At 73.1% G+C, this 173,904-nt stretch carries 155 protein-coding genes, 2 tRNA genes, 5 pseudogenes and 1 riboswitch (1 of these 163 cut by a window edge); of the genes and pseudogenes, 84 read left to right on the top strand and 78 right to left on the bottom strand.

Going from position 1 to position 173,904, the window contains the following annotated elements; translation table 11 throughout:
* On the bottom strand, positions 1 to 583 hold the 5' portion of the coding sequence (locus tag AB0M43_RS01915) for an NAD-dependent epimerase/dehydratase family protein (protein WP_363720219.1). 401 nt of this gene lie to the left of the window's left edge; the window shows 583 of its 984 coding nt (coding positions 1-583); its start codon is at positions 581 to 583; its stop codon lies off the left edge, out of view.
* A 146-nt stretch (positions 584 to 729) separates the two neighbouring features.
* Here AB0M43_RS01915 and AB0M43_RS01920 point away from each other — a divergent pair, with 146 nt between their 5' ends.
* The 4 genes from AB0M43_RS01920 to AB0M43_RS01935 all read left to right on the top strand — a co-directional run bounded on the left by AB0M43_RS01920 (position 730) and on the right by AB0M43_RS01935 (position 5,869).
* Positions 730 to 3,498 (top strand): ABC transporter permease, encoded by a 2,769-nt coding sequence (locus tag AB0M43_RS01920; protein WP_363720221.1) that lies wholly within the window; start codon positions 730 to 732, stop codon positions 3,496 to 3,498.
* A gap of 31 nt (positions 3,499 to 3,529) precedes the next feature.
* On the top strand, positions 3,530 to 4,213 hold the full coding sequence (locus AB0M43_RS01925; RefSeq protein ID WP_363720223.1) for an ABC transporter ATP-binding protein: 684 nt from the start codon (positions 3,530 to 3,532) through the stop codon (positions 4,211 to 4,213).
* A gap of 35 nt (positions 4,214 to 4,248) precedes the next feature.
* Positions 4,249 to 4,857, top strand: coding sequence for an SMI1/KNR4 family protein (locus AB0M43_RS01930; protein WP_363720225.1), 609 nt, complete (start codon positions 4,249 to 4,251; stop codon positions 4,855 to 4,857).
* A gap of 70 nt (positions 4,858 to 4,927) precedes the next feature.
* Positions 4,928 to 5,869, top strand: coding sequence for a DMT family transporter (locus AB0M43_RS01935; protein ID WP_363720227.1), 942 nt, complete (start codon positions 4,928 to 4,930; stop codon positions 5,867 to 5,869).
* Between the two features lie 66 nt (positions 5,870 to 5,935).
* On the opposite strand, the gene AB0M43_RS01940 is transcribed toward AB0M43_RS01935, so the two are convergent.
* On the bottom strand, positions 5,936 to 6,790 hold the full coding sequence (locus AB0M43_RS01940; protein ID WP_363720229.1) for a DUF4253 domain-containing protein: 855 nt from the start codon (positions 6,788 to 6,790) through the stop codon (positions 5,936 to 5,938).
* A gap of 281 nt (positions 6,791 to 7,071) precedes the next feature.
* Complete coding sequence (locus tag AB0M43_RS01945) at positions 7,072 to 7,743, bottom strand: DUF4386 family protein (protein WP_363720231.1); 672 nt, start codon at positions 7,741 to 7,743, stop codon at positions 7,072 to 7,074.
* A gap of 84 nt (positions 7,744 to 7,827) precedes the next feature.
* Between AB0M43_RS01945 and AB0M43_RS01950 the strand changes: the two genes are divergently transcribed.
* On the top strand, positions 7,828 to 8,511 hold the full coding sequence (locus AB0M43_RS01950; protein WP_363720233.1) for a WHG domain-containing protein: 684 nt from the start codon (positions 7,828 to 7,830) through the stop codon (positions 8,509 to 8,511).
* Between the two features lie 120 nt (positions 8,512 to 8,631).
* Positions 8,632 to 10,065, top strand: a complete 1,434-nt coding sequence (locus tag AB0M43_RS01955) for a hypothetical protein (protein WP_363720235.1) — start codon at positions 8,632 to 8,634, stop codon at positions 10,063 to 10,065.
* A 289-nt stretch (positions 10,066 to 10,354) separates the two neighbouring features.
* Here the strand turns inward: AB0M43_RS01955 and AB0M43_RS01960 are convergent, their stop codons facing one another.
* The 3 genes from AB0M43_RS01960 to AB0M43_RS01970 all read right to left on the bottom strand — a co-directional run bounded on the left by AB0M43_RS01960 (position 10,355) and on the right by AB0M43_RS01970 (position 14,637).
* Positions 10,355 to 12,052, bottom strand: a complete 1,698-nt coding sequence (locus AB0M43_RS01960) for a hypothetical protein (protein ID WP_363720237.1) — start codon at positions 12,050 to 12,052, stop codon at positions 10,355 to 10,357.
* 275 nt (positions 12,053 to 12,327) lie between these two features.
* Complete coding sequence (locus AB0M43_RS01965; protein WP_363720239.1) at positions 12,328 to 14,478, bottom strand: hypothetical protein; 2,151 nt, start codon at positions 14,476 to 14,478, stop codon at positions 12,328 to 12,330.
* A gap of 28 nt (positions 14,479 to 14,506) precedes the next feature.
* Positions 14,507 to 14,637 (bottom strand) — tRNA-OTHER (locus tag AB0M43_RS01970).
* A gap of 213 nt (positions 14,638 to 14,850) precedes the next feature.
* On the opposite strand from AB0M43_RS01970, the gene AB0M43_RS01975 reads away from it, so the two are divergent.
* Positions 14,851 to 15,930 (top strand): hypothetical protein, encoded by a 1,080-nt coding sequence (locus AB0M43_RS01975; RefSeq protein WP_363720241.1) that lies wholly within the window; start codon positions 14,851 to 14,853, stop codon positions 15,928 to 15,930.
* Between the two features lie 22 nt (positions 15,931 to 15,952).
* On the opposite strand, the gene AB0M43_RS01980 is transcribed toward AB0M43_RS01975, so the two are convergent.
* Complete coding sequence (locus tag AB0M43_RS01980; RefSeq protein WP_363720243.1) at positions 15,953 to 17,071, bottom strand: glycosyltransferase; 1,119 nt, start codon at positions 17,069 to 17,071, stop codon at positions 15,953 to 15,955.
* A gap of 86 nt (positions 17,072 to 17,157) precedes the next feature.
* Between AB0M43_RS01980 and AB0M43_RS01985 the strand changes: the two genes are divergently transcribed.
* The 6 genes from AB0M43_RS01985 (at position 17,158) to AB0M43_RS02010 (ending at position 24,158) form a co-directional block, all read left to right on the top strand.
* A complete protein-coding gene (locus AB0M43_RS01985; protein ID WP_363720245.1) occupies positions 17,158 to 17,784 on the top strand; it encodes a DUF2238 domain-containing protein in 627 nt (208 codons plus the stop codon).
* A 183-nt stretch (positions 17,785 to 17,967) separates the two neighbouring features.
* Positions 17,968 to 19,101, top strand: a complete 1,134-nt coding sequence (locus AB0M43_RS01990) for an AAA family ATPase (RefSeq protein ID WP_363720247.1) — start codon at positions 17,968 to 17,970, stop codon at positions 19,099 to 19,101.
* Complete coding sequence (locus tag AB0M43_RS01995) at positions 19,098 to 19,496, top strand: hypothetical protein (protein ID WP_363720249.1); 399 nt, start codon at positions 19,098 to 19,100, stop codon at positions 19,494 to 19,496. Before AB0M43_RS01990 ends, AB0M43_RS01995 begins: the two co-directional genes overlap by 4 nt.
* Positions 19,493 to 21,121 carry a hypothetical protein gene (locus AB0M43_RS02000; RefSeq protein WP_363720251.1) on the top strand — a complete coding sequence of 543 codons (1,629 nt, stop codon included), beginning with the start codon at positions 19,493 to 19,495 and terminating at the stop codon, positions 21,119 to 21,121. The genes AB0M43_RS01995 and AB0M43_RS02000 overlap by 4 nt, the downstream gene beginning before the upstream one ends.
* A complete protein-coding gene (locus tag AB0M43_RS02005) occupies positions 21,118 to 23,646 on the top strand; it encodes a hypothetical protein (protein WP_363720253.1) in 2,529 nt (842 codons plus the stop codon). Before AB0M43_RS02000 ends, AB0M43_RS02005 begins: the two co-directional genes overlap by 4 nt.
* A 143-nt stretch (positions 23,647 to 23,789) precedes the next feature.
* The gene (locus tag AB0M43_RS02010; RefSeq protein ID WP_363720255.1) at positions 23,790 to 24,158 is read left to right on the top strand and encodes a hypothetical protein; all 369 of its coding nucleotides are present in this window, start codon (positions 23,790 to 23,792) and stop codon (positions 24,156 to 24,158) included.
* Positions 24,159 to 24,310: 152 nt separating this feature from the next.
* Here the strand turns inward: AB0M43_RS02010 and AB0M43_RS02015 are convergent, their stop codons facing one another.
* On the bottom strand, positions 24,311 to 25,201 hold the full coding sequence (locus AB0M43_RS02015) for a LysR family transcriptional regulator (protein WP_363720257.1): 891 nt from the start codon (positions 25,199 to 25,201) through the stop codon (positions 24,311 to 24,313).
* 96 nt (positions 25,202 to 25,297) lie between these two features.
* Between AB0M43_RS02015 and AB0M43_RS02020 the strand changes: the two genes are divergently transcribed.
* On the top strand, positions 25,298 to 26,260 hold the full coding sequence (locus tag AB0M43_RS02020; RefSeq protein ID WP_363720259.1) for a zinc-binding dehydrogenase: 963 nt from the start codon (positions 25,298 to 25,300) through the stop codon (positions 26,258 to 26,260).
* Between the two features lie 121 nt (positions 26,261 to 26,381).
* On the opposite strand, the gene AB0M43_RS02025 is transcribed toward AB0M43_RS02020, so the two are convergent.
* The 3 genes from AB0M43_RS02025 to AB0M43_RS02035 form a co-directional block, all read right to left on the bottom strand.
* Positions 26,382 to 27,407: a hypothetical protein gene (locus tag AB0M43_RS02025; RefSeq protein ID WP_363720261.1), complete on the bottom strand. Its 1,026-nt coding sequence runs from the start codon at positions 27,405 to 27,407 to the stop codon at positions 26,382 to 26,384.
* 185 nt (positions 27,408 to 27,592) lie between these two features.
* Positions 27,593 to 30,832 carry a S8 family serine peptidase gene (locus tag AB0M43_RS02030; RefSeq protein ID WP_363720263.1) on the bottom strand — a complete coding sequence of 1,080 codons (3,240 nt, stop codon included), beginning with the start codon at positions 30,830 to 30,832 and terminating at the stop codon, positions 27,593 to 27,595.
* 93 nt (positions 30,833 to 30,925) lie between these two features.
* On the bottom strand, positions 30,926 to 32,773 hold the full coding sequence (locus AB0M43_RS02035; protein ID WP_363720265.1) for a hypothetical protein: 1,848 nt from the start codon (positions 32,771 to 32,773) through the stop codon (positions 30,926 to 30,928).
* Between the two features lie 210 nt (positions 32,774 to 32,983).
* Positions 32,984 to 33,156: riboswitch (M-box (ykoK) riboswitch) on the top strand.
* Positions 33,157 to 33,431: 275 nt separating this feature from the next.
* On the opposite strand from AB0M43_RS02035, the gene AB0M43_RS02040 reads away from it, so the two are divergent.
* Positions 33,432 to 33,734, top strand: a complete 303-nt coding sequence (locus AB0M43_RS02040; protein ID WP_363720267.1) for a hypothetical protein — start codon at positions 33,432 to 33,434, stop codon at positions 33,732 to 33,734.
* Positions 33,735 to 33,796: 62 nt separating this feature from the next.
* A complete protein-coding gene (locus AB0M43_RS02045) occupies positions 33,797 to 36,850 on the top strand; it encodes a BTAD domain-containing putative transcriptional regulator (RefSeq protein WP_363720269.1) in 3,054 nt (1,017 codons plus the stop codon).
* Positions 36,851 to 36,859: 9 nt separating this feature from the next.
* On the opposite strand, the gene AB0M43_RS02050 is transcribed toward AB0M43_RS02045, so the two are convergent.
* On the bottom strand, positions 36,860 to 38,221 hold the full coding sequence (locus tag AB0M43_RS02050) for an MFS transporter (RefSeq protein ID WP_363720271.1): 1,362 nt from the start codon (positions 38,219 to 38,221) through the stop codon (positions 36,860 to 36,862).
* A gap of 51 nt (positions 38,222 to 38,272) precedes the next feature.
* On the opposite strand from AB0M43_RS02050, the gene AB0M43_RS02055 reads away from it, so the two are divergent.
* Positions 38,273 to 38,629, top strand: coding sequence for a metalloregulator ArsR/SmtB family transcription factor (locus tag AB0M43_RS02055; protein ID WP_363720273.1), 357 nt, complete (start codon positions 38,273 to 38,275; stop codon positions 38,627 to 38,629).
* Positions 38,630 to 38,657: 28 nt separating this feature from the next.
* Here AB0M43_RS02055 and AB0M43_RS02060 read toward each other — a convergent pair whose 3' ends face one another.
* The gene (locus AB0M43_RS02060) at positions 38,658 to 39,947 is read right to left on the bottom strand and encodes a hypothetical protein (RefSeq protein ID WP_363720275.1); all 1,290 of its coding nucleotides are present in this window, start codon (positions 39,945 to 39,947) and stop codon (positions 38,658 to 38,660) included.
* A gap of 91 nt (positions 39,948 to 40,038) precedes the next feature.
* Positions 40,039 to 40,491 (bottom strand): hypothetical protein, encoded by a 453-nt coding sequence (locus tag AB0M43_RS02065; protein ID WP_363720277.1) that lies wholly within the window; start codon positions 40,489 to 40,491, stop codon positions 40,039 to 40,041.
* Positions 40,492 to 40,651: 160 nt separating this feature from the next.
* Between AB0M43_RS02065 and AB0M43_RS02070 the strand changes: the two genes are divergently transcribed.
* Positions 40,652 to 41,767, top strand: coding sequence for a HoxN/HupN/NixA family nickel/cobalt transporter (locus AB0M43_RS02070; RefSeq protein ID WP_363720279.1), 1,116 nt, complete (start codon positions 40,652 to 40,654; stop codon positions 41,765 to 41,767).
* A gap of 45 nt (positions 41,768 to 41,812) precedes the next feature.
* On the opposite strand, the gene AB0M43_RS02075 is transcribed toward AB0M43_RS02070, so the two are convergent.
* On the bottom strand, positions 41,813 to 43,228 hold the full coding sequence (locus AB0M43_RS02075; RefSeq protein WP_363720281.1) for a DUF4331 domain-containing protein: 1,416 nt from the start codon (positions 43,226 to 43,228) through the stop codon (positions 41,813 to 41,815).
* Positions 43,229 to 43,414: 186 nt separating this feature from the next.
* Between AB0M43_RS02075 and AB0M43_RS02080 the strand changes: the two genes are divergently transcribed.
* Positions 43,415 to 44,707, top strand: coding sequence for a hypothetical protein (locus tag AB0M43_RS02080; protein WP_363720283.1), 1,293 nt, complete (start codon positions 43,415 to 43,417; stop codon positions 44,705 to 44,707).
* Positions 44,704 to 46,572: a hypothetical protein gene (locus AB0M43_RS02085; protein ID WP_363720285.1), complete on the top strand. Its 1,869-nt coding sequence runs from the start codon at positions 44,704 to 44,706 to the stop codon at positions 46,570 to 46,572. Before AB0M43_RS02080 ends, AB0M43_RS02085 begins: the two co-directional genes overlap by 4 nt.
* Positions 46,573 to 46,656: 84 nt before the next feature.
* Here AB0M43_RS02085 and AB0M43_RS02090 read toward each other — a convergent pair whose 3' ends face one another.
* The 5 genes and pseudogenes from AB0M43_RS02090 to AB0M43_RS02110 form a co-directional block, all read right to left on the bottom strand.
* A complete protein-coding gene (locus tag AB0M43_RS02090) occupies positions 46,657 to 47,799 on the bottom strand; it encodes a hypothetical protein (protein ID WP_363720287.1) in 1,143 nt (380 codons plus the stop codon).
* Complete coding sequence (locus AB0M43_RS02095; protein ID WP_363720289.1) at positions 47,796 to 48,155, bottom strand: helix-turn-helix transcriptional regulator; 360 nt, start codon at positions 48,153 to 48,155, stop codon at positions 47,796 to 47,798. The genes AB0M43_RS02090 and AB0M43_RS02095 overlap by 4 nt, the downstream gene beginning before the upstream one ends.
* Before the next feature lie 67 nt (positions 48,156 to 48,222).
* The gene (locus AB0M43_RS02100) at positions 48,223 to 48,738 is read right to left on the bottom strand and encodes a hypothetical protein (protein ID WP_363720929.1); all 516 of its coding nucleotides are present in this window, start codon (positions 48,736 to 48,738) and stop codon (positions 48,223 to 48,225) included.
* Positions 48,705 to 49,202 (bottom strand): annotated as a pseudogene (locus AB0M43_RS02105) (asparaginase domain-containing protein); the annotation flags it as partial. The pseudogene AB0M43_RS02105 and the gene AB0M43_RS02100, both read right to left, overlap by 34 nt.
* A gap of 97 nt (positions 49,203 to 49,299) precedes the next feature.
* Positions 49,300 to 49,887 carry a DUF4352 domain-containing protein gene (locus AB0M43_RS02110; protein ID WP_363720291.1) on the bottom strand — a complete coding sequence of 196 codons (588 nt, stop codon included), beginning with the start codon at positions 49,885 to 49,887 and terminating at the stop codon, positions 49,300 to 49,302.
* A gap of 146 nt (positions 49,888 to 50,033) precedes the next feature.
* On the opposite strand from AB0M43_RS02110, the gene AB0M43_RS02115 reads away from it, so the two are divergent.
* From AB0M43_RS02115 to AB0M43_RS02140, 6 genes are all read left to right on the top strand, one after another.
* Positions 50,034 to 50,213: a LuxR C-terminal-related transcriptional regulator gene (locus AB0M43_RS02115; RefSeq protein WP_363720931.1), complete on the top strand. Its 180-nt coding sequence runs from the start codon at positions 50,034 to 50,036 to the stop codon at positions 50,211 to 50,213.
* Between the two features lie 512 nt (positions 50,214 to 50,725).
* Positions 50,726 to 51,748, top strand: a complete 1,023-nt coding sequence (locus tag AB0M43_RS02120) for a sulfate ABC transporter substrate-binding protein (protein WP_363720293.1) — start codon at positions 50,726 to 50,728, stop codon at positions 51,746 to 51,748.
* A complete protein-coding gene (gene cysT / locus AB0M43_RS02125; RefSeq protein ID WP_363720295.1) occupies positions 51,745 to 52,596 on the top strand; it encodes a sulfate ABC transporter permease subunit CysT in 852 nt (283 codons plus the stop codon). The genes AB0M43_RS02120 and cysT overlap by 4 nt, the downstream gene beginning before the upstream one ends.
* Positions 52,589 to 53,413, top strand: a complete 825-nt coding sequence (locus AB0M43_RS02130) for a sulfate ABC transporter permease subunit (protein ID WP_363720297.1) — start codon at positions 52,589 to 52,591, stop codon at positions 53,411 to 53,413. Before cysT ends, AB0M43_RS02130 begins: the two co-directional genes overlap by 8 nt.
* Positions 53,410 to 54,390, top strand: a complete 981-nt coding sequence (locus tag AB0M43_RS02135) for a sulfate ABC transporter ATP-binding protein (protein ID WP_363720299.1) — start codon at positions 53,410 to 53,412, stop codon at positions 54,388 to 54,390. Before AB0M43_RS02130 ends, AB0M43_RS02135 begins: the two co-directional genes overlap by 4 nt.
* A gap of 118 nt (positions 54,391 to 54,508) precedes the next feature.
* Positions 54,509 to 54,928 (top strand): Rrf2 family transcriptional regulator, encoded by a 420-nt coding sequence (locus tag AB0M43_RS02140; protein ID WP_363720301.1) that lies wholly within the window; start codon positions 54,509 to 54,511, stop codon positions 54,926 to 54,928.
* Between the two features lie 99 nt (positions 54,929 to 55,027).
* On the opposite strand, the gene AB0M43_RS02145 is transcribed toward AB0M43_RS02140, so the two are convergent.
* The 3 genes from AB0M43_RS02145 to AB0M43_RS02155 form a co-directional block, all read right to left on the bottom strand.
* Positions 55,028 to 55,429 (bottom strand): hypothetical protein, encoded by a 402-nt coding sequence (locus AB0M43_RS02145; RefSeq protein WP_363720303.1) that lies wholly within the window; start codon positions 55,427 to 55,429, stop codon positions 55,028 to 55,030.
* Between the two features lie 159 nt (positions 55,430 to 55,588).
* On the bottom strand, positions 55,589 to 58,150 hold the full coding sequence (locus AB0M43_RS02150; RefSeq protein WP_363720305.1) for an alpha-N-acetylglucosaminidase TIM-barrel domain-containing protein: 2,562 nt from the start codon (positions 58,148 to 58,150) through the stop codon (positions 55,589 to 55,591).
* A 364-nt stretch (positions 58,151 to 58,514) separates the two neighbouring features.
* Positions 58,515 to 59,567, bottom strand: a complete 1,053-nt coding sequence (locus AB0M43_RS02155) for a hypothetical protein (protein WP_363720307.1) — start codon at positions 59,565 to 59,567, stop codon at positions 58,515 to 58,517.
* Between the two features lie 189 nt (positions 59,568 to 59,756).
* Here AB0M43_RS02155 and AB0M43_RS02160 point away from each other — a divergent pair, with 189 nt between their 5' ends.
* Positions 59,757 to 60,995, top strand: coding sequence for an ROK family transcriptional regulator (locus AB0M43_RS02160; protein ID WP_363720309.1), 1,239 nt, complete (start codon positions 59,757 to 59,759; stop codon positions 60,993 to 60,995).
* A 265-nt stretch (positions 60,996 to 61,260) separates the two neighbouring features.
* Here AB0M43_RS02160 and AB0M43_RS02165 read toward each other — a convergent pair whose 3' ends face one another.
* The 5 genes from AB0M43_RS02165 to AB0M43_RS02185 form a co-directional block, all read right to left on the bottom strand.
* Positions 61,261 to 62,730, bottom strand: coding sequence for a S8 family serine peptidase (locus AB0M43_RS02165; protein WP_363720311.1), 1,470 nt, complete (start codon positions 62,728 to 62,730; stop codon positions 61,261 to 61,263).
* A 238-nt stretch (positions 62,731 to 62,968) separates the two neighbouring features.
* Positions 62,969 to 64,186: an ABC transporter permease gene (locus AB0M43_RS02170; protein ID WP_363720313.1), complete on the bottom strand. Its 1,218-nt coding sequence runs from the start codon at positions 64,184 to 64,186 to the stop codon at positions 62,969 to 62,971.
* The gene (locus tag AB0M43_RS02175; protein WP_363720932.1) at positions 64,173 to 64,859 is read right to left on the bottom strand and encodes an ABC transporter ATP-binding protein; all 687 of its coding nucleotides are present in this window, start codon (positions 64,857 to 64,859) and stop codon (positions 64,173 to 64,175) included. The genes AB0M43_RS02170 and AB0M43_RS02175 overlap by 14 nt, the downstream gene beginning before the upstream one ends.
* Before the next feature lie 23 nt (positions 64,860 to 64,882).
* Positions 64,883 to 65,971, bottom strand: coding sequence for an efflux RND transporter periplasmic adaptor subunit (locus tag AB0M43_RS02180; protein ID WP_363720315.1), 1,089 nt, complete (start codon positions 65,969 to 65,971; stop codon positions 64,883 to 64,885).
* A complete protein-coding gene (locus tag AB0M43_RS02185; RefSeq protein ID WP_363720317.1) occupies positions 65,968 to 66,486 on the bottom strand; it encodes a hypothetical protein in 519 nt (172 codons plus the stop codon). Before AB0M43_RS02185 ends, AB0M43_RS02180 begins: the two co-directional genes overlap by 4 nt.
* Before the next feature lie 154 nt (positions 66,487 to 66,640).
* On the opposite strand from AB0M43_RS02185, the gene AB0M43_RS02190 reads away from it, so the two are divergent.
* Entirely contained in the window at positions 66,641 to 67,297 is a 657-nt protein-coding gene (locus AB0M43_RS02190; RefSeq protein ID WP_363720319.1) for a response regulator transcription factor, read from the top strand.
* On the top strand, positions 67,275 to 68,447 hold the full coding sequence (locus tag AB0M43_RS02195; RefSeq protein WP_363720321.1) for a HAMP domain-containing sensor histidine kinase: 1,173 nt from the start codon (positions 67,275 to 67,277) through the stop codon (positions 68,445 to 68,447). Before AB0M43_RS02190 ends, AB0M43_RS02195 begins: the two co-directional genes overlap by 23 nt.
* A 17-nt stretch (positions 68,448 to 68,464) precedes the next feature.
* Here AB0M43_RS02195 and AB0M43_RS02200 read toward each other — a convergent pair whose 3' ends face one another.
* The 6 genes from AB0M43_RS02200 to AB0M43_RS02225 form a co-directional block, all read right to left on the bottom strand.
* Positions 68,465 to 68,980 (bottom strand): helix-turn-helix domain-containing protein, encoded by a 516-nt coding sequence (locus AB0M43_RS02200; protein ID WP_363720323.1) that lies wholly within the window; start codon positions 68,978 to 68,980, stop codon positions 68,465 to 68,467.
* Between the two features lie 349 nt (positions 68,981 to 69,329).
* The gene (locus AB0M43_RS02205) at positions 69,330 to 69,761 is read right to left on the bottom strand and encodes a hypothetical protein (RefSeq protein ID WP_363720325.1); all 432 of its coding nucleotides are present in this window, start codon (positions 69,759 to 69,761) and stop codon (positions 69,330 to 69,332) included.
* Between the two features lie 221 nt (positions 69,762 to 69,982).
* Entirely contained in the window at positions 69,983 to 72,577 is a 2,595-nt protein-coding gene (locus tag AB0M43_RS02210) for a S8 family serine peptidase (protein ID WP_363720327.1), read from the bottom strand.
* A gap of 28 nt (positions 72,578 to 72,605) precedes the next feature.
* Positions 72,606 to 73,115: a helix-turn-helix domain-containing protein gene (locus AB0M43_RS02215; RefSeq protein WP_363720329.1), complete on the bottom strand. Its 510-nt coding sequence runs from the start codon at positions 73,113 to 73,115 to the stop codon at positions 72,606 to 72,608.
* A gap of 148 nt (positions 73,116 to 73,263) precedes the next feature.
* Positions 73,264 to 73,872, bottom strand: coding sequence for a 3'-5' exonuclease (locus AB0M43_RS02220; RefSeq protein ID WP_363720331.1), 609 nt, complete (start codon positions 73,870 to 73,872; stop codon positions 73,264 to 73,266).
* A gap of 127 nt (positions 73,873 to 73,999) precedes the next feature.
* Positions 74,000 to 76,267, bottom strand: a complete 2,268-nt coding sequence (locus tag AB0M43_RS02225; protein WP_363720333.1) for a SpoIIE family protein phosphatase — start codon at positions 76,265 to 76,267, stop codon at positions 74,000 to 74,002.
* Positions 76,268 to 76,492: 225 nt separating this feature from the next.
* Here AB0M43_RS02225 and AB0M43_RS02230 point away from each other — a divergent pair, with 225 nt between their 5' ends.
* From AB0M43_RS02230 to AB0M43_RS02245, 4 genes are read left to right on the top strand one after another with little or no spacing between them, the layout of a single operon-like run.
* Positions 76,493 to 77,317 carry a SigB/SigF/SigG family RNA polymerase sigma factor gene (locus AB0M43_RS02230; protein WP_363720335.1) on the top strand — a complete coding sequence of 275 codons (825 nt, stop codon included), beginning with the start codon at positions 76,493 to 76,495 and terminating at the stop codon, positions 77,315 to 77,317.
* Between the two features lie 52 nt (positions 77,318 to 77,369).
* Positions 77,370 to 77,789 carry a CBS domain-containing protein gene (locus AB0M43_RS02235; protein ID WP_363720337.1) on the top strand — a complete coding sequence of 140 codons (420 nt, stop codon included), beginning with the start codon at positions 77,370 to 77,372 and terminating at the stop codon, positions 77,787 to 77,789.
* A gap of 50 nt (positions 77,790 to 77,839) precedes the next feature.
* On the top strand, positions 77,840 to 79,075 hold the full coding sequence (locus AB0M43_RS02240) for a DUF4303 domain-containing protein (protein ID WP_363720339.1): 1,236 nt from the start codon (positions 77,840 to 77,842) through the stop codon (positions 79,073 to 79,075).
* A 17-nt stretch (positions 79,076 to 79,092) separates the two neighbouring features.
* Entirely contained in the window at positions 79,093 to 79,800 is a 708-nt protein-coding gene (locus tag AB0M43_RS02245) for a 4a-hydroxytetrahydrobiopterin dehydratase (protein WP_363720341.1), read from the top strand.
* 86 nt (positions 79,801 to 79,886) lie between these two features.
* Here the strand turns inward: AB0M43_RS02245 and AB0M43_RS02250 are convergent, their stop codons facing one another.
* Positions 79,887 to 80,858, bottom strand: coding sequence for a Ku protein (locus AB0M43_RS02250; protein ID WP_363720343.1), 972 nt, complete (start codon positions 80,856 to 80,858; stop codon positions 79,887 to 79,889).
* A gap of 57 nt (positions 80,859 to 80,915) precedes the next feature.
* Here AB0M43_RS02250 and AB0M43_RS02255 point away from each other — a divergent pair, with 57 nt between their 5' ends.
* The 9 genes and pseudogenes from AB0M43_RS02255 to AB0M43_RS02295 all read left to right on the top strand — a co-directional run bounded on the left by AB0M43_RS02255 (position 80,916) and on the right by AB0M43_RS02295 (position 88,263).
* Positions 80,916 to 81,809, top strand: coding sequence for a DNA ligase (locus tag AB0M43_RS02255; RefSeq protein ID WP_363720345.1), 894 nt, complete (start codon positions 80,916 to 80,918; stop codon positions 81,807 to 81,809).
* Between the two features lie 14 nt (positions 81,810 to 81,823).
* Positions 81,824 to 82,651, top strand: a pseudogene (gene ligD, locus AB0M43_RS02260) (non-homologous end-joining DNA ligase); the annotation flags it as partial.
* Positions 82,649 to 83,710: a PHP domain-containing protein gene (locus AB0M43_RS02265; RefSeq protein ID WP_363720934.1), complete on the top strand. Its 1,062-nt coding sequence runs from the start codon at positions 82,649 to 82,651 to the stop codon at positions 83,708 to 83,710. The pseudogene ligD and the gene AB0M43_RS02265, both read left to right, overlap by 3 nt.
* Before the next feature lie 34 nt (positions 83,711 to 83,744).
* Positions 83,745 to 84,167 carry a CBS domain-containing protein gene (locus tag AB0M43_RS02270; protein ID WP_363720347.1) on the top strand — a complete coding sequence of 141 codons (423 nt, stop codon included), beginning with the start codon at positions 83,745 to 83,747 and terminating at the stop codon, positions 84,165 to 84,167.
* Positions 84,168 to 84,179: 12 nt separating this feature from the next.
* On the top strand, positions 84,180 to 84,644 hold the full coding sequence (locus AB0M43_RS02275) for a CBS domain-containing protein (protein ID WP_363720349.1): 465 nt from the start codon (positions 84,180 to 84,182) through the stop codon (positions 84,642 to 84,644).
* 38 nt (positions 84,645 to 84,682) lie between these two features.
* Positions 84,683 to 85,234, top strand: coding sequence for a nucleotidyltransferase family protein (locus AB0M43_RS02280; RefSeq protein WP_363720351.1), 552 nt, complete (start codon positions 84,683 to 84,685; stop codon positions 85,232 to 85,234).
* Positions 85,231 to 85,476: a hypothetical protein gene (locus AB0M43_RS02285; protein WP_363720353.1), complete on the top strand. Its 246-nt coding sequence runs from the start codon at positions 85,231 to 85,233 to the stop codon at positions 85,474 to 85,476. Before AB0M43_RS02280 ends, AB0M43_RS02285 begins: the two co-directional genes overlap by 4 nt.
* Complete coding sequence (locus tag AB0M43_RS02290) at positions 85,473 to 86,198, top strand: metallophosphoesterase (protein ID WP_363720355.1); 726 nt, start codon at positions 85,473 to 85,475, stop codon at positions 86,196 to 86,198. The genes AB0M43_RS02285 and AB0M43_RS02290 overlap by 4 nt, the downstream gene beginning before the upstream one ends.
* A gap of 163 nt (positions 86,199 to 86,361) precedes the next feature.
* Positions 86,362 to 88,263: a SpoIIE family protein phosphatase gene (locus tag AB0M43_RS02295; RefSeq protein ID WP_363720357.1), complete on the top strand. Its 1,902-nt coding sequence runs from the start codon at positions 86,362 to 86,364 to the stop codon at positions 88,261 to 88,263.
* Here the strand turns inward: AB0M43_RS02295 and AB0M43_RS02300 are convergent.
* From AB0M43_RS02300 to AB0M43_RS02325, 6 genes are all read right to left on the bottom strand, one after another.
* Positions 88,238 to 88,573, bottom strand: coding sequence for an STAS domain-containing protein (locus tag AB0M43_RS02300; RefSeq protein ID WP_363720359.1), 336 nt, complete (start codon positions 88,571 to 88,573; stop codon positions 88,238 to 88,240). The genes AB0M43_RS02295 and AB0M43_RS02300 overlap by 26 nt on opposite strands.
* A gap of 2 nt (positions 88,574 to 88,575) precedes the next feature.
* Positions 88,576 to 89,457 (bottom strand): DUF72 domain-containing protein, encoded by an 882-nt coding sequence (locus AB0M43_RS02305; protein ID WP_363720361.1) that lies wholly within the window; start codon positions 89,455 to 89,457, stop codon positions 88,576 to 88,578.
* Between the two features lie 75 nt (positions 89,458 to 89,532).
* Positions 89,533 to 90,417: an ornithine cyclodeaminase family protein gene (locus AB0M43_RS02310; protein ID WP_363720363.1), complete on the bottom strand. Its 885-nt coding sequence runs from the start codon at positions 90,415 to 90,417 to the stop codon at positions 89,533 to 89,535.
* On the bottom strand, positions 90,414 to 91,385 hold the full coding sequence (locus tag AB0M43_RS02315; protein ID WP_363720365.1) for a proline racemase family protein: 972 nt from the start codon (positions 91,383 to 91,385) through the stop codon (positions 90,414 to 90,416). The genes AB0M43_RS02310 and AB0M43_RS02315 overlap by 4 nt, the downstream gene beginning before the upstream one ends.
* Positions 91,386 to 91,393: 8 nt before the next feature.
* Positions 91,394 to 91,633, bottom strand: a complete 240-nt coding sequence (locus tag AB0M43_RS02320; RefSeq protein WP_363720367.1) for a hypothetical protein — start codon at positions 91,631 to 91,633, stop codon at positions 91,394 to 91,396.
* 115 nt (positions 91,634 to 91,748) lie between these two features.
* A complete protein-coding gene (locus tag AB0M43_RS02325) occupies positions 91,749 to 92,672 on the bottom strand; it encodes an RNA polymerase subunit sigma-70 (protein ID WP_363720369.1) in 924 nt (307 codons plus the stop codon).
* A 61-nt stretch (positions 92,673 to 92,733) separates the two neighbouring features.
* Here AB0M43_RS02325 and AB0M43_RS02330 point away from each other — a divergent pair, with 61 nt between their 5' ends.
* Positions 92,734 to 93,099, top strand: a complete 366-nt coding sequence (locus tag AB0M43_RS02330) for a nuclear transport factor 2 family protein (protein ID WP_363720371.1) — start codon at positions 92,734 to 92,736, stop codon at positions 93,097 to 93,099.
* A gap of 87 nt (positions 93,100 to 93,186) precedes the next feature.
* On the opposite strand, the gene AB0M43_RS02335 is transcribed toward AB0M43_RS02330, so the two are convergent.
* Together AB0M43_RS02335 and AB0M43_RS02340 are read right to left on the bottom strand one after the other, a co-directional pair.
* Positions 93,187 to 94,362, bottom strand: a complete 1,176-nt coding sequence (locus AB0M43_RS02335) for a HAMP domain-containing sensor histidine kinase (protein ID WP_363720372.1) — start codon at positions 94,360 to 94,362, stop codon at positions 93,187 to 93,189.
* Entirely contained in the window at positions 94,359 to 95,069 is a 711-nt protein-coding gene (locus tag AB0M43_RS02340; protein WP_363720373.1) for a response regulator transcription factor, read from the bottom strand. The genes AB0M43_RS02335 and AB0M43_RS02340 overlap by 4 nt, the downstream gene beginning before the upstream one ends.
* A 158-nt stretch (positions 95,070 to 95,227) precedes the next feature.
* Here AB0M43_RS02340 and AB0M43_RS02345 point away from each other — a divergent pair, with 158 nt between their 5' ends.
* The 6 genes from AB0M43_RS02345 to AB0M43_RS02370 all read left to right on the top strand — a co-directional run bounded on the left by AB0M43_RS02345 (position 95,228) and on the right by AB0M43_RS02370 (position 102,224).
* Positions 95,228 to 96,688, top strand: a complete 1,461-nt coding sequence (locus AB0M43_RS02345; RefSeq protein WP_363720374.1) for an ABC transporter permease — start codon at positions 95,228 to 95,230, stop codon at positions 96,686 to 96,688.
* The gene (locus tag AB0M43_RS02350) at positions 96,685 to 97,362 is read left to right on the top strand and encodes an ABC transporter ATP-binding protein (RefSeq protein WP_363720376.1); all 678 of its coding nucleotides are present in this window, start codon (positions 96,685 to 96,687) and stop codon (positions 97,360 to 97,362) included. Before AB0M43_RS02345 ends, AB0M43_RS02350 begins: the two co-directional genes overlap by 4 nt.
* A 34-nt stretch (positions 97,363 to 97,396) precedes the next feature.
* Positions 97,397 to 98,302 (top strand): pirin family protein, encoded by a 906-nt coding sequence (locus AB0M43_RS02355; RefSeq protein WP_363720378.1) that lies wholly within the window; start codon positions 97,397 to 97,399, stop codon positions 98,300 to 98,302.
* Positions 98,303 to 98,368: 66 nt separating this feature from the next.
* Positions 98,369 to 99,319: a pirin family protein gene (locus AB0M43_RS02360; RefSeq protein ID WP_363720379.1), complete on the top strand. Its 951-nt coding sequence runs from the start codon at positions 98,369 to 98,371 to the stop codon at positions 99,317 to 99,319.
* 88 nt (positions 99,320 to 99,407) lie between these two features.
* Positions 99,408 to 100,052: a hypothetical protein gene (locus AB0M43_RS02365; RefSeq protein ID WP_363720381.1), complete on the top strand. Its 645-nt coding sequence runs from the start codon at positions 99,408 to 99,410 to the stop codon at positions 100,050 to 100,052.
* A 54-nt stretch (positions 100,053 to 100,106) separates the two neighbouring features.
* Positions 100,107 to 102,224: a molybdopterin-dependent oxidoreductase gene (locus AB0M43_RS02370; protein WP_363720382.1), complete on the top strand. Its 2,118-nt coding sequence runs from the start codon at positions 100,107 to 100,109 to the stop codon at positions 102,222 to 102,224.
* A 98-nt stretch (positions 102,225 to 102,322) separates the two neighbouring features.
* On the opposite strand, the gene AB0M43_RS02375 is transcribed toward AB0M43_RS02370, so the two are convergent.
* Positions 102,323 to 103,717, bottom strand: a complete 1,395-nt coding sequence (locus AB0M43_RS02375; RefSeq protein WP_363720384.1) for a S8 family peptidase — start codon at positions 103,715 to 103,717, stop codon at positions 102,323 to 102,325.
* Positions 103,718 to 103,814: 97 nt separating this feature from the next.
* Positions 103,815 to 106,082 carry a transketolase C-terminal domain-containing protein gene (locus AB0M43_RS02380; RefSeq protein WP_363720936.1) on the bottom strand — a complete coding sequence of 756 codons (2,268 nt, stop codon included), beginning with the start codon at positions 106,080 to 106,082 and terminating at the stop codon, positions 103,815 to 103,817.
* 306 nt (positions 106,083 to 106,388) lie between these two features.
* Between AB0M43_RS02380 and AB0M43_RS02385 the strand changes: the two genes are divergently transcribed.
* Complete coding sequence (locus tag AB0M43_RS02385; RefSeq protein WP_363720386.1) at positions 106,389 to 106,841, top strand: Lrp/AsnC family transcriptional regulator; 453 nt, start codon at positions 106,389 to 106,391, stop codon at positions 106,839 to 106,841.
* Positions 106,842 to 106,944: 103 nt separating this feature from the next.
* Positions 106,945 to 108,162, top strand: coding sequence for an alpha/beta hydrolase (locus AB0M43_RS02390; RefSeq protein WP_363720388.1), 1,218 nt, complete (start codon positions 106,945 to 106,947; stop codon positions 108,160 to 108,162).
* Here AB0M43_RS02390 and AB0M43_RS02395 read toward each other — a convergent pair.
* Entirely contained in the window at positions 108,146 to 109,090 is a 945-nt protein-coding gene (locus AB0M43_RS02395) for an NADP-dependent oxidoreductase (protein ID WP_363720389.1), read from the bottom strand. The two genes, AB0M43_RS02390 and AB0M43_RS02395, sit on opposite strands and share 17 nt — an antisense overlap.
* Before the next feature lie 283 nt (positions 109,091 to 109,373).
* Between AB0M43_RS02395 and AB0M43_RS02400 the strand changes: the two genes are divergently transcribed.
* Entirely contained in the window at positions 109,374 to 110,441 is a 1,068-nt protein-coding gene (locus AB0M43_RS02400) for a DUF3626 domain-containing protein (protein ID WP_363720390.1), read from the top strand.
* Here AB0M43_RS02400 and AB0M43_RS02405 read toward each other — a convergent pair.
* Complete coding sequence (locus tag AB0M43_RS02405; protein WP_363720391.1) at positions 110,414 to 111,364, bottom strand: helix-turn-helix domain-containing protein; 951 nt, start codon at positions 111,362 to 111,364, stop codon at positions 110,414 to 110,416. The two genes, AB0M43_RS02400 and AB0M43_RS02405, sit on opposite strands and share 28 nt — an antisense overlap.
* Before the next feature lie 86 nt (positions 111,365 to 111,450).
* Here AB0M43_RS02405 and AB0M43_RS02410 point away from each other — a divergent pair, with 86 nt between their 5' ends.
* The 8 genes from AB0M43_RS02410 (at position 111,451) to AB0M43_RS02445 (ending at position 118,728) form a co-directional block, all read left to right on the top strand.
* Complete coding sequence (locus AB0M43_RS02410; protein WP_363720392.1) at positions 111,451 to 111,672, top strand: hypothetical protein; 222 nt, start codon at positions 111,451 to 111,453, stop codon at positions 111,670 to 111,672.
* A gap of 68 nt (positions 111,673 to 111,740) precedes the next feature.
* The gene (locus AB0M43_RS02415) at positions 111,741 to 113,246 is read left to right on the top strand and encodes a GGDEF domain-containing protein (protein WP_363720393.1); all 1,506 of its coding nucleotides are present in this window, start codon (positions 111,741 to 111,743) and stop codon (positions 113,244 to 113,246) included.
* A 178-nt stretch (positions 113,247 to 113,424) separates the two neighbouring features.
* A complete protein-coding gene (locus tag AB0M43_RS02420; RefSeq protein WP_363720394.1) occupies positions 113,425 to 113,871 on the top strand; it encodes an SRPBCC domain-containing protein in 447 nt (148 codons plus the stop codon).
* A gap of 3 nt (positions 113,872 to 113,874) precedes the next feature.
* The gene (locus tag AB0M43_RS02425; RefSeq protein ID WP_363720395.1) at positions 113,875 to 114,228 is read left to right on the top strand and encodes a metalloregulator ArsR/SmtB family transcription factor; all 354 of its coding nucleotides are present in this window, start codon (positions 113,875 to 113,877) and stop codon (positions 114,226 to 114,228) included.
* Positions 114,229 to 114,293: 65 nt separating this feature from the next.
* Positions 114,294 to 114,635, top strand: a complete 342-nt coding sequence (locus tag AB0M43_RS02430; protein WP_363720396.1) for a VOC family protein — start codon at positions 114,294 to 114,296, stop codon at positions 114,633 to 114,635.
* A gap of 130 nt (positions 114,636 to 114,765) precedes the next feature.
* Positions 114,766 to 115,986, top strand: coding sequence for an MFS transporter (locus tag AB0M43_RS02435; protein ID WP_363720398.1), 1,221 nt, complete (start codon positions 114,766 to 114,768; stop codon positions 115,984 to 115,986).
* A 201-nt stretch (positions 115,987 to 116,187) separates the two neighbouring features.
* Positions 116,188 to 117,192 (top strand): alpha/beta hydrolase, encoded by a 1,005-nt coding sequence (locus AB0M43_RS02440; RefSeq protein WP_363720400.1) that lies wholly within the window; start codon positions 116,188 to 116,190, stop codon positions 117,190 to 117,192.
* Between the two features lie 351 nt (positions 117,193 to 117,543).
* Positions 117,544 to 118,728: an acyl-CoA dehydrogenase family protein gene (locus AB0M43_RS02445; RefSeq protein ID WP_363720401.1), complete on the top strand. Its 1,185-nt coding sequence runs from the start codon at positions 117,544 to 117,546 to the stop codon at positions 118,726 to 118,728.
* A gap of 78 nt (positions 118,729 to 118,806) precedes the next feature.
* On the opposite strand, the gene AB0M43_RS02450 is transcribed toward AB0M43_RS02445, so the two are convergent.
* From AB0M43_RS02450 to AB0M43_RS02465, 4 genes are read right to left on the bottom strand one after another with little or no spacing between them, the layout of a single operon-like run.
* A complete protein-coding gene (locus AB0M43_RS02450) occupies positions 118,807 to 119,388 on the bottom strand; it encodes an ATP/GTP-binding protein (protein ID WP_363720403.1) in 582 nt (193 codons plus the stop codon).
* Positions 119,369 to 119,719 carry a DUF742 domain-containing protein gene (locus AB0M43_RS02455; RefSeq protein ID WP_363720405.1) on the bottom strand — a complete coding sequence of 117 codons (351 nt, stop codon included), beginning with the start codon at positions 119,717 to 119,719 and terminating at the stop codon, positions 119,369 to 119,371. The genes AB0M43_RS02450 and AB0M43_RS02455 overlap by 20 nt, the downstream gene beginning before the upstream one ends.
* Positions 119,720 to 119,721: 2 nt before the next feature.
* A complete protein-coding gene (locus AB0M43_RS02460) occupies positions 119,722 to 120,138 on the bottom strand; it encodes a roadblock/LC7 domain-containing protein (RefSeq protein WP_363720406.1) in 417 nt (138 codons plus the stop codon).
* 40 nt (positions 120,139 to 120,178) lie between these two features.
* Positions 120,179 to 122,503, bottom strand: coding sequence for a nitrate- and nitrite sensing domain-containing protein (locus AB0M43_RS02465; protein ID WP_363720408.1), 2,325 nt, complete (start codon positions 122,501 to 122,503; stop codon positions 120,179 to 120,181).
* 357 nt (positions 122,504 to 122,860) lie between these two features.
* Between AB0M43_RS02465 and AB0M43_RS02470 the strand changes: the two genes are divergently transcribed.
* Entirely contained in the window at positions 122,861 to 124,291 is a 1,431-nt protein-coding gene (locus AB0M43_RS02470) for a prenyltransferase/squalene oxidase repeat-containing protein (RefSeq protein ID WP_363720409.1), read from the top strand.
* Positions 124,288 to 125,499 (top strand): cytochrome P450, encoded by a 1,212-nt coding sequence (locus tag AB0M43_RS02475; RefSeq protein WP_363720411.1) that lies wholly within the window; start codon positions 124,288 to 124,290, stop codon positions 125,497 to 125,499. Before AB0M43_RS02470 ends, AB0M43_RS02475 begins: the two co-directional genes overlap by 4 nt.
* A gap of 1 nt (position 125,500) precedes the next feature.
* Here the strand turns inward: AB0M43_RS02475 and AB0M43_RS02480 are convergent, their stop codons facing one another.
* Positions 125,501 to 126,430 carry a hypothetical protein gene (locus tag AB0M43_RS02480; protein WP_363720413.1) on the bottom strand — a complete coding sequence of 310 codons (930 nt, stop codon included), beginning with the start codon at positions 126,428 to 126,430 and terminating at the stop codon, positions 125,501 to 125,503.
* Positions 126,427 to 126,882, bottom strand: coding sequence for a helix-turn-helix transcriptional regulator (locus AB0M43_RS02485; protein WP_363720415.1), 456 nt, complete (start codon positions 126,880 to 126,882; stop codon positions 126,427 to 126,429). The genes AB0M43_RS02480 and AB0M43_RS02485 overlap by 4 nt, the downstream gene beginning before the upstream one ends.
* 405 nt (positions 126,883 to 127,287) lie before the next feature.
* Here AB0M43_RS02485 and AB0M43_RS02490 point away from each other — a divergent pair, with 405 nt between their 5' ends.
* A complete protein-coding gene (locus AB0M43_RS02490) occupies positions 127,288 to 127,683 on the top strand; it encodes a hypothetical protein (RefSeq protein WP_363720417.1) in 396 nt (131 codons plus the stop codon).
* On the opposite strand, the gene AB0M43_RS02495 is transcribed toward AB0M43_RS02490, so the two are convergent.
* The gene (locus AB0M43_RS02495) at positions 127,680 to 128,579 is read right to left on the bottom strand and encodes a hypothetical protein (RefSeq protein WP_363720419.1); all 900 of its coding nucleotides are present in this window, start codon (positions 128,577 to 128,579) and stop codon (positions 127,680 to 127,682) included. The genes AB0M43_RS02490 and AB0M43_RS02495 overlap by 4 nt on opposite strands.
* Positions 128,580 to 128,964: 385 nt before the next feature.
* Here AB0M43_RS02495 and AB0M43_RS02500 point away from each other — a divergent pair.
* Positions 128,965 to 129,037, top strand: a tRNA-Cys gene (locus AB0M43_RS02500).
* Between the two features lie 107 nt (positions 129,038 to 129,144).
* Complete coding sequence (locus tag AB0M43_RS02505; RefSeq protein WP_363720421.1) at positions 129,145 to 130,716, top strand: NAD(P)-binding domain-containing protein; 1,572 nt, start codon at positions 129,145 to 129,147, stop codon at positions 130,714 to 130,716.
* A gap of 90 nt (positions 130,717 to 130,806) precedes the next feature.
* Here the strand turns inward: AB0M43_RS02505 and AB0M43_RS02510 are convergent, their stop codons facing one another.
* From AB0M43_RS02510 to AB0M43_RS02540, 7 genes and pseudogenes are all read right to left on the bottom strand, one after another.
* Complete coding sequence (locus tag AB0M43_RS02510) at positions 130,807 to 131,406, bottom strand: nitroreductase family protein (protein ID WP_363720938.1); 600 nt, start codon at positions 131,404 to 131,406, stop codon at positions 130,807 to 130,809.
* 275 nt (positions 131,407 to 131,681) lie between these two features.
* Entirely contained in the window at positions 131,682 to 132,797 is a 1,116-nt protein-coding gene (locus AB0M43_RS02515; protein WP_363720423.1) for a glutamate--cysteine ligase, read from the bottom strand.
* 104 nt (positions 132,798 to 132,901) lie between these two features.
* Positions 132,902 to 134,032, bottom strand: coding sequence for a M20/M25/M40 family metallo-hydrolase (locus AB0M43_RS02520; protein WP_363720425.1), 1,131 nt, complete (start codon positions 134,030 to 134,032; stop codon positions 132,902 to 132,904).
* Between the two features lie 502 nt (positions 134,033 to 134,534).
* Positions 134,535 to 135,566: a methyltransferase gene (locus AB0M43_RS02525; RefSeq protein ID WP_363720427.1), complete on the bottom strand. Its 1,032-nt coding sequence runs from the start codon at positions 135,564 to 135,566 to the stop codon at positions 134,535 to 134,537.
* Between the two features lie 73 nt (positions 135,567 to 135,639).
* Positions 135,640 to 136,098 carry a LuxR C-terminal-related transcriptional regulator gene (locus AB0M43_RS02530; protein ID WP_363720939.1) on the bottom strand — a complete coding sequence of 153 codons (459 nt, stop codon included), beginning with the start codon at positions 136,096 to 136,098 and terminating at the stop codon, positions 135,640 to 135,642.
* Positions 136,078 to 136,488: pseudogene (locus tag AB0M43_RS02535) on the bottom strand (response regulator transcription factor); the annotation flags it as partial. The pseudogene AB0M43_RS02535 and the gene AB0M43_RS02530, both read right to left, overlap by 21 nt.
* Entirely contained in the window at positions 136,485 to 138,059 is a 1,575-nt protein-coding gene (locus AB0M43_RS02540) for an ATP-binding protein (RefSeq protein WP_363720429.1), read from the bottom strand. The gene AB0M43_RS02540 and the pseudogene AB0M43_RS02535, both read right to left, overlap by 4 nt.
* A 120-nt stretch (positions 138,060 to 138,179) precedes the next feature.
* On the opposite strand from AB0M43_RS02540, the gene AB0M43_RS02545 reads away from it, so the two are divergent.
* The 3 genes from AB0M43_RS02545 to AB0M43_RS02555 all read left to right on the top strand — a co-directional run bounded on the left by AB0M43_RS02545 (position 138,180) and on the right by AB0M43_RS02555 (position 141,089).
* Entirely contained in the window at positions 138,180 to 139,331 is a 1,152-nt protein-coding gene (locus tag AB0M43_RS02545; protein ID WP_363720431.1) for a hypothetical protein, read from the top strand.
* 126 nt (positions 139,332 to 139,457) lie between these two features.
* The gene (locus AB0M43_RS02550; RefSeq protein ID WP_363720433.1) at positions 139,458 to 140,309 is read left to right on the top strand and encodes a hypothetical protein; all 852 of its coding nucleotides are present in this window, start codon (positions 139,458 to 139,460) and stop codon (positions 140,307 to 140,309) included.
* 261 nt (positions 140,310 to 140,570) lie between these two features.
* Entirely contained in the window at positions 140,571 to 141,089 is a 519-nt protein-coding gene (locus tag AB0M43_RS02555) for a DinB family protein (protein ID WP_363720435.1), read from the top strand.
* 214 nt (positions 141,090 to 141,303) lie between these two features.
* On the opposite strand, the gene AB0M43_RS02560 is transcribed toward AB0M43_RS02555, so the two are convergent.
* Positions 141,304 to 142,440: a citrate synthase/methylcitrate synthase gene (locus AB0M43_RS02560; protein WP_363720437.1), complete on the bottom strand. Its 1,137-nt coding sequence runs from the start codon at positions 142,438 to 142,440 to the stop codon at positions 141,304 to 141,306.
* Between the two features lie 67 nt (positions 142,441 to 142,507).
* On the opposite strand from AB0M43_RS02560, the gene AB0M43_RS02565 reads away from it, so the two are divergent.
* Positions 142,508 to 143,803: a citrate synthase gene (locus tag AB0M43_RS02565; RefSeq protein ID WP_363720439.1), complete on the top strand. Its 1,296-nt coding sequence runs from the start codon at positions 142,508 to 142,510 to the stop codon at positions 143,801 to 143,803.
* 52 nt (positions 143,804 to 143,855) lie between these two features.
* Here the strand turns inward: AB0M43_RS02565 and add are convergent, their stop codons facing one another.
* The 11 genes and pseudogenes from add to AB0M43_RS02620 all read right to left on the bottom strand — a co-directional run bounded on the left by add (position 143,856) and on the right by AB0M43_RS02620 (position 154,888).
* Positions 143,856 to 144,824 (bottom strand): adenosine deaminase, encoded by a 969-nt coding sequence (add, locus tag AB0M43_RS02570; protein WP_363720441.1) that lies wholly within the window; start codon positions 144,822 to 144,824, stop codon positions 143,856 to 143,858.
* Positions 144,825 to 144,913: 89 nt separating this feature from the next.
* Positions 144,914 to 145,852: pseudogene (locus AB0M43_RS02575) on the bottom strand (helix-turn-helix domain-containing protein); the annotation flags it as partial.
* Positions 145,853 to 146,155: 303 nt separating this feature from the next.
* Positions 146,156 to 147,057: pseudogene (locus AB0M43_RS02580) on the bottom strand (GAF domain-containing protein); the annotation flags it as partial.
* Positions 147,042 to 147,785, bottom strand: a complete 744-nt coding sequence (locus AB0M43_RS02585; RefSeq protein WP_363720941.1) for a 3-hydroxybutyrate dehydrogenase — start codon at positions 147,783 to 147,785, stop codon at positions 147,042 to 147,044. The gene AB0M43_RS02585 and the pseudogene AB0M43_RS02580, both read right to left, overlap by 16 nt.
* Positions 147,786 to 147,909: 124 nt before the next feature.
* A complete protein-coding gene (locus AB0M43_RS02590; protein ID WP_363720443.1) occupies positions 147,910 to 148,848 on the bottom strand; it encodes a branched-chain amino acid ABC transporter permease in 939 nt (312 codons plus the stop codon).
* Positions 148,845 to 149,717, bottom strand: a complete 873-nt coding sequence (locus AB0M43_RS02595) for a branched-chain amino acid ABC transporter permease (RefSeq protein WP_363720445.1) — start codon at positions 149,715 to 149,717, stop codon at positions 148,845 to 148,847. Before AB0M43_RS02595 ends, AB0M43_RS02590 begins: the two co-directional genes overlap by 4 nt.
* Complete coding sequence (locus tag AB0M43_RS02600; protein WP_363720447.1) at positions 149,714 to 150,949, bottom strand: ABC transporter substrate-binding protein; 1,236 nt, start codon at positions 150,947 to 150,949, stop codon at positions 149,714 to 149,716. The genes AB0M43_RS02595 and AB0M43_RS02600 overlap by 4 nt, the downstream gene beginning before the upstream one ends.
* Position 150,950: 1 nt before the next feature.
* On the bottom strand, positions 150,951 to 151,640 hold the full coding sequence (locus tag AB0M43_RS02605; protein ID WP_363720449.1) for an ABC transporter ATP-binding protein: 690 nt from the start codon (positions 151,638 to 151,640) through the stop codon (positions 150,951 to 150,953).
* Complete coding sequence (locus AB0M43_RS02610; RefSeq protein WP_363720451.1) at positions 151,624 to 152,382, bottom strand: ABC transporter ATP-binding protein; 759 nt, start codon at positions 152,380 to 152,382, stop codon at positions 151,624 to 151,626. The genes AB0M43_RS02605 and AB0M43_RS02610 overlap by 17 nt, the downstream gene beginning before the upstream one ends.
* Before the next feature lie 154 nt (positions 152,383 to 152,536).
* On the bottom strand, positions 152,537 to 153,517 hold the full coding sequence (locus AB0M43_RS02615; protein WP_363720452.1) for a hypothetical protein: 981 nt from the start codon (positions 153,515 to 153,517) through the stop codon (positions 152,537 to 152,539).
* 24 nt (positions 153,518 to 153,541) lie between these two features.
* Positions 153,542 to 154,888 carry a helix-turn-helix domain-containing protein gene (locus AB0M43_RS02620; RefSeq protein ID WP_363720454.1) on the bottom strand — a complete coding sequence of 449 codons (1,347 nt, stop codon included), beginning with the start codon at positions 154,886 to 154,888 and terminating at the stop codon, positions 153,542 to 153,544.
* Between the two features lie 114 nt (positions 154,889 to 155,002).
* Here AB0M43_RS02620 and AB0M43_RS02625 point away from each other — a divergent pair, with 114 nt between their 5' ends.
* From AB0M43_RS02625 to AB0M43_RS02640, 4 genes are all read left to right on the top strand, one after another.
* Positions 155,003 to 155,896 (top strand): alpha/beta fold hydrolase, encoded by an 894-nt coding sequence (locus AB0M43_RS02625; RefSeq protein WP_363720456.1) that lies wholly within the window; start codon positions 155,003 to 155,005, stop codon positions 155,894 to 155,896.
* A gap of 231 nt (positions 155,897 to 156,127) precedes the next feature.
* Positions 156,128 to 157,009: a lytic polysaccharide monooxygenase gene (locus AB0M43_RS02630; protein WP_363720458.1), complete on the top strand. Its 882-nt coding sequence runs from the start codon at positions 156,128 to 156,130 to the stop codon at positions 157,007 to 157,009.
* 56 nt (positions 157,010 to 157,065) lie between these two features.
* Complete coding sequence (locus AB0M43_RS02635; protein ID WP_363720460.1) at positions 157,066 to 157,638, top strand: DUF305 domain-containing protein; 573 nt, start codon at positions 157,066 to 157,068, stop codon at positions 157,636 to 157,638.
* 194 nt (positions 157,639 to 157,832) lie between these two features.
* Positions 157,833 to 158,594, top strand: coding sequence for an alpha/beta fold hydrolase (locus AB0M43_RS02640; protein ID WP_363720462.1), 762 nt, complete (start codon positions 157,833 to 157,835; stop codon positions 158,592 to 158,594).
* 54 nt (positions 158,595 to 158,648) lie between these two features.
* Here AB0M43_RS02640 and AB0M43_RS02645 read toward each other — a convergent pair whose 3' ends face one another.
* Genes AB0M43_RS02645 through AB0M43_RS02655 form a run of 3 tightly spaced genes read right to left on the bottom strand, consistent with a single transcriptional unit; the run spans position 158,649 to position 161,322 of the window.
* The gene (locus AB0M43_RS02645) at positions 158,649 to 159,440 is read right to left on the bottom strand and encodes a DUF4097 family beta strand repeat-containing protein (protein ID WP_363720464.1); all 792 of its coding nucleotides are present in this window, start codon (positions 159,438 to 159,440) and stop codon (positions 158,649 to 158,651) included.
* A gap of 11 nt (positions 159,441 to 159,451) precedes the next feature.
* Entirely contained in the window at positions 159,452 to 160,093 is a 642-nt protein-coding gene (locus AB0M43_RS02650; RefSeq protein WP_363720466.1) for a response regulator transcription factor, read from the bottom strand.
* On the bottom strand, positions 160,081 to 161,322 hold the full coding sequence (locus AB0M43_RS02655; RefSeq protein ID WP_363720468.1) for a sensor histidine kinase: 1,242 nt from the start codon (positions 161,320 to 161,322) through the stop codon (positions 160,081 to 160,083). Before AB0M43_RS02655 ends, AB0M43_RS02650 begins: the two co-directional genes overlap by 13 nt.
* 150 nt (positions 161,323 to 161,472) lie before the next feature.
* Between AB0M43_RS02655 and AB0M43_RS02660 the strand changes: the two genes are divergently transcribed.
* Together AB0M43_RS02660 and fabG are read left to right on the top strand one after the other, a co-directional pair.
* Positions 161,473 to 163,575, top strand: coding sequence for an MMPL family transporter (locus tag AB0M43_RS02660; protein WP_363720469.1), 2,103 nt, complete (start codon positions 161,473 to 161,475; stop codon positions 163,573 to 163,575).
* A 63-nt stretch (positions 163,576 to 163,638) separates the two neighbouring features.
* On the top strand, positions 163,639 to 164,385 hold the full coding sequence (gene fabG / locus AB0M43_RS02665; protein WP_363720942.1) for a 3-oxoacyl-ACP reductase FabG: 747 nt from the start codon (positions 163,639 to 163,641) through the stop codon (positions 164,383 to 164,385).
* Between the two features lie 59 nt (positions 164,386 to 164,444).
* On the opposite strand, the gene AB0M43_RS02670 is transcribed toward fabG, so the two are convergent.
* Entirely contained in the window at positions 164,445 to 164,810 is a 366-nt protein-coding gene (locus AB0M43_RS02670; RefSeq protein WP_363720471.1) for a hypothetical protein, read from the bottom strand.
* A 176-nt stretch (positions 164,811 to 164,986) separates the two neighbouring features.
* On the opposite strand from AB0M43_RS02670, the gene AB0M43_RS02675 reads away from it, so the two are divergent.
* The 9 genes from AB0M43_RS02675 to AB0M43_RS02715 all read left to right on the top strand — a co-directional run bounded on the left by AB0M43_RS02675 (position 164,987) and on the right by AB0M43_RS02715 (position 173,049).
* On the top strand, positions 164,987 to 165,943 hold the full coding sequence (locus tag AB0M43_RS02675; protein WP_363720473.1) for a beta-ketoacyl-ACP synthase III: 957 nt from the start codon (positions 164,987 to 164,989) through the stop codon (positions 165,941 to 165,943).
* Between the two features lie 41 nt (positions 165,944 to 165,984).
* Positions 165,985 to 166,239, top strand: a complete 255-nt coding sequence (locus AB0M43_RS02680) for a phosphopantetheine-binding protein (RefSeq protein WP_363720475.1) — start codon at positions 165,985 to 165,987, stop codon at positions 166,237 to 166,239.
* Between the two features lie 3 nt (positions 166,240 to 166,242).
* The gene (locus AB0M43_RS02685) at positions 166,243 to 167,595 is read left to right on the top strand and encodes a condensation domain-containing protein (protein ID WP_363720477.1); all 1,353 of its coding nucleotides are present in this window, start codon (positions 166,243 to 166,245) and stop codon (positions 167,593 to 167,595) included.
* A gap of 30 nt (positions 167,596 to 167,625) precedes the next feature.
* Positions 167,626 to 168,636 (top strand): 2,3-diaminopropionate biosynthesis protein SbnA, encoded by a 1,011-nt coding sequence (gene sbnA / locus AB0M43_RS02690; RefSeq protein ID WP_363720479.1) that lies wholly within the window; start codon positions 167,626 to 167,628, stop codon positions 168,634 to 168,636.
* Entirely contained in the window at positions 168,630 to 169,625 is a 996-nt protein-coding gene (gene sbnB / locus AB0M43_RS02695) for a 2,3-diaminopropionate biosynthesis protein SbnB (protein WP_363720481.1), read from the top strand. The genes sbnA and sbnB overlap by 7 nt, the downstream gene beginning before the upstream one ends.
* A 13-nt stretch (positions 169,626 to 169,638) precedes the next feature.
* Positions 169,639 to 169,818, top strand: coding sequence for an MbtH family NRPS accessory protein (locus tag AB0M43_RS02700; protein WP_197002261.1), 180 nt, complete (start codon positions 169,639 to 169,641; stop codon positions 169,816 to 169,818).
* A gap of 307 nt (positions 169,819 to 170,125) precedes the next feature.
* A complete protein-coding gene (locus tag AB0M43_RS02705; protein WP_363720484.1) occupies positions 170,126 to 171,646 on the top strand; it encodes an MFS transporter in 1,521 nt (506 codons plus the stop codon).
* A gap of 406 nt (positions 171,647 to 172,052) precedes the next feature.
* Positions 172,053 to 172,433 (top strand): hypothetical protein, encoded by a 381-nt coding sequence (locus AB0M43_RS02710; RefSeq protein ID WP_363720486.1) that lies wholly within the window; start codon positions 172,053 to 172,055, stop codon positions 172,431 to 172,433.
* A 220-nt stretch (positions 172,434 to 172,653) separates the two neighbouring features.
* Positions 172,654 to 173,049 carry a GNAT family N-acetyltransferase gene (locus tag AB0M43_RS02715; RefSeq protein ID WP_363720488.1) on the top strand — a complete coding sequence of 132 codons (396 nt, stop codon included), beginning with the start codon at positions 172,654 to 172,656 and terminating at the stop codon, positions 173,047 to 173,049.
* Between the two features lie 46 nt (positions 173,050 to 173,095).
* Here AB0M43_RS02715 and AB0M43_RS02720 read toward each other — a convergent pair whose 3' ends face one another.
* Positions 173,096 to 173,806: a hypothetical protein gene (locus tag AB0M43_RS02720; protein ID WP_363720490.1), complete on the bottom strand. Its 711-nt coding sequence runs from the start codon at positions 173,804 to 173,806 to the stop codon at positions 173,096 to 173,098.
* Positions 173,807 to 173,904: the final 98 nt, after the last annotated feature.

Below are 173,904 nucleotides of genomic sequence, written 5' to 3' on the forward strand. Positions count from 1 at the left end.
CGACCTGCAACGGCGTGTCCGGGGTCGCCGGCGCGAGGATCTCGCCACCGCGCGCGATCCGGTGCGCCCAGTAGTCGACGTGGCCGAAGTGGTCCCACGGCCCGAACACGTACGACGGGCGCAGCACGAGGACGTCGGCCCCGTACCGGTCGGCCGCGACCCGCTCGCACAGGACCTTCAGCCCGCCGTAGTTGGCGTAGGTCACCTCGGTCGGGGTGGGGCCGTCGAGCGCCCGGAGCCGGCTGTCCTCGGTGAATCCCGGGCCCTCGGGGTCGTAGACGGACACCGTGGAGATCAGCACGTACCTGCCGCCCCGGCCGCCGAGCGCGTCGGCGAGCCTGGTGACCTGGCCCGGGAGGTACGCGCAGACGTCGATCGTCGCGTCCCACCGGCCGTCGGCGAGGGTGGCGGCGAGCGCGTCGGGGTCGTCGCGGTCGGCGAGCAGGTGCCGGGCCGCGCCGTCGAACAGGTCGGCGCCGGTGCGGCCCCGGTGCAGGAGGGTGACCTCGTGTCCGGCGGCCAGGGCGGTCGCGGCGAGGTGCCGGCCGACGAACCGGGTCCCGCCGATGATGAGGATGCGCATCGGCCGATCGTATGCCCAGGAGGGTTCCGGACGGGCCGGCGAAGGGGCCGGCGCGGGGCAGCGCCGTACCCGCGGCGTCCGTAGGATCCGGTGCTGAGTCCCGTCGCGGTGCGCGGGACACGACGGGGATCCTGGAGACACGGCGCATGGTGCGGCTCGCGATGGGACAGATCCGGATGCGACCGTGGCGGGCGGTGGCGTTGTTCGCCGCGATCGTGTTCGCCACCACCGGGTTCACGGTGCTGACCGGCACCACCACGACCGCGCGGGCCCGCACGACCGGCACCGTCGACCGCAACTACCGCGCGGCCTACGACATCCTCGTCCGCCCCCAGGGTGCCCGCACGGAGCTCGAACGGCAGCGGGGGCTGGTGCGGCCCAACTACCTGTCGGGGCTCTACGGCGGCCTGACCCTGGACCAGTACGAGCAGGTCAAAGCTACGCTCGGGGTGCAGGTGGCGGCCCCGGTGGCGATGGTGGGGTACGTGCTGGCCTGGTCGCAGGGCGAGGTCGACGTGACCGACGCCGTGGACCGTTCCCTGACCCGCCAGGTGCTGCGGGCCCGGCCGACGTGGCGGGCCGACCGGGGGCTGAGCACGCAGACCGACGACAGCCCCGTCCACGTGTACGTCACCCGCAACGAGGTGGCCTGGCCGACGGATCAGCCCGGCCGCTACACCGACGGCCGCGACCACAGCGCGGCGGTTCTGGCCGCCTGCGGTGCGGACCTGGCCAGGCACGCGGTCGAGATCGGGGCCGACGGATCGGCGACCCCGGTATGCCGCGAGGTCGGGGGCGCGGGGACCCGTCCGGCGCTGGTCGTGGCGCACCTGCGGGCCGACGGGGACTTCGACCTCGGCGGCATTCAGCTGGGCGGTCCGACGACGAAGCGGCTGACGGTGTGGAAGCCCTGGCCGATGGCGCTGATGCTCGCGGCGATCGACCCGGTGGAGGAGGACAAACTCGTCGGGGTGGCCGGCGCGCTGGTGTCGGGCCGGAACCTGGAGGCCGCCGACGGCACGGTCCGGCCGCTGCCGGGTCATCCGAACATCCCCACCGTGGGGGTCCTGGCCACGTCGCGGCCCTACCTGGACGAGCAGCTGACCATGGACGTCGAACGACTCGGCCCCGACGCGGCGGCCACGCTCGGCGGCACCCCGGCCACGGTCCTGGACACGCGTCTGTCGGCCGCCGCGGGACGGACGCTGTTCCGGCACAGCGAGAACGCCGAGGACGCCTACGGGCGGCAGTTGCGCAGCCGGTTGCACGCGAACACCTACGTCATCGTGCGCGGCGGGCCTCCGGAGTACGGGACCGCGCCGGACGGGAGTCTGCGGCCCACGACCCGGGGCGCCGACGCCGGGATCTGGGCGCCCGTGGTGCAACGGAACGGAGCGGTGCCCCGGTTCGCCGCCGACGACGCGACCCGTTCCGTGTCCGCCCAGCGGCGCCAGCAGACCGGGTCGACGGCGCAACCCGCCGCCATCGCCGTCGGCACGTTCGATCCGCAGCGCCTCGTCGGGTTCTCCGAGCTCGCGACGGTGCCCCTGGAGACCTACTACCCGCCGCGCGCGACCGGGGCGGACCAGCGCAGCCGTGACCTGCTCGGAAACAGACCCCTCCAACCCAACAGCAACCCAGCCGGGTACCTGGCGACGCCGCCCCTGATGCTCGCGACCCTCGGCGCGTTGCCGGCCCTGCTGGAACCCGACAGTCCGATCGCCGCCGCCCCGATCTCCGCCGTCCGGGTCCGGGTCGACGGGGTCACGGGCGTCGACGCGCTGTCCCAGGAGCGCGTCCGGCTGGTGGCGGAGGACATCGCCCGCCGGACCGGCGCGGACGTCGACATCACCATCGGTTCCTCGCCCGCGCCGCAGACGGTGGCCCTGCCCGGGGGCAGGTTCGGCCGGCCGGACCTCAGCCTGGTCGAGGGCTGGTCCCACAAGGGCGTGGCGATGAGCATCGTCAAGGCCGTGGACCAGCGGAGCGTCGCCCTGTACGCGCTGGTCCTGGCCGTGTGCGCCCTCTTCCTGGTCAACGCGGTCTCGGCCGCCGTCCGCGAACGCCGCCGGGAACTGGCCATCCTGTCGTGCCTGGGCTGGCCCCGGCGCCGGTTGGCCGGCCTCATCCTCGTCGAGGTCGGCCTGCTCGGCGGCGCCGGCGGGGTGCTGAGCACGCTCGCGGCCCTTCCCGTGGCGCGACTGACCGGCGTGGACATCGACTACCGGCACGCCCTGCTCGCGGTGCCCGTGGCCGTCCTGCTGGCGCTGGTCGCGGCGGTGGTGCCAGCGGTGCGGGCCTCCCGCGCGCATCCCGCTTCGGCGGTGCACCCCGCCGCCAGCACCAGGGGCGGCCGGGCCAGGGTGCGCGGCCTGTTCGGGCTCTCGGTGAACAACCTGGCGCGGACCCCCGGGCGGACGTCGCTGGCGGCCGGCGGCCTGACGGTGGCCACGTTCGGGTTCACCATGATCACGGCGATCAACGGGGCCTTCCAGGGGCGGGTGGTCGGCAGCCTGCTGGGCGAGGTGGTGTCCGTGCAGGTCCGGGCCGTGGACCTGATCGCGATGTCCGTCACCGCCGTACTCGCCGTCGCGTCGGTCACCGATGTCCTCTACCTGGGTGTCCGGGAGAGGGCGGGCCAGTTCGCGGTGCTCCGGGCGTGCGGCTGGTCGGAGGCGCAGGTCGGCAGGCTGGTACTCGGCGAGGGGCTCCTCCTCGGCGTACTCGGCACGCTGCCCGGCGCGGCCCTCGCCCTGGCACTGCTGGCGGCCCTCGGCACCGGGGTGACCGGGGACGTCTGGGGCGCGGCGCTCGGCACCGTGGGGCTGGGCGTGCTCCTGACCGGTGTGGTGGCGGCGATGGCCCCGCTGGTGCTGCGTCGGCTGCCGCTGGCCCAGCTCATCGCCGAGGAATGACAGTACCCGTCAAGGATTGGACTTCGACAGCATGGCAGTCTCCACCGGAGCTGAGATCGACGTGGACGCGGTGGTGAAACGGTTCCGTGCCGGCGGAACGGACCTCGCGGCCGTGGACGGGGTGACCCTGCGGCTGCCGTCGGCCAGCGTCACGGCGTTGACCGGCCCTTCCGGGTCCGGCAAGTCGACGCTCCTGCACCTGATCGGCGGCATCGAGCGGGCCGACTCGGGACGGATCCTCGTCGACGGGGACGACATCACCGCCATGGACCGCAGGGGCCTCACGGCCTACCGGCGACGGATCGGGTTCGTCTTCCAGCGCTTCCACCTGCTCCCGGCCCTCACCGCCCTCGACAACGTCCTCGCACCGGTACTGCCCTTCCGGGTCGACTTCGACCGCGCCGCCCGCGCCCGCGAACTCCTGGACCGGGTCGGACTCGCCGGCCGGCACGACGCGCTGCCCGCCCAGTTGTCCGGCGGCCAGCAGCAGCGGGTGGCCATCGCGCGGGCCCTGATCGCGCGGCCCACCCTCCTGCTCGCCGACGAGCCCACCGGCGCCCTCGACTCCGACACGGGTTCGTCGATCATGGATCTCCTCTGGGAGCTGCGCGCCGAACACGGCATGACCCTCGTGATCGCCACCCACGAGGACGCCGTGGCCCGCCGGTGCGAGCACCTGGTCCGGCTCCGCGACGGCGCACTCGTCAGTCCATAGGAGTCCGCACTCCCCCACCCGGTCACGGAGGACCCATGCCGCATCTGCACAGCATCGACCAGTGGCTCACGGCCCACGCACCCATCACCGCCACGAGCCTGCGTCCACCCGCCACGGTCGAGCAGCTAGACCGGGCCGAGCGGGAACTCGGCCACCCGCTGCCCGACGAGCTGCGCCAGCTCTACCTCTGGCACGACGGGACCGTCGGCCTGGCCGGATCCTCCGCCCCCTTCGACATCGAGCCCTCGCTGTACTTCCAACCCCTCGACGAGGCCCTCGCCGCCCGGCAGTGGCTCAACGACCTCTACGCCACGATCAACCAGGACGACTACATCACCTGGCGGGCACACTGGCTGCCGATCGCCGCCGACGACTGCGGTGCCTACGTGGTAGTCGAAACCCAGGGCCCACACACCGGCAGGGTCATCTACCGCAGCGACGAGGACGGACCCCACCTCGAACGGGCCTGGCCCACCCTCACCCACTGGGCGGACGCACTCTCCACCGCCCTGACCACCGGCGAACCGTTCATGCGGGTCCACCTGCCGGTCCCGGTCGACGGCACACTCACCTGGGACTGGGTCGGGCCGTCGGCACCCACTCCGCCCAGCTTCCCTCCCGGGTTCCAGCTGCCCCAAACCTGACCACGGCAGCCATGAGGCGGAACGGTCGCCGCCACGGGGTAGCGTGAGCCGACCGAACGGGGAGGATCACATGGCGTACACGGCGGCGGAGCCCAGGACCACGGCGGACTGGCGCACCGGGGCGGCGGTGGTGGTGACGGTGCTGGCGTGGGCATCGGCGTTCATCTCGATCCGCAGCGCCGGGCAGTACTTCACCCCCGGGGCGCTGGCCCTGGGCCGCATGCTGGTCGCCACGGTGGCGGTCATGGCGTTGCTGCTGATCCGGCGCGAGGGCTGGCCCGCCCGGGGCGCGTGGCCGGGCATCGTCACCGGCGGCCTGCTGTGGTTCGGCGTGTACATGGTCGCGCTCAACTGGGCCGAGCAGAAGGTCGACGCCGGCACCGCCGCGATGGTGGTCAACATCGGCCCGATCATCATCGCCCTGATGAGCGGACTGCTGCTCCGGGAGGGTTTCCCCCGCCCGCTGATGATCGGCATGGCGGTGTCCTTCGCGGGCGCCGTCGTCGTCGGGTACTCGCAGTCGCGGGGCGGTGACGCCCCCGTCCTCGGAGTCCTGCTGTGCGTGGTCGCCGCCGTCACCTACGCGTGCGGGGTGGTCGTGCAGAAACCCGCCCTGCGGTACGCGTCGGCGTCGCAGGTCACCGCGTTCAGCTGCCTGGTGGCCACCATCGCCTGCCTGCCCTTCTCCGGTCAGCTGCTCGACGGCCTGGGCAGCGCGCCCGCGTCGGCCACCGTGAACATGGTCTACCTCGGGCTGGTCCCCACGGCGCTGGCCTTCACCACCTGGGCGTACGCGTTGGCGCGCACGACGGCCGGGAAGATGGGCGCCACGACCTATGTCGTACCCGCGATCGTGGTGTTCATGTCGTGGTTGTTCCTGTCGGAGGTACCGGGCTGGTGGACGGTCGCGGGCGGCCTGCTGTGCCTGGCCGGGGTCGCCGTGGCCCGGCGCGGCTCCTCACGGCGGCCGGCGGCCGTCCCGGCTGCCCGTCCTGACCACGGGACGGACTGACCCGACGACGCACTGTCCACGGGCGACGGTCGTCGCCCGTGACGGCGTCAGGCTCGGGCCGGGAAGTCAGGGCCGGTTGTGCACGAACCACGCGTCGCCCGCGGACAGCGCGGTGGCGACCTCCCACCGGCTCAGGTCGAGGTTCGGACCGAGCCCCTTGAGCTGGCAGGCCGCGCTCCACGCCTCGTCACCCGGGGCCGGGGCGCGACCGACCTGGAACTGCAACATGGTGCCCCACGCCGCGACCAGGCGGGCGTCCCACCGGTGGTGCCACTGCGCCAGCACCTCGGCGAGCGAGAGTTCGGCGTCCGTGCCGAGCGCACCGAAGAAGTCCACCCAGTATCCCGAACTGCGGACGTCGCTGGTCGGCAGCAACATCAGCAGAACGCTCTCCGGTGTGTACCAGTTGTCGGTCCGCGTCTGGAACCGCACGCTGTCCAGCACCTGGTCGTGGAGTTCCGGGTCGGCGAGCAGCCGGTCGTACAGCGCCCGCTCGAATGCATCGCTCGAACTCGGCAGGGCCAGATCCGACGCCAGGGACGCCAGGTCGACGCCGGCCAGGCCGTGCGCGTAGTGCTCGACGTTGTCCTCGTCGACCGCCTCCTCCGCCTCGGGGTCGTAGAAGGTCAGCCAGGGTTCGGAGGACGCCGCCGCCTCGGTGAACTCCCGCAGTCGCGACTCCGACGGGCCCGGCTCGGGCTCGGGCAGCATCGCGAGCGGGCCGGTGAAGTCGTCGGTGACCAGGAGGGGCAGGCGTCCGGTGACCGGCACCAGGGCGTCGGCGGCCCGCCAGGCCTCGTGCAGGCGGCGAGGATCGATACCTGCGACGAGGATGGTGCCCGCCGGCCCGTGGCCGATCGGCAGGCCGGCCAGTGGCGTGCCGACGAACGCCGCTTCGATGTGTTCGAGATCGTTTCGCACCGTGACAGTGTCCCCGATCGCCGGCGCGCCGTGGGGGCGGACGGCGGGCCGGTACTCGCTGAGACAGCTGGGGTGCCGCGTTGTCGACCTTCGGCGGGGAATGCTTCTCAACTGTCGCGGGCGTGGGCAGTGGCCGTCGATCCGTCGATGGTGAGTCCGAACATCCGCAGGGCTCGGCACGCCTCCTCCCGGCCCTGGCCGTGCAGCAGGTCGGCCAGCCGGTTCGCGGCCTGGTCGTCGCCGTTGGCCGCCAGCGCGCGCAGCCTGCTCCTGGCCCTGGCTCAAGCCGCGCGGGTCCGTCGCACGGTGACGGCGGCGAGGCCGAGGAGCCAGACCGCGACCGCCGTGACGCCGAGGGAGGTGAGGGGTCCGGCGTCGACGCCGCCGAGTTCGACCAGCGGCAGGCCCGCGAGCAACGTGGCGCCCGCGCCGGTCCAGGTCAGCCAGGTGGGCACGGTCGCCCGGAGTGCCGCCGTCGCGCAGCCCACCGCGGCGGCCCCGAACGCGGCGACGCCGAGTAGCTCGCCGATGCCGCCGCCGAAGTCGTTGAGTACCTGGTACTGCAGGGCGATCGTGGGCCGCAGCGCCGGGTCGGCCCAGCTCTCGGCGAGGGTGGGCATGGCGGTGAGCCAGCGGAGGATCCCGATCCCCCGGGCCAGGCTCGACAGGCCGGCGAGCAGCACGGCCAGCCGGGCGGCGGTTCCGGTCGCGCGGCCCCCGACGGTGACGGCGACCGCGATGACGGGCAGGAACAGCAGCGAGTACCCGAGGTATACGAGGTAGCCGGTCCGCAGGCCCGGTTCGTTCGCCGCGACGAGCGGCAGGATCACCGAGGCGGGGTCGCCGAGGCCCTGCGGCCAGTTGACCGCCCGGCCGAGCACGACGAGCGGGACGGCGATGATCAGGGCCTCGAAGGCGAACAGGATGGCGGCTGAGCGCCTCACGGTGATCATGGGGTGACCTTCCTGGCAGCAGTTTCGAGCAATGTTAGATTTACCTGACAGTGTCAGTCAAGCCGGAGTGCGTTAGATTGAGCTGTGACCGCCCCCCAGCCCTCGCTGCGCGACCGCAAACGCGCCGCGACCATCGACGAGATCAAGGCGGTCGCCGTCCGGCACCTGGCCGCCGACCCCAGCGCGATGACCCTGCGCGGCATCGCCCGCGAGGTCGGCATGACCGTGCAGTCGCTCTGCCACTACTTCCCCAGCCGCGAGGACCTGATCACCGCCCTCGTCACCGACGCGCACGCCGAACTCGCGACCGCCGTCGAAGCCGCCCGGCCGGTCGACCTGGTCACCGCCGCCGCCGCGTACCGGGGTTGGGCCCTCGCCCACCGGTCCCGGTTCCTCCTGATCTACGGCACGCCCGTCCCCGGGTACGCCGCGCCCGCCCAGGGCCCGACCAGCGGGGCGGCCCGCCGACTCGGCGCGGCGTTCACCGCCGCGATCTACGGCGGCTGGTCACCCGGCGACCTCGAACGCGTCCCGCCCCCGGGGACCGACCCCGCCCTCGACGCGGCCCTGGCCCGCGCGGGCGACCTGACCGGCACCGGCCTGCCGGCGGGCGCCCTCGGCTGGGGCCTGGCGCTGTGGGCGCAGCTGCACGGGCTGGTCATGCTGGAGATCCTCGGACACCTGCCGATGCTCGGCGACCAGGCCGGGGCCTTCTACGACCGGACCGCCCGCCGGGCCGCCGCCGACCTCACGACACTGCGGCCGTAGCCCGCGTGGCGGGTCCCTGCGGCGACACGGAGGGGCTCGGGGCCGCACGTCGGGTACCGCGTCGGAGCACTCTCCTAAGATGCGCCTTGAGCTGCGCGACTGTGAGCTGAGGGAGCATGAGTGAGCGAGTACGACGTCATCGATGTATTGGGTGCGGCGGTCCGGTCCGACCTCACCGGGGCCGAGACGGCGCCCGAACTGATCCGGCGGGTCCTCGAGGAGGACGCGTGGCGTAGCTTCACCTCCCCGGGCGGTGGACAGGTCAGCCACGAGCGGTTCGACTCCTTCGTCACCGGCGCGCCGCCCGAGGGGCTGGGCCAGTCGATTCCGGACCTCGTCCAGCTCGCGGCCGGCGATCCCGGGACGCTCGGGCTGCTGGCGGCGGCGCTGGGGGTGCACCCCGCCGACCTGGTGCCCTCGTCTCCACTACCGCCGGCCGACGCGGCGCCGACGTCGCCGCCGCCACACGCCGACCCGGTGCCGTCATCACCGCCACACGCCGACCCGGTGCCGTCATCACCGCCGCACGCCGACCCGGTGCCGTCGTCACCGTCCCGGGCCGCAGGCGACGTGGTCGAACAGGACGCCCAGCACTTCGGCAGGTACGTGCGCGCGGGTGGTTGGCTGTTCGGTCTCCTGGTCGCCCGGAACGTCCGCCCGGCGAGCGCGGAGCAGTCGGAGTCCCCGACAGTCGACACCCGGCCGCCCAAGGTCTCCGCCGCCGCCTTCGCGATCACGGCGGGCTGCTCCAAGGACCGGGTCACGCGGTTCTACCGGGCGTGGGAACGCGCCGCGCTCGCGGGTGTGGTCCCCGGCTTCGAGGCGCTGACGCCGGGGGTCGACATCGAGCTGCCCGAGCCGCATCTGTGGTCGGAGTACTTCACCTCGTACGAACGCGGCAGCGACCGCCGCGAGAGCATCGCCGAACAGGCCGAGGCAGCGGGCAGCAGCTACGGCGACGCGGTGCGCGTCGCCGAACACCCCACCGCCCTGCGCACCGCGATCCTCGGCGATTCCAGGACGGCGGAGGCGGCCAGGAAGGCACTGGTCGACCGGCTCGGCGACGATCCGGCACTCCAGTCCCTGCTCGCACGGGACATCGCCGCGATGCCCGCCATGCGCAGGGCCGTGTCCGACGAGGCCAAACGCACCGACCAGGCGGACTATGTCCGCAAGATCGCGCAGAGCGGCAAGGCCCGCATCTCCTCGGGAGAGATCTCGCTCACCGACGAGGCGGTCAGGAGGATCGCCGAGCACCTGCCGGTCGAACTTCCGGAGGAGGCCACGGCGGAGGAGGTCGCCACGGCGTACGAGACGGCGCAGACGCTGATCGCCGAGGCCGTCGAGGCCGATCCCGAAACGCAGCTCCAGGAACGCCGGCACCGGTTCCGGCGCGCGATCACGACCTCGGCGAAGCAGATCGAGTCCATCGACGCGGACGGTGTCGCGGACCTCGCCGACGACGAGATCCGGGAAACCCTCATCGCCCTCCAGCGGAAGATCAACGTCCTCGCCCAGCAGCTGACGACCACCGAGCTGCTCCGGGCGGTCTGACCGGGGGCGGCGCGTCGAGCCTGCTGCTCAGGGCGGTCTGACCGGCGGCGGTGCGCCGAGCCGGCAGCTCCGAGCGGACTGACCGGCGGCGGCGCGGGGAGCCTGCCGTTCGCTGTCGCGCCGTACCGCGAACGCGACGGGCGGGATGGGGCGCGCCCGCCGGCATCCCACGCGGCGCGCACCCCGGGCCGGTGCGCGCCGATCCTGTGGACGCCGGGCCGAGACGGCCTGGCGGGAACGCAAGGCCGAGCCGGCCCGTCGGGGAGCTCCCCGACGGGCCGGCTCCGGGTCACACCCGGACCGTCGCGGAGCCCACCCCGGTGGTGCCGGGATCGACGAGCACCGTGTACGTACCGGTCACGCCCAGGGTGACGCGGGTCAGCGTGACCGTCGCCCCGGCGGAGCTCTTGGTCGTCAGCACCGTTCCGTCGGGCGCGCGGAGGATGTAGCTGGTGGACACCCCGAACGCCGCCCCGGTGACCGCCACGGTGATCTGCTGTCCGGCGGTCCCGACGAACGACACCACACCGTTCTGCCCCGGGCCGGTCAGGGTCACCACGACCCCGGGGCCGCCCGCCGTGGCCGGCACGGCGACGTCGGCGGGCACCGCGTAGACCTGGGCGGTGATCTGACCGGTGCCGGTGGTCTGCGGGTCGAGCAGCAGGGTGTGCTCGCCCGACGCGGTCAGGACGACCGGCTCGACGAAGCAGGACACCCCGCAGTTCATCGCGGTGACCAGCACGGCGCCGTCGGGCGCGAGGACGGAGACCTTCGCGTTCTTGGCCACGCCGAACGTGCCGCCGGTCAGCGCTGCCGACACCCGGTCGCCGGCAGTACCCGTGAAAGTGATCTTCGCGTTGCGGCCCGGCTGGGGCAGGGCCGCGACGACCGCCGGTCCGCCGGGAGCCGTGGGCACCAGCAGGGGCGCGGCGTCGACCAGAGCCAGGTCGATGCTCCCGGTGGACCAGCCCAGCGGGTCGTAGAACAGGGTGTAGTCGCCCGTCACGGGCAGGGTGAGGGTGTCGTAGAAGCAGGTCTGGCCGCACTGCTGGTTGGCCTTCGCCACGGCGACCCCGTCGGGCCGGCGGACGGTGGCGGCGCCGCTGGCCAGCGTGCCACCCGACAGCCACACGCTCACCTTCTGCCCGGCGACCCCGGCGAACGTGACCGTGGTGTTCTGGCCCGGGGTGGTCGTGGTGATCCGCACCGGGGCGCCGCCGACGGCCGCGCCGGTCGCGGTGTGCGTCACGTCGTAGGCGGTCATGGTGATCGAACCGTTCGCGCCGCCGCTGAACACCCGGTGGTACCAGAGTGTGTAGTCGCCGGTGACGGGCAGCAGGAACGGCTCGACCACCGCGTTGTTCGGCGCGTTGACGGTGGAGTACGCGAAGCTGCCGTCGGGGGCCTGCACGGTGAGCCCCATCTGCTGGGTACCGAAGGTGCCGTTCTCCAGCCGGAGCCCGAGCAGGTGCCCCGCGACGCCGGGTACGGTGAGCCGCGCGCCCTTGCTCGGCTTGTCGAGGTCGACCGGGAACGGGGTGCCGTCCACGGTCAGCGTGCCGGTGACCGGCGACATGTCGACGAGGCCCACCACGAAGGGCTCCTGCTGGGCGTTGTCCAGGACCAGCTCGTAGTCGCCGACCGTGGGCAGGCCGATGCCGTTGAGGTCGCACGGCTGCCCGCAGGACCGCAGGTCGAAGACCTGGCCGTCCGGGTGCCGGAGGTGCAGGTAGGTGAGGGCGGTGCCGCCGACGGTGACGTGCACGGAGAGCACCCGGTCGGGCTGGCCGGTGGCGAAGGGAATGACCGCGCGCTGCCCGTCGGCCACCCGCGCGGCGGTGACCTGCGGACCGTCGATGGTGGCGGGGACCACGACATCCGGTTCGGCGGCCAGGGCCGGGGTGGGGGCCGTCAGCGCCAGAGCGACGAACGTGCCGAGCACCGCGGCGCGCAGTCGGCGGGTCACCTGAGCGGAGAAGGGTCTCATTCCCAGACCGTAGCGGCCCCGGGGCGCACCGGAAACGGGTACATCGATCACTGAAAATCCCTTCGTAGCCCCGACCTGCGGCCAGGGAGTCGGGTCGGAATGCCGATAGGTCTGAAGGAGGTGTCGGGAGGCCGGCTGCTGGTATGCCACGGGCCGCCACCGGGTGACGACCCGGTGGCGGTGCGGGTGCCGGGCATTCCCGACGAGAGGAGGTTGGCAGAGGCCGCTGAGAGCCGACTCAGAACCCGCTCAGAGGACGACGACCCCGGCCCGTCTCAGGCGGGGATCAGCGCGCTGAGACGGTCCAGCGTGTACACCTCTGAGCCGTCCGGCAGGTCCTCGGGCGCGTCGAGGCCGACGAACACCACCGGCCCGGCCGGCCGGTCCCCGGTCCACATCGTCACCTCGGCGCGCGGGCGCCACCGGTCGACGAGGTAGGACACGGTGAGATGCCGCCGCTCCATCAGCGCCCGTACCCGGTCAGCGGTGGTGAAGGTGTTGTTCTCCACCCGGTTGAACGACGGCGTGCCGCCCAGGTAGAGGTGCAGCCAGACCGCCTGCCAGCCGTGCCCGTCGCGGACGAACACCACCGGCAGCGCCACCCGGCCCTGCCCGCGCAGCTGCGAGCGCGCCCGCACGGTCCGCGCGTCGAACGGGGCGCCCGCCTGGCCCGGCGCGCGGACCTGGTACCCGAACATCGACTCGGCGACCTCGTCGAACGACTCGCCCGCGTAGATGTTGACCTGCGGCACCACGTAGCGCGCGTCGACGGTCCGTGGCACGTCGATGAACTCCGTCGCGCCGTCCCTCGCGTCGGTGACGTCGCCGGAGTGCACCAGGCCGTGGTGGCGCAGGTTCGTCCAGGACACCTGGCCCGCGGTGCGGAACCCGTCGTCGAGCAGGAGCACCGACAGGTCGTAGTCGGTGCGGCGGCTCGACTGGCGCCAGTGCGTGAAGAAGCGCAACACCTCGCCGGGTACGGCCGCCCGCGAGCCCCTCGGCAGCACCGCGAAGCCGCCCTCGGACGCCCGGCCGGACAACGGCAGCGCGACGTCGAGCACGGCGGGGTCCACCACCAGCGGCCGGTCCAGCTCCGGCAGCCGGGCGCTGATCCGCTCGTCGAGCAGGGCGGACAGTTCGAGGATCAGGTCCACCGGCAGCGGGGGACGCTCGTCGGGGCCGACCCACGCGGTGCGCGAGCGGCTGGCGTACATCCGGGCGGGCTCGGGCGTCAGCCGGTTGTCGACGTGCTCGCGCAGGGAGAGCAGCACCCGCCCCGACGCCGAGCCGAGCGCGCCGGTGACGGCGGCGGTGACCGTGGCGCGCTCGGAGTCCGACGCCCGCCGCAGCAGCCGGTCGGCGGACCGCAGGAGCAGTCCCGGCGCGGCCGACAACACGGTCGCGGCCGTGGCGACGTCCCCGGCGCGGATCGCCGTCTCCGCGCGGCCGGCGAGACCCGGCGCGCGCCGCTCGCCCCGTGCGACGGCGAACACCCGCCGGGCGTGCGGCCACTGGGCGTACTCGTGCGGGTGCAGCCGTTCGCCGAGCCGCTTCCACGGTTCGGCGTGGCGCGAGACGTCGCCGAGCTTGCGCGGGTCGGCCCGGACGACCTCGTCGAGGGCGGCCAGCAGCATCCGCCGTTCCGGGCGGCGGAAGGCGCGCAGCCGGGTGGGGGTGAGGAGCGCGGCGTCCCCGTCGGAGACCTGGCAGGCCAGGCGCAGTACGTCGGTCGTGGTGTCCACGCCGAGGAGCGGGCGGCCGAGGACGAGCCGGATCCCGTTGAGCACCGCGCGGTTCTCCCGCACCGGGATCTCCGTCGGCTGCGCGCCGTCGAGGCAGGCGACGGCGAGCTCGCCGAGGATCGCGAGGTCCGCCTCGCCGAGCGGGGTCGTGCTCTGAGCCAGGGCCAGGTAGAGGCGCTCGGCCTCCACGTCGGCGGGGTCGCCGAGCCGCAGCAGGGTCAGCCGGTCGCCGGCACCGGTGACCAGGGCGTCGTGCGCGGCCAGCAGTTCGGCGTAGGTGTGCTGGTAGGTGCCGTAGCCGGGCAGGTCGAGCAGGTTCACCCCGCCGAGGTCCCGCAGCCGCGCCTCCGTCACGGTGCCCGAGCCGGCGAGTACGGCGGCGCGCAGCCGGTCCGTCCAGAATTCCAGGGTGTCGGGCACTCCGTTCGGGAAGCCGATGAAGTAGGCGTTGTGCTGGACGTGGTCGCCGACCAGCTCGCGCACCGCCGAGACGACCGTGGCGGCCAGGTCCGTCGCCGGACCGGGGGCCAGGGCGCCCAGGTGCTCCAGCAGCGCGCGGGACGCCGAGAACCCGACCTCCAACAGTGCCGCGTCCAGCTGCCGGGCCACCGGCGTGCCGTCGCCCGCCGGGCCCGTGCCGGCCGGTACCCGCAGCGTCTTCTGAATGATCAGCTTCTCGAGCACGTGGTCCCCCCGTCCGGCGATGGTCGTGTGGTGGGCCGCCGGGGAATCGAACCCCGAACCTTCCGATCCAACAAGGAGAAGGAAGCGCCTCCATGGCCGCACGGGGCGGAGAGCGGACGCGCTACTCAGTCGGATGCTCTGCCATTGAGCTAACGACCCGCCGACGATCATCGCACCGCCCGGCCGGCGTGGCCAACCGATTCCGCCTGGGCCGCGCCTCGCGGCCCGCCGGCCCCGGCCTGGGCCGCGTGCCGGCCGGACCCGGGACGGCCGGTCCCGGATCGGCCGGTCCCGGGACCCTGCCGCACCGGGCATCCGCCTCGCCACGGAAACCGATTTGCACCCGGCCGGCGGAGCGGCTGGGATCCTTCGGTGGACACCATTCTCGCCGCCGCCTCCCGGGCCCTCGGCCACCCGCTCTCCGATCCCGTCGACCTGGGCGGCGGCAGTCGCTCGACCGTCGTGCGGTGCCGGACCCCGAACGGGGCGACCGTGGTCGTGAAGGCATACGGCGACACCGCGCACTCGATCGGCGGCTTCACGGCGGAGGCCTCCGCGCTGGCGTTCGGGCTGGCCGGGCCGGAGCTGTTGGCCGTGGACCGGGACTTCCCGCTGGTCGTACTCGCCGATCTCGGCCCGTGGCCCACCCTCGCCGACGTGCTCCTCGGCGACGACGCGGAGACCGCGCGCGACGGGGTGCTCGCCTGGGCCGCCGGACTCGGCGACCTCGGGGCGCGCGCCCACGGCCGGCGGGCGGAACTGGCGGAACTGCGGACCCGCTACGACCGGGGCGAACCCGGCTGGGACAGCGACCCGTGGCTGCTGACCAGCATCCGGAAGCTCCCCGGCACCCTCACCGCCGCCGGTGTGACCCCGCCGCCGGGCCTCGACGCCGACCTGGTCGACATCGGGGCACTGACCGGCGACGCATACCCGGTCTTCACCCCCGGGGACACGTGCGCCGACAACAACGTGCTCACCCCGGACGGGCTCCGGCTGCTGGACTTCGAGGGGGCCGGGTACGTGTCGGCGTTCCTGACCGCCGCGTACGCCCGGATGCCGTTCTCCAGTTGCTGGTGCGTGTTCCGGCTGCCCCCGGACCTGGCCCGCCGCGCCGAGGACACCTACCGTGCCGCGCTCGTGCTCGGCTACCCGGAGCTGGCCGACGACTCCGTGTGGGGTCCCGGGGTGCGTCGGGCCGTGGCCGCCTGGACCCTGGCGGTGACCGCGGGGCTGCTGCCCTCCGCCCTCGCCGCCGACCGGCCGATGCACCCGAGACGCCCGTCCCCGACGGCCCGCCAGCTCCTGACGCACCGGTGGGGGCTGCTGGCCGACGAGCTGACGGCCGCCGGGGAACTGCCGGCGGTGGCCGCGACCGTCGGGACGCTGCTGGAGCTGACGAAGGAGTGGGACGCGCCCGCGTTGGGGCTGTTCCCGGCGTTCGGGGGCTGAGGGCGGCGGCGTCCGGGTCCGTTCAGCCGCGCAGGCGCTCCAGCGCGGCGACGGTCGCGGCGACCGGTGGCAGGTCGCCGATCTCCGCCTGGATCCGGGCCGCGGCCCGGCGGTGGGCGGGTTCGGCGAGCACCGCCGACACCGCGTCGCGCACGTCCTCCGGGGTGGCGGTGACCGGGTCGACCACCCGCCCGACACCGAGTTCGACGCAGCGCGCCGCGTTGTGCGGCTGGTCGGCGCCCATCGGCAGCAGGACCGCTGGCAGGCCGTGGGCGAGAGTACCGGTCACGCTGCCCGAACCGCCGTGCGAGACGACGACGTCGCAGCGCGGCAGGAGCTCGTCCTGCGGGATGAACCGTTCGATCCGCACGTGGGCGGGCTGCGGACCGAACCGCGCGGGATCGATGTGCTCGCCGACCGTCATGACGATGTCGGCGGGCAGCTCCCGCAGCCCGGCGAGGACCCGGGTGTGCAGGTCCGGGTTGGTGTAGATCGTGCCGAGGGTGAAGTAGACGGTCGGCCGCGCCCCGGCCACCCGGGCCGGGGCGGTGGCCGACGTCCGGTAGGACAGCGTCGTCGGCGGCAGCGGCGCGGCCGGGCTGCGGAAGGTCGGCGCGAACGGCGACAGCACCAGCCCCCGCTCCAGCACGGCCAGTTCCGGATCGGGCGGCAGGCCGAGTTCGGCCCGCAACGCGTGCAGCGGCTCGGCGACGATCTCCGGGCGCAGGAACGTCCCGGCCGCCAGGACCAGCACGGTCGCGCAGGGCACGTCGAGCAGCTCGGCGACGAGCGCGGCGCCGAAGTCGACCTCGTCGCGGACCATCAGGTCGGGGCGCCACTGCTCGACGATGCCGGGCAGTACCGCTGCGTGCCGGCGGGCACCGGTGCCCGCGAAGCCTTCCCGCAGGTTCCGTTCCTCCTCCGCCGGATCCGTGGCCTCCAGCGGTCCGTGGACCGGCACGAGCCTCGGCCGGGGCGGGCTGGTGGGGAACACGGTGAACCCGGCCGCCCCGATCGCGGCGACCATGACCCCGCTGCCGGCCACGGCCACGGTGTGTCCGGCCGCCTCGGCGGCGCGGGCGACGGGGACGAGCGGGTGGAAGTGGCCGCTACCGCCGATGAAGGTGAACAGGATCCGCACCGGTCGGATAGTAGTGCCACCGGCGGCGACGGGGTGACCCGTCGCGGGGCCCCGGCGCCTTGCGGCGGCACGACACACTGGACGGCATGCGTCGAGGTGCACTGATCGCGTTCGCCCTGCTGTTCGCGGCCACCTGGTGGCGGCCACAGTGGCCGGCCGAGCAGGCCCTGCACCACTCGCTCACGGTGCTCGGCCTCGGCCTGCTGTTCTGGGTACAGCGCCGCCGGCCCCTGCCCCGGTCCTCGTTCCTGCTGGTCCTCGCGTTCCTCGCCCTGCACACGGTCGCCGCCCGCTGGCTGTACTCCGCGGTGCCCTACGACGACTGGACCGACGCGCTGTTCGGCGTGCGGCTGTCCGACGCCCTCGGCTGGCGGCGCAACCACTTCGACCGCCTCGTGCACCTCGCCTACGGGCTGTGCCTCGGGCCGGTGCTCTGCCGGCACCTCCGGGAGGCGTTGCGCTGGCCCGCCGTCTGGGCCGCGCTCGGCGCCGTCACGGTCGTCACCGCCACCGGGGCGCTGTACGAACTCCTCGAATGGGGCGTGTCGCTGCTCGCGCCGCCGGAGCTGGCCGAGGCGTACAACGGGCAGCAGGGTGACCTGTGGGACGCGCAGAAGGACATGGCGATCGCGCTGCTCGGGGTCGCCGTCAGCGCGACGGTGTTCGACCCCGGGCTGCGGCGCTACCGCCGGCGGGCGGTGGACCGGGCCTAGCGCCTCCAGTACCCGGAAAAGGGTCTCGCTTTCACGCCTGGCGGAGCGGCACAGCCCGCCGGTGACTTTCGTCTCCACTGGGCATTTCCGGGATTTCCACCTTCGCATTGTCGACCTGACCGCCACAAAGCGGTGGTAATTTTCCCTCGCTGGCGCGCGGCGCCGCCCGTAGGATCGCCGGTCATGGGGGAACGGGAATCGCTGGCATACGACGCCGCTCTGGTCCGGGAGGCGGTCGCCGCCGCGCGGGTCGGACTGGTCGAACGCGAGGTCGTGGCCGAGGTCGTCGCGCTGTGCGCGGTGGCCGGCGAGCATCTGCTGGTGGTCGGGCCGCCGGGGACCGGCAAGTCCGAGGCTGTCCGGCGGGTCGCCAGCCAGCTGGGGGGACGCTACTTCGAGTACCTGCTGGGCCGGTTCACCGAGCCGGGTGAGCTGTTCGGGCCGGTGGATCTGCGGCGGCTCCGCGAGGGCGTCGTCGCGGTCGAGACGGCGGGCATGCTGCCGGAGGCGGAGATCGCGTTCCTGGACGAGGTGTTCCTCGGCTCCACCGCGATTCTGAACACCCTGCTCGGGCTGCTCAACGAGCGGGTGTTCCGGCAGGGCTCCACGGTGCTGGACGCGCCGCTGCGGGTGTGTGTGGGTGCGGCGAACGCGCTGCCGGAGGATCCGGCGCTGGCCGCGTTCGCCGACCGGTTCCTGGTCCGGATGTTCGTCGAGGCCGTGCCCGACGCCCGGCTGGAGGAGCTGCTCGAAGAGGGCGCGCGCCCGCAGCCGGCGGCCGGCCCGACCGGGGCGGTGGCGAGCCTGGACCGGTTGACGGTCGCCGCCCGCGCGTGCGATCTGGCCGGGGTGCGGCCGGTGGTGGCCGCGGCGATCCGGCGGCTGCGGTCCGCCGGGATCTCGATCGGCGACCGTCGGGCGGTGCGGTCCCAGCGGCTCGTCGCCGCCGCGGCCGTGCTGGACGGGCGGTCCGTGGCCGGCGTGGCGGACCTGTGGGTGCTGCCGTTGATCGCGCCGACGGCCGACGCGCAGGTGGTCGCCCGGGAGGCGCTGGCCGACCTTCTGGCCGACTCCGCCAACGCCAGTCTCGTGCACGCGGCGGAGGAGCTGTCCCGTGGTCGGCACGCCAGGGCACACCGACTGACCCGGGCCGGGCGGGAACTCCTCGACCAGCACGGGCACGAACTGACCGACCGGGACACGCGGCTCCGGTTCGAGGTGACACTGCGCGAGATCGACGCCGGGTTCGCCCTCGACGATCTGCCCGAGCCGCTGCGCCAGGTCCGGGCGGATCTGGTCGCGGCCGTCCAGCCGTGACCGTCGGGCTGGCCTGGGCGCCCCGGGAGCCGCCGTTGACGCCGGCCGCCGTCGTCGGGTTCGGCCCGGTCGCGTCGGCGTTGGCGGACGCGGCGGGTCGGGCGCTGGCCGCCGGCGTCCGGTTGCGCGCGGCGGGTCACGGCTCCGCGCTGCTCGTGCTCGGCGAGGCCGAGGAGCTGCCGTGGGTCGACGGTGCCCGGTATCTCGGCTGGGACGGTCCGGTCCTGACGCCGACGACCCATCGCCCGCTGCCGTCGGCGGCGCTGTGGCGGGGCGCGGTGTCGGGCGACCGGTCCCCGGCCGATCTCGTCGCCGTCCTGCCCGAGCGGATCCTCGTCACCGCGACGCCGCGCGAGATCGCCGACCTGGGCCTGTTGGCGACGGTGACACGGTGAGCGCGCTGCCCTCCGGGCTCGCGCCCTGGTCGGCCTCGTTGGACACGCTGACGCCGCGGCTGGCGGCCGGGCTCGGTCCGATGGTGGCCCGGATCGACGAGCTGATCACCGCCACCGAACCCGTCACCGGCGCGGAGGACGAGTTCGCCGGGTACGGAGGGCTGGCCCCCCGCGGGCGCCCCGACCGGCTGCTGGCCTCACAGTGGCTGCTGGCCGAGGAGGCCCCGGAGGAGTTCTACCGCCGGGCCGCGACGGGCCAACTGCTGTACCTGGCGCCCGAGCCGCAGGCTCCCCGGCCGCGCGGCCGGGTCGTCCTGCTGGTCGACGCCGGTCCGGGGCAGGCCGGCCCCGCACGACTGGTCCAACTGGCGTCCCTGATCGTGTTGCACCGCCGGGCCGCCTCGTGCGGGGCGGAACTGGCGGTCGGCGTACTCGGCGCCGGGCCCGACACCTGGCTCGCGGGCGACCTGCCGACACTGCTGCGGTCCTGGCTCCGCACACGGCACCCGGCGGACGCGTCCGCCGCCGACGTCGACGCGCGGTCGGCGGTTCTCGACCGGGCCGACGAGGCCTGGGTCGTCGGGGCACCGACCCTCGCCGGCCGGCGGCGGACCCTGACCGTCACCGAGTCCACGTGGGACGCGGAGGGCGCCCGGACCGTCCGGGTCCACCTCGACGGCCGGTCCCTGGAGCTGGCGGTACCGGACCGGGCGCTCGCGGTCGCCGCGTTGCGGGGCGGCGAGTTCCGCCGGACCGAGCCCGCCGGCACCGTCCCGGTGCCCCTGCGGTCGCCCGCGTTCACCAGCGCCACCCGCCGGCTGCTGCTGCGGGGCCCGGGTCCCGACGAGGTGTTCTCGGTGTACCTGCCGGAGAAACAGTCGGCGGGCAAGCCTCGTCGGCACCGGTTCAGCGGGCCGGTGATCGCCGCCGCCTGGCTCGGCAAGCGGCTGGTCGCCCTCACGGTGCGGGACGGAGTCGCGACCATCGAGGTGGTCGGCAAGGAACTCGGCGGGATCGGCCGCGACCGGCACTACGACGCCACCGACCTCGAAGCCACCGACGCCACCGAAGCCCCGTTCCGGCCGTTGCACTACGTCGGCGGGGATCTGCTGGTGCCGGCCGGCGGCAGGTGGTTGCGGCTGATGCCCGGCGGGGTGGTGCACCCGGCCCGGGAGGTGGCGCTGTTCCCCCGTCCGGGGCGCCAGATCGACAACCCGATGATGCTGACCGAACAGCACGACGGTCTGCGGCTCGGCGGCTGGCACATCCCGCCCGACCGGGACTACCTGCTGGGCGGCGGTGCCCTGGCGGTGCGCGAGACCGACACCACCTGGCGGGTGCACGGCCCCGGCGGCGAGGAGGCGCACACCATCACCGTGACCGGCGAGCCGTTCGGCCTGGTGACGGCAGACGGGCCCGCGCTGCTCACCCGGTCCGGCGCCGGGCTCCTGATCCGGGTCTGCCGGCCGGACGGGACCCGCACGCTGACCGCGTGGTCGGACTTCGGCAGCACACCCGTGGTGCACCCCACCCTGCCGTTGATCGCGGCGGCGCAGGAGGACCGGATCCGCGTCGGCGACGCGGTCACCGGCGAGGTCCACACGACCTTCAGGACCGAGCTGTGACCGCGTTCAGGGGGCGGGTGGCCGCGGCCGGCTTCATTCTCGACACCCCTTTGCTGGGTACGACCGAAGCCGCCGACCGGGCGCTGACCTGGTGGCAGGAGCATGCCGAGTTGTCCGCGCTGCCCGACGGTCGATGGCTGCTGCTCCTGCCGTCCACGGTGGACGTCCGCGCCGAGCACGCGCCCGGGCTGCCCGTCAGCGGCGGGGAACCCGGCTGGGTCGACTACCCGGCGGGCGGCGGGCGGCAGCGGTTGCGGATCGCCGACCTGCCGAGCGTCGCGGTGTACGACTGGCTGGACCTCACCGGCCTACCCGTCGAGGAACTCACCCCGCTGGACCGGCCCGCCCCCACGCCGGCGACGCTGGGCCGACCCGACACCCCCGACGTCCCCGACCTGCGCGCCGTCGCCGGCGTGGGCGCGCCGACCACCGGGCCGGGCGCCGACCGGAGCCGTGGGCGCACCGGGCCCGCCGCGCTGGTGGCGACGGCCGTCAGGAGCCTGCTGTCCCGCCGCCGCGCACCCGCCGACGCCCCGCCGACGCCTGCCGGACAGGGGCGACCTTCACGGCCGGCCGCGTGGCGGAGCTGGCTGGCCCGGATCGCGATGCGCAGCCCCGCCGCGCACCTGGTCCGCGGCCGGCACGCCCGCTACCTGCGCCGGCTGACCGAGGCGTTCGAGAAGCGCCGGTGGGACGACGCGCTGCGCGAGGCGATCGGCGTGGGCGCGCACGCCGGCGAGGGATTCCTCGACCTGCGCGTACCCACCCGCCGGGCCGGCGCGGTGACCCCGTCCACCGGCGCGCCGGGCCCGACGGGCATCGTCGACTACGGGCCGTCGGTGCGTAGCCACCTGAGCGACCTCTACCGGCAGGCCGCCACCCAGCTCGAAGCCGCGGGCCGGATCGAGGAGGCCGCGTTCGTGCTGGCGGACCTCCTCGGCCACCACCTCCACGCGGTCGGTCTGCTCGAACTCCACCACCGGCCGCGACTGGCCGCCGAACTCGCCGAGGCGCACGCGCTGGCCCCCGACCTGGTGGTGCGGCTGTGGTGGCGGGCCGGAAACCGGGACCGGGCCGTCGATGTCGCCCGGCTCCGGGGCGCCTTCGCCACCACCGTCCACCGGCTGCACGACGTCGACCCGGAGGCGGCCCGCGAGCTGCGTACCGCCTGGGTGCACAGCCTGCGCCGGAGCGGCGATCCGCTCGGCGCGGTCGAGGCGGCCTGGCCCGATCCGCACCTGCGGCCCCTGGTGGCCGAAGACATCCGCGCGGGCGTCGGCCTGGCCGGGCCGGTCGGTGCGGCGTTGCTGGCGTACCAGCTGGCGACCGCCCCCGCCGAGGCGGCGCCTGCGGTCGACGCGCTGCTGGCCGCCCCCGAACAGCTGCCGCGCGAGCACTTCGCCGCCACGCTCGCCACGCTCGTCGTCGACGACCCGGTGGCCGACCGCCGGATCGCCACCGCGACGGTCCGCGCCCTGGCCCGCGACGCCGGGCAGCCGGGCGGCCCGCCGGTGAAAACCGCACAACGGGTGTTCCGGGTACTGCGCGACCGCGCCGACCCCGTCACCGCCGCCGACCTGCCCGTACCCAGCTACCCGGGCCAGCCCCGGACGGACCGGCCGCCGCACGTCACGGCGGCCGCGCACCCGGGACAGTCGCCGCTGCGGGACGCCGCGGCCCTGCCCGACGGCACGATCCTGCTCGCCCACGGCGAGGCGGGCGCCCGCCTCGTCGATCCGCAGGGCCGGGTCCGCTCCCGCTGGGACGTACCCTGCCACCAGATCGTGCTCGCCGACCATGGCGCGTCGGCCCTGCTCGTCGCCCACCGCGACACGGTCGCCGACGTGCGGATACTCGACCTGGCGACCCGCAGGCTCCGGTACTGGGCCACCCTGCGGGTCAGCAGGATCGTCGACTCCTACGACGGCGGGCATCTCCTCGTCACCGACGCCGACGGGATCGCCGTCCTGGACACCACCGCCGACGGCCCCAGGGTCGTGTGGCGGGAACTCCAGCGCGACATCCCGGTCCTGCACCTGGCCCGCACCGCCACCTCCTGCGCCGCCGCGTTGGCGATCGACGGCCAGACCGGGTACTGGCGCTGGGACATGCCCGGCTGGCACCTGCGGATCCGCCCCACCCTGCCCGACCGCTCCCCCGACACCGTCGTCAACGCCGCGGGCTTCCACCTGGGCACGCTGAACGGCACACCCCACATCGCCCACGGTGACGTCCAGCGACCCGCCGAGATCCGGGAACCGGGCGATCAGCCCTACGCCCTGCTCGCCAACGGCGACGCCCACGCGCTGGCGCTCGCCGACGCCGACTCCGACGGCGCCACCCTCCACATCGGCACCGGACTGTCCGCGACCGCCACGACCCTGATCACCTTCCCGGCCGCCGCCCCGGAGCAGATCGGGATGCGCGCACACGACGGCACCCTCACCGCCTGGCACCCCGACGGGCGCGTGGCCGTCGTCACCGGCGCGCGACCGACCGCCAACTTCCGGACCCGCGCGCAGTGACGACGGGACGTAGCGCACGACGGGTCGGCTAGACGTCGGAACCGCTCGGGGCCGGACCGGGCGGCGTACCGGCACGAGTGGCTACGTCGGTCCCGGCGGAAACCGCGTCGCGCGCGGGCGGACCGGAGGGCATGCTCTCGGGGATGGGAATGTTGGACGCGGTCGCGGCGCGGGTGGCCGGCGGGGCCCGCGTGGAGTTCCGGCCGAGCGGGTCGTCGATGGTTCCACTGATCAGGAGCCGGCAGTCCGTGACCGTCGTCGCAGTGGATCCGGGGAAGGTCGAGGTCGGCGACATCGTCCTCGCGAGAGTCTCGGGCACGGTCTACCTGCATCTGGTCTCCGCGATCGACCGGAGCAGGGCGCGGGTCCAGATCAGCAACAACCGGGGGCGGGTCAACGGCTGGACCAGCCACGACCGGGTCTTCGGGATCTGCGTGGCGGTCGAGGGCTCACCGAGACCGAACACCTCAGGAAAGACCCGACAGAAACCACCGCCCGAACCTCCCGGCTGAGGCCGCCGGGGTCGTGCCAACCGTCTCGGCCGGGGTATCCAGCGTCGGTCCCTGCTTTCCGCTGCGGCCCTTGCCACCGCCGCGCGAAGCCAGAGTGGGACCCCGGCGAGCGGGCGTCGGGCGCTGACGTGTTCGCCGGTGGGTGGGAGGGGTCAGTGCTCCTGGGCCCGCAGGCCGGCGCCCACTCTCCGCAGCGCCCGGAGGAGATCGCGGACGGCGGTGCCCCGGGCCAGTTCCGGCGTGCTGACGTGGCCGACGGCCCCGGTCGGGGCGCCCGGTCCCAGGTCGGTGCTGGCGATCGACGCGGGCAGGTCGACGGCCGTCAGCCGTGGGACGATCGCCATGCCCAGGCCGTGGCCGACCATGGCCAGCAGAGCGCTGTCGTCGGCGACCGTGATGTGGGCCGGCGGGAGCCAGTCCTGGGCGGCGAACCAGCGGCGGGTTTCGGCGGCGCAGTTCTCGTCCCAGTTGAGCAGGGGTAGCTGGCGGGGATCGGGGTGCCCGGCCGGGTGGACCAGGACGTAGGGGGCGCGGAACAGGGTGCCGGAGACCAGGCCGGAGCTGGCCGGCAGCCGGTGCGGGAGGTTCACGACCGCCAGGTCGGCCCTGCCGGCCAGCACCTCGCCGGCGGTGCCCGGCCCGACGTCGCGGACCACGGCCACCTCGTAGGTCAGGTCGGGGTGGCGGTCGCGGAGTTCGGCGAGGGCCGCCGGGAGCAGGCCCGCCGCGGCGCTGCGGAACGCGGCGATCCGGACCCGGCCGGACAGGTCACCGCCGGCGGCCGCCCGCGCGTCGGCGGGCAGCACGTCGAGGAGCCGGAGCACCCGGTGGGCGCCCCGCACGGCGCGGGCCCCGGCGGCGGTCGGGCGGGCGCCGTTGCGGTCCCGGTCGAAGAGCACCACGCCGATCTTGCGTTCGATGCCGCGGACCGCGTAGGACACCGCGGACTGGGTCAGCCCCAGCCGGGCCGCCGCCGCCGAGAAGCTGCCCTCGCGGTCCACGGCCGTCAGGACCCGCAACTCGGCGGGCGTGAGATCGGACATCGCACCAGCGTAACCATGAAGCCGGCTCATGGAAGACCTGTGGGGCAGCAGCGCCGACGGCTGCCCGGCCGGCGTCCGGCGGCCTAGCGTTGCGGCATGCGTGCCATTCAGGTCACCCGCACCGGCGGGCCCGAGGTCCTCGTCCCCGCCGACGTGTCCGAGCCGGTCGCCGGCCCCGGGCAGCTCCTCGTCGAGGTCACCGCCGCCGGCGTCAACTTCGCCGACACCCACCGCACCGAGGGCACGTACCTGCTCGATCAGACGTTCCCGTACGTGCCCGGCACCGAGGTCGTCGGCTTCGACGGGGACCGGCGGCTGCTCGGCTGGACCGTCGACGGGGCAGGCGGCTACGCCGAACGCGCCCTGGTCGCCGGGGAGACGGCCGTCCCGGTACCCGACACGGTCACCGACGGGGCGGCCCTCGCCCTGCTCGTCCAGGGGCTGACCGCCTGGCACCTGCTGACCAACAGCGCCCGGCTCCGCGACGGCGAGTCGGTGGTGGTCAACGCGGCCGCCGGCGGGGTCGGTTCCCTGGCGGTCCAGCTGGCCCGGCAGTTCGGGGCCGGCCGGGTGATCGCGGCCGCGTCCAGCCCGGCGAAACGGGAACTGGCGTTGGACCTGGGCGCCGACGCCGCCGTGGACAGCGCGCCGGACGGCTACGCCGATCGGGTCCGGGCCGCCAACCACGGCCGACCGGTCGACATCGTCCTCGACGCCACCGGCGGCCCGGGTTTCACCGCCGGGCTGGCGGTCCTGGCCGACTTCGGGCGGCTGGTCACCTTCGGGAACGCCTCCCGCGCCGACCGGCCGTCGATCGACCCGGCGGTCCTGACCGAACTGAACGCCACGGTGGCCGGCTTCTGGCTCCGCCCACTGCTCGGCCACCCGGAGCACTACACCCGCCCGCTCGGCGAACTCCTCCGGTTGACCGCCGCCGGCCGGTTGCGCCCGGTACTCGGCGGCGAGTACCCGCTCGCCGACGCCCGCCGGGCACACGAGGACCTGTTGGCCCGCCGGACGACCGGCAAGCTGGTACTCGACCCGGCCAGGACCCGGTGACCCGCCGGAACGTCGCGCGTCAGGCCCGACCGGCGGCGGTGGGCGCGCGGTGTCCGGCCGGCGGGCCCGGCGACCGGCGGGGCCGGATCGGCGCGCCGCCCGGACGCCCGGCCCGAGCCCGTCAGCTCGGGTGGTCCCGCTTCCACTGGTCGTAGCCGGCCTGCTCGACGGTGTAGTCGTCGTCCGGCGGGTCGGTCTCCGACCAGTTGCGGATCACCGAGCGCACCGCCGTGACCAGCAGCAGGAGGCCGAAGGCCGTCACGACGACACCGATCGCCAGGTAGACCCACGACGGAGCGTCGTGGCCGCCCATCGTGATGGACATGACGCCGTCCGGCCCGGCGAAGCGCCGGCCGAACTCGGTGCCGCTGCCCTGCGCGATGGTGAGCAGCCCGTACAGCGTGATCAGGAGGGTGACCAGGGCGCCGAGCACCCTGAAGAGCAGGTTCATCTTGTACGTCACGACGTAGCCCACGATGCTGACGGCCAGGAGCGTGCCCAGGATCGAGCCGATCACCTTGACGATCCGCCACGGGTCGCCGTCCACGGGGAGGGCGAAGCTCAGGGCGGTGACGCCGGCGAGGAATCCGATCCCGACCAGGACGAAGCCGATCCGGGGGAAGATGCCGGCGAGGATCACCAGGAGGCCGAACAGCAGGATGTAGGCGCCGAAGTTGAGCTGCGGCGACAGGTGGCGGGCCGCTTCGAGCGGGCCGGGGCCGCCGCCCAGGTCCGCGACGAACTGGGCCCGGGTGCTCTCGGGCACGTCGTGCTGGAAGATCCAGAGGAACTGGGCCGCGACGACGCACAGGCCGCCCAGTGCGGCGAACCGCAGGTACCGGGCCCAGCGGGTGGCCGCCTCGGTGCCCTTGTCCGTCCGGTTGACCGCGACGAGGCTCAGGACGCCGGCGACGAGGAACGCGATCACCGACAGCCGGAAGCTGACCGGGGCGCCCAGGCCGCCGAACCCGACCTCGCGGGCGGTGCCGAAGGTCTGGAACCCTTCGAGGTCGCTCAGCACGACGGTCTCGTACGGCGACTGGGGCGGCGGGCTGAACCGCACGGCGTACAGGCCCGGCAGGAAGTAGCCGACGGTGGCGATGGCCATGCCGGTGAGGGTCGTGTTGAATCTCGTCGTCGAACTCATGTCGCGACCCTCCCGAGTGCCGTGGCCCCGTCGTTCCATTGTGGAGACGTGCGGCGCGCGGGGAGACCCAGGTTCGGCTACCCGACACACGCGCCCCGGGGAGAGACGGCCGGGCAGAGCGGAGGCCCGGGACCAAGGCCGGGCGGAGGCCCAGACCCAGGCCCGGGCCCTGGGCTGGCGGATGGTCACCCCAGCCGATACGCCCGGATAGTCGTGGTCTGGACGCTGTCCCCGTTGGCGTCGGTCGCCCCCAACCGCAACGACACGTACCCGGTCCCGGTGTTCGCGTTCGGGTGGAACAGCACAGCCCGCCAGGCCGAGCCGGTGCCGCCGAGTACCCAGACCTGCTGCCAGGTGGCCCCGTCGTCGGTGGACATCTCCGCGCGGACCTCCCGTACGGCGGCCGACGGCGCGGTCGGGGCGTGCTGGACGGTCAGGTCGAGCGTGAACCAGGAGTACCCGGATGCGGTGTTGAGGTCGTCGAGGTCGCCCGTGGGGCGGATCGTCATCAGGGCGGGATGCTCGCCCCGCTGGCTGGTGAAGCTCCACCGGCTGTCGACGCGGGTGCTCAGCCGCGACCAGGCGTTGTCCCGCCGGGTGCTGATGTCCAGGGTGTACCGGCGCCGTTCCGCCGGCAGGGCGAACTGGCCGAACCCGGCGAGCGGGCTGGTGCCGAGGACGGCGCCGCCGTCGGTGAGCGTGGTGGTGCCGGACAGGTAGCCGAACTGGTTGTAGCTGTTGGCGCTGTGTCCGGCCTCGGCCGGGGCGACCATGTTCGCCATCACCTGGAGGGTGTCGCCGTACCGGTGCACCCCGTTGTTGAGCGCGGACGTGCGCAGTTCCGGCCCGAACGCGGCCCGGTTCCACTCCTCCGGCCCGGCGTCGCCCGGCGCGTACCGGACCGGGACCGCCGACACCTCCCCGTCGAGGTCGCGCAGCTCCGGCACGTCGGCCGCGCGCTGGTAGAGGGTGCGGTACCAGGTCACGCCGGTGGTGTAGTACTCGGTGCGCCGGCCGGGCAGCGGCAGGGTCGCGTACCCGCCGCTGGCGCCCTGTTGTCCGGGCAGGTAGAACGGGGTCGCCCCGCGCGAGCCGAGGGCCGGGGTGCCCTGGGCCCGGTAGCGGCTGTCCGCCCGGCCGAGGTCGGCGTCGCGGACCCGGACCCGGGGGTCGGCGGGCACGCCGTCACCGTAGGGGGTGGCCACGTGGTAGGCCGCGCCGGGTCCGGTGAGGATCGCGTTGAGGCCGGCGGTGAGGCTGCCGGGCCGGGCGGCGCGGACCGGGGCGGCGTAGACGGGTTCCGCGCCGTTGAGGCCGAGGCTCATGGTCAGCGCGGAACCGGCTCTCGACGTGAGCATCAGGTCCACGCTGGCGTAGCGCTGGGCGGTGCCGGGCCGGTCCGTGCCGACGGCGGCCAGGTTGCCGGTCCTGGCGTCGAGGACCACCTCGCGCGGCCCGTCGAGCGGGACAGGGAGCTGGTGCACGACGGTGCCGGAGCCGGCCCGGCCGGGCTCGCCGGCCTTCGGGGTGCGGATCCACGCCGTCACGCTGTACCGGCCCGCCGGCAGGGTCACCGTGCCCACCCCGTCGCGGACGGTGATGGCCGGTGTCGCGCCCGTCTCGTCCTCGTACAGGCTGACGACCTGCCCGAGGTTGTTGGCCGCCGGCCGGCCGTCGCGGTCGACGAGCCGCACGGTGAGCTGGTGCTGCGGCGCGGTCGCGGTCAGGGCCGCCGCCGTCCGGGCCACCGGCTGGCCGTCGAGGTGCGCGGTGACCCGGGCCGTGTAGTCGCCGGCCGGGCCGAGCAGTCCGGGTTCGAGGAGGAGCCGCACGCTGGCCTGGCCGTGGGCGGGCACGTACACCGCGCCCTCACTGAGCCGCCACAGGCCCGGAACGCCGCTGCCGACGAGGCTCAGCGTCAGGGGCGCGGGGGTCGGGCCGTCGTTGCGGTAGGTGAGGGTGGCGGTGCGCTGGCCGGACGGGTACGGGCTCGCGAAGGAGCCGAAGCTCACCGCGCCGGACGTGGCCGACACGGTGGCGGTCACCGCGCGGCCCACGTCCAGCCGGCCGGCGCCCTGGCCGTAGACGTCCAGGCCGTTGGGGACGGCCGAGCTGGTCAGCGCCGCCTTGAGCTGCTCGGCGGTCCAGCCGGGGTGCGCCTGGGCCAGCAGCGCGGCGGAGCCGGTGACGTGCGGGGCGGCCATCGAGGTACCCGAGGCGGCCGTGTGCAGCGCGCTGACCGGCGTGCCCATCGACGTGCCGGCAGCCCGGGCGGCGACGATGCCCTCGCCCGGCGCGGTCAGCTCCGGCTTGACGGCCGCGTCCGGCAGCCGGGGGCCCCGGTTGGAGAAGTAGCTGAGCTGGTCCGTGGGGCCGACGGAGCCGACCGCGAGGGCCCGGTCCGCGACCGCCGGCGTGCCGACCGTCGACCTGCCGCCCGTGTTGCCGGCCGCCGCGACGAACAGCGGCCCGGAGCCGCCCGACAGCCGGTTCACCGCCTGCGACAGCGGGTCGGAGCCGTCGGTCGGCTGTCCGGTCAGGCTCAGGTTCACCACCCGCGCACCCTGGGCGGCGGCCCATTCCATGCCCGCGACGACCGCCGAGTCCTGACACGACCCGGCGTTGTCGCACACCTTGCCCACCAGCAGATCCACCCCCGGAGCCACCCCGGGAAACCCTTGATGGGTACCGGCGACGACGGCCGCCACATGGGTGCCGTGCCCGTGCCCGTCGACGGGCCCCGCCGGGTCCCCGGTGAAGTCGCGCGCCGCGACCACCCTGCCCGCCAGGTCCGGATGGCCCGCGTCGTGCCCGGTGTCCAGCACGGCCACCCGCACCCCGGCGCCGGTGAGGCCGCGCGCGCGGGCGACGGGTACCCCGATCTGGGTGTTGCTCGTCGTGTCGGCGATCCTGGACCGGCCGTCGAGCCAGACCCGGCCGGGGCCACCGGCCAGCAACCGGGGCCACAGTCCGGCCGGCGCGGCCCTGAAGGACTGGGCGGTCCCGCCCGCCAGACTCCGGTCGGCCCCGGACAGGCCCGGCACCCCGGTCACGATCACCGGCACGGCGGTGGCGGCCCCGGCCTCCCGCAGCGCCGCCACCTCGAACAGTCGCCGGTCCACGAGCCCGGCGGCGACCGGCTGCTCGGCGTCGGCGGGGGTGACGGTCACCGGGCCGCCGCGCGGGGCCCGGGTCACGAAGCCGACGTGCTCCCGGCCGGGCCCGGGGCGCACCATGGTCGCCGTCCGGCCGTCGCTCAGCACCGTCACGTCCACGGCGTCGCCGGTGAGCAGGGCGACCTGGTACCGGTCCGCTACGGGGCCCGTCGCCGGGGCCGGGGCGGCGGCGAGGGCCGGGGGTACGGGGGTGAGGCCGGCGAGAACGACGACCGCCAGGGCGAGGGCCGGAACCTGCACAGTAGACACTCCCGACCTGAGGACGACGCGGTGGAGGAAACCGTAAAGTCTCCTCACCGTCAAAGCAATACGTTGGTCGATATAGTCTCGGGCACCGCCGGATCAGTCGCACCCGCTGGTGGGCCAGGGAATGCCGAGTCGCGCGGCGAAGCCGGTGGAGCCACCGGTCACCGTCGCGGTGGCCTTCGGGTCGTGACTGGTCAGCGAGGCGATGACCGTGTCCGCGACCACCTGGTGGACCTCGTCGGGCAGCGGACCGGGGTGGTCGGCTACGGTGACGACCTTCTCGAACTGCAACCAGGGCGCGCCCGCGGCGAGCGGCGTGCCGGGGTGGATGAGATGGACGCGGAGCTGGTCGCGTTCGCTGTTGCGGGCGACCACCCACTCGACCTCGCAGTCCCAGCGGCGGAGCAGGTCCGGCTCGCCGTCCAACCGGGCACGGACGAGGCGGGCGACGGCGCGGGCCGGCCATTCCCAGCCCCGGTCGGCCTCGGCCCGGGCGATCTCGGCGTCGTACTCGGCGGCGTCGAAGCGGAACGCGGGCAGTTGCTCCGCGGCGTCGGCGGGGGCCCGCCACCGGTGCCAGGTGACGGTGCCAGCGGTCGGGTCGCGCTCGATCGTGACGTACAGGGCGCCGCAGCAGCCCTCGCTGCAGTACGCCTCACCGAGCTGGACCTCGTGCGGTTCAGCGGTGGCGCGCAACGGCCCGGCGGCGGACAGCAGCAACTCCGGGGCATGCGGGCAGCCCCGGTCGAAGGCCCGGGCGACGATCGGCGCACCGTCGATGAGGACCCGCACCTCGACCTCGTCGGCACTGGCGGGATCGGCGACGACGACCTGCACGGAGACCCGGCTCAGGCCGTCGCGGCGGGCCGATGGCGGGGTCACGCTGCGACTCCGTTCGACGGACCGCCGCAGCCAGGTCCTCCGCGAGCCGGTGTCCCCGTCGGCGGCGGCCAGGGGTTGCCCGAGGAATGCCTGGAGCCGCACCGCGATCGAGGCACGTCGGTCGGCGGACCCCGGCAGGAGTGCGGCATGCCCGGTATGGAGGTCCTCGGCGAGGCGGGCGAGCAGGGTGACGTTGTCCAGCGTCGGCGGCATCGTGTGCGCGTGCCGCGTCAACCCGGCACAGGCGGCGGTGGCCTGCTGGTAGCGGCCGATCTCGGCGGGGTCGTACTTCGTCGCCGACATCGCGATGAGCAACCGGGCCGCGTGCGTCAGGATCTGGGGGTCGACCTCCTCGGCGTCGAGCACCGTGGCCAGGTCGGTGACCTCGGCGATCCGGCGGGCGTGGTTGCCGCTCCAGCCCTTGGTGTCGTCCAGGGCGTGGCGCAGCAGCCAGGGCAGCGTGTCCGGCTGGGCGAGGTCGCACAGGGCCTCCACGGCCAGGCTCCGACGGTACTGGTCGGAGCGTTCGGCGAGCCAGATCAGGTCCCGGGCGGCCCCGGGGATCCGCCGCAGCACCTCGATGGCGAGCGCGCCGAATTCGCGGCTGAGCAGCCCGAGGGTGCGGATCAGCACGACGTCCCCGGGGCGGGCGGTGCCGACCAGGAGCGCGAGGCCGACCATCGCGGGGCCACGGTCCGCACCGTGCCGGGCCAGCCACACCCCGTCGGCGCGCGCCCGGTCCTGCGGGAGGTCCAGGCCCATCTCCACGAGCGACGCCACGACGTGCGCCCGGCCGTCGATGACCAGGAGGGCGTCGTGCAACGCCCGGGGTGCCAGCGGCTGTTGGCGGAAGTGCCGTTCCAGCGTGTCGCGCAGGACCTGTTTGCGTTTCGCCAGCGGGACACGCCGGTCCACGCGACGCGGGGGTGACCCGTGGTCGGGGTAGGGCCGGCCGCCGTCGGGCAGCATCCGGTCCGGGGCAGCGGCGTGCAGCCGGGCCGCGTGGTCGAACAGGGAGACAGGACTGTCGGTGAGCGCACCGCGCTCGTCACGCACGCTCATCGGCGTGCGGAGGACTCGATTCTGTAGATCATGGCCGTGACCCTGCCACGACCGCCGACGGACCGCAACGCCATTCCGCGCGCCCGCTCCACCCCGGCGATCGGCACCGGCCGCGTGGGGCGAAAAGCCGCGAGTTCGTGTATCTCGTCACAGGTCACGCGGCACCGTTGACAGGGGCGGACCCGGGGGTCCAGGCTGGTCGAGGTTCGAAAGGCACCTCGTTAGGTGAGGCGTCTGCTCTGGATACAGGCCACTGACCCTACGACGTCGAGAGACGCCCAGGTTCAGGACAGGTCTCCCCGGCTTAAGGGGTGACCCCAAGTGGCTTCCCGCACGGGGATACGCCGGGCAGTGCTGAAACTCTTACGAGACAGGGGTGCGGTCTCCGGTTCGCGGATGTGTCACCCCCTGCTGTCATGTGTGGCGTCGACGGTGTCGGCGCCCGGGTCGGAGGAGGTGAGGTCCCATGGACGGCTCCAGTAGTCGATCACCCCGCGATCTCGTCCCATCCGCCAGCGGCGCACGGTAGCCGCGACACCGATCCCCCATGCCCCGTCCACTGCCGGACGGGCGTGTGACCGTGCCCGCCGGGCCCGATCGTGTGCCGCCGCCCGTTCGCGTCGCCCATTCCCCGCATCCGGGGTTGGGAGGAACTCCCATGACCACTGTGAACAAGAACCTCAGCCCGCGCACCGCCGTCCTGGACGAAGCGCACCTCGGCGACATCAGGGGCACGATCAGGGTCGGCGACAGGGCCCCGCGCCGTGAACGCCTCGCGGCCCTGCTCGCCGCGTGCCGCCGGTGGCTGGTCCGCGCGCACCCGCGCCTCGGCGACGTGCCGCCGCGCAGCCCGGTCCTGCGCGTCCTCGCCACGGACCCGCGGCCGCGCGCGCACTGGCACCTGGTCGCGGGCGCCGACGGCCGCCGCCGCCCGGCGATGTCCTGGCACCTGGAGCCGTAGCCCCGGGCCCCTCCCCGGGGCACGTCGCATGTGGTCCGGTGCGGGTGAGATACGTTGCATCTGTGGAGTTCGCGGTGCTGGGTCCGGTGCGCGTGACGCACGGGGGTGCCGACGTGCCCGTCGAGGGGCCCAAGCTGCGGACCCTGCTGGCGACGCTGCTGCTGTCGGCCAACCGTCCGGTGTCGATCCCGCAGCTCACCGAGCGGCTGTGGGGCGACACGCCGCCGGTCGACCCGAGGCGGACGATCCAGGTCTACGTGGTGCGGCTGCGGCGGGCGCTGGCCGGCGGCGGTGACCTGATCCGCACCGCCCGTGCCGGCTACGAGCTCGTGCTGGACGCCGACCAGCTCGATCTCACCCGGTGGTCGCGGCTGCTCGACCAGGCGAAACAGACCGAAGAACCGGAGCGGCGGACACGGGTACTGCGGGAGGCGCTCGCCCTGTGGCGCGGCGCGGCCTGCGCGGACGTCGACTCGGAGGTCCTGCACGCCCTCGACGTCGCGCCCCTCACGGAACGGCACCTGCAGGCCCGGGAGCAGTGGATCGACCTGGAACTGGAGCTCGGGCGACACGGCGACGTGCTGCCCGAGCTGCACCGGCTGACCGGGGAGCACCCGCTGCGGGAGCGGTTCTGGGCCCAACTGGCCCTGGCGCTGTACCGGTCGGGCCGCCAGGCCGACGCCATGGACGTGTACTGGTCGGTCACCAGCCTGCTCGCCGACCAGCTGGGCGTGGATCCGGGGCCCGACCTGCGGAACCTGTACCAGGCGATGGTGGCGGCCGACCCGCGTCTCGACCTCGGGGCGGAGGGGACGGCGGCCGCCTGGGTGACGGCCTGCCAGCTGCCGCCGGACCTCCCCGACTTCGTCGGCCGCGCCGACCTGCGCCGCACCCTGGAGGCGGGACTGACCGGCGGGGGCCCGGGGGTGCCGGTGCTCGTCCTGTCCGGCCCGCCCGGGGTGGGAAAGAGCACCCTGGCCGTCTCCACCGCGCACGGCCTGCGGGCCCGGTTCCCCGACGGCGTGTGGCACGTGGACCTGGCCGGCGCCGGGCCACTGCCCCGGGACCCCGCCGACGTGCTCGGGGAGCTCCTCGAAGCGTCCGGCGCGGCGGCCAGCACGATTCCCGCCGGTACGGAGCGGCGCTCGGCCGCGCTGCGCGCCCGGTTGGTCGACCGCAGGGTGCTCCTGGTCCTTGACGACGCGGGTGCCGCCGCGCAGGTCGTGCCGTTGTTGCCGGGCACCTCGGGGAACGCCGTCCTCGTCACGAGCCGCCGGGACCTGACGGGCCTCGCGGTGCGGCACGCCGCCCGGATCCTCAAGGTGGCCTGCCTGGAGCCGGGCGAGGCGGAGGTGCTGGTCGCCCGGATCATCGGGACCCGCGCGGCCGGCGCCGAACCCGGGGCGATCGTGGAGCTGTCCGCACTGTGCGGGAACCTTCCGCTGGCGCTGCGGATCGCGGCGGCCAACGCGGCGGCGCTGCCGTCCGGCGGGATCTCCCGGTACGTGGCGGAGCTGCGCGCCGACGACCGGCTGGCCAGGCTCGCCGTGGTCGGGGACCCCGACACCGCCGTCCGCGCGGCGTTCGACCTGTCCTACGCGTCCCTGGACGACGCCGCCCGGTCGGCCTTCCGGGTCACCGGCCTCGTCCCCGGCCCGGACTTCACGGAGGAGTGCCTCACCGTCGCCCTCGGGCGCCCGGCGGCGGACACCCGGACCGCGCTCGGCGTCCTCGTCAGCGCGAACCTCGTCGAGCGCCGGTCCGCCGACCGGTACTCGCTGCACGACCTGCTCCGGCTCTACGCGTACGAGCACGCGCGCGCCGACCCCGGCCACGACGCCGCCTGGCACCGGCTGTGCTCCTGGTACCTGTCGGTCGCCCGGGCGATGGTGCGCTTCGCGCCGGCGGACGACGCCGGTGCGGCCCGGGCCCGGGAGTGGCTCGCCGCCGAGCGCGTCAACCTCGTGGCGCTGGCGATCCGGGCCGCCGAGCAGGGTCCCGCCCAGGTCGCCTGGCAGCTTCTCGACGGGCTCAACAGCTACCTCCCGGCCGACCTGCGGCTCACCGAGTGGCTGGCGGTGGCGAGCGCCGCCCGGGACTCCGCGCGGACGGCGGGGGAACTGGCGGCCGCCGGGACCGCGTACAACAGTCTCAGTGCCTGTTGCGTGAAGGTCGGGGACCTCGGTGCCGCGCTGACCAGCGCCGAGGTCGCGCTGGACCTGTTCCGGCAGGCCGGTGACCAGGCCGGCGAGGCCGGTGTCCTGGGGACGACCTCCGGCATCCACATCGAGTGGGGGGACTCGCGGGCGGCGCGCGACCTCCTCGCGCAGAGCGCCGGGATCCTCCGGCTCCTGGATTCGACGGAACCGCTGGCCCGGGTGCTGCTCGCCCTGGGCGGGAGCCGGATCGCCCTGGGCGACGTGCGCGACGGGGCCCGCGACATCGCCGAGGCCCTGGCCCTGGCCGATCCACCCGAGGCCGACCCGCTCTACCCGGTGATGCGGCTCTACCGGGGCCTGGTCCACCACCTGTCCGGCGCGCTGGACGCGGCGGCCGGGGAACTCGCCGAGGCCCTCCGCACGGGGGTCCCCCGTCAGGTGCCGCACGTGCACCGCGCGCTCGCCCTGGCCCGCGCGGACCAGGGCCAGTCGGCGGCGGCCGTCGCGCACGGGACCGAGGCGGTGCGGCTGAGTCGCGCGGCCGGCCGGACCTGGGTCGAGGCGGAGTCCCTCAACGCCCTGGGATACGCGTGCGTCCGGGCCGACCGGCCCGCCGAGGCGCTCGAGCACCACCGGCGGGCGTCGGCGCTCGGCGGCGACCGGGGCTACCGGGGTGTCGAGGCCGAGGCGTCGCTGGGGATCGCCCGGGCCCGGCTCCGGCTGGGGGAACCGGAGACCGCCCGGCGGGACGCCGTCCGCGCGCTGGAGCTCAGCGGGGCGCTCGGCCACCGCCTCGTGGAGTGCCAGGTCCACCAGGTCCTCGCGGACGTGTACGGGGACCTGGGCGACGCCGGGCAGGCCCGGTACCACGCCGGGCGGGTCGAGGAACTCCGCCGGGCGACCGGCTACCGGCCCGTCCCCTGGCGGGGCACGCCCTGGGCCCACACGGCCGGCTGAGGCCACGCGCTACGTGTTCGACGTGCGCGCCGGGCGGGTGGCGGGTGGTCTCGGCCAGGCCCGGTGCCGGTCGTCCATGATGAGCCGGTGGGTGTGCCGCCAGGCTCCGGGTCCGCCGGTGGCGTCGGCGAGGTGGTGCGGGTCGGGTTCGGTGTGGACGTGTTCGACGTCGTCCGGGTCGGCCGCCGGCCACGTCCGCCACGCCTGGGCGAGTCCGGTCAGGGCGACGGTGGCGAGGGCCGCGAGCGCGAGGGGCACGCTGAGGGCGCCGAGCACCCCGGCGAGGACGTAGGTGGCCAGCCAGCCGAGGTGCGACAGGGTGAACTGGGCGGCGAACAGCGCCGGCAGGTCGTCCGGGTGCCCGGAGCGGCGGATCAGCCGGCCCACGGGGGTCTGCGCCAGGCAGCCGGCCGCCCCGACGAGCGCCCAGGTGCCGAGGACGACCGGCCACCAGTGGCCGGGGAACACGGCGGTCAGCGTGGCCGCCGCCGCCAGGACTGAGGCGAGCACGGCGGACGCGCCGAGCATCACGGTCCGGTCCGGTACCCGGGTCAGGACCCGGGGCAGCAGCAGGGCGGCCGCGATGGAGCCGGCGCCGGACACCCCGAGGGCCAGGGCCACCGCCGGGTCGGAGCCGCCGAGGTGGCCGCGCACTATGACCACGGTGTTGACCAGGACCATCGCGCCGGCGGCGGCCACGGCGAGGTCGACTCCGATCACGGCCCGCAGCCGGGGGGTGGCGGTGAACATCCGCAGTCCCCGGGTGGCGCGGTCGGCCAGCCCGCCGCGCGGGGCCGGCGGGCGCCGGGTGGGCAGGGCGACGGCCAGGATCAGGGTGGCGGAGGCGGCGAATCCCAGGGCGGTACCGGTGAAGAGCCAGCGGGCGTCCACGAGGGCGAGCAGCACCCCGGCGAGGACCGGGCTGGCGAGGGATTCGAGGTCGTAGGCCAGCCGGGACAGCGACAGCGCGCGGGTGTAGTCGGCCTCGTCGGGCAGCACCGCGGGGATGGTGGCCTGGAACGCGGGGGTGAACGCCGCGGAGGCCGACTGGAGCACGGCGATCAGGACGTACACCTGCCAGATGTGGCCGACGAACGGCAGCGCGGCGGCGACGGCCATCCGCAGCAGGTCCATCGAGACCAGCAGCGCCCGGCGGGGTACGCGGTCGGCGAGGGCGGTGACCAGCGGGGCCAGGGCGACGTACGCGACCATCTTGATGGCCAGGGCCGTGCTCAGGACGAGTCCGGCGTCGGGGCCGGCGAGCCGGTACGCGGTCAGGCCGAGGGCGACCGTGGCCAGTCCGGTGCCGGTCAGGGCGAGGACCTGGGCGGTGAACAGGTGGCGGTACGTCCGGCTCTCCCACACGGCCACTCCGCTACCCCCCTACGACGCGCACCCGCCGACCCGAGAGAACATGTGCACATGTACGCACACGACAATACTGAGTCCGCGGTCGACTGGGACAGCCTGCCGCCCGCCGAGCGGGTCGACGCCGCCGCCGAGGCGTTCCGGATGCTGGGCGACGCGACCCGGCTCCGACTGCTGTGGCTGCTGTGCGGCGGCGAGTACGACGTCACCACCCTCGCCGGCCACCTCGACGCGCCCCGCCCTGCCGTGTCCCAGCACCTGGCGAAGCTCCGCCTGGCCGGACTGGTCACCCAGCGCCGGGACGGCCGCCGCGCGGTGTACGCGGCCCGCGGCGGGCACGTCCGCCGGCTCCTCGCCGAGGCCCTCGGCGCCGCCGCCCACCACCTGCAGGGCCTCCCCGACCACGACTGAGCCGGGTGGGGGATCCAACCGGCACCGCTCAGGTGCCCGCCGCGCGGTCACGCGGGACGGACGGGACCGTCCCGATGCCCCACCGGGTGCCCCCGGGGATGTCACGGACCGTGAGACCCGCGGCGGCGAGTGCGTCGCGGATGGCGTCCGCGTGCGGGTAGGCACCCTGATCCCGCAGGTGGCGGCGCAGGGCGAGCAACGGCTCGACGGCGGGCCGCAGGTGGTGCACGGCGTCGGGGGTGACGGTGTCCCCCAGGCGGGTGATGAGGTCGCGCAGGATCGCGCGGGACTGTTCGGTTCCTTCGTCCTCTTCCGTGTCCGCGCCCCAGTCGGCGATGGCCGACTCCAGGGCCAGGACCGCCTCCACCATGCCGGCGGCGTCGCGGCGTCCGTGGGCCGCGTCGAAAGCCACCTCGCTGGCCCGGGTGATCTCCACGAGGGTGACCGGCGCGTGACCGGAGTCCGGCACCTCGGTGGGCACGGCACGGGTGAGCTCGACCATGCCGGACCCGTGACGGGTGAGCGCGCGCAACTCGGCGAGGGTGAGCCTCGTACCCGCCGGCAGGATGGTACTGACCCCGACCCGGCGGACGGTCAGCGCGCCGCGTCCCATGATCTCGACAGCGCCGGTGTGCTGGTCGAAGATGACGGCGGTGTGCTCGTCGACGCCGAGTAGCGCCGTGTCCGGCGGGAGTTGGCGTTCGAGGTGGGCGAGGCGGCGTTCGCCCAGGTAGCAGTACCGGGTGTCGTGGGTACCGCCCTCGGTGTTGTCGTAGTGCGGGATCACGGTGACGTCCAGACCCAGGGGTTCGAGCAGGTTGAGGCCGTCGACCCAGTGCGCGGGGCTGCCGGCCTTGTAGATCTCGTAGACCGGCAGGGCCGTGCGGCCCATGGTCGCGGCGGCGGCGGACGCGAACACCGTCAGGCCCCGGCGGTGCAGGATCCGTTCACGCAGCGCGGAGGCCGTCGCCCCGTTCGTCCATCGCGTCAGGGCGTAGGTGGGGCTGCCGGGGCCGGCGAACAGCCAGTCGGCCGTGCGGATCGCGGCGATGGCGGCCAGGGACGCCGCCAGGTCCTCACCGTCGGGCGCGGGACACACCTCGACCGTCAGCCCGACGCTACGGCGGAAGTAGGCGATCGCCTTGGCCGAGATGTCGGCGACGTTCTCCTGGAACGCGTAGGGAGTGTCGAGCAGGACCGCGCGGGCACGGCCGGCCCCGAGGCGGCCCGCCAGGGTTCTGTGGGCGGTCACCATCGTGGGACTGGTCTCCCCCGAGCCCATGATCGCCAGCACGCCGGCGTGCTTCGTACCCGACACGGTGCCTCCCGTCCGGGGCGTCCGAGCGCTCCCCCACGACGGTAACGGTCCGCTTCACCAGAGTCACTACCTGTGTGGACAATGGGCGTCGTCAGACGTGCTGGAGGAGCAGCTCGCCCGCCGGGGCGATTTCGTACGCGGCGAGCAGGTCCCAGAACTCCGGGCCGACCGCAGCGGCGACGTACCCGTCGGTGATCCGTAGCATCGCGAGGTGCCGGCACGCGTGCGACGCCACCTGGACCAACGAGACGGCCGGCGGACAGGGCGCGAGAGGATCGCCGGATCGCGCGGCCGTCACGGGCCGCAGTGCCCGGCCCCGTCGCGGCGTGGGATCGCAGGCGCCGGCGTAGGTCAACACGACCCGCCCGTCGTCATAGCGCCAGGACGTGGAGTGCAACAGTGCCGGTGGAGCCGACCCGGAGGGCAATCCCGCGAGCCGGCGGGCGGCGGCATCCGGGGACTCGTCCGCGCCCAGGGCGTCGCGGAGTGCCCGGTAGGTCAACGCACCATGGTGGACGCCGAGCCACAGAAGTTCGATCTCCACGCGACTGCGATGTCCCGTTGGTCGTCGTGGTTCCCCCAGCACCCCAGCCCCCGCAGCCTGTTGCCTTGCGATCACTTTCGGTAAATGATGACAGGGTGGGTCGCCCGTTACCGGGTTTTCGCGCACGACCGCGCCGTTTCCTCCTGACGAGAGGCCGACGATGTCCACAGCTCAGCGAACCCCCCGGCTCCGCCCAGCCCTCAACCGTGCCGACCGGTACCGGCTGGCGGGGATGTTCGGATTCGTCGCCGCACTGCACATCGTCGGCTGGGGCGTCCTCGTGCTGGCCGTGGTCCCCGGCAACTACCAGCTCGGCGCCGGGTTGTTCGGGATCGGCACCGGCCTGACCGCGTACTCCCTCGGGCTGCGGCACGCCTTCGACGTCGACCACATCGCCGCGATCGACAACACCACCCGCAAACTCGTCGGCGACGGGCAGCGCCCGCTGTCGGTGGGCTTCTGGTTCTCCCTCGGCCACTCCACGGTCGTGGTGGCGCTGACCCTGCTGATCGCGCTCGGGGTCCGCACCGTGGGGACGAACCTGTCCGAGGACACCTCCGCGCTGCGCGTCTACGGCGGCCTGATCGGCACCACCGTCTCCGGCCTGTTCCTGTACCTCATCGCGGCCATGAACCTGGTCGTCCTGATCGGCGTGGTGCGGATCTTCCGCCGGATGCGGCGCGGGCACTACGACGAGGCGGCGTTGGACACCCACCTGGACAACCGGGGCTTCCTCAACCGGCTCCTCGGTCGGCTGATGCGGTCGGTGCGCAGGCCCTGGCACATCTACCCGATCGGCGTGCTGTTCGGCCTGGGCTTCGACACCGTCACCGAGGTGTCGCTCCTGATCATCGCCGGCACGAGCGTGGCCGCCGGCCTGCCCTGGTACGCCATCATGTGCCTGCCGATCCTGTTCGCGGCCGGCATGTCCCTCCTGGACACCCTCGACGGCTCCTTCATGCACGCCGCCTACTCCTGGGCCCTCGCGCAGCCGGTGCGGCGGGTGTACTTCAACATGACCGTCACCGGCCTGTCGGTCGCCGTGGCCCTGCTCGTCGGCACCGTGCAGATCCTCGCGCTGCTCCGCGACACCCTCGGCCTGACCGGCGGCACCTGGGACTGGGTCGACGGCCTGTCCTTCGACACGATCGGGTTCGCGGTCGTGGGCCTGTTCGCCGGCATCTGGCTGCTGGCCGCCGCCGTGTGGCGGTTCGGCCGGATCGAACAGCGCTGGACGGCACCCGCCCGCCCGGTGGAGGACGCGGCGGGCGACTGAACCGGGCTCCGGGTGGGGGCCGCCGGCTGCGGCCCCCACGTCCGGTCAGCTCTCGTTCACGGACACCGCGTTCGGCAGCGCCAGGTACGGGAACGCCGTTCCGAAGGCGTTCTCGTTCGCGTCGACCCCGTCACCGAGCCCGGAGACCCCCGGCGCCGGGTTGGGCAGCAGGATGCCCTCGGCGGCCTGCAGCGTGATGTCGATGGTGTCGTCGGCGAGCCGGCGACCGTTGGGGAAGCCGGCGAGGTCGCCGCCCAGGACGCCCATCCGGCTCGGGTTGGCCGACGGCGGCACGTTCATGTTCAGGCGCAGCTGCTCGCTGGGCCGGAACCGGGACGCGACGACGTCCTTGTTGAGGAGCTGGGAGTTCAGGTCGGCCTGCACCGGCCCGCACGCCTTGCACACCCCGGTCAGGAACACCTCGACAAGGTCCTTGCGCGGGGCGGCCGGCGCCGGGATGTTGTAGATGGCGTTGACCAGCTTCGGCACCTCGGGGTCCTGGACGAACTTCAGGAACTTCGCGTCGTCGACCGGCCGGGTGGCGTTGAACTCGTTCTTCCGGCTCACGGGGATGACGACCTCGTTGACCAGCGGCATCCCGAGGCGGGAGACCTGGGCCATGCCGTGCTCGGCGTCGGACTCCTCACCGACCGCCTCGGTGACCTCCATCCGCTTGCGCGAGGTGGTGGTCCAGATGCCGACCACCGGGTTGCGGGCGACATTGTTCTTCAGGGCCAGATCCTTCTTGGGTACCTGCAGCGCGACCGCGTTGACGTTGTACCCCCGCAGCGTGTCCTTGCCGACCTCGGACAGGTTGCCGCCGTAGAGCAGGTCGAACACGCGCAGGTCGGCGAAGAACGGGTCGTCGGCCTGCCCGGTGAACGACTTGCCGCCCCCGGGGACCTGCGTGACGGCCTGCTGGCGCAGCGCGCCGTAGTTCGGCATGGACGCGGGCCCGGTGTTGGAGGGCGCGACCTTCCCGTTCGGGATCAGGGTCGTGCGCTCGTGTCCGGCGAACCGCTCCAGCTTGTACGTCTGGTAGAAGTTCAGGTCCGGGTCGGTCAGCGACGTGACCACGCCCGTGTTGTACAGGAACGTGTTCGGGTTGCGGTAGTGGTCGGTGAACGTCCACCGGTACACCAGGTCCGGGCGGGCGTCGCCGTCGTTGTCGATGTTGATGTCATAGGCGGCGTCGGTGGCGAACTTGTAGAAGTTCGGCCCCCCGTTGGGCTCCTCGAACGGGATCCAGTTCGCGACGAGGTTGACCTTGTCGGGCATCTCGGGGCTGACGAACGCGTACAGGTCGGTGTTGTCCAGCCGGGGTTCGCCCGCGATCAGCGGGGCCTCCCGGTGGCTGGACGCGTTCGCGCCCTGCGGCAGCGCCGCGAGCCCCGCGACGAGTGCCGACGCGACGGCGACGGCCGCCCCCGCCCGGCGACGGACATGACGAGTTTTCGACATTGCTCTCCTTCTTCTCCCCGTGCTGAGACGACACAGGATGTTCGCCTCGCAGAGCGATTCGGAGCGGAATATGCCCCAGCTGGGTAGCCTATGGAAGAAATTTTGGGATTTAACCCATACATCCACTTTCTGGGTACGAAGCAGCGTCGGGCCGCAACCGTGCGCCCCGAGACCCGAGGAGCTCGCATGGCCCGGCGTTCCACCCGCGTGGCCGCACTGTCCCTCGTCGGCCTGGTCGTGGTGGGCTCCGCGACCGGGGCGCTGATGAGCGTCGACCCGCCCGCCCCGGCCGGCCGGACGGCACCCGTCGCCGCCGACCCGCTGGCCCGCGCCGAGCGCCGCGTCCGGGAGGCGCCCGGCGACTGGCGCACCCTCGCCGACCTGGGACTGGCCTATGTCGAGCGGGCCCGCGCCACCGGCGACCCGGGCTACTACCCCCGGGCCCAGACCGCGCTGGAACGGTCGGTGGCCGTACGCGCCGCCGACAACGCCCCCGCCGAGCTGGGCCTCGCCGCGCTCGCCGCCGCCCGGCACGACTTCCCCACCGCGCTCCGGCACGCCGACAGCGCCCTGGCCGCCGACGGGTACCTGGCCGCCGCGCACGGGGCCCGGGCCGACGCGCTGATCGAACTCGGCCGCTACGACGAGGGCTTCGCCGCCGTGCAGCGCATGGTGGACCTGCGCCCCGACGCGTCCTCGTTCGCCCGGGCCTCCTACACCTGGGAACTGCGCGGCGACCCCGGCCGGGCGCGCGCCGCCCTCGAACGGGCCCTGGCCGCCGCCCCGGACGCGGCGACGACCACGTTCGCGCTGTACCAGCTCGGGGAACTCGCGTTCGGCACCGGCGACCTCGACCACGCCGGCCGGCGGTTCGACGAGGGCCTGGCCCGCGCGCCGCAGGACGTGACCCTGCAGATCGGCCGGGCCCGGGTCCTCGCCGCGCGCGGCCAGACCACCCGGGCGCTCGCCGACTACGCGGCCGTCGTGAACCGGCTGCCGAACCCCGCCTACCTCGCCGAGTACGGCGACCTGCTCACCGCGCACGGCGAACCCGGGAAGGCCCGCGCGCAGTACGACCTGGTGCGCGCCGGCCAGCGGCTGCTCGGAGCCCAGGGCGTCAACACCGACCTGGAACTCGCGCTGTTCGACGCCGACCACGACGCGGCCCCCGCCGCGCTGGAGGCGGCCCGGGCGGCGTACGCGGCGCGGAAGAGCGTGTTCGCCGCCGACGCGCTCGGCTGGGCGCTGCACGTCAACGGCCGCTCCGCCGAGGCCCTGCCGTACGCCCGGGAGGCCCAACGGCTCGGCACCCGCAGCGCCCTGCTCGCCTACCACCTCGGCGTGATCGAGGCCGCCACCGGCGACCGCGAGCACGCCCGCACCCACCTGGAGACGGCCCTGACTATCAACCCACACTTCTCCGTCGCGCACGCGCCCCGGGCCCGGGCGGCTCTGGCGAACCTCGGCGGGGACCGATGAGGCGGCCGGGGACCGGGCTGCGGACCCTGGGCCGGTGGCAGGCCGGAAGCCAGTGGCGCTCCCGGGAACGGCCACCCGCGCGGGACCGGTGGCGGTCCGGGATCCGGTGGTTCGGGGTCCTCGGGGCCGTACTCGTCGGGTCCGTGCTGCTCGGGGCCACGCCCGCCGGGGCGCACCCGTTGGGGAACTTCACCACCAACCAGTACGCCGGGCTGACCGTCGACGCCGCCGGTACCACCATCGACCATGTCCTCGATCTGGCCGAACTCCCCGCCTACCAGCTCCGCCAGCAGCTGTGGCGCGACGCGGCGCCCACGGCCGGGGAGGCCGACGCCTTCGCCGCCCGCGAGTGCGCCCGGATCGCCGACGCCGTCCGGCTCACCGTCGCCGGACGGCGGGTTCCGGTCGCGGTCACGGCGCGGACCGTCACGTTCCCGGCCGGCACCGCGGGCCTGGACACCCTGCGCCTCGAATGCCGGCTGCGCGGCGACGCGCCCGTGCGCCCGGGCACGACGCTCGACTACTCCGCCGACGCCTATCCCGAGCGGATCGGCTGGCGGGAGGTGACCGCCGTCGGCGACAACGTCACGCTCACCGCGAGCGACGTGCCGGCGACCAGCCCGAGCCGCCGGCTGACCGCGTACCCGGAACAGCAGTTGACCTCGCCCCCCGACATCCGGGCCGCGCACCTGACCGCCACCCCCGGCGGCGGCGCCGCCCCGCCCGCCGCCGACGCGGCGACCGGGGCCCGGAACCGGGGCGTCGACCGGCTGACGCAGGCGTTCACCGACTTCATCGGCCGCCCGAAACTCACCCTGACCATCGGGGTACTCGCCGTGCTCATCGCCCTGGTCCTCGGCGCGGCCCACGCCCTCGCGCCAGGACATGGCAAGACCGTGATGGCCGCCTACCTCGTCGCCGAACGCGGATCCCTGCGGCACGCGGGCGTCATCGCCGCCACGGTCACCCTCACCCACACCGGCGGCGTCATGATCCTGGGGCTCCTGCTGTCCACGACCCTCGCCTTCGCACCGCAGCGGGTGTACGGCTGGCTCGGACTGGCCAGCGGCGTGCTCCTCGCCGCCGTCGGCGCGGTCCTGCTGTACCGGGCCTGGCGGGGCCAGGGGTTCTCCCACGGCCACCACCACGGACCCGGCGGCCACACGCACGGACCGGGCGGGCACACGCACGGACCCGGTGGGCACGTCCACAGCCACGACGGCCACCACCACGGGGCGGGTGGGCACGCCCACGGGCCGGGAAGCCACCACCACGGGCCCGGCGGTCACACCCATGAAGCGGACGGTCACCACCACGCGCCGCACCGGCCGGAACTGGTCGGGGCGTCCGCGCAGGTCGCGGCCGGTCACCAGCACAGCCACGACCATGTCCACCACGACGAGGCGGCCCCGCACAGCCACTCCCACGCGCACCAGGACGACCACCACCACACGGCCGGCCAGGCCTCCGAAGTGGAGCAACACCACGGCCACGACGAGCCCCATGCCCACCCGGCACCCGGCCGTGGCCCCGGTTCCCGGTCCGCGCTGAGCCTGTTCACCGTCACGGCGATGGGCTTCGCCGGCGGTCTCGTCCCCAGCCCGTCGGCCGTCGTCGTCCTCCTCGGCGCGATCGCGCTGGGCCGCACCTGGTTCGGCGTCGTCCTCGTCCTCGGCTACGGCCTCGGCATGGCCGCCACCCTCGTCGGGATCGGCTTCCTCCTCGCCCGCTGGCGGCACCGGCTGGAGCCCCGCCTCACCGGCCGCGTCGGCACGCTGGTGCGCCGGGTCGCCCCGTTGGCGACCTCCGGCCTCGTGGTCGTCGTCGGCCTGTGCGTCGCGGCCCAGGCCGTCGTGGGTCTGTGAGCTTCCGGCCGTGTGTCGACCGTCCCTACCGTGGGAGTCCCGGGTGACGAAGGCCCGGCCGGGGGCAGGCGGTGCGCGCGGACCTCAGCGGCCCAGCCCCATCCCGTAGACCAGCAGGCCGGCCACCGTCAGGGTGCCGACCGCCGCGACCGTCACCGCCGGCACCAGTCGGGGGGAACGGCGGCGGGCCGGGTCCCGGCGGCGGGTCCAGCGGAGTGGCCAGGCCGCGACGGCGAGGACCAGGACGCCGAGTTTCGCGGCGTTCTCCGGCAGCTCGCGTCCGAAGAGGAACATCGCCGTCCAGAAGGGATCCGTCGGCCGCAATTCCGGCTGGTCGGGCGCGCCCAACCGGAGCAGGAGCGAGGCCAGCAGGAGCCACGGCACCGCCAGTTGGAGCAGGGCGAGGGCCGTCGCGGTGCTCACCACGACGCTGGCCACCGTCCGGCCCTCGGTGCGGCGGCTGACCCAGCCGGTGAGGAACCAGCCCGCCAGGGCGCCGAGGATCGCGCCGAGGGCCCCGGCGGGTCCGGTCCACGCCGGCGCGGTGCGCGACACCACCAGCTCCGCCCGGTCGGCGTGCCGCGGGTCGACCTCCGACTCGTGGGAGACCGTGAACGTGAGGGCCAGGCCGTCGCGGGTGGCCCAGAACTCCCAGATCCGCTGCCCTCTCTCGTGGGCCTCGGGGTCCGCCCGCGGGTAGAGGAACGGCGTGCCCTCGGCGCGGATCCGCCAACCGGCCGCGCGCAGCCGGTCCCGGGCGGCCTCGCCGTAGGCCCGGAAGTCGCGGGTGGCGGCGGTGGGCTCGACCCGGTAGCGCGCCGATCCGTACTCCGGCATGGACTCGCCGATCTCGGTCTCGAACAGCGGGGCACCGTCGTCGCCCCGGACCGCCAGGCCCGGGAACGCCGCCGCCTTGAGGCTTTCGGCCTCCGCGCCCGTGGGCAACGGCCGGGCGGTCTCCCAGGCCAGCCGGTGCGCGCCGGCCGCGCCGAGGAAGCCGAGGGTCACCGCGACGAGGACGGCGAACACGACCACACCGCGGCTGCGGGGACGGCCGAGCCGGGCCCGGAGCCCGTGCCGGAGCAGGTTGGCGGTCTCGCGGGCGGTGGGTGCGCGCCGGCCGGGGGCCGCGAGGTCCAGGAGCGTGTCGAGGAGTTCGACGCGGCGGGGGCCGGGCGGGTAGGCGCGCAGCAGCAGCCGGTACCGCCGGCTCAGGGTGTCGGTCATGTCCCCTGCCGCGCGGCGGTGGGCCCGAGGCCGAACCGGCGGCGGGCCGCGAGCTGGCTCCGCGCCGCGTCGGCGCTGTGCCGCAGGCGTTCGGTCTCCGCTTCCAGCGCGCGGGCCCCGTCGTCGGTCAGCCGGTAGTAGCGCCGGTTGCGGCCGTCGACGGTCTCGTCGCGGTCGACCTCCACGAGGCCCTCGGCGTCGAGGCGGTCGAGGGCCGCGTAGAGGGTGCCGGGCTGGAGTCGGACCTGGTCGTCGGAGAGCCGGGCGGCCTCCTGGATCACGCCGTAGCCGTGGCGCGGCTCGGTGGCCAGGGCGGTGAGGATCCAGAACGTGGGTTCGCGCATCCGTGCCGTCATACCCAGCATATTAAGATGATCTGACTATGCCGTCAACGGCGGTGACCCGGGCGGGGCCCTCGCCGGCTCAGCCCCGTTCGGAGAGGACCGCGGCGATCCGGTCCCGGTCGGCGCCGCCCGCCAGCAGCACCCGCAGCAGCACCCGAGCCTGGTACGGGTGCAGGAACCCGCCGTTGAGCAGCCCCCGCCGCGCCAGGTCCGACTCCGAACCGACCGCTCTGTACGTGCCCGCCAGCACCGAGCCCGCGCCGGTCCGCGACGTGAGCACCACCGGGATCCGCTCGGCGAGCGCGCCCAGCACGGGGCCAGCGCGGCCGGGACGTGCCCGACACCGAAGCCCGCGACGACCAGGCCCTGGTGGGTGTCCGCGAGCCCGGCCAGCCACGCCGCGTCGTCGTCGAGGGTGACCGTGTGCAGCCCGACCCGGACGGCGGCCAGCGCGCCGGGGTCCGGCCGGGGTAGGGCGGCGGGCCGGGGCAGGCCGCCCAGCAGCCGTACCCGGCGCTCCACCACGTGGCCGAGCGGGCCGGTGTTCGGGGACGCGAACGTCGCGGTACTGGTGCTGTGCGTCTTGCGCGCCCACCGCGCGGCGTGCACCTCGTCGGCGAACACCAGCAGGACGCCCAGGTCCCGCGCGGCCGGGTCGGCGGCGACCGCGACGGCGGCCAGCAGGTTCGCCGGCCCGTCCGGGCCGGCGAGGGTCGGGTTGCGCATCGCGCCGGTGAACACGAGCGGCTCGGGGCGGTCCCACACCAGGTCCGCCAGGAACGCGGTCTCCTCCATGGTGTCGGTGCCCTGGGAGACCACCACGCCGGCGGCACCCCGGGAGACCGCGTCCGCCGCGCGGTCCACCACGTCGAGGACCTGGGCGAACGTCAGGTTCCCGCTGGGCACCGCGTCGATGTCGCGCACGTCGAGGGCCACGCCCAGCTCCGCCAGACCGGGCACGGCGGCGGCCAACTGGGCGGCACCCAGGCGGGTCACGGAGCCGCCGTCGGCACCGGCCATCGAGATCGTGCCGCCGAGGGCGAAGAACGCCACACCCATGACCGCACATCCCCCTGGTACCGCGCCGATCCGCGTGGATCATGCTACCCACGCCCGGGCGGACCCACCCCGGCCGGTGGTACGGGTGCCGGGTGGGTCAGACCGCCCAGGTGCCGACCGCGTTCTCCTTGTCCAGGATCTGGAGCCGGGCACCGGTGACCTGGGCCGGTTCGGCGCCGAACACCAGGAGGCCGGCGAGCTTCTTGCCCGGCTCCAGGGTGCCGTCCTCCAGCGCGCCCGCGAAGGCCAGGCCGCCGAGCAGGTCGGCCTTGAACTGCCGGGCGTCCTTGGTCACCAGCCGGAACAGCGTGTTGGCCTCGACCTCCAGCGCCGGTCCGCCGACGTGCTCGATCTCGACCTTGGCCGTGGCGTACTTCTTGCCCCTGGTCTTGAACGGCTCCTCGGTGGCCGGGTTCTCCGGCTTGACGTCACTGACGGTGACCTTCAGCTTCGTGGAGCCGACCGTGACCTCCACCGGGGAGCCGAGCTTGGCCGCCGAGCCGGCAGCCGGGGCGCCGGTGGTCGACGCCGCGCCCGGCGTACCCGTCGTGGAGGTCTTGACCTCGGGCTTGTCCGACTTGCTGTCCGAGCCTCCGCACCCGGACAGCAGGCCGAGCCCGACCAGGCCGGCCAGGGAGACGGCCGCGAGGCGACGGACGGACACGGCGGACAGGGGCACATTCATGGCAGGGTCCTTCAGGGTAGGGATGTACTCAGGGTTACGACGTCGAGTCTGGCGACCACTTCATGACACTTTCGTGACACCGGCGGCGGGCAGTCGTGTGAGCCCCCTCATGCGGTCGCCGGGGCCGGCGCGGCTACGGCACGGAACTGTCGCCCCGGGAACGCGACGTGGTGCGGCTCGCCGGGCTCGGGCACACCAACCGGGAGATCGCCACGACCCTGTTCCTGTCCGAGCGCACCGTGGAGGAACACGTCGCCCGGGCGATGCGCAAACTCGGGGTGACGTCCCGCCGCGCGTTCGGGTCCCCGACCCGTACCGACACCTGACAATCGGGCGGCCCGCGACACCGGCCACGGCTGATTCGCCCATAGCGTGGCAAGAGTGACGGCCCATCGAACCGCGGAGTTTTCCCGCCGAGCCATCAATCCACGCATTCTCGTGACAGATATCGACGGACGGGCATTGGCCCCGAACACGTATGCGGTGCGGGTACCGCAGACAGTCGTACCCGAATCGCAAACCGGGGTCTTTAACAGGCCATTTACGGGCCTAACCCTCGGCATCAAACGGATGAATGCGGATGGACCTCCGGGTGATGTCCGGCACCTGGGATGCGGCCGCACCTTCCCTTGAAAACCTAGTGGTTTAGTGGGATATTCTCAGTGCCCGCTCGGCCGGCGTGGTCCACCGCCCCTCACAGGATCGTCGGGGCAGGACATTCCAGCCCGAGCGCGGCAACCAACACGACATTCATGAGACGTCTGTAGCCGCGGTTGCCTCGCACAGTGGCCCGGGATCGTTCGGTGCGCGGGAACGCGCTGAGGAGGAAATGTTCTACATGAAGTACCGCATCAGAGTGACGGCCGCTGCCGCGATAGCCGCCAGCCTGGCACTGGCCGGCTGCGGCGGGGGCAACGAGGCCGCGGCGGAGACCACCACCCTGTCCATTGTGGGCTACGCGGTGCCGGAGGCGGCCAACAAGGCGATCGCCGCCCAGTGGAACAAGACCGCGGAGGGCAAGAACGTCAAGTTCCAGACCTCCTACGGCGCCTCCGGCGACCAGAGCCGCGCGGTGGTCAACGGCCTGAAGGCCGACTACGTGCACTTCTCGGTGTCCAGCGACGTGACCCGGCTGGTGGACGCGAAGCTCGTGGACCCCAGCTGGAACAGCGGCCCCAACAAGGGCATCGTGTCCTCCTCGGTCGTGGTCCTGGCCGTGCGTAAGGGCAACCCGAAGAACATCAAGGGCTGGGACGACCTGATCAAGCCCGGCATCGGGATCGTCACCCCGAACCCGGCCTCGTCCGGCGCGGCCCGGTGGAACGCGCTGGCCGCCTGGGGCCACGTCACCGCCAACGGCGGCACCGACGCGCAGGCCGCCGAGTTCCTGACGAAGCTGTTCGCCAACGTGGTCTCCCTGCCCGGCAGCGGCCGCGACGCCACGACCAGCTTCGTCGGTGGCACCGGCGACGTGCTGCTGGCGTACGAGAACGAGGCGATCCTGGCCACCCAGGCCGGCGAGAAGCTGGACTGGATCATCCCGGACACCACGCTGCTGATCGAGAACCCGGGCGCGATCACGACGAACGCCAACCCCAAGGCCAAGCCGTGGCTGGACTACGTGCTGAGCAAGGACGGCCAGCGGCAGTTCGCGCTCAAGGGCTTCCGGCCGATCACCCAGGGCGTCAGCACCGAGGGCATCCAGGGCGTGCCGGACCCGAAGAACCCGTTCCCGACGCCCAAGAAGCTGCTGACGGTGTCGAAGGACTTCGAGAGCTGGTCGGCCCTGTCGAAGAAGTACTTCGACGAGAAGAACGGCCTGATCGTGAAGATCATCGCCGCATCTGGCAAGGCGAAATGACCTCGGCGGCCACCGTCGCCCCGGCCCAGTCCGCGCGTGAGCGCCGACTGGGCCGGGGCGGTCGCCGCCTGACCCGGGTGTCCGGCCTGGGTCTCGGGGTGGCCATGATGTGGTTCAGCCTGCTGGTCCTCATCCCCCTCGCCGCGGTCGTCGTGACCGCGACGACGGGCGGCTGGGACCAGTTCTGGCAGGCGGTGACCAACGAGCAGACCGTCGCCGCGATCGGACTCACCGTCGGCGCCGCCGCCGCCGTGACCGTCGTCAACGTGATCATGGGCACCCTGATCGCGTGGGTACTGGTCCGCGACCGGTTCTTCGGCAAGCGGGTCCTGGAGGTCCTCATCGACCTCCCGTTCGCCCTGCCCACCATCGTCGCCGGGCTCGTGCTGCTGTCCCTGTACGGCAACAACAGCCCCCTGGGCGTCAACATCGCCAACACCCGGGCCGCGGTGTTCCTCGCCTTCCTGTTCGTCACCCTGCCGTTCGTGGTCCGCACCGTGCAGCCGGTCCTGGCCGAGCTCGACAAGGAGGCGGAGGAGGCCGCGGCGTCCCTGGGCGCCAGCCGCTTCACCGTCTTCCGGCGGATCATCCTGCCGGCGTTGACGCCCGCCATCGCGGCCGGGGCCGCCCTGTCGTTCGCCCGGGGCGTCAGCGAGTACGGCTCCCTCGTCCTGCTGTCGGGCAACCTGCCGATGAAGACGGAGGTCACCTCGGTGCGGATTCTCAGCAGTATCGAGAACGACAACCTGGACAGCGCCGCCGCGGTCGCCACGATCCTGTTGGTGATCTCCTTCGCCGTCATCGTCGTCCTCGACGTGCTCCAGCGAAGGATGGTCCGCCGTGGCTAGCAGCAGTCAGCACACCCGCCGGGGCCCCTCCCGGTTCGTCCTGCGGGCCGTGGTCGTGACGTACCTGGTCCTGTTGGTGGCGTGGCCGGTGTTCCTGGTCGGCAAGAACGCCCTCAGCGGGGGCCTGGACAACATCACCGGCATCCTCGACGACCCCGACAGCGTGCACGCGCTGGCGCTCACCGTGCGGGTCGCGATCATCGCCGTCGTCATCAACACCGTGTTCGGGGTGGGGATCTCGCTCCTGCTGGTGCGCTACCAGTTCCCGGGCAAGCGGCTGCTGAGCGCCATGCTGGACATGCCGTTGTCGGTCTCGCCGATCGTCGTCGGCCTGGCCCTCGTGCTCGTGTACGGCGGCCGCAACGGTTGGTTCGGCCCCAGCCTGGAGAGCGCCGGCTTCCAGATCATCTTCGCCACCCCGGGGATCGTGCTGGCCACCGTCTTCGTCGCCCTCCCGCTGGTGATCCGCGAGGTGGTGCCGGTGCTGGAGGAGATCGGCGACGACCAGGAACAGGCGGCGCGCAGCCTGGGCGCCAACGCCATCCAGACGTTCCGGCGGATCACCCTGCCCGCCATCAAGTGGGGCGTCACCTACGGGGTCGTGCTCAGCCTGGCGCGGTCGCTCGGCGAGTTCGGCGCGGTCAAGGTCGTGTCCGGCAACGTCCTCGGCGAGACCCGTACCGCGACCCTCGTGGTGGAGGAGAAGTACCTCAACTTCGACAAGGGCGGCGCGTACGCCACCGCGTTCCTGCTCGCCCTCGTGGCCGTGGCCGCCATCATCGCCGTATCCGTCCTCCGGCCTAAGGAAGACCGTTGAGCATCGAGATCGCAAACGTCAGCAAGCGTTTCGGGAGCTTCACCGCTCTGGACAACGTATCGGTGAGCATCCCGTCCGGGCAGCTCACGGCCCTCCTCGGGCCCTCTGGCGGCGGCAAGTCGACCCTGTTGCGCATCATCGCCGGCCTGGAGCAGGCCGACAGCGGCAAGGTCGACATCGAGGGTCTCGACGCCACCGACCTGCCGCCGCAGAAGCGCAACGTCGGCTTCGTGTTCCAGCACTACGCGGCGTTCAAGCACCTGTCGGTGCGGCGCAACGTCGCCTTCGGGCTGGAGATCCGCAAGCGGCCCAAGGACGAGATCCGGGCCCGGGTCGACGAACTGCTCTCCCTCGTGCACCTGCTCCAGTTCGCCGACCGGCTGCCGTCGCAGCTGTCCGGCGGGCAGCGCCAGCGGATGGCCCTCGCCCGCGCCCTGGCGATCGAGCCCACCGTGCTGCTGCTGGACGAGCCGTTCGGGGCGCTGGACGCGAAGGTGCGCAAGGAGCTCCGGGACTGGCTGCGCCGCCTGCACGACGAGGTCAACGTGACCACCGTCTTCGTCACCCACGACCAGGAGGAGGCCCTGGAGGTCGCCGACAAGATCGTGGTCATCAACGAGGGCCGCATCGAGCAGATCGGCTCCCCCGACGAGCTCTACGACCAGCCCGCCAACGACTTCGTGATGAGCTTCCTCGGCCCTGTCACCCAGCTCGGCGAGCTGCTCGTCCGCCCGCACGACCTGCAACTGCACACCGGCGACCCCGGTCCGGACGCCGTCACCGGGCGCGTCAGCCGGGTCACCCGGGTCGGCTTCGAGATCCGCGCCGAGATCACCACCGCCGCCGAGCAGGTCATCACCGCGACCCTGACCCGCAACGAGTTCCTGTCCCTCGGCGTGGAGACCGGCTCGACCGTCCACGTCCAGCACGCCCCCCAGATCCACCCGAGCAAGTCGCACAGCCTGCACACGACCTGATCCGCGGCGGGCCTCCCCCGCGTCCGCGCCGGTACCACGCCGGCCCGCGACGCCCGGGAGGCCGCCCGGCGCCCAGCCGCGCGCCCGGAGCCGAACTCACGCAGAAAACCGCGATGCCGTGCACATCACAGTAAGAGACGACTACGCCGTCCAGGCCATGCTCGCGATCGCGGCGGACGGCGGCGGACCCGTCAAGACGATCGAGATGGCCACCCGGCAGAACATTCCCGTCACCTACCTCCCGCCGATCCTCACCGACCTGCGCAACGCGGAACTCATCACCAGCCGCCAGGGCTCCGACGGCGGATACAGCCTCGCCAGGCCCGCCACCGACATCACGGTCGGCGACATCATGCGCGCGGTCAGCGGCCCCCTGAGCAGCATCCGCCGGATGCCCCCGGACACCGTCACCTACGACGGCGCCGCCACCAGCCTGCCCGGACTCTGGGCGGCGCTGCGGCACACGACCCACCAGCTGCTCGACAGCACCACCCTCCACGACCTGCTGCACGGCGAGGGTTCCGCCACGGCGGCATGAAAAGCGCAGACCATGGCACCGTCAGGATCGCCCCTGACGGCCGGGCCGCCCGCCGTCGGGTGGCCCGCCGGGTCGGACCCTGCTCCCGCCCACGCCCTCTCAGGGCCGGTGCGTGGTGCGGCGGAGTCCCGCCGTCACGAGGGACACGACGGTGCTGGACACCGCCAATCCGACCAGGACCAACAGCGCGCCGACGGCGAACAGACCGGTGTCGTCGGTGGCGGCCGCCTGGAACGTCCAGGCCGCCGTGAAGGCCAGGGTCAGCGCGGCGGAGGCCAGCAGCGGACGTACTCCCGCCAGTACGGCGCCCACCAGCAGCACCAGCAGCGAGGCCGCGCAGCCGATCACCTGCCACGGTTCGTAGGGGCCGGTCGTCTCGTTCGTCGCGGGGTCCACCTGGTACTCGGTGTCCCAGCCGAGCCAGCCGAACCACACCAGCGCGGCCAGCACGGCGACGAGGACGATGCCCACTACCTGAATACGGGTACGTGTTGAGGTCACAACGGCCAACCTACGCGGGCACCCTCCGCGCGTCCTGAGTACGCCTACTCACCTCCGCACGGCCACCGCGCTGCCACGCGCCCCCGTTCCGGGGCATCCGTGGCAGCGCGGTTCGCGTTCGGTGGGTGGCGGCCGGTGGGCTCGGCCGCCATCCACCTGTCAGGCCGGCACGTTCCAGCGTTGACTGGCGCTGGCGGTGCAGGTTTGCAGCAGCAGGCGGGTCTGGTTGACTGTGCCGGCGCCTTCCGTATCGAGGCACAGGCCCGACTTGGTGTTCCTCAGGGTCTTGTCGGCCTGCCAGGTCCAGCCCTGGGCGGGGGTGCTGTTGCAGCGGTAGAGCTGTACGACGGTGCCGGGGACGGTGGCCCCGTCGCGGGCGTCCATGCACTTGCCGAAGGCGCGCAGCGTCTTGTCGCCGGGCGCGGTCCACGTCTCGGCCGCCGCGCCGGTGCAGTCGTAGATCTGCAGGGCCGTGCGGTCGGCGGAGCTGCCGCCGGTGACGTCCGCGCACCTGCCGGACGCGCCGATCACGGGTCCGGCGGGGGCCACGGCGGGCAGGTTGTCGCGGACCTGGGCCGCCAGGGTGTAGGGGTCGCCGGTCGGGGTGGTGGTGTAGGTCTTGCGTTCCCTGTTCCAGGTGTCCTCGACGGCGAACCAGTCGATCGCGGCCGGGCTCCCGCCGGCTACGAGGGCGGCGTCGACGCTGTCGAGGTACCTGTCCCACCGCATGGCGTAGAAGTCCGCGACCAGGCCGGACAGCTCCCGGTTGGCGTAGTCCCGCAGGTAGCCGTCGGTGCTGGCGATCCGGGGGCCCCAGGTGGTGATGATCGAGCGGGCGTCGTACTCGGCGGCGGCGGTCGCGGTCGAGCCGGCGAGCCAGGTGCCGAGGAGGAACCGCTTGTCGGAGCCGAGGAGCTGGTCGAGGAGGGCGAGGTCGCCGGACCACTCGGTGCGCAGCTGGCGGAACTTCGCCAGGTCCCTCGCGTCGTAGGCGGCCCTGAGCTGCGGGAGCAGGACCCGGCTGCGGTTGGCCAGGGCCTGGCGGGCCAGGTGGACCGCGTCGTAGCGGTACGCGTCGGTGGTGCGTTGGGCCGCTGGCACGGCGAGGAGTTCGGTGAGCGCCCGCTGCACCGTGGCCGAGTTGTAGCGCATCCCGGTCGGGCTGAACGCGGCGGCCGAGAACACGGTCAGGCTGGGGCGGGCCGCGAACAGGCTGTCCTGCGATTCGCTGGAGTCGCCGGCCGGCATGCTGTACGGGCCTTGGCGCAGCAGGTCCCACGCCGCCGCCGCGTGCGGGTCGGTGGTGCCGTAGCGGCGGGCGGCGTAGGCGGTGAACCAGGCTGTCTGGTCGAGGGGGCCGGTGCGCCAGGCCAGTTCCATGAACAGCTCGAACGTGGCCGGGTCGGTGCCCGTGCCCTCCGGCATGTAGGCGATGCCCTTCAGGGCGCTGCCGGGCTTCGTGCGCCATTCGTTGAACCGGGTGGCCCACACGCCGGTGTTCGCGCCGATGGTGGTGTGCCCGCCGAAGTTGGGGATCGTGCCGAACGCGTACGGCACGCCCTTGAAGCTGACCTCACGGTTCGTGTCGAGTTTGCGGTCGGAGAGTCCGTCGACGATGAACAGCCGGTTGTGGTCGACGTTGTCCAGGATCGCGGCCTGCGGGTTGGACAGCCAGCCGAGGAGAACCCAGGTCGCGCCGGGCCGCGCGGTGTCCAGTGCGGTGAACACGCCACGGGCCGCGTCGCCGACGGGCACGTTGCCGGGTTTGCCGCCCTCGTGCAGCAGCTCCATCTTGTACATCGTGGAGTCACCCAGCAGCGTGCGCTGGTGCGCGTAGAAGCGGGCCGCGACCTGCGCGTACACGGAGCTGCGCGGGTCGAGCCAGGACGGGCGGGTGACCTTCTGCCAGTCGCCCTGCGCGACGACGTTGACGCCACCGTTGCGGGTGGAGAAGTCGGTGGGCACGGTGCCGAAGTAGCCGGGGAGCACGGGGGTCATGCCCAGTTCCTTGACCCGGTTGACGATCTTCTTGCCCAGGGCCGCGCGGGCGGTGAGCTGGGCCTCGGTGATCGGGCCGGCGATGCCGGACATGTTCTGCAGCAACCACCACGGCTGGTGCGCGGGGCCCGGGATCCATTCCTGGAGCTCGGCCTTGGTGTAGCCGAATTCCTGCAGGGTCGCGTAGTAGGCGGCGTCGGTGCCTGTCTGGACGAGCACCTCGTTGGCGCCGTGCAGGGCGAGCAGGTCGATCTGGCGCTCGAGGGCGGCCCAGTCGCGGTAGGCGCCGGAGTACCCGTCGTCGGTGTCGTTGAGGGCGAACCGGTGCGGCACGACCGCGTCCTGGCGCAGGGTGCCGGTGGGGGCCGGCAGGGTGGCGGGCAGCCGGGACAGGCTGTCGCCGGGCCAGCCGAGATCGACCTTGGCGACGTACTTCAGGTACCAGTTCACGCCGGTCAGCAGCACGGCCGGGCTGGTGCCCTGGACCTTCACCGCGCCGGCGGTCCCGGAGACCGCGAAGTAGTCCCCCGTGGCCGGGCGGGCGACCGCGTCGAAGGTGAACTGGGCCGCGTGCTGGGGCAGGAGCCGCCCGAGGGAGGCGGCGGCCGGGGCGGTGTCGAACGCTCCGGCGGCGTCGGCGGAGGAGGGGGTCGCCAGCGTCGCGACCAGTGTTGTCAGTGCCAGGGCCACACCCGCGGCGGCCCGTGCTCGAAGCGTTCTCATCGGCTCAACAGCCTCTCTCGCTTTAGTAATGCATCGTTCTTTAATATGGGTACCGCATTGGTGAGTGTCAACCCTTTCCGTGGGAGTGGCACGCCGCCCGCCTGCGCAAACAGCACATCGGGCCCCATTCGAGAACGAGTGCGACGGCACGCCCGGACCTCGCCCGGCGGCGGTGCGGACGGGCCCGCACGTTCCAGGGCACGCCGAAGGCCCGTTCCGATCGCGGCGTCCTGGGCGGGAGGGTCGCGGCTCGGCGGCGCCCACTGTGGACAGACCCAGGTCCCTCCCGGTCACCCGGGCCGGTCAGCTTTCGAGGGGTGGCGTGGCCGTCAGTCGACCTGGTCCGCCTGGTCGCCCGGACCGGTCACGGGGCCGGCACCGGCCGGTGGCGCACATCCGGCGTGACCGCCCAGCCGGCCGGGGTCGGCCCCAACTGCACCGCGGACCTGGCCTGGAGCCGGTAGTGGTCCGCCGAGTCGCGGAGCCAGTCGCGCTCCATGGTCGCGCTGACGGCGGCCGTGAGCCAGTCCACGAGCCGCTGGTCGTGCGCCCTCGTCGCGCGGTGCGCCGCCCGCTCGGCCGCGAGGGCACCGGACTGGTCCCCGGCGGCGCGCAGGGCGAGCGAACGCAGCCGTGGCACCTCGGCCTCCCCGAGGACCTCCGGCGCCGGGGCGAGGGCGTCGAGGAGACCGACCGCGCGGCCGGGACGGTCCGCCGCGATGGCGTCGCAGACCTCGATGAGCGTGTTCAGTGGACGGATCGTCGGATCGCCGGGATCCGCGACGGGTGTCACGTCGACCGTGACGGGATGGCCCAGGGCCGCGAGGCGGTGCACCGCGTACCGCAGGTAGGCCAGGTCGCGGGGTGCGGTCAGGTCCTCGAGCCTGCGGGCGTGGACGAGGAGGTTGCGCAGGTCGCGGACCGCCCCGTCGGCGTCACCGCGCTGGTCGGCGGCCACAGCCGAACGCACCCTGCCGACGAGGCACGCGCCCGCCTCCTCCGGCTGTCCGGCCGCCAGACCGACCCGGGAGGCGTGGTGCGCGGCGCCCATCGCCTTGGCGTGCATGCCCAGCGCGGAGTAGGCACCCGACACGTCGCGCCAGGCGCCCGCGCTCGCGACGGTGGACTCCTCCTCGCGCAGCGCCCGCTCGACCTGGAGCAGCTGACCCAGGACCTGACCGAGCGAACCGCGCTCCGGGCGCCGGGTACCGGGACGCGGCGGGCAGACCCGGCGCACCCCGGAGACGAACCGGTCGAGCAGGAATGCCAGCCTGGCCGGTTGGTTGAGGGACACCGCTGTGGCGATCTCGTCGAGCAGGCCCTGGGCGGGTGCCGGTTCGTCCTGGGGACGACGCACGGGTTCGCCGCCCGCGAGGTACCCGGCGGTCGGGTCGACGGTGGTGAGGTTCGCTCTCATGGCGGTTCGACCTTTCGGGATCCGAAGGGAACGGCATGCGGGGGCGGTGCTCCGGTCGTCGGCGACGCCCAGCACTCCGGAGGTCGACGCGGACCCGGGTCCGCCCCAACCTTGAATTATTAACGTAATGTACGTTACTATGCGCTCGAGGCAATGCACTGTCAATACTCGATCCGGCGAAGGAGCCCCGTGACCACCTCAGCGCCGGCCGCCACCGGGCCGCACGTGCTCCGGCAGATCAACGTCACCGCCGTGCTCACCGCGCTCCGCCAGGCCGACGGCGCCACCGCGCGACTGACCGACCTGGTGACCAGCACCGGCCTGTCCCGGCCCGCCGTCACCCGCGCCCTGGCCGACCTCCGCGACGCCGACCTCGTCGAACTCGTCGCCGACGAAACCACCCGCATCGGCCGGCCCGCCCAACGCGCCCGGTTCCGCGCCGAACTCGGCCACGTCGCCGGCGTCGACGTCGGCCCGCACAAGATCCTCATCAAGATCGCCGACCTCGCCGGCAAGATCCTCACCACCCACCGGATCGCCACCCCACCGGGAGCCACCGGGCCGGACGTGTTCGACCTCGTCTCCACCGCCCTCGACCAGGCCGTGACCGCCTCCGACCTCACCCACGCCGACCTGTGGGCCGTGTGCGTCGGCACGCCCGGCATCGTCGACCGCGACCACGGCGAGGTCCTGCTCGCCCCCAGCATCCCCGGCTGGGCCGGCCTGCCCGTCGTGCCACAGCTCCGCGACCAACTGCACTGCCCCGTCCTCATCGACAACGACGTCAACCTCGCCGTCCTCGCCGAACGCTGGCGCGGCACCGCCATCGGCGTCGAATCCCTCGTCTTCGTCCAATGGGGCGAACGCATCGGCACCGGCCTCATCATCGACGGCGCACCCTACCGGGGAGCACACGCCGCCGCCGGCGAACTCGGCTTCCTCGACCTCGGACTACCCCCCAACGACCCCACCGGCAGGCCCGCCGCCAACGAAGGCACCGGCCCCTTCGAACGCCTCGTCGGAGCCGCAGCCATCCACGAACTCGCCGTCGCCATGACCGCCGGCGGCCGCGACCCCGGCCTGCACGCCCAACTCACCCGCCCCGGCGACCGCGACATCACCGGCCTGTTCACGGCCGCCGCCGCGGGCAACCCCACCGCCGCCGCCGTCATCGACCGCGTCGCCGCCCGGTTCGCCCAGGGGCTCAGCGCCCTCATCCTGCTCCTCGACCCCGAACAGGTCGTGATCGGCGGCGGGCTGTCCCTCGCCGGCGAGACCCTCCTCGAACCCATCCGACGGCACCTCGCCGGCCGCACCCTGTCCGCCACCAGCCTGCGCGCCTCCAGCCTCGGCGAGGACGCGGTCGCACTCGGCGCCGTCCGCCACGCGCTCGACGCCACGGCCGACCGCCTCACGACCTCACCCTGACCCGGATCGTGGGGGCTGGTCCGACCCGCCTCGATCCGGCCCCGCCCCGCCCCTGCCCTGCCCTGCCCGACCCGGACCGGACCGGACCGGACCTGCCCGGCCCGGTCGGGGCTGGGCTGGGGCTGGGGCTGGGGCTGGGGCTGGGGCAGCGTGAGCTCGGGGATGTATCCGGGCCGCCCCGTGACAGGCCGCTGTGGGTGACGCCACCTCCAGCGGCGCCACCCACAGCGTTCAGATCACCCTCGCCCCGGCTCCCGACCGGTACCTAGAGTCCCAGCCGCCACCAGTCGACGTGACCGGTGTCGAAGCCGACGGTGTCCCGGGCCCGGAGCCGCCACTCCCCCGCCGCCAGCTCGGCCGAGGCGTCCACGGTGTAGCTGGCGTCGACGTTGTCGGCCAGGTCGGCGATCTGGGCGGGCTTGAGCGGATAGACCGTGCCGTCCGGCGCGACCAGGTCCAGCGCCAGGTCCCCCCGGTACGGGTGGACCACCTTGACCGACACCGTCAGCACCACCGGGGCGTTGCCGCCACGACTGACCGTGATCGGGCTGGTCGCGGTGCCCCAGTCCGGGATCGGGACGTCCGTGGGGTTCTCCAGGGCTCCGCAGTTCACGTGCAGCAGCCGGTTCGGTGATCCGGTTCCGGCACCGGAGACCAGACCGGGCGTGGCACAGCCGACGATCGCGGCGTGCAGCTGGGCGGGTGTCGCGCCCGGATCGGCGGCCAGTTCCAGCGCCACCGCCCCCGTCACCATCGGCGTGGCCATCGAGGTGCCGGTGGCGGTGAAGGTCGCCGTGTCGTTGTCGTGCCAGGCGGACTTCACATTGGTACCGGGCGCGAAGACATCCAGGCACGAGCCGGTGTTCGAGGAGCTGTACCGGGCGTCGGAGCTGGTGGTGTTGCCGACGGTCAGCACCTCCGGCATCCGGCCGGGCGAGTAGCCGCACGCGTTGGCGGTGTCGTTGCCCGCCCCCGCGACGTACGTCAGGCCGGCGGCGATCGAGGCACGGATCGCGGCGTCCTCGATGTCGGAGGCTTCCCCGCGCAGGCTCATGTTCACCACGGCCGGTCTGACCGCGTTGGCGGTGACCCATTCGATGCCCTCGATGACGTCGGACTTGGGTCCGGTGCCGGTGCACGGGATCACCCGCACGGCGTGCAGGGTCACGCCCTTGGCGACCCCGTACGTCGAGCCGCCGGCGATCCCGGCGACGTGCGTGCCGTGTCCGTGGCAGTCGGTGGCGTCGCCGTCGTCGTCCACGGTGTCCCTCCCGTGCCGGGCCCGGCCACCGAACTCCTGGTGCGTCGTCCGGATCCCCGTGTCGAGCACGTACACGTTGACCCCGGCACCGGTGTTCGGATAGGTGTAGGTCGTCGACAGCGGCAGGGCGCGCTGGTCGATCCGGTCGAGGTGCCAGGGCGCGTTCGTCTGGGTCCCGGCGACGCTCACCATCGTGTCCGGCTCGATCCGGGCGACGCGGGGGTCGGCGGCCATCCGGTGCGCCTGCGCCGGTGTCATCCGGGCGGCGAAACCCTTCAGTACCAGGCGGAAGGTGCTCTTGATCCTGCCGCCGTGCCGGCCGACGAGATCCGCGGCGAGGGGGCCGACGTCCGCTGCCGCCAGGGTCGGCGACGGCCGCAGCGCGACGAGATAGCCCTCGGCGGGTGACTCCGGGGACGGCGGGGGAACGATCAGGGCCACACCGAGCAGCACTGCGGAGATGTGGTTGAACAAGGACTTCTCCTGACGAGAGGTTGGGCATGCCGACGACAGCCGCCCCTCGCACACCGGCGTCACCACCGGTGCGTCGAACTATAGGCGTCCCTTCGGAGGCTCCGCCGTGATCCAGAGTGTCCAGACTCTCGCGCGGGTCCGGCGCGTCCCGGCCCCGCGCCACGGGCGGAGCGGCCACGGGCGGCGGAGCGGCCAGAACGCGCCCGGACGGCGGGCGCCGTCGCCGGGACCGTGGCGATCAGCCCGATCCCAGTGCCTCGGTCGGCGCCAGCCTGGCCGCCCGGACCGCCGGATACAGGCCGGCCAGGGTGCCGATCGCGAGGGTCGCGGCGACCCCGCCGGCGAGGGACCACGCGGGAACATCCGTCGGCCAGTCCCGCAGGGCGGCGTACCCGATGGTGACGGCCGCGCCCAGCGCCGCCCCGGCGGCTCCGCCGAGAAGCGAGAGCAACAGTGACTCCGCGAGGAACTGCACCGCGATCTGGGCCCGGGTGGCTCCGAGCGCGCGGCGCAGCCCGACCTCCCCGCGCCGTTCGAGTACCGAGATCACCATGGTGTTGGCGATGCCGACGCCACCGACCAGCAGCGCCACGGCGCCGAGTCCGAGGATCAGTCCGGTGAAGGTCGTGTCCGCCGCCGCCCTGGCGCTCAACGCGTCGGAGGGCCGGCTGACCGCGACCTCCTCGGGGTGCTGCGGGTTGACGGTGCGGGGCAGGACGGCGCGGACCTGTTCGACCTCCGTGTCCGCCGACCGTTCGTAGAGGACGCTGGGGTGCCCGTCGAAGGCGAGGTACCGCTCCGCGACGTCGAACCCGACGAGCGCCGCGGTGTCGAGCTCGGGGGCCAGGTCGACGGGACTGAGGACGCCGATGACGGCGAACCAGCGGTTGCCCAGCCAGACCTGGGTCCGCGCGTCGGGGGTGGTGACGCCGAGGCGTCGTGCCGCCGTGGCGCCCAGGACGGTCGCGGGGTAGTGGGCGGTGGCCGCGTTGAGCCAGACGCCGCGCGCGGTGCTGCCGCCGACGGTGTCGAGGAGGTCGGTCCGGGCGGCCCTGACCGACAGGCCGCCGGTCTCGCCGTCGGGGATCCGATCGGTACGCCGCACGGTGGCGGCCACGGAGCCGGTGGCGCTGACGGTGGTGACGGGTCCGATGCGTCGGACCATGGCGACGGATTCCTTGGGCAGCCGGGAGGTCTCCCCGAACAGGGACTTGCCGGGGGTGACGGTGAGCAGGTTGGTTCCGAGTCTGTCGAGCCGCGCGGTCAGTTCCGCCCGGCTGGACGCGGACACGCCGATCACGGAAACCATGGCCCCGATGCCGATCGCGATGCCGAGCGCGGACAGGACGACCCGCAGCGGCCGGGTCCGCAGGCCGCCGCTGGCGACCCTGGCCACGTCGCCCGGTGACAGCCGGGCGGGGCGCAGGGTGCGGGTCGTGGCGTCAGTGTCGTCCATCGTCGGCTCCCGTCATGGTGTGGATCAGGCCGTCGCGCATCGTGATCCGGCGCGGGGCCCTGGCGGCGATGTCCGCGTTGTGGGTGACGAGCACGACGGTGGTGCCGTGGGCGTGCAGGTCCAGGAGCGCCGCGAGCACGTCGGCGCCCGCCGCGCTGTCGAGGTTGCCGGTGGGTTCGTCGGCCAGCAGCATCGCGGGCGCGCCGACGACGGCCCGGGCGACGGCGACGCGTTGCCGTTCGCCGCCGGAGAGTTCGTGTGGTCGGTGGGTGGTCCGGTGGCCGAGTCCGACCCGGTCGAGGGCCTCGGCCGCCCGGTCGCGTCGCTGCCGTCGGGGGGTGCCGGAGTAGAGGAGTCCGTCGGCGACGTTGTCCAGGGCACGGACCCCCGGGGCGAGGAAGAACTGCTGGAAGACGAATCCGATCCACCGGGCGCGGACGACGGACAGTTGGCGGTCGGTGAGCTGGCTGACGGGATGGCCGGCGATGACGACCTCTCCGGTGGTCGGCCGGTCTAGGGTGCCGAGCAGGTGCAGCATGGTGGACTTGCCGGAGCCGGACGCGCCGACGATCGACACGAGTTCGCCGGGCCCGATCGCGAGGTCCACGCCCTGGAGGGCGCGCACGGGCGGGTGGCCGGGGTAGCTGCGGGTGACGGCGCGCAGCTCGGCCACCGGACGTGGGGTGCTGTGGGCGGTCACGGTGCCGGCACCTCCACCAGGGCGCCTTCGCGCACGCCGTCGCCGGTGATCTCGACGTGGCCGGCGGCGTAGATGCCGGTGCGCACGGCGACGATGGTCCGCCGGCCGTTGTCGACGACGGCGACGCCGTATCCGCCCTCGCTGAGGGCCAGGAGGGCCGCGACGGGGACGGTGAGGACGCCCTTGTGGGTGTCGCTGACGAACCGCACCTGGACGGGGGTCTGGTCGATGGTGGCGTCGGGCTTGTCGTCGGTCAGCGTGATCGTGACGGGGATCGCGAGGTCCCCCGAGCCCCCTTCGACCTTGTGCGCGACGGTGCCGACCGTGGTGACCGTGCCCGGCGCGGGCCCGGTGGGCAGTTGCACGGTGACGGCCGTGCCCGTGCGGGCCAGCGCCTGCAGGCTCACCTTGAGGTCGACGGTGACCACGTGGGCGGTGCCGGTCGTGGCCAGGACGGGTTGGCCGGACTGGGCGAGGCCGCCCGGCTGGACCTTGTGTTCGGCGACCCGCACGGGCCCGGGAGCGAAGGTGATCTCGCCGGCGGCGACGGTGCCCGCGGCGGACAGTCCCACCGCCTTGCGCCACTTCCTCACCGCGGCGGCGGTGGCGTCGGTGTAGGCGTCGTCGACGGTGAAGCCGGTGTATCCGAGGGCGGCGAGGCTGGTCTCGAGTTGCCGGACGTCGGGTCCCCGGGTGTCGACGGCCAGGGACCGGTACGTCGGCGTGGAGCCGGTCAGGAGCAGGACCGGTTTGTCGTCCACCCGGTAGAGCACGCCGCCGGGGCGCACCGTCGTGCCGGTGGGGGCCGCCCACGTGAGGGTGCCCTGGACGTGGTTGGGCAGCGGGGTGACCTCGCCGTAGCCGAGGCTGCCGGTGGCCTGGGCGGTCTCCTGCTGGTCGCGGAGGGTCACCGGCGCGGTGGTCACGGGCGGGCCGTCGTCCGCCGCCTCGCCGTGTCCCCGGCCGGCGAGCGGCAGTCCGGCGGCGGCCAGGCCCACGGTGGCCACGGCGACACCGGCGGACCACCACCATCTTCTCGACCGGCGCCGGTCCGGTTCGCGCAGGTCGCCGACGTCGACGGTCACGGCGTGCCCCCGGCGGACGTACCCAGCATGATCTTGTCGCACTGTTTCATCGCGGCCCGCACCTTCGGGTCGTCCGCCGAGACCCCGGGCGCCTGGGCCATGGACATCCCACCGTTCGGGTCGAACACCGGGTCCGGATAGTCCACCCCGTTGTCCCGCATGCACTTGGCGTAGGCGAGCATCTGTCCCTGCAACTTCGGGTCGGGCTTCGTGCCGCGCGCGTCGACCGGGGGCAGGAACGCCTCGCACGCCTTCTGCGCCTTCTCCGTCGTCGCCCGGTCGGTGCCGGCCCCGACCTCGCCGACCCTGCCGGGCTGCGGGTCGACCATGGGTACGCCGTGCTCGCGCATGCACCTGGCGAACGCCATCATGTCCCCCGCGCCGGCGCTGGCCGCCACGGTCGGGGTTCCGCCTCCGGTGGCGACCTTGGATCCGGGACCGGGTGAGCTGCCGCAACCCGCCGCCGCGACGACCACCGCCGCGGCGACGGCCGCCCATGTCCACCGTTTCCTCATGAGTCCGCGCCCCTCTCGTCGTGCCGCCGCTCTCGACGGTCGGTCCTCAGTGCACCGGGGGGCCGGTATCGCGGGCGTCAACGCATGATTTATCCGGGGCCTACACGGACTGTGGCAGGATCGGCACACACTGACAGCGGACGGGGAGGTCGTGGTGCGGGTACTGGTCGTGGAGGACGAACGGCTCCTGGCCGACACGCTCGCGGCGGGCCTGCGTCGCGAGGGCATCGCCGTCGACGTCTGCTACGACGGGGAGGCGGCCCTGGAACTGGCGACCGTCAACGCCTACGACGTGATCGTCCTGGACCGGGACCTGCCCCGGGTCCACGGCGACGACGTGTGTCGGACCCTGGTCTCGATCAGCAGCCAGGCCCGGGTCCTGATGCTGACCGCCGCCAGCGACGTGCGCGACCGGGTCTCGGGCCTGGCGCTCGGGGCGGACGACTACCTGGTCAAACCGTTCAGTTTCGCCGAACTCACCGCGCGCCTGCACGCGTTGTGCCGGCGGACGGGCACGGTCGTCCCGCCGGTGCTGACCCGGCACGGGGTCCGGCTGGACCCCATCCGTCGCGAGGTCGTCCGGGACGGCGAGTACCTGGCGTTGCGCCGGAAGGAGTTCGCGGTGCTGGAGCAGCTCCTGCGCGCCGACGGCGGAGTCGTGAGTTCCGAGCACCTGTTGGAGAAGGTGTGGGACGAGCACACGGATCCGTTCACCAACGTGGTGCGGATGACGGTGATGAACCTGCGCCGCAAGCTGGGCGACCCGCCCCTGATCGAGACGGTGTCCGGTGTCGGCTACCAGATCCGGTAGCCCGGCGGGCCGCCCCGGACGGCGGACCCGGCTCACGTTGCGGGCCCGGCTCACGGCGTTGTACGGGGTCACGTTCTTCACCAGCGGCGCGGTACTCCTCGCGGTGGTGTACGTGCTCATGCGCGAGAGCCTCACCCGCAACTCCCCCGCGGTCGACCAGATCGCCGGTGAGATCGCCGCGCCCGGCACCACGGCGCACATGGGGGCAGACCAGCTGGCCGCGCTCCAGCGCCAGTTCCAGGACGCGGCGCTGGATTCCCTGCTGCGCCAGTCCGCCACGGCACTGCTGGTGGTCGGCGTGGTGGCCGCGGTGCTCGGCTACGCGGTCGCCGGCCGGGCCCTGCGTCCGGTGCACGCCATCACGGCGACGGCCCGGCAGGTCGCCGGTGGGAAGTTGTCCGAACGCATCGTGGTGAGCGGGCCGCACGACGAGATCGCCGAGCTCGCGGTCACGTTCAACGGCATGCTCGCCCGGTTGGACCGCTCGTTCGCCCATCAGCGCAGCTTCATCGGCCACGCGTCCCACGAGCTGCGGACCCCGCTGGCCGTGACCCGGGCGATCACCGAGGTCGCCATGGCCGAACCCGGCGCGTCGGTGGATCTGCGCCGCGCCGGCGCGTCGTTGCTGGAGGTGATCGCGCGCAGCGAACGGCTCATCGAGGGGCTGCTCCAGCTGGCGTCCAGCGAGCGCGACGTCGACCGCCGGGCACCGGTCGACCTCGTGGCGGTGTGTGAACATGTCGCCGACACCCTCGCCGGCGAGTTCGCCGACCGGGGCGTGCGGTTGGCCCAGGACCTCGGCCCGGCGACCACGGCCGGTTCCGTGGTGCTGCTCGAACGGCTCGTCACGAACCTGCTGCAGAACGCGGCCCGGCACAACGTCGCGGGCGGCATGGCCGTCGTGCGGACCCGGTGCGCCGCCGGGTCCAGCGTGCTGGAGGTGTCCAACACCGGGGGCACGGTCCCGGAGGCGGAACTGGAGCGGTTGTTCGAACCGTTCGAGCGGCTCAACAGGGACCGGCACGGTACGCACGGCGCCGGTCTGGGACTGTCCATCGTGCGCGCGGTCAGCCATGCCCACGGCGGGACGGTGACCGCCGCACCGATGCCCGGAGGCGGCCTGGTGGTGCGGGTCGTGCTCCCGGACTGACGGCGCCGGCGACCGGGTCAGCCGCGCGGGGGGACCTGTTCCAGGACGTAGCCGCGCCCCCACAGCGTGCCGATCATCAGGTGCAGGGCGGTGATCCGGCGACGTAGCCGCAGGATGTGCAGGTCGAGTGCGTTGCGCCGCACGGCGGGCGAGGTGGGCCAGCACGCCCGCACCAGGGACCGGCGGTCGACGACCTCGCCGATCGACGCGGCGAGCGTGCCCATCAGCCGCGACTCGGTCGGCGACAGCTGGAGCCGACGGCCCCGGTGCCACAGCACGTTGTCGCGGTCGATCACGGGCCGGTCCGGCGCGCCGGCCCGCGCCCGCAGCGCCCCGGCGCGGGCGCGGAAGTCCTCGGGGGTCAACGGGGGGCGTACCCAGTCCTCGAGGACGTCGCCGCTGACCGGGGCCGCGACGAACCCCTCGAGAACCAGCAGGCGGGGTGTTCCCGCCGCCCGGCACAGGTCGCGCTTGGCCGCCTCGGTCGGCCACCGGATGATCGCGACGTCGAGTCCGCTCCAGTCGTTGCCCACAGCTACCGCCTCACTCGTGATCCACCCGTGCGGTGATCGGCCCACCCGATGCGAAGAAGATCCGCGCCCATCTATCCGGCGCGTGCCTGCGACCCTAGGGCGACCACGGCTGGCCGTACAAGGAGGTCGGCGACTTTTATCGCCAGCGCCGCAATTTCCGAACCGCGTGACAGCCATTTACGTCGAATTTATCGCCGACTTGATAAACGCGTCGACCGACTGTAAGAAAGGCTTACGGAGGCGGTCGGGTGAACAATTGTCAGATACCCGCTGTCGCCATATCGATTTTACGACGACCAATGGGCGCACGCCCCCGGACGGCCGGAGGCGTGCGCTCGCGAGGCGTGGCCTAGTACTCCACGAAGCCCGCGTCGGCGGTGACGCCGACCGGGCAGTACAGCTTGAGGTCCCAGCCGCCCACGTACCAGGAGCCGTAGTACCAGACGCCGTTCGTGCAGTGCACCCACGGCCGGTAGACCTGGTCGCTGTTGCAGGTCACGTGGTAGTAGCCGCGCCAGCCGGCGAAGTACTCCCAGCCGAGGTAGGCGTTCCAGCAGGTCACGAACTGCGCCGACGTGCCGCCCGGCTGCGCGCCGGCCGGCGCGCCCGACGTCACCCTGGTCGCGGCGGCCTCCGCGACCGGCTGACCCTGGGGCGCGCCGACGGACGTGCCGGTGACGCCGGCGGTGTTGGCTCCGGGCGCGGCCTGGGCGGTTCCCGCGGCACCGAACACGGTGACCGCGGCCAGGACCACGGCCCCGATGAGGATCTTCACACGCATCGGACTCCCTTTCTCGATGGAATGTTCGACAGTCGCCGATACGAGGAGTCTGTGGGAGACCGGCACTCCGTCGAACCATTCCGCAAGAGACATTTCCGAAAGGAATCTGTTGCCGGGGACACGCACCGGAGCACAGCGGGTTCTAGAGCGATGGAGAATGTGGAATTGCTATCCGGGCAGGCTGGTCCCGCCCCGGCCGGCGCGGCGGGACCAGCCCCCGCTCACCGCCGCACCGTCACGACCGGCGACGTCCAGCGCTCCACGTCCTCGGGCCGGCCGAGGTACTTGTCGAACACCAGCCGCAGCCGGTACTCCCCGTTCGGGGCCACCGAGCCGTCGGCCAGCGTGCCGTCCCACGAGTAGAACCGCATGCCGGTCCCCACCCCCGAGACCCGGACCACGTACTCCTCCCGCAACGGCACGGCGACGACCGCGCCGGCCGCGTCGAGCACCTCCAGCCGCAGCTCCCGCAGCGTCGGGAAGCCGTGCGAGATCATCACCCAGGCCTGCTTGTCGGGCCCGTCGAGGGTGACCGGCTCGTTGCGCCCGAAGTCGAAGTCGGCGGGCCGCAGCGACGGGTTGTCGATGCCATCGTTGTACTGGGAGAACGTGGGGTTGACCGCCGAGACCTTGTGCCAGTCCCCCGCGATCCCCATGTAGGCGGTGCGCAGCGTCTGCCCGCCGTGCCGGGGCGTGAACGTGACCCAGCCGCCGAACACGGTGCCGTCGGGCACGGCCGCCGGGGCCTTGATCCGCACGGTGACCGTCAGCGAGCCGCGGGCCGGTACGGACACGCTCCGGTCGAGGGTGACCTGGCCGTCGGCGGCGACGGTGCCGTAGTCGCCGGTGTACGGCGGCGCCGCGCCCAGCCCGGCCTCGTGGCCGAGGTCGTAGACCATCGCCTTGGCGCGCGTGTTGGTCAGGGTGATCTGGCGGGTGACCTCCCGGCCCTCCAACTCGCCGAGGGGCAGCTTGCCGGGGCTGAGCGTGACCGGGGCGGCCAGCGCGGCGGGCAGGTCGATCATGCCGGCGCCCTGCTGGGCGACCTGGTGCAGACCCCTGGCCGGGTCGCCGGACAGCTTGGCCGAGACCGCCGTGGCCTGCAGCAGGTCGCGGACCTGTTCGACGGACATGGGGCCGCGCCCGGCGAGCAGTACGGCGACCGAGCCGGCGACGTGCGGGGCCGCCATCGAGGTGCCGGACATCACCGCGTAGGTGCCGGAGATCTTGGGGACGCTGGAGAACACGTACCCGCCGGGTGCGAGCACGTCGGGTTTGAAATCGAGCTCGTGGCTCGGGCCCCAGGAGCTGCCGGGGTCGGGCAGGCCGGCCCACTCGGGCAGCAGCGGGTTGGACCAGTAGTGGCCCCACGTCGCGCTGACGGTGCCCCGGGCGCGGAGGAGCTTCGCGGTGTTCGTGCTGACCGTGACCGCCGGGATGGTGCCGGCCCTGCCCCAGAAGCTGCCCTGCGGGACGCTGTCGGGGTCGGTCCACTCGTTGTCCTCGTAGTACAGCGCGGCGACCGCGCCACCGAGGGTCACGTTGTGGATCGCCTCGGTGGGGGTGCACGGGTACCAGTCGCTGGTGACCAGCACGGCCTTGCGGGCGTAGGTACCGGGCGCGGCGGGCTCGCAGACCGCTCCGGCGTGCACGATCTCGATCCGGCCGGCGGTCGGGCTGACCGGCCCGGTGATGACCACGTTGTACGGGATCCGGGTGCCGTCGGACAGGCCGAGCGCCAGGTGGGTCGCGGCGGTGGTGAAGGCGCTGCCGACGCCGATGGCCCGCTTCGCGATCCCGGGGGTGCCCGCGCTGAACGGCCCGGCGTAGCCGTTGCCGATCGACACGACCGGCACCACGCCGGCCGCCGCGACCAGGTCCAGCGCCCGGGGCACGAGCGCGTCCTGCCGGACCTCTTCCTGGGCCTGGCCGAGGCTGAGGTTGACGACGTCCACGCCGTCGGCGACGGCCCGGGCGAGGGCCTCGATCACCACGTCGTCGGTGGTGGGCCGCTGGTCGCCGAACACCCGGTAGGACCGGATCTTCGCGTCGGGGGCCACGCCGACCAGGGTCTTCCCGTTGCCGGCCGCGATGCCGGCGACGTGGGTGCCGTGCCCGAAGCCGGGGGCGTAGTTCTCCTCCCTCGGGTCGGCGTCGCCGTCGACGACGTCGTACCCGCCGACGACCTTGTCGTTCGGGAAGCCGCCGCCGCCCAGGTCGGGGTGCGTGTAGTCGATGCCGCTGTCGATGATGCCGATGGTGGTGCCCGCACCGGTGGCGCCCTTCTTGTGCGCCTTCGGCACCCCGGTCAGCTCGGTGACGGTGACGTTGGCCCGCTTGGTGTCGGCGGGCGGCTTCGCGCCGGTCACCGGTTTCGGCGGGGCGTAGGTGTTGAGCCGGTGTACGGCCCGGACCCCGGGCAGGCCGGACAGCGCGCCGACGTGCGCGGTGTCGACCTCGACCGTGACGGCGGTGAGCAGGCCGGCGAGCCGGCGCTTCTCGGTGAGCGGCACCCGGTGGGCGCGGGCCGCGGCGAGCAGCCCGTCCTGGCGGGCCCGGTCGGCCCGGGCCCGGGCGGCGCGCTGCTGGGGTGCGGCCTGGGCGCCCGCGGGGGGCGGGGCGGGCGCGTCGAGTTCGACGAGCCGGAGGACCTTGTGGCCGGTGGGCGCGGCGGGCAGTGGATCCGCGTGGGCGGCGCCGGGCAGGGCCACGGCAAGGGTCGCCGCGCCGACGGCGGCGAGCATGGACAGCCTTTTGATGTCGTACTCCCGAGGTAGAGGGGTTGAACTGTCGTGGATCCTCGGCACTTCGGCCACGGCGCTTCCTCGCCGGGCGGATCGGGGGTCAGGGGGCGGGGTAGACGGTGACGGCGATGCCGTAGCGCCGGCCCTCGTCACCGGAGTCGGGCAGCGCCTCCGGGGTGGTGGCGTCGTGCAGGATCTTCGCGATGGCCTCGACCTGCTCGACCGTCAGCCGGGCGTGCCGCAGGGCGAGCATCCGGGGCGCGGCCCCGCTGGCCGCCATCTCGGCGGCCACGCCCGCGATCACGTTCGAGGCGAGTTGCGGGGCCGCCTCCGCGACGGCCAGGGGCACGTGGGTCCGGCTGGCGGTCTTGCCGTAGTACTGCTCGACCCCGCCCTGCACCCGGCGGGTCCGGACGACCTCGACCAGCCCGGCCTCCCGCAGGACCCGCAGGTGGTAGGCGATCGTGCCGCGCACCGCGTCCAGCGCCACCGACAGGTCGCGCAGGGTGGACTCGCGTCCGTCCAGGGTCGACAGGATCCGCTGGCGCAGCGGGTGCCCGAGCGCCTTGAACTGGGCCGGCCCCGCCACCAGCCGTTCCGTGTCGTCCATGGGCTGAAGTGTTGAGGATCCCCGACAGTCTGTCAAGATCCATCTTTCCGGGGGTACCGGCCGGGCCGCGCGGCACCGTGCACCTGTTGCCGACCGGAGAGGTGGCCACGCGTGACCGTGCGGACCGCGACGCTGGTCCCGGCGGCTTCTACCGGGTGGGGTCGGCGAACGGGTCGTGGCCGGCGGCGAGCAGGTGCAGGAGCAGCGCGGCGATGTTGCGGGCGTCGTCGACCCCCCGGTGGTGCCGGCCCTCCAGCCGCAGGCCCGCGATGTCGAGCGCGGCGGCCATGCCGGGCCGGCGGCGCAGGCCGTGCGCCTCGGTGAACACGGCCTTCAGGTTGACGTGCCGCGCCCCGAACGGGTACCGGACCCCGCCGGGACCGCACTGGCGCTCGAACTGCCTGCGGTCGTAGTCGCCCCAGCTCAGCCAGGTCCGGCTGTCGGAGCGCTCCTCGGCGCGGAGGGTCGCGCAGGCGGTCGCGAAGTCCACGCCGGTGGCGACCTGGGCCGGGGTGAGGCTGGTGAGTTCGGTGCAGAACGCGCTGACGGTGGAGCGGGCCGGCCGGACGAGGATGCCCCGGGAGGAGATCCGGTCACGGGTGGCCAGGTCGACGACGCACAGGCCGATCTCGATGATCTCGTTCACCTGGCCGGGGGGCGGTTGGCCGGGCCAGCAGGTGGCTTCGACGTCGACGACGTTCACGTACCGGCCGTGTTCCTCCGTGCCTGCGGCGGTGCGTTCGGGGTTCTCGGGCATGCGGGGGACGGTAGCGGCGGACCGCCGGGCGGGCGAGCGGTTTGTCGACGACGGCGGCGCCCGACACCGGGCCGGTGGATCGGCGCGGTGTCGGGCGCGGCTCGGACGGTGCCGCCCGGATCGGCCGCTAGTCGGCGGCGCGGGCCAGCAGCAGGGACAGGTCCCGGCCGCCCGCCAGGGCCTCCAGGTCCGGTTCGCGCGCGGAGAGCAGGGTCGCCAGTCCCCCGGCCAGCCCGCCCGCGACCAGTCCCTCGGGGTAGAGCAGCAGCCGGTCGCCGGGGTCCAGGACGCCCTCGGACTCGTCGTACCCGACGCCCTCGGCGACCCCGAGGGGCAGGCCGAGCGGGCCGGCGAGCACCCGGGGGGCGTCCGCCGCCGGGTAGAGCAGCGGGATGACCTGGCCGGCGACGGCCCAGCGGACCGACCGGCCACCGGCGGCGACCCGGGCGGCGACCATGGTGGCCATCCGGCCCGGCTCGCGTTGGCGCAGGTAGGCGTTGAGGCCGGCCAGCAGGCCACCGGGCGCGAGGCCGGCGACCGCGTACGCCGCCGCCGCGTGCCGGAGCCGTTGGGCCGCCGCGACCGCCCCGTCCCCGGCCACCTCGCCGACGAGGAGCACGGTGCCGCCGTCGGGGGCCGGCACGACGTCGTACCAGGTGCCCAGGCCGCCGGGCCGGCCCGCCACGGACAGCCCGGCGCCGTCGTGCCGGACGGGCGGCGGGGCGAGGAGTTCGTCGAGGAGCCGGTGCCGGCGGGCGGCGGCGGCCATCCCGGACTGCGGGTCGCGGGTACCCGTCGGCCGGGTGTCCGTGATGTCCTGCACCGTGCCGAGCACTCCCCACAGGGTGCCGTCGGGGTCGGTCTTCGGTTCGGCGGTCAGCCGCAGCCGCCGGCCGGCGAGGGGGCCCGCGCCGCGCACCTCGGTGCGCAGGGTCCGGCCGCCGCGCAGCGTGTCGTCGACGGCCTTGGGCACGCCGGCCAGGTCGTCGGGGTCCACGAACCGGTCGACGTCGTCGAGGGCCAGCGGGCCGTCGGCGGGACGGCGGCCGGCGAGGCGGTACAGGCCCGGGGACCAGCGGGTCTCGCCGGTGCGCAGGTTCCACCAGAAGGAGCCCGCGTCGACGACCTCCTCGGAGAACAGCAGCTGCTCGTGCAGCAGGTCCGACTCGGAGTGCGCCCGCCAGGTGACCAGCACCCGGTCCCACAGCCGGGCGGCGTGCAGGTCCACCAGGTACGAGCCGCGCACGCCCTCGCGCTCCGGGGTGACCCACACGTCGGCGAGTTCCAGGGACTCCCCGGTGCGGACCACCTCGGCGAGCGCCGGCAGCAGTACCTGGCTGCCGAGCTGCGGCAGGACGGTCAGGACGCTGCCGTCGGACGCGTCGAGGCCCTCGGCGGCGACCAGTTCCCAGGCGGCCGGGCTGCCGCACTCGGCGTGGAAGTCCACGATCCGGTCGTCCTCGTACTCGGGCACCAGGACGACGGCCGGCCGGCGCAGCGACTCGACCAGCAACGGCAGCACGCTGGCGTCGCTGCGACCCTCGGCGACCCCCTCGTGCGGGGAACCGGGTCCGGGGGCGGCCAGCTCGGCGAACCGGCGGGCGCACGGGTCGGCCAGGGCGTAGAGGTAGGCGCAGATCTCGTCGTCGACCTCCAACGGGGCGTCCCAGCCCAGGGAGATGACGCCGACGACCCGGTCGTCGTGCAGCAGGGGCAGGGCGAGGACGGCCCGGGACACCCACCAGTCCTCGGAGGCGTCGGTCACCAGTACCGGCGAACGGGTCTGGGTGGCGGCGACCATCGGCAGGTCCTGGATGGGCGGCACCCGCTCCCACTGGCTGCGGGACTCGGCCGACAGGCCGGAGGCGCCGACGAGCAGCAGCGCGCCGTCGGCCTCGCTCTCCATCACGATGACGGTGGCGGGCGGCGGCCAGCCGGCGGAGCTGTCCTTCAGGGTCTCGGCCAGCTCGTCGTAGGAGCTGGCGGTGGCGACCCGGGCCGACAGCAGCTGGTGCTGGGCCCGCAGCGCCTCCAGGTCGGCCGACACGGGCACCGGGGCCGGCCGGGGCACGTCGGGCGCCGCGAGCTGGTCGAGGGCCTCCAGGCCGGGCAGACAGCCGTCGTCGAGGGCCGCGGGGGCCGGGGCCCGGGTGGCGACCAGCGCGGCCGCCAGTTCCACGAGCTTGACGTTGCTGTGGGTGGACAGCTGCACGAGCTGGTCGAACGCCGCCTGCGGGTCGATGGCCATCCGTTCGACCAGGACGCCCTTCGCCTGTTCGATGACGGCCCGGTTGCGCATCGCACGGCGCAGTCCGTCCCGCTCGCTGCGGAGGCGGGCCACCATGCCCGAAAGCGCTTCCACCGGGTCCGTACTCGCCGGTACTTCCTCCGTCATGGCCCCATCCGATCAGCCGTCCGAACTTTTGTCCAGCCGAGCACACCGCGCGTGACGCCTCGTAAGCGTAGTGTGAGAACCGGCAGGCGCGCACGCTCCGGAGTCCAGGACAGGCCCCGGCGCGAAGGCCCTCCAGCGGCGCTCCAGCAACGGGCACCGACACCGTAATCCCACTCTGTGACCGCGGTGCCGCACGCCCCGCGGAGATCGCTGGAGGTGGACGTCGTGTCGACTACCGCCCTTCCCACCCGACCGGTCGGGGACAGGGTCACCCGGCCCTCCGACGACCGGAACCGACCCGTCGAGGACCGGATCGCCGGCCTCCTGGACCACCTCGCGGACCTCCCCGCCGGCCACCCCCGCCGGGAGGCGCTCCGCGCGGACGTCATCTCCGCCGCGCTGCCCATGGCCGACCGGCTCGCCCGCCGGTTCGCACACCGGGGCGAGGCCCTGGAGGACCTGGTGCAGGTCGCCCGGGTCGCCCTGGTCCGGTGCGTCGACGGGTACGACGCGACCCGCGGCCCCGGCTTCACCGCCTACGCCGTGCCCTGCATCGCCGGCGAGCTCAAACGCCACTTCCGGGACCGGGCGTGGAGCGTGCGGGTACCGCGCCGGTTACAGGAGACCCGGCTCGAACTCAACCAGGCCGTCGGGCTGCTCGGCCAGCGCCTGGGCCGCACGCCCACGGTGACCGACCTGGCCGGGTACCTCGGGCTCAGCGAGGACGACGTGCGCGCCGGGCGGGACTGCGCGGCGGCGTACACGGCGGTGTCGTTGCAGTCCCCGGTCGACTCCGGTGCGGAACTGGGCGACCTGCTCGGGGCCGAGGACCGCGAGCTGGAGGTGGTGGAGACCCGGGAGAGCCTGCGCCCCCTCCTGGCCCGGCTGTCGGGGCGCGAACGCCGGATCCTCGCGCTCCGGTTCGGCGAGGACCTCACCCAGTCGGAGATCGCCGACCGGGTCGCCCTGTCCCAGATGCACGTGTCCCGGCTGCTGCGCGGGGCGCTCGACCAGCTCCGGACCTGGATGGCGACCGGGGGCTACGCATGAAACCGGGGCCGTCCGGGTAGTCCGGTGCTACGGACAAAGGAGGCGGCCCCACATGACCGAACTCGTCCGGAGCCTGATGACCCGGTTCCCGGTATGCCTGCCGCCGACCGCCTCCGTGGCGGAGGCGGCGCGGAAGATGCTCGACCACCAGATCGGCAACGTCCTCGTCACCGACGGGGGCAAGCTCTGCGGCATCGTGACCGACCGGGATCTCGTGGTGCGCGGCATCGCGGCCCACGCGGGGGCGGGCGCGCCGATCGGCGACCTGGCCAGCCCGCACCCGCAGGTGCTGCGGCCGGAGGATCCCCTGGACTACGCGGTGCGGTTGATGCGGGAGAACGCCGTGCGCCGGTTGCCGGTGTGCGGGGAGGAGGGGCATCCGGTGGGGATCCTGTCCCTGGGGGACGTGGTCACCGACCGCACGCCGACCTCGACGCTGGCCGCGATCTGCACGGCCCCACCGAGCACCTGAACCCCCCGACCACCTTTCACGGGTACCGGGGGCGGGGTACCGTGTCGGCCGTGACGGCTTTCGACTGGGGCGGCTTCGAGGATGCCGTGACCGAACGGATCATCGGCGCCGCCCGGGACCTGCTGACCGGAGCGGCCGGCCAGACGCCGTACGCCCTCGCGCTGTCGGAGTTCTACGCCGAGACCGCCGGAGTCATCTACCTTCCCCTGCTGGCACTGGCCACCGAGGAGTCCGTGCCCGATCGCGACTGCCGGTTCAGCCCGCCCGACTGGGTACACGTCGCCGACGAGTGGGCCGCCGCCCCGCCCGTGGACGACTGGGCCCGCCGACTGATCGAGGCCGTCGACGGACTGCCCCGGGCCCGCTGGCAGGAGTGCCACGGACGCTACGAGCGGACGATGCTCGACGCCATGGCGCGGGCGAAGAGGTCCCTGGTCGCCGACGGCCTGCTGGCCCCCTCGGTGGTGTGCTACCTCGACGACGAGGAGGGCCGCCTGCTCCGGCGTTCGGTCACCGACGCCGAGCTGGTCGAGCACTTCCCGTACTACGCCGACGCCGCGACAGCAGAGGCCGAGCTCGTCGCGCTGCCGGCCGCCGCGCGGGCGACCCGGCTGGCGGCGGCCGCCGGCCTGGTCCCCGGGCCCGCGCGGGCACCGGGCCCACTGGGCTCCGAACGGGCGACCCAGCTCCTCCTGGAACTGGGCGCGGACGCCGTGCCGGCCGTGATCGACGGCCTGGCCCACCCCGGCACCCGGTGGAAGGCCGCCAAGCTGCTCGCGGACCTGCACCTGCCCACCCCCGAGGTGCTCACCGCGCTCCACGCCCACCTGCGCGGCGACGACGAGGAGCCCAACCGCAACTGGGTGGCCGTCGCACTCGCCCGCCTCGGCGCGGGCCACACGCTCCTCGACCGGGGGGATCTGCCCGCGAGCACGGTGGCCTGTGGGATCGCCGGGCCGTACCGGTCGTTCCGGGACCATGCCGTCGGGCACCTGCCGCTGGACTACGGCCTGCTCGGTGCCGCCCTCGCCCGCGCCGACCTGGCGCCGCTGCTCGCCGAGGAGCTGGCACCCGGCCGCGGGGAGTGCACCCTCGACGCCGCCGACCTCCCCGGCGCGGTCGCCGGGCTCGACGCACCGCACGCCCTGATCCGCCGCCACGCGGTATCGGTGCTGAGCTGGGCCCTGGGACCGGTAGGCGACCTCGAACTGGAGGACGGGGTCCGCGCCACGGCACTGGACAGGATCCGCGCGATGGCCGTAGCGCCGACCACCTGGGCTGAATAGGGATAGGGTCCGCGGCTATGGACATGATGAAGGGCGAACAGATCGCCGAGGCCGATCTGGCCGACTGGCGCAAGCTGGCCCAGGGGCTGCATGCCCGCTACGTGGTCGGCGATTTCGGCACCGGCGTACGGTTCGTCGCCGCGGTGGGCGAGGCCGCCGACGCGCTCGGCCACTACCCGCGCGTGTCGATCGGCGACGGGTACGTCGACCTCAAGCTGATCACCGACGACGCCATCTACCGCGACGACGAGGGCACCGAACACGTCATCGAATGGGTGACCCAGCGAGACGTCGACCTCGCCCGACGGATCACCGAGATCGCCGCCGACCACAGGGTCGACGCCGACCCGGCCTCCGTCAGCGTGATCGAGCTCGGCCTCGACACGGCGAACTCCGCGACCATCGCCCCGGTGTGGGCCGCGCTGCTGACCGGGAACCCCGGGGCCCAGGGCCACGGATCCCCCAGCGACGAGATCCGCGACGCCACGGGACGGGTCCCGAACCTGTGGTTCGCCGACACCGACGAGCACCAGACCCCACGTCAGAAATTCCACATCGAGGTCTATGTGGCACCCGAGGTGGCCGACCAACGGATCGCCGCCGCCCTCGCCGCGGGTGGGACCATCGTCGATGACAGCAACGCGCCCTCGCTCACCGTGATCGCCGACCAGGACGGCAACACGGGAATCGTATGCGTCGACGTGTCCGCCGCGAAGAAGGCCTGAACCACCAACCCGGTTGACGCACGGCCCGGGAAACGGCAACGGCGGAGCCGGGCGGCGCGCCGGGTGGTCGTACCCGTCGGAGGGGTTCAGGCTGTCTTGCGGCGCCGGGCCGGGGCCTTCTTCGCGGCCGGGGCGGGCGCGGCGGCCTTCTTCGACGTGGCCTTCTTCTCCGGTTCCGGCACGGCCTTCAGCGCCCGCTTGGCCGCCGTCTTCTTCGGCGGCGCGGTCTCGGCCCGGGCGGAGGCGCGCGGGGCGGAGGCCCGGGGCTCGACGGCCTCCGCGTGCCCGGCGCGGGCCTGCGCGACGCTCGCCTTCAGCGCGGCCATCAGGTCGATCACCTTGCCCTCGGGGGCCTCCACGGTGGGCGGCGCGACGGTCTCCCGGCCAGCGATCTTCGCGTCGATGACCTCCTGCACGGCGGCCCGGTACTGGTCGGAGAAGTCCGCCGGCGCGAAGTCCCCGCTCATCGACTCGATCAGCGAGGCGGCCATGGCCAGCTCCTGCGGCCGGACGTGCACGTCGTCCTCCAGGAACCCGAAGTCGGGGGTGCGCACCTCGTCGGGCCAGAGCATGGTGTTGAGGACCAGCACGTCGTCGCGGACCCGCAGGGTGGCGAGCTGTTCGCGCTGGCGGAGGGCGACCTTGACGATCGCGACCCGTTCGCCGGTGCGCAGCGCGTCGCGGAGCAGCACGTACGGCTTGACGGCGATCTTCTCGGGCTCCAGGTAGTACGCCTTGTTGTAGAAGATCGGGTCGATCTGGTCGGCGGGCACGAACTCCAGCACGTCCACGGCGCGCGAGGAGCTCAGCGGCAGGTGCGCCATGTCCTCGTCGTCGAGCAGCACGAGTTCGCCGCCGCCGATGTCGAAGCCCTTGACGATGTCGGCGGTCGTGACCTCGGTGCCGCACACCTCGCACGTCTTCTTGTAGCGGATGCGTCCGCCGTCGGCGCGGTGCACCTGATGGAACCGCACGTCCTTCTCCTCGGTGGCCGAGTACAGCTTGACGCTGATCGCCACGAGGCCGAAGGACACGGCGCCCTTCCAGATCGCCCTCACCAGGCCAGCATCGCACGATTGGCCCTCATCGACCTGTTGAGCTGGGAAAATGGGGGGATGCCCGCGCCGATGGCTCCGATGCTGGCCACGAACGGCCCGCTGCCCACGGGCGGGAACTGGGCGTTCGAAGCCAAATGGGACGGAGTGCGGTGCCTGGCGGCGTTCGAGGCCCGGCTGCGGCTGTGGGCCCGGTCCGGCACGGAGATCACTCTGCGGTACCCGGAGCTGGCCGACCTGGTCCTGCCGGCCGGCACCCTGCTCGACGGCGAGATCGTCGTCCTCGACAACGGGGTGCCGCGTTTCGAGCTGCTGGCCTCGCGGATGCACACCGACCGGCCCCCGGCGGCGCTGGTCGCGAAGCTGCCGGTGACGTACATGGTGTTCGACGCGCCCCGGCTGGCCGGCGAGGACCTGTGCGCGCTGCCCTACGAGGCCCGCCGGGCCCGCCTGGAGGCCCTCGCAGTGGACCATCCGCGTGTCCTGGTGCCGCCGAGCTTCGACGACGGGGCGGCCACGTTCGTCGCGTCCCGGGAGCTGGGGCTGGAGGGCGTGATAGCGAAGAGACTCTCCTCCGGGTACCAGCCGGGGGCGCGCAGCACCGACTGGGTGAAGCACAAGCACGAGTACACGATGGACTGTGTGGTCGGGGGTTGGCGGCCCGGCGCCCGGCGGATCGGCGCGCTCCTCGTCGGCAGCCCCACCGACGGCGGCCTGGTCTACCGGGGCCGGGTGGGCGGCGGCATCTCGGCGGCCACCGAACGGCACCTCCTGGACCTGCTGGAACCCCTGGAACAGCCGACGTCGCCGTTCGCCGAGCTGTTGCCGGCCGAGGACCGGCGCGGGGCGCACTGGGTGGCCCCGCTGGTCACGGTGGAGGTGGCCTACGGGGAGGAGACCCTGGCGGGCCGGCTGCGGTTCCCCCGGCTGCGCAAGGTGGTCGACGATGCCTGAGGAGTGGGTCCGGAATGCCTGACCGGGTCGCCGTGGACGTCGAGGGCCGGGTGCTGCGGCTGTCCAGTCTGGACAAGGTGATGTACCCGGACGGGTTCACCAAGGCCGAGGTCCTCGACTACTACACCCGGATCGCCCCGGTGCTGCTGCCGCACCTGTCGGGCCGGCCGGTGACCCGGATCCGGTTCCCGCACGGCGCCGCCTCGGAGAGCTTCTTCGAGAAGAACTCCCCCGCCGGCCGGCCCGACTGGGTGCCGACGGTGACGGTGGGCGACGTCGAGTATCCGCTGGTGCAGGACCTGGCGACCCTGGTGTGGCTGGCGAACCTCAACGCGCTGGAACTGCACGTCCCCCAGTGGCGGACGGGTGACCCGGAGCATCCCGACCGGCTCGTCATCGACCTCGACCCCGGACCGCCGGCCGGGCTGGCCGAGTGTTTCGCGGTGGCCCTGCGGCTCCGCGACCGGCTCGCCGCCGACGGCCTCGACGCGCTCCCGAAGACCAGCGGGCGCAAGGGCATGCAGCTGATGGCCGCGCTGCCCGGCGACCGGACGGCCGACGAGGTGTCCGGGTACGTGCGCGACATCGCCCAGGAGCTCGAACGCGCCACGCCCGGCGCGGTCGTGTCCCGGATGGCGAAGGCGCTGCGGCCCGGCAAGGTGTTCATCGACTGGAGCCAGAACAACGCGGCGAAGACGACCGTGGCCCCGTACTCGCTGCGGGCCACGGCGCACCCGACCGTGTCGGCGCCGTTCGGCTGGGACGAGGCGCCCCGGCTGTGGACCGCGCCGGAGGTGCTCGACCGGGTGGCCGCCGACGGGGACCTGTACGCGCCGCTGCTGGCGCGCGCGACCCGCCGGCCGCCGAAGGTCCGTCGGGCGTCCGGGCGCGACCCTGCCGAGGACCTGCGGGCCATCGCGTTCGCCCTGGAGCGCGCGGGCGAGGGCGCCTACCGGGTGCAGGCGTTCCGGCAGGCGGCCGACGCGGTGGCCGGGCTGGGCGGCACCGCGCTGGCCGCGCACCTGGCGGCCGGCACCCTGACCCACGTGCCCGGGATCGGGGCGGTCACCGCCGCCTGCGTCGCGGAGTCGGTGGCCGGCCAGGAACCGTCGTATCTGAAGAAGATCGGTGCCCCGGAGCCCACGGCCCTGCGGGCGGACCTGCGCGGCGACTGCCACAGCCACACGAACTGGTCCGACGGCAGCCACTCGGTCGAGGAGATGGCCCTGGCGGCGATGGAACTGGGCCACGAGTACTTGGTGGTCACCGACCACTCGCCGCGCCTGACCATCGCCCGGGGCCTGTCCGCCGAACGCCTCGCCGAGCAGCTCGCCGTGATCGCCGCCGTGAACTCCGTCCTCTGCCGCCGGCTGCGGGTCCTCGCCGGGATCGAGGTGGACATCCTGGCCGACGGCACCCTGGACCAGACCGACGAACTGCTCGACCGGCTCGACGTGGTGGTGGCCAGCGCGCACAGCGGCCTGCGTGAGGCCTCGCCCCGGATGACCCGGCGGCTGCTGCGGGCCGTCCGCGACCCCCGGGTGAACATCCTCGGGCACTGCACCGGCCGGCTGCGCTCGGAACGCAAGAACCGGCCGGAGAGCACGTTCGACGCGGCGGCCGTGTTCGCCGCGTGCGCCGAGCACCAGGTCGCCGTGGAGATCAACTCCCGGCCGGAGCGGCTCGACCCGCCGTCGCGGCTGCTCAAGGTCGCCCTCGACGCCGGCTGCCTGTTCGCCATCGACTCCGACGCGCACGCCCCCGGCCAGCTCGACTGGCTCGACAACGGCTGCGCGCGGGCCGAACGCGCGGGCGTACCCGTCGACCGGATCGTCAACACGTGGCCGGTGGACCGGCTGCTGCGCTGGTCCCGCCGTTTGCGGTCACCTCTGGGCGGGTAACCCGAGGCGAAAGCCAACCAGAGGAGGACACCCGATGTCCGACACAGTGAGCTTCCTGATGACGCCGAACCCGGTGTGCGTCCCGACCGACGCCACGCTCGCGCACGCCGCCGAGCAGATGCGCGACCACAACATCGGCGACGTACTCGTCGTCTCCGGCAGGATCCTCGAAGGCATCATCACGGACCGCGACCTCGTGGTCCGGGGCCTCGCCCTGCACGCCGACCCGCTGGTCACCACCGTGGGCAGCCTGTGCACCACCCGGCCGGCCGTCCTGGAACCCGACCAGCCCGTCGAGATCGCCGTGGAGATGATGCGCGACCTGGGCGTCCGCCGGCTCCCGGTGTGCGACGCCAGCGGCGCGCCGATCGGCATCCTGACCCTCGGCGACCTGGCCGTGGAACGCGACCCGGAGTCCGCCCTCGCCGACATCAGCGCCTCGCCCCCCACCGTCTGAGAGGACCCCACCGTGAGCAGACTCGTGCGCAACCTGATGACCCGTGGCCCGATCTGCCTGCCGGCGGACGCCACCCTGACCGAGGCCGCCGAGCACATGGCCGACCACGACATCGGCGACATCCTCGTCCTCGACGGCGCCACGCTGCGCGGCATCCTCACCGACCGCGACCTCGTGGTGCGCGGCGTCGCCGCCGGCCGGGACCCGGACTCCACCACCGTCGGGGAACTGGCCACCGGTCACCCCCTGGTGCTCGGCCCCGAGGACCCGGTCGACTTCGCCCTCCGGCTGATGCGCCGGCACGCCGTCCGCCGGCTGCCGGTGTGCGCGGAGGGCGGCCGGCCGGTGGGCATCCTGACCCTCGGGGACCTCGCGGAGGACCGGGCGCCCGCGTCCGCCCTGGCCGCGATCTGCGCCGCCGACCCGACCCCGTGGCCGCAGCACTCCGAACCGCCGGTGGCCACGAACCTGCTCTGAGCCGTTTGTGGGCGGTCGACCCCGGGTATTCGTGACATATGTCAGTCAAGGAGAACCAGCAACTGCTCGGAACCCTCAAGCGGGCCGCCGCCGGGTTGCAACAGGCGGGAGTGCCGTTCGCGCTGGCCGGCAAGTTCGCCGTGCACGCCCGGGGCGGTCCGCTGTCCGAACACGACGTGGACTTCGTCATCCTCGAGACGGACGCGACCCGCGCGGTGCAGGCCCTGGTGGACTGCGGGTTCCGCGCCGAGGACCCGCCCGAGGACTGGCTCGTCAAGGCCTACGAGGACGACCGGCTCGTGGACCTGATCTTCCGTCCCGTGGAGCGCCCGGTGACGGCGGAGACCCTGGCCGACACCGACCTGCTGCCCGTCCAGGGCATCCGGATCCCGGTGCTGTCGGCCACCGAACTGATGATCCACACGATGTCGACGTTCTGCGAGAACTACTGCGACTTCAGCCGGGCCCTGCCGACCGCGCGCTCGCTGCGCGAACAGATCGACTGGGACCGGGTCACCCGGGAGACCGCGCACTCGCCGTACGCGCGGGCGTTCCTGTTCCTCCTCGAACGGTTGGAGATCCTGGCATGACCGACGGGTACACGGTCGCCGCCGTCCGCCGGCTGCTCGCCGAGGACCACCGGATCACCGAGCAGGCCATCCGGGTCGAACAGCACGGCGAGGAGCTGCTGCTGTGCGGGGAGGTGGAGAGCGCAGAACGCCGCGAGCAGATCGAGGCGGCCGTGCTGCGCGCCTTCCCCGACGTCCGGGTGCACTGCGACATCGGCGTCCCCGGCACCCACCCGCCGCACGGTACGGAGGTGCTGTCGTGACCGGGGTCCGGGTCGCCGCCGTCGGGGACGTGCACCTCGACGCGGGCGTGGTCGGCCGGTACCGGCCCGCGCTCGACGAGCTGGGCGACCGCGCCGACGTGCTGCTGCTCGCCGGCGACCTGACCCGGCACGGCACCGCCGAGGAGGCGTACTGCGTCGCGGCCGAGTTCGGCGGCCTCGCCGTACCCGTCATCGCGGTGCTCGGCAACCACGACTACCACTGCGACGCCGAGAAGGAGGTCACCGGGATCCTGCTCGACGCGGGGATCGACGTGCTCGAACAGACCGGCACCGTGCTGGACGTGCGCGGGGTCCGGCTCGGGGTGGCCGGCGCCAAGGGCTTCGGCGGCGGGTTCGCCGGGAAGTGCGTGACCGAGTTCGGCGAGCCGGAGACCAAGGCGTTCGTCCGGCACACCCAGGCCATCGCCACCGGACTCGCCGCCGCGCTCGGCGCGCTGGACTGCGACGTGAAGGTCGCGCTCACCCACTACTCCCCCGTCGCGGACACCCTGGCCGGGGAGCCGCCGGAGATCTTCCCGTTCCTCGGCTCGTACCTGCTGGCCGAGGCCGTCGACGCCACGGGTACCGACCTGGCCGTGCACGGGCACGCGCACGCCGGCACCGAGCGGGGCCGGACCCCCGGCGGGGTACGCGTCCGCAACGTCGCGCACCCGGTGATCCGCCAGGCGTACGCGCTCTACGAACTGGCACCGACCCGCTGAGCCGGATCCGACGTGGACGGCGCCGCAGGTCCCGGGCGGGACGGAGCGCCCGCCCGGGTCCCGGGCGCGACACCCCGGCGTGGGAGCCCCGACGCGCCGGCCCGGCCTGACACGGGACGGCGCCTGCCGGCGGGTCCGGGCCGCACTGGCTAGGATGCCGGTTATGGAGCCAAGCGCGGCTTTTCCCGGCGAACCGGCCGATGTGGTGCGGGCCTTCGAGGACGTGCCCGCCATCCTGTGGGCCTTCGAGGGCCCCGAACACCGGGTCGTCGCCGCCAACCGCGCGGCCCGCGCCTCCACCGGCCACCGCGCGGACATCATCGGCCGACCGGTCCGCGAGGTGCTGCCCGAGCTGGAGGGCCAGCAGATCTTCGCGATGTTCGACGAGATCTACGCCACCGGGCAGGGCCGCTCCCAGCCCGAACTGCGGGTGCTGATCGACCGCGACGGCGACGGCGAGCTGGAGGAGGGCTTCTTCACGTACTCCGCGCAGCCCGCCCTGCACGCCGACGGCACGGTCCGGGGCCTGCTGGTGTACACGGTGGAGACCACGGAACTCGTCCGGCTGCGCAGGGCCGCGGAGGACCGGGCGGCCGTCTCCGAGCACCGGTACCAGGAGGCGCGCGACGTCGTCCTCGGCCTGCAACGCAACCTGCTCCCCCAGGGCATGCCGGTGCTGCCGAGGGTGCGGACGTCCGCGCGGTACCTGGCCGCCGGGGCCGACACCGCCGCCGGTGGGGACTGGTTCGACGTGGTCCCGCTGGGCGACGGCCGGGCGGCCCTGCTCGTCGGGGACGTCGTCGGGCACGGCGCGCCGGCGGTGGCGGCGATGGGCCAGCTGCGCGCGGTCGCGTTGCAGGCCCTGACCTCCGGCGCGGACATCGCCGAGACCCTGGCCCGCCTGGACGGGCTGGCCGCCCAGGTGCCGACGGCACGGGGCGCGACGGTGTGCCTGGCGGTGCTCGACCCGGTCGCAGGGGAGGTCCGCTACACGAGCCGCGCGCACCCCGCCCCGCTGGTGGTCGACCCGGACGGCGGGATCCGGTTCCTGCCCGGCGCGCCCGGCGGCCCGCTCGGGGCGGGCCAGGGGAAGGCCGAGGTGCACCGGGAGAAGCTGGCCCCCGGCGAGCTGGTGCTGCTCTACTCCGACGGCCTCGTCGAGCGCCCCGGGCGGACCCTCGCCGACGGCATGGCCCGGCTGTCCAAAGTGGTCTCCGCCGTGGTCCGCGACGCGGTGGGCGAGGACACGACCGTCCCCGCGCTGATGGTGGACCGGGTGTGCGCGCTGGTCGTGGAGCGCCTGGCCCTGTCCGGGTACTCCGACGACGTCACCCTGCTGGCCGCCGAACCCGTACCCCGCCGCGCGGACCTGAGTGTCGACTTCCCCGCGTGGAGCGGCGCCCTCAGCGGGCTGCGCACGTCGGTGGCGACCTGGCTGGCGGCGCTGGACATCACCGGGATGGACGCCGCCGGGCTGCAACTGGTCGTCGGCGAGGCGGCGGCGAACGCGATCGAGCACGCGTACCCGGCCGGCGGCCGGCACCGGATGCGGGTGGAGTGCCGGCTCGGCGAGGACGGCGTGGCGCACCTGACCCTGTCCGACGGCGGCCGGTGGCGGCAGCCCACCCCGGAGCCCCTGGGCCGGGGCTGGGGGCTGCGGCTGATGCGCGCGCTGGTGGACCGGGTGGAGGTGTCGGCGACCCCGTCGGGCACGGCGGTGACGTTCCACCAGCCGCTGCGCCGGGCGGTGCCGCTCGGCTCGGCCCCGACCCCGGACCGCGACACCGGGGAGCTGACCACGGACTTCGAGCGGCCGGTGCTGCGGGTCTTCGGGCCGGTGGACCAGGACACCGCCGAGCGGTTGCGGGAGGCGGTGATGGCGGCCAGCCGGGGCGGCGCGCTGCCGGTGGTGGTGGACCTGTCGGGGGTGACCCTGCTGGCCAGCGCGGGGGTGTTCCTGCTGCACCGACTGGCGGCGGACTCCGACGGGATGCGGCTGCTGGCCCCGGTCGGCGGGCCGGCGCGTCAGGTGCTCGAACTCACCGGGCTCGGGCACCTGCTGTGACGGGCGCGAGGAGCACCTCGGCGACGCCGCTGATCTCCAGCACCCGGCGGACCCAGTCCCCGGCGCCGCGCACGTCGAGCGAGCCGCCGAGCCGGGTCGCGTCCAGGTACCCGTCGAAGAGGGCTCTGATGCCGGTGGAGTCGAGGAACGCGACGGCGCCCAGGTCCACTGTGATCTCCGTGGCCCCGTCGCCGAGCGCGGTGCGGATCGCGGTCGACAACGCGGGTGAGGTGGTCATGTCGAGGTCGCCTTCGACCACGAGCCGGACGTGCCGTGCGGCCCCCGGGTGTTCCACCCTCAGTACTGCCATGACTACAGGATAGTCACCACCCCGAGGAGTTCGCGCAGTCGGGCCGCGTTGCGTTGGGCGTTGTCCGCGCAACAGTTGTTGAGCAGCACGTGTACCTCCTCGGTCCGCTCGGCGAGGGCGCGCAGGTGCCGGGCCCACTGCGACAGCTGGCGGTCGTTGTAGAGGTAGCGGTACCGCTCGTCCACGTCGCGGTTCGCCCACTGCCGACTGTGGCCGTGGAAGCGCACCACGGCGATGTCGGCGGTGGCCTCGACGACCGGCGGCACCGAGTTGCGGTGCCCCTGCGGCATGTCCACGCACACCAGCGGCAGGTCGTGCCGGCGCAGGAACGCGAGCGTCTCGGCCCGCCGGTCGCCCTCGAACCAGGACGCGTGCCGGAACTCCACGGCGATCCGGCGCGGCGCGCACCGTTCGGCGGCCTCCAGGAGCTGCCAGGCGTTGACGTCCCCGTAGGTGAACCACGGCGGGTACTGGAACAGCACCACCCCGAGCTTGTCCGCGTCGACCAGCGGGTCGAGCCCCTCCAGGAACCGGTCCCACACCTCCTGGTAGTCCCGGGGCGACAGGTCCTTCGGGTAGACGAACCGCCGGCCGGTGGTGGGCCGCATGTCCGGGGACAGCGCGTCGGGCTGGGTCGGGTGCCCGGTGAGCAGGCTGAACGCCTTCACGTCGAACGTGAACCCTGGCGGGGTGCGCTCGGCCCACAGCGCGGCGGTCCGGGCGGCCGGCGGCCCGTGGTAGGTGGTGTCGACCTCGACGATCGGGAACTGGTCGGCGTAGTGCGCGAGGCGTTTGGCGGGGGTGTCGGCGGCCCGTGGGTACCAACCGGACTCCAGGAGGGTCCGGTTGGACCACGAGGCGGTACCGATCCGGATCTCGCCCACTGTTCCCCCTCGCCCCTCGGTGCACCCCGATGACTGGTACCCGGTGGGACGGTTTTCAATCCCGGGGGGCCGGGCTCAGGTCCCCGCCCGGTGCGCCGCCGCGGCCACCACCAGGTCCTGCCAGGCCATCCCGACCCCCTTGAAGAACCGGGGCCGGTCCGTGCGCGGCGCCACCCGCCCGGTGACCAGGTCGGCGAGGTTCCCCCGGATGTGCTCCGGCCCGATCACGCCCCGCCCGATCGGCCCGAGCAGGTCGCCGGCCTCGCGCAGCGCCGCCGACCGCGCCTCGACCCACACGTCGGACCGGAGCACCAGGTCGTCGTCGGTCTCCCGGACGGCCGGTTCGTGCGAGCCGACGGCCACGACCGTCGCCGTGGGCCGCACCAGGGCGCCGGGGAACAGCGGGGTCGCGGCGGTCGTGCAGCAGCAGATCACGTCGGCGTCGGCGACGTCGTCGGGTACGCCGACCCGCGCGCCCCATTCCGCCGCGAACCGTTCCGTGCGCCCCGGATCGCGCCCGACGACGGTGACCCGGGTGATCGGCCGCACCGCCCGGACCGCCGCGATGTGCCCGGCGGCCTGCGGTCCGGTGCCGAAGACGAGCAGGTGCGCGGCGTCGGGGGCGGCGAGGCGCGTGAGGGCGACGGCGGAGGTGGCCGGGGTGCGCAGGCTGGTGAGTTCCGTGCCGTCGAGTGTGGCCAGCGGGCTCAGGGTGGCCGCGTCGAACAGCAGGTAGCGGGCCTGGATCCGGGGCAGGCCGAGGGCCGGGTTGCCGGGGGCGACGGTGGCGACCTTGACCCCGGCGTACCCGTCGTGGGCGCCGGGCATCAGGAGCACCTGGCCGGCCGGCAGGTCGACGATGCTCCGGGGCGGGTCGGCCTCGGGGTCCAGCCCGGCGCGCAGCGCGTCCTCGACGGCGGCGATCGCGGCGGACAGGCCGAGGTGTTCCAGGGCGCTCACCGGAGGACGAACCCGGTGCCGAGCGGGTCGGCCGGGTCGAGGTCGAACACCGACTCCCCGGTCCGGTACGCCATGCCGGTGATCTCCGTGACCGCCCCGTCCGGCCCGTCGGCGACGACCCGGCCGAGGAACTCGGTGCCCACGATCGAGCCGTGCCGCAGGGTCGCGCCGGCCGACAGGGTGCCGTCGGCGTGCAGCAGCGCCAGGCAGGCCGAGGTGCCGGAGCCGCACGGGGAGCGGTCCACCTGGCCGTCGGCGAAGACGGTGACGTTGCGTTGCCGCAGGTCGCCGGTCGCGGGGTCGGCGGCCCGGCGGTCGTGGAAGATGACGCCGTACAGGTCGCGGCCCGGCAGGTCGGCCTTGATCCGCCGGCCGGCCCGGATCAGTTCCGGCAGCGCGGCGGGTTCGACGGCGAGGCCGAGCGCGCCGGCGTCGAGGACGGCGTACAGCGCGCCGGAGTAGGCGAGGTCCACGGTGGCGCCCCCGGCGGGCACCCCGAGTTCGACCGGGCGGGACGGCACGTTGCGGAAGGTGACGGCGGTGACCCGGCCGGCCTCGGTGTCGACCAGCGCGGCGACCCGGCCGGAGGGGACGTCGATCCGGACCTCCACGGTGCCGGTGTCGGGCGCGGGGACCCGCCCGGACTCCACGGCCCACGCGCCGAGGGCGATGGTGCCGTGCCCGCAGGCGGTGGAGTAGCCGTCGTTGTGCCAGAACAGGACGCCGAAGTGCGCGCCCTCGTCGTCGGCGGGCACGACGAAGCCGCCGTACATGTCGGCGTGGCCCCTCGGTTCGCGGCACAGGAGTTGGCGCAGGTCCTCGACGTCGCGGCCGGGCGCGCCGGGATCGGCCTGGGCGAGCAGGAGGGCCGCGCGGCGGGCCGGGACGGTGCCGCCCGGGATCCGCTGGCCGGTGACGATCCGGAAGGGTTCGCCGGCGGTGTGGTAGTCGACGGTACGCACGCTCATGCTCAGTACTATGTCATATATTTCTCTGCCGGAGTCACCTGATCCACCCTGACCTGGCGGTTCTCGGGGTCGACCCCGGTGATCGCGTCCGAGGGGATCACCCTCTGTTGCCCCTCGGCGCGCACCACCAGCAGGTACGGCCCGAAGTCGCCGGTCGCCTCGTCCACGCTCCCGAGAGGGCCGTCGCGGCCGCTCACCTCGAAGCCGATCAACTCGCGCAGCGGCCCGTCGTACTCGGTCTCCGTCATCGCCGCCCCCCTCTGTTGGGTCGCCCTGGACCTACCCGGGACGGCGACCGACCAAACGGGCAGCTCAGACCCCAGATCAAACCTTCGCCACGGTCGGCCCGACGCGGGGCGTGGGTCACAGGTAGCGGAGGAGCCGTTCGTCGAGGAAACGGGTCAGGCCACGGATGCGGCCTTCGGCGAGGGTGAGGACGAACAGTCCGGCGGGCCTGCCGTCGTCGAAGGCGCAGGCGAGGGCCGGTTGGCCGTTCGCGCCGACGTGGTGGAGCCGGAACCGGTGGCCGGCCCGCCAGTCGGCGCCCGCCCGGAGGAAACCGGTGACCGCCGCCAGGCCGTGGTACTCGTGCGGGGCGGGTGGCATGGACAGCCAGACGTCGTCGGTGAGCAGCGCGACGACGGTGTCGATGTCGTCGGCGCTGTAGGCGTCGGCGAACCGGCGGACAAGGTCGGTGTCACCCGGTGCGGGCTGGCGGGAGACGCCGTCGCGGTCCCGGTCCACGGACGCGCGGGCCCGCTGGAGCAGCCCCTTCACCGCGGTGGGGGTCAGGTCGAGCATGGTCGCGGTCTCGGCGGCCGGGTACCCGAGCACGTCGCAGAGCACCAGGGCGGCGGCCTGGCGGGGTGGGACGCGTTGCAGGGCGGTGACGAAGACCAGTTCGATGGCCTCGCGGGCGCCGTAGCGGGCCTCCGGTCCCGGGTCGGTGGCCGGCATGCCCTCCAGGAGCGTGTCGGGGTAGGGCTGCAGCCAGGTCAGCTCGCCGAACCGGCTCGGCGTCGGGGGCGTGAACGGCGGGACGGGTGCCGGTGGCGGCCGCCGGGCACGGTCACGGAGAGCGTTGAGGCAGCGGTTGGTCGCGATCCGGTACAGCCAGGTGCGGACCGAGGCCCGGTGTCCGAAGTCGTCCAGGCCACGCCAGGCGGCCAGCAGGACCTCCTGGACGACGTCCTCGGCGTCGGTGACCGAACCCAACAGCCGATAGCAGTGCACGAGCAGCTCACGCCGGTGGGCCCGGACGAGGTCCTCGAAAACGATCTCGGCCACTACCGTTCCGATCCGCGCGCTCCCGGTGTCCGTACCTGTACCGACACCGGAAGGAATGACGATGATCAGCTCAGCATTGCAGATCGCCCTCGCCCACCACCGCGCCTGGATTGACAAGGACCTCGACCTGGCGATGAGCTACCTCGCCGACGACGTGGTCTGCGAGGCGCCGGCCGGCAGGATCGAGGGCGTCGAGGCCTACCGGGCGTTCCTCGCGCCGTTCGCCGAACGGCTGCTGATCAGGGCGGAGATGATCGCCGCGTTCGGCGATGAGACCACCGCCGTGATCATGTACGACACGGAGACCGTCCCGGTGGCCAGCGCGCCGGCGGCGGAGTGTGTCACGGTCCGCGACGGCCGGATCGTGCACAACCGGTTCCTGTTCGACCGCGCGCCGTTCGAGGCGGCCGCCCGCCGGCGACAGTGAGAAACGTTCGACGCGGACCTGACCGCGTGGGTGGACCGGGGGGTGCGGTACGCCGGGGCCTGCCACCGAAATAGGCCCCGGGCGTGGCTACAGCGTCACCGTCACCGACAGGCCGCCCGCGTGGTGCGCGACCACCGAGATCCGGCCGTCGTGCGCCTCCGCGATGGCCCGGGCGATCGTCAGCCCGAGCCCGTGGCCCACGGCGTGCCCCGGGCCGCCGGTGCCCCGGCCGCCCGGCGCCCGGCCCTGGTCGCGACCGACCGCCGACCGGCCCTGGCGCCGGTAGAACGGCTCGAACAGGTACGCCAGTTCGTCCTGGGGCACCACCGGGCCCGAGTTCGACACGGTCAGCGTCGCCCCGCCGGAATGGCCCGGCACGACGCCCACCGCCACCTGTCCCCCGGCGTGGTTGTGCCGGACCGCGTTGTGCACGAGGTTCACCAGCAGCTGGCGGAGCAGCTCCGGGTCCCCCGCCACCCAGGTCGCGGGCAGCCGGTGCAGGACGGCCACCTCCCGTTGGGCGGCCTCGGCGGCGACCTGGCCGAGCACCTCCCCGGCGAGCGCGGCGAGGTCCACGCTCTCCGTGCGGACCCGCGCGTGTTCGGCGCCGGCCAGGACCAGGAGCGCCTCGGTGGTGGCGATGCTGCGTTCGTTGGTGGCGAGGAGCTTGGGGCCCAGTACCCGGAAATCGTGGTCCTCGGGGTGGGCCAGCGCCACCTGGAGCATCGTGCGGGTCACCGCGAGCGGGGTGCGCAGCTCGTGGGCCGCGTTGGCCGCGAACCGCTGGTGCGCCCCGAACTCGCGCTCCAGCCGGGCCAGCATGCCGTCGAACGTGTCCGCGAGCCGCTTGAGCTCGTCGTCGCGGCCGGACAGCGCGATCCGCTCGTGCAGGGTGCCGGTGGTGGCGGTGTGCGCGGCGGCCGTGATCCGGGCCAGCGGGCTGAGCACCCGGCCGGCGACCACCCAGCACACGAACAGTCCCAGGCCCGTGACCAGCGCCAACCCGACGCCGAACGACCAGAGCAGCGAGGCGAGCACGTCGGCCTTGGACTCCACGACGATCCCGGCCGCCGGTCGGGCGTCCAACGGCACGGTCCGGGCCGGCTCCCAGGTGGGCAGCGGGCCGTCGACGGCGGTGATCCGGTAGCTGGGCACGTAGGTCATCAGGATGTAGACGACGGCGAGCAGGATCGCCTCGACGACGAGCATCAGGGCGCCGTAGGCGAGGGTCAGCTGGGCCCGGACGCTGAGCCGGGCGGTCACCGGGCCGCCCCGGGCCGGTGCGTGCCGGGCGTGGTCGGAGCGGCCCGGTCGGCCTCCAGGTAGTAGCCGGCGCCGGTGACCGTGTGCAGGACCGGCGGGTCGCCCAGCTTGCGGCGCAGCGTGGAGATCGTGATCCGCACGGCGTTGGTGAACGGGTCGGCGTGCTCGTCCCACGCCTTCTCCAGCAGGTACTCGGCGCTGACCACCCCGCCCTCGGCGCGCATCAGCAGGGTCAGCACGGCGAACTCCTTGCGGGTCAGCGGCAGGAACCGGTCGTCGCGGTACGCCTGCATCCGGTGCGGGTCGACCCGGATCCCGGCCCGGTGCAGGACGGGCGGCTGGGCGGGGGCGGTCCGCCGGCCCAGGGCGCGCAGCCGGGCGACGAGTTCGGGGAAGTCGAACGGCTTGACCAGGTAGTCGTCGGCGCCCAGTTCCAGGCCGGCGACCTTGTCCCGCAGTCCCCCGGCGGCGGTGAGCATCAGGATCCGGCACGCCGGCAACGTGCTCGCGATGTACCGGCACACGTCGTCGCCGTGCACCCCGGGCACGTCCCGGTCGAGCACCACCACGTCGTAGGCGTGCACGGCCAGGCGTTCCAGGGCGTCGTCCCCGTCGTGCGCCACGTCGGCGGCCATCGCCTCCCGGCGCAACCCCGACTGCAGCGCGCCCGCCAGGAAGGGTTCGTCCTCGACGACCAGTACCCGCATCGGCTCCTCCTCTCGGTCAGCACGCCAGCACAGCAGGCCGCGCCTATCGCGGACGTATGGCGATCGCCAGACGCCCACGAGACGCGGCCCGGACTCTAATGACCCCGCCTGGAAGGTCCCTGGCAACGAACGCGACTGACGACGGAGGCGAACCGAGGGTGAATGTGAACTTTGTCAAACGGGCGGGCCTGAGCCTGGCGGCCAGGAGGGTGAAGTCCCTGATCATGCTGGGGCTGTTCCTGGTCATCTTCACGCTGGTGCTGGCCGGGTTCCTGCTCCAGAGCGCCACGGGCCAGTCGGCGGCCCACACGAAGGCCCGGGTCGGCGCGGACGTCACCCTCGACTGGGACGTCGAGAAGGCGATGGCCAAGAGCAACGGCGGCTTCCCGAAGATGTCCGACGCGGACGCGCTGACCACGGACAGGGCGGACGCGCTCGGCAGGTCGCCCCTGGTCCGGGACTACAACTACAGCCTGGAGAGCGCGAGCCCGCCGCCGGCCGGGGTGACCCTGCTGGAGAGCGCCGCCAAGCCGCCGGAGGGCCTGTCGATGGCCACCACCGTCGGGGGCGCCGCGACGACCGCCGGACCCGCCGACATGAACACCCTGTCGGTCAGCGGGCAGCGCGACGTCCGGCTCACCGACGAGTTCGCCAAGGGCCGGCACGCGGTGATCGACGGCCGGGCGATCGGCCCCGCCGACGACGGGAAGAACGTCGTGATGGTCGAGGAGCGGCTGGCCGCGAAGAACAAGCTCACGGTGGGCGGCAAGCTCACCCTGAAGTCCCCGGACGGCAAGAACCCGATCGAGTTCGAGATCGTCGGCGTGTACCGGGACCCGACCGCCCCGCAGGCCGACATGTGGATGCCGCCGGGCATGGTCCCCGGCAACAAGGTCTACGCCCCGGTCGGCGCGGTCGCGCGGCTCAACCCATCGGAGCAGGTCGGCGGGCGGACCAAGGTGCAGGTGGCGAAGTACACCCTGAAGGATCCGGGGAAGTTCGAGCAGTTCAAGAAGGCCGCCGGGGCCGCGGGCGTGGACCTGGGGGTGTTCAAGCTCGACAACAACGACCGGCTGTACCGCGACCTGGTCGGCCCGATCCAGTCCATCGCCTCCTTCGCCGGGGTGGCCGTCTGGCTGGTCTCGATCGCCGGGGCCGCGATCCTCGGGCTGATCGTCGCGATGGCCATCAAGGAACGCCGCCAGGAACTGGGCATCCTGCTGTCCCTCGGCGAACGCAAGTGGAAGCTCGTCGGCCAGCACCTGGTGGAGGTGACCGCCGTCGCCGTCCTGGCGCTGGGCTTCTCGGTGCTGGTCGGCACGGCCCTGTCCCAGTACGCGGGGGACGCGCTGCTCGGCCGGGAGGTGGCCGCCGCGAAGGACAAGGAGGCCGACCAGGGGACGGTGGCCGGTGGCGGGAAGGTGATGATGGCCCGCTCGATCGGGTCGGCCGACCCCGGGCCGGTGAAGCCGATCGACAAGATCTCGGTGTCGCTGGAGGCGGCCGAGGTGGGCCGGGTGGCCGGGGTGGGGGTCGGCATCGCGCTGCTGGCCACGCTCCTGCCCGGCCTGGCGATCCTGAAGCTCAACCCCCGCACGATCCTGATGAAGGGCGAGTGACCGTGGCACCGATTCTCGAACTCGACGGCGTCAGCCACGCCTTCCAGGGACCCCGGAAGAAGGTCTGGGTGCTCAAGAACGTGAGCTTCGCCTTCGAGCCGGGCACCTTCTACACGATCCTGGGGCCGTCCGGCAGCGGCAAGACCACGATGCTCAGCCTGGCCAGCGGGCTGGACTCCCCCGTCGACGGCCGGGTGCTCTACCGGGGCGAGGACGTGCGCGGCATGGGCCTGGCGAAGTACCGCAACCGGCACGTGGCGACGATCTTCCAGTCGTACAACCTGCTGACGTACATGAGCGCCGTGCGCAACGTGACCACCGCCATGGAGATCACCGGGGTCAAGGGCGGCCGGAAGCGCGCCATGGAGCTGCTCGAACGGCTCGGGCTCGACGAGGAGGAGGCGAAGGCCCCGGTCCTCGAACTCAGCGGCGGCCAGCAGCAGCGGGTCGCCATCGCCCGCGCCCTCGCCTGCGACGTGGACATCCTGTTCGCCGACGAGCCGACCGGCAACCTCGACGGCGACACCGCGCAGGAGATGGTCGAGGTGTTCCGGGAGCTGGCGCACGAGCAGGGCACCTGCGTCATCGTGGTCACCCACTCCCAGGAGGTGGCCCGGCAGTCCGACCAGGTGCTGACCCTGACGAAGGGGAAGATCGCCCGGCGCGGGAAGTGAACCGGCCCGGCCGGGGGCTCACTACGCTCAGGGGGTGGACAACCTTCTGCTCCCCGGGCACGACGTGGCCCTCGGCCGGTACACCGTGGTGCGCCGGCTCCTGCCGCAGCGCCCCCGCCGGATGGTCGGCGCGTGGTGCTTCGCCGACGCGTTCGGCCCGGACGACGTGGCCGACCGGCCCGGCATGCAGGTCGGGCCGCACCCGCACACCGGCCTGCAGACCGTGACCTGGCTGGTCGAGGGCGAGGTGCTGCACCGCGACAGCCTGGGCAGTCTGGTGAGCATCCGGCCGGGCCAGCTGAACCTGATGACGTCCGGGCGGGGCATCGCGCACTCCGAGGAGTCCCCCGCCGCGCACCCGCCGGTGATGCAGGGGCTCCAGTTGTGGGTGGCGCTGCCGGAGGACGCCCGGCACGGGGAGCCCGCCTTCGACCACCACGCCGACCTGCCCGTGCTCTCCGGGGACGGGGTGACGGCCACCGTGGTGATGGGTTCCCTCGGCGGGGTGACCTCGCCGGCCCGGGCGCACACCCCGCTGGTGGGGGCCGAGTTCGTGCTCGCGGCCGGGGCGCGGACGACCGTCGCGGTGGAGCCGGACTTCGAGTACGGGGCGATCGTGCTGAACGGGGCCGCCCGGGTGGGCGGTACCCCTCTCGTCCCGGGAGGTCTGCTCTACCTGGGCACCGGGCGCCGTGAGCTGCCCCTGGAGGCCGACGGGGACGCGCGGCTGTTCCTGATCGGCGGCGCGCCGTTCGACGACCCGCTGGTGATGTGGTGGAACTTCGTGGCCCGCTCGCACGAGGAGATCGTCGAGGCCCGCGAGGACTGGATGGCCGGCCGGCGGTTCGGCGTCGTGCGCGGGTATGACGGGGATCCCATTCCGGCCCCGGCGATGCCGACAGTCCGGCTGAAAGCACGCGACCGGCACGGGAATAGTTGACTGAGCAAATATCTTGAGTACAGTGCAAGTAGTTGACTGAGCAACTAAGTGATCTGGAGGGGCACGATGCCCGCTGTGACCGTCGAGAACCTGCTGGCCCTGCCGCGCGTTCCGCAGCCCAACCCCCTCACCGACCGTGACCGCCCCGTCCTGTCCGTGACCACCGCCCCCCGGGGCTTCGAGGGCGAGGGCTTCCCCGTCCGGCGCGCCTTCGCGGGCGTGGACCTCGCCGACCTCGACCCTTTCATCCACATGGACCAGATGGGCGAGGTCGACTACGGGCCGGGCGAGCCCAAGGGCACCCCGTGGCACCCGCACCGGGGCTTCGAGACCGTGACCTACATGATCGACGGCGAGATGGCGCACTCCGACTCCAACGGCGGCGGCGGCCTGATCGGCGGCGGCGACACCCAGTGGATGACCGCCGGGGCCGGGATCCTGCACATCGAGACCCCGCCCGAGCACCTCGTGATGAGCGGCGGGCTGTTCCACGGCGTGCAGCTGTGGGTCAACCTGCCCAAGTCCAACAAGCTCGCCGCGCCCCGGTACCAGGACATCACCGGCAACAAGGTCGCCCTGCTCACCTCGCCCGACGGCGGGGCGCTGATCCGGGTGATCGCCGGGGAACTGGCCGGGCACGCCGGGCCGGGCTCGACGTACACGCCGATCACGCTCGTGCACGCCACGGTCGCGCCCGGCGCCTCGGTCACCCTGCCCTGGCGGGCCGACTTCAACGCGCTCGCCTACGCCCTGGGCGGCTCCGGCACGGTCGGCGCGGAGAAGCGCCCCCTCGCCTCGGGCCAGCTCGCGGTGTACGGGCCGGGCGGCGCGCTCACCGTCGCCGCCGACCCGGGCGGCGCCCCGCTGGACGTGTTCGTCCTGGGCGGCAAGCCGATCCGGGAGCCGGTCGCCGCGTACGGGCCGTTCGTGATGAACACCCGCGCCGAGCTGGTGCAGGCCTTCGAGGACTTCAAGGCCGGGCGGCTGGGGTCGATCCCGGCGGAGCACGCGGAGTAGGTGGTCGGGAGACGGCCGGGCCTTCGGGGCCGGCCGTTCCACCCGTCGGCGTGGCCGGGCGGGTGGACCCGCGGTGAGAATGGTCGTCATGGGAAACGCGCACATGTATCCGCTGCTGCACACCACCGATCTGGACGAGGCCTTCGGCCTGGCCCGGCAGCTGGTCGCGCTCGCCGATCGGGTGCAAGAGGTCTGCGTCTCGGCGATGACCACTCCCCGGGGGTTGCCGCGCTACCTGCCGCTGCCGGAACTGGCCGGGCGGCCCATGAGCACCGACCTGCGCGTCCCACGGGAACGGGACGAGGTGGTGTCGCACCTGCTCAAGGACGTACCCGAGGACCGGTTCTACCGGTCGCCCCGAGGCCCCGGGGAGGTCTCGGGACTCACGCCCGCCGAAGCGGGACTCGTCGAGGCGGTGCCGGATCTCGTGGTGGACATCGACATCGACGGCATCGCGCCGGGCAGGGTCGAGGAGCGGTTCATCGCGACCGTGGGGCGCGACATCGGCGAGCTGGGCTGGTCGGTGATCTGGCCGGAGTGCGCGGCGGAGGAACTGTGGTCGAACCCGAAGTACGACGGTGTCGAGCTGGTGATCCACGAGACGGGCCTGTTCAGCGAGGAGTGGTCCGACACGCACTCGGTCTGGGTGTGCGGGCGGAGCGAGGAACGCGCGGAGTGGGCCGCCCGGGCCACGGGGCGCGCCGTCGTCGGCGCGATGCGGCTCGGCCGGTAGCGCCACGCGATCGCGACCCTTCCTGTTACCCGGCGGTAATGGGAGGATCGGGAGATGACCGAGGACGTGGTCCGGTTCGGGGCCTGCAACCTGTGCGAGGCCATCTGCGGGCTGCGGTTCACCCTGCGCGACGGCGCGATCGTCGACATCCGGGGCGACGAGGACGACCCGCTGTCGAGGGGCCACCTCTGCCCCAAGGCGCTCGCGCTGCCCGACGTCCGCGACGACCCCGACCGGCTGCGGCGCCCGGTGCGCCGGACCGCCGACGGCTGGGAGGAGATCTCCTGGGAGGCCGCGCTCGACGAGGTCGCCCGGCGGCTGGTCGAGGTCCGCCGCGCGCACGGGAGCGACGCGGTGGCCGTCTACCTGGGCAATCCCAATGTGCACAACTACGGCTCGCTCACGCACGGGCCGCTGTTCCTCGGGCAGCTGCGGACCCGCAACCGGTACTCGGCGACGTCCGTCGACCAGCTGCCGCACCACCTCGTGTCCCACTGGCTGTACGGCCACCAGTTCCTGCTGCCGGTGCCCGACATCGACAGAACGAGCTTCTTCCTGGTACTCGGCGCGAACCCGGTGGCCTCCAACGGCAGCCTGATGACGGTCCCCGACTTCCGGCGCAGGCTCACCGACCTCCAGGGGCGCGGCGGCCGGATGGTCGTGGTCGACCCCCGGCGCACCGAGACCGCCCGGGTCGCCGACGAGCACCACTTCATCCGCCCCGGTACCGACGCGGCGTTGCTCTTCGCTCTGGTCCGTGAGGTCTTCGAGGCGGGGCTGGCGAGCCCGGCGGCCTATGTGGACGGGCTCGACGCGGTGCGCGCGGCGGTCGCGGAGTTCACGCCGGAACGGGTCGCGCCGGTCACCGGCGTGCCGGCCGGGCACATCCGGCGGATCGCGCGGGACTTCGCGACCGCCGACGGGGCCGCCTGCTACGGCCGGGTCGGCTTGTCCACCCAGAAACACGGCGTGCTCAGCCAGTGGGGCGTACAACTGCTGAACCTGGTCACCGGGAACCTCGACCGGCCCGGCGGCACCCTGCTCACCCGGCCGGCCGTGGACCTCGTCGGCCGGAACCTGATCGGGCGCGGGCACTACGCGAAGTGGCGCAGCCGGGTGCGGGGCCTGCCCGAGTTCGGCGGCGAACTGCCGGTGGCCGTCCTCGCGGAGGAGATCCTCACCCCGGGCGACGGCCAGGTCCGCGCGCTGGTCACCTCCGCCGGCAACCCGGTGCTGTCCACCCCGAACGGCGGCCAGCTCGACCGGGCCCTCGCCGGGCTGGACTTCATGGTGTCCGTCGACTTCTACCTCAACGAGACCACCCGGCACGCCGACATCATCCTGCCGCCGACCGTGGCCCTGGAGCACGACAACTACGACATCGTGTTCCACGCGCTCGCCGTCCGCGACACGGCCCGCTACTCCCCCGCCGTGTTCGCGCCCCCGGCCGACGCGCGGCACGACTGGCAGATCTTCGGGGAACTGGGCCGCCGGTACCGGAAGAAGTGGGGTGGCAGGCGCACCTGGCGGGACCTGCGGCTGGCCGTGCAGTCCCGGCTGCGGCCCGACCAGCTGGTGGCGCTGCTGCTGCGCACCGGCCCGTACCGGCTGTCGATGCGCGCCCTGCGCCGCGCCCCGCACGGCGTGGACCTCGGTCCGCTGAAGCCCTCGCTGCCCGGCGCGTTGCGGACCCGCGACCACCGGGCGCACGGCGCGCCCCCGGAACTCCTCGCCGCCCTGGACGCCGCGCGGCCCGAGCTCCTCACCCCGCTGGCGGCCGGCGAGTTGCGCCTCGTCGGGCGCCGGCACCTGCGCAGCAACAACTCGTGGATGCACAACGCGCCCCGCCTGGCGAAGGGCCGCCCCCGCCACCAGCTGCTCATGCACCCCGACGACCTGGCCGCCCGGGGCCTCGCCGACGGCCAGCGGGTCCGGATCCGGTCCCGGGTGGGGGCCGTGGAGACCGAGGTGGCGGCCACGGCGGACATGATGCCGGGGGTGGTGAGCCTGCCGCACGGCTGGGGCCACGACCGGTCCGGTACCCGGCTGACGGTGGCGGCGGCCCGGCCCGGGGTCAGCCTGAACGACCTGACCGACGACGCCGAGGTGGACGGGGTCGTCGGCACGGCCGCGTTCAGCGGGGTGGTCGTGACGGTGGAGGCGGCGGCCTGAACCCTCGGGCGGGCGCACCGGCCACGGGCGGCAGAACGCGGTGGGCGGACCGCCGGCCCGGTCCCTGGCGGGGAACGCCCGGCGGTCGGCCCCGGCGGCTACCGCCGGGACAGCAGGTCCACCGCCGCACCCGCGTCCGCCAGCCCCGCCCCGCACCCGTCGGGACAGTCCCCCGGCAGCTCACGCGCCGTGTGCTGGACGATCAGCTTGACGTCGGCCGGCGTCAGGGTCGGGTTCAGGCCCAGGAGCAGCGCCGCCAGGCCCGCGACGTGCGGGGCGGCCATGCTCGTACCCTCCATCTGGCCGTAGCCGGGGTCCCCGGTCGCGGCCTGGCCCTGGTTCCAGGTGGACAGGATGCCGTCGTTGGGGGTCACGTGCGTCTCCCCGCCCGGGGCGGCCACGTCGACCGTGGCGCCGTAGTTGGAGTAGTCCGACCGGCCGCCGGCCCGGTTCAGGGCGCCGACGACGATCGTGTCCCCGCCGCAGTTGGCCGGGGTGGAGCCGCTGGCCGGCAGGTTCTCGTTGCCGGCGGCGATCACCACGGTCGCGCCCCGGCCGGTCGCCGACCGCAGCGCGGCCGAGTACGCCTTCGGGCACGCGCTCCGCCCGCCGAGGCTCAGGTTGAGCACCTGGGCGGGGTTCTGGTTCCTGGGGACCCCGGGCACGGTACCCCCGGAGGCCCAGACGATCGCGTCGGAGATGTCGGCCACGGTGCCCCCGCACACGCCGAGCACCCGGACCGGGACGAGCCGGGCGCGCGGGGCGACCCCGGCCACGCCGACGTTGTTGTCCGCGACGGCCGCGACCGTACCGGCGACGTGCGTGCCGTGCCAGCTGCTCGGCCGCCCGGGCCGGTTCTTCTCGCACTGGCCGGAGGACGTCCAGTCGCCCTGGTCGGCGGCGTCTGCGTCCCGGCCGTTCCCGTCGCGGGCCGCGGCGGCGCTGCTGAGGAAGTCGTAGCCGGCGACGACGTTGGCGTCGAGGTCCGGGTGCTTCGTGATGCCGGTGTCGAGGACGGCGACGGTCACGCCGTCCCCGGTGGCGCCCCGGTCCCAGGCCTCCGGGACCCGCATGCCGGCCCGCTCCTCGTGCAGGTCCCACTGGTAGGACAGGTACGGGTCGTCGGTGGCGGCGGTCGGGGCGGCGATCCGCAGGTTGGGCTCGACGGACACGACCCGCTGGTCGGCGGCGATCCGGCGCATCACGTCGTCCATCGTGGCGCGGGACAGCTCGGCCGGCTGGGTGCGGTACAGGATCCGGTCGTTGGCCATCGGCACCGCCGGGTCGAGCCTGATGCCCTCGATCTCGGGCAGTGCGGCCCGGGACACGTCGCCGTCGGTCCCGGGCGCGCCGGGCTGGAACTGCACGATCAGGCCGTCGGACTCCGCGAACTCGGGTTCCACGGCGGGGGCGGCGGACGAGGCCGCCGCCGACAGCACCGTCGACAGCAGGAGGAGGACGCCTCCGGTAGTCAGGCGGGTGGGTAGTCGCACAGAATTCCCCTCTCGGGTGGATCACGGCGGGCATACCTCCAGGATGGTAATTGCCCAGCTATGACCACTTTGCCCATTCGGGGAATGTCCCGGGGACTCAGCCCAGCGACAGCGCCGCCAGCGCCGCGTTCACGATCGACCCCGGCGTCAGGTCGTGCAGCTCGTAGAGCTCGGCCACGGTGCCCGACTGGCCGAACGTGTCCACGCCCAGCGGCACGCACGGCACACCCAGCGCCGACCCGAGCCACGCCATCGCGTGCGAGGCCCCGTCGTGCACGGTGACGACCGGCGCGCGGGTCGGGAACGCGGCCCGCAGCGCGCCGGCCACCGACGGGGTGGTCGCGGTGCGCACGCCCTGGCGCAGGGTCCGCTGCCAGGCGGAGTACAGCCGGTCGAGGGAGGTGACGTCCACGACGTGCGCGGCGATGCCCTCCTCGGCGAGTTCGGCGGCGGCGGCCAGGGTCTCCGGCAGCACCGCGCCGGAGGCGGCCAGGTACACGGCCGGGCCGGAGACCGTGGCGGTGACCAGCGGGTACGCGCCCGCGAGCACCTGTCGGCGCAGCACCGCCTCGCCGAGCCGTTCCCGGGCGGCGGCGAACGGCGCCTGGTCGATCGGCCGGGTGGTGAGCCGGAAGTAGTAGGCCCCGTCCTCGGTGGGCCCGGCGGTCGGATTGGTCGACGGGCCGGCGGCGATCCGGCCGAACGCGTCGCACAGCAGCCAGTCCAGGGCCCCGGCGTACGCGGGCTCGATCAGGGTCGTGTTCGGCAGTTCGAGGCCGATGGACGGGGTGATCGTGGACTGGTGCGCGCCGCCCTCGGGGGCCAGGGTGACGCCCGAGGGGGTGCCGGCGACGACGAACCGGGAGCCGGAGTACACCGAGTAGATGAACGCGTCCAGGCCCCGGCACACGAACGGGTCGTACACGGTGCCGACCGCCAGGAGGGGCTGGCCGGACAGGTCCCAGGACAGGCCGAGCTGGCCGAGCAGCAGGAACAGGTTCATCTCGGAGATGCCGAGTTCCAGGTGCTGGCCGGTGGGGCCCTCGGACCACTTGACGAGCGGGTCGGCCGACCAGGCCCGGCGCGGCTCGGGGGCGAACACGCCGGTGCGGTTGATGAAGCCGGCGAGGTTGGTGGAGGTGGCCACGTCCGGGGCGGTGGTGACCAGGTAGGGGGCCACGGCCGGGTCGCGGGACAGGTCCACCAGGATCCGGCCGAACGCCTCCTGGGTGGACATCGGCTTGGTCGAGCGCAGCCCGGTGGCGGTCGGCACGGTCACGCCGAGCGCCGGCGAGCGCGGCGGCTTGGTGAGGGCGTCGCGGCGCGCGTTGCACAGGATGCCGGCGGGGCTGGCGGCGTCGAACCGGTCCCACTCGGTCGCCTCGTCCAGGCCCGTCCCGGCCCGCAGGTCGGCGATCTGGTCCCCGGTGAGCAGGCCGGAGTGGTTGCGCGGGTTGCCGGCGAGCGGCAGACCCCACCCCTTCACGGTGTACGCGAACACGACGCTCGGCCGGTCCTTCTCCGCGTCGGCGGCCTCGAACGCGTCGACCAGCGCGCCGATGTCGTGCCCGCCGAGGTCGGTGACCAGGGTGTGCAGGTCCTCGACGCCGGCGACGAACTCGGCGACCCCGTCCGGCGCCCCGTCGAGGAACCGGATCCGCAGTTCCTCGCCGGCCAGGGCGAACAGCGACTGGTACTGCTCGTTGGGCATCGCGTCGAGCCAGGTGCGCAGCACCTCGCCGCCGGGCCGCGCGAACGCCGCCTGCAACCGCCGCCCGTACTTGACCTCGGCGACGTGCCAGCCGGCCGCGTCGAACTGGCCGCGCCACTTGTCGATCTGGATGCCGGGCACGACCCGGTCGAGGGACTGCCGGTTGAAGTCGACGACCCACAGCACGTTGCCGAGCCCGGTGGTGGCGGGGTCGACGACGGCTTCCCAGATGTTGCCCTCGTCGAGTTCGGCGTCGCCGATCAGGGCCACGAACCGGGAGCCGGGCCGGGCGCCGAAGTGCGCGTCGACGTAACGGCGGGTGACGGCGGCGAACAGCGGGGCGGCGGCGCCGAGGCCGACGGAGCCGGTGGAGAAGTCCACCTCGTCGGGGTCCTTGGTCCGCGACGGGTAGGACTGGAGCCCGCCCCGCGACCGCAGCGTCGTCAGGTACCTCCGGTCGAGGTTGCCCAGCAGGTACTGGATCGCGTGGAACACCGGGGAGGCGTGCGGCTTGACGCTGACCTTGTCGGCGGCGTCGAGGTGGTGCAGGTACAACGCGGTCAGGACGCTGGTCAGGGACGCCGAGGACGCCTGGTGGCCGCCGACCTTGACCCCGTCGCCGGTCTCGCGCTCCCGGTTGGCCGCGTCGACCATCCGCACCGCGAGCCACAGCACCCGACGGGAGACCTCGTTCAGAACCTCGATGTCCACGCGCGAACCCCACTCTTCTCTACGCCTGGCTGACAGCGTTTCACATTCTGTGACGGAGTCGGGCCTGGGACGCTCGTGACGCCGACAGGCCCGCCCGCGAGTGAGTGGGTGCACTCTTCAAGAGGTCAAGGTCCCGGGGTGCGCTCCACGAACCCCAGGACCGTGATGCGGACAGACTACCGGGTAGTGTGCGCAATTTGTGATCGTTCTTGCCCCATCTGGCGTGTCGCAGTGGTAGAAACTAGGGCTGTGGACAGCATCGACCGCAGAATCTTGCGCGAACTCCAGGACAACGGCCGGCTCACCAACGCCGACCTCGCGCACCGGGTCGGCCTGAGCGCCTCGCCGTGCCTGCGCCGGGTGCGGCAACTGGAGGAGGACCGGATCATCGCCGGGTACCGGGCCGTGATCGCCCCCGCCGCCGTCGGCCGGGGCTTCGAGGTGTTCGCCACCATCGAACTGCAGGCCAAGGACCGCGACACGATCACGGCGTTCGAGGAGGGGCTCGACGGCATCCCGGACGTGGTGGAGGCCTACCGGCTGTTCGGGGTGCCCGACTACCTGCTCCGGGTGGCCGTCGCCGACATCAGCGCGTACGAGGTGCTGTGCATCGAGCGGCTGACCTCGCTGCCCGGCGTCACGAAGATCAACTCGCAGATCACGATGAAGCGGCTCAAGGACCGGGGCGGACTGCCGCTCTGAGCCGTACCCGTCGAATGGTCCTCCGCCGCGGAAAAGGTCCGCCCCGTGCCCGCGCCGGTGGCATGCTGGGGAGGCCAACCTGGCACGTCCCGGGGAGGACGACATGCAGCAGCTGGAAGCCCCCTCCGACCTGGCCACCCCTCGGCTGACGCACGGCGGCCGGGCCGTGGTCGTCCTGAGTGTCCTGCTCACCCTCCTGCTCCTCGCGGCCGTGGTCGCCCTGTGGGCCCCGCTGCCCCCGGCCGACTGGGCGTGGAAGACCTACCTGGTCACCAGCGAGTACGCGCTCTTCGTCACCCTCCTCGGCCTCCTCGGTCTGGGCCTGACCCTCGCGCTGCGGGCCTGGCAGCGCTACCGGCTCGCGTGGGTCGTCACCCTGGTCGCGGTGCTCGCGATCCTGGCCGGGCTGCTGCCGACCGTCAACCTGTGGCTCACCGCGCGCTCGACGGGCACGCACCTGTCCCTGGGGCAGTACTTCACCGGCGGGATCAACCTCGGCAAGCCCGACCCGGCCCGCACCGTCACCTACGCCACCGTGGAGGGCCGCGCCCTGCCGCTGGACGTGTGGCTGCCGCCCGCGTCGGCCGCCCGGCCCGCGCCGGTGGTGGTCGCCGTGCACGGCGGGGCGTTCGTCGGCGGCCAGCAGGGCCAGTACCCGAAGTGGAACGCCTGGCTCAACGAGCGCGGGTACGCGGTGTTCGACATCCAGTACCGGCTGGCCCCGCCGCCCCGGTGGAACCAGGCGGCCGGCGACGTCATGTGCGCGGTCGGCTGGGTCCGCGCGAACGCCGAGCGGTACGGCGTCGACCCGACCCGGATCGTGCTGATGGGCGAGTCGGCGGGCGGCACCCTGGCGCTGCTGGCCGCCTACAGCCAGGGCGACGCCGCGCTGCCGCCGAGCTGCCCCGCGCCCGACACCTCGGTGACGGCCGTCGTCGGGCTCTACCCGGCCACCGACCTGGTCGCGGGCTGGCACGACAACACGCTGGGCGGGTACACCCGCGACGCGGTGCAGAAGTACACCGGCGGCACCCCGGCCAGCGCCCCCGACGCCTACCGGATCGCCTCGCCGCTCAGCTACGTCCGGGGGAAGCTGCCCCCGACCCTGCTGGTGCACGGCGAGCACGACGCCCTGGTGGACCCCGAGACCCAGTCCGTGCCGCTGTCGATCAAGCTGGACGAGTCCAACGTGCCGCACGAGCTGGTCACCCTCCCGATGACCGACCACGGCTACGACTTCCAGTGGGGCGGCTGGGGCACCCAGATCACCCGGCACGCCCTGGGGCGCTTCCTCGACAGGTACGTCACGCCACCGCGATGACCGTCTTGCCCCGGGCCCGGCCTGCCCTGCTGCGGGCCAGCGCCGCCGGGGCCTCCGCCAACGGGACCGTGCCGTCCACCGTGACCCGCAGCCGGCCGGCGGCCACGTCGTCGGCCACCCGGGCCAGCACCTCCGCGGTCGGGCGGTTGTCCAGGTTGAACGCCCGGATGTCGCGGGCCGCCAGCGCCTCCGGATCGGCCGCCCACGTGCTCACCCCGACCGCGCCGCCCCACCGGACCGCCGCCGCGACCGCCACCAGGGCCGCCTTGTCACTGGCCACGTCGATCAGGACGTCCACACCATGCGGGTACCGGGCCAGCACCCGCTCCGCCACCGGCCCCGCCGTGTGGTCCACGGTCTCCTCGGCCCCGAGCGCGCGCATCGACTCCGCCGCGTCGGGCCGGGCGGTGGCGATCACGTGCGCCCCGCGCGCGGCGGCCAGCTGGGTCGCGAACGTGCCCACCCCGCCGGTCGCCCCGACGATGAGTACCGTCTGGCCGGGCGCGACGTGCGTGCCCTCGACCAGGTTCAGCGCCGTGGTGCCCGCGACCGCCAGCACCGCCGCGTCGGTGTAGGACACGGCGTCGGGGATCCGGGCCAGCGCTCCGGCGTCGGCGACCGCGTACTCGCCGTAGGAACCGCCGCCGGACTTCACCCTGAGGAACTCGCCGAACACCCGGTCGCCGACCGCGAACCCGATCACGTCCGCCCCCAGGGCCGCGACCTCGCCCGCGCCCTCCATGCCCAGGACCAGCGGGAACCGGTGCGGCAGGGCGTCACGCAGCGCGCCGTCGCCGACCTGCCAGTCGAACGGGTTGAGCCCGGCGGCGTGGATCCGCACCAGGACCTGGCCCGGGCCCGCCTCCGGTACGGGCAGCTCCATGACCTCGGGGGTCGCCCCGAACTCCGATACGGCGACAGCACGCACGACGACCTCCAGTTGTCCGTTTCCCCGGAGAAACCTAGCCGCACCGGGAGCCGGCGGGCGGGAACCGGGTCCCGCAGGCGCGTCCCCGGGCGCCCCGGGCCGGGTCGACGCCGGGGTTCCGGGGCCGGGTCAGGTCCGGGGCTGCGGGATCGGGGCGCGGCGAGCATTGGTCGGGCCGCTCGGCGCGGTGGACCGGGCGGCCCGGGAATCCGCAGCCCACGGGAGGGCTGCGGCTGACGGAAGTGGTTTGCCGGGGTCCGGGCGGTCGACCGATACTGCCCGGGTGCCGCACGATCGCCTGACCGCCGCCCAGCGCGCCGCCCTCGACCACGTCCGCGCCCAGGTCCGGGGCGACCGGCCGCTCCCCGACGGGCCCGCGCTCCTCGCCGCCGTCCGCGCGCACGGCCGGATCACGCTCAACTTCCACCCCGACCGGCTCCTCGCCGACGGTCGGACCGTGGCCGAGGGGCTGGCCGCCGACGGCCGGTACCGGAGCCAGTTCGAGACGGGCGTGACCAGCGGGAGCCGGACGGCGTTCCCGGGCGGCGAGCGGGACGGCTGGGAGGAACGCCTGTTCGGCCGCGCGTACCACTTGCCCCCCGCGCCACCGACCGAACGGCCCGTGTACGGCGCGCTCGACCTGATGGGCCACCCCGACGGGGCCGCGCCCCGGTTCGGCTCCTGTCACGTCCGGCTCCGCCCGGAGGTGTCGGCCCGCGCGACGTACTGCCACGGCGACAGCCACCTGGGCCCGACCGACGTCGGCACGCTCGACGCGTTCGAGGACGTCCTCGCGGGGCTGGTCACGGGCGCGACGGCGGCCCTGCTGGGCGTCCCCGGCGTCGACCCGGTCGCCCACCTGCTGGCCCTGGGCGCCGGTGGACCCGAGCGGACCCGACCCGCCGGCGGTCCCGGGTCAGCCGCGACCCGCGCCCCGGGCCGGGCGCTGGACGACTACGTCGAGGCCCAGGTGCACGGACCGGTCGACCTGGCCACGGACGCCGAGGCGCTCGTCCTGGACCCGTCCTTCGCCGGCACGGACACCGGCGCGCTCCTGGTCGACCTGGCCGCCCGGTCCGGGATCGCCGTCGAGTGGCACGGCGGCTTCACGCTCACCGCCGACGCGGTCCCGGCCGACTTCCGGGGCCCGGCGATGCCCCCGCTGGCCGCCCGGGTACTGGCGGAGCACTCCCCCGCCGGGCTACTGGACGCCGAGGTGCTCGGCCGGGCGACCCGCTCGGCGGTGACCGCGCCGGACCGGTGGGCGGAGTGGGGGCCGGAGCTCCCCCAGTACCTCAAACAGCTCTGGCACTGTCTCGTGGGCTACGGGCAGGCGAACGACCGCCGGTAGTCCTTCGGGGCCACCCCGACGAGCTTGTGGAAGTGGTGCCGGAGCAGGGCGGCGGTGCCGAACCCGCAGGCGTGCGCGACCTCCTCGACGGACAGCTGGGTGTCCTCCAGGAGCCGGCGGGCGTGCAGCACCCGCTGGAGCGCGACCCACCGCCCGGGCGTGGTGCCGGTCTCGGCGGCGAACCGGCGGGCGAAGGTGCGCTCGGACATCACGGCCCGGTGGGCGAGGTCGGCCACGGAGTGCTCGGTGTCCAGGTTCTCCAGCATCCAGCCGAGCAGGGGCTGCAGGCTGTCGCCGGTGCACTCGGGCATGGCCAGCTCGACGAACTGGCGCTGGCCGCCCTCGCGCTGCGGGGCCACCACCATCCGGCGGGCGATGGCCGTGGCGACGCCCGCGCCGAGCTCGCGGCGGACCACGTGCAGGCAGGCGTCGATGCCGGAGGCGGTGCCGGCGCTGGTGACCAGGCTGCCGTCGTCGACGAACAGGACGTCGGGGTCGACGTGGGCGGCGGGGAACCGGCGGGTCAGCTCCTCGGCGTGCCGCCAGTGCGTGGTGCACCGCCGGCCGTCGAGCAGGCCGGCCTCGCCGAGCACGAACACCCCGCTGCACACGGACACCACGGTGGCGCCCCGGGCGGCGGCGACGCGCAGGGCGTCGAGCACAGCCGGCGGGTAGGAGTCGGTGACGCCGTGCGCGGGGACCGCCACCAAGTCGGCGTCGGCGAGCGCGTCGAGGCCGTGTTCCGGGGTGATCAGCATGCCGACGCCGGAGCGGACCGGCCGGCCGGCGTGCTCCCCGCAGACCCGGAAGTCGAACTCGGGCACGCCGTCGTCGGTGCGGTCGACCCCGAAGACCTCGCACAACACGCCCAGCTCGAACGGCGCGACACTGTCCATGACCACGGCGGCGACGGTCCTCAACATGCCCCCAGCCTACCTGGCAGGATTTTGTTGCACAACGGCAATCCTGCCACTGTTGGCGGAAATTCGATGAGCGAATACTTAGTGCCATGAACGCAACGCTCCTGACCCTCGCAGTCCTGGCCCTCGTCGTCTACAGCCTCCGCACCGGCCGGTCCGGCGCACTCGCCGGCAGCGGCCCCGCCGTCGCCGACCGCGACACCGAACGGGTCCTCGCCGACCTCACCGCCCTGCCGGAGACCGGGTCCGCCCCGACCCCGGCGACCGCCGGCACCCGGGCCCGCGTCCGGACCCCGCACCCGGTCCGATAGGGACACACCTCGGAGAACACCCTCCAGTAGGACGTTCCCGGATCGATCACCTGTGGTATATGGATGCGGTGGACGAGGACCGAGCCGCCGACGGACCGCACGATCACCACGCGGTCTACGGCCACCTGCGCGCCCTGATGCAACAGGGCCGGTCCGAGGCCGCCATCGCGGAGGCCCGCCGGATCGCCGCGCAGGCCACCGCGCCCGTCATCGTCGCCCAGGCCCTCGCCTTCGAACTCGGCGCGATGATCAACGTCGACGACCTCACCGGGTACGCGCCCGTGCTCGACCGCGCGTTCGCCCTGCTCGACGAGGTGGACGACGCCACGGTCGCCGGCGAACTGCACGCCATCGCCGGCTCCGTCGCCTGCCTGCACGGGGCGCTCGAACGCTGCGTGCGGCACTTCGAGTACAGCCGGCGCCAGCTGGCCACCGCGCCGGCCTGGGTGGGCGCCGCCGACGCCTGGTACGACCTGGCCCTCGGCTGCTCCCAGGCCGGCCTGCACGACCAGGCCCTCGACGCCGTGGAACGCGCCAACGCGCTGTACACGGTGCTGGGGCTCAGCGACGAGGAGACCGGGGCCCAGATCCGGGTCCGGCACGCCGTCTCCGTGGACCACCGGGGCGACACGGCAACCGCCGTCCGGCTGTTGCGCAAGGTGGTCAACGACTTCCAGCGCGGGGCCGTCCCCGCCTGGTCGGTGGACCGCGCGCACATCGCGTACGCCGCCGCCCGGCTGTCCGCGCTCGGCTGCCCCGGGGTACCCGACCTGCGCGGGCTCCTCGACGGCGTCGGGCACGACGTCGACGAGCGCACCATCCGGACCCTGACCCCGGTGTGCGCCGAACTCGCCGCCGGGGACGGCGACGCCGCGCTCGCACTACTGGAGGCCGGCCCCGTGCACCACGCGACGTTCGGGGTCGCCGAGAGCCACCGGCTGTGCGCGCTCGCCCACGCCCTCGCCGGCCGGCTGCCCCTGGCCATCGCCGCCGAACGGGCCGCCAGCCGCGCCGTGCACCTGACCCTCGACCCGCTGTCCGCGCTGTTCGTGGACGGGGTGGCCGCCCGGATCGACCACGAGAACCTGCGCCGGGTCGCCGACCGGTACGCCGACGCGGCGCTCACCGACCCGCTGACCGGGCTGCCCAACCGCCGGCGCCTGCACGAGTACGCCACCGCGCTGCTCGCCGCGCGCACCCCCGCCGCGGTCGGGGTGGCCGACCTCAACGGCTTCAAGACCGTCAACGACCGGTACGGCCACCTGGCCGGCGACCTCGTCCTGCAACGCCTCGCCGGGGTACTGACCCGCGCGGTCGGCCAGGGCTTCGCGGCCCGGTACGGCGGCGACGAGTTCGTCCTCGTCCTGCCGCACGTCGACCTGTCCGGCGCCCGGGACACCGCCCACCGGATCCACGCGGCGGTCGCCGCCGAGGACTGGAACTCCCTGGTGCCCGACAGCGCCCTCAACCTGGCGATCGGCTGGTCGCACCTCACCGACACCGGACTGGCGTGCGCGATCGACCGCGCCGACCGGGCGATGTACCAGATGAAGGCCCGCACCCGGCGCTCCTGAGCGCACCCCGCGACACCTCGTACCCGTCGGAGGGGTTGTTTCACCCCGGAACCGGGCCGCCCGGCGCCCCCGATCGGCCGGCCATCTCCCTCCTCGTGCAATGAGTTGGTTGCACGACGATCCGCTGACGTGCAATAATCTGGTTGCACTTAATGCCGGCATTTGGAGGAGTTTCCCCATGAGCAACGACATGATCGAACGCGACACCCTGATCGACGCCTCGGTCGAGCGCGTCTGGTCACTGGTGTCGGCACCCGGCTTCTGGGTCGCGGAGCCGGAGAGCATCCAGGGCACCACCGCCGTGGAGGGCGAGTCGATGGTCGCCAAGAACCCGGCGTTCGGCGAGTTCCCGGTCCGCGTGGTGAAGGTCCAGCCCCAGTCCTACGTGGCGTACCGCTGGGCCCCCGCCACCCCCGGCCAGGAGCTGACCGAGGGCAACAGCACCCTCGTGGAGTTCACGCTGTCCCCCGAGGGCGACAAGACCCGGCTCACCGTCGTCGAGAGCGGCTTCGCCGCGCTGGACGTGTCGGAGGAAGTGCGCGCCCAGACGATCAGCAACCTCACCGCCGGCTGGCCGGAGGTCCTCGACGCGACCAAGAAGCGCGTCGAAGACTCGACTGTGTGAGCGGTGAGAGCAGAACCCGACGGCGCCGTCGAGGAGGTCGGCAGCGTGCTCGTCGCGCTCGCTGACCCCACCCGTCGCCGGCTGCTCGACCTCCTCGCCGCGCAGGGCGCGGCCACCGCGACGACGCTGTCCGGGCGGCTCCCCGTCTCCCGGCAGGCGATCGTCAAGCACCTCGCCGTCCTGGACGCCGCCGGCCTCGTCGTCGGCAGCCGGGTCGGACGCGAGGTGAGGTACTCGCTGCGGCCCGCGGGCCTGAACACCACCACCCGGTGGATGTCCTCCCTCGCGGCCGACTGGGACCTCCGCCTGGCGGCCATCAAACGCGCCGCCGAGGCAGCGGACCGGGATCTCACCTAGCACCTGGACCCGCGGCGCGGGCGACAGCCCGCACCGCGACCTGTGAACACACAAGGAGAAACGCCATGACGACCCTGAAGCCCACGAGCATGCTCCTCGGCACGACCCGCCCCGCCGAGATGCGGGACTTCTACATCAAGGCGCTCGCACCGGAGTTCACCGGCGACGGCGCGATCGACCTGGGCGGCTTCCTGCTGGTCATCGACGGGCGCGACGACGTCGAGGAGAAGAACGCCGAGCCGGGTCGCCACATCGTCAACTTCGACGTCGAGGACTTCGACGCGATGGAGGCCCAGCTCAACGCCGCCGGCGTGCAGTGGATCTCGATCGCGGACCGGGAGAAGGGCAAGTTCGGCACCTTCGCCGACCCCGACGGGAACTACGTCCAGATCATCAAGTGGAAGTAGGGCGCCTCACACCGGAGGTCCCCAGCCAGGTGGCAGGACCGTGGCCGTCCCCGGTCCTGCCAGGCACATAGATCCGTCGACCCGTTCGTCGCGACGACACCATCCCCCACGACCCGAAGGAAGAGTGCACATGAGCACCCAGCAACCGGCGCTGAGTCCAGGCAAAGCCAACCTGGCCCTGTACACGTTGTTCCTAGCGATGTTCGTCATGGTCAGCGGCGAACTGCTCGTGGTCGGCGTCCTGGACCGGATCGCCGCCGACCTCCACATCACCATCCCCGCTGCCGGCACCCTGGTGACCGCGTACGCGCTGGGCCTCGCCCTGGGCGGCCCGATCCTGACCGCGTTGACGATCAAACTCGAGAAGAAGTTCGTCCTCCTCGGTACGCTCGCGCTGTTCGCCGCGTCCAACGTGGCCATGCTGCTGACCACCAACTACGGCGTGTTCCTCGGGGTGCGCTTCTTCATCGGCGCGCTCGCCGGCCTGTTCATCGCGGTCGGCTTCACCGCCGCCGTCTCCGTCGTCCCGCCGGAGCGGATGGGCAAGGCCATCGGCATCGTCATCTCCGGCGTCGCGATGGCGGGCGCGCTCGGCGTGCCGCTGGGCACCCTGGTCGCCCCGGCCATCGGCTGGAAGGGCTCCTTCCTCGCCATCGCGATCGTCGCCGTGGTGGTACTGGTCGGCGCCGCGGCCCTGATCCCGTCCGTCCCGTCCATGGGCGGCGGCCTCGGCCACCAGGCCAAGTACGCGTTCGCCCCCCGGGTGCTCGCCGTGCTGTTCCTGAACTTCATCGTGTTCGCCACGGCGTTCGCCGCGTGGACCTACATCGTGCCGTTCCTCCAGGAGATCACCGGCATCAACGGATCCGTGCTGAGCGTGTTCCTCCTGGCCTACGGTGTGGCCACGGCGGTCGGCTCGTTCGGCGGCGGCAAGTTCGCCGACTGGAACGCCGGGCGCGCCCTGATCATCGGCTCCATCGGCCTGGCGATCTCGCTCGCCCTGCTCTACTTCGTCGGCTCGGTCGCGTTCCTCGTGGCGCTCGTGCTGATCGCGTTGGGCCTGTCGCACTACGGCATCGTGGCCTCGCTCCAGGTCCGGGTGATCACCCTGGCCGGCCCCGGTGGCCAGCTGGCGCAGTCGCTGCCCGTCTCCGCGGCCAACATCGGCATCGCGTTCGGCGCGTTCGCCGGCGGTATCGCGATCAAGAACTACACCGCCAACGCGCCGGTGATCACCGGCCTGGTCCTCGCCGTGATCACGATCCTGGTCGCCTGGGGCACCAGCTACCTGAAGCCCCCGGTGGTCGCGGACTCGCCGGCAGCCGCCCAGTCCGTCCCGGAACCCGCGTAGCAGCACCTCCCACGCAGCACGGTGGTGACGGCCCCAGTCCCGTCACCACCGTGCTTTTCGTGCGCTCCGGGCCCCGGGACGGCCCCCTGCCGCGTGCCGGACAAGGCCGGACGATGTGGGCAAGGAAGGAGATGTGGCGGGCGCGACGGCGGTGGGATGGTTTGGTGAAACCCCACTTCACACAGCCAGGAAAGGTGTGCCATGAACAACCCACAGTCGGCACCTAGCCAAGGCGTGACAGCCGAGGTCAGTCACCGGTTCGTGCAGGCCAACGGCATCCGGACCCACATCGCCGAGCAGGGCGAGGGGCCGCTGGTCGTGCTGCTGCACGGCTTCCCCGAGACGTGGTACTCGTGGCGGCACCAGTTCGGCGCGCTCGCGGCGGCCGGCTACCACGTCGTCGCCCCCGACCTGCGCGGCTTCGGCCGGACCGACGCCCCCGAGGCCGTCGAGCAGTACTCGCAGCTCCACCTGGTCGGCGACATCGTCGGCCTGCTCGACGCGCTCGGCGAGGAGCGGGCCGTGCTGGTCGGCCACGACTGGGGCTCCCAGATCGCCTGGAACACCGCGCTGCTGCGGCCCGACCTGGTCCGTGGCGTCGTCGCGCTCGGCCTGCCGTACTTCCCGCGCGGCCCGGTGAGCGCGGTGACCGGGATGACCCAGGCGCTCGGCCCCGGCTTCTACATGAACTACGTCCAGCAGCCCGGCGTCCCCGAGGCCGAACTGGCCGGCGACCCGCGGACCAGCCTGCTCCGGCTCTTCCAGTGGGGCTTCGGCGACTCGCCGCAGGCCGACGGGCCGACCCTGCCGATGGTGCCCGAGGGCGGCGGCCTCGCCGACCTGCTGCCGGCGCCCGGCGGCGCGCTGCCCGGCTGGCTCACGGAGGCCGACCTCGACGTCTACGCGGAGGACTACGCGCGCACCGGCTTCTCCGGCGGCCTCAACCTGTGGCGGACCATGGACCTGAGCTGGGAACTGACCGCCCCCTGGCAGAACGCGCCGATGAACACCCCGGCCCTGTACCTGTACGGCGAGCGGGACGGCAGCGTCCAGCTCCCGGGCCTGGACCAGTTGATCGGCAACCTGCAATACCTCGTGCCCAACCTGACGCGCACCGTCGTACTGCCCGGGGTCGGGCACTGGACGCAGCAGGAGCGGCCCGAGGAGGTCAACGCGGAGCTGCTGAAGTTCCTGTCCGGCCTCTAGGCCCCACCGGCGAGGCTGATCCAACCGCCGGCTCCGACGACGCCCGCGACCTTTCCCGTGCGGCGCATATTCACCGACCCGGTAGAACGCCGTCGGAGCTCCCGCCGGCGGCGTTCCGGTGCGACGAAAAAGCCGGCGGACACAGGTACCCCACACAGGTCGTGGTCCTTTGTGCACGCCCCCCGAACTGCGTCGCGATGCCCTTCCAGCAGCGGAAACCGCCTTGTGGGAACTCGGCAACTTCGGAGAATCCGCGCCCGCCGCACCGTGCCAGAGTAATGCGTATACCGCCGGATCCGGCGGACGTCTGATTCCACTTTCCTTTCTCTGCCTTCGTTTCGAGGAGCACACATGACGATCAGTGAGGCACCACCGCAGACTGACCTCGTCGCCCGGGCGACGGGCCTGGTCGAGGTGATCCGGAAGCATGCCACTTGGCAGGAGGAGAACCGGATCCTGCACGACGAGGTCCTCCAGGGGATCACCGACGCCGGGATCATGAAGATGCGGGTCCCGCTCCGCTACGGCGGCTACGAGAGCGACGTGCGGACCATCACCTCCGTGATCTCCGAACTCGCCCGGGGCGACGGCGCGGTCGGATGGACCGTCAGCACGTGGACGATGGGCTCCTGGCTCGCCGGCCTGTTCCCGGACGAGGTGCAGGACGAGATCTTCTCCGACCCGAGCGTCCGGCTCTGCGGCGGCGTCACCGCGTCGGGGATCGCCAAGGAGACCGACGGTGGCGTGATCCTCAACGGCCGCTGGCACTTCGTCTCCGGCGCCCCGCACAGCCAGTGGGACACACTGTCGGTGATGCTGGAGCACCCGGACGGCAGCATGGAGCCGGCCACCATCGTGGTACCGATGTCGGACCTGACGATCGTCGACGACTGGCACACCGCGGGCCTGCGGGCCACGGGCAGCGTCACGACGATCGCGCAGGACGTCTTCGTCCCCACGGCGCGCGTCCTGCCGATGATGCCGCTGATGATGCACGGTCAGCACCTGTCGAAGGCGAACGCGGACTCCCGGACCTGGAAGCTCCCGTTCGTGGCGCACGCCACCGCCGTGACCAGTTCATCGGCCGTGGGCATGGCGAAGGCGGCCCGTGAGGCGTTCTTCGAGAAACTGCCGAGCCGCAAGATCGCCTACACGGGGTACGAGCAGCAGGCCCAGGCGCCGATCACCCACCTCCAGGTGGCCGAGGCCGCGGTGAAGCTCGACGAGGCCGAGTTCCACGTGCGCCGCGCGGCGGAGCGGCTCGACAGCAAGGCGCTGTCCGGGGAGCAGTGGACGCTGGAGGAGCGTGCCACCGGCAAGATGGACGCGGCCATGGCCTGCCTGCGGGCCAAGGAGTCCGTGGACGTGCTCAACACCGCCAGCGGCGGGTCGTCCATCTACTCCGACCAGCCGATGCAGCGGATCGAGCGCGACATCCAGGCGCTCAACCTCAACGGTGTCCTGCACCCGAACACGGTGTCGGAGACCTACGGCCGGATCCTGTGCGGACTCGAGCCGAACACGCACCTGATCTAGGTGCTGCCGCGCGTGTGGCCGGGGCCGGGGGTCCCAGCCACACGCGCTCCGGCGTCCGCCGGGCGCTCGAACGGTTGCTCAGGCGTAGGCGGGCGTCGAGTTGACCACGTGCTCGACCAGGGTGATCAGAACCTCTTTGCTGGACTCGCGCACCCGGGCGTCGCACAGCACCACCGGCACCACCGGGTCCAGGTCCAGCGCCGCCCGCACCTCGTCCGGGTCGTGCCGGTCCGCGCCGTCGAAGCAGTTCACCGCGACGATGAACGGCGTGCCCCGGCGCTCGAAGTAGTCGATCGACGGGAAGCAGCCCGGCAGCCGGCGGGTGTCGGCCAGCACGACCGCGCCGACCGCGCCGAGGGCCAGCTCGTCCCACACGAACCAGAACCGGTCCTGGCCGGGCGTGCCGAACAGGTACAGCACCAGCTCGGAGTTGATCGTGATCCGGCCGAAGTCCATCGCGACCGTCGTGGTCTCCTTGCGCTCCACCCCGGACAGGTCGTCGATCCCGACGCTCTCCTCCGTGATGGTCTCCTCGGTCCGCAGCGGCCGGATCTCGCTGACCGCGCCGACGAGCGTCGTCTTCCCCGCGCCGAACCCGCCCGCGACCAGGATCTTGATCGCGGTGGGCAGCGGCTCGACGTCAGAGGGCACGGAGGCCATCGATCACCGCCAGCAGGGTCCGCCGGGTCGGCATCTCCGCGACCGGCTGCGGCGCCCGGGTCTGGATCAGCCCGGCGGTGAGCAGGTCGCCCAGGAACACCCGGACGATGCCGACCGGCAGGTCCAGGTGCGCCGAGATCTCGGCCACCGACAACGGCGACCCGCACAGCTCCAGGATCGACACGTGCTCCGGCTCCAGGCCGGCGGCGGCCGCGCCGGTGGCGACGACGATCGCGATCAGGTCGAACTCCCCCGAGGACCGGGTGCGACCCCGGGTCATCGCGTACGGTCGGACGACCGGCCCCGCGTCCTCGTCCAGCCATTCGTTCATGGTCAGACCTCAGCCACGACGGTGGTCCGCGACGGGGTGGCCAGGTACTGACCGACCCGGGCGACCAGCATGGCCATCTCGTAGGCGATGAGACCGATGTCGGCGTCCTCGCTGCCGAGGACGGCCAGGCAGGCCCCGTGCCCGGCGGCGATCACGAACAGGAAGGCCGAGTCCATCTCGATGATGGTCTGGCGGACCGAGCCGCCGCCGAAGTGCCGCCCCGCGCCCCGCGCGAGACTCTGGAACCCGGCCGCGACGGCCGCCAGGTGGTCGGCGTCCTCGCGGTCGAGTCCGCTGGACGCGGCGATCAGCAGCCCGTCCGCCGACAGGACCGCCGCCTGCCGGGCGTGTGCCACCCGTTCGACCAGGTCGTCGAGCAGCCAGGCGAGATCCCGCACCGTACTCGTCTTCTGTGCCATTGTTCTCCCCAGGAGGCCCCGGTGGTCCCGGGGTGCGGTTCTAACTGGTGGGCTGGTCGACCTCGGCGGGCGGGGCCGGGGTCTCCGGTGTCTTCTCCGCCTCGCGACGGCCCCGGCGGGTGGCCCGCTGGTAGGAGCCGATCATCGAACGGATCTCTTCGGGTGCTCGACCCGTCGGCTCCGCGACCGGAGCGACGACAGGGGCGGGTTGCTCCCGCAACGGGGCGGCCAGGCTGGCCTGGCGGACCCGGCGGGGCAGCCCCGACGGTGTGGACTCTGGCACCTCCGGCTCGCCTCCCTGGGACTCGGGGGTGTCGGTCTGCTGGTGGACGTCGATGTCCGGTTCGGGACCCCGGTCGGGCAGGATCGGCCCGCGCGGGGCGGGGACGACCTCCAGGGTCCGGTGCGGGGTCCGGACCGGGCGCGGCCCGGGCACGATCCGCACGGGTTCGACCACGGACGGGGTCGCGGCCGGCTCGTCCGGGCCGTCCACGACGAGGGATGTGGGGACGAGGACGATCGCGGTCGTGCCGCCGTACGGCGAGTCGCGGAGCCTGACCTGGATGTCGTGCCGGCCGGCGAGCTTGCCGACCACGTACAGGCCGAGGTGCGCGCTGCCGGTCAGCTTGAACTCCGGCGGGTTCTTCATCCGCTCGTTGGCCGCTTCCATGTCCTCGGGGCTGACCCCCAGGCCACGGTCCTCGACCTCGATCACGAAGCCGTTCGCGACCCGTTGGCCGGTGACCTGCACCGGGGTGTCGGGCGGGGAGTAGGCGGTGGCGTTCTCGATCAGCTCGGCGAGCAGGTGGATCACGTCGCCGACGGCGCGGCCGGCCAGGGCCACCGGGCCGATCGGCAGGACCCGGACCCGCTCGTAGTCCTCGACCTCGGCGAGCGCGCCGCGGACGACGTCCATCAACGGGACGGGGTTGCGCCAGCCACGGCCGGCGGTGGCGCCCGACAGGACGATCAGGTTCTCGGCGTTGCGGCGCATCCGGGTGGCGAGGTGGTCGACCCGGAACAGGTCGGCCAGCTCCTCCGGACTGTTCTTCTCGCGCCGCTCCATCACGTCGAGGAGCTTGAGCTGGCGGTGCACCAGTGCCTGGGTCCGCCGGGCGAGGCTGAGGAACACGTCGCGGACACCCTGGCGGAGCGCGGCCTGTTCGACGGCGGTCTCGACGGCGGTCTGCTGCACGGAGTTGAACGCGCGGCTGAGCGCCCCGATCTCGTCGTCGCCGGTGGGCAGCGGCGGGGCCTCGACCGAGACGTCCACCTCCTCGCCGCGCCGGAGCCGCTCGACCACGCCCGGCAGGCGGGTGGTGGACAGCTCCCAGGCGGCCTCGCGGAGCCGGGTGAGCTGGGCGGCCAGGGTGCGGGCCGTGGTGATGGAGATGACGATGGAGGCGATGACGGCGATCAGGCCGAGGCCGCCGGCGAGGAGCAGCCGGACGATGACGCCCATGGCGGCGGGCTTGGCGCGTTCCACCAGGCCGTCGGCGGCGCTGAGTTCGAGGCCGCGCAGGTCGGAGAACGCCTGCTCCACGGTGGACTTCCAGGCCGCGCCGTCGACCGGCGCGGCGACGCCGAGGCGGCCCTTCTCCACGGCCCGGTCCTCGAACGCCCGCATGCCGCTGAGGCCCTGGGCGGCGGCGATCTCCTCGTACCGGGCGCGGTCCTCGGCGGTGAGTTCGGCGACGGCGGCCGAGTACAGGAAGCGCTGGGTGCCGACGAGGGCCACGAACTGCTCGTACTCCCCCGCACCGAACTTGCCGGCCGCGATCACGCCGGCGAGCAGCGCGTCCTCCTGGGCGAGCACCTCCCGGGCGTGGCTGAACGCGATCAGGTTCTGCGACTGCCGGGTGATGTCCTGGTCGTCGAGGCTCGACATGGAGCCGTAGATCCGGAACCCGGCGGCGATCAGGGCGGTGTACGCCCTCGCCGCCTTCGCCCGGTCGACACTGCCGGCGTCGACCGCGTCACGCGTGGCCGTGAGACCGTCGAGCTGCTTGAACACGTCGTCGATGCGGCCCTGGAGGGCGTCGCTGGCCGCGCTGCGCACATCCGCGCCGCCGCCGAGCCGCTTGAAGGTGTCCCGCGCCTCGTTGGTCTTCGCGCGCTGGGCGGTCAGGGCGGTCCGCTGGTCGGCGGCGCTGTTGCCGAGGTACACGACGGACAGTCGACGTTCCTGCTGCAGGGCCACTACCAGCGATTCCGTCGGCTTGCCCAGGTCCTCGCTCAGGGTGCTGACGTCGAGGAGACCGAGCCCCTCGCGCAACGTCACTCCGGCCGCGAACGCCCACAGTGCGAAAAGGGAGAGGAGTAGGGCAACGACCTTGGTCCGCACCCGAGTACTGCGGAACTTCATCCCACCATCCCGACGAAGTCGACATTATTGCGCTTATCAGCCGGGGAGACGATATCAGCGGGACAAGTCCCAGCCAAGGCGCGACGGTCGGGATCCATTATGGACTGCTGGAACATCGAGATCAGAGCTGGGTCAAAGGCGTGATCGACTTGAGTAAATCAGCAGGTCGCTGACATACAAAAGTCAGAATGAGACTTAGGTCACTAGCGACTCCCGGCCACTCCTATACCCACGTGCACCGAATCCATACTCACACCTTGTTGGGCACAAGCTGCGTGTGCCAAACTCACGGAGTCCACAACAGATGATTACAGTGCGTGACATTGATGGCCCCTGCTCCCCCGAGAGGCGTCCACCATGCCCAACGTCGACACTCTGCTGGCCTCCATGATGACCGACGGTAGTCGGGTGTCCACCTCGGTCTATGACACCTCCCGGCTCGTCTCCCTCGTCCCCCAACTCGCCGGGCACCAGGCCAGAGTGGACTTCCTGCTCCGTCACCAGGCACCGGACGGCTCCTGGGGCGGCGTGGACGGCTACGGCTACGTCCCCACGCTCAGTGCCACCGAGAGCCTGCTCGCCGCCGGTCAGCGCGTGGCCGCCGAGCGCGGCCTGGCCCGGCTGCGGTCCTGGCTGAAGGTCGAGCTGACCCCGGCCGACACGATCGCCGTCGAGCTGGTCGTGCCGGCGCTGACCGCCCAGGTCAACGCGCGGCTGCCCGCGTCCGAGCGCCTCGGCCTGCCGCGTGGCTACGACGAGAAACCCCTGCTGCGCCTGCGGGACCGCGTCGACCAGGGCCACCGGGTGCCGGTGAAGCTGTGGGCGTCCATCGAGGTCCTCGGCACGGCGGCCCGACGCAGCGGCGCCGAACCGTCCGGCGGCGCGGTGGCCGGCTCCCCGGCCGCGACGGCCGCCTGGCTGGGCGAGCGCGGCGACCCCGACGGGGCGTCCGCCCGCTACCTGCACGCGATCCAGGACGCGTCCGGCGGGCCCGTGCCGGGCGTCACCCCGATCACCTTCTTCGAGCGCGCGTGGGTGCTCAACAGCCTGGCACTGGTGTCCGTCCCCTACCGGGTGCCCGAGGAGATCCTCGACAGCCTCGACATCGCCCTCGGGGAGTACGGCGCGCCCGCCGCCCCCGGCCTGCCCGCCGACGCGGACGACACCGCCGCCGTCCTGCACGCACTGGCCGTGCACGGTCGGGTGCGCCGACCCGACGTCCTGCTCGACTACCGCACCGACGGCTACTTCACCTGCTTCCCCGACGAACGCAACCCCTCCACCAGCACGAACGCGCACATCCTGGAGGCGCTGGGCGTGTACCTCGCCGCCCGGCCCGGGGAAGAGTCCCGATTCGGCGGGCCGAGGGCGATGGTGGTGGACTGGCTGCTGGACACCCAGAACGCCGACGGCAGCTGGCTGGACAAGTGGCACGCCTCCCCGTACTACGCCACCGCCTGCTGCGCCCTCGCCCTCGCCGCGCACGGCGGCCCGACCGCCACGGCCTCGGTGGCCGCCGCCGCCCGCTGGGTCGCCGGGAACCAGCGCGCGGACGGCTCCTGGGGCCGCTGGACGGGCACCGTGGAGGAGACCTCCTACGCGGTGCAGGTGCTGCTCCGCGCCGGCGACCCCGCGCACGCCCCGGCGGTCGCCCGGGGTCGGGCGTTCCTCGTCGACCACGACGACCCGGACGCGTACCCGGCGCTGTGGCACGCCAAGGACCTCTACGCCCCGGTCACCGTGATCCGCGCCGCCCGGCTGGCCGCGCTGACCATGGCCGGGGCATGACCGTGGAAGCGACGGCCGCGCTCGGGGTGTGGGACACGGCCAACCCGGCGCTGCGGGCGTGCCCGTACCCGGCCTACGCGGCCCTGCGGGCGGTGGCCCCGGTGCACCGGGTGGACCGGCCCGACGCCGCCCCGGTCTGGTACGTCGTGGGCCACGCCGAGGCGCGCCGGGCGCTGACCGACCAGCGCCTCGTCCGGGACGTCACCCGGCTGCCCGAGGAGGGCCGGCCCGTCGAGCCGCTGGCCGCCCTGGGCCTGGACCGGTCCATGCTCGGGGTCGACCCGCCCGACCACACCCGGCTGCGCGGGCTGGTGTCGGCCGCGTTCACGGCCCGCCGGGTCGGCCTGCTGCGGCCCAGGGTCCAGGAGATCGCCGACCGGCTGCTGGACGCGATGGCCGGCCGGGACACGGTAGACCTCAACGAGGCGTACGCCCGGCCGCTGCCCGCGATCGTGATCTGCGAACTCCTCGGGGTACCCGTCTCGGACCGTGACCTGTTCCTGGGCTGGATCCGGGACCTGTTCGACCACGCCGGCCCCCGGGCCGCCGTGCGCGCCGCCGGCCGGGCGCTGTCGGGCTACCTGGCCGACCTCGTCGCCGCGAAGCGCGCCTCCCCCGACCAGGGGCTGATCTCGGCGCTGACCACGGTCCGCGACGAGCGGCAGCGGCTCACCGACGCCGAACTGCTGTCCACCGTCACCCTGCTGCTCGTCGCGGGGCTGGAGACCACCGTCAACCTGATCGGGTCGGCCACCGTGGCGCTCGTGCGGCACCCCGAACAGCTGGCGGCGGTGCGGGCCGATCCGGCCCTGTGGCCGCAGGCCGTCGAGGAGGTGCTGCGCTACGACGGTCCCACCGAGATGGCGGTGGCCCGCTGGGCGGTCGAGGACCTGGACCTGGGCGGCGTGCCGGTGCCGGCGGGCGGCGAGGTGCTGGTGGTCCTCGGCGCGGCGAACCACGACCCGGCGCTCGTACCCGACGCCGACCTGCTGGATGTCCGTCGCCGGCCGGGGCCGCACCTGGCGTTCGGGCACGGCGTGCACCACTGCCTGGGCGCGCCGCTGGCCCGGATCGAGGCGGAGACGGCGCTGCGGTCGCTGTTCGACCGGTTCCCCCGACTGCGGTTGGCCGTACCCGCCGAGGACCTGCGCATCGTGCCGAACCTCTCGCTGCGGTCCCTGGCCACGCTGCCGGTGAGGTTGACCTGACTCACGGGTGTCCCCCGGATTTCGCCATGTGTTCGGCGACCCGTCGTTGCATCTCCTGCAACGCGGTGACCATCCTGGACATCTGGTAGATGCCGTAGCGCAGGAGGAATCCCGCGACGACCAGGGAGTCGCTGACGCACAGGACGAACTCGTGCCAGCGGGGTACGACGGCCCCGTGGGTCAGCCACTGCACCACCAGCAGTCCCCCGCTGCCCAGGGCGCCGACCCGCAGGTAGGTGCGGGCCCGGTCGATGTCCGGACCGCGGGCCTCCTCGTGGCTGATCAGCGCCACGATGAACGGCATGGCCCCCAGTCCGACCATGTACTGGTGGAGGTAGTGGGGCACCAGTCCGGGCGCCTGCACGTCGATGTAGGCCACCGAGCCCTGGACCCCCGCCGCGACGAGGCCGGCCCACCGGCTGAGCAGGACCAGCCGGCGACGGGCGGTCTCCGTCTGGTCCAGGTCCGGGATCCTGTTGAGCGGCGTCCGGAGCACCCGGACCGCCTTCGACAGCCCGTAGGCGACGACCACTCCCGCGATGACCACCGCGATTCCCGGGCCGATCAGCAGCTCGTGGTACCGGATCGGCATGGCGCCGCCCGACCAGCACATGTAGACCATGACGGCCGCGTAGAAGAGGATGCCGACGCCGGCCCACCGGGCGGCTGTCCTGACGACGGCGGTGGCGGCGGACTCGATGTCCCCGCGCGCGCCGGCCGCGAGCCTGAGCTGGAGGTGGCACACCATGGCGGTCAGCGACAGCACGGTCGCGACCCCGACGGCGTACTGCCGCAGGTACCACGGGACGAGGTCGGGCGCGAACACCGCCGCGTAAACCAGTCCGACGAAGCCGGCCACGGACAGGAAGCCCGTGACTCCGCGGACGACCTGCCAGCTGGTGCCGTCCGACGTGGCACCGTGGACCGTCACGCGCGCGGGCCCCGCTCGGTGCCGGGGATCAGCCGCTCGTGCTGGAGCGCCTCCTGGGCCTGACGGCCGCGCTCGTACATCTGGCGCATCGCGTTCTCGAACCACTCCTGCAGCTCCGCCGCCGCCGCCGGGTCCCGGACGACCGCCGTGAGGTCGGGGGCGCCGTCCTTCCAGTCCGCCGGGAGCACGTCCGGGAGGGCCTGCCGGGGGGTCGACAGGGGCGTGAGCTCCGTGCCGGTCTGGTAGGCCGCCGCGAGGGAGCCCGGCACCAGGCGGAGCGCGCCCTCCAACAGGCCGCAGGTCTGCAGGTGCGGGGTCACCTCGCCGCGTTCGATCTTGCCGAAGGCCCGTAGGTGCACCCCCGCCGCGTCGGCGACGTCCTGTTGGAGCATGCCGAGGCCGACGCGGCGTTCCTTGATGCGCAGTCCGATCGTCCGCCGGTCCACGGGCATCGCCTTGTCCTCCTCGCGGTCCGAAGTCAGTTGTTCCTACCACCAAATCGCGTGTGGAGGTAACCCGACCGGCCTTGCCAGGCTCTGACGATCACCCCTAAAGTGCCTTTGGGAGGTACCGCAGTACCTATTGGACGGTGCCTCCCAACGGGGGACGGCGTCCCGGCGGCATCAGGGGACTGGGCGGCCGGGACGTCGGTCTGGTCGCGGCCGACACGACATACTCCCGCGCCACGACACGGCCAGCTAGGGGCTGACGCGGCGGACAGCTGGGATGGACGACCACGGGCCCACAGCCTCGACACTGTGGACCCGCGGTCTTCGGACTCGCGGGGAGCCCGTAGCGTCCAACGAGCGAGGGCCGTCCGGGTTGCGCCCCGAACGGCGGGCACTAGGGTGCGGGGCATGCGTACGCCCAGCTTGTCGCTCCTTGTCCCGCTCGTCCTGGCCGGCGTCGCCGGGTGCGGTCCCGCCGGGCCGGCCGCCCGACCCACCCCGCCGGTGACCACGAGCCCCGGTCCGAGCGCCGTGCCCTGCCCGAGCGACCCGGAGGTGCTCGCGGCGGCGAAGGCGGTCAACGGCGGCTTGCCCGGCGGCGCGGAGGTCCGGGCCGGCAGCCTGGTGTGCGAGGCCGGCTGGGCGGTCGGGGCGCTGGACTCCGAGGTCGGGCCGGTGCAGATCCTGGTGCGCCTGGTCGACGGGGCGTGGAAGGGCGTGGTGCTCGGCAGCGGTTCGCTGTGCGAGGTACCCGAGATGGCGCAGGTCCCGAAGACCCTCAAGGCTCGCCTGTACTGCGACTAGGCCCGTCTGCGGTAGTTGGTCCGCCGGTGCGCCCGCCGGGGCGCGGTGTGCCCCACCGGGCCGGCCGCCCGGCGCAGGGTGCCCTCGGCCAAGGCGACGTCTCCCCCCGGCAGGCCGCAGGACAGCAGGACGGTGACCGCGTCGGCCCGGGAGCCGACGGGGGTACGGCCGGCGACGAGGTCGGCGAGGTCCTCCGGTTCCACGGCCGAGCCGAGGGCCCGCAGGTGGGCCCGGGCCAGCGCGGGCGCGTCGGTGACGGTGCGGTCCGCGCGGGCGAGGAGCGCCGGGATCCAGGCCGCGCCGCTGCGGGGCACCGGGCTGAGGCTGACGTGGGTGCCCGGGGACAGCCACGCCGGGTCGAGTGCCGGCCCGTCCGCCGCCGCGACGACGAGCCGCGCGCCCCGGACCGCCTCCTCCGGATCCCGCGCCCGGACGACGGCCAGGCCCAGCTCCTGCCGCGCCCGGGTGGCGAAGGCGTCGGCGTCGGGCCCGTGCGCCAGGAGCTCCGTCGGCCGGAGCCGGGCGGCCAGGAAACGCAGCTGCGCGAACGCCCGGCGGCCGGTGCCCAGGACGGTCAGGCGGTGCGGGTGGGCCGCCGTCAGGTGTTCGGCCCCGAGCACGGCGGTCGCGGCGGCCCGCAGGTCGCCGAGCCCCGCGCCGACGACCAGCCCGGTGACCGCGCCGGTGAGGTCGTCGAACACGATCCTGGCCAGCGGGCCGTCCCCGGACAGGCCGGCGGCGAGGAACCGGCCGGCCGGGGTGCTGCCGTGGTGCAGGGCCGCCGCGGCCAGCCGTTCCGTCGGCCCGGGGGCCAGGAACGCGTGTCGCAGGAGCCGGACCGCCTCGTCGACGGGCAGCAGCCGGTCGAGTTGCGCGTCGGTGGTGATGTGCCGCATGACCTGACCTCCTCCGCGTCCACTGTGCACTCCCGCCCGACCCTAATTCGTCTCCCATCGTGCGCCATCCCGCGTACGCGCGACTTTTAGATATTGCTCGCCGAACACCATTGCGTACCCATAATCGTGAAGGTATTGTTCTGGCTATCCGCAGGACGAGTAGAGAATGGTGACCACGATGGACCGGAAGGCCCGCATGACCGGTGAGGCGCACGACGCGCTCGCACTGGTCGCTGAGCTGCACGGTTGTCGCTGTTGTCTGCCCCTCCGGGAGCCGTCGACGACATAGGGAGACCTGTGCCGACCACCGCCCCGGAATTGTTCCGAGGCGGTTTTTTCATGTGTTCGACAATGCGCTATCCAGCGTGCGACAAAACAATTCCCCGACAGGGTGGCCGAGCGGCTAAGGCACCAGTCTGCAAAACTGGAGATCGCGGGTTCGAGTCCCGTCCCTGTCTCGAACGACCATCCGGCCCGGCGGCGAGGGGGCCTGCCGGCCGGGTGGTCGTCGCACACGCCGTGCGGCACGTTGACACGTGCGGAAACATCCGCGATCGTCGCTGTCATGTCACGCGATGACGGAAACACGGACCACGAATTCCACCAGTACATCATTGTCGGCGCGGGCCCGGCGGGTGTGCAGCTGAGCTACTACCTTCACCAGGCCGGCAGCGACTACGTCACCCTGGAGCGGACCGACGCCCCGGCGGAGTTCTTCCGGGTCTACCCCCGGCACCGCAAGCTGATCTCCCTCAACAAGGTGCACACCCACAGTTCCGACCCGGAGATCCGGCTGCGCTGGGACTGGAACTCGCTGCTGCACGAGCCCGCCGACCTGTTGTTCCCCACCAAGTACAGCGACGAGTACTTCCCGCACGCCGACGACATCGTGCGGTACCTGGCCGACTTCCAGAAGTACCACCAGCTCAACGTCCGGTTCGGGGTGGACGTCACCCGGGTCGAGCGGCTCGACGGCGGCGGGTTCCTCGTGCACACCGCCGACCGGGTGCTGCGCTGCGAGTGCCTGGTCATGGCCAGCGGCTGGGGTCGGCCCAACATCCCGCAGATCAAGGGCATCGAACACGCCGTCGGGTACGAGGTCATGGAGACCGACGCGGCGAAGTACGACGACCAGCGGGTCATGATCATCGGCAAGGGCAACTCGGCGTTCGAGACCGCGTCGGCGATCCTCGGGCACGCCGCGATGGTGCACCTGGCCAGCCCCCGGCCCCTGCGGCTGGCGTGGAACACCAAGCACCCCGGCGACGTGCGCGGCCAGTTCGGGGCGGTGCTGGACAGCTACCAGTTCAAGACCCTGCACTCGGTGCTGGACTGCGTCATCGACGAGATCCGGCCCGTCGGCGACCACTTCGAGGTCGACATCACCTACACGCACGCCGACGGCGAGACGGCGACCCTGGAGTACGAGTCGGTGCTGCGGTGTACCGGGTTCGCCATGGACACCTCCGTGTTCGACGCCGGGTGCCAGCCGGAACTGGTGGCCAGCGGGCGGATGCCCACCACCGGCCCCGACTGGCAGTCCACGAACGTCGACGGGCTGTACTTCGCCGGTACCCTCGCCCAGGCGCGCGACTTCAAGAAGGCGTCCTCGGCGTTCATCGACGGGTTTCGGTACAACCTGCGGACCTTGACCCGGCTGCTCCGGGAACGGTACGAGGACGTGCCCCTCGCCCCGGACACGCTGGCCGCCGACCCGGACGCGCTCACCACGCTCGTGCTCGACCGGGTCAACTGGAGCTCGGCGCTGTGGACCCAGTTCGAGTTCCTCTGCGACGCGCTCGTGGTCGACGAGGCCACCGGTGAGGTCCGGCACTACGTCGACCTGCCCGAGGACTACGTCGCCGCCCGGTTCGCCGACGAGCCGCACGTCTACGCGTTCTCGCTGCGCTGGGGCCGCGACGAGTACGGGGACGTGTTCGCCATCGAACGGCACCCCGAACCGGACCGGGCCAAGGAGAGCGCGTTCATCCACCCGGTGATCCGCCGGTACTCGCACGGGAAGCTCGTCACCGAGAAGCACCTGCTGGAGGATCTGCTGGCGGAGTGGCGGCGGCAGGACCGGCATGTGGATCCGCTGCGGGCGTTCTTCGCGGAACAGTTGGCGGGTAGGGGCTGAGCTGGGGCGCCGGGGCCGGTCGGGGTGGGGCGACCGCGGCCGGGGCGGCCGGGCCCGGGGTCGTCCGGCGCCGGCCGGCGGTAGGGGTCGTCACCGGCGGACCAGTACCTCGCTGAGGGCCTTGCGGTGCAGGTCGGGGACCGTGGCGTCCTCGGCCGGATAGCCGACCGGCATCACGGCGAACGCCCGCTCCTCCGGCGGCCGGCCGCACACCTCGTTGAGGAACCGCATCGGCACCGGGGTGTGGGTCAGTGTCGCCAGGCCGGCGTGGTGCAGCGCGGAGATCAGGAGTCCGACGGCGATGCCGACGGACTCCTTCGCGTAGTACGGCTTCGGGGAGGTGGGGCCCTGGTGCACCTCGAACACGACGATCACGACCGGGGCGACCTCCAGGAACGGCTTCTGCCAGTCCGTACCCATCGGGGCCACCGCGTCCAGCCAGTCCGGGCTCGCCCGCCGGCCGTAGAACTCGCGCTCCTCCGCCTCCGCCGCCAGCCGGAGTTCGCGCTTGCGGTCCCGGTCGGTCATCACGACGAACCGCCAGGGCTGCAGGTTCGCCCCGCTCGGCGCGGTGGACGCCGCCCGGACGGCCTGGTCGATGACCTCCAGGGGCACCGGTGCGGAGGAGAACTCCCGGACCGACCGGCGGGCCGCCATCCGGTCGGCGAACGCGCGGGCCGTGGCGATCATGTCCGGTGGGGTCTGGCGCGGGATCTCGTAGTGGGCTGTGGCGACGACGCTGTGCATGGGACGCCTCCCGTCGAGGTGGGACTCGAAATCCAGCGTCGCGCACGGTCGGCCTGTCCGGATCCTCCAGAATGCTCAGTCGGGGAAGGGCGCACGGTGGAGGTCGGGGCGGGGTGTGCCATGGGCACCGGATCGCCGAGCCGGACCCGGGCGTGGCGGGGCCGGCGCGCTGCGAAGCGCCCCGCGGCGCCAGAGGGCGCGCGGGGACGCGTACCCGTCTAGGAAGGGGTTGGGGCGGTGTGGGTGACCAGGTGGTCGACGGCGGCATTCAGGTCGCCCGAGGCCTCGACGGCCGCGCGTTGCCGGGCCGCGCCCGTGCCGCCGTCGAGCAGCCGCCGCAGCCAGCCGGATACCAGGTCCAGGTCGCCGTTGGCCTCCAGCACCGGGCGCACCGTCTCGAACAGCCGCTCCACCTGCTCGACCGCCGGCACCAGCAGCCCCGTGCGCACGTCCAGCCCGTGGCCGGCCAGCCCGTCGCGGGCCGCCTGCCAGTAGGCCACCCGCAGCAGCTCCGCCCGGATCTCCGGCCCGTCGTCGCCCCGGTCCACGGCGTCGCCGACGTGCACGACGAGCGCGCGGACCAGTGCCGCGTACAGCGCGGACTCCTCCGCCGTGATCGGCACGTCGGCCACCCGGATCTCCAGGGTCGGATGGTTCGCCGACGGCCGGATGTCCCAGAACAGGGTGCCGATGTCGACCAGCGTGCCGGCGGCCAGGAACGTCTCCACCATGCCGTCGAAGTGCGCGGCGGACGTGAAGAACGGCGGCGGGCCCGCGACCGGCCAGCGGGGCCAGACCATGGTGCGCCAGCTCGCGTACCCGCTGTCGCGGCCCTCCCAGAACGGCGAGTTCGCGGTCAGCGTGATCAGGGTCGGCAGGTACGGGCGCAGGTGGTTGCTGACCCGCACCGCGCGCTCCCGGTCCGGCAGCTCCACGTGCACGTGCACCGCGCAGATGACCTGCTCGTCGTGCAGCCCCCGGTACTTCGCGATGCCCCGGTCCTGGCGCGCGCCCTCGGTGATCGGCGGCGGCACCGTACCCGCCAGCACCGACGACCCCGTCGCCACCACCCGCACGCCCTCCGCCGCGGCGCTGACGCCCAGCACGGCGCGGGCCTCGGTGAGCTGCGCGTGCAGCTCCTTGACCGACCCGCACGGATCGGTCCTGGTCTCCAGCTGCATCTTCGTCAGCTCACCGGACACCCGCGCGCCGAGCCGCTCCCGGGCCCGGCGGATGACCGCCTCGGCCCGCGGCAGCACGATCCGGGTCACCGGGTCGACGACCAGGAACTCCTCCTCGACCCCGAACCGGGGACCCCGCAGAGGCTCGTCCATCCTGCCAGCCACCTTCGCGTCGGCGTTCCGCCGGTGGAGGCCCGGCCCGGCGACAGGTTACTGTCCCCGGTCGCCCGGCCCTCCCCCGACACGCCCGGCGGCGCTCAATTCCTCTGTGGAGGGTCGAGGACGCTCTCGACCAGACCCGCCAGGAGCGCCGCGCGGTCCGGCATCTGGGAGACGTCCACCCACTCGTCGCGCGCGTGCGAACCCCCGCCGACCCCGCCCAGCCCGCACAGTGTCGGCACGCCCAGACCGCCGGTGAAATTGGCGTCCGACGCCCCCGGAGCGGACACCCCGTCGACCGGGGTCAGCCCCATCTCCTTCGCCGCGTGCTGCGCCAACTCGAACAGGTGCCCCGACACGGAATGCTGCAACGGGTACCGGTTGATGCCGCCCCCGAACGACAACGTCGCCCCCGGCAGCCGCGTCGTCAGCCCCCGGATCAGCCCGTCCACCCGGTCGAGCTCCTCGCGGGTCCACGCGCGGACGTCCACGCAGAACACGGCCGTCTCGGGCACCACGTTCGTCATCGTGCCCGACGTGAACAGGGTCGGGGTCACGCTCGTGCCCTCCGCCGCGAACTCCCGCACCGCCAGCACGTGATAGGCGGCCTCCACCGAGGCGTTGACCCCCCGGTGCGGTTCGACCCCCGCGTGCGCCGCCCGGCCGTGCACGGTGATCCGGTACATGGAACCGCCCTTGCGGGCGACCTTCAGAGCCCCTTCCTCGGTACTGGGCTCGCCCACCAGCACCGCCCCCGACCGGGCCGCCTGCTCCTCGATCAGCGGACGCGACGCCGGGGAGCCGGTCTCCTCGTCACAGGTGAGCAGCAGGCCCACCCGGGACGTGTCCCCGAGCAGCTCCAGGGCGGTGAGCATCTGGACGATGCCCGCCTTCATGTCCGCGACCCCGGGGCCGGTCGCGCGGTTGCTGTTCAGGGTGAAGGGCCAGTCGTCGTGGGTACCGGCCGGCCAGACCGTGTCGTAGTGACCCAGGAGGAGGACGGCTTGATCCTCCGCCTCCCAGAGCAGGTGGGGAAGGCCGTCGAGGAGGATGCGTTGGGCGGGCCGGCCGAGGACGGCCGTGCCCCACTCTTCGAGCAGATCCGCGCATGCGGCCAGCTCAACCGGGCTCTCCGGGGGCGATTCGCGCGCCACCAGCTCCCGCAGTCGGTCCACCATGAGTGCGGCCCGCTCCTGTGCGGCGAGCCGGATCGCTTCGAGTCTTGTCACCGTTTCAGGGTCTCGCCGGGTGGGGGGTGTTGCCATCCTTCATCGTGCTTGATCGGGTGGAATCGGGCGGGGTGGGGGTGGGGTGTTGGGGGTTGCGGGGTGTGGGCGGGTGCCTTGGCGCGCGGGTGCTGGCCGCCGGGGCGGTCCCGGGGTCGTATTGGGCGCTGGGGCGCTGGGCCGCTGGCCGCTGGGGCGACGGGACGCCTGGGCGCTGGGTGGATGGCGGCGTGCGGACGGCGGCGTGCGGCTTCAGGCCAGGGCGTCCGTTGGGCCCGCTGGGCTGCGGTGGCGCCGTGGTCCCGGGCGCGTCAGGGGGCTGTGGGCCGGGGCCCTGGGCATGTCAGAGGTGGCCCGGGCCATGCATCAGGTACTCAAAGATGGGCCAGGGCTGTGACCTGGGTAAGCCGTGGCCGGGACCGTGCCCTTGGGGCTCAGAGGTGGGCCTGGGTGTGTCGGAGGTGGCCGAGGTTGGGGCCCCGGCCACCTCAATGCGGGGCGGGGTTCAGGGCTTCGTGCCGACGACCAGCCCGTTGGCCGCCGGGGCCTCGAACCGCACGGTGCGCACGTCGGTGAACCCGGCCTCCCGCAGCCAGTCGCCGTATTCCCCCGCCGTGTAGTTGCGCCCTTCCCGGGTGTTGGCGACCATGGCCACGTCCATCAGGGCGGCCGGCAGCGGCCCGGTGCGGTCGTCGTCCACGAGCAGCTCCGCCACCATGACCGTGCCGCCGGAGGGCAGCGCCGCGAAGGCCTTGCCGAGGAGCGTCCGGTTCTCCTGGACCGACCAGTCGTGCAGGATCATCGAGAACAGCACGGCGTCGTGCCCGCCGGGCAGGGCCTCGTCCTTGAAGAAGTCGCCGGGGTGTACGGACACCCGGTGCGCGAGCCCCTCCTGCGCGATGCGCTTCTGGGTCATCTCGCACACGGGAGCCAGGTCGTACACGGTGGCGCGCAGGTCCGGGTAGTGCCGGCAGAGTTCGATGTCGTGGGCGCCCACCCCGCCGCCGACGTCGAGGATCCGGCGCACGCCCGAGAAGTCGTAGGCCCGGGCCATCTCCCGGGTGGTGTACGCCGACATCGCGTACATCCCCTCCCAGAACCGCTGTTTGAACGTCGAGTCCTCCTGGTCGAAGATGGTGTCGGTGGCCTCGTCGTCCCAGGTGGACGGGCGGTTGTTCCGGATCGCCCCGCCGAGCCGCATCCAGCCGGCGTAGTGGTGGTCGAACAGGGCCACGGCGGGCCCGAAGTAGTAGGGCTTGCCCTCGACCAGGTACTCGGCGGAGAACGGGGTCAGCCGGCACTCTCCGCCGGCGAACTCCAGCAGGCCCAGGGCGGTGCAGGTCGTCACCACCGCCTCGGCCGGCCGATGGGCGATGTCACAGAGTCGGGCCAGCTCGGCCAGTGCCATGGGCTGGCCGTCCGACAGATGCTCGAACACGCCGATCTCGTGGGCCACAGCGACGGTCTTGGCTGCCCAGACGCCCTGCATCAGACCCATGAGCACCATGGGGGTACCGATGTCCGCACTCGTCGTCACGACGGAATTTCCTCTCGATAGACCACCGCAACTATGGACCAGAGGTGGCCACCGAAGGAAATCCACAAGGGACTCAGAGGGTCGCGTGTCCGGCCGCCCAGGCCCATGCCGCGATCCCCACCCGGTTGGCCACGCCGAGTTTGCGCTGGACGCTCGCGATGTGGTTCTTCACCGTCCCCGGGCTGAGATAGAGGTCCGCGGCGATCTCCGCGTTGGTGCCGCCGTGGGCCACGAGGCGGGTGACGTCGAGTTCGCGGATCGTGAGCGGTTCGGACGGGTCCGGGTTCGGGGGACGGACCCGGAGTTGCCTCGGCGGCGACGCGGCGACTCCGGGGTCGACCGATCGGGCATTGACAACTCCGGGGTAGGCCGGTCGGGTATCAGCACCTCCGGGGTGGGCCCTGCAGGCGTCGGCGCCTCTTGGGTCGGCCGGTCGGGCACCGGCACCTCCGAGGTCGGCCTCGCGCGCACCGGTGCCGCCGAGGAGTCGGAGGCCGGTCGCGCCGAGCTGGCTAAGCAGTCGGACGGTGATCTGCGGGCTGATGAGGGTGTCTCCTGCCACGGCGGCCCGGACGGCCTCCACGAGCAGCGCCGGGCCGGACCGTTTGAGAAGAAAGCCGCAGGCGCCGTCCCTGAGGGCCGCGTGCACGTACTCGTCGAGGTCGAAGGTCGTCACCACCACCACGCGCAGCGGATCGGCGACCCCTGGGCCGGCGAGGAGTCTGGTGACCTCCAGTCCATCGAGGCCGGGCATCCGGATGTCGGCGAGCACGACGTCCGGGCGCAGCTCACGGGCCAGGGCGACCGCGGTCACGCCGTCGGGCGCCTCGGCCACCACCTCCATGTCGGGTTGGGAGCCGAGGATCATGCGGAAGGCGCTGCGGATACCCTCCTGGTCGTCGGCGAGGAGGATCCGGATCACAGGGGTCTTCCTTCCCAGGGCAGGATGGCGGCGACCTGCCAGCCGGTGCGGGCGAACGAGGTGGCGGGGTGGGGGTTGCCGGCATTGTGCGGCTGCCTTGCGTGACCGGTCCCGGTCCCTGGGGCGGGGTCGGGGCCGGGGTCGGGACTGTTCTGCTGGCGGCTGCCGGGGAGCTGGGTGCGTCCGTGCTCGCGGTCGTTGGAATTCCCGCCTTGGCTGAACGACGCGCCATCGTTAGGGGGCTCGCCACTGTTGGAGGCCTTGTCCCAGCTGCGAGGCTCGCCTTTCTTGGACGTCTCGTGCTGACTCAAGGGTTCGCCCTGGGCTGAGATCCTGCCCGGACCGACGGACTCAAGCCGGTTCGAAGACCCGCTGTCGCTGGAGGTCTCGTCCCGGTTCGAAGGCTGGTCGTGGGCGGAGCTCCGGCCTTGACCGGCGGGCTCGCGCTGGTTGGAAGGCTCGTGGTGGCTCCGAGGGTGGGGACGGCCGGTGGGGTTCGGGGAGTCGGCACGACGGAACGGTCCGGCGGTGAAGGTGCCGCCCAGCGCCTGGACCCGCTCGGTGAGGCCGGGCAGTCCCAGGCCGCTGTGGCGGGATCCGGGCGGGCCCGGGGTGCCGTCGTCGGTGACGGTCACCCGCAGCGCGGTGTCGTCGGTGGCGACTGTCACGGCGACTCGCGACGCCGTGGGGGCGTGTCTGCGGACGTTGGTCAGGGCCTCGGACACCACGCGGAAGGCGGTCGCCGCGAGCTCCCGGGGCACCCGCAACTCCGGATCCAGGCGTAGCTCGGCGCCGGGGAACCGCCCTACCAGGTCGTGGAGGTCCGCGAGTCCGGGCTGTGGCACCCGGGCCGCCGGGCCGGCGTGCAGCATGTGCACGGTGCGGTCCATGGAGGCCAGGGCGCGCAGCCCGGCCGCCTCGATCCTCTCCAGCACCGCGAGAACCTGTGCGTCGCCGGTCGCCGCGAACCGGGCCGCCTGGGCCTGGGCGACGATCTCGCTCACGTCGTGGGCGACGAAGTCGTGCAGGTCATGGGCGAGATCCAACCGCTGCTCGCGGCGCGCCTCGGCGACCGCCCGCACCCGCCGGTCCTCCTGGTGCCGCAGGTAGGCGGCCGCCGTCGCCGGGACCAGAGCCAGCAACCCCCACAGCGCGACGCCGCCGGCCGTGTCGTGAACGGACTGGCTGACGTCGTAGCGCAGGAACGCCGCAGCGCCCACGACACACAGCAGGCCTCCGCCGAGCCATGCCCCGCGCGGGCGCACCCAACGGACCACCGCGAAGACGAGGGCGAGCATCGCCGCCTGCTCCACCAGGGTCCACCGGGACTCCTGGTAGCCCGGGGGCACGTCGTAGCTAAGGGTGACGGCCAGCGAGACCACCGCGGCGACCGCAGCCGGCCACACGAGCCACGCCCGGTTACCCGGCCAGCCCGCGATCGCGACGAGGACCGCGAGACCCGCGCCCATGGCCGGCACGATGTTCAACGTCGCGGTGCCGTGCCACCCGTACAGCGCTGCGCCCAGGGCGACGGTGCCCAGGGCGGCGACCACCCGCACCCACCTGATCATGCGTCCAGCCTAGGGCCTGTCCGCGAGGCGCGCCTGTGCCGAACGGCACCCCTCGCCCCTCTCGAAAACCTGCCGAACGGCACATGGTTTCCCCGCCCCGCGACCGCGACGCTGGACGGCATGAAGATCAGAGAAACGTGGCCACGGTGGATCGGACACGCCACCGCCGCGGCCTCCCTGGGCTACGGGGCGCTCGGGGTCGTCTGGGCCCTCGGCGGGCCCGGCTTCCCGTTCGGCCGGGGTGACGCCGAGCTGGTGGCGGCCGGGGAGAACGGGCTGGCCGCGTCGCTGCTCGGGGCGGCGACCGCCCGGGTCGGCGGGCCGGTGATCGCGCTGACCGGTGTGCTGGGGGCATGCGCCGCGCTCGCCATGGCCCGGGGCTGGGGTCGCGACCGGGGCCAGACCTGGCGGCGTCTGCTGACCGGGTTCGGATTGGTGACCGCAGTGGTGCTGGCTGTGCTCATTCCCGACTACCGCGTGTTGGTGGTTGTCGCGTACACGCCGATCCTGGCGGTCACGTTGCCGTTCGGATTCCCCGCAGGCCAGTCGTATCTGGACCTGGTCTCGTGGCCCCGGATCAACCTCATCCTCCTGGTGGCGCTCGGGATCGCATGGGCGGCGACGACGGTGGCGTACCGGAGACGGACATCCGGGACGTGCGGCAACTGTGGGCGGGGCTCCGACGGGACGGCCACTTGGACCACGGCGGCCTCGGCTGCCCGGTGGGGCCGGTGGGCGACGTGGATCGCGTTCGCGACCCCGTTCGTGTACGCGGCGACCCGCTGGGCCTGGGCCCTCGGCATTCCGCTGGGCATCACGGACGAGTTCCTCCGCGAGGGGGAGGAGAACGGCATGTGGATCGCCGGCGCGACCCTGGCCACGATGGGCGCGGGTGGCGCGGTCCTCACACTGGGTCTGATCCAGGGCTGGGGCGAGGTGTTCCCGCGCTGGATGCCAGGTCTGCGCGGCAGAAGGGTGCCGATCAGCCTGGCGACTGTCCCTGCCGCCCTGGTCGCGATCCTGGTCACCGAGGCCGGCCTGATGTACGTCCGGATGGTCGCGCTCCAGGGCGTGACCGCCGACAGCTGGGCGACGACTCTGCCGGAGACGGTGTGGCCGGTGTGGGGAGTGGCGCTGGGCGCGGCGGCGCTCGCGTACCACCTGCGACGGCGCGGCGGGTGCCGACACTGCGGGGCAGGGGTCCCGCACCGGGAGGAGGTGGGACCGGGATCCGCCGGGCTCACACTCCGAACGCCCGGAACCACGGACTGACCCCGCACTGGACAGGCGACGGTCGACTCGAAACCACGGACTGACCCCGTACAAGACAGACGACGGTCGACTCGAAACCTGTCCGTGGCCAGGTCACTCGCCGTAGGATCGGGCGATGACCTGGGCTTGGCCGCCGCCTTGCTGGCCGCGATCTGCTACGGCGCGGCCTCCGTGCTCCAGACGATCGCAGCCCGCGACACCCCTGCGGGGGACGGTGTCGACCCGAGGCTCGTGGTCCGGGTGATGCGGCAGACCCCGTTCCTGCTCGGCCTGGGGTTGGACGCGGCCGGGTTCGGGCTCCAGTTCTGGGCGCTGCGGTCACAACCCGTCTTCGTGGTGCAGGCGGCACTCGCCGCGAGCCTGGCCGTCACCGCGATGGTGGCGACCGTGGCACTGCGTCTGCGGCTGTCTGTTCCGCAGTGGGGGGCTGTCGCGGCCGTGTGCGGAGGGTTGGCGCTGCTGGGGCTGTCCGCCGGGGCCGAGAGTGCCCGACCGGCGGGGTTCGGGTTCCGGTTCGCGCTGCTGCCCGCCGCCGTGCTCCTGGGCGTCCTCGGCTTGGCGGCGCTGCGGCTTCCCGTCCGGCTGCGGTCCGCGGCGCTCGGGCTGGTCGCCGGGCTCGCGTTCGGGGTGGTGGCGCTGGCCGCGCGGTCGGTGACCTCGTTCGCGCCGGGGCGGCTGGTCCGGGAGCCGGCGGTGTACGCGATGGCGCTCGGCGGGGCGGTCGCCTTCCTGTACCTGACGACCGGGCTGCAACGCGGCGCGGTCACCACCGTCACCGCCGGGCTGGTCATCGGGGAGACCGTGCTGCCGTCGGTGCTCGGCGTCGTGGTGTTCGGGGACGGTACCCGGGCCGGGTTCGTGCCGGTGGCCGTCGTCGGGTTCGCCCTCGCACTGGCGGGGTGCCTGGCACTGGCCCGGTTCGGAAGCCTCGAAGAACCCGGCGCCCCGGGACCGGAGCAACAGGCCCGCCCGTCCTAACCGAGCCCGGACGGAGTGCGTCGGCGAGGAGTTGGCCGGAGCCGCTGGTAGCGGGGCACCACCGGCAGCACCCGAACCACCGACAGTGCCGGCACTAGTAGCACCGAAACCACTGACCGTGCCGGAGCGCTGGGAGCGCCGGAGCCACTGCCAACCGGGAGCCACTGGCAGTGCCGGAACCACCGACCGTGCGACACCTACAGCACCGGAGCCGCTGGTAATACGGTTGTCCAGTCAGGTCGCCCCCGCTACGGTCGCGCGATGAACTCCGACCGGGTGGCCCCCGCCGACATGTTCCTGCTCGGCGAGCGCGACCTGCTCACCACCATGCTGGACAACCACCGGGCCACTCTGGCGTGGAAGTGCGCCGGGCTCGCGGCCGACCAGCTCCGGCTGCGGGCGGTCGAGCCGGCGACGCTCTCACTCCTCGGTCTGGTCCGGCACCTGACCAACGTGGAAGACGGCTGGCTGGCGGAGTGGGGTGGCCGGGAGTCGGCGCTCGCGTACGGGACGTACAGCCCCGAGGACGGCTACGACGGCGCCGACTTCGACGGGGTCGACTCGGCGGACGTCGCGGCCGGGCTGGCGGCCTGGCAGGCCCAGGTCGACGAGTCGCGGCGCATAGTCGCTGCCCACGAACTCGACGCGGTCCTGCACTACGCCGACGGCGATGTGGTGTCGTTGCGGTACGTGCTGGCCCACCTGATCGAGGAGTACGCCCGCCACAACGGCCACGCCGACCTGCTGCGGCAGCGCATCGACGGCGCGACCGGCGAATAGCCCAGAACGCCTCACCAATTCACCGCCCACCCGCTCACGGGTCACGGTCACCACGCCCCGATGACGCGCCCGGCGGCGATAGCGCTCTCGGACATACGACAACCCTCCCCGGCGCCACGCACGGCCCCACCCCAGCAGGGAGAAGACCCCACCAAGCCAGCGCCTCCACTATCGAGACCCACCCCGATCGCCATCGCCACCCCACCCACCCCTCCTACCCCACCGGCACAGCCACCGGCGCCCCCACCCCCACATACCGCGCCGCCGGCCGAATGATCTTGCTATCCCGAGCCTGCTCCAGGATGTTCGCGCACCACCCGATCACCCGGCTCGACGCGAACGTCGGCGTGAACATCTCCCGGGGCAGCCCGCACAGCTCCATCACCACCCCGGCGTAGAACTCCACGTTGGTGTACAGCTCCCGCCCGGGCTTCAACTCGGCGAGCAGCTCCAGCACCCGGGCCTCCACCTGCACCGCGAAGTCCACCACCGGCCCGCCGATCCCCAGGGCGATGTCGCGCAGCATGAGGGACCGGGGGTCCTCGGTGCGGTACACGGGATGGCCGAAGCCCATGATCCGTTCCCCCGCCAGGACGCGTTCCCGGATCCACGGGTCGATCCGGTCCGGGGTGCCGATCGCGTCGAGGGTGTCCAGGGCCCGGCTGGGCGCGCCGCCATGCAGGGGGCCGGACAGGGAGCCGATCGCGCCGACCAGGCACGCCACGAGGTCCGCGCCGGTGGAGGCGATCACCCGGGCGGTGAACGTGGAGGCGTTGAAGCCGTGGTCGATGGTGGAGATCAGGTACTGCTCGACGGCCCGCGCGTGCGCCGCCCCGGGCACGGTCCCGGTCAGCATGTAGAGGTAGTTCGCCGCGTAGGACAGGTCCTCGCGGGGTTCGATCGGCAGCTGGCCGTTGCGGACCCGGTGCAGGGCGGTGAGCAGGGTCGGGGTCAGGGCGCAGGCGAACAGCGCGTCGGCCCGGCGGGCCTCGGGGCCGATGTCCATCAGGGGGCGGACGCCGCGCAGGGAGCCGGCGAGCGACAGGGCGGTGCGCAGGCCCTCCAGGGGGCTGGACACCCGGGCGATCGGGCCGAGGAGCGGGCGCAGGTGGTCGGGGATCCGGCGGAGCGGGGCGATCTCGGCGGCGAAGGCGGCCCGTTGTGCCGGGTCGGGCAGGTCGCCGTCGAGGAGGAGGTGCCAGACGTCCTCCAGGCTGCGGGTCCGCGCGAGGTCGATCGCCGAGTACTGCCGGTAGTGGTAGAAGCCTTCCAGGCCCCGGACGTCGCCGATCGTCGTGTCGGTCACGATCACGCCGGCCAGCCCCCGGGGGACGTCAATGGTGTGTGCCATGCCCCGACTGTCACGCACGCCGACATGAGTTGTCAATGTTGACTAGTCAATGTGAGAGGATGACGGCGTGGATCAACTCACGACCGACCAGGCCGCCGCGCGACTGGGCGTCAAACCCGAGACGGTGTACGCGTACGTGAGCCGGGGGCTGCTGCACAGCACCCGGGCCCGGGACGGCCGGGGCAGCCTGTTCGACCCCGCCGAGGTGGAACAACTCGCCGCGCGGGGTTCGCGCAACCGGCCGGTGAAGGAGACCGGGCCGGTGGTCCGGACGGCCCTGACGCTCATCCGGGACGGCCGGCTGCACTACCGGGGGCACGATGTCGCGGCGCTGGCGGCACAGCGGTCGTTCGAGGCCGTGGCGACGCTGCTGTGGTCGGGAACACTGGATCCGCGGGCCCGGTTCGCCGCTCCGGCCGGGTCCGTGGAGCTGGCGCGCGCGGCCACCGCGCCGCTGCCGGGGGGCGTGCGGCTGACCGACCGGCTGCGGGTGATCGTGGCCGTGGCGGCGTCGTCCGACCCGGTGCGGTTCAACATCCAGCCCGACGCGGTCGCCGGGACGGGGGCGGCGTTGCTGGCCACGATGGTCGACGCCCTCCCCGTTCTGGGCGGCACCCCGCCCCCCGACCCCGCAGGCAGCACCGACAACCAGACGAAGAACGACAGCCGACGGGTATCGCCGCCGGACGGCCGACCCCGCGCGACGACGGACCTGGACCTCGCCGCCCGCCTCTGGCCCCGCCTCACCGCCGCGCCCCCGACACCGGCCACCGTGCACGCCCTCAACGCCGCCCTGGTCCTGCTCGCCGACCACGACCTGGCCGCCTCCACCTTCGCCGCCCGGGTCGCCGCCTCCGCCCGCGCGCACCCGTACGCCGTCGTCGCCGCCGGGCTCAGCGCGTTCGACGGCCCCCTGCACGGTGCCGCCGCCACCCAGGCTTACCGGTTGCTCGCGGACGCGATCGCCACGGGCGACCCGCTGACGGTGTACTCCGAGCGTCTGCGCACCGAGGGCCGCGTCGAGGGCTTCTTCCACGGCGCGCACCCGCTCTACCCCGACGGGGACATCCGCGCCCGGGTGCTCCTGGGGCTCCTCGAGGACGTGCCGACCACGCCGGAGGTACGGGCCGCCGTGGACGGGCTGCTCGCCGCCGCCGGGGGGCGCTCGCCCCGGCTGCCGAACATCGAGTTCGCGCTCGCGGTGCTGGCGCACGTCTGCGGGATGACACCCGGGGCCGGGGAGGCCGTGTTCGCGCTGGCCCGGACGGCGGGGTGGATCGCGCACGCCCTGGAGGAGTACGCGGAGCCGGGGCTGCGGTTCCGCTACCAGGGCACGTACACGGGCCCGGAGCCGGACCACTGAGGCTGGTGGCGAGCCTCGGGCGCGCCATGTCCGTGACCAACGCCCCGACCCGTCAGGCCAGCCAGGCGTCGATCCCCGCCCGGATCCGCTCCTTCACCCGGTCCGGCGCGAACGACGCCCCGATCCCGTTCCGCGCCAGCTCGGCGAGCACCGCGTCGTCGTACCCGAACGCGTCGCGCACCCGGGCGTACTCCACGGCCAGCGGCGTACCGATCAAGGAGGGTATGTCGGTGTTGATCGTGACCACCAGACCGGCCTCGCGGAGCCGGGGCAGCGGGTGCTCCGCCAGGGACGGCGCGAACCCGAGCGCCACGTTGGACGACGGGCACACCTCCAGCGCCAGCCCGCGTTCGCGCACCTCGGCGACCAGGTCGGGGTCGTCGAGGATGGTGATGCCGTGCCCGATCCGCTCGGTGCGGCCGGTCGTGACCGCCTGCCGGATGCTGTCGGGCCCGCACGCCTCGCCCGCGTGGTGCACGACGTGCACGCCCCGGTCCCGGGCGGCGGCGAACACGTCCGCGAACGGGTCGCCGGGGAACGCCTCGTCGCCGGCCAGGCCGATGGCGACCACGCCGTCGTAGCGTTCGGCCAGGTCGAGGCTGCGCCAGGCGCGGTCGACGGAGCGGCGCCGGGAGTGGTCGATCAGGACGCGGGTGTCGATCCCGAAGCGTTCCCCGCCCTCGGCGAGCCCGTCGAGCACGGCTGCCAGCGGCATGGTCGGGTCGCCGAGCCGGTCGCCGTGGCCGGCGGCGGTGAAGGACACCTCCGCGTAGCGCACGCCCTGGGCGGCCTCGTCCTCGCAGAACTCGACGGCGATCCGGTGGAAGTCGGCCGGCCGGCGCAGGCAGGCCCTGACCAGGTCGTTCTGGTCGAAGAAGTCCGCGAACCCGGCGAAGGCGTGCTCGCGCGGGGGCACCGGCACCCCGTTGGCGGCGCCGATCTCGGCGAGCGTCGTCCAGCGGACCGTGCTCTCCAGGTGGACGTGCAGGTGGGCCTTGGGCAGCGTCTGTGGATCCCTCACCCCTCTGACGCTATCCAATCAAGATCCGGGAACCATCGGATTATTACGAGTGGGGGCGTCCCCGGCAGCGCACAGACTCGACACGACGGCTATTCCAGGCTCCCCCGCAGCTCGTGCAGCTGCCACGCGAGTTGGATCTGGAGCACCCGCGCCGGCTGCTGCCAGTCCGCGCCGAGCAGTTGGCCGATCCGGTCCAGGCGCTGGTTCACGGTGTTGACGTGCACGTGCAGCACGCCGGCCGCGCGCGCCGGACTCGCCCCGGCCGCGAAGTACGCCGCCAGCGTCGCCCCCAGCAGCGTCGACCGCCGCCGGTCGTAGTCGAGCACGGGGCCGATCGTGTCGGCCACGAACGAGCTCACGTCGCGGCCCCCGCCGAGCAGCAGTCCGACGAACCCGAGGTCCGCCGGGCCCGCGCCCTCCCCCGCCCGGCCCAGTGCCAGGAGTGCCGACACGCACCGGTGGGCCTCGGCGTACCCGCCCCGGACCGCCGCCGGGCCCGTCACCGGGCCGGCCGCGCCCGCCGTGACCGGGGTGCGCAGGACCGCGCCGAGGTCGTGGGCCGCGCGGCGGGCCGCCGTACCGGGATCCTCGCCGGGCAGCAGGAGCACCTCCCGCCCGTCCCGGTGGCCGGACAGTCCGCCGTGCGCGGCGGCCTCGGCGGCGGCCCAGGACGCGGCGCGGGGCCGGGCCTCGGCGGTGCCGGCGAGGACGAGGACGACGTGCGGCCGGTCGAGGTCCAGGCCGAGGCGGCGGGCCCGGTCCCGGGCGGTGCCGGGGTCGGGCCGGCTGATCAGCTCGTCGAGGAGTTCGCCCCGGACCCGGCTCTCCGCGTCGGCGGCGTTGCGCCGGGACAGCAGGAGCAGCGCGGTGACGACGGCGGCGCGTTCGAAGATCCGCTGGTCGGCCTCCGTCAGGTCGGCGGCGGAGCGCAGGGCGAGGGCGCACAGGCCCTCGGTGCCGGTGCCGACGGCGGACACCCACAGGTCGCCGTCGCGGACGGCGCGGCCGAGGGACCGGGAGCGGGCCACGACGTCCCCGAGGTCGTCGAGGAGGCCCGGCGGCTCCCCGTCGGCGGTCCCCGGCCGGGCGCGGACGGCGGCAGCCTCCGACGTGGTGTCCCGCCCGCGGTCCCGGTCGCCGGCCGTGCCGGTCGGCCCCCGGTGCGGGTCGTGGGAGCCCGATCCCTCGGGGTGCGGGGACGGTCGGGACGGATCCGCGTCCCCGCGTTCCGCCATACCGCGAGCCGCGTCCCCACCGGCCCGGGTGCGCCGGGTGGCGTCGGCGGGGTCCGGCCACGTCGGCCCGGGTGGCTCCACCGGGTAGGGGTGGAAGTCGCCGATCGCGACGAGGGGCCGGCCGTCGGCGTCGAGCACCGCGAGGGGTCCGCGCAGGATCCCCGCCACGGTCCGGGCCAGCTCCTCCACGTCCCCGCCGCGCAGGATCAGGTCCGCGAGCCGGTCGTGGGCCTCGGCGGCGCGCTCCACGGCGTCGCTGTGCTCCCGGACGGCCGTGTTGGCGGTGCTCAGTTCGCGCAGCGCGTCGCGGGTCTCGGCGAGCAGCCGGGCGTTGTCGATCGCGACGGCGGCGTGCGCGGCGAGGGAGCTGAGCAGCGTGACCTCCTCGCGGGCGAAGGGCCGGCGGTGCGGTTGGCCGCGTACAGCACGCCGATCACCTGCGGGCCCAGTTTCAACGGCACGCCGAGGATGGCCACGATGCCCTCCTCCCCGACGCTGGCGTCGATCTCCCCGGTGTGCCGGAACCGCTGGTCCTCGGGGTAGTTGGCGGTCTCGTAGGGGGCGGCGAGCTGGGCGACGAGGCCGCCGAGCCCCGCGCCCATCGAGAGCCGGAGCCGCTGGAACCGCGCCGACACCGACCCGTCGGTGACCCGCATGTAGGTGTCGCCGCGTTCCGGGTCGGTCAGGGTCAGGTACGCCACGTCCGTGCCGAGGAGTTTGCGCGCCCGCCGGACGATGGCCTCCAGGACGGCGTCGGTGTCGCGGAGGGTGGCCAGGTCGGCGACGGTGTCGAACAGGGCGGACAGTTCGGCCTCGCGGGCCCGGCGGCGTTCCAGCAGGGCCCGGACCCGCAGCGCGACGGCCTTGTCCCGGTCGAGGGCCGCCAACGCGGCCCCGGACGCGCCGGCGAGCCGCGCGTCGAGTCCGGGGCGTTCGAACTCGACGGCGGGGGCCTCGCGGGCCAGCAGGTCGAGGAAGTGCGTCAGTGGGCTGTCCATCCGCCGTCCATCGTGATCGAGGCCCCCGTGATGTACGAGGCGGGCGGCGCGCACAGGTACGCGACGAGTTCGGCGACCTCGCCCGGTTCGATGAGCCGTTTGATGGCCGAGGGCGCGAGCATGATCCGTTCGAGCACCTCGGACTCGGGCAGCCCGTGCGCGAGGGCCTGCCCGGCGATCTGGCCGGCCACGAGCGGGGTCCGCACGTACGCGGGGTTCACGCAGTTGGAGGTCACCCCGTGCGGGGCCCCTTCGAGTGCGATCACCTTGGACAGCCCTTCGAGGGCGTGCTTGGCCGCCACGTAGCCGGACTTGAACGGCGACGCGCGCAGCCCGTGCACGGAGGAGATGTTGACGACCCGCCCCCAGCCCTGGGCGTACATGTGCGGCAGCGCGCGCCGGACGAGCCGGAACGGGGACTCCACCATGAGACGCATGATCATCGAGAACCGCTCCGGGGGGAAGTCCTCCAGGGGTGCCACGTGCTGGAGCCCGGCGTTGTTGACGAGGACGTCGATCCGCCCGAGGCCCGCGTCGACGGCGTCGAGGTCGCTCAGGTCGACCACCCAGGCCCGGCCGCCGACCTGCTCGGCGACCTGCTCGGCGGCCGGGCCGTCGCGGTCGGCGACCACGACGGTGGCCCCGGCGGCGGCGAGGCGTTCCGCGCAGGCCCGGCCGATGCCGCTGGCCCCGCCGGTGACGAGGGCGGTGCGGCCGGTGAGGTCCACTCCGCCGGGTGCCGGCGTCCCGCGTCCGGATCCGCCGGCGACCGGCGCACCGCCTCCGGTGGCGCCCGTCCCGGGGACGGCCCGGTCGAAGCCGCGCGGCGCCCCGCGCCCGGGACCGGCCGGATCACTCGACACGGCCCCTCCTCCACCCGGCCACGGTCCCCCACAGTCCCTTGCGGAACAGCAGCACCACCAGCACGAACACCGACCCGGTGACGATCCCCGGCCCGTTGAACTGGGCCGTGGACAGGTAGTCCTCCAACTGGACGACCAGCCCGGCTCCGAGTACGCCGCCCCACAGCGTGCCGATCCCGCCGAGGACGACCATCATCACGGCCTGCCCCGAGGTGGTCCAGTGCACGCCCTGCAACGAGGCCGACCCGTGGCTGACGGCCGACAGCCCGCCGGCCAGCCCGGCGAGGGCGGCGGAGATCATGAAGACCACGAGTTTGTACCGGTCCACCGGGTACCCCAGCGCCCTGGCCCGCGCCGGGTTGTCCCGGATCGCGACGAGTACCCGGCCGAACGGTGACCGCACCACCCGCCAGGCGCAGAACAGTCCGAACAGGACGATCGGCAGCCCGGCGTAGTAGAAGTGGAACGGTTCGGACAGGTCCGCACCGAACAGGGGCCGGGGAATGCCCTGAAGGCCGTTCTCGCCCTCGGTGACGGACCGCCACTGGTTGGCGACGAAGTACACCATCTGGGCGAACGCGAGGGTGACCATGGCGAAGTAGATCCCGGTGCGCTTGACCGACAGGTAGCCGATCGGGACCGCCAGGGCCGCCGCGAACACGGCCCCGCCGAGCACCGCGAGCGGGAACGGCACCCCGGTGTGCACGCCGAGCAGTCCGGTGGCGTAGGCGGCGGAACCCCAGAAGGCGGCGTGCCCGAAGGACAGCAGTCCGGTGTACCCGAGGAGCAGGTCCACGGCCACGGCGAGCAGCGCCCAGGTGGCGATGTCCATCGCGATCGGCGGATAGACGAACCAGGGCAGGGCGAGCCCGATCAGAAGTCCGACGACGAGCAGCACGGGCCGGCGGGCGACGAGGCGGAGGATCATGCCCGGGCCTCCTCTCGGCCGAACAGCCCGGACGGCCGCCACAGCAGCACCACGGCCATCAGGACGAACGTGAGGATCTGGGCCAGTTCGGGGACGTAGAGCTGGCCGAGGGCCTGGAGCAGGCCGACGGCGTACCCGGCGAGGACGGAGCCGAAGATCGAGCCCAGGCCGCCGATGACCACGACCGCGAAGACGGCGATCACCATGTCGGCGCCCATCAGCGGGTTGACGGCCCGCATCGGGGCCGCGAGCACCCCGGCGAGTCCGGCGAGGGCGACGCCGAACGCGAACACCGGGGTGACCCAGCGCCGGACGTCGACGCCGAGCGCGCCGGTCAGCTCGGGCCGTTCGGTGGCCGCCCGCACGATGAGGCCGATCCGGGTCCTCGTGAGCAGCAGCCACACGGCGAGGCAGAGCCCCACGGACACGGCGAAGGCGAAGACCTGATAGGTGGGGTACTCGAACAGGCCCAGGTCCACGGTGCCCTTCAGCGCGTCGGGCCGGGGGTAGGGCTGCGAGGCGACGCCGTACTCGCGCTTGACCAGGTCCTGGAGCACCAGGGTGATGCCGAAGGTGAGCAGGAAGTTGTAGAGCGGGTCGAGTCCGGTGAGCCACCGGACGCCGAAGCGTTCGACGAGCGTGCCGAGGAGCGCCAACGCGACGGGTACGAGCACCAGGGCGAGCCAGAAGTTGATCCCCGCCTCGGTGAGCAGCACGTACGCCCCGAACGCGCCGAGCATGTAGAACGCGCCGTGCGCGAAGTTCACGACGCCGAGCATCCCGAAGATGACGGCCAGGCCGAGGGCCAGCAGCCCGTAGAACGAGCCGCTGACCAGGCCGTTGAAGCACTGTTGGAGGAAGTTGGTCATGAGAAGGTGCAGCCGCTCTCGTTGACCGGCCGGAAGGCCTCGGCGGCCGGGATGGTGCGGAGGATCCTCTCGTAGTCCCAGGCCTCGGTGACGGCGCTCTTCGGCTTGACCTCGGCGAGGTACGCGTCGTGGATCACCCGGTGGTCCTCCGCCCGCACCTTGCCGCCCCGGGCGAACACGTCCTCGAAGCTGTGCCCTTCGAGGGTCTTCACGACGTCGTCGGAGGCGTCGGTGCCGGCCCGCTGGGCGGCCTCCAGGTACTGGAGCGCGGCCGAGTAGTTCGCGGCGTGCGCGAAGGTGGGCCGGGTGTCGGTGCGCTTCAGGAACCGGTCGGCGAACTCGCGGTTCCTCGCGTCGAAGTTCCAGTACCAGGCGTCGGTGAACGTGGTGCCGGCGAACGCGTCCGGGCCGAGGGAGTGGATGTCGGTGAGGAACATCAGGCCCACGGAGAGCTTGATGCCCTTGTCCCGCAGCCCGAACTCGTTGTACTGCTTCACCAGGTTGACCAGGTCGCCGCCGGCCTGCATCGTACCCAGGACATCGGGTCTGGGGTCCATGTTCTGGGCCTTGAGCAGGAATGTGGAGAAGTTGTCGTTGGGGAACGGCGTCGGGTCCTTCACGCCCACCTTCCCGCCGGCCTTCTCCACGGCGGTGGTGAAGCTCTTCTGCATGTCCTGCCCGAACGCGTAGTCGGGGTAGACGACGTACCAGTTCTTCGCGCCCTGCCGGGTGACGGCGGTCCCGGTGCCGTTGGCCAGCATGTACGTGTCGTAGGCGTAGTGGAACGTGTACCTGTTGCACTGCTTGCCGGTCAGCTCGGTGGTGGCCGCCGTGATGTTGAAGTACAGCTTCTTCTTGTCCTTGGCCACCTTCGCCACCGCCAGCGCCGAGGCCGACTGCGGCACGTCGAGGATCACGTCGGCGCCGTTGCGGTCGTAGAGCTCCTGGGCCTTGGAACCGGCCACGTCGGACTTGTTCTGGTGGTCGGCGGTCACCACCTCGATGTTCCTCGTGACCGCCTTAGCTCCATATTTCGCCTTGAAGTCCTCCACGGCCATCCGGACGGCTTCCACGGAGTTCTTCCCGGACAGGTCGGCGTAGATGCCGGACTGGTCGTTGAGGACCCCCAGCACGATCTTGTCGCCGCTGACTTTGCCCCCGGCCTTCGGTGGTCCGCCGACACACCCCGAGAGCAGGAGGGCGCCGGCGACGAGAACAGCTGTCTTCCGCATGTCAGATCCCTAGGTAGGTGAGGAGTTCGTGTTCGCGGGCCAGCACCTCGGAGTTGTCGAGGCTCTCGACGACCCGGCCCTCGGCCAGCAGGTAGTGCCGGTCGGCGACCGTCGTGGCGAAGTGCAGGTTCTGTTCGATGAGCAGCACGGTCACGCCGTGCGCCTTGACCTCGCGGAGGATGTCGCCGATCCGCCGGACCAGCAGCGGCGACAGGCCCTCGGTGGGTTCGTCGCACAGCAGCAGGCGGGCGCCCGTCCGCAGCACCCGGGCCAGGGCCAGCATCTGCTGCTCGCCGCCGGACAGCTTGGTCCCCGGGAACCGGCGCCGCTCGCGCAGCACGGGGAACGTCGCGTAGATCCGGTCCAGGGACCAGGCGTCGCCGACCCTCGGCGGCAGCAGCAGGTTCTCCTCCACGGTGAGGCCGGCGTAGACGCCCCGGTCGTCGGGCACGTAGCCGAGGCCAGCCCTGGCCCGGCGGTGCGGCGGGAGCCCGGTGAGGGACGTCGATCCGAGCGCGATCTCGCCCGACTGCTCCGGGTGCAGGCCCATCACGCAGCGCAGCAGGGTCGTCTTGCCGGCCCCGTTGCGGCCGACCAGGGTCACGATCTCGCCCGCGGCCACGTCGAGGGACACCCCGCGCAGCACCCGGGCCTGGCCGTAGGAGGCGTCGAGGTCACGAACGGTCAGCATCGGGCTCCCCCAGGTACGCGGTGATGACCCGCGGGTCGGTGCGGACCTCGGCGTACCCGCCCTCGACCAGCACCTCCCCGTGCTGGAGGACCGTGACCCGCTCGGCGAGGCTGGCGACCACGGACATGTTGTGCTCGACCAGGACGACGGTGCGCCCGGCGCGGACCCGGCCGATCAGTTCGACGGTGCGGTCGACGTCCTCGACGCCCATCCCGGCGGTCGGCTCGTCCAGGAGCAGCACCCTGGGGTCCGAGGCCAGGGCGACCGCGAGTTCCAGGGCGCGCTTGCGGCCGTAGGACAGCTCACCGGCGACCGTCTCCGCGTCGTCGGCCAGGCCCACCTGGTCGAGCAGTTCCAGCGCGCGGGGCCGGAAGGTGTCCAGCACCCGGTCGGAGCGCCAGAACCGCCAGCCGAGCCCGGTGGTGGCCTGCAACGCCAGTTCGACGTGCCCGATCACGGTCAGCCGGTCGAACAGGCTGGAGATCTGGAACGACCGGGCCATGCCGAGCCGGGCGACCCGCTCGGGGGCGTAGCCGGTGACGTCGCGGCCGTCGAGTTCGATCCGGCCACCGGACGGCCGGAAGTACCCGGTGAGCAGGTTGAACAGTGTGGTCTTGCCCGCGCCGTTCGGGCCGACGAGGGCGTGCACGGAGCCCTCGGCGATGTCGAGGGTGACGTTGTGGACGGCCCGGAAGCCGCGGAACTCCTTGGACAGTCCCCTGGTCGCGATGACTGGCGGCATATGTGTTCGCACCTCCTGTGACGGCGAACACTATCGATCCGTCACAGGTATGGGCCATATGTCCGGCCTACACAATCCGGGGGTTGTCCATGGGTCCCGGGCACACAGTGGACCCCGCGTCCGGGCGCGATGGTCCCGGTGGCGTCCCGGGCCGCTAGTCCCTGACCGCCCGGGAGGCGGGTGCCGGTGTGACCAGTTGGCTCATCCCCCAGCCGATCAGCCCCGCGACCACCACACACCCCGCCCACACGTGCACGGACCACGCGACGCCCTCGGTCAACGCGACACCCCCGAAATACGCCACCCAGACGAGTACCGGGAACGCCACCGCGAACAGCCGGCGCGGGCCGACCACGAGCAGCACGTCGGCGAGGACGGCCGCGAGCAGCGCCCCGAGGTCCGTGGCCAGGGGATCGGCCTGCCCGGAGAAGCCGACCACGAGCAGCGTCGGAACCCCCGTCACGATCGTGACCAGGCCGACCGGGGGCGTGAGGTCACGCAGGAACAGCAGCACGACCCCGACCATCGTGACCGTGGCGACCAGGATGCCGGCCACCCCCAACTGCACGCCGTGCTCGGTGCCGCGCATCAGGGTCGACGCCCAGCGCGCGGTGTAGGGCAGGTCGAACTGGAGGAAGAACCACAGCATCGTCAGCACCAGTCCGGCGGACAGCGCGGCCGGGTGGTCGCCCCGGCCGTCGCCCCGGAGCCGGGCCGCTCGCCACGGGCCGGCCGCGACGAGGGTGGCGCCGACCATCAGGCCCAGGTGGGTGGGGCTGAGCAGGGCCTCGGTGTTCTGCTCGACGCCGAAGGCGATGTGCCAGGCCATGTCGCCCTGCCCGGCGAGCAGGAACACCAGGCAGCCGACGGCGGTCAGCCCGTAGCCGGCCGGCAGCGCGGACCGCAGTGGACCGCCGGCGGCCCGTCCGCGCAGGAACAGCACGCCCACGAACACGATGTTGACGAACATGCCGGAGTAGAGGATCGCGTGCCAGGGCGTGAAGAACGACTCCAGCTCCGGGATGTGCCAGTGCGCCCAGGCGTCGATGCACGCGCCGCCGACCAGCCAGGCGGCCAGGGCCGCGGCGACCCAGTCGAGAAGGGGGAGAGTTCGGGTCCGAGTGAGAATGGCCATCGACACTCCTTTTTGGGTACCAGGCTAGCGCCCGTCCGCCGCGTCCCGGGCCGCCAGCGCGGCGGCGATCCTCGGCAGCTCCCCCGGTTGGCTCGCGTCGAGCCCGGTCAGCGCGGCGACCTTGCGCAGCCGGTAGTCCACGGTGTTCGGGTGCACGTGCAGGTGCCGGGCGGCCCGCTGCCGGCTCAACCCGCTCTCGACGTACGCGCGCAGCGTGGCCAGCAGTTCCGCGTCCAGCGGGCCCAGGAGGCCGGCCAGCTGGTCGCGGGCGGCGGACGGCCGGGTCAGCTGGTACTCGACGAGCAGGTCCGCGAGCTGGAACAGTCCCGACCGGCGGCCGAAGGTGCGCGCCACGCCCAGGATCTCCCGGGCGAGCACGGCCGCGTCGGCCACCTGACGCGGGTCGGCGGCGACGGCCCCGGCCAGCACCTCCGTACCGGCGGCCCTGCCGAGCCGGGCGGCCAGCTCGGCGAACCGGGCCCAGTCCGTACCCGTCAATGCCTCTGGTGGTTTCGCGCACGGCAGCAGGGCCACTCCCCCGTCGGCGGTGAGCATGGACAGCACCGGCTCGGCGGACTGGTGGTCGAGCTCGACCCGGACCCGGCGGACCTTCCGGCGGGCGGCGACCGGGCCGACCGTGGCCGGCGGGGGTCGGGAACCGGTGGCCCGCGGATCCGGTTCCTCGTCGGGGTGCGGGGCGAAGTGCAGGCTCAGGACCAGGTAGGACGCGGGCAACCGGACCCCGGCCCTGGCCGCCGCCGGCTCGACCAGCAGCCCGTCGAGGAGCGCCGCGAGCAGCGCCTGGCGGGCCGCGTGGTCGTCGGTGCGGCGGTCCGCGACGTAGCCGGCGGCGACGGCCGAGGTGACGCGTTGCAGGAACTCCAGGAGCAGCCGCTGGGTGGCGAGCAGGTCCCCGACGTCGGCCGGTCCCGCGTCGCCGGCCACGTGGTCCAGGCAGATCCGCGCGCCCAGGTGGTACGCCGTGAGCACCGCGTCGATCGGCACCCCCTCCTCCGCGCGCCGGGCCGCCGACTCGCGGATCCCGGCCAGGGTCTCCGCGCTCGGCACGCCCCGGCTGCGCAGCACCTCGCCGAAGGTGCGCAGGGTGCGCTCCACGATCCGGGGGATATCGCCGTCGAGCTCCTCGCGGGGCAGCAGGCCGTAGACGGGGACCTCGTCGACGAGTTCGGTCACGACGGCCCGGGTCATCGCGGGCACGGCGGCCAGGAACCGCTCGACGAGGGGCCGGCCCGCGATCCGGAGCGCGCCGGGGGGCGGGCCGCCCGGCACGATGACCTGCGGAGGCTCGCCAGGCGGCCGCGCGCTGGCGGGTGCCCGGCCGGTGGTCGGCGGCGCGTTGTCATCGGTCACAACAACCCTCGCTCAGGTCTGGTGAGTCTCCCAGCCTCCCGCCCCGGGTCCGGACCCCATCCTGGGAGACACAACGTTACCCACCAGTAAACATCTGAATTCCCGGAGGTAACAGTGCCCCTCACCCGCCTTCGCACCCTCCTCGCCGCCCTCGTCCTCGCCACCGGCCTGCTGGTCACGGCCGCCAACCCGGCCGCCGCCGCGGGCACGGCCGACCCCGTGGCCCAGGTCGCCGACCCGCCCGGGGCCAACGACTGGTCGTGCCGACCCAGCACCGCGCACCCCAACCCGGTCGTGCTCGTGCACGGCACCTTCGCGAACCAGTTCGAGAACTGGCTGGTACTGGCCCCGCTGCTCAAGAGCAAGGGGTACTGCGTCTACGCCCTCACCTACGGCCTGACCCCCGACAGCTGGACCTCCACCGGCAACGGCATCGTGCTGCCGATCGGCGGGCTCCAGCCGGTGGCCACCTCCGCCGGGCAGCTCGCCGCGTTCGTCGACCGGGTGCGCGCGAGCACCGGGGCGGCAAAGGTGGACATCGTCGGGCACTCCCAGGGCGGCATGATGCCCCGGTACTACCTGAGGTTCCTCGGCGGGGCCGCCAAGGTCGACAAGCTCGTGGCCCTGGCGCCCAGCAACCACGGCACCACCCTGTCGGGCATCGCGAACCTGGCCGACCACTTCCCCGGCATCGCCCGGCTCGTCTACTCCGCGTGTCCGTCCTGTCAGGACCAGGTGGTCGGCTCGGCGACGCTGACGAAGCTGAACGCGGGCGGGGACACGGTGCCCGGAGTGCGGTACACGATCATCTCCACCTGGTACGACCAGGTCGTCACGCCGTACCGGTCGCAGTTCCTGTCGGGGCCGGACGTGGCCAACCGGGTCGTGCAGGACAGCTGCCTGGTCGCGGTCCCGGAGCACGTGGCGATGGCGTTCAGCCCGACGGCGCTGCACCACGTGACCAACGCGCTCGACCCGTCCCGCGCCACCCCGGTGTACTGCGGGTAGCCGGGAGGCAAGCGCCCGACCCCCACCGACGGGGGCCGGGCGCTTCCGCGTACCCGCCGCCTCCCGATCGGGGCACAACTACCCATTGCGACATCCAGATGTGTCAACTATTCCCGAACCGCGGGTTGAGGAGTTATCGTCACCCCACGATGTAACTATTAGGACTCCTTCCTAATAGCGCTCGGGGAGCCCGGAAACGGCGCTCATCCCCTCACCCGAGGAGACAACTCCATGAGACGACGACACGCGATCACCCTGTCCCTCGCCGCCGCCCTGGTGGCGGCCACCCTGTTGCCCGGAGGAGTCGCCGAGGCGCACGGCACCATGTCCGACCCGGCCAGCCGGGTCTACACGTGTAAGAACGAGGGCCCCGAGAGCCCGACCTCGGCGGCCTGCAAGGCGGCGGTCGCGGCCGGCGGCACCCAGGCGTTCTACGACTGGAACGAGGTGTCGCTGATCGAAGCCGGTGGCCGGCACCGCGAACTGATCCCGGACGGCAAGCTGTGCAGCGCCGGCCGCGAGAAGTACCGGGGCCTGGACCTGCCCCGCAACGACTGGCCCGCCAAGCAGATCTCCGCCGGCAACCTGACGGTCACGTACCACGCGACCGCGCCGCACGCCGGCAGCAACTTCGAGTTCTACATCACCCGCGAGGGCTGGAACCCCACCATGCCCCTGAAGTGGTCCGACCTGGTGCTGATCAAGAGCTTCACCAACGTCAACCCGACCACCTTCACCAGCTGGACCCTGCCGATCCCGCAGCGGTCCGGGCGGGCGCTGATCTACTCGATCTGGCAGCGGGTCCAGTACAGCCAGGAGGCGTTCTACACCTGCTCCGACGTGGACTTCGGCGGCGGCCCCAACCCGTCACCGAGCCCGACGGTCAGCCCGAAGCCGACCCCGAGCCCGACGGTCTCGCCCACCCCGAGGCCGACCCCCACCCCGACCGCCTCGCCGACCGCCCAGCCGGGCGGGACGTGGAAGGCCGGCACGGCGTACAAGACCGGTGACCGGGTCACCTACAACGGCGTCAACTACCAGTGCCGGCAGCCGCACACCGCGACCGCCGGTTGGGAGCCGCCCAACGTACCCGCCCTCTGGCAGGCGGTCTGACCACCGGGTCGCGGGGCCGCCCGGTCCCGCGACCCGCCACCGATGGAGGTGCGCCCTTGCGAGCCCTCGTACTCCTCTGCGCGGTGGGCCTCACCCTGCTCACCGGCTGCCAGAGCGCCCCGGTCGCCGCGCCGAGCCCGACCGTGGGCACGGTGCACCGCTCGTCCGACGGCCCGTACAACGACACCGACGTGATGTTCCTGCAGATGATGCTGCCGCACCACCACCAGGGCATCGAGATCGCCCGGCTGGCGAAGGACCGGCCGGTCAGCCAGGACCTGAAGAACCTGGCCGCCGCGATCGAACTCACCCAGGCCGCCGAACGCGAGACCATGACCGGCTGGCTGACCGGCTGGGGCCAGCCCCTCGTCGGCGACCCCGGCGGGCACGCGGCGCACGGCGGCATGCCCGGCACCACCGAGGGCGAGATGTCCACGCTGGCGAAGAAGTCGGGGGCCGAGTTCGAGCGCGGGTTGCTGAACATGCTGATCGCGCACCAGGACGACGCCGTGCAGTTGGCCCGGATGGAGACCGGATCCGGGTCGGACAAGCAGGCCAAGGACCTGGCCGGGCGGATCGACCAGTCCCGAACCGCCCAGATCAGTCAGATGCTGGCCCTGTTGGGTTGAGCTCCGGGGCGGGCCTGGGCGGGTCCGCCCCGGGGGCCGGGGCGTCCACCGAGGCGCGGGGCCTGCGGCCCGGGAGGTCTGCCCGGGCTCCGGGCCCGGTGTCCTCGACGTCGGCCCGGCGGTGTCCGCGCGCCGGATCATGGACCCCGACCCGGCGGTCGGCGACCCGGATTCCGCCGTCTAGGGTGTGTGGCATGGCTGGTTCCGAGCTCTGGTTCAGGCGGTATCCCGCCACGGCGCCCCTCGGGCTGCGCCTCGTCTGCCTGCCGCACGCCGGCGGCGCCGCGACGTTCTTCCACAACTGGCCCGACGGGCTGCCCGACGACGTCGAGACCCTCGCGGTGCGCTACCCGGGCCGGCAGGACCGGATGGCCGAGCCGCCGATCGCCGAGATGCCCGAGCTGGCCGACCGGATCACCGAGGCGCTGCTGCCCCTGGTGCGCGGCGGGGTGCCGGTCGCGCTGTTCGGGCACAGCATGGGCGCGTCCGTGGCGTTCGAGGTGACCGCCCGGCTGGAACGCGACCACGGCGTGCGCCCCGTGCTCCTCGCCCTGTCCGGCCGGGAGGCCCCGGGGAAGGTGCCGCCGACCTCGTTCCACACCCGGTCCGACGCCGAGCTGATCGCGCACGTGCGCGGCCAGGGCGAGATCGACGCGGCCGTGTTCGAGATCCCGGAGCTGCTGGACATCGTGATGCCGCCGCTGCGGGCCGACTACCGGCTGATCGAGACCTACGTGGCGTCCGTGGCCACCGTGGACGCGCCGGTCGTGGCCTACACCGGGGACGCCGACCCGGGCTGCGCGGTGCCCGACGCCGCGGCCTGGGAGGGCGCGACGACGGGCACGTTCCGGCTGCGGGTGCTGCCGGGGGACCACTTCTATCTGGTACCGGAGGAGAAGGCTCTGCTCGCCGACCTCTCGTCCGCGCTGCGCGGGGCGGTCCAGCCGGCCCGGTAGCCCGCGGTCGGGTCACCGCACCCGGCGGGTCGGCCGCAAGGCCCGGTCAGACCGTCACAGGTACCGCACGTCCACATCCCCGGTGTTGGTCTGCGCGCTGATCGTCCGGGTCGAGCCACCGTCCTGGGCGACGGTCACCGACTCCTGCCCGGAGTTGGTCTGCGCCTCCACCCGGTACGTGTCCGGCTTCGGCACCGTGACCCGCACGTCCCCCGAGTTCGCCTCGGCGCGCACCTTCCGCGGCGCGCTGACGAAGGCGAGTTCCACCCCGCCGGAGCTGGACTGCACGTCCACCTCGGCGGCGGCGAGCTCGGTGGCCCTGACCTTGCCGGAGGTGGCCTCGATCCGCAGCGGACCGCCACCCTTCGTCACCGTGATGTCACCAGAAGTGGCGCCCAGCTTGAGCGGCCCGGTCAGGTTGCGGCTGACGACCGCCCCGGAGTTGGTGTGCGCCTCGATCTCCACACCCTCGGGCACGGCCAGGGTGTAGTCCACGTCGCACTTCGCCGAACCCACGATGTTGATCTCGTCGGCGGTGCACTCGGTGCTGATCCGCAGGATCCCGCCGTCCCACCGCTCGGTGACCTTCGGCTTCTCCGAGGACCACCGGAACCGGCGCTCGACGGACACCTGGCCGGCCTCCCCGACGGAGAGGGTGACCGCGCCCCGGTCCACGTCCAGCTCGATCCGGGTCACGGCCTGCTGGTACACCTGCTTCTCGGTGGCCTCCCCGGGCTCGGACGCGCCCGACAGGGTCGACCACAGGGTCACGCCGCCGATCACGAGGGCCGCGACGGTGAACACCGCGCCGCCGATCAGCCAACCGCTGCGACTGGTGGTGGACATGCTTCCTCTTCTCAGGCTCGGAGATACTTCAGGACGGCCAGGACCCGACGGTGGTCGGTGTCCGCGGTGGCCAGGTCGAGCTTGGTGAAGATGCTGTTGACGTGCTTGGCGACCGCGCTGTCGCTGACCACGAGGGACGCGGCGATCGCGGAGTTCGACCGGCCCTCGGCCATCAGGGACAGCACGTCGCGCTCCCGGGGGCTGAGCCGCTCCAGCGGGTCGCGGCGGTGCCGGACGAGCAACTGGGACACCACCTCGGGGTCCAGGGCCGTACCGCCGCCGGCGACCCGGCGCACCGTGTCGGCGAAGTCGGTGACATCGGCGATCCGGTCCTTCAGCAGGTACCCGACGCCGCTGGTCTCCCCCGACAGCAGCTCGGTGGCGTACCGCTCCTCCACGTACTGCGACAGGACCAGCACCGCGACCTTCGGCCACTGCCGGCGGATCACCAGCGCGGCGCGCAGCCCCTCGTCGGTGTGCGAGGGCGGCATCCGCACGTCCACCAGCGCGAGGTCCGGGGTACTGCGGTCGATGGCCTCCAGCAGGGACTCGGCGTCCCCGACGGCCTCCACGACCTCGATCCCCATGCTGGACAGCAGCCGGACCAGCCCCTCGCGGAGCAGGACGGAGTCCTCGGCGATCACGATGCGCATGGCAGCTCCACGACGATGAGGGTGGGCCCGCCGAGCGGGCTGTCGATCTTCAGCCTGCCATCCACCGATCCGACCCGCTGGGCCAGCCCACGCAGCCCGCTGCCGAGCTCCTGCCGGGCTCCGCCCACGCCGTCGTCTGCGATCACAAGCCACAGTCGGTCTCCGATCGTCTCGGCGCTGACGTCGATCCGGGTCGCGTTCGCGTGTTTCGCCACGTTCGTGAGTGCCTCGGACACCACGAAGTAGGCGACGGCCTCCACGACCCGCGAGGGTCGGGTGTCCAGGCCCACCTTGAGCCTGACCGGCACCGGCGACCGGGCGGCGATCCCGGACAGGGCCGCGTCGAGCCCCCGGTCGTCGAGCACGGCCGGGTGCAGGCCCCGGATGAAGTCGCGCAGCTCCACGAGGGCCTGTTTGGCCTCGTCGTGCGCGGCCGCGATCGAGACTCGCGCGCTCTCGGGCACGTCCGCTCCTAGGGTCGCCCGGGTGATGCCCAGGTTCATGGCGAGGGAAACCAACCGCTGCTGGGTACCGTCGTGCAGGTCCCGCTCGATCCGGCGTCGCTCGGCGTCGGCCGCGTCGACCAGGTCCGCCCGGCTCTCCGACAGGGCCGCGACCCGTTCGGCGAGCTCCTCGGCGTGACTGGGCTGCAACAGGCCCCGGGCGATGCCCACGTCCACGATGACCAGGGCGCGGACCACCCACGGGGCGGCCAGCAGCGCGAGCAGCCCGACCACCGTGGCGCCGAGCAGAACCAGCGGGTCGTGCGGGTCGAGGCCCGCGATCGGCCGGTCCGGCAGCAACCACCCGTGCGCCAGGGCCGTGGAGAACACGAAACCGACGGACCACACCCCGGCCACGACCGCGGCCATCAGGATGCCGGTGACCCCGGCCAGGGTGTGGTACCCGAACTGGCGCCACGTGGACGGTCTGCGGACCGCCGCGAGGAGCCCCGGCTCGTCGACCGGCACCTCCGCGAGGTCGACCCCGCAGAACGCCGAGAACCGGGAACGTTGCCAGCTCGTGAACACCCGGAGGCTGGTGAGGAGCACTGTGCACAGGGCAATCGCCGGCACGACCGTGATCGCGAAACCGAGGATCAGCGGGACCAGGGTCGCTACCGCGACGGTGGTGGCCACGCCGACCGGCAGCCCGACCAGCAGGTGTGCCGTGCCCAGCCAGGTCCGGGCCGACCAGGTGGCCCTCATCAGTGCTCCGGGCGTCGTCATGTCACCACCGTAGACAGTCCATCGCGAACCGGACATGGCGTCTGGACCACACTTCACCCTGTACCTGGCACCACCCTGTATCTGGCACCACCCGGTTCGGGGCGGCCGCACTACCGACGCGGGCCGCCCCCGGGGCGAAGACTCTGCGGCATGGTTACCAAGGTCGGAAGTTTCTGCCACCGCAACTGGCGATGGGTCATGCTCGGCTGGCTGGCGCTCCTCGTCGGCGGCGGCGCGGCCATCGGGCCGGTGTTCGACAGCATCGGCGACACGAAGCCGCCCGTGGGCCTGGAGTCCGTGACCGCCTCCCAGGTCGTCAAGGAGGGCGGCGACCGGGGCATCCAGATCATCGGGCTCGTCGAGGGCGTCGACCCGGCGTCGGCGACGGTCACCGGCGCGGTCGACCGGGCCAGCGCGGACCTGCGCGGCACCACCGGGGTCCTGGAGGTGGGCAGGCCGATCGTCGCGAAGGACTCCCGCGGCCTCGCCCTGCCCGTCACGCTCACGAAGATGCAGATGAAGGACCGCTCGACGGCGACGAATCTGGTCCGGGCCCGGCTCGCGCGGCTGGCGACCGAGCTGCCCGGCTCCACCGTCGAGGCCGGCGGGGACCTGGTCAACGGCGAGGCCAACGACGCCGTCCAGGAGGACCTGGCCCGCGCGGAGATCCTCTCGCTGCCGGTCACCCTGGTGGTGCTGGTCTTCGTCTTCGGCGGGGTACTCGCCGCCGGCCTGCCGGTCCTGGCCTCCCTGGCCACGATCGCGGGCGCGTTCGCCTTGCTCCTCGGCTTCTCGAAGTTCGTGGACCTCGACAACAACGTGGTCACCGTCGTGACCCTGCTCGGCCTGGCCCTGGCCATCGACTACGGCCTGCTGCTGGTGGCCCGGTACCGCGAGGAGCTCGCCGCCGGGCACGACCGGGAAACGGCCGTCGCCCGGACCTGGGGCACCGCCGGTCGGACGATCCTGTTCAGCGCCCTGACCGTGGCCGGCGCGCTCACCGGCCTGCTGGTGTTCGACGTGCCCCGGCTCCAGGCGCTCGGCGCGGCCGGGATCTCCACCGCCCTGATGGGCATGGTCGCGGCGCTGACCCTGACCCCGGCGCTCCTCGGGCCGCTCGGCCGGTGGGTCAAGCCGAGCCGCCGACGGAAGGCCGCGGCCACCACGGAGGCCGGGTTCTTCGCGGGGCTCGCCCGGTTCACCCAGCGCCGCCCGCTGCTGATCGCCGCCGGTACCACCATCGGTTTGCTGGTCGTGGCCCTGCCGCTGCTGTCGATGACCGTGAAGCTGCCCGGCATGGAGGGCCTGCCGCGCACCCTGCCGTCGGTGCGGGTGGCCGACGCGATGGGCGAGAGGTACGGGCTCAGCGCCGCGCCGGCCGTCCGGGTCGTCGCGCGCGCCGACCAGGCGACCCTGAACGCGTGGGCCGGCCGGTGGCAGCAGGACCGCGAGGTCGTCCGGGTCGAGCCGGCCCGCGCCGCCGGCCCGAACCTGTCCACGGTGGCGATCGCGGTGCGCGGCGACTCCCAGGGCGACGCGGCCCAGGACCTGGTACGACGGATCCGCGCGGACCGGCCGGCCGGGATCGAGTCCTGGGTCGGCGGGGACGCCGCGATCCTGCTGGACACGCTCGGCCGGCTGGTCGACGGCCTGCCGTGGGCGGTCGGGGTGATGCTGGCGACCATGTTCGTCCTGCTGTTCCTGATGACCGGTTCGGTGGTGATCCCGGTCAAGGCGATCGTGCTGAACGGGCTGTCGCTGGCCGCCACGTTCGGGGTGCTGCTCCTGGTCTTCCAGGACGGTCACCTGTCCGGGCCGCTGGACACCCTGACCGTGGGCGGGTTGAGCCCGTTCGTGATCGCGATCGTCGCGGCGTTCGGGTTCGGGCTGTCCATGGACTACGAGCTGTTCCTGCTGGGCCGGATCAAGGAGTACCGCGACGCCGGGGAGGACGACGACAGCGCCGTCCGGCACGGCCTGCAACGCAGCGGCGGGATCATCACCTCGGCCGCCGTCCTGATGCTGATCGTCTTCGGCTGCTTCGCGGCGGCCCGGGTCGGCGACATCGAGCAGATCGGGCTGGGCCTGTTCGTGGCCGTGCTGATCGACGCGACCGTGGTGCGCTGCCTGCTCGTGCCGGCCGTGATGACCCTGCTCGGCCGGGCCGCCTGGTGGGCACCGGGCCCGCTGCGCCGGCTGCACGACCGGGTCGGGATCAGCGAGTCGGAGGAGAGGGTTCCCGTCGGGGTGTAGAGAAGATATAGCTCACGGCTACATGGTGTGCTCCACCTATCACAGGAGGAGCGCACCGTGTCTGTGTCCCCACCCGCCCGGCCCGTCGTCCTCGTCACCGGTGGCTCTCGCGGCATCGGTGCGGGCATCGTCACCCGCCTCGCCCAGGACGGCTACGACGTCAGCTTCTGCTTCCAGTCCAACCACGAGGCCGCCGAGCGGGTGGCCGACGCGGCGCGCGAGCACGGCGGCCGGGTGCTGGCGCACAAGGTGGACGTGTCGGACAGTACCGAGGTCAAGGACTACCTCAAGGTCACCGAGGCCGAGCTGGGGCCGGTCACGAACGTGGTCACGGTCGCCGGCATCATCCGGGACAAGCCGCTGGCCCTGATGACCGACGACGACTGGCGCGACGTGATGCGCGTCAACCTGGACGGCACGTACAACGTGTGCCGGGCCGCGATCCGCCGGCTGATGAAGAACAAGGGCGGCTCGATCGTCACCATGTCCTCCGTCGCCGGGGTGGTCGGCACCCCGATGCAGACGAACTACGCCGCGTCCAAGGCCGGCATCCTGGGCTTCACCAAGGCCCTGGCCAAGGAGGTCGGCCGGTACAACATCCGGGTCAACGCCGTCGCCCCCGGCTTCATCGAGACCGACATGATCTCGGAGCTGAGCGAGGCGTTCACGAAGGAGATGCTGGGCCGGGTCGCGCTCGGCCGGTTCGGGAAGGTCGAGGAGGTGGCCGACCTGGTGTCGTTCCTGCTGTCCGACCGCGCCTCGTACATGACGGGCCAGGTCCTGCAGGTCGACGGCGGCACCGCCATCTGATCTCCCCCCTGCGGCGCTGGCCGGGATGCCCACGCATCCCGGCCAGCGCTTTTTCAGGTCTAGTCGTCGGCCGGCGTCGGCACCGCGATCACGGAGATCGACAGCACACCCTGGTAGTCGCTGGCCACGGAGGCGAAGCGGGCCGGCAGCCCGTCGCACACCGGGTAGGTGGTCTTGAGGCCGTCAACGGTGAAGTTCACCGCGAGGGCGGTGCACTTTCCGTCGCGCTTGAGGTCGGCGAGCCGGCCGTAGACGACCGTCCCGGTGTTGTCACTACAGTTCCAGCCGTCGAACTTGCCCGTGGCGGTCGCGACGTGCACCTCGGTGCACGAGCCGCCGGCCGCCTGCGCCGTCGCCGGCAGAAAAACGCCCAGAGCCGCGGCGACACCCGCCGTGGCCAGGCTGATCGCGATGGTCTTCCTCATGGCTATGAGTACCCCTTCTTGATCTGTACGGGCTGATTCGCCCGGTGCACATCAAGGTGGACGTTTCTATATTTTCGCTATTTTGCCTGCCCCCTATAGAGAAGATATAGCGCTCGAAAGCAGTCTCGGTCTCGACATTGGAGCCAGTAGGCCGCATCGAAGGACGTGGGAACACAATGGAGAGCTATGGATCGGTGATCACCGGACTGGCGGACTACCGGCCGACCAATCTGGTCACGAACGAGGAGCTGTCGAAGTCCACGACGGTCACCCCGGAGTGGATCGAGGACCGGACCGGCATCCGGAGCCGGCACCACGCGGGCCCCGAGGAGACCATCGTCGCGATGGCCGCCGAGGCCGGCCGGAAGGCCATCACGATGGCCGGCATCGACTACACCGACATCGACCTGGTCATCCTGGCCACGGCGAGCCGGTACCAGCGGATGCCCGGCGCGGCCCCGCAGGTCGCCAGCACCATCGGCCTGCCGAACGCGGGCGCGTTCGACGTCAACGCCGTGTGCGCCGGTTTCACCTACTCCCTCGCGCTGGCCTCCAACGCGGTGCGGTGCGGCGACGCGAAGCACGCCCTCGTCGTCGGCGCCGAGCGCACCAGCGACTGGATCAACCCCGAGACCCCGGACACGTACGCGATCTTCGGCGACGGCGCCGGCGCGGCGATCGTCTCCCGCTCCGACAAGCCCGGGATCTTCCCGGCGGTCTGGGGCAGCGACGGCAAGCGCGCCCCCGTCCTGGAGCTCTCGGAGTTCCCGGAGCTGGGCCGCGAGTACGTGACCATGGACGGGCCGCTCGTCTACAAGTGGGCCACCAGCAACATGCCGAAGGCCGCCAAGCGCGCCGCGGCCCGGGCCGGCGTCGAGCTGTCCGACGTGAAGTGGCTCGTCATGCACCAGGCCAACAAGCGCATCCTCGACACCGTCGCCCGCGCGCTGCGTTGGGACGACGAGCACGTCGCCCGGGACGTCGTCGAGGCCGGCAACACCTCCGCCGCCTCCGTGCCGCTGGCGCTGACCCGCCTGTACGAGAGCGGCCGCACCTCCCCCGGCGACCTGGTGCTGACCCTGGGCTTCGGCGCGGGTCTCACCTACGCCGGCCAGATCGTCACGATGCCCTAAACGTCCCGCACACCACCACCCCTAGAAGAAGGACACCTGAGATGACGACCACCACGCGCGACGAGATCTCCGACGAGATCGCCCGCATCATCCGCGAGCTCATGCCGGAGCTCGAGGGCGAGGAGATCACCCCGGCCTCGACGTTCGAGGACCTCGGCATGGACTCCCTCAACCGGGTCGACCTGCTGTCGGGCGCCGAGAGCGCCTTCGACATCGAGGTGCTCGACGAGCAGGTCGCCAACCTCGTCCGGGTCCAGGACCTCACGGACCTCGTCGCCGCCTCCCGGGGCGTGTAGTCGATGACCGGGATCCAGCCGCTGTCGGCAGGTCAGGAAGGTCTGTGGTTGCTCTACGGGCTCGCGCCCGACGGCGTCGCGTACAACGACGCGGGTGCGGCCCAGATGAGCCCGGCCCCTGACCTGGCCATTCTCCAGCGCGCCGTACGCGCCCTGGCGGAACGGCACGACCTGCTGTGTTCCCGGTTCATCGAGGTGGACGGCGAGCCGCGCAGGGAGGTCGGCGACCCCGACTCCCTGCGGTTCGAGGTCCGCGACGTGGGTGACATCGACGACGAGGCGCTCCTCGACCTGGTCAGGGCCACCATCAAGGTGCCCTACCGGCTCGAGGAGACCGGCCCGTTCCGGTTCGTGATGTGGCGGCGCGCCGAGGACGCGGTCCTGATGATCGGCAGCCACCACATCGCCACGGACGCCCAGTCCAACTGGCTGCTGTGGCGGGACCTGCTGGAGGCCTACTGGGCCTTCTCGGCGGGCCGCGAGCCGGGCTGGACCCCGCTCACCGTGTCCTACGCCGACCACGTGGCGCACGAGCGGACGATGTTGGACTCCCCGCGCCGGGAGATCCTCGAGGGGTACTGGCGCACGGCCGTCGCCGACGCGACGGCCGCCGAGCTGCCCACCGACCGGCCCCGTCCGGCGAAGCGCTCCTTCGTGGGCGACGCCTACACCCGGCGGGTACCGGACGAGCTGGTGCCCCGGATCAAGGCGGCGGCGACCGCGGCGGGGGTCACCCCGTTCGCGTACCTGCTGGGGGTGTTCCAGTCCCTGGTCTTCCGCTATTCGGGGCAGACGGACTTCGTGATCGGCTGCCCCGCGAGCACCCGCCGCCGGGGCGGCATGCGCGAGGTGATCGGCTACTTCGTCAACCCGTTGCTGCTGCGGTCCCGGTTCGGTTCCACCACGACCTTCGCCGAGGCGATCGCGGCGGCCGGGGCGACGGTGAGCGGCGGGATGGCGCACGCGAGCTACCCGACGTCGCTGCTCGGCGGTCAGCGGTTCAACATGTGCTTCACCCAGGTCAGCGCGGGCAAGATGACCGGCTACCTGGACCGGATCGCGGCCGGCGAGACCGTGGAGCACGAGGGGTACCGGCTGCGTTCGCTCGACGTCCCGCACCTCGAGGGCCAGTTCGACCTGACGGTGGAGATCACGCAGAGCACCGACTCGCTGATCGCCGCCTTCCGATACGACACCGACCTGTTCGACCGGGCGACGATCGAGCGGTTCGTCGGACATTTCCTCCGGCTGACCGAGGTCGCCGTCTCGACGCCCGACGTGCGGGTCTCCCGCGCCTCCCTGGTGGACGACGCCGAGCGGCAACGGCTGCTCGCGATGGCCACCGGTTCCGCATAACTGTCGATTTTTCGTTCTAAGGGGAGAGCTGTGGCGAAACAAGCGCTCAAAGGCGTACTCTCGACCATCGGGAACACGCCCCTCGTGGAGCTGGTGCACCTGTTCCCCGATTTTCCGGCGCGGGTCTTCGCGAAGCTCGAGCGGTTCAACCCGGGCGGCAGCATCAAGGACCGGTCCGCGCTGAGCATGCTCCTCGAACGGATCCACAGTGGCGAGCTGGTGCCGGGCCGCTCCGTGGTGATCGAGTCCAGCTCCGGGAACCTGGCGATCGGCATCGCGCAGATCTGCGGGTACTACGGCGTGGACTTCGTCTGTGTCGTCGACGCCAAGACCACCGAGCAGAACATGGCGATCCTGCGCGCGTTCGGGGCGACCATCGAGCTGGTGACGGAGCGCGACGCGGAGACCGGCGAGTACCTGCCCGCCCGGCTGCGCCGGGTCGCCGAGCTGGTGGCCGCGACCCCGAACTCGTACTGCCCGAACCAGTACGCGAACCCGCTGAACCCGCTGGCCCACGAGGGCACGATGCGCGAGATCGTCGAGGCGCTCGACGGCCCGGTGGACTACCTGTTCAGCGCGGCGAGCACGTTCGGCACGGCGCTGGGCGCGTCGCGGTTCGTCCGGCGCAGCGGCCTGTCCACCCGGATCGTGGCCGTGGACGCCGTGGGTTCCCTGCTGTTCGGCACCGTACCGGGCCAGCGGCTGATCCCCGGCCACGGCGCGTCGATCCGCCCGGCCCTGCTCGACCCGGCCGCCGCCGACGACGTGGTGCACGTGACCGACCTGGAGTGCGTCGTCGCCTGCCGCACGCTGACCATCCGCGAGGCGATCCTCGGCGGCGGCTCCTCCGGCGCGACCGTGGCGGCGCTGGGCAAGATGCGCGACTCGATCCCCGAGGGGTCCAACGTCGTCATGATCTTCCCGGACGGCGGCGACCGCTACCTGGACACGATCTACTCGGACACATGGGTGAACCGGCACTTCGGCGAGGTGTCGCACCTGTGGAAGGAAAACTCCTCAACGAAGGTGGCACCATGCTGATCATCGGGCACGAGGGCGTGCACGACATCCTCACCGGCCGGGAGACCGAGCTGATCGACCTCGTCGGCGCGGCGTACGCGCTGCACGACGAGGGCCAGTCCTCGCTTCCGCACTCCACCTTCCTGCGCTTCCCGGACAACACCCGGGACCGGATCATCTCGCTGATCGCGTACCTCGGCGGGCCGAAGCCGGTCGCCGGCATGAAGTGGATCTCCTCCTTCCCCGGCAACCTGGACCTCGGCCTGCCCCGGGCCAGCGCCGCGATGGTGCTGAACTCGCTGGAGACCGGCCGCCCCGAGGCGTTCATCGAGGGCTCGCTGATCTCGGCGAAGCGCACGGCCGCCAGTGCCGCGCTCGGCGCGGGCCTGCTGGTCGCCGACCAGGACGTGACCGCCGTCTCGCTGATCGCGACCGGCCTGATCAACCGGGAGATCCTCCGGTTCCTGGGCGCGCGGTTCCCGAAGCTGAACGAGGTCACGGTCTACGACCTCGACCCGGCCCGGGCCGCCGCGTTCGCCGAGCGGGCCGGCGAGATCGTGCCGGGTGTCACGGCGCGGGTGGCCACCGACCTGGCCCAGGCCGTGGCGGCCAGCCCGGTGGTGTCGATCGCGAGCACCGCGCTCGCGCCGCACATGGACCTGGCGGCCGCCGCGCCCGGCACCGTCGTGCTGCACATCTCGCTGCGCGACCTTGTGACCGACTCCATCCTGGACAGCCACAACATCGTCGACGACGCCGACCACGCCTGCCGGGAGGGCACGTCGCTGTTCCTGGCCGAGCGGCAGACCGGGGGGCGCGCGTTCATCGACGCCTCGGTCGGGCAGCTCGTGCGGGGGGTCGTGGACTTCCAGCCGGACCCCAAGAAGACCATCGTGTACTCCCCGTTCGGGCTCGGCGTCCTCGACATCGCGGTCGCCCAGTTCGTCCGGGACGCCGCCGTGAGCGCCGGTGTCGGTGTGACCGTCGACAACTTCCTCCCCACCAGCTGAAAGGTTCCATGACATGTTTCTCGTCGTCCGTAACGCCGAAGAGCAGTACTCGATCTGGGCCGCCGACCGGGAGCTGCCCCCGGGGTGGACGGCCGAGGGCACGAAGGGCTCCAAGGAGGAGTGCCTGACCCGGATCAGCGAGGTGTGGACCGACATGCGCCCGCTCAGCCTCCGGGAGCGGATGGCAGCCTGAGACGAGGCTCACAGGACGAAGGCGGTGGTCACCGGGCCGGGTGACCACCGCCTTTTTCTGTCTTTTTCATGATCGATGAATAGTGACAAAAACCCCAATCAAGACCCAACCTTCGCGGGGTACGACTCCCCCGCGCCCCAAGATCAGCTCAGGGCGAACGCCGGCGTCAGTTTTTTGTCAGTGGCTGACTCTAGGGTCGTCGTCAGGCAGTGAAAACCTGTGGCGTGACGGATTGCAATCGGGCAAGACTGGCCGAAAAGTGACCGGACACCGCGTCGCACCGAAGTCCCCGAGAGGCACACCGAACATGTCCGAGAAAATCGCCACAGCCGCCACGGCGCCCGGTGGCGTGCCCGCGGTCGACCCGAAGCGCTGGCTCGCGCTCGCGGTCATCGCGATCGCCCAGCTCATGGTCGTGCTCGACGCGACGATCGTCAACATCGCGATGCCGTCGGCGCAGCACGCGCTCGACATCAACGACGCCAACCGGCAGTGGATCCTCACCGCCTACACCCTCGCCTTCGGTGGCTTCCTGCTGCTCGGCGGCCGGATCGCCGACTACGTCGGCCGCAAGAAGATCCTCCTGATCGGCCTGATCGGCTTCGCCCTCGCCTCCGCGCTCGGCGGCGTCGCGCAGAACGCCGCGATGCTGTTCGCCGCCCGCGGCCTCCAGGGCCTGTTCGGCGCGCTCCTCGCCCCGGCCGCGCTCTCCCTGATCACGGTCACGTTCACCGACGTCAAGGACCGCGCCAAGGCGTTCGGCGTCTTCGGCGCCATCTCCGGGGTCGGCGCCGCGATCGGCCTGATCATGGGTGGCCTGCTCACCGAGTACACGACGTGGCGCTGGTGCCTCCTCGTGAACATCCCGATCGCGCTGATCGCGTTCGCGCTGGCCATCCCGATCGTCAAGGAGAGCCGCGCCGAGGGCAACACGAAGTACGACATCCCGGGAGCCGTGCTGTCCACCGCGGGCCTCGTCGCCCTCGTCTACGGCTTCACCAAGGCCGCCGAGGACGGCTGGACCGCGACCTCCACCCTGGCCTGGTTCGTGGTCTCGGTGATCCTGCTGGTCGGCTTCGTCGTCGTCGAGCTGCGCACGGCCCACCCGCTGCTGCCGATGCGGGTGATCCTGCACCGCAACCGGGGCGGTTCGACGCTGGTCTCGATCACCCTGGGCGCGGGCATGATGGGCATGTTCCTGTTCATGACCTACTACTTCCAGGGCACCCTGCACTGGTCCCCGCTCCAGAGCGGCGTCGCGTACCTGCCGTTCTCCGGCGCCCTGATCGTCACCGCGATCGTCGGCAGCGGCCTGCTGCCGAAGGTCGGCCCCCGGGCCATGATGACGGTCGGCGGCGTGCTCGCCGCCGGCTCGATGGTCTGGCTGACCCAGCTGAAGGTCGACTCGTCCTACGTGGCCTTCATCATGCCCGCCCTGATCATCATGGCGGTCGGCATGGCCCTGGTGTTCGTGCCGCTGGGCAACACCGCCCTCAGCGGCGTCGACCCGCACGACGCGGGTGTCGCCAGCGCCCTGCTGAACACCTCGCAGCAGATCGGCGGCTCGCTCGGCGTCGCCCTGCTCAACACGGTGTTCACCACCGCCGTGGCGAACTTCATCACGGACTACGTCAAGACCAACGGCCCCGAGAAGCTCCAGGAGGCGACGGCGCTCGGCGCCGTACACGGCTACAACGTGGCCTTCACGGTGAGCGCCGTGCTGCTCGGCGCCTCGGCCGTGATCATCTTCCTGATGATCCAGAACACCCCGAAGAACGCGGCGGCCGGCGACTCGACCGACGCGCCGACGATGGTGCACGTCGGGTAGTTCGACCGCACTCCAGTGTGACCCGGGCGGCCGGGTGGGTCTCGCACCCACCGGGCCGCCCGGTCCCGTTCACGGCCCGGGTTCGGTTCACGGCCCGGTCCCGTTCACGGCCCGGGTTCGGTTCACGGCCCGGTCCCGTTCACGGCCCGGGTTCGGTTCACGGCCCGGTCCCGTTCGGCCCGGGTTCGGTTCGGGGCCCAGGTGCTGTTCCGGGCGCGGGCGGCCGTGTCTGGGTCCGGCACCCCCAACGGCGTGGGTCCGGTGGTGGTGCGCCGACCTGGCGGTGCGCTTCGGGGCCCTCACGCCGAGGATGCGGTCATGTCCGGACCATGCCCGGATCGCGGCAGGACAGGACGTTCGGCGGAGTGACCCCGGTGGCGGTGACGACCAAGATCAAGTGGTGAGCATGGGGGACGAAATCGCAGAGTGGACCACGCCCGAACCTCCGACAGCGAGGGCCGGCGGGGTCTTCGCCAGGCGGTACGGCGGCTTCGCGGGCATCGCCCGGACGGTCGGCGCGTTCGTCGGCCTGCTCCTCTTCGCCGCGTACTTCGCCATCGACTCGAGCCATCTGATGTCGAACCACTGTTTCGGCCCTGACGGTCAGATCGTCTGCCCGATCAAGGGCCCCGACTGGGCTCGACCCATACCTGACTACGTGACACTGTCGGGCCTGCTCGTCGCCCTTACCGGCCTCGCCGTCGGCCGCCCCGTCCGCGCGCGGGCGCTGATCGCCGGCTTCGTGCTGACCGCTGCGGCTCTCGTCGGCAGCTGGCTGATCGGATAGCCGGATCGGGGTGCCGGGCAGCTCCAGCGCCCGGCGCTGAGGGGACGCGGTGCCAGGGTGCCGGGGCGGACAGCGCGGGTCGTTGTCCCCGGCCGTGATCAGTCGCTTCCGGTTCGTTTTCCTGCCCTGTCAGCGGCTGCGGACTCGCGGATGCTCGGAGCTGCTGGGCGCGGTACCCATCTGGACCGTGTTTTTTGATCGTGGGCGGTAGCGTGGCGGCATGGCGGTCGAGGTGGTGTCGCGGTTTCCCGTCGACGACGAGGTTCTGAGCGCACTGCACGCGAGGGCCTTTGGTGGCGACGCCGTGGAGACCCCTTGGCGGGTACGCCTGGCGGGGCACGCGCTCACCTGGGTGGGTGCCTTCGACGACGGCCGGCTCGTGGGGTTCGTCCAGGTGTGCTGGGACGGCGGCGCGCACGCGTTCCTGTTGGACACCGCCGTGGATCCGAGGTGGCAGCACCGTGGGGTGGGTCGACGTCTCGTGCTGGCCGCGGCGGACGACGCCAGGGCTGCGGGCTGCCGTTGGCTGCACGTCGACTTCGAACCCGACCTGGAGGAGTTCTACCTGGACGGGTGCAGCTTCCGGCCGACCCGGGCGGGACTGCTGGCACTGTAGGCCGCTTCTGATGCCGTCAGCCGTTCGGAGGGACGCCGGGGAAGCACTAGCTTCCGAGGCGGATGCGGTCCGTGATCTGGGAGCGCAGTACCAGGTTGTCCATCGTGGCCCGTACGGCCAGGTGGTCCACCGCCATCGGCACCGCCACCCGGTGCTGGTGCTCGCGGACCACGGACCGCAGGCGTTCGTAGCGCCGGCAGTCGAGTTCCGAGCGCAATTGCAGATAGCCGGCGAGCAGCGGACGGTGCTCCGCGCCGAGCCGGTCGCGGACGGCCGCCAGGGTCCGCCGGTCGGCGGGTGACGGTACCTCGACGGGGAGGTAGATCCGGCCGGTGTTGTGCCGGCCGACCCACGGGCCGCGCACCGTGACGACGATCGGCCCCTCCTCCTGCGGGTCGACGACGGCCGCGCCGATGTCCGGGGCCAGTGTGGCGTGCACCCGGTCAGCGCGGGCCGCGAGCCCGTCCCACCAGAGGTCGCCGGCCAGGTCGCTGTCGCGCAGCGCGTCGAGGAACTCGGTGAAAGCCGGATCCGCGAGCAGCCTGCCCGAGTCGATCGGCACCGTGACCGACCGTACGGGCGGCCAAAACTCGCCGTCGCGCAGGTCCTCGTTCCGGAGGTCGGAGCGGGACCGGCCGCCGAGCAGGGGCAGTTGGCGGGCCCGGTAGCCGTCGTCGAAGGCCAGGGCGGATCGACCGTCCCAGTCGTACTCGGCGCGCTGCGCGGCGAGGAAGCCGATCGGGTCAGCGAGCGGCACGTACCCTCCCGGTGTCGTCGTCGCGGTGCGTACGTCAGGGCCTTCGGCACCAGATGGCTCCGGGCGCGGTCACCGGCCCCTGTCCGGCCGCCTGGGCC

The sequence above is a fragment of the Longispora sp. NPDC051575 genome (genome assembly GCF_040681875.1).
Lineage (GTDB): Bacteria > Actinomycetota > Actinomycetes > Mycobacteriales > Micromonosporaceae > Longispora.

What these genes read in the sequence shown, in the direction of transcription:
- AB0M43_RS01920 (WP_363720221.1), top strand. Translation starts at nt 730, where the DNA reads ATGGTGCGGCTCGCGATGGGACAGATCCGGATGCGACCGTGGCGGGCG.
- AB0M43_RS01925 (WP_363720223.1), top strand. Translation starts at nt 3,530, where the DNA reads ATGGCAGTCTCCACCGGAGCTGAGATCGACGTGGACGCGGTGGTGAAA.
- AB0M43_RS01930 (WP_363720225.1), top strand. Translation starts at nt 4,249, where the DNA reads ATGCCGCATCTGCACAGCATCGACCAGTGGCTCACGGCCCACGCACCC.
- AB0M43_RS01935 (WP_363720227.1), top strand. Translation starts at nt 4,928, where the DNA reads ATGGCGTACACGGCGGCGGAGCCCAGGACCACGGCGGACTGGCGCACC.
- AB0M43_RS01945 (WP_363720231.1), bottom strand. Translation starts at nt 7,743, where the DNA reads ATGATCACCGTGAGGCGCTCAGCCGCCATCCTGTTCGCCTTCGAGGCC.
- AB0M43_RS01960 (WP_363720237.1), bottom strand. Translation starts at nt 12,052, where the DNA reads ATGAGACCCTTCTCCGCTCAGGTGACCCGCCGACTGCGCGCCGCGGTG.
- AB0M43_RS01985 (WP_363720245.1), top strand. Translation starts at nt 17,158, where the DNA reads ATGCGTCGAGGTGCACTGATCGCGTTCGCCCTGCTGTTCGCGGCCACC.
- AB0M43_RS01990 (WP_363720247.1), top strand. Translation starts at nt 17,968, where the DNA reads ATGGGGGAACGGGAATCGCTGGCATACGACGCCGCTCTGGTCCGGGAG.
- AB0M43_RS02010 (WP_363720255.1), top strand. Translation starts at nt 23,790, where the DNA reads ATGGGAATGTTGGACGCGGTCGCGGCGCGGGTGGCCGGCGGGGCCCGC.
- AB0M43_RS02015 (WP_363720257.1), bottom strand. Translation starts at nt 25,201, where the DNA reads ATGTCCGATCTCACGCCCGCCGAGTTGCGGGTCCTGACGGCCGTGGAC.
- AB0M43_RS02020 (WP_363720259.1), top strand. Translation starts at nt 25,298, where the DNA reads ATGCGTGCCATTCAGGTCACCCGCACCGGCGGGCCCGAGGTCCTCGTC.
- AB0M43_RS02025 (WP_363720261.1), bottom strand. Translation starts at nt 27,407, where the DNA reads ATGAGTTCGACGACGAGATTCAACACGACCCTCACCGGCATGGCCATC.
- AB0M43_RS02035 (WP_363720265.1), bottom strand. Translation starts at nt 32,773, where the DNA reads ATGAGCGTGCGTGACGAGCGCGGTGCGCTCACCGACAGTCCTGTCTCC.
- AB0M43_RS02040 (WP_363720267.1), top strand. Translation starts at nt 33,432, where the DNA reads ATGACCACTGTGAACAAGAACCTCAGCCCGCGCACCGCCGTCCTGGAC.
- AB0M43_RS02055 (WP_363720273.1), top strand. Translation starts at nt 38,273, where the DNA reads ATGTACGCACACGACAATACTGAGTCCGCGGTCGACTGGGACAGCCTG.
- AB0M43_RS02070 (WP_363720279.1), top strand. Translation starts at nt 40,652, where the DNA reads ATGTCCACAGCTCAGCGAACCCCCCGGCTCCGCCCAGCCCTCAACCGT.
- AB0M43_RS02075 (WP_363720281.1), bottom strand. Translation starts at nt 43,228, where the DNA reads ATGTCGAAAACTCGTCATGTCCGTCGCCGGGCGGGGGCGGCCGTCGCC.
- AB0M43_RS02080 (WP_363720283.1), top strand. Translation starts at nt 43,415, where the DNA reads ATGGCCCGGCGTTCCACCCGCGTGGCCGCACTGTCCCTCGTCGGCCTG.
- AB0M43_RS02085 (WP_363720285.1), top strand. Translation starts at nt 44,704, where the DNA reads ATGAGGCGGCCGGGGACCGGGCTGCGGACCCTGGGCCGGTGGCAGGCC.
- AB0M43_RS02090 (WP_363720287.1), bottom strand. Translation starts at nt 47,799, where the DNA reads ATGACCGACACCCTGAGCCGGCGGTACCGGCTGCTGCTGCGCGCCTAC.
- AB0M43_RS02095 (WP_363720289.1), bottom strand. Translation starts at nt 48,155, where the DNA reads ATGACGGCACGGATGCGCGAACCCACGTTCTGGATCCTCACCGCCCTG.
- AB0M43_RS02110 (WP_363720291.1), bottom strand. Translation starts at nt 49,887, where the DNA reads ATGAATGTGCCCCTGTCCGCCGTGTCCGTCCGTCGCCTCGCGGCCGTC.
- AB0M43_RS02120 (WP_363720293.1), top strand. Translation starts at nt 50,726, where the DNA reads ATGAAGTACCGCATCAGAGTGACGGCCGCTGCCGCGATAGCCGCCAGC.
- cysT (WP_363720295.1), top strand. Translation starts at nt 51,745, where the DNA reads ATGACCTCGGCGGCCACCGTCGCCCCGGCCCAGTCCGCGCGTGAGCGC.
- AB0M43_RS02150 (WP_363720305.1), bottom strand. Translation starts at nt 58,150, where the DNA reads ATGAGAACGCTTCGAGCACGGGCCGCCGCGGGTGTGGCCCTGGCACTG.
- AB0M43_RS02155 (WP_363720307.1), bottom strand. Translation starts at nt 59,567, where the DNA reads ATGAGAGCGAACCTCACCACCGTCGACCCGACCGCCGGGTACCTCGCG.
- AB0M43_RS02170 (WP_363720313.1), bottom strand. Translation starts at nt 64,186, where the DNA reads ATGGACGACACTGACGCCACGACCCGCACCCTGCGCCCCGCCCGGCTG.
- AB0M43_RS02185 (WP_363720317.1), bottom strand. Translation starts at nt 66,486, where the DNA reads ATGAGGAAACGGTGGACATGGGCGGCCGTCGCCGCGGCGGTGGTCGTC.
- AB0M43_RS02205 (WP_363720325.1), bottom strand. Translation starts at nt 69,761, where the DNA reads ATGCGTGTGAAGATCCTCATCGGGGCCGTGGTCCTGGCCGCGGTCACC.
- AB0M43_RS02215 (WP_363720329.1), bottom strand. Translation starts at nt 73,115, where the DNA reads ATGGACGACACGGAACGGCTGGTGGCGGGGCCGGCCCAGTTCAAGGCG.
- AB0M43_RS02220 (WP_363720331.1), bottom strand. Translation starts at nt 73,872, where the DNA reads ATGCCCGAGAACCCCGAACGCACCGCCGCAGGCACGGAGGAACACGGC.
- AB0M43_RS02225 (WP_363720333.1), bottom strand. Translation starts at nt 76,267, where the DNA reads ATGACGGAGGAAGTACCGGCGAGTACGGACCCGGTGGAAGCGCTTTCG.
- AB0M43_RS02235 (WP_363720337.1), top strand. Translation starts at nt 77,370, where the DNA reads ATGACCGAACTCGTCCGGAGCCTGATGACCCGGTTCCCGGTATGCCTG.
- AB0M43_RS02245 (WP_363720341.1), top strand. Translation starts at nt 79,093, where the DNA reads ATGGACATGATGAAGGGCGAACAGATCGCCGAGGCCGATCTGGCCGAC.
- AB0M43_RS02255 (WP_363720345.1), top strand. Translation starts at nt 80,916, where the DNA reads ATGCCCGCGCCGATGGCTCCGATGCTGGCCACGAACGGCCCGCTGCCC.
- AB0M43_RS02270 (WP_363720347.1), top strand. Translation starts at nt 83,745, where the DNA reads ATGTCCGACACAGTGAGCTTCCTGATGACGCCGAACCCGGTGTGCGTC.
- AB0M43_RS02280 (WP_363720351.1), top strand. Translation starts at nt 84,683, where the DNA reads ATGTCAGTCAAGGAGAACCAGCAACTGCTCGGAACCCTCAAGCGGGCC.
- AB0M43_RS02285 (WP_363720353.1), top strand. Translation starts at nt 85,231, where the DNA reads ATGACCGACGGGTACACGGTCGCCGCCGTCCGCCGGCTGCTCGCCGAG.
- AB0M43_RS02295 (WP_363720357.1), top strand. Translation starts at nt 86,362, where the DNA reads ATGGAGCCAAGCGCGGCTTTTCCCGGCGAACCGGCCGATGTGGTGCGG.
- AB0M43_RS02300 (WP_363720359.1), bottom strand. Translation starts at nt 88,573, where the DNA reads ATGGCAGTACTGAGGGTGGAACACCCGGGGGCCGCACGGCACGTCCGG.
- AB0M43_RS02315 (WP_363720365.1), bottom strand. Translation starts at nt 91,385, where the DNA reads ATGAGCGTGCGTACCGTCGACTACCACACCGCCGGCGAACCCTTCCGG.
- AB0M43_RS02320 (WP_363720367.1), bottom strand. Translation starts at nt 91,633, where the DNA reads ATGACGGAGACCGAGTACGACGGGCCGCTGCGCGAGTTGATCGGCTTC.
- AB0M43_RS02330 (WP_363720371.1), top strand. Translation starts at nt 92,734, where the DNA reads ATGATCAGCTCAGCATTGCAGATCGCCCTCGCCCACCACCGCGCCTGG.
- AB0M43_RS02340 (WP_363720373.1), bottom strand. Translation starts at nt 95,069, where the DNA reads ATGCGGGTACTGGTCGTCGAGGACGAACCCTTCCTGGCGGGCGCGCTG.
- AB0M43_RS02360 (WP_363720379.1), top strand. Translation starts at nt 98,369, where the DNA reads ATGCCCGCTGTGACCGTCGAGAACCTGCTGGCCCTGCCGCGCGTTCCG.
- AB0M43_RS02365 (WP_363720381.1), top strand. Translation starts at nt 99,408, where the DNA reads ATGGGAAACGCGCACATGTATCCGCTGCTGCACACCACCGATCTGGAC.
- AB0M43_RS02370 (WP_363720382.1), top strand. Translation starts at nt 100,107, where the DNA reads ATGACCGAGGACGTGGTCCGGTTCGGGGCCTGCAACCTGTGCGAGGCC.
- AB0M43_RS02380 (WP_363720936.1), bottom strand. Translation starts at nt 106,082, where the DNA reads ATGGTCGACGCGGCCAACCGGGAGCGCGAGACCGGCGACGGGGTCAAG.
- AB0M43_RS02390 (WP_363720388.1), top strand. Translation starts at nt 106,945, where the DNA reads ATGCAGCAGCTGGAAGCCCCCTCCGACCTGGCCACCCCTCGGCTGACG.
- AB0M43_RS02405 (WP_363720391.1), bottom strand. Translation starts at nt 111,364, where the DNA reads ATGTTGAGGACCGTCGCCGCCGTGGTCATGGACAGTGTCGCGCCGTTC.
- AB0M43_RS02410 (WP_363720392.1), top strand. Translation starts at nt 111,451, where the DNA reads ATGAACGCAACGCTCCTGACCCTCGCAGTCCTGGCCCTCGTCGTCTAC.
- AB0M43_RS02420 (WP_363720394.1), top strand. Translation starts at nt 113,425, where the DNA reads ATGAGCAACGACATGATCGAACGCGACACCCTGATCGACGCCTCGGTC.
- AB0M43_RS02430 (WP_363720396.1), top strand. Translation starts at nt 114,294, where the DNA reads ATGACGACCCTGAAGCCCACGAGCATGCTCCTCGGCACGACCCGCCCC.
- AB0M43_RS02435 (WP_363720398.1), top strand. Translation starts at nt 114,766, where the DNA reads ATGAGCACCCAGCAACCGGCGCTGAGTCCAGGCAAAGCCAACCTGGCC.
- AB0M43_RS02440 (WP_363720400.1), top strand. Translation starts at nt 116,188, where the DNA reads ATGAACAACCCACAGTCGGCACCTAGCCAAGGCGTGACAGCCGAGGTC.
- AB0M43_RS02445 (WP_363720401.1), top strand. Translation starts at nt 117,544, where the DNA reads ATGACGATCAGTGAGGCACCACCGCAGACTGACCTCGTCGCCCGGGCG.
- AB0M43_RS02450 (WP_363720403.1), bottom strand. Translation starts at nt 119,388, where the DNA reads ATGGCCTCCGTGCCCTCTGACGTCGAGCCGCTGCCCACCGCGATCAAG.
- AB0M43_RS02455 (WP_363720405.1), bottom strand. Translation starts at nt 119,719, where the DNA reads ATGAACGAATGGCTGGACGAGGACGCGGGGCCGGTCGTCCGACCGTAC.
- AB0M43_RS02460 (WP_363720406.1), bottom strand. Translation starts at nt 120,138, where the DNA reads ATGGCACAGAAGACGAGTACGGTGCGGGATCTCGCCTGGCTGCTCGAC.
- AB0M43_RS02465 (WP_363720408.1), bottom strand. Translation starts at nt 122,503, where the DNA reads ATGAAGTTCCGCAGTACTCGGGTGCGGACCAAGGTCGTTGCCCTACTC.
- AB0M43_RS02470 (WP_363720409.1), top strand. Translation starts at nt 122,861, where the DNA reads ATGCCCAACGTCGACACTCTGCTGGCCTCCATGATGACCGACGGTAGT.
- AB0M43_RS02475 (WP_363720411.1), top strand. Translation starts at nt 124,288, where the DNA reads ATGACCGTGGAAGCGACGGCCGCGCTCGGGGTGTGGGACACGGCCAAC.
- AB0M43_RS02485 (WP_363720415.1), bottom strand. Translation starts at nt 126,882, where the DNA reads ATGCCCGTGGACCGGCGGACGATCGGACTGCGCATCAAGGAACGCCGC.
- AB0M43_RS02490 (WP_363720417.1), top strand. Translation starts at nt 127,288, where the DNA reads ATGCGTACGCCCAGCTTGTCGCTCCTTGTCCCGCTCGTCCTGGCCGGC.
- AB0M43_RS02495 (WP_363720419.1), bottom strand. Translation starts at nt 128,579, where the DNA reads ATGCGGCACATCACCACCGACGCGCAACTCGACCGGCTGCTGCCCGTC.
- AB0M43_RS02505 (WP_363720421.1), top strand. Translation starts at nt 129,145, where the DNA reads ATGTCACGCGATGACGGAAACACGGACCACGAATTCCACCAGTACATC.
- AB0M43_RS02510 (WP_363720938.1), bottom strand. Translation starts at nt 131,406, where the DNA reads ATGATCGCCACGGCCCGCGCGTTCGCCGACCGGATGGCGGCCCGCCGG.
- AB0M43_RS02515 (WP_363720423.1), bottom strand. Translation starts at nt 132,797, where the DNA reads ATGGACGAGCCTCTGCGGGGTCCCCGGTTCGGGGTCGAGGAGGAGTTC.
- AB0M43_RS02540 (WP_363720429.1), bottom strand. Translation starts at nt 138,059, where the DNA reads ATGATCAGGTGGGTGCGGGTGGTCGCCGCCCTGGGCACCGTCGCCCTG.
- AB0M43_RS02545 (WP_363720431.1), top strand. Translation starts at nt 138,180, where the DNA reads ATGAAGATCAGAGAAACGTGGCCACGGTGGATCGGACACGCCACCGCC.
- AB0M43_RS02555 (WP_363720435.1), top strand. Translation starts at nt 140,571, where the DNA reads ATGAACTCCGACCGGGTGGCCCCCGCCGACATGTTCCTGCTCGGCGAG.
- AB0M43_RS02560 (WP_363720437.1), bottom strand. Translation starts at nt 142,440, where the DNA reads ATGGCACACACCATTGACGTCCCCCGGGGGCTGGCCGGCGTGATCGTG.
- AB0M43_RS02590 (WP_363720443.1), bottom strand. Translation starts at nt 148,848, where the DNA reads ATGATCCTCCGCCTCGTCGCCCGCCGGCCCGTGCTGCTCGTCGTCGGA.
- AB0M43_RS02595 (WP_363720445.1), bottom strand. Translation starts at nt 149,717, where the DNA reads ATGACCAACTTCCTCCAACAGTGCTTCAACGGCCTGGTCAGCGGCTCG.
- AB0M43_RS02600 (WP_363720447.1), bottom strand. Translation starts at nt 150,949, where the DNA reads ATGCGGAAGACAGCTGTTCTCGTCGCCGGCGCCCTCCTGCTCTCGGGG.
- AB0M43_RS02605 (WP_363720449.1), bottom strand. Translation starts at nt 151,640, where the DNA reads ATGCTGACCGTTCGTGACCTCGACGCCTCCTACGGCCAGGCCCGGGTG.
- AB0M43_RS02610 (WP_363720451.1), bottom strand. Translation starts at nt 152,382, where the DNA reads ATGCCGCCAGTCATCGCGACCAGGGGACTGTCCAAGGAGTTCCGCGGC.
- AB0M43_RS02615 (WP_363720452.1), bottom strand. Translation starts at nt 153,517, where the DNA reads ATGGCCATTCTCACTCGGACCCGAACTCTCCCCCTTCTCGACTGGGTC.
- AB0M43_RS02630 (WP_363720458.1), top strand. Translation starts at nt 156,128, where the DNA reads ATGAGACGACGACACGCGATCACCCTGTCCCTCGCCGCCGCCCTGGTG.
- AB0M43_RS02640 (WP_363720462.1), top strand. Translation starts at nt 157,833, where the DNA reads ATGGCTGGTTCCGAGCTCTGGTTCAGGCGGTATCCCGCCACGGCGCCC.
- AB0M43_RS02645 (WP_363720464.1), bottom strand. Translation starts at nt 159,440, where the DNA reads ATGTCCACCACCAGTCGCAGCGGTTGGCTGATCGGCGGCGCGGTGTTC.
- AB0M43_RS02650 (WP_363720466.1), bottom strand. Translation starts at nt 160,093, where the DNA reads ATGCGCATCGTGATCGCCGAGGACTCCGTCCTGCTCCGCGAGGGGCTG.
- AB0M43_RS02655 (WP_363720468.1), bottom strand. Translation starts at nt 161,322, where the DNA reads ATGACGACGCCCGGAGCACTGATGAGGGCCACCTGGTCGGCCCGGACC.
- AB0M43_RS02660 (WP_363720469.1), top strand. Translation starts at nt 161,473, where the DNA reads ATGGTTACCAAGGTCGGAAGTTTCTGCCACCGCAACTGGCGATGGGTC.
- AB0M43_RS02670 (WP_363720471.1), bottom strand. Translation starts at nt 164,810, where the DNA reads ATGAGGAAGACCATCGCGATCAGCCTGGCCACGGCGGGTGTCGCCGCG.
- AB0M43_RS02675 (WP_363720473.1), top strand. Translation starts at nt 164,987, where the DNA reads ATGGAGAGCTATGGATCGGTGATCACCGGACTGGCGGACTACCGGCCG.
- AB0M43_RS02680 (WP_363720475.1), top strand. Translation starts at nt 165,985, where the DNA reads ATGACGACCACCACGCGCGACGAGATCTCCGACGAGATCGCCCGCATC.
- AB0M43_RS02685 (WP_363720477.1), top strand. Translation starts at nt 166,243, where the DNA reads ATGACCGGGATCCAGCCGCTGTCGGCAGGTCAGGAAGGTCTGTGGTTG.
- sbnB (WP_363720481.1), top strand. Translation starts at nt 168,630, where the DNA reads ATGCTGATCATCGGGCACGAGGGCGTGCACGACATCCTCACCGGCCGG.
- AB0M43_RS02700 (WP_197002261.1), top strand. Translation starts at nt 169,639, where the DNA reads ATGTTTCTCGTCGTCCGTAACGCCGAAGAGCAGTACTCGATCTGGGCC.
- AB0M43_RS02705 (WP_363720484.1), top strand. Translation starts at nt 170,126, where the DNA reads ATGTCCGAGAAAATCGCCACAGCCGCCACGGCGCCCGGTGGCGTGCCC.
- AB0M43_RS02710 (WP_363720486.1), top strand. Translation starts at nt 172,053, where the DNA reads ATGGGGGACGAAATCGCAGAGTGGACCACGCCCGAACCTCCGACAGCG.
- AB0M43_RS02715 (WP_363720488.1), top strand. Translation starts at nt 172,654, where the DNA reads ATGGCGGTCGAGGTGGTGTCGCGGTTTCCCGTCGACGACGAGGTTCTG.